Annotated in this window: 196 protein-coding genes, 5 tRNA genes, 1 other RNA gene, 1 pseudogene and 2 riboswitches (2 of these 205 running past the window's edge); of the genes and pseudogenes, 81 read left to right on the top strand and 122 right to left on the bottom strand. The window is 64.1% G+C overall.

What is annotated here, in order from left to right; translation table 11 throughout:
* Window positions 1-1,043: the 3' portion of a 2-methylaconitate cis-trans isomerase PrpF family protein gene (locus CV_RS09915; protein ID WP_011135579.1), read on the top strand. 67 nt of this gene lie to the left of the window's left edge; only the last 1,043 of its 1,110 coding nucleotides appear in the window; its start codon lies off the left edge, out of view; it ends in the stop codon at window positions 1,041-1,043.
* 104 nt (window positions 1,044-1,147) lie between these two features.
* On the opposite strand, the gene CV_RS09910 is transcribed toward CV_RS09915, so the two are convergent.
* The 9 genes from CV_RS09910 to ald form a co-directional block, all read right to left on the bottom strand.
* Entirely contained in the window at window positions 1,148-1,948 is an 801-nt protein-coding gene (locus tag CV_RS09910; protein WP_011135578.1) for a TrmH family RNA methyltransferase, read from the bottom strand.
* A 65-nt stretch (window positions 1,949-2,013) separates the two neighbouring features.
* On the bottom strand, window positions 2,014-3,333 hold the full coding sequence (locus CV_RS09905; protein ID WP_011135577.1) for an HDOD domain-containing protein: 1,320 nt from the start codon (window positions 3,331-3,333) through the stop codon (window positions 2,014-2,016).
* The gene (locus CV_RS09900; protein WP_011135576.1) at window positions 3,320-4,060 is read right to left on the bottom strand and encodes a class I SAM-dependent methyltransferase; all 741 of its coding nucleotides are present in this window, start codon (window positions 4,058-4,060) and stop codon (window positions 3,320-3,322) included. The genes CV_RS09905 and CV_RS09900 overlap by 14 nt, the downstream gene beginning before the upstream one ends.
* 4 nt (window positions 4,061-4,064) lie before the next feature.
* Window positions 4,065-4,985 carry a flagellar motor protein MotB gene (gene motB, locus CV_RS09895; RefSeq protein WP_011135575.1) on the bottom strand — a complete coding sequence of 307 codons (921 nt, stop codon included), beginning with the start codon at window positions 4,983-4,985 and terminating at the stop codon, window positions 4,065-4,067.
* 18 nt (window positions 4,986-5,003) lie between these two features.
* Window positions 5,004-5,858 (bottom strand): flagellar motor stator protein MotA, encoded by an 855-nt coding sequence (gene motA / locus CV_RS09890; protein ID WP_011135574.1) that lies wholly within the window; start codon window positions 5,856-5,858, stop codon window positions 5,004-5,006.
* 173 nt (window positions 5,859-6,031) lie between these two features.
* Window positions 6,032-7,411: an aspartate aminotransferase family protein gene (locus tag CV_RS09885; RefSeq protein ID WP_011135573.1), complete on the bottom strand. Its 1,380-nt coding sequence runs from the start codon at window positions 7,409-7,411 to the stop codon at window positions 6,032-6,034.
* 125 nt (window positions 7,412-7,536) lie between these two features.
* Window positions 7,537-8,871 (bottom strand): glutamine synthetase family protein, encoded by a 1,335-nt coding sequence (locus CV_RS09880; protein WP_011135572.1) that lies wholly within the window; start codon window positions 8,869-8,871, stop codon window positions 7,537-7,539.
* 112 nt (window positions 8,872-8,983) lie between these two features.
* Window positions 8,984-9,739, bottom strand: a complete 756-nt coding sequence (locus CV_RS09875) for a gamma-glutamyl-gamma-aminobutyrate hydrolase family protein (RefSeq protein WP_011135571.1) — start codon at window positions 9,737-9,739, stop codon at window positions 8,984-8,986.
* Between the two features lie 18 nt (window positions 9,740-9,757).
* The gene (gene ald / locus CV_RS09870) at window positions 9,758-10,882 is read right to left on the bottom strand and encodes an alanine dehydrogenase (RefSeq protein ID WP_011135570.1); all 1,125 of its coding nucleotides are present in this window, start codon (window positions 10,880-10,882) and stop codon (window positions 9,758-9,760) included.
* A gap of 215 nt (window positions 10,883-11,097) precedes the next feature.
* Here ald and CV_RS09865 point away from each other — a divergent pair, with 215 nt between their 5' ends.
* The 5 genes from CV_RS09865 to CV_RS09845 all read left to right on the top strand — a co-directional run bounded on the left by CV_RS09865 (window position 11,098) and on the right by CV_RS09845 (window position 15,547).
* On the top strand, window positions 11,098-11,643 hold the full coding sequence (locus tag CV_RS09865) for a cupin domain-containing protein (RefSeq protein WP_011135569.1): 546 nt from the start codon (window positions 11,098-11,100) through the stop codon (window positions 11,641-11,643).
* A gap of 13 nt (window positions 11,644-11,656) precedes the next feature.
* Window positions 11,657-12,049 (top strand): VOC family protein, encoded by a 393-nt coding sequence (locus CV_RS09860; protein WP_011135568.1) that lies wholly within the window; start codon window positions 11,657-11,659, stop codon window positions 12,047-12,049.
* A gap of 44 nt (window positions 12,050-12,093) precedes the next feature.
* On the top strand, window positions 12,094-13,581 hold the full coding sequence (locus CV_RS09855; protein WP_011135567.1) for an aldehyde dehydrogenase: 1,488 nt from the start codon (window positions 12,094-12,096) through the stop codon (window positions 13,579-13,581).
* Between the two features lie 359 nt (window positions 13,582-13,940).
* Window positions 13,941-14,738 carry a substrate-binding periplasmic protein gene (locus CV_RS09850; RefSeq protein WP_043595985.1) on the top strand — a complete coding sequence of 266 codons (798 nt, stop codon included), beginning with the start codon at window positions 13,941-13,943 and terminating at the stop codon, window positions 14,736-14,738.
* A gap of 2 nt (window positions 14,739-14,740) precedes the next feature.
* The gene (locus CV_RS09845) at window positions 14,741-15,547 is read left to right on the top strand and encodes a substrate-binding periplasmic protein (RefSeq protein WP_043595984.1); all 807 of its coding nucleotides are present in this window, start codon (window positions 14,741-14,743) and stop codon (window positions 15,545-15,547) included.
* Window positions 15,548-15,600: 53 nt separating this feature from the next.
* Here CV_RS09845 and CV_RS09840 read toward each other — a convergent pair whose 3' ends face one another.
* Complete coding sequence (locus tag CV_RS09840) at window positions 15,601-16,209, bottom strand: FMN-dependent NADH-azoreductase (protein ID WP_011135564.1); 609 nt, start codon at window positions 16,207-16,209, stop codon at window positions 15,601-15,603.
* A gap of 107 nt (window positions 16,210-16,316) precedes the next feature.
* Between CV_RS09840 and CV_RS24240 the strand changes: the two are divergent.
* The 5 genes and pseudogenes from CV_RS24240 to CV_RS09820 form a co-directional block, all read left to right on the top strand.
* Window positions 16,317-16,973 (top strand): annotated as a pseudogene (locus tag CV_RS24240) (LysR substrate-binding domain-containing protein); the annotation flags it as partial.
* A gap of 70 nt (window positions 16,974-17,043) precedes the next feature.
* The gene (locus CV_RS24235; protein WP_320406882.1) at window positions 17,044-17,259 is read left to right on the top strand and encodes a LysR substrate-binding domain-containing protein; all 216 of its coding nucleotides are present in this window, start codon (window positions 17,044-17,046) and stop codon (window positions 17,257-17,259) included.
* 43 nt (window positions 17,260-17,302) lie between these two features.
* On the top strand, window positions 17,303-17,842 hold the full coding sequence (locus tag CV_RS09830; protein WP_052278803.1) for a GNAT family N-acetyltransferase: 540 nt from the start codon (window positions 17,303-17,305) through the stop codon (window positions 17,840-17,842).
* A gap of 188 nt (window positions 17,843-18,030) precedes the next feature.
* On the top strand, window positions 18,031-20,394 hold the full coding sequence (locus tag CV_RS09825) for a DUF3141 domain-containing protein (protein WP_227590079.1): 2,364 nt from the start codon (window positions 18,031-18,033) through the stop codon (window positions 20,392-20,394).
* 65 nt (window positions 20,395-20,459) lie between these two features.
* A riboswitch (glycine riboswitch) is annotated at window positions 20,460-20,545 on the top strand.
* A 4-nt stretch (window positions 20,546-20,549) separates the two neighbouring features.
* Window positions 20,550-20,648: riboswitch (glycine riboswitch) on the top strand.
* 145 nt (window positions 20,649-20,793) lie between these two features.
* Window positions 20,794-21,408, top strand: coding sequence for a trimeric intracellular cation channel family protein (locus tag CV_RS09820; protein ID WP_011135560.1), 615 nt, complete (start codon window positions 20,794-20,796; stop codon window positions 21,406-21,408).
* Window positions 21,409-21,463: 55 nt separating this feature from the next.
* Here the strand turns inward: CV_RS09820 and CV_RS09815 are convergent, their stop codons facing one another.
* Entirely contained in the window at window positions 21,464-22,153 is a 690-nt protein-coding gene (locus CV_RS09815; protein ID WP_052278802.1) for a restriction endonuclease, read from the bottom strand.
* Between the two features lie 194 nt (window positions 22,154-22,347).
* Between CV_RS09815 and CV_RS09810 the strand changes: the two genes are divergently transcribed.
* On the top strand, window positions 22,348-23,040 hold the full coding sequence (locus CV_RS09810; RefSeq protein ID WP_052278801.1) for a TIGR02117 family protein: 693 nt from the start codon (window positions 22,348-22,350) through the stop codon (window positions 23,038-23,040).
* Between the two features lie 9 nt (window positions 23,041-23,049).
* On the opposite strand, the gene CV_RS09805 is transcribed toward CV_RS09810, so the two are convergent.
* The 7 genes from CV_RS09805 to CV_RS09785 form a co-directional block, all read right to left on the bottom strand.
* Complete coding sequence (locus tag CV_RS09805; protein WP_011135557.1) at window positions 23,050-23,625, bottom strand: SCO family protein; 576 nt, start codon at window positions 23,623-23,625, stop codon at window positions 23,050-23,052.
* Complete coding sequence (locus CV_RS09800) at window positions 23,622-24,398, bottom strand: formylglycine-generating enzyme family protein (protein ID WP_011135556.1); 777 nt, start codon at window positions 24,396-24,398, stop codon at window positions 23,622-23,624. Before CV_RS09800 ends, CV_RS09805 begins: the two co-directional genes overlap by 4 nt.
* The gene (gene nirK / locus CV_RS09795; RefSeq protein WP_115610227.1) at window positions 24,395-25,825 is read right to left on the bottom strand and encodes a copper-containing nitrite reductase; all 1,431 of its coding nucleotides are present in this window, start codon (window positions 25,823-25,825) and stop codon (window positions 24,395-24,397) included. Before nirK ends, CV_RS09800 begins: the two co-directional genes overlap by 4 nt.
* A 486-nt stretch (window positions 25,826-26,311) precedes the next feature.
* Window positions 26,312-26,485, bottom strand: coding sequence for a hypothetical protein (locus CV_RS23790; protein WP_155417040.1), 174 nt, complete (start codon window positions 26,483-26,485; stop codon window positions 26,312-26,314).
* A gap of 205 nt (window positions 26,486-26,690) precedes the next feature.
* Window positions 26,691-27,055: a transfer-messenger RNA gene (gene ssrA / locus CV_RS22845) on the bottom strand.
* A 69-nt stretch (window positions 27,056-27,124) separates the two neighbouring features.
* Entirely contained in the window at window positions 27,125-27,742 is a 618-nt protein-coding gene (ribA, locus tag CV_RS09790) for a GTP cyclohydrolase II (protein WP_011135553.1), read from the bottom strand.
* Between the two features lie 59 nt (window positions 27,743-27,801).
* A complete protein-coding gene (locus CV_RS09785; RefSeq protein WP_011135552.1) occupies window positions 27,802-28,524 on the bottom strand; it encodes a GAF domain-containing protein in 723 nt (240 codons plus the stop codon).
* Window positions 28,525-28,628: 104 nt separating this feature from the next.
* Between CV_RS09785 and CV_RS09780 the strand changes: the two genes are divergently transcribed.
* Together CV_RS09780 and CV_RS23490 are read left to right on the top strand one after the other, a co-directional pair.
* A complete protein-coding gene (locus CV_RS09780) occupies window positions 28,629-29,702 on the top strand; it encodes a hypothetical protein (RefSeq protein WP_011135551.1) in 1,074 nt (357 codons plus the stop codon).
* A gap of 126 nt (window positions 29,703-29,828) precedes the next feature.
* The gene (locus tag CV_RS23490) at window positions 29,829-30,872 is read left to right on the top strand and encodes a CAP domain-containing protein (RefSeq protein WP_158303312.1); all 1,044 of its coding nucleotides are present in this window, start codon (window positions 29,829-29,831) and stop codon (window positions 30,870-30,872) included.
* A gap of 144 nt (window positions 30,873-31,016) precedes the next feature.
* Here CV_RS23490 and CV_RS09770 read toward each other — a convergent pair whose 3' ends face one another.
* From CV_RS09770 to CV_RS23785, 5 genes are all read right to left on the bottom strand, one after another.
* Window positions 31,017-33,689, bottom strand: a complete 2,673-nt coding sequence (locus CV_RS09770; protein ID WP_080508974.1) for a M9 family metallopeptidase N-terminal domain-containing protein — start codon at window positions 33,687-33,689, stop codon at window positions 31,017-31,019.
* A gap of 212 nt (window positions 33,690-33,901) precedes the next feature.
* Window positions 33,902-34,786, bottom strand: coding sequence for an Hsp33 family molecular chaperone HslO (gene hslO, locus CV_RS09765; protein ID WP_011135548.1), 885 nt, complete (start codon window positions 34,784-34,786; stop codon window positions 33,902-33,904).
* The gene (locus tag CV_RS09760) at window positions 34,783-35,373 is read right to left on the bottom strand and encodes an MFS transporter (RefSeq protein WP_011135547.1); all 591 of its coding nucleotides are present in this window, start codon (window positions 35,371-35,373) and stop codon (window positions 34,783-34,785) included. The genes hslO and CV_RS09760 overlap by 4 nt, the downstream gene beginning before the upstream one ends.
* 161 nt (window positions 35,374-35,534) lie before the next feature.
* Window positions 35,535-36,164 carry a lytic transglycosylase domain-containing protein gene (locus CV_RS09755; RefSeq protein WP_052278800.1) on the bottom strand — a complete coding sequence of 210 codons (630 nt, stop codon included), beginning with the start codon at window positions 36,162-36,164 and terminating at the stop codon, window positions 35,535-35,537.
* Window positions 36,149-36,439 carry a hypothetical protein gene (locus CV_RS23785; RefSeq protein ID WP_011135546.1) on the bottom strand — a complete coding sequence of 97 codons (291 nt, stop codon included), beginning with the start codon at window positions 36,437-36,439 and terminating at the stop codon, window positions 36,149-36,151. The genes CV_RS09755 and CV_RS23785 overlap by 16 nt, the downstream gene beginning before the upstream one ends.
* 239 nt (window positions 36,440-36,678) lie before the next feature.
* On the opposite strand from CV_RS23785, the gene CV_RS09745 reads away from it, so the two are divergent.
* Window positions 36,679-36,939 (top strand): hypothetical protein, encoded by a 261-nt coding sequence (locus CV_RS09745; RefSeq protein WP_043595979.1) that lies wholly within the window; start codon window positions 36,679-36,681, stop codon window positions 36,937-36,939.
* Window positions 36,940-37,034: 95 nt separating this feature from the next.
* Here CV_RS09745 and CV_RS09740 read toward each other — a convergent pair whose 3' ends face one another.
* The 5 genes from CV_RS09740 to CV_RS09720 all read right to left on the bottom strand — a co-directional run bounded on the left by CV_RS09740 (window position 37,035) and on the right by CV_RS09720 (window position 42,580).
* Window positions 37,035-37,238, bottom strand: coding sequence for a DUF2788 domain-containing protein (locus CV_RS09740; protein ID WP_011135544.1), 204 nt, complete (start codon window positions 37,236-37,238; stop codon window positions 37,035-37,037).
* Between the two features lie 16 nt (window positions 37,239-37,254).
* Window positions 37,255-38,154 carry a DMT family transporter gene (locus CV_RS09735; protein WP_011135543.1) on the bottom strand — a complete coding sequence of 300 codons (900 nt, stop codon included), beginning with the start codon at window positions 38,152-38,154 and terminating at the stop codon, window positions 37,255-37,257.
* Between the two features lie 78 nt (window positions 38,155-38,232).
* Window positions 38,233-39,459 (bottom strand): argininosuccinate synthase, encoded by a 1,227-nt coding sequence (locus CV_RS09730; RefSeq protein ID WP_011135542.1) that lies wholly within the window; start codon window positions 39,457-39,459, stop codon window positions 38,233-38,235.
* A gap of 48 nt (window positions 39,460-39,507) precedes the next feature.
* On the bottom strand, window positions 39,508-40,431 hold the full coding sequence (gene argF / locus CV_RS09725) for an ornithine carbamoyltransferase (protein WP_011135541.1): 924 nt from the start codon (window positions 40,429-40,431) through the stop codon (window positions 39,508-39,510).
* Window positions 40,432-40,621: 190 nt separating this feature from the next.
* On the bottom strand, window positions 40,622-42,580 hold the full coding sequence (locus CV_RS09720) for an aminotransferase class I/II-fold pyridoxal phosphate-dependent enzyme (protein WP_043595977.1): 1,959 nt from the start codon (window positions 42,578-42,580) through the stop codon (window positions 40,622-40,624).
* 159 nt (window positions 42,581-42,739) lie between these two features.
* Here CV_RS09720 and dinG point away from each other — a divergent pair, with 159 nt between their 5' ends.
* The 3 genes from dinG (at window position 42,740) to CV_RS09705 (ending at window position 46,622) form a co-directional block, all read left to right on the top strand.
* Window positions 42,740-44,863, top strand: a complete 2,124-nt coding sequence (dinG, locus tag CV_RS09715) for an ATP-dependent DNA helicase DinG (protein WP_011135539.1) — start codon at window positions 42,740-42,742, stop codon at window positions 44,861-44,863.
* A 117-nt stretch (window positions 44,864-44,980) separates the two neighbouring features.
* Window positions 44,981-45,295 (top strand): DUF3579 domain-containing protein, encoded by a 315-nt coding sequence (locus CV_RS09710; protein WP_011135538.1) that lies wholly within the window; start codon window positions 44,981-44,983, stop codon window positions 45,293-45,295.
* Window positions 45,296-45,470: 175 nt separating this feature from the next.
* Window positions 45,471-46,622, top strand: coding sequence for a porin (locus CV_RS09705; RefSeq protein WP_011135537.1), 1,152 nt, complete (start codon window positions 45,471-45,473; stop codon window positions 46,620-46,622).
* 77 nt (window positions 46,623-46,699) lie between these two features.
* Here CV_RS09705 and CV_RS09700 read toward each other — a convergent pair whose 3' ends face one another.
* The 11 genes from CV_RS09700 to CV_RS09650 form a co-directional block, all read right to left on the bottom strand.
* Window positions 46,700-47,455: an endonuclease gene (locus CV_RS09700; RefSeq protein WP_043595974.1), complete on the bottom strand. Its 756-nt coding sequence runs from the start codon at window positions 47,453-47,455 to the stop codon at window positions 46,700-46,702.
* A 305-nt stretch (window positions 47,456-47,760) separates the two neighbouring features.
* Complete coding sequence (locus CV_RS09695) at window positions 47,761-49,764, bottom strand: M13 family metallopeptidase (RefSeq protein ID WP_011135535.1); 2,004 nt, start codon at window positions 49,762-49,764, stop codon at window positions 47,761-47,763.
* 76 nt (window positions 49,765-49,840) lie between these two features.
* Window positions 49,841-50,263, bottom strand: a complete 423-nt coding sequence (locus tag CV_RS09690; protein WP_011135525.1) for an ExbD/TolR family protein — start codon at window positions 50,261-50,263, stop codon at window positions 49,841-49,843.
* A gap of 10 nt (window positions 50,264-50,273) precedes the next feature.
* Window positions 50,274-50,717 (bottom strand): ExbD/TolR family protein, encoded by a 444-nt coding sequence (locus tag CV_RS09685; RefSeq protein ID WP_011135524.1) that lies wholly within the window; start codon window positions 50,715-50,717, stop codon window positions 50,274-50,276.
* Between the two features lie 6 nt (window positions 50,718-50,723).
* On the bottom strand, window positions 50,724-51,470 hold the full coding sequence (locus CV_RS09680; protein ID WP_011135523.1) for a MotA/TolQ/ExbB proton channel family protein: 747 nt from the start codon (window positions 51,468-51,470) through the stop codon (window positions 50,724-50,726).
* 39 nt (window positions 51,471-51,509) lie between these two features.
* Window positions 51,510-52,139: a hypothetical protein gene (locus CV_RS09675; protein ID WP_223938150.1), complete on the bottom strand. Its 630-nt coding sequence runs from the start codon at window positions 52,137-52,139 to the stop codon at window positions 51,510-51,512.
* 209 nt (window positions 52,140-52,348) lie between these two features.
* A complete protein-coding gene (locus tag CV_RS24230) occupies window positions 52,349-54,955 on the bottom strand; it encodes a TonB-dependent receptor (RefSeq protein WP_011135533.1) in 2,607 nt (868 codons plus the stop codon).
* A 530-nt stretch (window positions 54,956-55,485) separates the two neighbouring features.
* Entirely contained in the window at window positions 55,486-57,189 is a 1,704-nt protein-coding gene (locus tag CV_RS09665; protein WP_043595965.1) for an ABC transporter ATP-binding protein, read from the bottom strand.
* Window positions 57,190-57,210: 21 nt separating this feature from the next.
* On the bottom strand, window positions 57,211-58,269 hold the full coding sequence (locus CV_RS09660) for an ABC transporter permease (RefSeq protein ID WP_011135531.1): 1,059 nt from the start codon (window positions 58,267-58,269) through the stop codon (window positions 57,211-57,213).
* A 16-nt stretch (window positions 58,270-58,285) separates the two neighbouring features.
* The gene (locus CV_RS09655) at window positions 58,286-59,224 is read right to left on the bottom strand and encodes an ABC transporter permease (RefSeq protein WP_011135530.1); all 939 of its coding nucleotides are present in this window, start codon (window positions 59,222-59,224) and stop codon (window positions 58,286-58,288) included.
* 22 nt (window positions 59,225-59,246) lie between these two features.
* Window positions 59,247-61,025, bottom strand: a complete 1,779-nt coding sequence (locus tag CV_RS09650) for an ABC transporter substrate-binding protein (RefSeq protein WP_011135529.1) — start codon at window positions 61,023-61,025, stop codon at window positions 59,247-59,249.
* A 246-nt stretch (window positions 61,026-61,271) separates the two neighbouring features.
* Between CV_RS09650 and CV_RS09645 the strand changes: the two genes are divergently transcribed.
* Entirely contained in the window at window positions 61,272-61,637 is a 366-nt protein-coding gene (locus CV_RS09645) for a hypothetical protein (protein ID WP_011135528.1), read from the top strand.
* 51 nt (window positions 61,638-61,688) lie between these two features.
* On the opposite strand, the gene CV_RS09640 is transcribed toward CV_RS09645, so the two are convergent.
* From CV_RS09640 to CV_RS09610, 7 genes are all read right to left on the bottom strand, one after another.
* Window positions 61,689-64,808 (bottom strand): efflux RND transporter permease subunit, encoded by a 3,120-nt coding sequence (locus tag CV_RS09640; protein ID WP_011135527.1) that lies wholly within the window; start codon window positions 64,806-64,808, stop codon window positions 61,689-61,691.
* Window positions 64,809-64,818: 10 nt separating this feature from the next.
* Complete coding sequence (locus CV_RS09635) at window positions 64,819-65,925, bottom strand: efflux RND transporter periplasmic adaptor subunit (RefSeq protein WP_043595963.1); 1,107 nt, start codon at window positions 65,923-65,925, stop codon at window positions 64,819-64,821.
* A gap of 118 nt (window positions 65,926-66,043) precedes the next feature.
* Window positions 66,044-66,466, bottom strand: coding sequence for an ExbD/TolR family protein (locus tag CV_RS09630; protein WP_011135525.1), 423 nt, complete (start codon window positions 66,464-66,466; stop codon window positions 66,044-66,046).
* A 10-nt stretch (window positions 66,467-66,476) separates the two neighbouring features.
* Window positions 66,477-66,920 carry an ExbD/TolR family protein gene (locus tag CV_RS09625; RefSeq protein WP_011135524.1) on the bottom strand — a complete coding sequence of 148 codons (444 nt, stop codon included), beginning with the start codon at window positions 66,918-66,920 and terminating at the stop codon, window positions 66,477-66,479.
* Between the two features lie 6 nt (window positions 66,921-66,926).
* A complete protein-coding gene (locus CV_RS09620; RefSeq protein ID WP_011135523.1) occupies window positions 66,927-67,673 on the bottom strand; it encodes a MotA/TolQ/ExbB proton channel family protein in 747 nt (248 codons plus the stop codon).
* 39 nt (window positions 67,674-67,712) lie between these two features.
* Entirely contained in the window at window positions 67,713-68,363 is a 651-nt protein-coding gene (locus tag CV_RS09615; protein WP_011135522.1) for a hypothetical protein, read from the bottom strand.
* A gap of 156 nt (window positions 68,364-68,519) precedes the next feature.
* Entirely contained in the window at window positions 68,520-71,069 is a 2,550-nt protein-coding gene (locus tag CV_RS09610; RefSeq protein WP_043595960.1) for a TonB-dependent receptor, read from the bottom strand.
* A 730-nt stretch (window positions 71,070-71,799) separates the two neighbouring features.
* Between CV_RS09610 and CV_RS09605 the strand changes: the two genes are divergently transcribed.
* Window positions 71,800-73,440, top strand: coding sequence for a S53 family peptidase (locus tag CV_RS09605; RefSeq protein ID WP_043595957.1), 1,641 nt, complete (start codon window positions 71,800-71,802; stop codon window positions 73,438-73,440).
* A 24-nt stretch (window positions 73,441-73,464) separates the two neighbouring features.
* Window positions 73,465-73,821: a hypothetical protein gene (locus tag CV_RS23480; RefSeq protein ID WP_011135518.1), complete on the top strand. Its 357-nt coding sequence runs from the start codon at window positions 73,465-73,467 to the stop codon at window positions 73,819-73,821.
* A 321-nt stretch (window positions 73,822-74,142) separates the two neighbouring features.
* On the opposite strand, the gene CV_RS09600 is transcribed toward CV_RS23480, so the two are convergent.
* Window positions 74,143-74,379 (bottom strand): hypothetical protein, encoded by a 237-nt coding sequence (locus tag CV_RS09600; RefSeq protein WP_011135517.1) that lies wholly within the window; start codon window positions 74,377-74,379, stop codon window positions 74,143-74,145.
* A gap of 125 nt (window positions 74,380-74,504) precedes the next feature.
* Here CV_RS09600 and CV_RS09595 point away from each other — a divergent pair, with 125 nt between their 5' ends.
* Together CV_RS09595 and CV_RS09590 are read left to right on the top strand one after the other, a co-directional pair.
* Complete coding sequence (locus CV_RS09595; RefSeq protein WP_011135516.1) at window positions 74,505-76,184, top strand: S53 family peptidase; 1,680 nt, start codon at window positions 74,505-74,507, stop codon at window positions 76,182-76,184.
* A 31-nt stretch (window positions 76,185-76,215) separates the two neighbouring features.
* On the top strand, window positions 76,216-76,848 hold the full coding sequence (locus CV_RS09590; RefSeq protein WP_052262539.1) for a HugZ family protein: 633 nt from the start codon (window positions 76,216-76,218) through the stop codon (window positions 76,846-76,848).
* Between the two features lie 28 nt (window positions 76,849-76,876).
* On the opposite strand, the gene CV_RS09585 is transcribed toward CV_RS09590, so the two are convergent.
* From CV_RS09585 to CV_RS09525, 13 genes are all read right to left on the bottom strand, one after another.
* Window positions 76,877-78,319 carry a PhoPQ-activated pathogenicity-related family protein gene (locus tag CV_RS09585; RefSeq protein ID WP_158303311.1) on the bottom strand — a complete coding sequence of 481 codons (1,443 nt, stop codon included), beginning with the start codon at window positions 78,317-78,319 and terminating at the stop codon, window positions 76,877-76,879.
* Between the two features lie 184 nt (window positions 78,320-78,503).
* On the bottom strand, window positions 78,504-80,222 hold the full coding sequence (gene argS, locus CV_RS09580; protein ID WP_011135513.1) for an arginine--tRNA ligase: 1,719 nt from the start codon (window positions 80,220-80,222) through the stop codon (window positions 78,504-78,506).
* Window positions 80,223-80,485: 263 nt separating this feature from the next.
* On the bottom strand, window positions 80,486-81,961 hold the full coding sequence (locus tag CV_RS09575) for a DUF3138 family protein (protein WP_011135511.1): 1,476 nt from the start codon (window positions 81,959-81,961) through the stop codon (window positions 80,486-80,488).
* A gap of 52 nt (window positions 81,962-82,013) precedes the next feature.
* Window positions 82,014-82,853, bottom strand: coding sequence for an ABC transporter permease subunit (locus CV_RS09570; protein WP_011135510.1), 840 nt, complete (start codon window positions 82,851-82,853; stop codon window positions 82,014-82,016).
* Window positions 82,850-83,758, bottom strand: a complete 909-nt coding sequence (locus CV_RS09565) for an ABC transporter permease subunit (protein ID WP_011135509.1) — start codon at window positions 83,756-83,758, stop codon at window positions 82,850-82,852. The genes CV_RS09570 and CV_RS09565 overlap by 4 nt, the downstream gene beginning before the upstream one ends.
* A 188-nt stretch (window positions 83,759-83,946) precedes the next feature.
* A complete protein-coding gene (locus CV_RS09560; protein ID WP_011135508.1) occupies window positions 83,947-85,047 on the bottom strand; it encodes a polyamine ABC transporter substrate-binding protein in 1,101 nt (366 codons plus the stop codon).
* 751 nt (window positions 85,048-85,798) lie between these two features.
* Entirely contained in the window at window positions 85,799-87,145 is a 1,347-nt protein-coding gene (gene yegQ / locus CV_RS09555) for a tRNA 5-hydroxyuridine modification protein YegQ (protein ID WP_043597746.1), read from the bottom strand.
* Window positions 87,146-87,170: 25 nt separating this feature from the next.
* Window positions 87,171-87,590 (bottom strand): hypothetical protein, encoded by a 420-nt coding sequence (locus CV_RS09550; protein WP_043595954.1) that lies wholly within the window; start codon window positions 87,588-87,590, stop codon window positions 87,171-87,173.
* Window positions 87,591-87,749: 159 nt separating this feature from the next.
* Window positions 87,750-87,965 carry a hypothetical protein gene (locus CV_RS09545; protein WP_011135504.1) on the bottom strand — a complete coding sequence of 72 codons (216 nt, stop codon included), beginning with the start codon at window positions 87,963-87,965 and terminating at the stop codon, window positions 87,750-87,752.
* Between the two features lie 22 nt (window positions 87,966-87,987).
* The gene (locus tag CV_RS09540; protein ID WP_011135503.1) at window positions 87,988-88,815 is read right to left on the bottom strand and encodes a ferritin-like domain-containing protein; all 828 of its coding nucleotides are present in this window, start codon (window positions 88,813-88,815) and stop codon (window positions 87,988-87,990) included.
* Between the two features lie 75 nt (window positions 88,816-88,890).
* Window positions 88,891-92,781, bottom strand: a complete 3,891-nt coding sequence (locus tag CV_RS09535; protein ID WP_043595953.1) for an ATP-binding protein — start codon at window positions 92,779-92,781, stop codon at window positions 88,891-88,893.
* Between the two features lie 2 nt (window positions 92,782-92,783).
* Entirely contained in the window at window positions 92,784-93,518 is a 735-nt protein-coding gene (locus CV_RS09530; RefSeq protein ID WP_011135499.1) for a response regulator, read from the bottom strand.
* A 10-nt stretch (window positions 93,519-93,528) separates the two neighbouring features.
* Window positions 93,529-94,746, bottom strand: coding sequence for an EAL domain-containing response regulator (locus tag CV_RS09525; protein ID WP_011135498.1), 1,218 nt, complete (start codon window positions 94,744-94,746; stop codon window positions 93,529-93,531).
* 284 nt (window positions 94,747-95,030) lie between these two features.
* Between CV_RS09525 and fliW the strand changes: the two genes are divergently transcribed.
* Complete coding sequence (fliW, locus tag CV_RS09520; RefSeq protein ID WP_011135497.1) at window positions 95,031-95,474, top strand: flagellar assembly protein FliW; 444 nt, start codon at window positions 95,031-95,033, stop codon at window positions 95,472-95,474.
* The gene (locus CV_RS09515; RefSeq protein ID WP_011135496.1) at window positions 95,471-96,040 is read left to right on the top strand and encodes a DNA-3-methyladenine glycosylase I; all 570 of its coding nucleotides are present in this window, start codon (window positions 95,471-95,473) and stop codon (window positions 96,038-96,040) included. The genes fliW and CV_RS09515 overlap by 4 nt, the downstream gene beginning before the upstream one ends.
* Before the next feature lie 67 nt (window positions 96,041-96,107).
* Here the strand turns inward: CV_RS09515 and clpB are convergent, their stop codons facing one another.
* A complete protein-coding gene (clpB, locus tag CV_RS09510; RefSeq protein ID WP_011135495.1) occupies window positions 96,108-98,687 on the bottom strand; it encodes an ATP-dependent chaperone ClpB in 2,580 nt (859 codons plus the stop codon).
* A gap of 161 nt (window positions 98,688-98,848) precedes the next feature.
* Here clpB and CV_RS09505 point away from each other — a divergent pair, with 161 nt between their 5' ends.
* Complete coding sequence (locus CV_RS09505; protein ID WP_011135494.1) at window positions 98,849-99,322, top strand: hypothetical protein; 474 nt, start codon at window positions 98,849-98,851, stop codon at window positions 99,320-99,322.
* Window positions 99,323-99,420: 98 nt separating this feature from the next.
* Window positions 99,421-101,403 (top strand): bifunctional tRNA (5-methylaminomethyl-2-thiouridine)(34)-methyltransferase MnmD/FAD-dependent 5-carboxymethylaminomethyl-2-thiouridine(34) oxidoreductase MnmC, encoded by a 1,983-nt coding sequence (gene mnmC, locus CV_RS09500; protein ID WP_011135493.1) that lies wholly within the window; start codon window positions 99,421-99,423, stop codon window positions 101,401-101,403.
* Between the two features lie 6 nt (window positions 101,404-101,409).
* Here mnmC and CV_RS09495 read toward each other — a convergent pair whose 3' ends face one another.
* Window positions 101,410-101,835 (bottom strand): acyl-CoA thioesterase, encoded by a 426-nt coding sequence (locus tag CV_RS09495; protein ID WP_011135492.1) that lies wholly within the window; start codon window positions 101,833-101,835, stop codon window positions 101,410-101,412.
* A 331-nt stretch (window positions 101,836-102,166) separates the two neighbouring features.
* On the opposite strand from CV_RS09495, the gene crcB reads away from it, so the two are divergent.
* The 3 genes from crcB (at window position 102,167) to CV_RS09480 (ending at window position 104,661) form a co-directional block, all read left to right on the top strand.
* A complete protein-coding gene (gene crcB, locus CV_RS09490; protein ID WP_370448047.1) occupies window positions 102,167-102,592 on the top strand; it encodes a fluoride efflux transporter CrcB in 426 nt (141 codons plus the stop codon).
* 136 nt (window positions 102,593-102,728) lie between these two features.
* Complete coding sequence (locus CV_RS22135; RefSeq protein ID WP_011135490.1) at window positions 102,729-103,181, top strand: hypothetical protein; 453 nt, start codon at window positions 102,729-102,731, stop codon at window positions 103,179-103,181.
* A 64-nt stretch (window positions 103,182-103,245) separates the two neighbouring features.
* Window positions 103,246-104,661: a Dyp-type peroxidase gene (locus CV_RS09480; protein WP_011135489.1), complete on the top strand. Its 1,416-nt coding sequence runs from the start codon at window positions 103,246-103,248 to the stop codon at window positions 104,659-104,661.
* A 62-nt stretch (window positions 104,662-104,723) separates the two neighbouring features.
* On the opposite strand, the gene gltX is transcribed toward CV_RS09480, so the two are convergent.
* Both gltX and CV_RS09470 read right to left on the bottom strand, forming a co-directional pair.
* On the bottom strand, window positions 104,724-106,112 hold the full coding sequence (gene gltX / locus CV_RS09475) for a glutamate--tRNA ligase (protein WP_172539951.1): 1,389 nt from the start codon (window positions 106,110-106,112) through the stop codon (window positions 104,724-104,726).
* 86 nt (window positions 106,113-106,198) lie between these two features.
* Complete coding sequence (locus tag CV_RS09470; RefSeq protein WP_011135487.1) at window positions 106,199-106,825, bottom strand: LysE family translocator; 627 nt, start codon at window positions 106,823-106,825, stop codon at window positions 106,199-106,201.
* A gap of 223 nt (window positions 106,826-107,048) precedes the next feature.
* On the opposite strand from CV_RS09470, the gene CV_RS09465 reads away from it, so the two are divergent.
* Window positions 107,049-108,476 carry a PLP-dependent aminotransferase family protein gene (locus CV_RS09465; protein WP_011135486.1) on the top strand — a complete coding sequence of 476 codons (1,428 nt, stop codon included), beginning with the start codon at window positions 107,049-107,051 and terminating at the stop codon, window positions 108,474-108,476.
* Window positions 108,477-108,578: 102 nt separating this feature from the next.
* Window positions 108,579-109,856 (top strand): O-acetylhomoserine aminocarboxypropyltransferase/cysteine synthase family protein, encoded by a 1,278-nt coding sequence (locus CV_RS09460; protein ID WP_011135485.1) that lies wholly within the window; start codon window positions 108,579-108,581, stop codon window positions 109,854-109,856.
* Between the two features lie 195 nt (window positions 109,857-110,051).
* Here the strand turns inward: CV_RS09460 and CV_RS09455 are convergent, their stop codons facing one another.
* Complete coding sequence (locus tag CV_RS09455; RefSeq protein ID WP_011135484.1) at window positions 110,052-110,957, bottom strand: L,D-transpeptidase; 906 nt, start codon at window positions 110,955-110,957, stop codon at window positions 110,052-110,054.
* A gap of 138 nt (window positions 110,958-111,095) precedes the next feature.
* Between CV_RS09455 and rlmD the strand changes: the two genes are divergently transcribed.
* From rlmD to CV_RS09430, 5 genes are all read left to right on the top strand, one after another.
* Entirely contained in the window at window positions 111,096-112,640 is a 1,545-nt protein-coding gene (rlmD, locus tag CV_RS09450) for a 23S rRNA (uracil(1939)-C(5))-methyltransferase RlmD (RefSeq protein WP_011135483.1), read from the top strand.
* Between the two features lie 267 nt (window positions 112,641-112,907).
* Complete coding sequence (locus CV_RS09445; RefSeq protein WP_011135482.1) at window positions 112,908-114,098, top strand: NupC/NupG family nucleoside CNT transporter; 1,191 nt, start codon at window positions 112,908-112,910, stop codon at window positions 114,096-114,098.
* Between the two features lie 99 nt (window positions 114,099-114,197).
* Window positions 114,198-114,827 (top strand): YecA family protein, encoded by a 630-nt coding sequence (locus CV_RS09440; RefSeq protein ID WP_048403732.1) that lies wholly within the window; start codon window positions 114,198-114,200, stop codon window positions 114,825-114,827.
* 109 nt (window positions 114,828-114,936) lie between these two features.
* Entirely contained in the window at window positions 114,937-115,767 is an 831-nt protein-coding gene (locus tag CV_RS09435; protein WP_011135480.1) for an undecaprenyl-diphosphate phosphatase, read from the top strand.
* A 153-nt stretch (window positions 115,768-115,920) separates the two neighbouring features.
* Window positions 115,921-116,391: an NUDIX hydrolase gene (locus tag CV_RS09430; protein WP_011135479.1), complete on the top strand. Its 471-nt coding sequence runs from the start codon at window positions 115,921-115,923 to the stop codon at window positions 116,389-116,391.
* Window positions 116,392-116,458: 67 nt separating this feature from the next.
* Here the strand turns inward: CV_RS09430 and CV_RS09425 are convergent, their stop codons facing one another.
* The 3 genes from CV_RS09425 to folD all read right to left on the bottom strand — a co-directional run bounded on the left by CV_RS09425 (window position 116,459) and on the right by folD (window position 118,952).
* On the bottom strand, window positions 116,459-117,049 hold the full coding sequence (locus CV_RS09425) for a hypothetical protein (protein WP_011135478.1): 591 nt from the start codon (window positions 117,047-117,049) through the stop codon (window positions 116,459-116,461).
* Window positions 117,050-117,056: 7 nt separating this feature from the next.
* The gene (gene purU / locus CV_RS09420; protein ID WP_043595952.1) at window positions 117,057-117,920 is read right to left on the bottom strand and encodes a formyltetrahydrofolate deformylase; all 864 of its coding nucleotides are present in this window, start codon (window positions 117,918-117,920) and stop codon (window positions 117,057-117,059) included.
* Between the two features lie 180 nt (window positions 117,921-118,100).
* On the bottom strand, window positions 118,101-118,952 hold the full coding sequence (gene folD / locus CV_RS09415) for a bifunctional methylenetetrahydrofolate dehydrogenase/methenyltetrahydrofolate cyclohydrolase FolD (RefSeq protein ID WP_011135476.1): 852 nt from the start codon (window positions 118,950-118,952) through the stop codon (window positions 118,101-118,103).
* Window positions 118,953-119,177: 225 nt separating this feature from the next.
* Between folD and CV_RS09410 the strand changes: the two genes are divergently transcribed.
* The 7 genes from CV_RS09410 (at window position 119,178) to CV_RS09375 (ending at window position 121,725) form a co-directional block, all read left to right on the top strand.
* Window positions 119,178-119,254: transfer RNA gene (locus CV_RS09410), tRNA-Pro, on the top strand.
* Between the two features lie 18 nt (window positions 119,255-119,272).
* Window positions 119,273-119,349: transfer RNA gene (locus CV_RS09405), tRNA-Arg, on the top strand.
* A gap of 27 nt (window positions 119,350-119,376) precedes the next feature.
* Window positions 119,377-119,452: transfer RNA gene (locus CV_RS09400), tRNA-His, on the top strand.
* 45 nt (window positions 119,453-119,497) lie between these two features.
* Window positions 119,498-119,573 (top strand) — tRNA-His (locus CV_RS09395).
* Between the two features lie 26 nt (window positions 119,574-119,599).
* Window positions 119,600-119,675: transfer RNA gene (locus CV_RS09390), tRNA-His, on the top strand.
* A gap of 230 nt (window positions 119,676-119,905) precedes the next feature.
* A protein-coding gene (locus CV_RS09380) for an IS3 family transposase (protein ID WP_115610257.1) occupies window positions 119,906-121,026 on the top strand; the annotation gives its coding sequence in 2 pieces (ribosomal slippage) (window positions 119,906-120,164 and window positions 120,164-121,026; 1,122 coding nt in all).
* A 24-nt stretch (window positions 121,027-121,050) separates the two neighbouring features.
* Window positions 121,051-121,725: a GntR family transcriptional regulator gene (locus CV_RS09375; RefSeq protein WP_011135474.1), complete on the top strand. Its 675-nt coding sequence runs from the start codon at window positions 121,051-121,053 to the stop codon at window positions 121,723-121,725.
* On the opposite strand, the gene CV_RS09370 is transcribed toward CV_RS09375, so the two are convergent.
* Complete coding sequence (locus CV_RS09370; RefSeq protein ID WP_011135473.1) at window positions 121,719-122,618, bottom strand: LysR family transcriptional regulator; 900 nt, start codon at window positions 122,616-122,618, stop codon at window positions 121,719-121,721. The genes CV_RS09375 and CV_RS09370 overlap by 7 nt on opposite strands.
* Before the next feature lie 105 nt (window positions 122,619-122,723).
* Here CV_RS09370 and CV_RS09365 point away from each other — a divergent pair, with 105 nt between their 5' ends.
* The gene (locus CV_RS09365; protein WP_011135472.1) at window positions 122,724-123,563 is read left to right on the top strand and encodes a pirin family protein; all 840 of its coding nucleotides are present in this window, start codon (window positions 122,724-122,726) and stop codon (window positions 123,561-123,563) included.
* A 24-nt stretch (window positions 123,564-123,587) separates the two neighbouring features.
* Here the strand turns inward: CV_RS09365 and CV_RS09360 are convergent, their stop codons facing one another.
* The 3 genes from CV_RS09360 to CV_RS09350 all read right to left on the bottom strand — a co-directional run bounded on the left by CV_RS09360 (window position 123,588) and on the right by CV_RS09350 (window position 130,807).
* Window positions 123,588-123,968 carry a response regulator gene (locus CV_RS09360; RefSeq protein ID WP_011135471.1) on the bottom strand — a complete coding sequence of 127 codons (381 nt, stop codon included), beginning with the start codon at window positions 123,966-123,968 and terminating at the stop codon, window positions 123,588-123,590.
* A gap of 110 nt (window positions 123,969-124,078) precedes the next feature.
* Window positions 124,079-128,965 (bottom strand): hemagglutinin repeat-containing protein, encoded by a 4,887-nt coding sequence (locus CV_RS09355; protein ID WP_011135470.1) that lies wholly within the window; start codon window positions 128,963-128,965, stop codon window positions 124,079-124,081.
* Window positions 128,966-129,130: 165 nt separating this feature from the next.
* Complete coding sequence (locus CV_RS09350; RefSeq protein WP_052278798.1) at window positions 129,131-130,807, bottom strand: ShlB/FhaC/HecB family hemolysin secretion/activation protein; 1,677 nt, start codon at window positions 130,805-130,807, stop codon at window positions 129,131-129,133.
* A 214-nt stretch (window positions 130,808-131,021) separates the two neighbouring features.
* On the opposite strand from CV_RS09350, the gene CV_RS24315 reads away from it, so the two are divergent.
* Window positions 131,022-132,320 (top strand): methyl-accepting chemotaxis protein, encoded by a 1,299-nt coding sequence (locus CV_RS24315; RefSeq protein ID WP_217870827.1) that lies wholly within the window; start codon window positions 131,022-131,024, stop codon window positions 132,318-132,320.
* A gap of 65 nt (window positions 132,321-132,385) precedes the next feature.
* Here CV_RS24315 and alr read toward each other — a convergent pair whose 3' ends face one another.
* Together alr and CV_RS09335 are read right to left on the bottom strand one after the other, a co-directional pair.
* Window positions 132,386-133,456 carry an alanine racemase gene (gene alr, locus CV_RS09340; RefSeq protein ID WP_011135467.1) on the bottom strand — a complete coding sequence of 357 codons (1,071 nt, stop codon included), beginning with the start codon at window positions 133,454-133,456 and terminating at the stop codon, window positions 132,386-132,388.
* 3 nt (window positions 133,457-133,459) lie between these two features.
* The gene (locus CV_RS09335) at window positions 133,460-134,767 is read right to left on the bottom strand and encodes a D-amino acid dehydrogenase (RefSeq protein ID WP_011135466.1); all 1,308 of its coding nucleotides are present in this window, start codon (window positions 134,765-134,767) and stop codon (window positions 133,460-133,462) included.
* Window positions 134,768-134,906: 139 nt separating this feature from the next.
* On the opposite strand from CV_RS09335, the gene CV_RS09330 reads away from it, so the two are divergent.
* From CV_RS09330 to CV_RS09320, 3 genes are all read left to right on the top strand, one after another.
* Complete coding sequence (locus CV_RS09330) at window positions 134,907-135,395, top strand: winged helix-turn-helix transcriptional regulator (RefSeq protein WP_011135465.1); 489 nt, start codon at window positions 134,907-134,909, stop codon at window positions 135,393-135,395.
* A 122-nt stretch (window positions 135,396-135,517) separates the two neighbouring features.
* On the top strand, window positions 135,518-136,645 hold the full coding sequence (locus CV_RS09325) for a methyl-accepting chemotaxis protein (RefSeq protein WP_011135464.1): 1,128 nt from the start codon (window positions 135,518-135,520) through the stop codon (window positions 136,643-136,645).
* A 193-nt stretch (window positions 136,646-136,838) separates the two neighbouring features.
* A complete protein-coding gene (locus tag CV_RS09320; protein ID WP_011135463.1) occupies window positions 136,839-137,306 on the top strand; it encodes a YbaK/EbsC family protein in 468 nt (155 codons plus the stop codon).
* Between the two features lie 3 nt (window positions 137,307-137,309).
* On the opposite strand, the gene CV_RS09315 is transcribed toward CV_RS09320, so the two are convergent.
* From CV_RS09315 to CV_RS09270, 10 genes are all read right to left on the bottom strand, one after another.
* Complete coding sequence (locus tag CV_RS09315) at window positions 137,310-138,353, bottom strand: ABC transporter ATP-binding protein (RefSeq protein ID WP_011135462.1); 1,044 nt, start codon at window positions 138,351-138,353, stop codon at window positions 137,310-137,312.
* Window position 138,354: 1 nt separating this feature from the next.
* Window positions 138,355-139,959 carry an ABC transporter permease gene (locus tag CV_RS09310; protein ID WP_011135461.1) on the bottom strand — a complete coding sequence of 535 codons (1,605 nt, stop codon included), beginning with the start codon at window positions 139,957-139,959 and terminating at the stop codon, window positions 138,355-138,357.
* A gap of 71 nt (window positions 139,960-140,030) precedes the next feature.
* On the bottom strand, window positions 140,031-141,023 hold the full coding sequence (locus tag CV_RS09305) for a Fe(3+) ABC transporter substrate-binding protein (protein ID WP_011135460.1): 993 nt from the start codon (window positions 141,021-141,023) through the stop codon (window positions 140,031-140,033).
* 126 nt (window positions 141,024-141,149) lie between these two features.
* Entirely contained in the window at window positions 141,150-142,442 is a 1,293-nt protein-coding gene (locus CV_RS09300; protein ID WP_011135459.1) for a flagellar assembly protein T N-terminal domain-containing protein, read from the bottom strand.
* Entirely contained in the window at window positions 142,442-143,134 is a 693-nt protein-coding gene (locus CV_RS09295; protein ID WP_227590078.1) for an LPP20 family lipoprotein, read from the bottom strand. The genes CV_RS09300 and CV_RS09295 overlap by 1 nt, the downstream gene beginning before the upstream one ends.
* A 131-nt stretch (window positions 143,135-143,265) precedes the next feature.
* Entirely contained in the window at window positions 143,266-144,180 is a 915-nt protein-coding gene (locus tag CV_RS23205) for a GlxA family transcriptional regulator (RefSeq protein WP_011135457.1), read from the bottom strand.
* Window positions 144,173-145,075: an O-acetylserine/cysteine exporter gene (locus tag CV_RS23200; RefSeq protein ID WP_011135456.1), complete on the bottom strand. Its 903-nt coding sequence runs from the start codon at window positions 145,073-145,075 to the stop codon at window positions 144,173-144,175. The genes CV_RS23205 and CV_RS23200 overlap by 8 nt, the downstream gene beginning before the upstream one ends.
* The gene (locus tag CV_RS09280) at window positions 145,062-145,274 is read right to left on the bottom strand and encodes a DUF1737 domain-containing protein (RefSeq protein WP_011135455.1); all 213 of its coding nucleotides are present in this window, start codon (window positions 145,272-145,274) and stop codon (window positions 145,062-145,064) included. Before CV_RS09280 ends, CV_RS23200 begins: the two co-directional genes overlap by 14 nt.
* A gap of 278 nt (window positions 145,275-145,552) precedes the next feature.
* Window positions 145,553-146,104, bottom strand: a complete 552-nt coding sequence (locus CV_RS09275) for an isochorismatase family protein (RefSeq protein ID WP_011135454.1) — start codon at window positions 146,102-146,104, stop codon at window positions 145,553-145,555.
* 98 nt (window positions 146,105-146,202) lie between these two features.
* A complete protein-coding gene (locus tag CV_RS09270; RefSeq protein WP_011135453.1) occupies window positions 146,203-146,823 on the bottom strand; it encodes a LysE family translocator in 621 nt (206 codons plus the stop codon).
* A 148-nt stretch (window positions 146,824-146,971) separates the two neighbouring features.
* Here CV_RS09270 and CV_RS09265 point away from each other — a divergent pair, with 148 nt between their 5' ends.
* The 4 genes from CV_RS09265 (at window position 146,972) to CV_RS09255 (ending at window position 150,478) form a co-directional block, all read left to right on the top strand.
* Entirely contained in the window at window positions 146,972-148,450 is a 1,479-nt protein-coding gene (locus CV_RS09265; RefSeq protein ID WP_198404076.1) for a PLP-dependent aminotransferase family protein, read from the top strand.
* Window positions 148,443-148,676: a hypothetical protein gene (locus CV_RS23475; RefSeq protein WP_011135451.1), complete on the top strand. Its 234-nt coding sequence runs from the start codon at window positions 148,443-148,445 to the stop codon at window positions 148,674-148,676. The genes CV_RS09265 and CV_RS23475 overlap by 8 nt, the downstream gene beginning before the upstream one ends.
* 13 nt (window positions 148,677-148,689) lie before the next feature.
* Complete coding sequence (infA, locus tag CV_RS09260; RefSeq protein WP_011135450.1) at window positions 148,690-148,956, top strand: translation initiation factor IF-1; 267 nt, start codon at window positions 148,690-148,692, stop codon at window positions 148,954-148,956.
* A gap of 202 nt (window positions 148,957-149,158) precedes the next feature.
* Window positions 149,159-150,478 (top strand): glycoside hydrolase family 19 protein, encoded by a 1,320-nt coding sequence (locus CV_RS09255; RefSeq protein ID WP_011135449.1) that lies wholly within the window; start codon window positions 149,159-149,161, stop codon window positions 150,476-150,478.
* A gap of 83 nt (window positions 150,479-150,561) precedes the next feature.
* Here the strand turns inward: CV_RS09255 and CV_RS09250 are convergent, their stop codons facing one another.
* The 4 genes from CV_RS09250 to uvrA form a co-directional block, all read right to left on the bottom strand.
* Window positions 150,562-150,942, bottom strand: a complete 381-nt coding sequence (locus CV_RS09250) for a hypothetical protein (RefSeq protein WP_011135448.1) — start codon at window positions 150,940-150,942, stop codon at window positions 150,562-150,564.
* Between the two features lie 135 nt (window positions 150,943-151,077).
* On the bottom strand, window positions 151,078-151,389 hold the full coding sequence (locus tag CV_RS09245; protein ID WP_011135447.1) for a thioredoxin family protein: 312 nt from the start codon (window positions 151,387-151,389) through the stop codon (window positions 151,078-151,080).
* A gap of 54 nt (window positions 151,390-151,443) precedes the next feature.
* Window positions 151,444-151,890 (bottom strand): VOC family protein, encoded by a 447-nt coding sequence (locus CV_RS09240; protein WP_011135446.1) that lies wholly within the window; start codon window positions 151,888-151,890, stop codon window positions 151,444-151,446.
* A gap of 61 nt (window positions 151,891-151,951) precedes the next feature.
* Window positions 151,952-154,783, bottom strand: coding sequence for an excinuclease ABC subunit UvrA (gene uvrA, locus CV_RS09235; RefSeq protein ID WP_011135445.1), 2,832 nt, complete (start codon window positions 154,781-154,783; stop codon window positions 151,952-151,954).
* 155 nt (window positions 154,784-154,938) lie between these two features.
* Between uvrA and CV_RS09230 the strand changes: the two genes are divergently transcribed.
* Window positions 154,939-156,300, top strand: coding sequence for an MFS transporter (locus CV_RS09230; RefSeq protein ID WP_011135444.1), 1,362 nt, complete (start codon window positions 154,939-154,941; stop codon window positions 156,298-156,300).
* Between the two features lie 77 nt (window positions 156,301-156,377).
* On the opposite strand, the gene CV_RS09225 is transcribed toward CV_RS09230, so the two are convergent.
* On the bottom strand, window positions 156,378-157,049 hold the full coding sequence (locus CV_RS09225; RefSeq protein ID WP_011135443.1) for an OmpA family protein: 672 nt from the start codon (window positions 157,047-157,049) through the stop codon (window positions 156,378-156,380).
* 358 nt (window positions 157,050-157,407) lie between these two features.
* Here CV_RS09225 and CV_RS09220 point away from each other — a divergent pair, with 358 nt between their 5' ends.
* Complete coding sequence (locus CV_RS09220) at window positions 157,408-157,878, top strand: single-stranded DNA-binding protein (protein ID WP_011135441.1); 471 nt, start codon at window positions 157,408-157,410, stop codon at window positions 157,876-157,878.
* A gap of 94 nt (window positions 157,879-157,972) precedes the next feature.
* Here CV_RS09220 and CV_RS09215 read toward each other — a convergent pair whose 3' ends face one another.
* The 6 genes from CV_RS09215 to CV_RS09190 form a co-directional block, all read right to left on the bottom strand.
* The gene (locus CV_RS09215) at window positions 157,973-158,875 is read right to left on the bottom strand and encodes a trypsin-like serine peptidase (protein WP_227590087.1); all 903 of its coding nucleotides are present in this window, start codon (window positions 158,873-158,875) and stop codon (window positions 157,973-157,975) included.
* A 506-nt stretch (window positions 158,876-159,381) separates the two neighbouring features.
* Window positions 159,382-159,618 (bottom strand): hypothetical protein, encoded by a 237-nt coding sequence (locus CV_RS09210; RefSeq protein ID WP_043595939.1) that lies wholly within the window; start codon window positions 159,616-159,618, stop codon window positions 159,382-159,384.
* 123 nt (window positions 159,619-159,741) lie between these two features.
* Window positions 159,742-163,899, bottom strand: a complete 4,158-nt coding sequence (locus CV_RS09205) for an RHS repeat domain-containing protein (protein ID WP_011135439.1) — start codon at window positions 163,897-163,899, stop codon at window positions 159,742-159,744.
* 75 nt (window positions 163,900-163,974) lie between these two features.
* A complete protein-coding gene (locus CV_RS09200) occupies window positions 163,975-165,252 on the bottom strand; it encodes a hypothetical protein (protein ID WP_011135438.1) in 1,278 nt (425 codons plus the stop codon).
* A 673-nt stretch (window positions 165,253-165,925) separates the two neighbouring features.
* Complete coding sequence (locus CV_RS22835; protein WP_011135437.1) at window positions 165,926-167,275, bottom strand: DUF3100 domain-containing protein; 1,350 nt, start codon at window positions 167,273-167,275, stop codon at window positions 165,926-165,928.
* Window positions 167,276-167,288: 13 nt separating this feature from the next.
* Window positions 167,289-168,503 carry a M20 aminoacylase family protein gene (locus tag CV_RS09190; RefSeq protein WP_011135436.1) on the bottom strand — a complete coding sequence of 405 codons (1,215 nt, stop codon included), beginning with the start codon at window positions 168,501-168,503 and terminating at the stop codon, window positions 167,289-167,291.
* A 169-nt stretch (window positions 168,504-168,672) separates the two neighbouring features.
* Here CV_RS09190 and CV_RS09185 point away from each other — a divergent pair, with 169 nt between their 5' ends.
* Window positions 168,673-169,593 (top strand): LysR family transcriptional regulator, encoded by a 921-nt coding sequence (locus CV_RS09185; RefSeq protein WP_011135435.1) that lies wholly within the window; start codon window positions 168,673-168,675, stop codon window positions 169,591-169,593.
* On the opposite strand, the gene cynR is transcribed toward CV_RS09185, so the two are convergent.
* Window positions 169,583-170,470: a transcriptional regulator CynR gene (gene cynR / locus CV_RS09180; RefSeq protein WP_011135434.1), complete on the bottom strand. Its 888-nt coding sequence runs from the start codon at window positions 170,468-170,470 to the stop codon at window positions 169,583-169,585. The genes CV_RS09185 and cynR overlap by 11 nt on opposite strands.
* 109 nt (window positions 170,471-170,579) lie before the next feature.
* Here cynR and CV_RS09175 point away from each other — a divergent pair, with 109 nt between their 5' ends.
* Both CV_RS09175 and cynS read left to right on the top strand, forming a co-directional pair.
* Complete coding sequence (locus CV_RS09175; RefSeq protein ID WP_011135433.1) at window positions 170,580-171,239, top strand: carbonic anhydrase; 660 nt, start codon at window positions 170,580-170,582, stop codon at window positions 171,237-171,239.
* Between the two features lie 72 nt (window positions 171,240-171,311).
* Window positions 171,312-171,779 carry a cyanase gene (gene cynS, locus CV_RS09170; protein WP_011135432.1) on the top strand — a complete coding sequence of 156 codons (468 nt, stop codon included), beginning with the start codon at window positions 171,312-171,314 and terminating at the stop codon, window positions 171,777-171,779.
* Window positions 171,780-171,840: 61 nt separating this feature from the next.
* Here cynS and CV_RS23470 read toward each other — a convergent pair whose 3' ends face one another.
* The 6 genes from CV_RS23470 to CV_RS09140 all read right to left on the bottom strand — a co-directional run bounded on the left by CV_RS23470 (window position 171,841) and on the right by CV_RS09140 (window position 182,280).
* On the bottom strand, window positions 171,841-172,194 hold the full coding sequence (locus tag CV_RS23470) for a cupin domain-containing protein (RefSeq protein ID WP_011135431.1): 354 nt from the start codon (window positions 172,192-172,194) through the stop codon (window positions 171,841-171,843).
* Window positions 172,195-172,374: 180 nt separating this feature from the next.
* Window positions 172,375-174,897, bottom strand: a complete 2,523-nt coding sequence (locus CV_RS09160) for an autotransporter outer membrane beta-barrel domain-containing protein (protein ID WP_043595924.1) — start codon at window positions 174,895-174,897, stop codon at window positions 172,375-172,377.
* 328 nt (window positions 174,898-175,225) lie between these two features.
* Window positions 175,226-176,818, bottom strand: a complete 1,593-nt coding sequence (locus tag CV_RS09155) for a hypothetical protein (protein ID WP_147296191.1) — start codon at window positions 176,816-176,818, stop codon at window positions 175,226-175,228.
* A 77-nt stretch (window positions 176,819-176,895) separates the two neighbouring features.
* Window positions 176,896-179,031, bottom strand: a complete 2,136-nt coding sequence (locus tag CV_RS09150; protein WP_011135427.1) for a hypothetical protein — start codon at window positions 179,029-179,031, stop codon at window positions 176,896-176,898.
* Window positions 179,032-179,109: 78 nt separating this feature from the next.
* Window positions 179,110-180,111 (bottom strand): hypothetical protein, encoded by a 1,002-nt coding sequence (locus CV_RS09145; protein ID WP_011135426.1) that lies wholly within the window; start codon window positions 180,109-180,111, stop codon window positions 179,110-179,112.
* Window positions 180,112-180,132: 21 nt separating this feature from the next.
* Complete coding sequence (locus tag CV_RS09140; RefSeq protein ID WP_148206061.1) at window positions 180,133-182,280, bottom strand: hypothetical protein; 2,148 nt, start codon at window positions 182,278-182,280, stop codon at window positions 180,133-180,135.
* An 865-nt stretch (window positions 182,281-183,145) separates the two neighbouring features.
* On the opposite strand from CV_RS09140, the gene CV_RS23195 reads away from it, so the two are divergent.
* Complete coding sequence (locus CV_RS23195) at window positions 183,146-183,433, top strand: hypothetical protein (RefSeq protein ID WP_158303310.1); 288 nt, start codon at window positions 183,146-183,148, stop codon at window positions 183,431-183,433.
* 320 nt (window positions 183,434-183,753) lie between these two features.
* Here the strand turns inward: CV_RS23195 and CV_RS09135 are convergent, their stop codons facing one another.
* A complete protein-coding gene (locus CV_RS09135) occupies window positions 183,754-186,729 on the bottom strand; it encodes an ATP-binding protein (protein WP_158303309.1) in 2,976 nt (991 codons plus the stop codon).
* A gap of 86 nt (window positions 186,730-186,815) precedes the next feature.
* Complete coding sequence (locus tag CV_RS09130) at window positions 186,816-187,484, bottom strand: response regulator transcription factor (protein ID WP_011135421.1); 669 nt, start codon at window positions 187,482-187,484, stop codon at window positions 186,816-186,818.
* A 900-nt stretch (window positions 187,485-188,384) separates the two neighbouring features.
* On the opposite strand from CV_RS09130, the gene CV_RS23465 reads away from it, so the two are divergent.
* Window positions 188,385-188,660, top strand: coding sequence for a hypothetical protein (locus tag CV_RS23465; RefSeq protein ID WP_140411224.1), 276 nt, complete (start codon window positions 188,385-188,387; stop codon window positions 188,658-188,660).
* Between the two features lie 49 nt (window positions 188,661-188,709).
* Window positions 188,710-189,543, top strand: coding sequence for an alpha/beta hydrolase (locus CV_RS09125; protein WP_011135417.1), 834 nt, complete (start codon window positions 188,710-188,712; stop codon window positions 189,541-189,543).
* Between the two features lie 200 nt (window positions 189,544-189,743).
* On the opposite strand, the gene CV_RS09120 is transcribed toward CV_RS09125, so the two are convergent.
* Window positions 189,744-190,073, bottom strand: a complete 330-nt coding sequence (locus tag CV_RS09120; RefSeq protein WP_011135416.1) for an Hpt domain-containing protein — start codon at window positions 190,071-190,073, stop codon at window positions 189,744-189,746.
* Window positions 190,074-190,252: 179 nt separating this feature from the next.
* Between CV_RS09120 and CV_RS09115 the strand changes: the two genes are divergently transcribed.
* On the top strand, window positions 190,253-190,627 hold the full coding sequence (locus CV_RS09115) for a hypothetical protein (protein WP_043595912.1): 375 nt from the start codon (window positions 190,253-190,255) through the stop codon (window positions 190,625-190,627).
* A 226-nt stretch (window positions 190,628-190,853) separates the two neighbouring features.
* Here CV_RS09115 and CV_RS09110 read toward each other — a convergent pair whose 3' ends face one another.
* The 8 genes from CV_RS09110 to CV_RS09075 form a co-directional block, all read right to left on the bottom strand.
* Complete coding sequence (locus CV_RS09110; RefSeq protein ID WP_011135414.1) at window positions 190,854-192,359, bottom strand: xylulokinase; 1,506 nt, start codon at window positions 192,357-192,359, stop codon at window positions 190,854-190,856.
* Window positions 192,360-193,033: 674 nt separating this feature from the next.
* The gene (locus CV_RS09105) at window positions 193,034-194,230 is read right to left on the bottom strand and encodes an MFS transporter (RefSeq protein ID WP_011135413.1); all 1,197 of its coding nucleotides are present in this window, start codon (window positions 194,228-194,230) and stop codon (window positions 193,034-193,036) included.
* A 170-nt stretch (window positions 194,231-194,400) separates the two neighbouring features.
* The gene (locus tag CV_RS09100; protein ID WP_011135412.1) at window positions 194,401-197,637 is read right to left on the bottom strand and encodes a transglycosylase domain-containing protein; all 3,237 of its coding nucleotides are present in this window, start codon (window positions 197,635-197,637) and stop codon (window positions 194,401-194,403) included.
* A 209-nt stretch (window positions 197,638-197,846) separates the two neighbouring features.
* Window positions 197,847-198,173, bottom strand: a complete 327-nt coding sequence (locus CV_RS09095; protein WP_011135411.1) for a hypothetical protein — start codon at window positions 198,171-198,173, stop codon at window positions 197,847-197,849.
* 14 nt (window positions 198,174-198,187) lie between these two features.
* Window positions 198,188-199,060: a hypothetical protein gene (locus CV_RS09090; protein WP_011135410.1), complete on the bottom strand. Its 873-nt coding sequence runs from the start codon at window positions 199,058-199,060 to the stop codon at window positions 198,188-198,190.
* A 165-nt stretch (window positions 199,061-199,225) separates the two neighbouring features.
* Complete coding sequence (locus CV_RS09085) at window positions 199,226-200,923, bottom strand: putative 2-aminoethylphosphonate ABC transporter permease subunit (protein WP_011135409.1); 1,698 nt, start codon at window positions 200,921-200,923, stop codon at window positions 199,226-199,228.
* Window positions 200,917-202,017, bottom strand: coding sequence for a putative 2-aminoethylphosphonate ABC transporter ATP-binding protein (locus CV_RS09080; RefSeq protein WP_011135408.1), 1,101 nt, complete (start codon window positions 202,015-202,017; stop codon window positions 200,917-200,919). The genes CV_RS09085 and CV_RS09080 overlap by 7 nt, the downstream gene beginning before the upstream one ends.
* Before the next feature lie 75 nt (window positions 202,018-202,092).
* Window positions 202,093-203,115 carry a putative 2-aminoethylphosphonate ABC transporter substrate-binding protein gene (locus tag CV_RS09075; RefSeq protein WP_011135407.1) on the bottom strand — a complete coding sequence of 341 codons (1,023 nt, stop codon included), beginning with the start codon at window positions 203,113-203,115 and terminating at the stop codon, window positions 202,093-202,095.
* 200 nt (window positions 203,116-203,315) lie between these two features.
* Between CV_RS09075 and CV_RS09070 the strand changes: the two genes are divergently transcribed.
* The 4 genes from CV_RS09070 to CV_RS09055 all read left to right on the top strand — a co-directional run bounded on the left by CV_RS09070 (window position 203,316) and on the right by CV_RS09055 (window position 210,678).
* Window positions 203,316-204,155 carry a phosphate/phosphite/phosphonate ABC transporter substrate-binding protein gene (locus CV_RS09070; RefSeq protein ID WP_011135406.1) on the top strand — a complete coding sequence of 280 codons (840 nt, stop codon included), beginning with the start codon at window positions 203,316-203,318 and terminating at the stop codon, window positions 204,153-204,155.
* Between the two features lie 3 nt (window positions 204,156-204,158).
* The gene (locus CV_RS22125) at window positions 204,159-207,311 is read left to right on the top strand and encodes an ATP-binding protein (protein ID WP_052278797.1); all 3,153 of its coding nucleotides are present in this window, start codon (window positions 204,159-204,161) and stop codon (window positions 207,309-207,311) included.
* Between the two features lie 29 nt (window positions 207,312-207,340).
* Window positions 207,341-208,945 carry a GGDEF domain-containing protein gene (locus tag CV_RS09060; protein ID WP_043595909.1) on the top strand — a complete coding sequence of 535 codons (1,605 nt, stop codon included), beginning with the start codon at window positions 207,341-207,343 and terminating at the stop codon, window positions 208,943-208,945.
* A 98-nt stretch (window positions 208,946-209,043) separates the two neighbouring features.
* Window positions 209,044-210,678, top strand: coding sequence for a methyl-accepting chemotaxis protein (locus CV_RS09055; protein ID WP_011135402.1), 1,635 nt, complete (start codon window positions 209,044-209,046; stop codon window positions 210,676-210,678).
* Between the two features lie 293 nt (window positions 210,679-210,971).
* Here the strand turns inward: CV_RS09055 and phnN are convergent, their stop codons facing one another.
* Genes phnN through phnF form a run of 3 tightly spaced genes read right to left on the bottom strand, consistent with a single transcriptional unit; the run spans window position 210,972 to window position 212,936 of the window.
* Window positions 210,972-211,529, bottom strand: a complete 558-nt coding sequence (gene phnN / locus CV_RS09050) for a phosphonate metabolism protein/1,5-bisphosphokinase (PRPP-forming) PhnN (RefSeq protein ID WP_011135401.1) — start codon at window positions 211,527-211,529, stop codon at window positions 210,972-210,974.
* Entirely contained in the window at window positions 211,519-212,217 is a 699-nt protein-coding gene (locus CV_RS09045) for a DUF1045 domain-containing protein (RefSeq protein WP_080508965.1), read from the bottom strand. The genes phnN and CV_RS09045 overlap by 11 nt, the downstream gene beginning before the upstream one ends.
* Window positions 212,214-212,936, bottom strand: coding sequence for a phosphonate metabolism transcriptional regulator PhnF (gene phnF / locus CV_RS09040; RefSeq protein WP_011135399.1), 723 nt, complete (start codon window positions 212,934-212,936; stop codon window positions 212,214-212,216). Before phnF ends, CV_RS09045 begins: the two co-directional genes overlap by 4 nt.
* 150 nt (window positions 212,937-213,086) lie before the next feature.
* Between phnF and phnG the strand changes: the two genes are divergently transcribed.
* The 8 genes from phnG to CV_RS09000 are packed head-to-tail and all read left to right on the top strand — an operon-like array spanning window position 213,087 to window position 219,204.
* Complete coding sequence (phnG, locus tag CV_RS09035; protein WP_011135398.1) at window positions 213,087-213,521, top strand: phosphonate C-P lyase system protein PhnG; 435 nt, start codon at window positions 213,087-213,089, stop codon at window positions 213,519-213,521.
* 1 nt (window position 213,522) lies between these two features.
* A complete protein-coding gene (gene phnH, locus CV_RS09030) occupies window positions 213,523-214,095 on the top strand; it encodes a phosphonate C-P lyase system protein PhnH (RefSeq protein WP_011135397.1) in 573 nt (190 codons plus the stop codon).
* Window position 214,096: 1 nt separating this feature from the next.
* Window positions 214,097-215,182 (top strand): carbon-phosphorus lyase complex subunit PhnI, encoded by a 1,086-nt coding sequence (locus CV_RS09025; protein ID WP_011135396.1) that lies wholly within the window; start codon window positions 214,097-214,099, stop codon window positions 215,180-215,182.
* A complete protein-coding gene (locus CV_RS09020) occupies window positions 215,175-216,017 on the top strand; it encodes an alpha-D-ribose 1-methylphosphonate 5-phosphate C-P-lyase PhnJ (protein ID WP_011135395.1) in 843 nt (280 codons plus the stop codon). Before CV_RS09025 ends, CV_RS09020 begins: the two co-directional genes overlap by 8 nt.
* Window positions 216,014-216,787 (top strand): phosphonate C-P lyase system protein PhnK, encoded by a 774-nt coding sequence (gene phnK, locus CV_RS09015; protein ID WP_011135394.1) that lies wholly within the window; start codon window positions 216,014-216,016, stop codon window positions 216,785-216,787. Before CV_RS09020 ends, phnK begins: the two co-directional genes overlap by 4 nt.
* A gap of 4 nt (window positions 216,788-216,791) precedes the next feature.
* Entirely contained in the window at window positions 216,792-217,499 is a 708-nt protein-coding gene (phnL, locus tag CV_RS09010; protein ID WP_011135393.1) for a phosphonate C-P lyase system protein PhnL, read from the top strand.
* Window positions 217,496-218,632: an alpha-D-ribose 1-methylphosphonate 5-triphosphate diphosphatase gene (locus CV_RS09005; RefSeq protein WP_011135392.1), complete on the top strand. Its 1,137-nt coding sequence runs from the start codon at window positions 217,496-217,498 to the stop codon at window positions 218,630-218,632. Before phnL ends, CV_RS09005 begins: the two co-directional genes overlap by 4 nt.
* Window positions 218,632-219,204 (top strand): phosphonate degradation HD-domain oxygenase, encoded by a 573-nt coding sequence (locus CV_RS09000; RefSeq protein WP_011135391.1) that lies wholly within the window; start codon window positions 218,632-218,634, stop codon window positions 219,202-219,204. Before CV_RS09005 ends, CV_RS09000 begins: the two co-directional genes overlap by 1 nt.
* Window positions 219,205-219,208: 4 nt before the next feature.
* Here the strand turns inward: CV_RS09000 and CV_RS08995 are convergent, their stop codons facing one another.
* Complete coding sequence (locus CV_RS08995; protein WP_011135390.1) at window positions 219,209-219,880, bottom strand: DAPG hydrolase family protein; 672 nt, start codon at window positions 219,878-219,880, stop codon at window positions 219,209-219,211.
* 94 nt (window positions 219,881-219,974) lie between these two features.
* Between CV_RS08995 and CV_RS08990 the strand changes: the two genes are divergently transcribed.
* On the top strand, window positions 219,975-220,637 hold the full coding sequence (locus tag CV_RS08990) for a TetR/AcrR family transcriptional regulator (RefSeq protein ID WP_011135389.1): 663 nt from the start codon (window positions 219,975-219,977) through the stop codon (window positions 220,635-220,637).
* A 107-nt stretch (window positions 220,638-220,744) separates the two neighbouring features.
* Here the strand turns inward: CV_RS08990 and CV_RS22830 are convergent, their stop codons facing one another.
* From CV_RS22830 to CV_RS08980, 3 genes are read right to left on the bottom strand one after another with little or no spacing between them, the layout of a single operon-like run.
* Window positions 220,745-221,722 (bottom strand): GNAT family N-acetyltransferase, encoded by a 978-nt coding sequence (locus CV_RS22830; protein ID WP_080508964.1) that lies wholly within the window; start codon window positions 221,720-221,722, stop codon window positions 220,745-220,747.
* A gap of 1 nt (window position 221,723) precedes the next feature.
* Window positions 221,724-221,921, bottom strand: a complete 198-nt coding sequence (locus CV_RS23460; protein WP_011135386.1) for a hypothetical protein — start codon at window positions 221,919-221,921, stop codon at window positions 221,724-221,726.
* Window positions 221,922-221,973: 52 nt separating this feature from the next.
* Window positions 221,974-222,849 carry an EAL domain-containing protein gene (locus CV_RS08980; protein ID WP_011135385.1) on the bottom strand — a complete coding sequence of 292 codons (876 nt, stop codon included), beginning with the start codon at window positions 222,847-222,849 and terminating at the stop codon, window positions 221,974-221,976.
* 211 nt (window positions 222,850-223,060) lie between these two features.
* On the opposite strand from CV_RS08980, the gene CV_RS08975 reads away from it, so the two are divergent.
* The 5 genes from CV_RS08975 (at window position 223,061) to CV_RS08955 (ending at window position 228,342) form a co-directional block, all read left to right on the top strand.
* Window positions 223,061-224,056: a sulfate ABC transporter substrate-binding protein gene (locus CV_RS08975; protein WP_043595903.1), complete on the top strand. Its 996-nt coding sequence runs from the start codon at window positions 223,061-223,063 to the stop codon at window positions 224,054-224,056.
* A gap of 546 nt (window positions 224,057-224,602) precedes the next feature.
* Window positions 224,603-225,463, top strand: a complete 861-nt coding sequence (cysT, locus tag CV_RS08970; RefSeq protein WP_043595901.1) for a sulfate ABC transporter permease subunit CysT — start codon at window positions 224,603-224,605, stop codon at window positions 225,461-225,463.
* Window positions 225,460-226,338: a sulfate ABC transporter permease subunit CysW gene (gene cysW / locus CV_RS08965; protein WP_011135381.1), complete on the top strand. Its 879-nt coding sequence runs from the start codon at window positions 225,460-225,462 to the stop codon at window positions 226,336-226,338. Before cysT ends, cysW begins: the two co-directional genes overlap by 4 nt.
* A 1-nt stretch (window position 226,339) precedes the next feature.
* Window positions 226,340-227,416 (top strand): sulfate/molybdate ABC transporter ATP-binding protein, encoded by a 1,077-nt coding sequence (locus CV_RS08960; protein ID WP_011135380.1) that lies wholly within the window; start codon window positions 226,340-226,342, stop codon window positions 227,414-227,416.
* A complete protein-coding gene (locus tag CV_RS08955) occupies window positions 227,413-228,342 on the top strand; it encodes a CysB family HTH-type transcriptional regulator (protein ID WP_011135379.1) in 930 nt (309 codons plus the stop codon). Before CV_RS08960 ends, CV_RS08955 begins: the two co-directional genes overlap by 4 nt.
* Window positions 228,343-228,349: 7 nt before the next feature.
* Here CV_RS08955 and CV_RS08950 read toward each other — a convergent pair whose 3' ends face one another.
* Window positions 228,350-229,504, bottom strand: a complete 1,155-nt coding sequence (locus tag CV_RS08950; protein ID WP_011135378.1) for an FAD-dependent oxidoreductase — start codon at window positions 229,502-229,504, stop codon at window positions 228,350-228,352.
* Window positions 229,505-229,623: 119 nt separating this feature from the next.
* Here CV_RS08950 and CV_RS08945 point away from each other — a divergent pair, with 119 nt between their 5' ends.
* Complete coding sequence (locus CV_RS08945) at window positions 229,624-230,427, top strand: AraC family transcriptional regulator (RefSeq protein ID WP_043597689.1); 804 nt, start codon at window positions 229,624-229,626, stop codon at window positions 230,425-230,427.
* Window positions 230,428-230,472: 45 nt separating this feature from the next.
* Here CV_RS08945 and CV_RS08940 read toward each other — a convergent pair whose 3' ends face one another.
* Window positions 230,473-230,686, bottom strand: partial view of a serine dehydratase subunit alpha family protein gene (locus tag CV_RS08940; RefSeq protein WP_011135376.1) — the final stretch only. Its footprint extends 1,079 nt past the window's final position; only the last 214 of its 1,293 coding nucleotides appear in the window; its start codon lies beyond the right edge, outside the window; it ends in the stop codon at window positions 230,473-230,475.

Below are 230,686 nucleotides of genomic sequence, written 5' to 3'. Positions count from 1 at the left end.
GCGCGGACGCGCTGCCCGAAGACACCGAGCTATGGCAAACCCTGCTGCTGCGCGCGATCGGCAGTCCCGATCCCTACGGACGCCAGACCGACGGGCTGGGCAACGGCACCTCCCGCTCGACCAAGGTGGTGATCGTCAGCCCCTCCCGCCGCGACGACTGCGACGTCGACGCGCTGTTCGGCCACGTATTCACCGACGAGGCGCGGATCGACTGGTCCGGCAACTGCGGCAACCTGGCCGCCGCCGTGCCCTTGTTCGCGGTGATGGAAAAGCTGGCCCGGCCCGCCGACGGCGTCGCCACCATGGCCATCTGGCAGGCCAACGTCGGCAAGCGCATCCTGGCCGATCTGGAAATCTTCGAAGGCCAGGCCGTCTGGCAGGGCGACTTCCGCATCGACGGTGTCGCCTTTCCCGGCGCGCCGATCCGGCTGCGCTATCTGGACCCGGCGGGCGACTGCAGCGAGATGTTTCCCACCGGCTGCCTGGTCGACAAGCTGAAGCTGCCCGACGGCAGCCAGGTGGACGCCACGCTGATAGACGCCGGCAATCCCACCCTGTTCGTGCGCGCCCGCGACTTCGGCCTGAGAGGCCGGGAAAAGGCCGCCGACATCGATCAGGCCATCATGCGCCGGCTGGAAATGGCCCGCGCCGCCGCCACGGTGGCGATGGGGCTGGCCGAGGACATTTTCGCCGCCGGCCGCGAATACCCCGCCACCCCCAAGATCAGCTTCCTGTCCACCGACGACGACCCCGGCAGCGCGCTGCACGCCCGCGCGCTTTCCATGGGCAAGCTGCATCCCGCCTATCCCGGCACCGACGCCATCGCCCTGGCCTGCGCCTGCGCGGCGGAAGGCACGCTGCCGGCGGAGATGGCCGGCGGCGCCGTGCGCGGCATGCCGCTGACCTTCAGCCACCCCAGCGGCAGGCTGACGCTGGAGGCCGTTCTGGGCCAGGACCCGCTGGGCTGGAAAGTCGACGAGGTGGTGATGACGCGCACCGCTCGCCCGCTGATGCGCGGCGAGGTGTTCATTCCACAGGAGTGAACCTGCCCGGCCGCACGCAACGCGCGCTCGGGGGCATGCCCGGCGCCCGCCCCAGGCGGGCCAAAGGAAATCGACGTCCCATGCCGCGGTCGCGGGTCGCGATCTCAGGCCCGCCGGCCCTCGAGCTGCCTCACCCGCTCGAACAGGCAGACCGTGGCCGCCATCGCCACGTTCAGCGATTCGGCATGGCCCGGCATCGGGATGCGGATGCGCGCGTCGGCCAATGCCAGCAACGCGTCGCTGACCCCGGCGCCCTCGTTGCCGAACACGAAGGCCACCGGCCCCGTCAGATCATGCCCGTACAAGGAGCTGGAGCCCTCCAGATGCGTGACCAGCTTGCGTCCGCCAAACCGGCTCAGCTCGCCGGCCAGGTCGGCGTGCTCGTGGATGCGCAGCGCGAAATGCGCGCCCATGCCGGCGCGCAGCACCTTGGGCGAGAACACGTCGACGCAGCCCTTGGACAGGAAGACGTCATACACCCCCGCCGCCGCCGCGGTGCGCAGGATGGTGCCCAAATTGCCCGGGTCCTGGATATCTTCCAGCATCACCCGCGCGGCCTGCGCCGGCGGCGCTTCCGGACTGGGGCGCGGGCTCAGGGCCAGCAGTTCTCCGGCGCTGGCCAGCGCGGTCACCTTGGACATCACTGCCTCGGGCAGCGAGACCACCGTGCTGCCGGGCGGCAGGCTGTCCAGCAGCCTGCGGACCTCGGGCTTGCCGGCCGCGGCTTCGTTCAGGTAGATCCGCGACAGCTCGCCGCCCGCCTGCAGGCAGGATTCGGCCAAGTGTATGCCCTCCAGCACCATCACGCCCTCCTTGCGGCGGTCGCGGCTGTGCTGGACCAGCCGGGCCAACGCCTTGACTTCGTCGTTGTGGGGAGAGCTGATGGTCTTGGAGATGTAAGGCATATGGGTTCCGTCGATGCGGCGCGAAGCGAAGGGGCCGAGTTTACCCGCCCCGACGCCTTCTTGCATCAATGCTGGGCCAGACGGCTGACCAGATCCTTGAAGCGGTGGTAGGTGGCGTCGTCTATCGACCGGCCGCTGCGCGCGTTGTCGACATAGAACACCCCGCTGAGCTTGTGCCCGCCGAACAGCGTCATCAGCGCGAACTCGCCGTCGCCGATATGCTGGAAGAACTCGTCGTCGTAGCGACGGCTAAGCTGCTGCCTGACGTCGGCCGGCGCGTGGAAGCTTTGCGGCTTGCTGGCGAACACGCCGAAAAAGCTGCCCGGCTCCATGTCCACCTGCAGCTTGCGCAAGGGGCTGTCGGCGCCCACGCCCACCTGATAGCGCAGCTTCAACGCATGCAGATCGTGCTCGTAGTGATAATACAGCACGCGTTCGAACTTGAGATCGTTGGCCAGGAAACGGATGGACTCGCGTATCGCGCCCTCCAGCTGGTCTTCGCCGGACAGCGCCTCCGCCTTCTTCATCTCCGGCTTCTTCCCGCTGCTCGGCAACAGCAGCAGCGCGCGCGCCGGGAAGGTATAGCCGGCCACATGCGGGTGCTTGGCCACCTTGAGCGCCGCATGCACCACCGCGTTGTAAGCCATTTCCGGCATGCAGTTGATCATCTTGGCCGCGGTGTCCACGCCGACCAGCCAGGTGCTGCGCTCGATGCCCAGCTCCAGCGAATTCGCGGTGGCGATGGCCAGTTTCAGCAGCTGTCGCCGCTTGTTGGGCACGCCCGGCCCCAGCAGCGCGTTGAAGCCGCCGGGCAGCGGCATGTGCTTGACGAAGGCCTGCAGGATCTGGCCGTAATCGGCGTTGAAGGCCTCGGACATTTCCTGCAGCAGCGGCTTGTCCGGCAGACGGTTGCGCTGGATCATGTAGATGCAGGCGGGCAAGTTGTACAGCAGCGCGGAGACGAAGCAGTCCTCCACTTTCAGGTCGCCCATGATGGACAGCCATTCCTTGACGATCAGCGCCGCCACCCTGCCGCGCGCCATCCAGTCGCCCACCGCCTCGTAGACATCGGCGTCCAGCTTGCCTTCGGCGACCTCCAGGGCCTCTATGCGGTTGAAGCGGGCCACCACCGCCTCCAGCCCCATCAGCAGCAGCGTCTGCTCCACGGCCGGGACGCTCTCGTTGCGCTGCAAGGCGCGCGAGTTGCCCACCACCCGGAACAGATCGAGCAGCAGGAAGGGATCGGACAGGCAAAGATTGGCCAGATCGGTGAAGTTGATCAGGTCGCTGTGGCGGGCGCAGGCATCGCGCAGCTCGTTCAGCGTGTCGGGCAATATGGCCCAGCGCCGTTCGGCGATGGTCTTGGTCCAGTTATCGAGGTCCATTTGGATGGCGCCAGATCAGTAGTTCTTTTTGCAAAGGGCCTTCGAGCGGAATGCATTCATCCGGCGCGACGCCGGGCACGGGAAAAGTGTTGCTGATGAGCAGGCTCCCGGGCCGGCCCTCGGCGACGAACTTGCGCCAGACCCTGGGCATGGGTTCCGGCGACAGGAACACGTAGACCGCGTCATACCCCCCCCAATCCTCATTCCAGAAATTGCGGCAGGCGAATGCCAGCTGGCTCGGCTTCCCGGCCCGCAGCCAGCGCCAGCGCGCCAGCAGCCAGCTGCCGACGGCGTTCTCCAGCGCGCGCATGCGCAAGTCCGGCCGACGCTGCGACAACTGCAGGGCCAGCCTGCCGTCGCCGCAGCCGGCCTCGAGCAGGGACGCATCCCCGGCCAGGCGCTCGGCCAACCGTTCCGCGACCAGAGCCGCGGAACGATAGAGCGGCACCCGCTCCACCAGCGCGTTGCGGCCCAACGCCAGCGTCAGCAGCAGCGCCGCCAGGTACCAGCCCGGCGCGATGCCGGCCTGGCTGGCCAGCGCCGCCGCGGGCACAAACAGCCCATGCGCGATGCGCTGCCAGCTGGGCAGCCTCAGCAAGATGGCGAGCAGGCCGGCGAACAGGCCCTGCAATGCCGCCCATGGCAACAGATGCAGCGCGGGCGCGACGAACATCCAGGCGCAGGCGCAGGCCGACAGCTGCAGCAGCGGATGGCGCAGCCGCTTCATGCGCTCAGGGCTCGCCCTGCTGCGGCGCGGCCGGGGCCGCGCCTTCCGACGGCCCGCCTATCACGTCCTGGTTCATCTGCGGCTTGAAACCGTCGTTGAGTATCGACGATTCGGTGTCCTTGTTCAGCACCACGATGGTGATGCGGCGGTTCTCCGGACTGAACACGTCGCTCTTGATCAGCGGGTTGGCGGACGCCAGCCCGACCACGCGCAGAATCTTGTTCTCGGTCAGGCCGCCGGCCACCAGTTCGCGGCGCGCGGTATTGGCGCGGTCGGCGGACAACTCCCAGTTGCTGTAGCCGCCCTGTCCGCCGCCGAACGGCTTGGCGTCGGTATGGCCGGAAATGCTGATCCGGTTGGGCAGCTGGTTGAGTTCCGGCGCCAGTTGCTGCAGCAGCACCCGGGTATGCGGCAGCATGCGCGAGCTGCCGGAGTCGAACATCGGCCGGTTCTGCTCGTCGACGATCTGGATCTTCAGCCCTTCCGGCGTCATTTCCAGCTTGAGCTGGTTCTTGTACTGCTTGAACAGCTCGCTCTGGTCTATGGTCTGCTGGATTTTCTGCTGCAGCTGGTTCAGGCGCGCCTGCTCCTTCTGCTTCTGCATCACCTCTTCCTGCTTGGCGCCGGCCTTGTTGACCTGGCCGGCCTGCTTGGTGATGTCGTTGCCGCCGCCCTTGATCACCGAGGTGGCGTCTCCGGCGCCGGCGCCGCCGGAAAGCGCCACCTTCAGCGGCGTCTTGAAGTATTCGGAGATGCCGTTCAAGGTGCCCTGGGAAGCCGACCCCAACAGCCACATCAGCAGGAAGAACGCCATCATCGCGGTCACGAAGTCGGCGTAGGCGATTTTCCAGGCGCCGCCGTGATGGCCGTGCCCGCCTTTCTTGATTTTCTTGACGACTATGGGTCGTTGCGATTCGTCAGCCATTTCTGTCCCCTGCCCGGCTTATTTCTTCTGCTTGACGTGGTCTTCCAGTTCCTTGAACGACGGACGGTCCATCGAGGACAGCGCCTTGCGGCCGAACTCCACCGCCACTTGCGGCGCGTAGCCGTTCAGGCTGGCCAGCAGCGTCACCTTGATGGTCTGGTAGACGCGGGTGCCTTCCGCCAGCTTGTGCTCCAGGATGGTGCCCAGCGGTCCGACGAAGCCATAGGCCAGCAAAATACCGAGGAAGGTGCCCACCAGCGCGTGGGCGATCAGCATGCCTAGCTCCGACGGCGGCGCGCCCACCGATTCCATAGTGTGGACCACGCCCATCACCGCCGCCACGATACCGAAGGCGGGCAGGCCGTCGGCCAGCCCCTTCACCGCCGACACCGGGACTTCGCCCTCATGGTGGTGGGTTTCGATCTCGACGTCCATTAGGTTCTCGATCTCGAAGGCGTTGAGGTTGCCGCCCACCATCAGCCGCAGGTAATCGCAAATGAATTCGACCACGTGGTGGTCGTGCATGATGGTCGGGTATTTGGAAAAGACGGGACTGGCTTCGGGATTCTCGACGTCGGCCTCGATCGACATCAGGCCTTCCTTGCGCACCTTGGTCAGGATCTCGAACAGCAGGGAAAACAGATCCATGTAGAAGGCCTTGCCGTAAGGGCTGCCCTTGAACACGGTAGGGAGCGCCTTGGTGGTGGCTTTCAGCGGCGCGCCGCCGTTGGCGACGATGAAGGCGCCGATGGCCGCGCCGGCGATCATGACGACCTCCAGCGGTTGCATCAGCGCGGCGACATGCCCCCCTGCGGCGATGAAGCCCCCGAGCACCGAGCCCAGGATGATGAGATACCCGATTCCGACGAACATGCGCCAAGTCCTGTATTTGTTTTATTGCCCCATGCCGCTATTTGTATTACAGCATGCCTTTTTGCAATTCATTATAGAAATAATAGAAAAAGCGGGTGGAATTGTATCAACCCGCTTCATTCCCTGCAAAAAAGGCGGGGGCGAGGCCGCCCCCCACACCAGCATAGCCGGCGCTAAGCCAGCCCGCGCGCCTTCAGCGTCTGCTCGAATTCCTCCAGACAGCGTTCCGCCACCGCCAGCATCTCGTCCACTTCCGCCCGCGTCATCACCAGCGGCGGCGCCGACACGATGTGGTCGCCGCATGCCCGCATGATCAGGTTGTTGCGGAAGAAGATGTCGCGGCACAGCGTGCCGATCTCGCCGAAATCGGGGAACAGCTCGCGCTTCGCCTTGTTCTTCACCAGGGTGAACGCCTGCACCATGCCGACGCCGCGCACGTCGTCCACATGCTCGAAACGGCTGAAGGTTTCACGCCAGCGCTTTTGCATGTACGGGCCGATGTCGTCCTTGACGCGCTGGACGATGCCCTCGTCGCGCAGCGCCGCCACGTTGGCGTGGGCGACGGCGGCGCAGACCGGGTGGCCGGAGTAGGTGAAGCCGTGGTTGAAGTCGCCGCCGGCGATCAGGCCTTCGGCCACGCGCTTGCCGACAAAGACCGCGCCTATCGGCAGATAGCCGGAGGACAGGCCCTTGGCGGCGGTGAACAGGTCGGGCTGGAAGCCGAAATGCTGATGGCCGAACCATTCGCCGGTACGCCCGAAGCCGCAGATCACTTCGTCGGCCACCAGCAGCACGTCGTACTTGCGGCAAATGCGCTCGATTTCCGGCCAGTAGGTGGCCGGCGGGACGATCACGCCGCCGGCGCCCTGGATGGGTTCGCCGACGAAGGCGGCCACCTTGTCGGCGCCGATTTCCAGAATCTTCTCTTCCAGCCAGCGCGCGGCCACCACGCCGAACTCGTCCGGCGTCATGTCCTTGCCGTGCTTGTACCACCAAGGCTGCTCGATGTGGGCCATGCCCGGAATCGGCAAGTCGCCCTGCTCGTGCATGTACTTCATGCCGCCCAGGCTGGCGCCGCCGATGGTGGAGCCGTGATAGCCGTTCCAGCGGCCGATCAGCGTCTTCTTCTCCGGCTTGCCCTGCACGTCCCAGTAGCGGCGCACCATGCGGATCATGGTGTCCACCGATTCGGAACCGGAATTGGTATAGAACACGCGGTCGAAACCGGCCGGCGTCACTTCAGCCAGCAGGCTGGACAGCTCGACCACCGCCGGATGGGTGGTCTTGAAGAAGGTGTTGTAGAACGGCAGCTCTTCCATCTGCCGGCGCGCCGCTTCGGCAAAGTCCTTGCGGCCGTAGCCGACGTTCACGCACCACAGTCCGGCCATGCCGTCGATGATCTTGTTGCCTTCCGAATCCCACAGGTAGACGCCCTCTCCGCGCGTCATCACGCGCGCGCCCGCCTGGTTCAGCGATGCGGTATCGGTGAACGGATGCAGGTGATGGGCGGCATCCAGTTCGCGCCATTGGCTGGTCGTACGTTGCTTCTGCATAACACTTCCTTCCAGTTTTCTCCGACGAGGCGGGCCCTTGCCCGCCCCTCCTGCGCCTGCGGCGTCTTTCTATTCGTTTGTCCTGTCTGTTCCGCGATTCTAACCGCGAGCGGATGGTCCGCGCATCACACGTGCAGCAGCAGGAACTTGCGCTCCCACGGGCTGATCACGCGGAAATACTCGGAAAACTCCTTCTCCTTCATCGCCACGTACATCTTGACGAAGCGCGGCCCCAACACCTCGGCGATCTCGCTGCAGCCGGCCAGCTGCAGCAGCGACTCTTCCGAGCTGTTGGGGAATTGGTAGGGCAGCTCGTAAGCGTCGGTCTGCCTGGGCTCGGTCGGCCGCAGCTTGTTCACCATGCCCAGGTAGCCGCAGGCCAGCGTGGCCGCGATCGCGATATAGGGATTGACGTCGACGCCGGGCACCCGGTTTTCGATGCGGCGCGCGGCCGGCGACGAATGCGGGATGCGCAGCCCGACGGTGCGGTTGTCGTAACCCCATTCGACATTGGTCGGCGCCGCGGTGTAGCGAGACAAACGACGGAATGAGTTCACGTAGGGGGCGAACAGCGGCATGGTCTGCGGCACGTATTTCTGCAGGCCGGCGATGAAATGGAAAAAGATGTCGGACGGGCTGCCGTCCTCGTTGGTGAACACGTTGCGGCCGGTGTTCTTGTCCACCAGGCTCTGGTGGATGTGCATGGCGCTGCCCGGCTCGTTCTCCATCGGCTTGGCCATGAAAGTGGCGTACATATTGTGGCGGAACGCCGCCTCGCGCACGGTGCGCTTGAACAGGAACACCTGGTCGGCCAGCTCCAGCGGATTGCCATGCAGGAAGTTGATTTCCATCTGCGCAGTGCCGATCTCGTGGATCAGCGTGTCCACTTCCAGGTTCTGCGCGTGGCAATAGTCGTAGATGTCCTCGAACAGCGGGTCGAACTCGTTGACTGCGTCGATCGAGTAGGAACGACGGCCGAATTCCGCCCGACCGGTGCGGCCGATCGGCGCGGCCAGCGGGATGTCCGGGTCGGGGTTGGGCGACAGCAGGTAGAACTCCATCTCCGGCGCCAGCACCGGCTCCAGACCCATCTCGTCGAACAGGCCCAGCACGCGCTTGAGCACATTGCGCGGCGCCACGTCCACCGGGCTGCCGTCGGCGCGGCAGCAGTCGTAAATCAATTGCGCGGTCGGGTCCACCGCCCACGGCACGTAGCGCAAGGTATTCGGATCGGGCTCCAGCACCATGTCCGGATCGGTCAGATCCAGCAGGCTGTCGTCGGGATAGTCGCCGGTCACGGTCTGGATCAGCACCGCCTCGGGCAGACGCATTTCCGGGTCGGAAACGAACTTGTCCTTGGGCACGATCTTTCCGCGGGCGATGCCGGTCATGTCCGGCACGATGCATTCGACTTCGGTGATGCGGTGCTCTCGCAACCACTCGTTGATCTGGTGATTCATAACGCTTCCTCTATGGTCTCCCCGGCCGCTGGCTGCGGCTCTGGATCGGGAGGTGCTACTTTATGAGTCATCAAGACTCGCGCCGGGTTCCTCGTCCGGCGCGCATGGGGATTCATCCCTTGCGGCTTTCCCTCCTTGCCCGGCACGCCTCGCCGAAGGCATGGAAAATGGCCATGGACAGCGGATTGTCCCAGTACAGCCATTCCGGATGCCATTGCACGGCGAAAGCGAAACCCTTGGAATTGCGGACCCGGTAGGCCTCCACCAGGCCGTCCTCGGCATGCGCCTCGGCGATCAGGCTGGGCGCCAGCCGCTTGATGCCCTGCTGGTGCAGCGAATTGACCATCGCCTCGCGCGCGCCGGACCACTCCGCCAGCAGGCCGCCTTCGACGAAGCCCACCCGGTGCGCCGGCGCGTACATCGCGGCAATGTCGTCGCCCTCCGCCTCGCGGTGGTCGCGCAGTCCAGGCTCTTCCTGCACGTGCTGGTGCAATTCGCCGCCCAGCGCGACATTGATCTCCTGGAAGCCGCGGCAAATGCCCAGCAGCGGCACGCCCTCCTCCAGCGCCAGTCGGATCAGCGGCAGCGTGGTGGCGTCGCGGCGCGGATCGTGCAGCGTGCCGGCACGGCTATTGGGCCCGCCGTAATGGCGCGGCTCCACATTGGACGGCGAACCCGGCAGCAGCACGCCGTCCAGCGTCGCCAGCGTGGCGCGCAGCAGCTGCTCGTCGCCCAGCGACGGGATCAACACCGGCAGGCCGCCCGCTCCGCCGGCCGCCGCGGCGATGTATTTGTCGCCCACCGCGTGGAACGGCAACAGACCGATCATTTTCAGATCGCACGGGATGCCTATCATTGCTTGCGACATGGCTTGCAGCGCTCCTTGTCAGTTTGCGGCCTTGATGGCCTCTATCGGATCGACGTAGGCGTGGCCCAAATCGCGGGCCACCGCCTGGTATGTAACCCGCCCGCGGCAGACGTTGAGGCCGTTGCGCAGGTGGGCGTTGTCCAGCAGCGCCTGGCGCCAGCCCTTGTTGGCCAGCTCCAGCGTATACGGCAGCGTGGCGTTGGTCAGCGCCTGGGTGGAGGTGCGGGCGACGCCGCCGGGCATATTGGCCACACAGTAGTGGACGATGCCGTCCACGGTGTAGATCGGGTCCTGGTGGGTGGTCGGCCGGCTGGTTTCGAAACAGCCGCCCTGGTCTATCGCCACATCCACCAGCACCGCGCCCGGCTTCATCGTCTTCAGCATCGCGCGCGTCACCAGCTTGGGCGCCGCCGCGCCGGGCACCAGCACCGCGCCGATCACCAGGTCGGCGTCGCGGATGCTGTCGTCTATATTGGCGCCGTTGGACATCAGCGTCTTGATGCGGCCGCCGAACACCATGTCTATCTCTTTGAGCCGGCTCAGGGACTTGTCCAGGATGGTGACGTCTGCGCCCGCCCCCATCGCCATCCGCGCGGCGTTGAGCCCCACCACGCCGCCGCCTATCACCACCACTTTGGCCGGGGCCACGCCGGGCACGCCGCCCAGCAACACGCCGCGGCCGCCCTGGGCCTTTTCCAGCGCGTGGGCGCCGGCCTGGATCGCCATGCGGCCGGCCACTTCGGACATCGGCGCCAACAGCGGCAGGCCGCCGCGCTCGTCGGTGACCGTTTCATAGGCGATGGCCACCGAGTCGGACTCGATCAGCAGCTTGGTCTGTTCCGGGTCCGGCGCCAGATGCAGGTAAGTGAAAAGAATCTGGCCCGGACGCAGCATCCTGCACTCCACCGGCTGCGGCTCCTTGACCTTGACGATCATGTCGGCGCGCTCGAACACCTCTTCGGCGTTGGAGGCGATGGAGGCTCCGGCCTGGATGTATTGCTCGTCGGTAAAGCCTATCGCGAGACCCGCGTGGGTCTGCACCAGCACCTTGTGCCCGTTCGCCACCAGCTCGCGGACACCGGACGGGGTCAGACCCACGCGGTACTCGTGGTTTTTGATTTCCTTCGGAACGCCGATCAACATAGTCGCCTCCAAACTGGTTTTTTTGCCCTGATCAGGGAGACAAACGCCGTTTAAGAAAATTCACATCGCGCTTGCCCTTTCAACTTGATTCTGACTATAAAATCTGGCCGTTGCAAAGATATTCGATTTTGCGACGCAGCAAGCACATTTGCCTTCTATCGCGCTACAATGCCACAGTTGTCTAAAATTATTAACATACTGATGGAGCAGGAAGAATGGACGTCGGCGCACGCTTGAGAATGGTCAGGACACGGTTCGGTCTGTCGCAAAGAGAGCTGGCCAAACGCGCGGGCGTCACCAACGGCACCATCTCGCTGATCGAGCAGAACCGGGTAAGCCCTTCGGTCAGTTCCCTCAAGAAGGTGCTGGAAGGATTACCGATCACGCTGGCAGAATTCTTCACTTTCGACGCCGAGCCGGCGCAGCCGCGCGTGTTCTACCAGGCGGACGAGCTGCCCAACCTCGGCAACGAGGACATCAACCTGATGCTGGTGGGCACCGCCCACGACAAGCGCGACATCGCCATCCTGCGGGAGCGCTACCTGCCCGGCGCCGACACCGGCCCAGACATGCTGGTGCACGAGGGCCAGGAAGGCGGCGTCGTGATACGCGGCAGCATAGAAGTGACGGTGGGCAACGACAGCCGGGTCCTGGGGCCGGGCGACGCCTACTACTTCGACAGCAAGCTGCCGCACCGTTTCCGCAATGTCGGCGACGACATCTGCGAAGTGGTGAGCGCCAGCTCGCCGCCCACATTCTAAAAGGGGAAGCCTCGTGAAGCTGGCTTACACCATCATTTACGTGCCGGACGTGCCGGCATCGCTGCGCTTCTTCGAAGCCGCCTTCGGCTTCAAGCGCAAATTCCTGCACGAATCCGAAACCTACGGCGAGCTGGACACCGGCGAGACCACGCTGTCCTTCGCCCAACACGAGCTGGCCGCCGGCAACCTGCCCGACGGCCACGTCCGCGCCGACCAATCCGCCAGGCCGCTGGGCATGGAGATCGGCTTGGTCACCGACGACGTGGCGGCCGCCCATGCGAAAGCGCTGGCACACGGCGCGGCCGAGCTGTCGCCGCCGAAGACAAAACCCTGGGGGCAGACCGTGTCCTACCTGCGCGCGCCCGACGGCGCGCTGATCGAACTTTGCAGTCCCGTTTCAGCCTGAAAGCTTAATTCCGCTCAACAACATCACTCGACGAGGAGAGCAGCATGGCCCGCAGTCACGCCGAATGGAAGCAACTTGCAGCAGAACTGAAAATTGAAGGCCGCGCCTTCATCAACGGCGAATACCGCGACGCCGCCGAAGGCAAGCGCTTCGATTGCGTCAACCCCGCCAACGGCGCCAAACTGGCCGAAATCGCCCACTGCGGCGAAGCCGAGGTGGAAGCCGCGGTCAAGGCCGCCCGCCGCGCGTTCGAATCCGGCGTCTGGTCCGAACTCGCGCCGCTCAAGCGCGCCGCCGTGCTCAAGCGCTTCGCGGCGCTGATCCGAGAGCACGCCGATGAACTGTCGCTGCTGGAGACGCTGGACGTCGGCAAGCCCATCGGCGACACCACCGCCGTCGACGTGCCCGCTTCCGCCTACTGCGTGGAATGGTTCGCCGAAGCGATCGACAAGGTGGGCGGAGAGGTCGTGCCGGTTGATCCCAAGCTGGTCGGCCTGGTGACCCGCGAGCCGATCGGCGTGGTAGCTGCGGTGGTGCCGTGGAACTTCCCCATCCTGATGGCGAGCTGGAAGTTCGGCCCGGCGCTGGCCGCCGGCAACGCCGTCATCGTCAAACCGTCGGAAAAATCGCCGCTGACCGCGATCCGCATCGCCGCGCTGGCCAAACAGGCGGGCATCCCCGACGGCATCTTCCAGGTGCTGCCCGGCGCCGGCGACGTCGGCCGCCTGCTGGCGCTGCACATGGACGTCGACTGCGTCGCCTTTACCGGCTCCACCAACGTGGGCAAGCTGATCGCCGGCTACGCCGCCCAGTCCAATCTGAAGCGGGCATGGCTGGAGCTGGGCGGCAAGTCGCCCAACATCATCCTGCCGGACTGCCCGGACCTGGCCCGCGCCGCGCGCGCCGCCGCCAGCGGCATCTTCTACAATATGGGCGAGGTCTGCACCGCCGGCTCGCGCGTGCTGGTTCACAAGGACATCAAGGAACGCTTCCTTGAGGAATTCAAGAAGGCCGCCGCCGGCTTCTTCCCCGGCGATCCGCTCGATCCAGCCACCAGCATGGGCGCCATCGTCGACGACATCCAGTACCGCAAGGTGCTGAACTACATCGACAAGGGCTTGAGCGAAGGCGCCAACCTGCTGCTGGGCGGCAAAGCCGTGCACACCGACAAGGGCCTGTTCATCGAACCCACCGCCTTCGACTGCCCCAGCGACGACCTGACCATCTGCCGCGAGGAAATCTTCGGCCCGGTGCTGTCGGTGATCACCTTCAGCGAGCTGGACGACGCCATCCGCATCGCCAACGACACGTCCTACGGCCTGGCGGCCGCGGTGTGGACCTCCAACGTCAGCACCGCCCACCAGGTGTCGCGCCGCCTGCGCGCCGGCACCGTGTGGGTGAACTGCTACGACGAGGGCGGCGACATGAACTTCCCGTTCGGCGGCTACAAGCAATCCGGCAACGGCCGCGACAAATCGCTGCACGCGCTGGAAAAATACACCGAGCTGAAGAGCACCTTGATCAAGCTGTAATCTCTCGCGCCGGCCGGGCTTGGTCCCGGCCGGCGCGCCTCCCCGTTGCCGACGCCCCCAAGCCGGCCGCAACGCGTCCATTCCCGTCAGTCTTGCCGCTTCGTCCGCCTTGAGACTGTTGCGCCAGGCATGGCAAACGCCTTTGTCGCCGGCAGTCGGAGGTAGCGCCCTCCGGCGGCATGGCTATTATTGAAATCAAAGGCTTCCGGGTGGCGTGCCAGCATGCAGCGAATCTACAGACTTGCCGTTGTCGGCCTGGCATGGCCGGCGTCCTTTGTCCATGCGGCGGAAAGCCACTCCGTCTGCGCATCCGGCCCGCTCAAAGAAGGCTGGGCGGCAATACAAAGGTGATATACGACATGCGGCGAAACATCCGGCTCTTGCTTGTCCTGCTCTTCTCCACGGCCTGTCAGGCAGCGGCCATTCCCGCCTGCCCCAACGGCCCGCTCAAGATCGGCTACTACAAGATCGGCGCCGCTTACCGCGACGGGAAGGGCTACGACGTCGACATGGTGCGCGAGCTTGCCCGTCGGCTGGGCTGCCCCATCGCCAACGAAACCGAACTCCCCCGGCTGCGCGCGCTCAAGATGCTGGAAACCGGGCAGATAGACGTCAGCGCCTCCACGCTGGCCACGCCCGATCGGCTGCAGTATGCGTGGATCTACCAATACAACCATGCCAAGAACATGGTGCTGCTCAACCCGGCCATCCAGGCCAGGACGCTGGCCACGCTGCTCGAAGACCCGGCCTTGCGCTGGGGCGCGATACGCGGCTACCACCACGGCCCGTCGCAGGACAAACTGCTGGAAGAGCTGAACGCCCGCCACAAGGTGGTGATCGCCAACGACGAAGACGATCTGTACAAGATGCTGGGCAACGGCGTGGTCACCGCCGTCTTCGCCCAGCCGTTCAGCTACGGCCGCTGGTTGCGCGAGCTGCCTAACCCCAACCAGATCGTGGTGCTGGACCTGTACCCGGAGACCGACATGGTCGCCAGCGGCCTGGCGCTGAGCAAAGCCCGGTTCAGCCGCGAAGCGGCGGAAAAATGGCACCAGGAGCTGCTCAAGATGTACCAGGACGGCAGCCTGTACGACATCATGCGCCGCTATCTGAATGAGAGCGCCGCCAGGCAGATGATGCAGAAACCGATAGAATGACAATGCTCAAACTTCCGCTTGGCCGGCTGGCCCGCCTGCTCATTCCCGCCCTTTTCCCGCTGGTCGCGCAGGCCAATCCCGCTTGCCCCCAGGGTCCGCTCGTCATCGCCTATTACGATTTCGGCGTCGCCTACCATCAAGGGAAGGGCTACGACGTCGACCTGGTGCGGGAACTGGCCAGGCGGCTGGACTGCCCGATACGCGCGGAAGCCGACTACCCGCGCATCCGCGCGCTCAAGCAGCTGGAACTCGGTCTAGCGGACATCGGCGCCTCGACCTTGATCACGCCGGAACGGCAGCGCTATCTGTGGCTGTACCCCTACAACCACAGCAAGAACATGGTGCTGTTGCCGCGCGGCAGCCGCGCCGACTCGCTCGACGACCTGCTCAAGTCGCCCGCGCTGCGCTGGGGCGCGATACGCGGCTACCGCCACAGCCCCGCCCAGGACAGGTTGCTGAGCGAACTGGCCCAGCAACGCAAACTGGTGATCGCCGAAAGCGAGGACGATCTGTACCGGATGCTGCTCAACGGCCTGGTCGATGCCGCCCTCGCCCATCCCATCAGCTACGACCCATGGTTTCGCGCGCACCGTGCCGAGCAACTGATCAACGTGCGCGATTTTTTCCCCGACGCCGAAACCATCGCCGGCTCCATCGCGCTGAGCAAGGCGCGTTTCGCTCCCGCCGCCGCCGAGCTCTGGCACCAGGAGCTGCGCAAGATGTACCGCGACGGCACCTTGCGCGCGATCCTGCGCCGCTATCTCAGCGAAACCAGCGTCGACCAGATACTGAAGCAAGCGCTGGAATGACGCGGACGCGACAAAGCCCGGTTCCAAGAACCGGGCTTTGACGTTGACCTGGCTTACAGCGCCAACTTGGCGATGGCCTCCTTGGCCAGGTGGATGGAAGTGGCGCGCTTGTCCGGGCCCATGCCGATGGCTTCGGCGCGGATGATCTCCACGTCGCTGACGCCCAGGAAACCCAGCACCTTCACAACGTAATCCTCCTGAAAGTCCATCAGGCTGCCCTGCTCGCCGCTGTGCACGCCGCCGCGAGCGGACACCAGCACCACCTTCTTGTTCGGCACCAGGCCCACCGGGCCGTTCTCGGTGTATTTGAAAGTGCGGCCGGCGGCGGCCACGCGATCGATCCAGCTCTTCAGCTGCGTCGGGATCGAGAAGTTGTACATCGGCGCGCCGATCACCAGCACGTCGGCGGCGATGAATTCCTCGATCAGTTGCTCGCTGAGCGCGGCTTCGCTGCGCTGGGTCGCGGTCCAGTCGGACTCGGGGGCGAAACGCGCGCCGACGATCTCGCCGGACAGGTGGGCGATCGGGTTGGCGGCCAGGTCGCGATAGCTGGTTTCCACATTGGCGTGGCGCTGGCGCAGGGTGTCGGCGACGACGGCGGACAGTTCGCGGGTCACGGAGTTGTCGGCAAGGATGCTGGAGTCGAGGTGGAGCAGTTTCATGGTTCGGTTCCTTCGGGGTTCGATTGCGATGAGTGGATGATAGATATCCGCAACAATCTGGACTAGTCTGCTAAAATCGAAAACATTGTTCTACCAGTGAGACAATCATGCAGGACCTGAACGATCTCCTGTATTTCGCCAAAGTCGTCGAACACGGCGGCTTCATGGCTGCCGGACGGGTGCTGGGCATTCCCAAATCCAAACTGTCCCGCCGCGTGGCCGAGCTGGAAACCAGGCTGGGCGTGCGCCTGCTGCAGCGAACCACGCGCCGGCTGTCGCTGACCGAGATCGGCGGCCAGTACTACCAGCACTGCCAGGCCATGCTGGCTGAAGCCGAGGCCGCCGACGAAGCGGTGCTGCACAGCAGCGCCGAGCCGCGCGGCCTGATCCGCGTCAGCTGCCCGGAACTGCTGTGCAAGACCATGCTCAGCCTGGTCCTGCCGCGGTTTCTCGCCCTTCACCCGCAGGTGCGGGTCACGCTGGACTCCACCAACCGCCGGGTTGATCTGGTGGAGGAAGGCGTGGACGTGGCGATCCGGGTCCGCAACGTGATCGAAGACAGCGCCAGCCTGGTGGTGCGCCGGCTGGGCAGAAGCCGGGTGATCCTGGTGGCCAGCCCCGCCTTCCTCGAAATCCATGGCGAGCCGAAGACGCCGGAGCGGCTGGCCGCGCTGCCGGCGCTGACCATGAGCCGGCCGGACGGCCGCGGCCAATGGGTGTTGCTGGACAATGTCGGCCAGAGCTACACCATCCACCTGGACGCGCCGCGGCTGATGACCGACGATATGATCGTGCTGCTGGAAGCCGCCGCCGCCGGCGTCGGGGGTCACCGCGCTGCCGGCCAACGTCTGCCACCAGGCGCTCGCGGATGGACGGCTGCGGCACATCCTGCCGCAGTACGACTTCCCCTGGGGCATCCTGCATGCGGCCTTCCCCACCCGGCGCGGCTTGTCGCCGGCGGTGCGCGCCTTCATCGATTTCGTCTCGGAGCAGTTGATCAGCGAAGAGATGGCCGGCGACTGGCAGCGCGCCGATATCCGCCCGGCATGACAATTGCTTCAGTCCCGCTTTTCCATACAGGATTGCCGAAGACATGTTCACGCTGCGCCCGCTGGCCGAAACCGACTCGATCGAACAACTGACCGCGCTGCTGCACCGCGCCTACGCCCAGCTGGCGGCGATGGGCCTGCGCTACACCGCGGTGGACCAGAGCGCGGCCGTCACCCGCCGCCGCATCGCCGGCGGCTACTGCCTGCTGGCGTGGCATGGAGACGAGCTGGTCGGCACCGTTACGGTGCATCATCCGCGGCCCGCCTCGCCCTGTCCGCAATTCCGCCAGCCGGACGGCGCGGTGCTGATGCAGTTTGCCGTCGATCCCGCCTGGCAAGGGCAAAGACTGGGCTCGCGGCTGATGGACGCCGCCGAGGACTGGGCCCGCCGCCAGGGCTATCGCCGCATCCGCCTGGACACCGCCGAACCCGCAACCCATCTGGTGGAGCGTTACCTCAAACGCGGCTACCGCGTCGAAGCGCCGCTGCAATGGCCGGACAAAGCCTACGCCAGCGTGGTGATGGTGAAGGAACTGGAAGCGGCCGCCGCGACTCGAACCCTTGTTTGCACCGCAACAAATTGAGGGCTGCGCGCCACACATCGTCGCCAGGCCATTCGCATTTATTGCATCGCAGCAAATAACGAGTACAGTGACGGCCATGGCTCTCAACGGGCCGTCGCATCGCGTCTTTTCCTACCGTTCAAGAACAAGGGGTTGCAATGTGGTCGACTGCTGCAGTTCAAGGCGGGAAGCTCCCGTTTCCTCAACCGTTGTTTGATTACTGGCTGGACGCCTGCCAGCGCGGCGTCCTGTACTGGGATACGCTGTACCGGCGCGGCGCCACCTATCTGGAGCACTGCGAGAGCGGCAAGCCGCCGGTGCTGGTCTTCGACTACCGTATCATCATGGACGGCAGGGAACTCCCCGACCCGGCCAACTACGCGCTGGCGGCCATCGTGCCGCCCGCAGCCTGCCCGCCCACCGATCCCGCCAAGCGCCCCTTCGTCGTCATCGACCCCCGCGCCGGCCACGGCCCCGGCATCGGCGGCTTCAAGATGGACAGCGAGATCGGCATCGCGCTGCAGCAAGGCCACCCCTGCTATTTCGTGATGTTCTTCCCGCAGCCGGTGCCTGGCCAGACCATAGAAAGCGTGGCCAAGGCCGAGGGGCATTTCCTCAAGCGCGTCAACGAGCTGCATCCGGACAGCGACGGCAAGCCTTTCGTGATCGGCAACTGCCAGGGCGGCTGGGCGCTGGCCATGCTCGCGTCCGTCGCGCCGGAACTGGTCGGCCCCATCCTGCTGGCCGGATCGCCGCTGTCCTACTGGGCCGGCGTGCGCGGCAAGAATCCGATGCGCTACGCCGGCGGACTGACCGGCGGCACCTGGACCGCCTCGCTGGCCGGCGACCTGGGCAACGGCCATTTCGACGGCGCCCACCTAGTGGAGAATTTCGAAAAGCTGGACCCGGCCAACACGCTGTGGAAGAAGTCCTACAATCTGTACGCCAAGGTGGACACCGAACCGCAGCGCTACCTGGATTTCGAGCGCTGGTGGGGCGGCCATTACCTGCTGAACAAGGCGGAAATGGAGTGGATCGCCCAGAAGCTGTTCGTCGGCAACGAGCTGGTGCACGGCAAGATCACCAGCCACGACGGCAAGGTGCGGGTAGACATGCGCAACATCCGCTCGCCCATCATGGTGTTCGCCTCCTGGGGCGACAACATCACGCCGCCGCAGCAGGCGCTGAACTGGATCGCCGACCTCTACGACAACGTCGAGGACATCCGCAACAACGAGCAGACCATCGTCTACTGCCTGCACAACAAGGTCGGCCACCTGGGCATCTTCGTGTCCGCCGGCGTGGCCAACAAGGAACACAGCGAATTCGCCAGCGCGCTGGACCTGGTCGACGTGCTGGCGCCCGGCCTGTACGAGGCCATCATCGAGGATATCGCGCCGGACGCGCCCGGCCAGGAATACATCGAGGGGCGCTACATCATCCGCTTCGAGGCCCGCGACGTGTCCGACATCCTGGCGCTGGACGACGGCCGCGACGACGAGCGCGCGTTCGAGGTGGTGAAGCGGGTGTCGGAGATCAATCAGGGCGTCTACGACCGCTACGTCTCGCCGGCGCTGCGCGCCGCCGGCACCGAGGCTGGCGCCCGCCTGCTGCGGGAGTTGCACCCCGCCCGCTTCGAGCGCACGCTGATCTCGCCAAGAAATCCCTGGCTGTGGTGGCTGCCCGGCCTCGCCGCCAAGGTGCGCGAACAGCGTCGCCCCGTGTCCCAGGACAACCCGCTGTGGCAGTGGCAGGAACAGGTGTCGGACTTCATCGTCCAGTCGCTGGACCATTACCGCGACCTGCGCGACGCCGCTCAGGAGCAACTGTTCCGCTCGATCTACGAATCGCCGCAGCTGGCCACGCTGGTCGGCGTGGCCCCCGCCGGCGAGCCGCGCAGCCAGGCCCTGGCCTGGGAAACCCGCGAGCTCGCCCGCCTGAAGCGCGAGGCGCTGGATCCCAGCTTCGAACAGGGCACGCTGGCAGACGGCTTCGTGCGGCTGCTGCTCTACGTCAGCATCGGCATCGGCGTGGTGGACGAGCGGCCATTCAACGCCATTCGCCGAGTGATGCGCGACGTGCGCCACGAATACCCGCTGACGCTGATGCAGTTGAAGGACATCGTCCGCCACCAGGTGGCGCTGGTGCGGCTGGACGCCCCGCGCGCGCTGCGCGGACTCGCCCGGCTGCTGCCCGACCCGCACCGCCGCCACCAGGCCTGGCTGCTGGCGCGCGACCTGCTGGTGCTGAACGGCCCGATCCCGGCCGAACACCAGGCGCGGCTGGACGAAGCGGCCAGGGTGTTGGCGCTGGATGCAGACGCGGCCGCCCGGTCGGTCCTCCCTGCGGCGCAGCCTGAGCCTAAAGCGCCTGCCGACAAGCCGACAGGCGCGGCCAAGACGCCGCGCAAAGCCGCCAAGCCTTCGGCCTCGAAATCGCCGGCGGCCGAAGCCAAACCAGTTGCCAAGACCGCCGCCTCGACCCGCGCGCGCCAGCCCGCGGCCAAGGCCAACGGCCAGGCGCCGGGCAGCGCGCCGGCCGTCGCGGCGCCTGGCAAACGAGGCAAGACGTAAGCCATGCGCGGGAGCCGGGGTGGCTCGGTTCCCGCATTGACTATTGCAATAGCGAAAGCTAATATTCCGGTTCTGCGGGAGAGAGGGGCCACGCCCCCGCCGAAGACGCAAGCTCCCATAATCGCTCAGGCAACCGTACCGCAGCGCCGTATAGAATCAAGCCGATTGGAGAGAGGCCGCCCCGCGCGGCCCACCGAAGGGGCAAGTGGCCTAAGGCCGCGCAACTCTCAGGTAAAAAGGACAAGGGGAGAGGCTGTTACCCAACCCGGAAACCGTCCAGGAGATTGCCTTGTCCGCCCATCCTTGCGCTGGCGCGCCGCGCCCGACTCCCGCTTTTCGCCGTCCGCCGGCCATCGCCCCGGCTGACATTTCACCGCTTCACACCCGCAAGACTTCATCATGCTGACCCTGATCTACCTGATCGCCATCACCGCGGAAGCGATGACCGGCGCGCTGGCGGCCGGCCGCCGCCACATGGACATTTTCGGCGTAGCCGTCATCGCCTTCCTCACCGCGCTGGGCGGCGGCACCGTGCGCGACATCGTGCTGGGACGCTATCCGATCGGCTGGACCCAGCACCCGGAATACGTGCTGCTGGTGGTCGCCGGCGGGCTAGCCGCGGTGCTGGTCGCCCGCTACATGCGCCACCTGAACCGCCTGTTCCTGATCCTGGACGCGCTGGGGCTGGTGGCGTTCACCATCATAGGCTGCGACGTGGCGCTGGGCATGGGCTACCATCCTGTGATCGTGGTGATGGCTGGCATGATCACCGGCATCGCCGGCGGCATCCTGCGCGACGTGCTATGCAACCGCGTGCCCATCGTGTTCCGCCGCGAACTGTACGCCAGCGTGTCGCTGCTGGTGGCCATCCTGTACCTGGGCCTCAACCACCTGGCCGTGCCGCACGACTGGAACGTGGTCGCCAGTTTCGCCTTCGGCTTGGCGCTGAGGCTGACCGCGCTATGGCGCGAATGGCAGCTGCCGGTTTTCGCCTACCGGCACGACCATCACTAAACCGCCTCCCCAAAAAAACACCCCGCTGCGGCGGGGTGTTTTTTCTTGTCACTCTTCAGCGCTGCGAAACTGCGCAGCCGCAGGACGGGCAGCTGCCCGCGTCTTCCCCGGCCTGTTGGGCAGCCTGCTCCAGCAGACTGGACAGCACCGCCTTGCCATGCAGCAGGACGATGCCCTTTCCCGCCGCGAATGCCCTGGCGTCGGCGGTGAACTCTCCGCTGCAGACGACGAAGCCGCCGCTCACCCGCCCCGCCTGCATCACTCCGTACAATTCCCTCACCACGGCCACCCCGACTTTCTGCGTATTCCAGCGCTTGCACTGCACCAGGTAGCGCTCCTCGCCCAGGAACAGCTCGAGATCCACGCCGCCGTCGGGCCCATGGCCGCTGCGCGGCACCACCCGATAACCCTTGCGGCGGAACATGTCGCCGACCAACGCTTCGAAATCCTGCCAGGACACCTCGGCCAGCATTTTCATCGACGGGGCGTCGCCGCCCCTGGCGCGCGCCGGGCAACGCCTCCAGAACGAATAGCCGGCGCATGACGCCAGCGCGGCGGGAACGCCGTACTGCAGCAGCAGCGAAAATCCGGAAACGATATCGGAAACGACAGCTCTCGGGGACAGGGGAAACAGGTAGTGGCGGCCAGCCAACCAGCTCAGGGCGGCCAGGGACATCAAGGTGTGCCAGGGCAGGCGCGGCGCGGCGGAGAGCACCCGCAAGCCCGATCTCTTCACGAACAGCATGCAAACTCGCAAATTGCATAATCATATCGCAAAAGACAGACCATTCACACATCGGCCAGCCATGCAGGTCTTGCTTTCCCTCAAGCGCCGCTCATCTTGCAAGCCTTCCGGATGACGTTGTCCATTTGACAGAAAATATCAAGCCGATGTAGATAAGAAGCCCCTGATATCCTCATCCGACGTCCCGCCAACCGATGCGCACCTCCACCTGCCCCATCCGCCGCCTCATTCTTCGCTCGCTGTTGGCCATTCCGGCCCTCGTCGTCTGCTACCTGCTCGCCGCGCTGGCGCTGGGCCTCTTGCCCAGCAACCGCGACTGGCGGCCGCCATCGAGCGGCATTCCCATCTACTTGGACAGCAACGGCGTGCATACCAGCCTGATCATGCCGGTCAAGAGCGATGCAATGGACTGGACCACCGCCTTTCCTCCAGAACACATCCGACGCACTGACCGATACGCGCATTCGCCCTACATCTCCATCGGCTGGGGCAGCAAAGTATTCTTCCTGACCATACAGAACTGGGAAGACCTGAGCGTCGGCAAGGCGCTAGCCGCGCTGGCCTTCGACCAGAGCGTGCTGCATGTGGAATACCTGCCCCAGCCCAGGGAAGGCCAAGATACCCGCCGCATCCTGGTCAGCCCGGAGCAATACCGCCGCCTGGTGGATTTCATCCGCGCCAGCGCGCCTTTGGACGCCCGGGGCCGCGCCGCGCAGGAACCGGGCTACCACTACTACGATAACGACGCCTTCTACGCCGCCCACGGCCGCTACAACCCCATCGTCACCTGCAACCAGTGGACACGCGACGCGCTGGCCGCCATCGGCGTGCGCACCGCGCTGTGGTCTCCCTTCGTCCAGCCGCTGTTCTGGCAACTGGAGCCGTGATCCACTCGCTTACTTGAGCAGCGCGCGCAACGCCTTGACCACCGCCGGATCGGGCTTGGGCCCGATATCTTCGGTGGAGGCCGAGATCCGGCCGTCCTTATCAGCCACCACGATGCGGGTGGAGTGGTTGATCTCGCCGCTGTCCAGCCGCCGATAGCGTATGCCCAGCGCGGCGGCGACGCCGCGGGTGTCCTCGTCCGACTTGCCGACCGCCAGCAGCCAGTTCCGCGCCCGGATCCCATGCTCGCCCGCCAGGTGCGACAGGCTGGCCGGCGTATCCGTCCCGGGATTCAGGCTCACCATCAGCACCGTCGGACGGTAGCGCTCCCGCGCCGGCAGCGCCGCGATGATGGATTTCACCCCCTCCATCACGATAGGACAGGCCAGCTTGCAGTCGCCGTAAAACATGGTGATCAGCGCCGGCTTGCCGGCCAGGTCCGAAAACGTCAGCGCGTCGCCGCGCTGCGTGGTCAGCGGCGCCTCCAGCCGGTACAGCGAATCGCCGGGCAGCTCGCCCCCCGCCCAGGCCCAGTGCGATGCAAAAGCCAGCAAGCAGGCGGCCGCGCCGCTTTTCCATACTCTCATGGTCTTCCCTCCGTCTCGTCCCCGGCGCAGCGGAAACCCACCGTGCCCACGGTATCGGCGGCATCCAGCGCCGCCAGCATCGCGATGCGCATCAGGATCGCGTAATTCTCCCTGTCCCCCAGCGACAAGGCCGCCGCCCCGCAGGTGGCCAGCGTGCGCTGCTCTCCCTGGGCGCGGCTGTCGCTGGTGACGAACAGGCCGTTGAAATCCTCCACCCACTCATAGATGGAGCCGTGCAAATCGCTGACGCCCCAGACGTTCGGCTCCCGCCCCGCCGGCGCCAGCCGGCGTCCGGCAGGCTGCGCGTACCATTGCAGGATGCGCGCGCGCCACTGCGGGTCGTCCCGGGCATCGCGGCGGCCAGCGTCCGCCGCCGCCGCCATCTCCCACTCGTACCAAAGCGGCAGGCGCGCGCCTTCGCTGCGGCAATAAGCGCGCGCCGCGTGCCAGCTGACGCGGGTGACTGGCGCGTCAGCTGGCACATCGCCCAAATCATCGGCGCCGCGCCAGTCGGCCAGATAGCCCGCTTTCGCGTACAGGGCAGGAACCGTCCCGCGGCGCCACGCCGGATGCGCCCGCGCGAAGCGCAGGTACTCGCCGTTGGTGACCGGCCTCGCCCTCAGCCGGAACGGCTTGACCGCCACCGTCCCGCCATCGGGCGCCAAGGCGCTGCGGAAGGGCCCCCCGGGCACGGCGACGTAATCCGCCGCCCGCGCCGGCAGGCTTGCCGCCAGCCAGCAGCACAGGAGCGCGAGCGCCAGCCTCGCGCTCATTGCCGCTGCGCCCGCAGCTTCTTCACCTCGTCCACCGTGACCACCGGCTTGCCATGGTTGAATTGCGTGCTGACATAGTTGAGCGCGTCGGCCACTTCCTGGTCCGACAGGTCCAGCGCCGGCATCACGCCGTTGTAGCCGACGCCGTTGACGGTGATCGGTCCGGCGCGGCCGCCCAGGATGATCTTGGCGGCCTCAAGCGGATTCTTCTGGATCAGGTCGGAGTTGGCCAAGGGCGGAAACACGCCGTCCAAACCCTGGGCATTGGCCTGGTGGCAGACCACGCAGTTCTTGCTGAACACCGCCCGGCCGTGGTCGGCCGGCGCCGGCTCGCGCGTTTGCGGCGGCTCGGCGTTGACCGGCGCCTCTTCGCCAGGAGCAGGCTTGGCCTGAACCGGCGCCGTCGCGCCCAGCGCGCTGATCACCCCCTTGGAATAGATGTCCGGCCGCTCCGGCCCGCTCACCGCCAGCAGGCCGATCGCGCCCTTGTTGAACGCGCGGGTCAGCGAGTGGTCCACCAGGGTCAGATTGCCCGGCACTCTGGGCGTGAATTCGACGATGGCTGAGCCGCCGGCCGGCACCATCGTGGTCTGCACATTGCGCTGGATATTGGCCCCGCCCTCGCTGTACACCCTGTCGAAGATCGCGCCGATGATGTGGAAGCTGGAAGTGAGGTTGGGGCCGCCGACGCCGAAATAGATCCTCACCTTCTCGCCCGCCTTGGCGGTCAAGGCCTGGTTGCCAGCCAGCGCGCGGTCGGCGCCGTTGAACAGCACGTAGCTGGGCTTTTCGTCTATCGCCTTCTGCATGTCGAAGGGCTGCAGCCCGCCGGCGCGATAGCCGGTGCCGGTGTAGAACTCCCCCTGCATCACGTAATATTCGCGGTCCACCCTGGGCAGCGGCTTCTCCGGCTCCACCAGGATCATGCCGTACATGCCGTTGGCGATGTGCATGCCCACCGGCGCGGTGGCGCAATGGTAGACGTAGAGCCCCGGATTCAGCGCCTTGAAGGTGAACACCGCCTGATTGCCCGGCGCCACCAGCGTTTGCGGCGCCCCGCCGCCCGGGCCGGTCACCGCGTGCAAATCGATATTGTGCGGCAGCTTGTTGCCGGCCAGGTTCTTCAGATGCAGTTCCACGGTATCGCCGGCGCGCACCCGTATCATCTTGCCCGGCACCGTGCCGCCGAAGGTCCAGAACATGTAGCGAGAACCCGGCGCGATTTCGCGCTCAACCTCCTCCACCGTCAAATCCACCACCACCCGGGCCGGCGTCTTGCGCGTGATCGGCGGCGGCAGCAGCGGCGGCGCCACCAACGCCTGATGAATAATCGGCAAGGCCCCGGCGCCCGTCGGCGCCGCCAGACAGGACAACGCCGCCGCCAAAACGCCGGGCAGGAAAAATCCATTCTTCAGCAATCTTTTCACCGCAACACTCCTCGCCTGATATCGGCTTGCCGGTAGCGAATGCAGCAAGGACGCAGCCGCCGGACACGCCAGACTGACACCGTGGGCGCAATGCCCGCCTTAAAATGCATAATTAATACATGTTAAATTCTGAAGAATTGTCTATTCAGTGGAAATATCAATGGCATGATTGCTTGACCCAGAGCAAGTCCGCGGGCGATCCGCGTCGCTTTTTGGCGAATGATGGGCGGATATGAAAAGGACAACGGCGGCGCGCTGCCGAGCGGAGCGCAGCCTGGCGAATCGCGCCCAGCCCCGCGCATTTCCGCCAGTTCGGCAGCCTCTCCCTCGCGCAAGTGATGGCCCGCCCGGCGCATGCAAGCGCAATCCGCATCCGCGCATGGGAACCGCAAACACAAAAAAACCCGGCATCAAACCGGGCCAAGAGGAGCTGAACCAAAACACGCGACATCCTGAAGCGGCCTGTCGCCAAGCCGCTCGGAGATATCAGATTTCCTTCAGCTGCCGTTCACGCACATAGGTTAGGGTTTTCTTGCCGTCTTCCCTTACGCCGAAAAACCTGCCTCGCGTGGTGGACTTCATCAACTCGACAACTCCTTCGCCATCGCGGCTGCCAAAGCCGCCCTTGGTAGTAAACTTCACTTTTTTTCCGACTTTCACTTCGTGTCTTCCTCCCGTTCCCCAGTCTGGTTGCAAATACGTGCTCCACGCATGCCTGTAGGGTTAAGTTCAACACAGCGATCAACCGCGCCATCCCGCCCGCTCGAACATTCGGAACGTTCCTATGCCAGGCAGCGAAGGGGGATCGGAGAGGAGCGGAATAAAGAAAAAGCCCCATGCGCAAGCAAGGGGCTTTTCAATGTGCTGGTGGAGGCGGCGGGAATCGAACCCGCGTCCGAAAGTCCTCTACAGTGAGTTCTACATACTTAGTCGTGTCATTTGGATTTAACCTCCGCCACGCCGACGGACAGGCTGGACTTTGGCGAGTTACCTATTATTTCGCACTGAACCAAGTAACCCGGAACAGCACTAGCAGATGTAGAGTGACACTACAGGGTTTTGACGCCCCCGGCCCATCTGCGAACCGTTGTAGTGTCTGGCCGGCCGTTAGGCTGCCAGAGCGTAAGTTTCGTCGTTTGCGACTATATAAATTCAGCGTTTTACGGGGTGACTGAAATCCCGGTATGCCCTCATCTGCTTCGCAACCCCCGTCGAAACCAGGTCGCCCCCAGATAAGAATGTTCATTATATTACAACTATCATCGCTTGGCGAGCGCCAGCATGCGCGCCCGGCGCATCTTACTTGAGCAGCATGTGGCCCAGCTTGGCGGCCTTGGTGTCCAGGTAACGGTCATTATACGGATTGCGCCCCACTTGCAGCGGCACACGCTCCACCACCGCGATGCCGGCCGCTTCCAGCGTGGCCAGCTTGCGCGGATTGTTGGTCATCACCTTGACGCTGCCGATGCCCAGATGCGCCAGCATGTGGCGGGCAATGCGGAAATCGCGCATGTCGGCTGGGAAACCCAGCCTTTCATTGGCTTCCACCGTATCCGCGCCGCCATCCTGCAGCTTGTAGGCGCGGATCTTGTTGATCAGGCCGATGCCGCGGCCTTCCTGGCGCAAATACAGCAGCGCGCCGCGGCCGGCTTTGCTGATCGCCTCCATCGCGGCCTCCAGCTGGAAGCCGCAGTCGCAGCGCAGAGAAAAGAGCGCGTCGCCGGTCAGGCACTCCGAGTGAAGCCGCGCCAGCACCGGCAGGCCGTCGCCCACCTCGCCCAGCGTCAGCGCCACATGCTCCTGGCCGCTCTCTTCCTCGAAGCCGTGCATGACGAATTCGCCCCACGGCGTGGGCAGCTTGCAGCTGGCGATATACTGGATGACGGGTTCGGGAGCGGGTTGCGGGTGCGGCGACATGACTTCTCCAACGCTGAGGGGTGCAATGCGAAAAGGCCGCGCGGCGGCCTGGATGATGCTTAGTTGGGGAGGGTTTCCCCGTTTTCAAGCGGCGGCAGCTTGATCAGCAGCTGCGGCAGCACGATGGCCAGCGCGGCCAGCCACACCTGGCGTTCCGGCGTGAAATGGCCGGCGGCGAACGACTCGGCATCGATAATGCCCAGCACATTGTCGTCGCTGTGCAGCACCGGCAGGCAGATCTCGCTCTTCACTTTGGGATCGCACTCGTAATAGCCGCCGCCCTCGGCCCGCCATTGCTCCACATCGTCCACCACCACCGCCCAACCGGTCAGGCCGACGCGGCTGTTGTTGCTGAACTCAGCGAATTCCTCGGTCAGCGGGAATTCAGCGCGGCTTTCCATGCCCTTGTAGGCCAGCTTGACCAGCACCGCGCCCTTGCCGGCGCCGATCTTGCGGTAGATGCCCAGCCAGTCGGCGCCGATCTTGGCATTGACCGAGTCGAGCAGCGCGCTCAGATTCACCAACGCCGCGGTGGTCTCGGGCGTTTCCGCGCCCAGCGCCAGGCGCAGATCGTACGGGGTTTCGTCCAGCTCGTCGAACAGCGAGCAGCTGCCGCCCTCGCCCAGCTTGGGCACCTTGTAGCGGTACAGGTCGCGGCTGGGCGCCGGCTTGTCCACGGCGATCACGGCCTGCAGCGTCATCACCGCGATCTGCAGTTCGGTCATGTCGAGTTTCAGCGCCTGCTCTCGCAGATAGTCGGTCAGCTGGCTTGCGGGTATCATGGGGAGACTCCTGAACAGCGGCGCGCCGGAGCGCGCTTGAATTCGAAACGCCACAGGATATCAAACCCGACCACGCTTCGCCATTTCGCCACTCTTATATCCTAATGACCGTCATTCATATCCGCCAACCCGCACTCGTGATCAAGGCTGGCGCCCGCGCGCGCCGATTGCTGCAACAGGGACTCCACCCCTCCCAGGTGGGCATCCTGCCCGGCGCGGCCGGCGGGCCCAAGGCGGTGGGGCTGACCGGACTGGACCAGGCGGTGTTCGGCTGGCTGGCCGGCGCGGCGCGCGAACGAGACCTGGTGGGCGCGTCGATAGGCGGCTGGCGCTTCGCCTGCGCGATGCAGCCTGATCCAGCGCAGGCGCTGGCGCGGCTGGCCGAGCGCTACACCGAGGAGCATTACCATCCCGACGTCACCGTCGCCCAGATCACCGCGCAGACGCGGCGGATGCTGCATGACATCCTGGGACCGGATGGTTTCGAACACATCCTGGCGCATCCCCATCACCGGCTGAGCCTGCTGCTAGTGCAATCGCGCGGGCTGGCCAACCGCGAGGCCAAATCCTCGCTGCTGCCCGGGCTGGCGCTGGCGGCGGCGCTGAACGCCGTCTCCCGCCCGCTGATCCGCCATAGCTTCAGCCGAGTGATCTGCCACGATCCGCGCAGCGCGCTGCGCTTCCAGCCGACAGACGCCATTCCAACCCGGCTCTATCCGCTAGCCGCCGGCAATCTGGAACAGGCGCTGATGGGCACGGTGGCGATACCCGGCGTGCTGCACGGCGTGCAGTTGCCGGACGCGCCGGCGGCGATCTACCGCGACGGCGGGCTCACCGACTACCACATTGATTTCCCCTTCGCCCACGGCGACGACATCGCGCTGTATCCGCACTTCACCGACCGCATCGTGCCCGGCTGGTTCGACAAGCCGCTGCCCTGGCGCAAGCCCGGCACCGCCAACCACGCCAACACCGTGCTGCTGGCGCCGTCGCGCGAATACCTGGCCGCCCTTCCCGGCCGCCACTTGCCGGACCGCAAGGATTTCCGCCGCTACCTGGGACGGGACGAATTGCGCCGCCAGCACTGGCGCGCCGCCACGGCGGAAAGCCAGCGGCTAGGCGACGCTTTTCTCGAGTGGCTGGAAAGGCCTGAGGCAATCAAAGTCCAAGCGCTGTAGATTCCATGCAAAGCGCAATGGACTGTGCCGGTTCCCGGGCCAGCCCCCCAAGCGATGGGATGCTTAAAATTTCATATATCATATGATATATTGATTTTTCAATCAAAAACATTGCTCATAAATACAATGAGACCATCACTCACCACTTTGGCCACAGCGCTACTTTCGGCTGCGCTCAGCGCAAGCGCCGCCCCTATTCCAGTCCCGCATGGTGGCCAGCCCACCCAACAGCGGCAGAACATCAAGCCGCAACGCGCCGCCAAGTTTGCCGCAACATCCAACCCAATTGCCAACTATCCTGCGGATTCCTTCCAGCGCAACGCCTGGGCTGTTTTAAATCACGACCGTCTACAATGCGGCTTTCCCGCCTTGGCTCAAAACGCGGCGCTGGACCGGGCAGCCCAAGCCCATGCCTTATACATGACCAACAATCCCCTCTGGGCACGAACACCCCACACGGAAACCGCAGGCTTGGCGGGCTTTACCGGTAACACCCCGGCGGATAGAGCGCTGGCCGCCGGCTTCAATGGCGGCTCGGTCACGGAGAGCATCCTTCACGCCTGGGATTGGTCGTCGGTTCCCATGGTGAATATGAGCAACAGTTCCGGGGTGCATTACGCGCTGGGATATCATGAAGAGATAGTCAAAGCATTTGACTGGAACAATGCCATCGGACTGGGGATCATGTTTTGGACCAGCGCCGCGGGAGCCACGGTTGCCAACTATGGCGTGGCCGGTCCGCTCCCGGCAGTAGAGCCCAATACGGTTCTCACCTATCCCTGCGAAGGAAGTAGCGGAACGGCCACAGGCAGCACCATGGAAATAGATAATCTCTACCCTGGCTATCCAGGAAATTTCGCAGGCCCTCCCATCCTGGTCCAGACAAGCCCTTCTAGCAAAATCAAATTAACCAGCGCCAGCCTCACCAACGCAGACCGAGCAGAAATCCCTTACTATTTCGCACTGGTCAACCCGGAGTCCGATCCCAAGCATGTACTCAAGCCCTATCAGGCTTTAGTCGTGCCCCAGTCCAACTTGATGGCCAATACCCGTTACAATGCAAACATCACCGGCACCGTCAACGGCATGCCATTCAGCCGCAACTTCACATTCAAAACCGGAACCGGCTCTGATCCAGACAGCTGGGCTTCCTATAGATCAGCCAATTAAGCGCCCCATAAACTCCGCTCAATACGCTCTGCGGAAAACAGCCAAAGCCATGCAATAGAGCGCCAATTGCAACACTCCATAATCGCAAAACAAAACGGGAAGCTTTACGCTTCCCGTTTCATTTACTTACTTCAAGTCACTCTCTCAACCCGCCTGCGCCCAGCACTGCTCTTCCGGCATGTCACGCGGCGTGGCGTTCAGCTCCACCACCACGTCGCGGGATTGCGCGCCCTTGCTGAGGCGGACGGTCATCTTGTCGGCCACGCCCGGCTGGTCGGCATCGCGGCGATAGGTGAACGAACCCCAATCGGACACCGCCGCCCGTCCCAGCTGCGGCGCCTGCACCAACTGGTAACGCTCGACGCCGCCCACGCCCTCAAACTGGCCGCGCAGGCAGCGCGCCGGACCGGCGTAGCTCAGCTTGGCCAAGTTCAGCTCGCCGGTCTGCGGCGGCTGCGGCTTGGCGCTGCCGGCCGGGCCCAGCGGGCCCTCGCAGCGCAGCACCGCGGTCTTGCGCTTGAAGTCGTAGTCGGTGGCCGAGCAATTGGTCGCCATCAGGTTGTTGACGCCTCCGGTCTTCACTAGGCTCTGCAACGCGCCGTCCAGCAGCTTGTCCAGCTCCTGGCGCGCGCGGGTGTTGTCGCTGGCGGACAGCGGCAGCGTGCCGCCGCATTCGAAGCGGCGCAGCGCGCTGGTTTCGCCGTCGGCCCACACCTGGCAGCCCACCGGCAGGGAGCGGCGCATCGCGGCTTCCACCACCGAAGCGTCGCCGGCCTGCCACTTGTCCTTGGCCACCCAGTCCACGCCCTCTTCGGTCGAAGTATTGCCCAGCTGGCCCGACTTGGCCGCTTGCACCTGCTGATCCACGTACTGGCGGAAACCGGACACCAGCGCGGCGTCGCCGCCCATACTATTCACCAGCGCGTCGAAGCGCTTGACGTCGTCTGCGCGCAGCGCGGCCAGGATGTCGGCGATCTTGCCCGGCTGCTGCTGGTTCAGGTAGTAGAACCACAGCGCGGAATGGCTGTAGAAGTCCCAGCCGTCGCTATAGCTGGAGCGCATGATGCGGGACGGCTCCAGGAAGCTGTTCGGCCAGCCGCCGGCCACCACGTCCACCACGTGGCCGCGCACCTTGATGCCGTCGCGCGAGGTGCTCCAGGCCATGAATTCGGCGAAACCCTCGTCATACCACGGCATGCGGCGGTCGTCGCGATAGAACTCGGACGTGCCCCACATGCCCGGCTGGATGTAGCGTCCGGACAGATAATGCACATACTCGTGGCGCACCAGTTCTTCCAGGGTCAGGTAACTCTCGCGCGGCACTTCGCGCTGGAAGGTGTAGAAGGTGCCGTCCTTCTCGATGTAGATGCCACCGTTGTCGGTGGACAGCTCGTTGAGCAGGCCCTGGAAGCGCTGGTAGGCGGTCTTGGTGCCGTAGATCACCATCTTCAGCTTTTCATTGGGATCGTTCGCCACTGCTTCCTTGGTGCCAGCCACGCGGAACAGCTGGGTCTGCACTTGCTTCATCGCGTAGTACAGCGGCTCCACCTCGGCCAGGCTCAGCGGGGTTTCGAACACCAGCTTGCCGTTGTCGAAGCTCCAGCGGTTGGGGAACAGGCTGGCGCGCAGCTCCTGCTCGGCCTGGCAGATGCCATAGCGCTCGCACGGCACCTTGCCCAGCTTCTTCAGCGCGTACACCGCCTCAGCCCAGGCCGCGCCGAACTTCTCGCCCTTCAGATACTGGGCGACTGCGGACTCGGCTTGCGGCGCGGTGCGCGGATACTGCATGAAGCGGCCGGTTTCGCGCAGGGTGTTGAGGAACATCTGCTCGTCGGCGAACGCCGGCTGGCCGGCGCGGGTCAGCCCTGCCAGGCTGGCCACCAGGCCGTCGAGCTGGCCTCTCTCCACCTTCTGGGCGAACTCGGGCTGGTAATGCATATTGAACAGCAGCGTCTGCATCGGATGCAGCGCGAAGCGCGCCCAATTGTCCTTGACCGCGGCGTTGTAGCGGCCGAAGAAGCGGTTCAGCAGCGGCAGCGCGTACTCGGCCTTGCGCACCGAGTCCGCCAGGATCAAGGTTTCCGCCACGCTCTGGCGGGCATCGCGCTCGCGGAACCACGCGTCGCGGTCGCCGCGGCTGTCGATAGCCTTGACGTTCCACAATGCCGGATTGGCGGCCATCGCCTCCACCACCTGCATCACCGGCTGATCCACTGCCGGGCCATAATCGCCCACTTCCTTGGCATGGCTGTACTGCAGGAAGTAACCCGCCTTCAGGAACACCGCCAGCGGCCACAGGCCGTTGGCATTCTGCCCGTCCCATGCTGTCGCGCGCTGGCGCGCCTCGGCCGCCACCAGCTGCATATTGGCCGGCGACACCACGCGGTAGCTGAAGCTGTCCGCCTGGAACAGGCGGTTCATGCAAGTGCCGTCCACGCTGGCGACATAACGCACCAGCGCCTGTCCGGACAGCTGGCCGAGCTTGGCCTCGTCGCAGTCGGCGTAGGCCGGCGCGGCGGCATCCGTCCGGGCCGCCTTGCGGGCGATCTGGCCTTGCTGGCCCTGTGGCTTGGCCGGCGGCTGCGCGCCGCCGTTATCCGGCGCCGCCGGCGGCAGGCCGTGCGGGTAGTCCGGTTTTTCAGACAGCGCCGGGGAATGCGAGGAATAGCGCGCGCTGGGTTGATTGGCCTGCGGCGCGGGTTGCTGCGAGCCGGTCTGGCCGCCTCCTGCCGTCGTCAGGCAGGCGGACAAGGCCAGCGGCACCATCACGGAAAGTCCCCACGCCCGATACCGGCGCGGTAGTGTTGTGGTATTCATTCAGTCATCCAATAGCTTGTTCAAATGACGCACGGCTATTTAACCGAGCATCGCGAAGCATAATGGATATGACGAATAATGAATATTGTGTTTAAGGTCAGGACGTGATCTTAAACAACAAAACAAGGCAGTTAATTTTCACGCCCTGTTTCAGCTTAAGAAAACGCAAAAAAAGCCGCATAAGCGGCTTTTTTGAATGGAAATTGCAAACCTCAATGCCGCGCTTCGCGCGCCGCCGCCACTACGTCGTAATCGAACAACTGATTGGCGTCTTCCTCGTCGAACACATAGCGCTGGTTGCAGTAGTCGCAGACGATCTCCACGCTGCCCTGCTCCAGCAGCACATCGCCCACTTCCTGGCCGCCCAGCATGGTCAGCATATTGCTGACGCGTTCGCGCGAGCAGTTGCAGTTGAAGCTGACGGTTTCCTGCTCGAACACGCGCACCTGCTCTTCGTGGAACAGGCGGTGCAGGATGTCCTCGGCGCCCAGGCCCAGCAACTCCTCAGCCTTCAGCGTGCGGCCCAGCATCTGGACGCGGTCCCAGCCTTCGGCCTCGCCATGGCCTTCCGGCAGGCGCTGCAGCAGCATGCCGGCGGCGGCCTCGTCGCCGCTGGCCAGCACCAGCGCCGTATCCAGCTGTTCGGAGCGCAGCATGTAGTTTTCCAGCATCTGGCCGACGGAGTCGCCTTCCAGCGCCACGATGCCTTGCCAGGTCTGATTCTTGTCCAGGCGCGGCTCCAGCGTCAGCACGAATTTGCCGCCCTCGCCCAGCAGCGCTTTCAGCGGCTTGCCGTCCAGATCGCCGTCCCACTTGGCGGTGGCGCGCACGGTGCGGTCGTTGTTGCACTCCACCACCGCCAGTTTCAGCGCGCCGGTGCCGTGGATCTGCAGGATCAGCGAGCCATCGAATTTAAGGTTGGCCGCCATCAGCACCGAGGCCGCCATCATTTCGCCCAGCACGGTTTTCAGCGCCTGGGGATAAGCGCGCCGCGCCAGCACCTGTTGCCAGGCGCCGTCCAGCCGCACCAGCGCGCCGCGCACCGGCGCGCCGTCGAACAGGAATCGTTGCAGTTTGTCGTGATGGTTCATATTCATGCTTCCTTGGCCGCGCCGGCGGCCACTTCAACGGTATATACGGTCATCGGCAGCGAGGAGCTGACGTCGAATTCGCAGCCGGCGCGCACGCCGATCTCGGCGATCTCCCGAGCGGACAGGTCCTGGTCGTAAACCGCATACATCGCGCCCATCGCGAACTTGCGGCCCGAGCCTATCGCCCAGATGCGTGAGAATTCATAGATCTCGCGCATCGGATACACGCCGAAAATGCCATGGGCGTTGGCGATCACCACCATCATCTGGCTGGATTCGTACGGGTCTTCCTCGTCCTCCTCCGGACGCAGGTAGAACGCGTCCTTCAGCTTGGGGTGAAGCTTGCGGAAGGTGTCGAAGATGCCCTGACGGCTACTCAGATCCTTTTTCTTCAGCTCTTTCAGCGCGCCCTGCAGCACCAGGTCGTGCGCGGCCGAGCCGGACACGGCCAGATAGCTGTCGCCGTGGCGGAAAATCTTGTTATGGAAACAGTCGTACGGCGCGAGAAGCTTCTGGTCATCGCCGAAAGTGGTCTGGCTGTCGGCGGCGATGGCGATCTGGTCGCCCTTGCGCACGGCCACGATGGTTGTCATGCGGCTACCTTGTCATGTTCGTGAAAACGGTCCCCGTCCAAGATGGGACCGAAGCCGGCATTTTGCAATCCCGGCGCAAAGCGAAACCGGTGATCATACCATAATCGCCCAGCGATCCAGCGCGCGAAAGGCGGCGCCCTTAGAAGCGCCGCCCGTCCGGCTCAACGCGATCCGCCCGCTTCGCCGAAATAGGGCCGATACTTAGCCCTTCGAACCGCCATCACGTTGCGGACATGGGTGTTGGTGATATCGGCGAAGGACTGGCCGTAGCCCGACTGCCGGCGCGTGGATTGTCCGCTGGTCCGCTCCAAACCGCCGAACCAGCGGCCGGGATCGCAGCCATCGGTGTTGGCGCAGCGCCGACGCCGCTGCAGCACCGAACCGAAGCCGGAATTGTAGGCGGCATCCATCATCGCCAGCCTGTCCTCGCCTTCGGCCCAGCGTATCAGCCGATAGTTGTCGCGGTTCTTCAGCACCATCGCTGTCAACTGATAGCGCGGGTCAAAAGCATTGCCCCAATTCCAGCCCCGCAGCTCCGGATGGCGCGCGGCCATTTCCCGGATCGCGTCGAAACGCACGCCGCCGTCCGCCCGATACGCCTTGGTGAACTGGCCCAGCCCGGCGCCGTATTCGCGGGATGTCTTCAATACCGCCCCCTCCCGCCAGCCGCTTTCCTGCTCCACCTGCGCCGCCAGCACCGAGCGGGACGGCATGTCCGGCCAGTGCTGAGCCACCGCCGCGCTCAGCAGCGGCAGCAGGGCCAGCGCGCCGGCGCTCAGCCCCGCAGCCACAGCACGCCAGCCAGCAGCACCGCCGCCATGAACAGCCGGTCGGCCATCACCACCAACGACGCGCCCACCGGCGACGCCAATGCCAGATCGGCGGCCTGGCTGACGTCGGAATGGAACAGCACCTTGCGCAGCAGCAGCGCCACCCCGACCAGCACCGGCAACGCCAAGCCCAGCTGCAGCCAGGTGACGGCCACGACGCGGTCTATCCACCACAAGCCGGCCAGCGCAGGCAGAATCAACACATACAAGCGAAAATCGCGCAGTTTGCCAAACATAGTGAGGCCCCTTCATCATGAACACGGGACCAGAATACCGATTGCCGCCGCGCGCGGCCCGCTGACGGACGACACTTTCCGCCAAAACACTAAACCACTGTTCTTATGGGCATTTTAAAAAAACTAGCGGTTCCTACTTATAAACAAAACCCTACAACCCTCATATGATGTAAGGGCAATGTTCAGCCCGCCCAGGCCACCAGCCAAAAGCGGAGATCCCTTCTCAAGAGGTGAGTGCCATGCTTGACAGCAACTTCGAACTGGATGAGCCGTTGGAGGCCATCCTGCAGCGCCCCCTGACCTGGTTCGAAAAACAGCAGATCCAGGACAAACAGCAGGCTTCGGCAGACGAAGCCGTGGGCATGGTTGAGACCGAGGCCGACACTCACCCGCTGCGCCGCCGCCTGAAGGACATGGCGATGATGCAGGTAGTGCGCCTGGACCATCCGGAAGCCCGCCAGCCCAGAGGCGAAACGGTCCGGCAGGTCAAGATCGCCTGACCCGCGCCTGACAAGCCAAGCCCCGCATGACGCGGGGCTTTGTTTTTCCAGCTTTCCAAACTGGCGATGCTACCTTCATAGACCCGCGATCGCCTTTACTTGCTCAACAAGAACTCCACCAGGATGTTTTTGAAGACAAACCCGCTGACGCCGAAACCCAGCACCAGGAACAAGACAACCATGCCGGTTTTGCCGGCCTTGGACTTCTTGCCCAGATCCCAGATGATGAAGCCCATGAAAATGATCAGCCCAGTCAGGCACACCACCAGCGAAATATTGGTGAATTGCTCTTCCGACACGTTTCTCCGCCTCTGCTCAATTCCGACCGCCCTTCAGGCGGCCCGGTAAACGAAAATCCCCGCCGCGCAGCACCAAGGCCACGCCGACGGCTGCCAGTACGATACCCCCCATCGCCACCGGGCTCAAGCACTCGTCGAACAACCACCAGGCCTGGATCGCCGTCAAGCCCGGCACCAGGTAGAGATAGGCCGCCACCCGGCTGACATCGCCGTCGCGCAGCATGCGCAACAGCAGCAATACCGCCAGCACCGACAGCATCGCCACGCTCCAGGCCAGCGCGAAGATGAAGTCCCCGCTCCACACCACCCGCTCCCCGCGCTCGAACAACAGCGCCAGCGTTCCGGTCACCGCCAGCGCCGACAGATACTGATGGAACGCGCCGGCGACCGGATGCGCGCCGCCGCCGCGGTAGCGCTGGTAAAGCGTGCCGCCGGTGATCAGCAGCAAGCCGGCGATCACGAAGGCCGCGCCGGCGCCGCCAGCCAGCGCCACGCCCTTGCTGCCCGCGATCACCAGCGCGGTGCCGGCGAGGCCCAACGCCATGCCCAGCCACTGGAGGGCGCGAAAGCGCTTCTCGCCCAAGCGCCAGGAAATCAAGGCGGTCAACAAGGGCTGCATGCCCATGATCAGCGCCGCCAGGCCTGCGGGCACGCCCAGCTTGATCGCCGCGAACAGGCAGCCCAGGTAGCCGCCGTGCAGCATGCCGCCGCTCACCCACTGCCGCCGCGCTTGAGAGAATGTCGGCCAGGCAGGACGCAACGCGGCCAGCAGCGCGGCGAAGCACAGCAAGGTCAGCGCCATCCGGATGGCCAGGAAGGTGAACGGCCCGCAATACGGCAAACCGAGCTTGGCGCCGGTGAAGCCCGTGCTCCACAACACGACGAATACCCATGGAATCCAGCTGCTCGCCCGCATCCCGCGGCACTCCCTCTGTACAAAGAACGAAAAATGGCGGCCGCACGGCCGCCATGTCAACGGTATGAATAGATGATATCAGCCGCGCTTGTTCCGCGCATTGGCAGCGATGCGCATCCGCAGCGCGTTCAGGCGGATGAAGCCGGCCGCGTCGGCATGGTTGTAGGCGCCGCCGTCCTCGTCGAAGGTGGCGATGGTCGGGTCGAACAGCGAATCGGTCTTGGATTCGCGGCCGACGACGATCACATTGCCCTTGTACAGCTTCAGCCGCACCCAGCCGTTCACCGTGGCCTGCGACGCGTCTATCATCTGCTGCAGCATCGCGCGCTCCGGGCTCCACCAGTAACCGGTGTAGATCAGCTGCGCGTATTTCGGCATCAGCTCGTCCTTCAGGTGGGCCACTTCGCGGTCCAGCGTGATGGACTCGATCGCGCGGTGCGCCTTCAGCATGATGGTGCCGCCCGGGGTTTCATAGCAGCCGCGCGACTTCATGCCCACGTAGCGGTTCTCGACGATGTCCAAGCGGCCGATGCCGTGCTTGTTGCCCAGGCGGTTCAGCTCGGTCAGCACGCCGGCCGGGCTCAGCGCTTGGCCGTTGACGGCGACGATGTCGCCCTTGCGGTATTCCAGCTCCACGTACTCGGCCTGGTCCGGCGCGTTCTCCGGACTCACGCTCCACAGCCACATATCCTCTTCCGGCTCCTGGGCCGGATCTTCCAGCACCGTGCCTTCGTAGGAAATGTGCAGCAGATTGGCGTCCATCGAGTACGGACTGCCGCCGTTCTTCTTCTTGCTGATGTCGATGCCGTGGGTTTCGGCGTAGGCCAGCAGCTTCTCGCGCGACAGCAGGTCCCACTCGCGCCACGGCGCGATCACTTTCACATCCGGCTTCAGCGCGTAATAACCGAGCTCGAAGCGCACCTGGTCGTTGCCCTTGCCGGTGGCGCCGTGCGATACCGCGTCGGCGCCAACCTGGTTGGCGATCTCGATCTGACGCTTGGCGATCAGCGGCCGGGCGATCGAGGTGCCCAGCAGGTATTCGCCTTCGTAAATAGTGTTGGCGCGGAACATCGGGTAGACGAAATCGCGGACGAACTCCTCGCGCAGGTCCTCGATGAAGATGTTTTCCGGCTTGATGCCCAGCGAAACCGCTTTCTGCCGCGCCGGCTCCACTTCCTCGCCCTGGCCGATGTCGGCGGTGAAGGTCACCACTTCGCATTGATACTCGTCTTGCAGCCACTTCAGGATCACCGAGGTATCCAGACCGCCGGAATACGCCAAAACCACTTTCTTGATGTCAGACATTGCTTCTCTTTCCACTCGTTGTTTATTTATCCGGTTGCCGGGCGGGACTCAGTCCTCGCGATGCCCCAGCAACAGATATTCGATCAAGGCCTTCTGCACGTGCATGCGGTTCTCTGCCTCGTCCCAGACCACGCTCTGCGGGCCGTCTATCACCTCGGCCGCCACCTCCTCGCCGCGATGGGCGGGCAGGCAGTGCATGAACAGCGCTTCCGGCTTGGCCTGCTTCATCAGTTCCGCCGTCACCTGGTAGCCTTCGAAAGCCTCGCGCCGCGCCGCCTGTTCGGCTTCGAAACCCATGCTGGTAAACACGTCAGTGGTGACGATGTCCGCTCCGTGAACGGCACGCGCCGGATCCCGAGTCATTTCCAGCACGTCGGAACCGTAATGGCGGCCATCCAGAGTCTGGAGCTCGTAACCGAGCGGCGACGCCACCTTCAGCTTGAAGCCGAGCACGGCGGCGGCCTGCAGCCAGGTGCGGCAGACATTGTTGCCGTCACCCACCCAGGCCACCGTCTTGCCCTTGATCGAACCGTGGCGCTCCACGTAGGTGAAGATGTCGGCCAGCACCTGGCAAGGGTGGTACTCGTTGGTCAGGCCGTTGATCACCGGCACCCGCGAATGCGCGGCCAGGCGCTGCACCAAGCCCTGCTCGAAGGTGCGGATCATGATGATGTCGCTCATCCGGGACAGCACGCGCGCGGTGTCCTCTATCGGCTCGCCGCGGCCGATCTGCGAGCTCTTGGTGTCCAGGAACATCGCGTGGCCGCCCAGCTGGGCCATGCCGGCCTCGAAAGAGACGCGGGTGCGGGTGGAATTCTTTTCGAACACCATGGACATCACCTTGCCGACCAGCGGCCGATGCAGCTCCCCGGCGCTTTGTCGTCGCTTCAGGACCCGGCTTCGCTCGAAGAGATGGTGATACTCGTCGGGAGAGAGGTCGCTGAATTGCAGGTAATGCCTTACGGACGTCATGATGCTCCAATCAAAAAAAGAGGCCGCTGCGCGTGCAACACCGAGTGGTGGTTTCATGCGCAACGGCACATTACTACACGCTGGTCTCAAGTCACTTTACAAATGTCGCGCCCCTGCCAATACATGGTCATGATTTACAGAAATGCGACATTTGTTATATTTATCGGAAATCCCCCTGCCTGACAAGCATTCAATTGAACAAACTGCGGCCGGGCAATTCCGCCAGCTCCTGCGGCTTCAGCACCCGCAGGTAAAACTCGCCGCCATCCTCCGCCAAGCCGTGCATCTCGATGCTCTTCTGCGTTTTCTGCAGCCGCGCCAGGTAGGCCAGGATGGTGTCGTCCACCACCTGCCCCGGCACCAGCACCGGGATGCCGGGCGGATACGGCACGATCTGGTCGCAGCACACCCGCCCGCTCAATGCCGGATTCGGCCGGCCGTCGTCGTCCAGCAGCGGCAGGCGCTCGCCGGCCTCGTAGAAGGCGTCGCGCGGCAGGCAGGCCAGCCGGGAGAAGTGCGGAATCTCCGGCATGCGCCCCAGCGGCCGCGGCGCACGGCCCTCCTTGGCCAGCCTCAGCATCGCGTCGTAAAGTCGGGACAGCTTGCTGCGGGTGGTGCCGATGGTCAGCAGCAGCGTGATGGTGCTGAACGTCGACTTCTCCACCTGAATGTTGTAACGCTCGAACAGCGCCTGCTGCAGTTCGTCGGCGGTGAAGCCGGAGCGGCTGAAGTCCACGGTCAGCTTGGTCGGATCCAGCAGGATGCCGTCCTCCCTCACCTCTTCCGGCAGCAGATCGTCCAGCTCCAGCACGCGGAAGGCGCCGGTGGAATTGATCTTCTCGCGCAGCTCCTGCGCCAGCTTCAGCGTGCGGTCCAACAAGCGGTAGCCCTCCATCACCGCCTGCTTGCGCGCCACGTCCAGGCTGGCGATCAGGCTGTACTGAGGGCTGGTGGACGCGTGCATGTTGAAGTTCTCTCGGAACAAATGCTCGTCGAAGCGCGGGTCGTTGACGTGGATCATGCTGGCCTGCGAGAACGCCGACAGCACCTTGTGCGTGCTCTGCGTCACGTAGTCCGCGCCGGACTCCAGCGCCGTCGGCCGGAACGCGGGGTGGAAGCGGGCGAAGCCGTACCAGGCCTCGTCGACGATCACCTTGATGCCCTTCTCGTGCGCGGCCTCGATGATGGGCTTCAGGTCGTAGCGCAGGCCGTCGTAGGTGCAGGAGGTGAGGATCAGCACTCGCGCGTCCGGATTGTCGTCTATCGCCTGGTAAATCGTGGTCTTGGGCACCGGCCCGAAAATCCCGTACTGGCGGTTGACCGACGAGTCCAGGTATACCGGCCGCGCGCCGGACAGGATCACGCCGTGGTGGACCGATTTGTGACAGTTGCGATCCAGCAGCAGCTTGTCGCCCGGCGCCAGCAGGGTCTGGAAGATCACCTTGTTCGACGTGGACGTGCCGTTGGTGGCGAAATAGGTCTTGCGCGCGCCGAAGGCCTTGGCCGCCAGCATCTGCGACTCGGCGATGACGCCGGTCGGATGCAGCAGCGAGTCCAGCATGGGCACCGACACCGACAGGTCGGCCCGCAGCAGGTGCTCGCCGACGAAATCGTGGAAATCGCCGACCCAGTTGCTGCCTTTCAGCGAATCGCCGCCGGAATGCCCCGGCGTGTGCCAGGAATCCTTGGCCATGCGCACGTATTGCTTGAGCTTGTCGTAGAACGGCGTCGCCGACTTCTCCGCCAGCTCCGCCACCAGGATGCGGAACCAGCCGTTGAAGTCGGCCTCGTCGCGGTAGAAGTAGCCGTCCACCGCGTGGCTGGCCAACTCCTCCACCAAGGCCCGCTCGTCGTCGTCCTGCAGGAAGACGTAAAGCGAGATCTCCGGACGGAAGCCGCTGATGCGGTTCGCCAGCTGGGCGGCGGCCTCGCCGTTGGCGGTGCCTTTCAGTTGCCGGTCGACCAGCACCACCTGCGTTTCGCCGTCGCGGGCGATCAGGTCCATCGTTTCCGCCGTGGTGCAGGCGGGAACGAAAGTCAGGCCGAACGGATTCTCCAGCCGCACGGCGGCGGCTCCCAGGCCGGCCAGCACCTCGGCCTGCCATGTCACATCGTCGCTGACCACGACAACGCGGCTAACGGGTTTCATGACGGTTTCTCCTGTTGTGTTTGCCGCGCACTTGTTTTGTCGTCTGTCCGGACGTACGCGCTGTTCTATATTTTTTTGTTTGCCGCCTATCCTATCCACATCTTGCGCCCGCCGTCATTATGCAGGCGCACAACGGTCTCATGCGGTACAATCGCCGCCATGCTGACCGACGCCGAAAAAGACTCAATCCGCGACCATTACCGCGCCATTTCCGACCGCCTGCCGGGCTTTCGTCCGCGCGCCGCGCAACGCCGCATGCTGGCTGAAATCGCCAATGCTTTGTCGCGCGCCCAGGAGAAGGTCGGCGACGACTGGCCGGAGCGCGAAGGCGAAAGCATCGCCGTGATCGAAGGCCCCACCGGCGTCGGCAAGAGCCTGGCCTATTTGCTGGCTGGCGGCGTGATGGCGCGCTCGCGCGGCAAGAAGCTGGTGGTCACCAGCGCCACCGTGGCGCTGCAGGAACAACTGGTCAACCGCGACCTGCCCTTCGTCGTCGAAAACAGCGGTCTGCCGCTGACCTTCGCGCTGGCCAAGGGCCGCGGCCGCTACCTGTGCCCATACCGCCTGTACGGCCTCACCGCCCAGCACGCGCAGCAAAGCCTGCTGCAGCCGGACCCGATGATGGCGCTGTGGGACCACAAGCCGGAACAGGCGGAGCTGGACGCGCTGAGCGCGATGGCCGACGCCTTCCACTACCGCAAATGGAACGGCGACCGCGACAGCTGGGACAGCGTGGTGGAAGACGGCCTGTGGGCGCGCGTCACCAACGACCGCCACGGCTGTTTGAAAACCGCCTGCCCCAACCGCGTCGAATGCCCGTTCTACCTGGCGCGCGACACGCTGGAGAACGTCGACGTGGTGGTGGCCAACCACGACCTGATGCTGGCCGACGTCTCCATGGGCGGCGGCGTCATCCTGCCCGCCCCCGAGGAAAGCTTCTACTGCATAGACGAGGCGCACCACCTGGCGAAAAAAGCCGTCAACCAGTTCGCCGCCGAGCATTCGCTGGGACAGGCGCTGGGCTGGCTGGACAAGGTGGGCGCGGTGGTCGTCCACGCCGAGGCGCACACCGGCAAGGCCGAGCTCGCCAGCAGCGCGATCGACTCCGCCGCCGCCTGCGTGGAAACGCTGACCGAATGGCAATGGTTGCTGGGCAGCGAAGAAGCGCTGGCCGCCAGCAGCGACAATCTGGAGCCGTCCTGGCTGATCGAGGACGGCATCCTGCCCGAGCGGCTGAAGGCCTCGGCCGCCAATATGGCCATCTCGGCCCGCGCGCTGTCAAAGCAGCTGGACGATATGGGCAACGCGCTGTCCGAGGCGCGCAAGGACAAGAGCGGCGACGTGGATCTGGACAAGACCGCCACCGAGCTGGGCTTTCTGATCGGCCGCGCCGAACAATTGATGGCGGTATGGGACCTGTTCGATACCGAAACGCCGGAAAACGCGCCGCCGATCGCCAAATGGATCACCCGCCGCGCCGAAGGCAAGGGCGACTACCTGTTCTCGGCATCGCCGGTCAGCGCCGCCGCCAGTCTGGCGGCCACGCTGTGGCGCCGCGCCGCCGGCGCCATCCTGACCTCGGCCACGCTGCGCTCGCTGGGCGATTTCGAGCTGCTGCTGTCGCAAACCGGCCTGAAATGGCTGCCCAAGGTCAGCTGCATGGCGCTGGAGTCGCCGTTCAACTTCGACGAGCAAGGCGAACTGTACTTGCCGCCGCTGCTGGCCAGCCCCAAGGATCCCGGCGGCCATACCCGCGAGATCGTGGAGTGGCTGCCCAAGCTGATCGACCTGAAAGAGCCGGTGGGCACCCTGGTGCTGTTCTCCTCGCGCAAGCAGATGCAGGAAGTGGGCGCAGGCCTGCCCGCCGAGCTGCGCGACAGGCTGCTGATCCAGGGCGACATCCCCAAGCGCACGCTGCTGGACACCCACCATCAGCGCCTGAAGGATCAGCAGGCCAGCGTGATTTTCGGTCTGGACTCGTTTTCGGAAGGGCTGGATTTGCCCGGCGAAAGCTGCGTGCACGTGATCATCGCCAAGCTGCCCTTCGCCATGCCTGACGATCCGGTCGGCAAAACCCTGTCGCGCTGGATAGAAAAGCGCGGCGGCAATCCCTTCATCGAACTGACGGTGCCGGAGGCCTCGATCAAGCTGGTGCAGGCCGTGGGCCGCCTGATCAGAACCGAGCGCGATTACGGCCGCGTGACCATTCTGGATAACCGCTTGACGCGACAGAGTTACGGCAAAAAGCTGCTGGCCTCGCTGCCGCCATTCAAGCGCATATGATTTTCAGGTATGATCACGAAACTTTCGCATAAGTAAAAGTCGTCGGCCTAGAAAAAACGTCTTAGCACGGACAACAAAACAGGCTACACCAAAAGCAAACACACTGGTTCCACCGCCATGATCTGCAATCCGTACGAAATCGTGATCCAAGGCCTGACCTCAGAAGGCCGCACTTTCCGCCCCAGCGACTGGGCCGAACGGCTGGCCGGCATCCTGGCCTCCTTCGACACCAACCAGAAGCTGTCCTATCATGCCTTCGTCCGCCCCATGCTGCTGGAAGGCGTGCGTTGCGTCGCCGTCGACAAGAAGCTGGAGAAAGTCTATCCGCAAATCTTCCAGTTTCTGATGGACTTTGCCAAAGACAATGATCTTCGGGTAGTCGACTGTCGAACACTGATCGACGAAGTCTATCCGAACAAGTTTTCGGCATAAGCGCAACAAACGTCGTATAGACACCACTCTTTTTACCAGTCTTCGCAACACTCCCGTCATATTCTGTGGCTAAACTAAGACAAAGTCGTGAAGTAGCCGTGCAAGCGTTGCCAAAACCGGACACGGTCTCTTCACTGCTTCACAACAGAACCACAGACTTGACTTGGAGTTCACCATGCAAAAGAAGAATCTGGCAGTAATCGTTGCATCGCTTTTCATCGTACCGGTCGCAGCTCACGCCGATGTGACCATCTATGGTTTCCTGAGCGGCGGCATCGAATCCGCCAAGGCCACCGGCAATGGCAACAGTGCCAAGGACTACGCATCCCGCACTCGCGTGGTAGACGAAAACTCCCGCATCGGCTTCAAGGGCTGGGAAGACTTGGGCGGCGGCACCAAGGCCATCTGGCAAGTAGAAAGCAGCCTGCGCAACTTTGAGAACGGCGGCACCAACGACAAGGGCCAGACCGCATCCTTCGGCACCCGCAACACCTTCATCGGCATCGACAACGGCGACTTCGGCAAGGTGCTGCTGGGTCAGAACGACTCTGCCTACAAGATGTTCACCGGCAGCGGCAATAGCGCGCTGGGCACCGATGTGATGATCAATACCACCGCCGACAACTTCGGCGCCAGCTCGGTCAACAGCCGCGGCGAAGCCCGTCTGGCCAATTCTATCCACTGGTTCTCCCCGAATTGGGCTGGCTTCAAGCTGGGCGCATCCTGGGGCGTGGATGAAGCACGCACCAACGGCACCGACGCTAAACGCATCTCCTTGGGCCTGGGCTACACTTGGGGCGCCCTGAATCTGGCTACCGCTTGGGACAAGCAATACGATAAGGGCGTTGCTGCCAACACCACGACCGCCTCTGTCAATTCCGGCTCCAACATCTCGTTCTACAGCATCGCCGCCAGCTATAAATTCGACTCCGGCACCTTCATTGGCGGCAACTACGAATGGGGCAATTTCGACCAAGTCGGCGGCGGCCAGGTGAAGCAGGATGACTGGCAGATCGCTCTCGGTCAGGATTTTGGCGCAGCCTCAATCAAACTGGCATACGGTCAGCTCGGCGCACTGAAGAATGTCGGTGCGGGCGTAAACGGCAACGATTTCAAGGCCAAGCAATGGATTCTGGGCGGCACCTACAACCTATCCAAATCCACTCAACTGCTGGCCTATGCCACCAAGATCACCAACAATGCCAAGGCAAGTGCAAACTTCGCCAACAACCCGGTCTACGATACCAACCTGGGAAACAAAGATGCGAGTTTGACTGCCGGCAACAGCCCGCAAGCTTTTGGCATCGGCATGAAGGTTTCCTTCTAAGCCTTACCACAAGCGTTCCAAATCAAACGCCACGGCATGCCGTGGCGTTTTTTATCGCCCATGCCTGAGCAAGCTCATCAGCCGCACACGCGGCTCAGCTCCTCCGGCTGGGACACCAGGAAATTGCCTTCCCCCTGCCACTGGACAATGCGCTTGTTGCGCTGGCGCTCCCACTCATCCACCGGATATTGCCGCGCCCACGCGCACATCAGCTGCCTATCCTGCTGGCTCATTCTCAAACCGTAGCGCTGGTGCATGTACAAGGTGATGCGCGCCGCCGCGCCGCGCACTTCCTCCCTGGGCTGGAAGCGCTTCAGCTTGAAATCCACCAGGGACCGGCACTGCCCATAAATCGGCCGCGGATGAATCTCCCACGCGCCGTAGGCGAAATTGGCGCGGTCGCCGTTGACCTCCCCCACCGCCGGCACCAGATTGTTCAGATCGCCCTCGGCCATCTGGAACAAGGGGTCCTGGTCGCCGCAGGCCTTGCGGCCGCCCTGTTGCCAGCACTGGCGCTGATGGCCCAGCACCCACGCCGGCACCACATGCTCCCACTCGATGCGGCTGGCCCGCGTTTCCGACTTGCGCGGCTGATAGCCGCAGGACGTCCAATCCACCGCCTTGCCCTGGTAACGGCAGCCGCAATAGAAATCCACTTCCATGCCGGAATACACGCGCGGCAGGATGCGCTTGGCGCCGGGAAAGTCTCTATGCCCAACCGCCTTGCCGCCGCTGACCAGGGGCTCGGCTTTGACTATATCCGGAGAATTTGAGGATGGCCGCGTCGCCGCCGACGACAGGATGGACTCGCCCAGCGCGGCCAACTGCCTCACTTCCGGGGATCTTGCTATTTGATTGACCTGATGCGAATCGCAAGCGGTCAGCATTGCGACAAGTATAAATGGTATGAGTTTGTGCATCTGCGGAGTGTATGCACTGAAAACAATTACATCAATACCATTGTCGGATGACTGGCTCCTTCAGATTCAATCAGGGAAGACGCGTTCAGGTCCAATCGACCCGAAACATCCCCGCAGCTCCGGCAAACGATGCGGCCCGCGCCATGAGAAACGGGCAGGAGACAAGAGATGTCGCCTGCCCGAGCCGAAAGCCGGTCAACTATTCAGCCGCTCCGGCCTCACCAGATGCGGATGCGCTGATCGTCCGGCTTGTACATCCTGTCGCCAGGCTTCACGTCGAAAGCGCGCTGAAAGGCATCGCTGTTCGAAGCCGCGCCTATCGCCCGGAACGCATCCGGCGAATGAGGATCGGACACCAGTCGGGCCAATAGCGCCTCGTCGCGGGTCTTGCTGCGCCAAACCTGGGCGAAACCGTAGAAGAAGCGTTGATCGCCGTTCATGCCGTCTATCACTGGAGCCGGCTTGCCGCCCAGCGACAGCTGGTAGGCCTTGTAGGCGATCTGCAGCCCCACGTTGTCGGCGATGTTCTCGCCCAGCGTCAGCTTGCCGTTGATATGCTTGCCCGGCAGCGGCTCATAGGCGTCATACTGCGCAACCAGCTTGCTGGTCAGGCCATGAAAGCGGGCCTTGTCCTCCGCCGTCCACCAGTCGCGCAGATTGCCGTCGGCATCGAACTGGCTGCCCTGATCGTCGAAACCATGGCTGATCTCATGCCCGATCACCGCGCCGATGCCGCCGTAATTGGCCGCGTCGTCCGCGGCGGCGTTGAAGAACGGCGGCTGCAGGATGGCTGCCGGGAAGACGATCTCGTTCTGGGAAGGGTTGTAATAGGCATTGACCGTCTGCGGGGTCATGCCCCATTCCGTCCTGTCCACCGGCTTGCCCAAGTGGGACAATTGCCATTGGTAATCGAAGCGGTTGGCGCGCTTGACGTTGCCCACCAGGTCATCCGCCTTGAGCTCCAGGCCGGAGTAGTCGCGCCAATGGTCGGGATAGCCTATCTTCAGCATGTACTTGGATAGCTTGACCTGCGCCGCCTCCTTGGTGGCGGGGCTCATCCAGCTCAAGCCGTCTATGCTCTGGCGGTAGGCCTGCATCAGATTGCCGACCAGCTCCTCCATCTTGCGCTTGTTTTCCGGCGGGAAATACTTGGCCACATACAGCTGCCCCAACGCCTCGCCCAGCGAAGACTCCACCAACTGCACGCCCCGCTTCCAGCGCGGACGCTGTTCCGGGGTGCCGGACAAGGTCTTGCCGTGGAATTCGAAGCGGGCATCCACCATCGCCTTGTTCAAATACGGGGCATAACCGTCCAGCGCATGCGCGATCAGATAGTCCTGCCAGTTCAGCAGCGGCTCCTTGCGCAACAGCTGCGCCAGTCCCGCCACATATTCCGGCTGGCTGACATTCAGCTCTGGGATTCCGGCCACGCCCGCGGCGGACAGGAAGCCCTGCCAGTCCAGCTTGGGCGCCAGTTTGGCCAACTGCGCCGGAGTCATCTTGTTATAGGTCTTCTGCGGATCGCGGTTTTCCACCCGACTGCGCTGCAGCTTCGCCAGCTTGGTTTCCAGCGCGATCACGCGCTGGGCGCGCTTTTCCGGCTGGGCGTAGCCGGCAAGACGGAACAGCTTGCCCAAATAGGCTTGGTAGGCGCCGCGCGCCTTGGCGAAACGCGCATCCTTGCCCAGATAATAATCGCGATCGGGCATGATCAATCCGCTCTGGTACAGCTCCGGCAGATAAGCGGTGGCATTGCGTGCGTCGATGCCCACAAACAAGCCCAGAGGCAGCTGAACGTTGCCGGACTGCCAGCTCCCGATCAGCTTCAACAGTTCGTTGCGGCCCGCCAGCATGGTCACGGCCTGCAGATCGGCTTCAATCGGCTGCAAGCCCTTTTTTTCCGCCGCAGCCTCATCCATGAAGCTCGCGTACAGCGCGCCTATCTTCTGCGCATTGCCTCCAGCCGAGGGATTGGCCGAGGCCTGCTCGATCAGCTCGCGCCCCCTCGCCTCGCTCAGATCCCTGAGCTCCTTGAACGCTCCGCTCCAGGACTCGCTGGCCGGAATTTCATGGGTGTCCTGCCACTTGCCGTTGACGGCCCGGTAGATATCGTCCTGCGGACGGACGCTGGAATTGAAATTGGCGGTATCGATCCCCGATACGCCATGCGCCCATGCCTGGCCGGCCAGCAGCAAGGCCAACGCCAATGCTTTCATCTTCATTGCAAATCTCCACTCATGCGCCAGAGAAAAGAAAGGCAGCCGCAGCTGCCTTTCCTGTCAGATCATAAAGACCAGCTTACTGAACAAACTGTTCCGATCCGACGATGCCCAGCTTCGTCAAACCCAAACGCTGCGACTCCGCCAGCACCATCGCCACCGGCGCGTAACTCGCATCCTTGTTCGGCTTGATGTGCAGCTCCGGCTGCGGCTCCGACTTCCCCGCCGCCGACAGCTTCGCCTCCAACGCCTCGCGGTTCGCCAAACGCTCGCCGTTCCACATCACCCCGTTGTCCGGCGCAATGTCGATCTGCACCACCACCGGCTTCACCTGCACCTTCGACGGCGTGTTCACCGGCATGTCCAGCTTCACCGCGTGCGTCTGGATCGGTATCGTGATGATCAGCATGATCAGCATCACCAACATCACGTCGATCAGCGGCGTGGTGTTGATCTCCATCATCAGGTCGTCTTCTCCCGACGACCCCACATTCATCGCCATGTCTCTTCTCCTACTCCCCGCCGCCGGGCGCCGGCGGCTCCGTGATGAACGCGATCTTCACGATCCCCGCCTGCTGCACCGCCAGCACGATGCGGCCGATCGGCGCGTACCGCGCCGTCGCGTCGCCCCGGATGTGCACTTCCGGCTGCGGATCCTTCTTCGCTTCCTTCACCAGCCGCGCCAGCAATTCCTGCTGATCCTTCACCGGCGACATGTTCCAGTAGATGCGGCTGTCCGGCCCCACCCCCAGCACCACGTTCTCCGGCTTGGTCTGCGTCGGGATGTTCTGTTCTTTCGGCAGCGTCATCTTCACCGTTTGCGTCACCACCGGCACCGTGATCAGAAAGATGATCAGCAGCACCAGCATCACGTCCACCAGCGGCGTGGTGTTGATCGCAGACAGCACCTGGTCCTCGTCGCCCTTGCCGTGGCCAAATCGCGTGTAACGGGCCATCTTCGATTACCGGCTCGGGTTGTTCAGCAGGCTGGCGTGCAGACGGCCCGACACCACGCGCACGTTGTCCAGCACCAGCTTGTTGCGCCGCACCAGCCAGTTGTATCCCAGCACCGCCGGCACCGCCACCGCCAGGCCGATCGCGGTCATGATCAGCGCTTCGCCCACCGGGCCGGCCACTTTATCGATGGAAGCCTGGCCCGAAGTGCCGATCTTCACCAGCGCGTGGTAGATGCCCCACACCGTGCCGAACAGGCCGACGAACGGCGCGGTGGAGCCCACGGTGGCGATCACCGACAGACCGTTCTGCATGTGATGGCTGGCGGAGTCCACCGCGTCCGAAATCGCCATCGCCACCCAGGTATTCAGGTCCACGCGGTTGGCCAGCTCGCCCTTGTGCTCGGCGGCGGCTTCAATGCCGGCTTGCGCCACCGCGCTGTACATCCCTTCGTCCGCCAGCTCGCTGGCGGCCTTTTGCAGGTCCACGCCGTGGTGGGCCAGCAGTTCATGCCCCTGCTTGATCAGGCGGCGTTGTTCCAGCAGCTTGACGATGCCGACGTACCAGGTGGACGCCGACATGATCAGCAGAATGATCAGCGTGCCCTTCGCCACGAAGTCGCCTTGCGACCACAGCGCGTCGATGCCGTACGGATTGGAAGTGCTGACGGTCTCCGCCGCCAGCGCCGGCAGTGCGGTCAGCAGGCCGGCTGCGCCCAGGACTTTGCCCAGAAATGCGCGAGTGATCTTGGTCATGGTATTTGCTCCTTTGTGTCTTGAGATGCCCTGGGCGACTTAGGCGCCAGAGTCGAGTTTGAAGCCGAATTCCTGTTTCAGCTGGGAATTGGCCTGGCAGGTGTAACCCTGCAGTGCGGCCGTGATCGCCGACTTGAAGCTGCTGCGGTAGCGCGGCGGAATGTCGCCGCTGAAATTGAAGCTGGCCTCGCCGCCGAACTTGCCGCTGGCGCCCACGCTGAACACCACCGACACCACGCCCTGGATTTCGTCTTCCTGGGCCTTGCTCGGATACTCCGGCGCTTCCAGGTGGCTGCAGTTGGCCTTGGCCGAAACCGGGCCCTTCGGCGCTTCCACCGCCGGGGCCGGAGTCGGCGCCGGCTGCGGCGTCGGATCGGCCGTCACCGATTGGATCGCGTTCTGCGATTGCACCATCGGCGGCGGATTGACCACCGGCGGCACGTAGGCCTGCGGCTTCGGCGCCGTCGGCTGCTGCACCACTTTCTCGATCTTCGGCGGCGGCGGTGGCGGCGGCGGCGGTTCGCTGATCACCGACACTTCCACTTTCTGCTGGATCACCTTGACCACCCCCTGGGCCAAACCGGTCACCAGCGCGTAGATCAGCGCGGCGTGGAACAGGATGACGCCCGCCAGGCCGGCGAATCGTCGCCGAGGCGGAGGGCCTCCCACTCCTTTGGCTGTGATACTTGTCATATGGATTACCCATTCCCTCGATGAAACCGGCGAATCCATCCGGTTCGGCATGCTTGCCCGAACGGATTCGCCAACCTGTCGCTGCGGCGGGGCGGGATCGCCTCCCGCGCCGCATTCTCAACGCATAAGGACATGCGCCGTCATGACAGAATGCTATAGCTGTGGACTAAATACAATAGCCAAAACTAGAGTTTGTATGACGCTTTCAAGAAAAAGGCTCGACCGACAGGATCGGCCAGAATCGGATCAAATCCTTTCTGGAAGAATTTGTTCTGATTGCTGAAAGGCGGCTCCTGGTCAAACAGATTCTTCACCCCCGCCGTCACGCTCAACTTCTTCTGCCATAGATAGGTAGATGACAGGTTCCAGTTGGAATACGGCTTGACGCTATGCGTTGCCTTGTAGTCGGTGTAACCGGAAACATAGTTCTGGGCCAACAATGCGCTCCAATTTCCCAGAGACCAGTTGAGGCCCAGCGAATGTTTCCAGCGAACTACTGGTTGCAAGCCATTGTTCCATTGGCTCAAACGTGAGTAATAGATCCCTCCCGCCTCCACCTGCTGGACGAACTTGGAGGTATAGGTTCCGTCCAGATTGATGGTGAAATTGCCAAGGCGGCTTCTGGGCAGCCGCCAGGAGAACGAGGTATCCAAACCCGCCGCGCTCAGATTGCCCAAGTTCTCGGTCGGAGTGGAAACGTAGTCAAGCTTGGAATACGGGTCATTCGGATTCACCCGGACAAAGCGGTTTGCATACTTGACCGGATCGTTGAAGATCAAGTCGTTGTCCAATACGCCTATCACTTTATTGATGGTGGTCCACCAGAAGTCGACGCTGGCTGTGATCTCCCTGATCGGCTCGATGACAACACCGAAAGTGAGCGAGCTGGCGCGCTCCGGCTCCAGATTGCGATTACCGCCCTGCTTGGCGAAGAAGGTGGTGCCGCAATCGGTCTTGTCACCGCCGTTGGCGGGTGTTCCGTTTGGACAAAGAACCGGGTCATTCAGATTGTTGCCGTTGGTATAGGTTTTCGCATCCGGCTGGAAGACATCGAACAGCGATGGCGCGCGGAATCCCCGGCTGGCGGAACCACGGAACAGAATTTGCGGGGCGGGCTGATACTTGAATGCCACCTTGGGATTGAAAGCCTTGCCGAAATCGCTGTACTTGTCGTAGCGCGCGGCCAGCTGTATGTCCAACCCCTTGATTACAGGCACATCGGCCTCAAGGTACAATGCCGAAATATTGCGGCTACCCTTGGTCGACTTGGAGTCCGCAATGCCGGACCCCACCGCGTACTGGGCCAGATCCTGAATCTGGCTGTCCAGCTTCTCATGGCGCAGCTCGCCACCGAATGCCGCCGCCAAATTGCCCGCCGGCAGGGCGAACAGCTCCTTGCTCGCCTTGAAATCCGCCAATGCCGTCTCGTACTTGGATATCCAGCCATCCCCCTTCAACTCCACGTTCTCCCACGCGCCGGCGGGCGAATCACCGAAAGGATTGATCTGGTCGTTCAGCAACGCCTGCTCGATCTTGTCGCCATTCACATAGCCGCTCTTGTAATTGATGGTGGTCTGGTTCGACGAATAAGCGGCGCCGGTACGATAATCCCAGCCACCGAGCAGGCCTTCCAGATTGACGGCCAAGCGGTGGGTATCCGATGTGCTCTTGGTGGTTCTTGGCCCCAGGGGATCACTGCGCAGGTTCAGCACCGCCTTGGCGCCCGGCGTCACCGGCGAGCCATCCGGCAGCACGGTAGGGAAGTACTTGTTGACGCCTGCCGTCAGCGTGGCAATGGACTGCATCGGCGTCGGACCGATGCGGGTGGTGCTGATATTGCGGGCGCCCAAATACTGCGCTGTCAGCATATGGTCGCCAAACTGCTTGCTAAGCTTACCGTTGGCGGTGAACTGCTCCACTTCCGGCGTCAGGTCCATGAACAGCCAGGTCTTTTCGCCGCAGCTGGTTGCATCCCTGGGCGTGGTGTAAGGCGGCCGGCAGCCCGGCATGGCGGCGTTGTAGACATTGCCATCCCCGGGCTTGCCCGCTGCCTGATAGAGGAAGTTGGCCGGATAGGTGATGCTGCTCAACGATTGGTTCTTGGTGGCGAAATCGCGATCTATGGTCTTGATCGCCTTGTTTTTTTGATAAGACAGTACGCCGTACGCATTCCAGCCATCCTTCGCAAGATCGCCCACACCGCCCAGCAAGCTGACATTGGCCGAATCGCCGCCTTTGTGCTGTGTCGCCTGCGCCTCGCCGGAAATCGTCAACCCTTGGTAGCTTTTCTTGGTGATGAAGTTCATCACGCCGCCGATGGCGTCACTGCCGTACAAGGCCGACGCGCCGTCTCGCAACACCTCGATCCGGTCTATTGCCGACAGCGGGATGGCGTTCAAATCCGTTGCGACGCCGGAAATCGCCTGGTTGGCGACTCGGCGGCCATCCAGCAGCACCAAGGTGTATTGCGGATCAAAACCTCTCAAGCCGGCATATGACGCGCCGCCGCTGACGGATTGCACGGAAGACGCGCCAACCAGATTGGACTGGTTGCTGGCCAATGAGTTGACCACCTGCTCGACCGTGGTGAAGCCTTGCTTGGTCATGTCCTCGGTGCGGACTATCGTCACCGGCAGCGCCTTTTCCTGCTTGATGCTGCGCTTGATATTGGAGCCGGTCACCTCCACCCGATCCAACTCTCCCGACGCCGCCTCATCCGCGGCCCATGCCATAGGCGCGTTGACGCCTATGCCCGCCATGGCCAAGGCCACGACCAGCTGTTTCTTTCTCATCACGGAACTCTCCTTTGCTCTTATCCGTATTCCATCCGCCAGTTCTACGGCTGGCGTGACGGCATTCGAGCCACGACCATCCCATGGGCATGACTCTGAATTCGAGTTTGAGAAGAGTTACGACAAACCGTCAATATCAGTAACAATTTGTCATTAAGTACAGATCGCCCCCGGAGCCTTGCCGGCGGCGCGCAATTTTCTGCCCCGCCGCCCCAGGAAGTGACATGAAAATCAAAGAGAGAACCTATATGCGACAAGGCACATGGCCCCTTTTCGGCATACCCGCTCGTTAAAGCCACGCACCTGTCGCGCACACGTCTGACAATGTCGTTTTTATGTAAAAAATGTTGCTTTTACACAAATTACTGAAAGAAACATCGAAAATAGAAAATTACCGTTCTCTCATAACTTGAATATTACTCATGCCACGCATGTGAAAATAATATTCAGCGTCTGAATCCTGCGACGCACCAGCCAATAAAAAAACCGGCCCGCCCGGGCCGGCTTGTCCTATCGCGGCGTCCGAAACGCTACGCCAGCGCCAGAGCCGGGTTCCACCCCTGCGGGATCGCCCCCAGCAGCTTCTTGGTGTAGCCGTCCTTCGGCTCGCGGTAGATCACGTCCGCGTCCGCCTGCTCCACCACCTGGCCCTTGTTCATCACCAGCACCTGGTCCGAGATGTGCTTCACCACCGCCAGATCGTGCGAAATGAACAGGTAGGACAGCTTGTACTCGTCCTGCAGGTCCTGCAGCAGGTTCAGCACCTGCGCCTGCACCGACACGTCCAGCGCCGACACCGATTCGTCGCAGATCAGCACTTCCGGCTTCAAGGTCAGGCAGCGCGCGATCGCGATCCGCTGCCGCTGGCCGCCGGAGAACTCGTGCGGGTACTTGGCCAGCGCGCCCGCCGGCAGCCCCACCTTGTCCAGCAGGTCCTGCGCCAGCCGGCGCCGCTGGCCGGCGTCCTGGCCAATGCCGTGCAGCAGCATCGGCTCGGTCAGGATCTGCTCCACCGTGAAGCGCGGGTTCAGCGACGCGTACGGGTTCTGGAAGATGATCTGGATCCGCTTCTTGTAGGCGTGGAAGGCCTTGGCGCTCATGCCGATCAGGTCCTGGCCGTGGAACAAGGCCTTGCCCGCCGTCGCCTGGTGCAGCCGCACCAGCGTCAGCCCCACCGTGGTCTTGCCCGAGCCCGACTCGCCGACGATGCCCAGCGTCTTGCCGCGCGCCAGCTTGAACGACACGTCCCGCACCGCGTGGAACTGGCGCTTGCCGAACAGGCCTTCGCGGATGTCGAAGCTCTTGCACAGCCCCTGCACGTCCAGAATGATCTCGTCGCCCGCCGCGTAGCCGCGCGTCCGCTCCGCCGGCTCCACGTAGCCGCCCGGCTGCAGGAAGTCGTCGATCACCGCCAGCCGCTCCGGGCGGCGGTCCAGGTGCGGCCGGCACGACAGCAGCGCCTTGGTGTAGGCGTCCTGCGGATCTTCGAAGATCTGCTTCACCGTGCCCTGCTCGCGGATCACGCCGTGGCGCATCACGATCACCTCGTCGGCGAACTCGCCCACCACCCCCAGGTCGTGGGTGATGAACAGCACCGACATGCCGTGCTTCTTCTGCAGATCGGCGATCAGCTGCAGGATCTGCTTCTGAATCGTGACATCCAGCGCGGTGGTCGGCTCGTCGGCGATCAAGAGCTTGGGCTCGCAGGCGATGGCGATGGCGATCATCACCCGCTGCTGCTGGCCGCCGGACAGTTCGTGCGGGTAGCTCTTCACCCGCTTCTCCGGCTCCGGCAGACCCACCTCGCGCAGCAGCTCCACCGCCCGCTTCCACGCCGCGCTCCGGCTCAGCCCGGCGTGCAGCGTCAGCGTCTCGACGATCTGCTCGCCGACGGTGAACACCGGGTTCAAAGAGCTCATCGGCTCCTGGAAGATCATCGCGATGTCCTTGCCGCGCAGCCGGCGCAGCTCCGCCGCGCTCAGCTTCAGCAGGTCGCGGCCGTCGAAGCGCAGCTCCGACGCCGGATCGATCTCGCTCGATTGCGGCGGCAGCAGCTGCATGATGGCCATCGACGTCACCGATTTGCCGGAACCCGATTCGCCGACCAGCGCCACCGTGCGGTGCGCCGGAATGTCGAAACTGACGCCCTTCAGCGCCTCGAAGCGGCCGCCGTCCTCCTGGCGGAAACGCACCCGCAGGTTGCGGACCGAAAGCAGGGTTTTGTTATCGCTCATATCCATTTCTCCTCATCCCGCTCACTTGGCCGCCGCGCGCGGGTCCAGCGCGTCGCGCAAAGCATCCACCAGCAGGCTGAACGCCGTCACCAGCACCGACATGGCGATGGTCACCGCCAGCATCTGCCACCAGTAGCCCTGGATCAGCTCGGTCGGCGCTTCGGCCAGCATCGAACCCAGGCTCACTTCGCGCACGCCGACGCCGAAGCCGAGGAAGGACAGAATGGCCTCGTACTTGATCAGCGCCACCGTCAGCAAGGAGAACTGCACCAGCAGCAGGTGGGAGAGGTTGGGCAGGATATGGACAAACATTTTCCGGCTGCTGCCGGCGCCGATGGCGTCCGCCGCCTGCACGTACTCGCGGCCTTTCAGCTTCAGGTACTCGGCGCGCACCAGGCGGTAGGTGCCGGTCCAGCTGGTCAGCGCCATCACCGAAATGATGGTGGTGATGCCGCGGCCGGACACCGCGGCGAAGGACAGCAGCAGCAGCATGTCAGGCACCGAAGTGAACACGCTGTAGAACCAGTTGAGGAAATCGTCGGTCTTGCCGCCGAAATAGCCGGACACCGCGCCCAGCGCGCAGCCGATCAGCAGAGAAAACACCGCGCCGAACACACCGACGAAGATGGACGTGGACGTGCCCTTCAACGCTTTCTGGATCACGTCCCGGCCCTGCAGATCGCCGCCGAACGGCAGTCGCTCCTGCCGCGGCGGCGTGTGGTCGGCGTATTCGCCGACATGCTTCTCCGCCTCGGACAGCTGCTTGCCGATCGGATCCTCGGCGCGGCTCAGTTCGACAGTGGGCGCGGCAGCGGCCTTAGCCGTCGGCTCCGGCGGCAACACATCGTCCGGGGACTCATTGACCCAGCTTGGCGGCGCATAAGGGACACCCACCTCGTCCGTCCAGTGCGCCCCCACCAGATTGAACCAGCCGCCGATCGAGACCAGCAGATAGGCCAGCACGATCCACATCGAAATAAAACCCACCTTATTGCGCTTCAGGCGCTGCCATCCCAGGCCCCACAGGCTGCGGGACGGCGCGGCCGGCGCGGCGCCGGCGGTATTCTGCAATGTCGTCATGATTGTTCTCCTCCGCTTACTTCAGTTGCACGCGCGGATCGATCCACTTGTAGACCAGGTCGCCCAACAGGTTGAACACCATGGTGGCGATGGCGATATAGATGGTGATGGCCTTGATCACCGGGAAATCGCTCTTGTTCACCGCCTGCACCACCTCGTTGCCCATGCCGGGAATGCCGAAGAAGCTCTCCAGCACCAGCGCGCCCAGCAACATGTACGGCAAGGACATCATCACGCTGGTCACCACCGGAATCAGCGCGTTGCGCAGCACGTGCTTCAGCATGATCTGGCGTTCGGACAAACCTTTGGCCCGCGCGGTGCGCACATAGTCCTGGCCCAGTTCCTCGACGAAGAAGCTGCGATAGAAACGGATGTCCGGTCCGAGCGACACCATCAAGCCCAGCAGCAAGGGCAGCGGCACGTAGACGAATAGATTGACCCAGAACGAATCCCCCCAGCCGCGCACCGGAAACCAGCCCAGCTTGAAGCCGAGGAAAAACTGGCCGGCGATGATGTAGATCAGCGCGCTGATGGACATGGCCACGGTGCAGGAAATGGTGACGATGTGATCGGTCAGGCCGCCGCGGAAGTACGCGACCAGCGCCGCCAATGGAATGGCGACCAGCAGATCGACCACCAGCATGGCGCCGGTCAGCGTCAGCGACGGCCCGACGCGGCTGCCGATGATGTCGGACACCGGCTGCTGGGTGGACCAGGAAGTGCCGAAGTCCAGCGTCAGCACTTGATGGACAAACAACAGAAATTGTTCCGGCAGGCTCTTGTCCAGACCCAATTGGGCGCGGATGTGCGCCAGCACCTCGGCCGAGAAATGCTTGCCGGCCAGCACCAGCGACGGATCGCCGCCCACCAGCGTGAACAGGATGAATACCAGCAGCATCACCCCGAACAGGGTCGGGATCATTTGCAGCAGCCGGCGGATGATGAATGCGGACATGATGATTCTCCTCGCTCCCCGCTTATTTTTCTACGTCCAGGAAACGCCAGATGGCATTGAAGTTGGGGTGGTGCTTGAACCCCCTCACCCACGGCTGCGCCAGCGCGTTGGTGAAACGAATGTCGCTGAACATCCACGGCGTGTCGCCGGCCACGATCTTGTTCATCTGGTCGTACAGGCGGTTGCGCTCCGGTCCGTCCGGCAGCAGGCGCGACTGTTCGTAGAGCTTGTCGTAGCGCGGGGACTGGTAGCAGGCGTTGTTGGAGTTGCCGACATTGCCGCCGTACAGCAGTTGCGTGAAGTTGTCGCCGTCGGGGTAATCCGCGCTCCAGGCGCCGCCGTTCATGCCGAACTTGCAGTCGCGCTGCGCCTTCACCTGCTCGTTCCACTGCATCACGCGGAAATTCACCTTCACCTTGATGCGGTCGAAGGCCTTCTGCCAATACTCGTTCCACTGCTTGTCGATGGCGGTGGGGCCGGTCAGGAAATCGACGACGACGGGCTTGCCGTCCGGAGCATGGCGGTAGCCGTCGGCGCCGATCTTGTAGCCGAACTGGTCCAGCAAGGCATTGGCCAAGGGCGGGTTGTAAGGATAGGCGGCGCGGAAATCGGGATTGTGCCCGGCCACGTTGGGCGGCACGATGTACTGCACCTGCACCGCCTGGTTGCGGCGGATGTCGCGTATCGTTTCGTTGGTGTCGAAAGCCATGGAAATCGCGCGGCGCAGCGCGATCTTGTCCTTGCCGTACCCGCCGACGACCGGGTCCTTCATATTGAACGCGTAGAAGGTGACCTCCTCGCCCAGCTCGCGGCTAAGCTGAACGCCCTTGTTTTTCAGTTCCGGCTTCAGCTCCGCGCGCCAGGGATTCTTGGGGTCCAGCCGCAGGACTTGCCGGATCAAAGGCTGAGGAATGCCTACGAGATCCAACTCCCCACTCTTGAAGGCCAGCCAGGCCGGCTGTTCCTCCTGGATCACCGACACCTCGATCCGGTCTATCTGCGGATAGCGCTTGCCGTTCATCCGCGCGGCGATCCGTTGATCGCCGGCATCGGCGGCCGCGCCATAATGGAAGACCTCTCGGCGGAAATTGGGATTGCGCACCAGCGTCATGCTGTTGCCCGGCTTCCAGTCCTTCAAAACATAAGGCCCGGTGCCGACCGGGTGGGCATTGGTATTGTCGCCATAGGCATCGACCACTTCCCGCGCCTGTCCCTCCACCCAGCTGCCGGCCAGCAGGAAAGGCAGGGATGGGAATGGCTGCTTGAACTTGAGCTGCAAGGTGTAGCGGTCCAGCGTCTTCACGCCTTCCACCACCGTGTCGTAGTCCAGTTTGCCCTTGCCCGCTTTCTTCACCAGCTCAGCCAAGCCCGCCAGCTTGTCGGTGAAGGTATCGCTGAGCGGCGAAGCCACCGTCGGATCGGACAGGCGCTTGATCGAGTACACGTAATCGGCGGCGGTCAGTTCGCGCTTCTTGCCCTTGAACGCCGGGTCAGGCGCGAAATAAATGCCCTTCTTCAAATGGAAAGTGTAAGTCAGACCGTCGGCGCTGACCGTCGGCATCGCCGTGGTCACATTGGGCACCACCTTCACCGGGCGGGACAGGTAGTCAAAAGTCAGCAAGGGATCGTAGATGTGCTCGATCACCGCGGACGAATAGATGTCGGATATCTTGGCCGGATCAAATCCGGTCTCCGGCGCGCTGAACGCCACATGCAGCACCTTCTCCGCGGCGGCCGCATGCAGCGGCGTCACGCTCCCCCAGACCATCAGTGCCGCCACCAGGGGCTTTCTCAGGCACATAGACGTTTTCTCCTCTATTTTTCTAATCGGAACCAGTCCGCATCGGGATGGTCGATTTTCTATCGCGGCCGGCCGCTTGGCGTCCGCGGCCGCGCAGGCTCAATCTTGTTAACACAAAGCCGATATCGCCCACACCTTAACGATTGACACACCGACAAGATGACATCATCGTTAAATAAACAACAAACCCATGTCCGCCGCGGCCGCGCAATCCCGACAGGCCCGCGCCGCCGCAAGGAGAGCGCTATGAAATCCGCAACATTCATGCTCGCGCTGGCCGCGCTGCTGCTGGCCGGCTGCGCCACCCAACAGGGCTACGCGCAAAAGGTCTACGCCTGGCAGGGGCGCGACGCCAACGAACTGCTGGCAACCTGGGGCGCGCCTACCGCCCAGATGACCATGCCCAACGGCAAGCTGCTCTACACCTACCGCACCGCCTACAGCCAGGAAATGCCGATACAGGGCAACGGCTTCTACTACCCGTGGAGCGTCAGCGGCGGCGGATCGGTCTACTACAGCTGCACCACCAACTTCGTCGTCGATCCGCGCGACCACACCGTCTTGTCGGTCAGCTTCGACGGCAACGACTGCGTCGCGCCGACCCGCAAGTAAGGCCCCGTCGATGTTCCACATGACAGGAGCCGGCGATTGCCGGCTCCTTGTCTATTTGCCCCCGGCCTCGCTCAGGCCCAGCGCGCGGCGGCCGCCGAGCAGGCGGCGGATGCGGACGCGCAGGCCGTCCAGATAGGTGTACACCACCGGCACCACCAGCAGGGTCAACAGCGTGGAAGTGGCCAGACCGCCGATGATGGCGTGTGCCATCGGCCGATTGGTCTCCGAACCGTCGCCGGTGCCCAGCGCCAATGGCAGCATGCCGAAGATCATCGCCAGGCTGGTCATCATGATGGGGCGCAGCCGCACCCTGCCCGCCTCGACGATGGCGTCTTCCCGGGCCATGCCGTCCTGGCGGGCGCGATTGATGAAGTCCACCAGCAGAATGCCGTTCTTGGCCACCAGGCCCATCAGCATGATGATGCCGATGATGGAGAACATGTTCAGCGTGGAGCCCCACAGGAACAGCGCAACGAACACGCCGCCGAAAGCCAGCGGCAACGCCACCATGATGGTTACCGGCATGGTGAAGCTGCGGAACTGCGCGGCCAGGATCAGGTAGATGAAGATCACGCCCAGGCCCAGCGCGCGCAGCGCGTTGCCCACGGTTTCCTCCATGTCCTTCTGCTGGCCGCGGTGCATGCGCTGCACGCCCTGCGGCAGCTGGGTGCCGTCCAGCAGCTTGTCGATGTCGGCCATCGCCGAGCCGACGTCGCGGCCCTCCACATTGGCCAGGATGCTGATCTCGCGCATCATATTGGTGCGCTTGATCTGGCGCGGGCTGACGCCCTGCCGGGTCTCGATCAGCGTGGACAGCGGCACCATCTGCGCCGCGCCGTTTTCGTCGCGGTTGCCGGCCACCTTCAGCTGGTCCAGCAGCTCCTGGCGGCGCTCGTCCTTCGGCACCCGGAGCCGCACGTCGTAATTCTCGCCGTCCGGCGCCTCCCAGGTCGTCACCACATTGCCGGCCAGCAACATGGACAGCAGGTTGCCCACCCGGTTGAGATCCACGCCCAGGCTCAGCGCCGCGTCGCGCTTCAGCGTCAGGCTAAGCGACGGATCGCCTTCGGTCAGGTTGGACTCGATGTCCTTGACGCCCTTCACCTTGGCGATGCGGGCCATGATGTCGCGCGACACCGCGTCCAGCTCGGCCAGATTGGAGCCGCGCAGGCCGATGAAGATGGGCTTGCCCTGCTGCTCGTCGTTGGCCACCGCCTTGATCAGCACGCCGGCCACCGGCTGCACCCGCTTGCGGGCGTCGGCGATGACCTGGTCCAGGCTGCGCTGGCGCGAGCGCTTGTCGCCGATGTCCAGCGTCAGCTGGCCGTCGTTCTTGCCGGCCCCGAAGTTGCCGGCGCCGACATCCAGCGACACGGTCTGGATTTCCTTGATGCCGGACAGCGCGGCCGCCAGTTCCTTGCCCTTCAGCGTCGTGTATTCCAGCGAGGAGCCCGACGCGGTCTGGTACACCACGTTGATCTTGCCGCTGTCGCGCACCGGCACGAATTCGCCGCCTATCCTGGGCACCAGCATGAAGCTGGCCACGGTCACGCCCAGCGCCAGCGCCAATGTGGTCTTGCGATGGCCGAGCACCCAGCGGATCACTGCCGCGTAGCGCTCGGACAGGCGGTCCAGCGAGGTTTCGAACCAGTCCAGCATCCGACCCAGCGGGCCGCAGTGGCGATCGCCGTGGTGGTGGGGGTCGTGCCAGATCGACGACAGCATCGGGTCCAGCGAGAAGCTGACGAACATCGAGATCAGCACCGCCACCGCGACGGTGAGGCCGAACTGATGGAAGAAGCGGCCGATGATGCCGCTCATGAAGCCCACCGGCAGGAACACCGCCACCACGGTCAGCGTGGTGGCCAGCACCGCCAGGCCGATCTCATTGGTGCCGTCCAGCGCGGCCTGGTAATGGCTCTTGCCAAGCGCGGCGTGGCGGACGATGTTTTCCCGCACCACGATGGCGTCGTCGATCAGCAGGCCGATGGACAGCGACAGCGCCAACAGCGTCAGCATGTTCAGCGTGAAGCCCATCAACTGCATCGCGAACAGCGTGCCCACCAGCGCCACCGGCAGCGTCAAGCCGGTGATCACCGTGCTGCGCCAGCTGCCCAGGAACAGGAACACGATCAGGATGGTCAGCCCCGCGCCTTCCAGCAGCATCGACTCCACGCTGCTCAGCGCCTTCTTCACGTCCTCGGCGGAATCATAGGTGTAGCGCAGCTCGGTACCGGCCGGCATCTGCGGCTTCAGTTCGGTCAGCAGTTTCTTGACCCCGGCGGCCACCGCCACCTCGTTGGCACCGCGCGCGGCCTTGACGTCCACGCCCAGGCCGGGCTGACCATTGACCAGCGACACGCTGTCCTGTTCCGCCTGGGTGTCCGCCACCGCCGCGATGTCGTCCAGCCGGATCGGCGTGCCGTTGCGATAGCCGACAGCCAGCGCGGCGAAGTCGTCGGCGGACTTCAGCTTGCCGGACACCCGGATCGCCCACTCCTTGTGCGCGGTGGACACGTTGCCGGCCGGGAAATCCTGGTTGGCGGCCTTGATGGCGTCGGCCACATCGGCCAGCGACAGGCCGGAGCCTTCCAGCCGCACCGGATCGATGTCGATGCGGATTTCCCGTTTCACCGCGCCGATCAGGCTGACGTCGCCGACGCCCTCCACCATCTGCAGCCGCTTCTTCAGCACGTTCTCCGCCCAGCTGCTCAGCTCGCGCGGCCGGGTCTGGCTGGAGGTCAGCGACAGCGACAGCATGGGCTTGTCGTTGGGGTCCACCTGGGACACCGACGGCGTGCCGATCTCGCGGCGGAACTGCCCCTGCACCGACGCCACCTTGTCGCGCACGTTCTGCACCGCGACGATGGGGTCGACGGACAGCTCGAACTCGGCCACCACGAAAGAGCTGCCCTCGGAAGAATAGGAACGGATTTCCTTGATGCCGTTGACGGTGTTGAGCGCCTCCTCCAGCGGCTTGCTCACCTCGCTCTCCACCACCTCGGGCGAGGCGCCGGTATAGCGCGTCTCCACCACTGCCATCGGCAGACGGACGTCGGGCATTTCCTCCACGGCCAGCTTCTGCCAGGAGAACAGGCCCAGCACCATCAGCGTCATCATCAATACTGCGGCGAAATACGGGTTGCGCACGCTTACGCGGGTCAGCCACATGACGTTCTCCTCAACCCAGTCGGGCCGGCAGGCTGACCGGGTCGCCCGCCTTGCTGCCCAGCAGTTCGCCGACGATCACGCTGGCGCCGGCGGCCACGCCACCAATCGCGGCCTGGCGCTCGTTTTCCGCGCGCAACTCCACGGTTACCGGCCGCTTCGCCAACCGGCCCTTCTCCACCACCATCACCCAGGGCTTGGCGTCGATGTCGCGCACCGCGGCGATGGGCACCACCACCTTGTCCTTCACCTCGCGCACCACCACCCCGCCCTTGGCGAACTGGCCCACCTTCAAGTGCCCGTCCGTGTTCCGCACCCGCACGAACAGCGTGAAGCTGCGGGTGCCGGGGATGGCCACCGGATTGATGCGCACCACTTCGCCATGCTCTTGGACGTCGCGGCCGTCGACGCTGAACGAAGCCGGCATGCCCACCCTGACCTGCCCCACCAGTCTCGAGGGCACGGTGGCGGCGATCTCCAGCACCGCCAGGTCGGCCACCGAAAACAGCTTCATATTGCGGCTGGCCACTTCGCCCGGATTGATCTTGCGCTCGTAGACCACGCCGTCTATCGGCGATTTCACCTGGGCATCGGCCAGCGAGCGCTGAGCCCGCGCCAACTGGGCCGACTGCGCGCGAAGCTCGCCTTCTTTCACTCGGTAATCGCTTTCCAGCTCGTCGAACGCCACCTGGGAAATGAAACCCTTGCCCAACAGCTCGCGCTGCTTGTCCAGCTTGACCTTGGCCAGCTTCAGCCGCGCCTTGGAGTTGTCGAGCTGGGCGTTCTGCTCCGCCACCGACTGCCCCAACGACTCGGCGTCCAGCACCGCCAGCAACTGGCCGCGACGCACACTCTCCCCTTCGCGCACCTTCACTTCGCGAACGTTGGCGTCGACCTCGGACGCCACCGCGCTGCTGGTCAGCGCGTTCAGCGAGCCGGTGAACGGAATGGCGGCGGCGAGCGGCCTCACTTCCGCCCGCACCACATCGGCGCCGGACAAGCGGCGCGCCGCCGGCGCCGACGCGTTCTTGCCGGAAGCGGACGCATGCTCGGCGCCGCCCTTGCCACAGGCGGCTAGCGATAGAAGAAACAGGGCGGACAGGCAAAGACGTATGTTCATATGTGTGTTTTCCGATGTGGCCATCGCGGCGTCATCCGGTCTTGTTGTCGATTACGGAACAGGCGGCCGTTTGGCCGCCTGTCCGACATCATGCCACATCCGTGAATTTATTTTAATGTCATTGCACAAACTGTTCCGATCCGACGATGCCCAGCTTCGTCAAACCCAAACGCTGCGACTCCGCCAGCACCATCGCCACCGGCGCGTAACTCGCATCCTTGTTCGGCTTGATGTGCAGCTCCGGCTGCGGCTCCGACTTCCCCGCCGCCGACAGCTTCGCCTCCAACGCCTCGCGGTTCGCCAAACGCTCGCCGTTCCACATCACCCCGTTGTCCGGCGCAATGTCGATCTGCACCACCACCGGCTTCACCTGCACCTTCGACGGCGTGTTCACCGGCATGTCCAGCTTCACCGCGTGCGTCTGGATCGGTATCGTGATGATCAGCATGATCAGCATCACCAACATCACGTCGATCAGCGGCGTGGTGTTGATCTCCATCATCAGGTCGTCTTCTCCCGACGACCCCACATTCATCGCCATGTCTCTTCTCCTACTCCCCGCCGCCGGGCGCCGGCGGCTCCGTGATGAACGCGATCTTCACGATCCCCGCCTGCTGCACCGCCAGCACGATGCGGCCGATCGGCGCGTACCGCGCCGTCGCGTCGCCCCGGATGTGCACTTCCGGCTGCGGATCCTTCTTCGCTTCCTTCACCAGCCGCGCCAGCAATTCCTGCTGATCCTTCACCGGCGACATGTTCCAGTAGATGCGGCTGTCCGGCCCCACCCCCAGCACCACGTTCTCCGGCTTGGTCTGCGTCGGGATGTTCTGTTCTTTCGGCAGCGTCATCTTCACCGTTTGCGTCACCACCGGCACCGTGATCAGAAAGATGATCAGCAGCACCAGCATCACGTCCACCAGCGGCGTGGTGTTGATCGCAGACAGCACCTGGTCCTCGTCGCCCTTGCCGTGGCCAAATCGCGTGTAACGGGCCATCTTCGATTACCGGCTCGGGTTGTTCAGCAGGCTGGCGTGCAGACGGCCCGACACCACGCGCACGTTGTCCAGCACCAGCTTGTTGCGCCGCACCAGCCAGTTGTATCCCAGCACCGCCGGCACCGCCACCGCCAGGCCGATCGCGGTCATGATCAGCGCTTCGCCCACCGGGCCGGCCACTTTATCGATGGAAGCCTGGCCCGAAGTGCCGATCTTCACCAGCGCGTGGTAGATGCCCCACACCGTGCCGAACAGGCCGACGAACGGCGCGGTGGAGCCCACGGTGGCGATCACCGACAGACCGTTCTGCATGTGATGGCTGGCGGAGTCCACCGCGTCCGAAATCGCCATCGCCACCCAGGTATTCAGGTCCACGCGGTTGGCCAGCTCGCCCTTGTGCTCGGCGGCGGCTTCAATGCCGGCTTGCGCCACCGCGCTGTACATCCCTTCGTCCGCCAGCTCGCTGGCGGCCTTTTGCAGGTCCACGCCGTGGTGGGCCAGCAGTTCATGCCCCTGCTTGATCAGGCGGCGTTGTTCCAGCAGCTTGACGATGCCGACGTACCAGGTGGACGCCGACATGATCAGCAGAATGATCAGCGTGCCCTTCGCCACGAAGTCGCCTTGCGACCACAGCGCGTCGATGCCGTACGGATTGGAAGTGCTGACGGTCTCCGCCGCCAGCGCCGGCAGTGCGGTCAGCAGGCCGGCTGCGCCCAGGACTTTGCCCAGAAATGCGCGAGTGATCTTGGTCATGGTATTTGCTCCTTTGTGTCTTGAGATGCCCTGGGCGACTTAGGCGCCAGAGTCGAGTTTGAAGCCGAATTCCTGTTTCAGCTGGGAATTGGCCTGGCAGGTGTAACCCTGCAGTGCGGCCGTGATCGCCGACTTGAAGCTGCTGCGGTAGCGCGGCGGAATGTCGCCGCTGAAATTGAAGCTGGCCTCGCCGCCGAACTTGCCGCTGGCGCCCACGCTGAACACCACCGACACCACGCCCTGGATTTCGTCTTCCTGGGCCTTGCTCGGATACTCCGGCGCTTCCAGATGGCTGCAGTTGGCCTTGGCCGAAACCGGGCCCTTCGGCGCTTCCACCGCCGGGGTCGGCGTCGGCGCCGGCTGCGGCGTCGGATCGGCCGTCACCGATTGGATCGCGTTCTGCGATTGCACCATCGGCGGCGGATTGACCACCGGCGGCACGTAGGCCTGCGGCTTCGGCGCCGTCGGCTGCTGCACCACTTTCTCGATCTTCGGCGGCGGTGGTGGCGGCGGCGGCGGTTCGCTGATCACCGACACTTCCACTTTCTGCTGGATCACCTTGACCACCCCCTGGGCCAAACCGGTCACCAGCGCGTAGATCAGCAAGGCATGGAATACCACAACGCCCACAAGACCGGCCGAGCGCCGGCTGAGCATTCCGCTGTTGCGTTTGATGGAAACACTGCTCATTGCAATTACCTTCCCTGCGTGCATGCACCTGTGGGTCGGGAACCGGCATCCTCCGCCCATTCCCGACACCGCAAAGTGAACTCCTGTAACGGACCATCCGCAATCCGTAATTGCCCCCAGACGCCAGCCGGCGTCCGGGGGCGCATGCCCCGCGGCTTACATCTTGTAATTGGCCTTCAGGAAGTAGGCGCGGCCCACTGCATCGGTAAAGCGCGGATCATATCCTTGCGGAGTGGTATCGCCTTGATTGCTCCAAGGAGGCAGCTGATCGAAGAGATTGCGCACGCCAACAGTCAGCGTCAGCTTCTTGTCCCAGGCATAGCTGCCCGACAGGTTCCAGGTGGAATAAGGCTTGACCATGTGCGTTGCCACATCGTCCGTATAACCGGACTTGTAGTCCTGAGCCAGGATCCCGCTCCATGCGCCTTCCGACCAGTTCAAGGAAAGATTGTGCTGCCAACGGAAAGTCGGGCCGCCATTCACGTATGCGCCCAGGTCGCTATGGTAATCGCCGCCTTTCTCGTACTGGAACATATGTTTGCTGATATAGGTTCCATCCAGATTGACGGAGAAGGTACCAATGGCCGTGCGCGGGAAGCGGTACGAGAAGCCAAGATCAACCCCGGCCGCGCTGGTATTCCCCAGGTTCTGGGTGGCATCCATCACGTACAGCAGGTTGTTGCTGCCATCTCGCACGAACAGATTGCCATACTTGCTCGGATTGCCAAAAATCGTCGCTTCATTCAAGGAGCCGATGGTGTTCTGGATATTCGTCCACCAGAAATCGACGCTGGTCGTCAGATCCTTGACCGGCTCAAGCACCATGCCAAACGACAGGGAAGACGATTTTTCCGGATTCAACGACTTGTTGCCGCCGACAAACAGGTTCTGCTGAGTCTTGACGCAAGAATTAGAGCCCGCGCCAGGCTGCGCGACGCCGCCAGGGCACAATACCGGGTCGGTGTAGTTCTTGGCAGTCAGTTGCTGCTGGTTAGGCTGGTTGATGTCGTACAGCGACGGCGCGCGGAAACCCGTGCTGGCCGAAGTACGCAACAGCAGCTGCGGGATGGGCTGGTACTTCAGGGATACCTTCGGATTGACCGAGCTGCCGGAGTCGCTGTAATGGTCGTAACGGACAGCGAGGTTGGCATCCAGGTGCTTGATCACGGGAATGTCCATCTCGGCGTACAAAGCTTGCGCATTGCGACTGCCGGAACCATCCGTCGTCTTAGTCAAGCCGGTGCTGAGCGTATCCGATGCCACTGCATGGTTATAAGTATGCTCAATAGTCTCATGCCGGGTCTCTACGCCCAACGCCACCGCAAGCATACCCGCCGGCAGTTGGTACACTTCCTTGCTCACCTTGAAATCAGCCTGATCAAGTTTGGATTTGGCTTGCTCAATTTGCCCGGTGGATGCGTATGGTGCCCATGCGGCCGGATCTTCGGTATCCGGGTTGAAACCATTATTCAAAGCATTTTGCAGCTTGCTCTGGCTCAGGTAGCCGCTGACTACATCATGCGTCACCTTGCTCTCAGAATGGCCAAGGCCCGCGCGATAATCCCAGCCGGCGATCAAGCCTTCCGCATTAAACTGCAAACGCTGGGTCGTCGCCGTGCTGCTGTCCACGCGATCCCCCGCAGGCACCGAGCGCCCGTAGAGCGGGAATGGGCCATTGGCAGGATTTTCCCCCGGCGCGGTGGGCGATGTGACATCACCGGAAAAAGGCGTAGGTGCCACCCAGGTCGTGTTTTTGGTCTTGGTGATCATGTACTGCAGCGACAACTCATGATCGCCCAGACGAGTCGTCCCCTTCAGCACGGCGGTTTGCTGCTCGATTTCCGGCTGAATGGACGGGAAAAGGGAATACAGCTCGGAGCAGGCGCCGCTGCCATCCGGAATCGAGTACGGTGGTTTACAAGCCGGGTTTGCGGCCACCAGATCGCCCTTGGAATTCAGGTAATTGGCCGGGAAGCTGTTGACGCTGCGCTTGGTGCTGCTTGTGATCGTCGAAGCAAAATCACGGTCGGTGGCCATGATCTTTTCGGTCTTGTGGTAATCGTAAGCGCCATAGATGTTGAATCCATCTTTGCCGAGATCGCCATAGCCATAGGAGATGTTGACGCTTTTCTCCTTGCCTCCGGATCGCTGCGGGGACACAAATTCGCCACCGATATTCAGGCCCGTCATGGTCTTTTTAGTGATGAAGTTGATTACGCCGCCGATCGCATCGGTACCGTAGATCGCGGAAGCTCCATCACGCACCACCTCGACGCGATCAATCACGGAAAGCGGAATGGCATTCAAATCTACCGACGTGCCGTCCATCGGCTGATTCACGATGCGTCGGCCATCGAGCAGAATCAAGGTGTACTGGTGGCCCAGGCCACGCAGGCTGGCATACGCGGCGCCGCCGGTAGATGCGCCGACCGCCGCATTGGCGCCCTGGCTGGATTGGTTGGCGGCCAGGCTGTTGACCACTTGCTCGACGGAGGTCAGGCCCTGCTTGACCAGATCATCCGTTTTGATGATGGTCATCGGAACTGCGGTTTCTTTGCTGATCGAACGTTTGATGTTCGATCCGGTCACTTCCACACGATCCAGCGTGCCGGAGCTATCCGAGTCCGCATGCGCCAAGGGCATGTAGCCAACACTGCCGATCAGCGACAGCGCTATCGCAAGCGTTTTTCTCTTGTAGTTCATCATTTCTCCAAATCCCATGTAGAGGTATTGCCTGCCGCCTCGTGAGCGGCCGATCTTATCTATTTGTCGTGCCAAGTGAAGGCAATTCGAGTGTGAAAGTTTGTAATGACTAACGTCAACAGCCATTTACTTTTGTCTTGCCTTTCAAAAAGAGAGCAAACAAACGCATTCATGACAGTCACGCTTCGTCACAATTCAGGCAAGCAAATACATAGCAATTTCAGCATCAATGACGATGGAATGTCACTGTTTGTCACAAACACAAATTAGGAAATACTTTCCATTGCTGATAAATGATGTCTAATTTGTTGCATTTACGCAGTCCGATCATCTTTATATTGCGCCGTTCATAGCGTGGACCATGTTTTCCCTCACTCTCCCTCTCACGAAAACTCATGCCAAGCATGAGCAATAATAAACCCTAAAAATACCGAAAATCGTGCAAATGCTCTACTTCGTCATTCATGGCCATTGCCAAGCTTCTAAAAAGGGTAAATGTTTGCGAAATTGATTAATAAAGATCTCAAAGTATGAATTTGTATTAAATTCATTTGGCATTTTTATTCCACATGCACTATTGCGGAAGAGTCGTATGAAATTACGACATGCCTCGAATTATCCGGAGGCAACCATAGGCCAAGGGCGCGAACACAATTCGCAATACAAGCCCTGCCACTATCAGGAAAAGACATATCGTTTTTTCCTGTACTTAAACCGCAAGAGGAGAAACTGCATGTTTGCAAAACAGCACGCTATTGCACTGATCGTTGCCGGCGTATTCGCCGCCGGCGCACAAGCAGCCGAAGGCTGGGTCAACACCGCCACCCAGGCTCACCCGCTGGCCGCCACCCTGACCAGCTCCGCCGCCGCCAAGAGCACGGGCGAGCTCGCTGCCGGTCAGTCCGTGCATGTAACCGTTACGCTGAAACTGCGCAACAAGGCCCAGCTTGACGCCCTGACCGACAGCTTGCTGGCTGGCACCAGCCACAAAACGCTGAGCCATTCCGAATTCATGGCCCAGTACGCTCCGACCCAGGCCCAAGTGCAAAAAGTAGTGTCCCACCTGCAAAAGAGCGGCTTCCGTAACATCAAGGTCGCTCCGAACCGCATGTTGATCACCGCCGAAGGCAGCGCCGCCACCGCCAAGACCGCGTTCAACGCCACCCTGCATCACTTCAACGTCAACGGCCGCTCGGCGTTCGCCAACGTGACCGCCGCTCAAGTGCCGCAGTCGCTGGGCGATACCGTTCTGGCCGTTCACGGCCTGCAGAACGTCCATACCTTCCACACCACCCTGCGCAAGAGCGGCGTGCAAACCCTGGCCTCGGCCAAGACCAACAGCGTGATCGGCCACAACCCGACCGACTTCCCGCTGATCTACAACGCCAGCAGCCTGCCCCCGGCCAGCAACACCACCGTCGGCATCATCGCCGAAGGCGACCTGACCCAAACCCTGCAAGACCTGCAGCAGTTTGAAGACTCCGCCGGCTACAGCTATGTGCAGACCAACGTGATCAACGCCGGCGACGCCTCGTCCGACACCGATGGCGTGGGCGAATGGAACCTGGACAGCCAGGACATCCTCGCGGCCGCCGGCGGCGCGCTGCAGCAGATGAACTTCTACGTCGCCACCTCGATGACCAACGCCGACATCACCGCCGCCTACAACTCGGCCGTCAGCGACGGTTCGGCCAAGGTGATCAATGTGTCCCTGGGCGAATGCGAACGTTACGCGCAAAGCGATGGCACCATCGCCTCCGACGATCAGATCTTCCAGACCGCGGTGGCTCAGGGCCAGACCTTCTCGGTTTCCACCGGCGACTCCGGCTCCGCCGAATGCGGCAGCACCTCAGGCCAAAGCTACCCGGCCACTTCGCCCTACGTGATCGCCATCGGCGGCACCACGGTGAACACCAGCGGCACCACCAAGTACTCGTCGGAAACCGTCTGGAACGGCACCGGCGGCGGCCCGAGCGTCGTCGAAGCGGCTCCGTCTTGGCAAACCAAGGCCGGCGTGCTGACCACGTCCAAGACCAAGCGCGGCGTGCCGGACGTGTCGTTCGACGCTGACCCGAACAGCGGCGCGCTGGTGATCGTGAACGGCAGCAATCAGCAAATCGGCGGCACCAGCCTGGCTGCTCCGCTGTTCACCGGCTTCTGGGCGCGCATCCAGTCCGCTCACGGCAACAGCCTGGTATCGCCGAACCCGGCCATCTATCAGTACTTCAAAGCCAACCCCTCGCTGTACCACGACGTGACCAGCGGCAACAACGGCGGTTACAAAGCCACCGCCAGCTGGGACTACGCCACCGGCTGGGGCAGCCTGAACGTCGCCAACCTGAACACCTTCATCAACAGCCACTCCGGCTTCTAAGCGCTGAAGGTATCAAGCCGTAACGTGAAAAGCCCCGGGCAACCGGGGCTTTTCAGCTTTTCCCTCACAAAAGCGCATCTGCGCACTGCCTTTTCAATTGATAGAATTAAATTAAAAATAAATCAACTAAATCTTTACAATGAAAAAGCGACCCATTATCGAGAAAGCACGCGCACGCCGTGTCTGGCTCACAAGGGGACGATGCGCGGCTTCAGAGAAAAAAATGATATGCGGACCCATCAATCGATTTTCCTGCCGCTCTTCAGCCTGGCCAGCCTTTCGGCAAACGCCGCCGGCTGGGCTGCCACCCGCACCCAGGCTTATCCGACCCTGCGGCTGATTCCCACCGCCTGCGACGAGGGAGAAGCAACCAGCGGCTAGCTCGTGCGCATCGCCGTCAGCCTGGCCGGGCGCAACAGGGCCACCTTGGACTGGACAGTCCAGACCGGCGGCGCGCTGAAACAGCCGCAATCCTATGTGGCGCCATCGATGACGCCGCTGCCATCCACTCGGCAGGGCGGCCAACAGCGCCAAGGCGATCAATGCGTCGCAGGACGAAGACGAGCTGGGCGCCCTCTACTCCGACATGACCTGCAGTGTCGACCAGATGCTCTAGACCGCCATCGCGCACGGCCAGACCTTCTCCATGCCCACCGGCGACAACGGTCCCAATGAATGAGAAGGCTATTTCCCCTACCAAAGCTATCCGGCGGTTTCGCCGTACGCGATCGCGGAGAGCGGCGCCAGGCTGGCCACCAGCGGGACAACCGCGCACGGCGGCGAAACGGCCTGGAGCGGCACGGGCGGCGGTCCCAGCATCACGGAAAGCGCGCCGGCCTGGCCAACCAGCGCAGGCGTGCTGCCCAATTTCAGCTTCCAGCGCGCGTGCCGGACATCGCCTTCGATGCCGACCCCAAGCGGCGCGCCACGGATTTGCATCCAACCATTACAAATAAACCGATTAATTAAAGAGTGAATGCTTTACAGACTAGCGAATGGACACTATCAAGAAAACATGCGCGGCTTCATGCTCGGGCCCCGCGCGGTTTTCCAGGAGAAGCGGCATGCAGACCCATAAAACGACCTTGTTGATGCTCGGTTGCCTGTTCAACATCCCGGTCCAGGCCGCCGGTTGGATAAGCACAGGCACCCAGGCGCATCCAACCCAGCAATTGGCTCCAAACGCGCGGGATGCCGGAGAGATCGCCGGCGGCGAGGTCGTACGCATCGCGGTCAGCCTGGCGATGCGCAATCAGGCTTCGCTGAACGCGCTCACCGACAACATCCTGGCCGGGCAGGGACAGCCCATCAGCGACGCGCAGTTCATGAGCCAATACGCGCCCACCGCGGCCCAAGCGCAACAAGTGGTGAGCCATCTACGGCAAAGCGGCTTCCGCAATATCGCCGTCTCCCCCAATAACCTGCTGGTCACGGCGGAAGGCAGCGCCGCCACCGTTTACGGCGCCTTCCAGACCCGGCTGCACCGATACGATGTGGGCGGCAGACAAGCGGTCGCCAACATCCAGAACGCCCAGGTGCCGGCCAGCCTGGCCGGGATCGTGCTGGCGGTGCACGGTCTGCAGAGCGTCCATCAGTTCCATGCGGCCTTCCACGCCCAAAGCGTGAGCAAGGCCGCCTCGGGCATCGTCGCCCACAAGCCGACGGACTTCGCCTCGATCTACAACGCCGCCAGCCTTCCCGCCGCCAAAAACGGCGTGGCCGGCATCATCGCCGAAGGCAATCTGAGCCAGACGGTGGCCGATCTGAACAGTTACGCCAAAAGCGCCGGCTTCGCCGCGCCCAGCGTCGCCATCGTCAACGCCGGCACGCCCAGCGCCGACACCTCCGGCATCATGGAGTGGAATCTGGACAGCCAGACCATGCTGGCCGCCAGCGGCGGCGCGTTGAAGCAGCTGCAGTTCTACGTCGCGCCGTCGATGAACAACGCCGACATCGCCGCGGCCATCAATGCGGCGGTGGCAGCCAACAGCGCCAAGGTGATCAATGTGTCGCTGGGCGAATGCGAACTGGGCGCGAAAGCGTCCGGCATGACCGCCAGCGTCGACCAGATGCTGCAGGCCGCCGTCGCCCATGGCCAGACCTTTTCCGTCTCCAGCGGCGATTCCGGCTCCTACGAGTGCGGCGGCAGTAGCGCCTATCAAAGCTATCCGGCGGTTTCACCCTACGTGATCGCGGTGGGCGGCACCACGCTGACCACCGGCGGCACGACCGCCTACGGCAGCGAAAAGACCTGGAGCGGCAGCGGCGGCGGTCCCAGCGCCACGGAAGCCGCCCCATCCTGGCAAACCGCCTCCGGCGTGCTGACCACAGCCAAGACCAAGCGCGGCGTGCCGGACATCGCCTTCGACGCCGACCCCGGCAGCGGCGAGCTGGTGCTGGTATCCGGCAGCACTTACCAGGTAGGCGGCACCAGCCTGGCCGCGCCGCTGTTCAGCGGCTTCTGGATCCGCATCCAATCCGCCAATGGCAACAAGCTGACTTCGCCGGCCAATGCCATCTACAAATACTTCAAGGCCAATCCTTCGCTGTACCGCGACGTGGCCAGCGGCAGCAACGGCGCGTTCAAAGCCACTGCGGGATGGGACTACACCACAGGCTGGGGCAGCTTGAACATCCGCCAATCTCAACGCCTTCATCGCCAAGACCGCCGGTTTCTGACGGAAGCCGCCCGCAAACGCCCCGCGTGTACGCGGGGCGTTTGCTTTGGCCGGGCCGCCGCTTAGAATGACGGCATCGCCCTACTTTCTCCGCGCCATGAAACCCGACCTCGCCATCAGCCTGCTGCACCTGTGCCGCCACGCCACGCTGGCCACCCAGTCTCGCCAATACCCTGGCTACCCGTACGCCAGCGCCGTCCAATTCATCTGCGACGAGCATCACCGCCCGGTATTCGTGGCCAGCGCGCTGGCCGAGCACAGCAAAAACCTGCTGGCCGATCCGCGCTGCAGCCTGTCGCTGCTGGACCCTGGCGGCGACGCCGCCCAGTCGGCCGCCCGCCTGACCATGCTGGGCGATGTCGAGCGCTTCGACGCGTCCGATGCGCTGCGCCGGCGCCTGTTGCGCTACCTGCCGGAAGCGGAGGAATGGCTGGCGCTGGACTTCATGTTCTTCCGGCTGCTTCCCAAACGGCAACGGCTGATCGCCGGCATGGGGCGCATGGGCTGGATAGAGGAAAGCGCCTGGGCGGCGCTTCCGGCGCTGGGGCTGGAAGAGGAGCAAGCCTTGCTCGACGAGGCGAAGACGGCGCTGCCCGCCTCCGTCCGGCTGCTGGGCTGCGACTGCTTCGGCGCCGATCTATTGGATGATGGCCGCTACCGGCGCGTAGACTGGCCGGAAACGGCGCGCGCGACCGGGCAGCTCAGCGAGCATTTGCGGAACCTGGCGTGAACGCAACGGCAGCGCCGCTCCAGCGGCCTCAGCCGCCCAGCTGCAGGCGCGGCGCGCCGAAAGGCACTTTGGAACCGTCTGGATAGCGGTTGGGCCAGATCAACGGCGGCGTGGTCCAGGTGAAATCCTTGCCCTCGAATTCGATGAAATAAGCCTGCCAGCCCGGCAGGGTCGCGTCCGGCGTAAACTCGAAACGGCACTCGCCGCTCCGGCACTGCCCTGCTATCGGCCGGTCCTGGTAGCGGATGCCGGAGTTGAAGCGGAAATCGCGGCCGTGCGGATTGCGCGCCAGCCACAAACGGGCGCGGCTCACCGCCTCCCGCGTGCTGACGCTGATCCGTCCGCTGCGCTCATCCCCGTCCACGCGGGCCTCGGGCATGGGCTTGCCCGCCAGCCAGCGCCCCATGAACTGGCGCAAGGCCTCGCTCACCTGCCTGCTGCCGACGTAGTGGGACTGATTGGGCAGATAACGCAGCTGCATCGGGCCGTTCAGCGCCGGCAAATAGCTCCAGGCGGAGTCCGGCACCGCGAAATCGTCTCCGGACGCCGACAGCATGTACTTTTTCAGACGAACCATGCCTTGCGGGTAGTTGATCACGTCCTCGAAGCGCAACAAGGCGTCGAAACCCGCGCCGCCCTTGAGCACATCCGCCGTGATGCGGTTGGCGACGTAATCGCGCAGCGCCACCGGCCACTGTCCGCCATAGCTGTTGTACACATGAGTGAAGTTGACGCGGACATTCCAGAAATCCGCCGCCACCGGCACGATGGCCTGGACACGCTGATCGTTGAGTCCGGCCAGCCAGCTGGTCCATCCCCGCTTGGAGCCGCCGGACAACACGAAGGCGCGAACGTCAGGCAGACTGCCCTGTATCACGTCCATCGCCGCCGTCGCCGCCTGCGTCATCGGCAAATGCAGGGAGCTGAAGCGCTCGGCCTCCGGTTGATCCACGCTCTTGCGCCAGGTATAGGCGACCAGCGCGTCCTCTCGCCCCGAGGGCTGCCCATCCAGCTTCAGATTCTGGTTGGGCACGTAATACAGTTCGGCCACCGCGATGCCGAGCTCGCGCGCCAGCTCGGCCAGCGGCAGCGGGTCGCGCGGCGGCAGGGCGCCCTTTTCCGCATGATTGCTGCCACCGCTGATGTACAGCAGCGCCGGCGAGCCCGGCTTGCGCCCCGCCGGCACCGCCAGTTTCAACACGTGCTCCCATTGCGGCGCGTCGCTGGTCAGCGTGCTGCCCTTCTGCGGCCAGCGCTGGGACACGAAGCCGTACTCGTTGATGGTTACGCCATCTTCCGAACTCGATCCAAGCAGCCTGGCGGGTTGCTGGCCGCTCCTCGCCTGCGCCAGATACTGCGGGACGGTTTGCGGATCGGCGGCCGGTTCAGGTTGGGCCTGCGCGGCGGCGGGCAGCAGCAGGCAGAGGGCGATGCCGGCGCGGCGCGCGGCTATCAGTCGGGAAGTGCTCATCGGAATGGTCTTCATATTGTTTGATGATGGATGGTCACGGATAGGGGAAAACCCATTCGCAATGGACCCGGGAGCGCGCAATCCGTTCCATATATGGCGGCCGCCAGCCCAAAGCCGCCCGCTACCGCGGATAAAAAAACCCCGCCGTTTCGGGCGGGGCTTTCCATCGAACCAGGGACGGCGCTTACATCGATTCCAGCACCTTGATCCCCAGCAGGTCCAGGCCGGTGCGCAGCGTCTTGGCGGTCAGCGCGGCCAGTTGCAGGCGGCTGGCGCGCACCTCGCCCTCGCTCTTCAGGATCGGGCAGGCTTCGTAGAAGCGGGAGAACAGCGTGGCGATCTGGTACAGGTACAGCGACAGATAGTGCGGATAGCAGCCTTCCACCACCGAGTTCAGCGTGTCCTCGAACTGCGCCAGCGCGGCGGCCAGCTGCTTCTCGGCCGGCTCGGTGATGACGATCCTGGCGTTGGCGTCGTAGTCCTCGGCCTTGCGGAACACGCTCTGCACGCGAGTGTAGGCGTACTGCAGATACGGAGCGGTGTTGCCCTCGAAAGCCAGCATGGTGTCCCAGTTGAAGATGTAATCGCTCATCCGGTTCTTGGACAGATCGGCATACTTCACCGCACCGATGCCGACAGCGTTGGCGATCTCGCGCTTCTGCGCGTCGGACAGGTCCGGATTTTTCTCGGACACCAGCGCGTAGGCGCGCTCCTCGGCCTCGTTCAACAGCTCGATCAGCTTGACGGTGCCGCCGGAACGGGTCTTGAACGGCTTGCCGTCGTCGCCCATCATCACGCCGAAGCCGACATGCTCCAGCTTCATCGCTTCCGGCGCGAAACCGGCCTTGCGACAGATGGTGAACATCTGGGCGAAGTGCTGGCTCTGGCGCGCGTCCACCACGTAGATCACGCGATCCAGCTTCAACTCGCGGTGGCGGTAGCGCACCGCGCCGATGTCGGTGGTGGTGTAGATGAAGCCGCCGTCCTTTTTCTGGACGATCACGCCCATCGGCTTGTCTTCCTGGGTGCGGAATTCATCCAGGAACACCACCTGGGCGCCATCGTCCTCGGTCAGCAGGCCCTTCTCGCGCAGCTCCTGCACGATCACCGGCAGGTCGTCGTTATACGACGACTCGCCGCGCACGTGCTCGCGCTTCAGGCCGACGTTCAGCTTTTCGTACACGTCCTCGCAGTGTTTCAGCGACACGTCGACGAACTGGCGCCACAGCTTCAGCACCTCCTCGTCGCCGCCCTGCAGCTTCACCACATAGTCGCGCGCGGTGTTGGCGAAGTCCTCGCTCTCGTCGAAGCGGATCTTGGCGTTGCGGTAGAAAGTTTCCAGGTCGGACAGCTGCAGGTCGGCGTCGCCGGCGTGGCGGGTTTCCACCAGGTAGGCCACCAGCATGCCGAACTGGGTGCCCCAGTCGCCGACGTGGTTGGCGCGGACCACGTCGTGGCCGACGTATTCCATCACCCGCGCCAGCGCGTCGCCGATGATGGACGAGCGCAGGTGGCCGACGTGCATCTCCTTGGCCAGGTTGGGCGACGAGTACTCCACCATCACGCGCAGCGGCTTCACCGGCGCGATGCCCAGCTTGTCGTCTTTCAGGGCGGCTTCGCTTCGTCGGGCCAGATATTCAGGGGCTAGATGAATATTGATGAAACCCGGGCCGGCGATTTCCACCTTGTCGGCGATGCCGGCAAGATCCAGCGCGGCGACGACCTTTTCGGCCAGCGCGCGCGGATTGGTTTTCAATGCCTTGGCGGCGCCCATCACGCCGTTGGCCTGGTAGTCGCCGAATTCCGGCTTGGATGCCGGCTGGACCACGGCAGGCGCGTCAGGCGCGCCGGCTGCCGCCAGCGCCGCCTGTACCCGTTCGTTGATCAGTTGATGAATCGTCATTGATAGCCCCACGAAATGCCGCGAAAACGAAAAATTATGTCTTCGCTTCTGAAAAAAAATATGTATTTGATTGTATGCGCCTAAGCCCAAGCGGGCAATGCTTGATCCCGTCTCTCAAGGCGGGAATCGCCGTTCATTTGATCCCACGCGGCATAACGGCCTGTTTTTGCCGCCAGCGGCCGGGAATGATATAGGCATTTATCGGGAAGCGGCGAAAATAAAAAAGGCAGCGGACGGCCGCTGCCCAAGGGAGAGGAAAACAATCAGAAGGTGTAGACCGCCTGCGCGCCCAGCATGTCGTTGCTCTTCTTCATGCTGCCGTCGTTGCGCTGGAACACGGCCTGGCTGGCCCAGTCGTGCCGGTATTCGAACTTCAGCGTGAACTGGTCGGTCGGGAAGAACAACAGAGCGGCGGTCAGCGCCATGCGGTTGGCGCCCTTGCAGTCGGCGGCACCGCTGGCCAGGCAGGCCGGATCGACGCCGAAGCCGTTGACGCCGTCGAAGCCGCCGGAACCCAGCGCCACCCCGCCGCCGCCGCCGCCGTTCTTGCTGTTGTTCAGGTAGTCGTAGCGCAGCGTGGCGCCCATCTTGCCCAGCGAGTCCGTCATCCATTTGCGGTGGCCCAGCAGCGACACGCCGTACCACTGCGCGCTGCCGCCATTCCAGGCCGCCTTCTGCTGCTGGCCGTAATCCAGCTCGGCGTTGTACTGGATGTCGCCCAGCGTGTAGCTGGCGTCAGCCTCGGTGAAGAAGTAATTGGAATACGGATCGGCGGAGCCGCACAGATAGCCGAAGCCGCCCGCGCAGGCATTGCCGGTCAGCAAGGTCTGGCGGCCGGCGTTGAACGAGCCGCCCAGGTCCAGCGCGCTGCTCCAGGTGTAGTCGACGCGCGCGGTGAAGGTCGGCGTATTGTTGCTCTTCACCTGAGGATTGCCGGTGGAGGCGTTGTTGCCGGTATTGGCCAGGTTGGCATGGGTGCGGTACTGCTCGTTGGCCAGCAGGAACTTCCACGCCCACACGTCGTGGCTCCAGTTGAAGCCGGCGCCGATATAGCTGCCCGGATCGCTGAAGTCGTACAACAGGCCGTGGGTCAGGGTCAGCATCTGGTTGGACTGCTGCACCTCGTAGCCGCCGAAGCTGTTCATCAGCCCGGCGTTGAAAGTCCAGGTATCGGACAGCGGGAAGTTGATGACCGCGGTGTTGATGATGTTGTTGCCGCTGCCTCCATCCAGCAGCGTGTTGCCGCTGCCGCGATTGGGCATGATGGTGATTTCGGCGCTGGGCGCGGTGGGGCCTACGCCGAAGGTTTTCTTGATGTCCAGATAGACGTCGCCGAAGGTGCTGTTGCTGTAGGCGTAGACATTCTGGTGGTTCAGGAACTGGAAGCCGGAGCTGTTGTTGTTGCGGTTGTAGATGTAGGTGGGATCCAGATAGCCGGTGACGCTCAGGCCGGCGATCGGGCCATCGGTGGAGGCGGTGTTGAGCTTGTCCACCTTCAATTCCATATTGGCCACTCTCTCCTTCAACTCGGCGTTGGCGTCCTCGCCGCCCGCCGCGGCGGCCGCCTTCTGGCCGCCGGCCGGGGCCGTCGCCGCCTCCACCGCCTTCTGCAGCTCCGCCATCTGCTGCTGCAGCTTCTGCATCTGGGCCTTCAGTCTGGCGATCTCGTCCGCCTTGGCGTCGGCCATCGCCATGCCCGGCAGGGCCGCGATCGCCGCGCTGATCAGTAACCTCTTCATCGTCATTTCTCCTTGTGCCGCACTGCCGTTGTCGTTTTCACCGCATTCGATCTCAACCGTTGGCGAAAGCCAGCCTCATCTCCTTTTCCCGCTTGCGCGTCATCGCGCTCATATAGATGTTGGCCGCCACCACGCCCATCGACACCAGCACGATGAACAAGGTGGCCAGCGCGTTCATTTCCGGATTCAGGCCCAGCCGCACGCGGGAGAAAATCACCATGGGCAGCGTGGTGGAGCCGGGACCGGACAGGAAGGCGGTCAGCACCAGATCGTCCAGCGACAGCGTGAACGACAGCAGCCAGCCGGACACCAGCGCCTGCGAGATCAAGGGCAGCGTGATGACGAAGAACACCTTCAGCGGCCGCGCGCCCAGGTCCATCGCCGCCTCCTCCAGCGACAGGTTCAGCTCCCGCACCCGCGACTGCACCACGATGGCGACGTAGGACACGCACAGCATCACGTGGCCGATCCAGATGGTGAACACGCCGCGCCCCTCCGGCCAGCCGAAGCTCTGCTCCATCGCCACGAACAAGAGCAGCAGCGAGATGCCCTGTATCACTTCCGGAATCACCAGCGGCGCGTTGACCATGCCGGTAAACAGCGTGAACAGGCGGAAGCGGCCAAAGCGCCCCAGCACGAAGCCGACCCAGGTGCCCATCACCACCGACGCCGTCGCCGTCATCAGCGCGATCTTCAGGCTCAGCCAGGCCGCGCTGATCAGCTCGTCGTCCTCCAGCAGCGCCGCGTACCACTTGGTGGAGAAGCCGGACCACACCGTCACCAGCTTGGACTCGTTGAACGAATAGATCACCAGAAGCGCGATGGGCAGGTAGAGGAAGGCGTAGCCCAGCCCCAGCACCAGGAAAGACAAGGGTTTGCTCGGCTTGATCATTGCGCTTCCTCCATGCTCTTGACCTGGTAGTGCTGGAACAGCGCCATCGGCACCAGCAGCAGCAATACCATGCAGCAGGTGACGGTGGCGGCCATCGGCCAATCCATATTGTTGAAGAACTCCTCCCACATCACCCGTCCTATCATCAGCGTGTCCGAGCCGCCCAACAGCTCCGGAATCACGTACTCGCCCACCGCCGGGATGAACACCAGCAGGCTGCCGGCGATGATGCCGTTCTTCGACAGGGGCAAGGTCACCTGCCAGAACGCGCGCCACGGTTTGGCGCCCAGGTCGTAGGCGGCCTCCAGCAGCGTCAGGTCCATCTTCACCAGGTGGGCGTACAACGGCATGATCATGAACGGCAGATAAGAAAACACCATGCCGATGTAGACGCCCCAATTGGTGTGGTACAGGTGCAGCGGACTGTCGATCACGCCCAGCCACAGCAGGAACTGGTTGAGAAAGCCGTCGTTCTTCAGGATGCCGATCCAGGCGTAGACGCGGATCAGGTAGGAGGTCCAGAACGGCAGCATCACCATCATCATCAGCGTGTTGCGCGCCGCGCCCTCGGCCCTGGCGATGTAGTAAGCCATCGGGTAGCCGATCAGCAGGCACAGCACGGTGGAGACGAAGGCCATCTTCACCGAGCTGATGTAGGTGGCGAAGTACAGGTCATCGCTCAGCATGAACTTGTAGTGGCCGATGTTGAGCGCGATGCCGATCACGTCGTTCTCGAACTTGGTGAGCGGCGTATACGGCGGAATGCCCAGCTGCTGCTGGGAAAAGCTGATACCCACCACCAGCAGGAAAGGTAGCAGGAAGAACACGAACAGAAACAGGAAAGGCACGCCTATCACGGCCCCCCTGCCCGTCGGCAGACAACGTTTCAGATCCGGTAGTTTCATGGCGGCACCACGACGCGCGAGGCGTCAAAGCGTTGCTTCCCCATCGGCGGCACGCCCGCCGATACCCGTCGCCCGCCCGGACGGGCGGTCGATGTTCCACGGCTGTCCTGCCGTCCCGGACCAGCCGGGCGGCGGACTGTTTTATCTGCTTGCGAAAGCCGGGCCAAACCGCCCGGCGGGAAGCGCGCTCAGCGGCCGGTCTTCAGCTGGGTCCACAGCCGGTTCTGCAGCCGCATGATGTCAGGCGGCAGCGGCTTGAGCAGGAACAGCGTCTTCATCACCGACTCCGGCGGATAGATGGTGGGATCGCTGGCGATCTCGGGCTTCACGTACTTGCGCGCCGCCGCGTTGACGGTGGGATAGAACACCTCGTTGGTGATCTCGGCGTTCACCTCGGGCGTCTCGATGTAGTTGATCCACTTGTGCGCCTCTTCCGGATGCGGCGCGTCTTTCGGGATCACCATCACGTCGAACCAGATCGGCGCGCCGGACTTGGGAATCACGTAGCCCAGCTGATAGGAGCGCTTGGCTTCGGCGGCGCGGTGCTTGGCGATGTTGACGTCGCCTGACCAGCCCAGCGCCAGGCAGATGTCGCCGTTGGCCAGGTCGTTGATGTAGCCAGACGAGTTGAACTGGGTGATGTAGGGGCGGATCTTCTTCAAGGCCTCGAACGCGGCCTGGTAGTCGGCGGGATTCTTGCTGTTCGGATCCTTGCCCAAGTGGTGAAGGGTGACGGCGAACACGTCGTTGGCCTGGTCCAGCACCGATACGCCGCAGCCCTTCAGCTTGGACACGTATTTCGGATCGAACAGGATGTCCCAGCTGTCCAGCGGCGCGCCGGCGCCCAGCAGCGCTTTGACCTTGGTGTAGTTGTAGCCCAGGCCGTCGGTGCCGTAGGCCCAAGGCACGCCGCGGGCGTTGCCGGGATCGGCGTCGACGATCTTGGCCATCAGCGCCTTGTCCAGATGCGACAGATTGGGGATTTTGGACTTGTCCAGCTTCTGGTAGATGCCGGCCTCGATCTGCTTGGCCATGAAATTGGATGTGGGCACCACGATGTCGTAGCCGGCGCGGCCGGTCAGCATCTTGGCCTGCAAGGTGTCGTCGCTGTCGTAGACATCGTATTTCACCTTGACCCCGGTCTGCTTTTCGAAGCCCGGGATGGTGGTCTTGGCGATGTAGTCGGACCAGTTGTAGACGTTGAGCACCTTGTCCGCCGCCAGCGCGCCGGCGGCCGGCAGCAGCAACAGCAGCGAATACAGCGCGTTGCGAACCAGTTTCTTCTTCATGACAGGCTTCCTAAAGTGGCACGACCATAAACGTCCCCGTCCCGGAGCGGCCTGCGGCGATCCCGACGCGGCGACGCGCGTCATATGGACATGCCGAATATTGACCGGCCACGCCAAGCGGCGGAACTTCGAATCACTGCGTTCCATGCTGTCTAGCCGCTGACAATCCGCCGCAGACGCGCGGCGGCATAATGCCAACATATACCTTGCGGCCCCGGCCGCAATGATTACGGCGTTACAGCATGTAAAACGGCAAACGGATGGTATGGGTTCAGCTGAGCGGGAAGGGACGGGAAGGCGGACCGGCGCGCGGGGCTTCCGCGAACGGACGGGAAGGATGGCTGAAAAGCGCGAAGTCTACTGGACAGCGACAGGCGGCGGGCATCATCGTTTCCTCTCTTGGTCTCCGTACTGCACTGATGCGTTTAATAAAATCAACGCATTCATATTTATGTCACTACTTTTTAATCATATTCCGAAGGGTGCGCAAGCGGACAGAAAGTAAACGTCCAGACAAACCATCTGTGAGCCGCTTGCGCTCACGTTCAGACGGCTGAGCGGACCGCCCTCCCCATCCTCCTGCCAGCCTTGCCGGCCAGTACTTCAAGACATTGGCATTCATCAGAAAGGCGCCTGCGACACCCTGCGCGCCGCGTGGAAATCTCGCAACACCGGCCATGTCCGCCCATCGCGATCCATGCAAAGCAAAAAGGCTGCCAGAGGCAGCCTTGCGGTCGAAAACCAAACGGGCTTACAACAAGCGGGTGATCAAGGCCTTGCCGTCGTAGCCGGCCAGACCCGGAATGCGCACCTGCATGCCGTTGCCCGGCGCCACCTGCACCGATTCGCCGTTGCGGGTCATCTCGGCCAGCTCAATCACGCGGTTGCCGGACGGATGGATGACTTCCAGCTTGTCGCCCACCGCGAAGCGGTTCTTCACCTCGATCAGCGCCCAGCCTTCGGCGTCCACCTCGATCACGTCGCCGACGTACTGGCTCTGCTTGGCCTTGGAATGGCCGGTCAGGTAGTTCTGGTAGTCCTGGCTCTGATGGCGCTCCAGGAAGCCCGGCGTGTAGCCGCGGTTGGCCAGGCCGTCCAGATCGGCCAGCAGGCCGAGGTCGAACGGGCGGCCGGCGACGGCGTCGTCGATCGCCTTGCGGTACACCTGCGCCGCGCGCGCCACGTAGTACAGGCTCTTGGTGCGGCCCTCGATCTTCAGCGAATCCACGCCGATCTTGACCAGTTTCTCCACCTGCTCCACGGCGCGCAGGTCCTTGGAGTTCATGATATAGGTGCCGTGCTCGTCCTCGATGATGGGCATCAACTCGCCCGGACGGCTGCCCTCTTCGATCAGATAGGTCTTGTCGGCGAGCGGATGGCGCTGCTGGCTGCCGCAGGACGAGAAGCTCTGGTTGGCCTCTTCCATCGCCTTGTTGAAGTCGAACTGGATCACCTGCACGTCGCCGGCGTCGTCGCCCGCGGTGTCATGGACCTTGTAATCCCAGCGGCAGGCGTTGGTGCAGGTGCCCTGGTTGGGGTCGCGGTGGTTGAAGTAGCCGGACAACAGGCAGCGGCCGGAATAGGCGATGCACAATGCGCCGTGCACGAACACCTCCAGCTCCATGTCCGGGCATTCCTGGCGGATTTCGGCGATCTCGTCCAGGCTGAGCTCGCGCGACAGGATGATGCGCGTCACGCCCAGCTTCTGCCAGAACTTGACGCCCATGTAGTTGACGGTATTGGCCTGCACCGACAGGTGGATGGGCACTTCCGGCCACTTCTCGCGCACCATCATGATCAGGCCCGGATCGGCCATGATCAGCGCGTCCGGCTTCATCGCGATGACCGGCTCCATGTCGGCCATATAGGTCTTGATCTTGCTGTTGTGCGGCAGGATGTTGCTGGCGACGAAGAACAGTTTGCCGCGGGCGTGGGCCTCGTCTATGCCCTGCTTCAGCTCTTCCAGCTTGAAGTCGTTGTTGCGGGCGCGCAGGCTGTAGCGCGGCTGGCCGGCGTACACGGCGTCGGCGCCGAAATCGTAGGCGGCGCGCATCTTGTCCAGCGTGCCAGCGGGCAGCAAGAGTTCGGGTGCTTTGATCATTGCTTGGGGAATTCTCGGTGTATCAGTTGAGCAGGCAGGAGACCGGCAGCGGCTCCCGGTCCGGCTTGACGAAGGCCTTGCGCGCGGAGTCGGTCTGCAGCCGCTCCGCGGAATAGTATTGCTCGAGCACGGCGCGGGCATTCTCGACCAGGTCGCCGCAGCGGCACAGGAAGGCCGGCCAGTCTTCCATCAGTTCGGGACTGGATTCGACGCGGCTGTAGGCGATGGCCAGCAGCGCCATCGTCAGCGTGTGGTTGTACTTGGTCGCCGCGCCATTGGCCATCGCGAAACGCGACAGCGCATGCGCGCAGCGCGCCGCCGCCTCCGGCGCCGGGTATTCCCGGCGATAGCCCCAGGCGGCGTACAGATGGGCTTGATGATTGAAATCCGATGCTGGCAGCGCATTGGTTTCCAGCTTACGCAGGAATACCTGGTGCTCCATGGTGCAGACACTCCGCAAGTGCAAAAAACGACAGGCTCCGCACCATAGCGGAGCCTGTTTTCAGTTTTATCCGGTCGCGATTATCCTCGGCCGGAAGGACAGCGTCAAGCCCGTCCAACGCATTGCGGCAACTTTAAGCCGCTGTTTTTAAAAGCCGTTTTATTTTCGTGGTTTTTGTAAAAGCGCCCACAGCGCAGCCAGCTGCCCCGCCAGCGCCAGCAACAGCAGCAAGGGGCACAGCAAGGCGGCCAGCGCGCCGTCGGCGGCGCCGCCGCGCCAGAGGGCGGAGGCCAGCATGAAGACCAGCGTGGACAGCAGCAGCATGGCGGTGGCCAGCCTGCGGTTGTCGCGCATGCGATAAATCAGCTTGATCATGAATATCTGCTTCGATGAAGATTCAACGGCCGTCTGAGACGGATTCGGTCAGACGCGCCAGCGCTTCCAGCTCGTCGGCGAAAAAACCGGCGGCGGCGCGGGCGTCCAGATTGTAATCGCCCGGATGCAGCTGCATCGCGTGCTGTTCGAGCAGACCGCGGAAAGTGGCCTGGGGTTCCAGCCCTCTTTCGCGGCACAGCCGGACGAACCAGCGGTTTCCTATCAGCACATGGCCGACCTCGTCGCGCAGGATGACGTCCAGCACCGCCACGCTGGCATGATCGCCTATGCCAGCCAGCCTGCGCTGGATGCCGGGCGTGACATCCAGCCCCCTCGCCTCCAGCACCCGGGGCACCAGCGCCATCCTGACCATCGCGTCGCGATCGGTTTTGCGGCACATGGCCCACAGGCCGTCATGCGCGGGGAAATCGCCATAGGAAAAGCCCAGTTCGGCCAAGCGTCCCTGCAGCAGGCGGAAATGCCCGGCCTCCTCGGCCGCCACCTTCAGCCAATCGTCGACGAATTCGTCCGGCATGTCGCGAAAACGCCAGGCGGCGTCCAGCGCCAGGTTGACCGCGTTGAACTCGATGTGGGCGATCGCGTGCAGCAGCGCGCCGTGGCCGCGGCGGGTGGACAGGCTGCGCTTGGGCACGCGGGCAGGGTGCACCAGCTCCGGCCGCTCGGGCCGCCCCGGCTCGGGCAAAGGATAAGGAGCGGGAGACGCCAGCCGGGCCAGCATCCCGGCCCGCCAGTCGCGATGCAGGCGCTCGGCCAGCGCCAGCTTGTCTTCCAGCACCGGGCACAGCAGCGCCCTTTCGATCAGCGGATAAAGCGATTGTGCGTGGTTCATGAGAGCGGATTCTAAGCCCGGCCCGCATCCAGGCCAAGCCTGGGCGGAATGGACTGGCCCGAATGGCGGGCGGCGCTATTCGGCGACCGTTTCGCCCTGGCTGGCCAGCCAGTTTTCGAAGACGGCCAGCTGGTCTTCGAAGAAAACCATCTTTTTCCTGGCCAGCTCCAGGTCGCGCGCCTTGCCCGCCTTCTCCACCGCCTCGGCGGCGTCGCCCATGCCGTTGGCTCCCACCATGCGGCTGGCGCCCTTGATGCGGTGCGCGGAAAAGCCGATGCGCTCCGCATCCTCCGCGGCCATCGCCGCGCGCAGTTCGGCCACGTCCTCGCTGTTGCCGGTCTGGAATTCGCGCAGGATCTCCAGCTCCACGCTCAACTCGCCATTGCTGTACACCTCGAGCACGCTTCGGTCCACCGGGATCCGCGGCGCATCCAGAGGCGGCGGCTCCGCGACCTCGGCCTTGCCAGGGACGTCGGACGACGCGGCGGCGCCGTCCGGCGGAGACCCGGACATGGAGCCCATCCATTTTCGCAATGTCGCTTCAAGCGCCAGGATGGACAGCGGCTTGGTCAGGAAATCGTCCATGCCGGCTTCGCGCGTCTTGTCCACCTCCTCCTTGGCCGCGTTGGCGGTGCAGGCGACGATGGGAATGCGGCCGCGCTCGGGATGCGACTCCTCATGGGCGCGCACCAGCCGCGCCAGTTGGTAGCCGTCGATTCCGGGCATGTGGCAGTCGGTCAGAATCAGCGAGTAACGTCCGGACAGCCATTTGCTGAAGGCCCGGTCGCCGTCCTCGGCCCAGTCCGCCGGGTAGCCGAGCTTTTCCAGCTGCTTGAGCGTCAGCTTGCGATTGGTGGGGTTGTCCTCGGCGAACAGAATGGGAAACAGTCCGCTGCCCAGGCTGATCTCCTTGTCGGCCTGAGCGGCGGCGATCACGGTCTCCAGCGGCACGCGCTGCTCCGGCAGCATGACCGGCTCCACCTGTTCGGCCAGCCACTCCACCTCCAGCAACAGCCTGGCGCAGCTGCCCTTGCCCTGCTCGCTCTCCATCTCCACGTGGCCGCCCATCAGGCCGGCCAGCCGCCGGCAGATCGCCAGCCCCAGCCCCGTTCCGCCGAAACGGCGGGTGGTTTCGGAATCCGCCTGGGTGAACGGCTGGAACAGCTTGCTCAGTTGCTCCTGGGACATGCCGATGCCGGTGTCCTCGACCTCGAAGCTCAGCACCTGGTAATTGGCCACGGTATCCATCACCTTGACCCGGATGTCCACCTTGCCGCTGGCAGTGAACTTGATGGCGTTGCTGATGAAGTTCTGCAGGATCTGCCTCACCCGCAGCGGGTCGATGACCAGCGTCGGTGCCAGCTTGTCGTCCAGCGTCAGCGTCAGCTCCAGGCCCTTCTTGCTGGCGTTCTCGTGGTAGAGGCTGCGCACGCTGTCCATGAAAGGCCGTATCGCGGTGCGGGTGGGCACGATCTCCAGCCGGTCCGCCTCGATCTTGGAGAAATCCAGGATGTCGTCTATCAATCGCAGCAGCGTGTTGGCCGAATCCTGGATGGTGGCGACGGTGTCGCTCTGCTCAGCGTCCAGCCGGGTCATCGCCAGCAGTTCCAGCATCCCCAGCACGCCGTTCATCGGCGTGCGGATTTCATGGCTCATCGTCGCCAGGAAGGCGCTCTTGGCGCGGTTGGCGGCGTTGGCCTGGTCGCGCGCCATCCTCAGCTCGAATTCGGCCATCTTGCGCTCGGTGATGTCGAGACAGGCCAGGATGATCACCGACTCGCTGGCGTCGGGGAACAGCAGCTGCCCCTCGAACAGCACCCAGATCGGCCGGCCGGTGCCGGTCAGGCACTCCAGCTCGCAATGGATGCGGGCATTGTCCTGCTGCATCTTGGACATCTGCTCGGCCAGCTCGTACCAGCCGTGTTCGGATGCCAGCAGCTCCATCAGGTGCATGCCGGACAGGCCGTATTCGTCGCCGACGTCGAATATGCTCTCGGCCGTGAGGTTGGCGCGAGTGATCTGGAAATGCTCGTTCAAGCGCAGCAGCCCCACCGGCGATGCCGAATAGACGGCCTCCTCCTCCTGCAGCACGGCCCGCAATTGCGCCTCGGACAGCTTGCGCCTGTCTTCCTCGGCGTAAAAACCCAGGATGTTGGCGTAGGCGCCCAGCAAGGGCAGGATGCTGATGCCCAGCTGCGACAGCGTGGGCCGCAGCAGGCAGACGCCGGCCGCGGCCTCGCCGCCCAGCATCACCGGCAGCGACACCCATGACGGCTGGGCCGTCAGGCTGCGGAACAGCGCGGCCAGCGGCATGTCGGTCTGCGACAGCTGCTGCGGCAGCGGCAGAAAATCCGGCCACTCTCCCGCCTGGGGCACCAGGCACTCCTCGGCTTCGTCGCCCATGGTCCAGGCCACCAGCAGGCATTGCTCGGAGCTGGTGAACTCGAGGAAGGTATGATGCAAGCGCTGAAACACGGTGTCGCGCTCGGCGCGCGACAGCAGCATCGCCTCGATTTCCGAAATCACCGACAGCAGGGCGACGCTGCGCTCCAGCGAGTTCTCCGCCAGCCTCCGCTTGTGCTCGTCGCGCACGATCAGGATGTTCAGCGGCCGATTGATGTCTTCCTGGAAGCGCCCCACGTTCAGCATCGCGTGGAAACGCTCGCCGCTGCTGCCCATGCCCTCGACCGGCATCGTTCGTCCCGTCTGCACCTCCAGCGCGGCCAGCACCGACAGCAGCTCGTCGTCCACCACGAAAAGCTGTCGGACCGGCATGCCTATCAGCGCGCTCATCGGGTAGCCGAACATGCGTCCCGCGCCCTCGTTGGCCATGTCGATCACGCCGTTCTGGTCGACCACCAGCATGGAGTCGCCCGAAACGTCCAGCATGCGCTGCAGAAAGTCCAGGGGCCTGAGCACCTTGCGCACCACGACATAGCACAGGAAGGCCAGCAGCGCCAGCACCGCGAGTCCGAACGCTCCCTCCCTCAGCAAGGTGTTCCGATAGTGGATGCGGTTTTCCTGCAAGGTGCGCTGCGCCCGCTCGGCGATCTCCCCTCGGGCACGGTCCAACGAATCGGACAATTGGGCCAGATTGCGCCGGTAATCGGTGGCCTGGCTGAACTGCAGGCGGCCGTCCACCTGCTCAAGCTGCAGCTGGGTCAGCAATTGCAGCCGGTTCGCCTGCATGGTGATATCGGCGAAGCGCTTCGACAGCGCCGGATCGCCGATGCTGTCCAGCCTAGGCTGCAAGCGCCCCAGCAGCAGCATGCCGGCGCTCAGGCCGCGCGCCAGCGACTCCTCGGTGCGGCGATCCAGCCTGCCTTTCAGCTCGGAACGCAGCACCAGCGCCTGCGCGCTGGAACGGAGCCAGTAGGTCAGCGTCGCCGCATCCTGACGCAACCAGGCCAGGTTGCTGATGCGCGACTCTCCGCTGGCCGCCATACTCGCCACCACGGCGTCCAGCAGCAATTGCGCCTGCTGCTGGACATCGCGGGTGCCTTCGTACAATTTGGCGAGCTGGACCTCCCGGTCTGCGGCATCGCCCCGCATTTCCCGGCGCGCCGCCACCCTCAGTTGCTGAAATTGCCTGACCGATTGCCGCAGGCTGGCGAGACGCTCCGCCGCGTGGCCCTCGTCGCGGCCGTACCAAGTGGTCACCAGAGTCAGAAAGCTCTCGTCCACCTGCCGCGCCATCTGGCTCAGCGCCGCCTCATCCGGTCGTTTCGCCAGCAGCGCCTCCATCAGCAAACCGCTTTCCTTGGCCTGCAGATTGGCGAAATTCCGGACCCCGTACGCATCCTGGTTCAGGCGCACCAGCGATTCCGCCAGCTGATAGGCCCGCCAGGCGGAAAACTGCAATGCCGCCACCACGCCGGCCTGCAGCAGGCCAAGAAGCAGAACGATCGCCAGCACGCTTCGGCCGATCACCACCGCCTGGCTGCGGCTGTGTCCTGACAACTGCATGCCTAATGCCTCGCCACCGTTGGATTGGCGGCCGCCTCATCGCTGTTCGCGACGTAAATCTGCGTGACGCCGTAACGCTCGCTGTAATCGCGCAGCACGGCGATCTGGTTCGCCGAAATGCTGGCCCCTCTCGGCAACAACAAATGTCCCGCCCTGCTGCGCAGATCGCGCGTCAACACCGAACCTGACCGGATCTTGTCAAGGGACAGGCACTGTTCCTGGGGCTCGTCCTGGGATGCCGGCGCGCGGGTCTCGAACAGGCGGCCGAACACCTTCTTGTCGTATTCGGTCCCGGTGGCGACATGGTAGTAGCTGAACGGGTCGATTTCAGGCCGGCCGCGGTTCATCGCCACCTGTATCGCCTTTTCCACATCCGCCGGCTTCGGCGGCTTCACCACGAAACCATCCGCATGCAGCTGGCTGGCCAGCACCACATTGCTGCGGTCAGCGTGTCCCGACAGGAAGACGAAGGGAAGATTGGACGCGTTGGCGGTATGCCCGCATCGCAGCTCCTTGAGCAGGTCCATGCCGTTCATCGGCTGCATCTGCACATCGCACAGCACGATGTCCACGGACCGGATATCCAGCAGCCGCATCGCCGTCGTCCCATCCGCGGCCTGGAAGATGTGGTCCTGCTTGATGCCCATGCTCTGCAGGGACTGGGAAATCAGCGTGCGCACCAGCGTCTGGTCGTCCACGATCAGGATGCGCAGGCGGGCCAGGTCGACCGAGATCATTTTGTCTCCTTCATACAGGGTTCCCGCTCGATATCGGGCCGCCTTCCGGCACGGCGGCCATCTCCTGCAACAGCTCCTCCTCCGGCACCGCCAGCGACACCGCGTCGCCTTCGCCCAGGCCGCATCCAAGCGCCTGCGCCAGCGCCAGGCTCTCTTCGTCGTCCAACCCGGTGGCGCACACCGGCGCCTGCCCGAGGCCAAAGGACCGCAGCAGACGGAAAGCGCCCGGATCCTCACCCTGAAGGATTTTCATCCATTGCAGCGCCTCCAGCGGCGCGTTCACCTGATCGAAAGGCAGCCGGAACAGATTGCTGACGGTCAGGGAACCCTGGCCGAACCCGTCCGCCAGCAGGCGGAAGCCCAGATATTTGACCTTGGCGATGTTTTCGAAACACAGGGCGTCGGAGCGCCGGTTCAAGCCGTCCGCCAAGGCGAACCCCAGGCAGGCGGGCGACACCTCGGACTGCTGCAGCGCCATGAAGCAGCGGTCGAATACATTGTCCGCGCTCAGGCAGGCCTCATCGATGCGGATGTTCACCCGGCAATCGTCGATTCCGGCCGAGAGACGCATGTCCTGCAACAGGCGCGCGGTGCGCTCCACCACGATCTCCAGCAAGGCCGCGGAAGCCATCCTGCGCCCGGCAAGCAAAGCCAGCAGGCGGTCGAACGCCAGCCTCCTGCCGTCGGGCAGCTGCAGCGTGCGCAGCGTGAAGCCGGCCAGCCTCCTCCCGTGAAGCGAGCGCACAGGCGCGAACTGCATCCGGAATGTCTCGCCGCCCAGATCCGCCAGCAGTTGGGCGACATCCCCGACCGCCGGCGCCTCGCTGCGTTCCATTTCGCTGAAAATGCCGTTGAGCGCGGCGACGAACGCCTCGGCGGAATAGGGTTTGGACAGGAAGCGGGTGCAGCTCAAGCCCAGATTGACGGACATGTCGGCGATGGTCTGCAGCGTCTTGCCGTCATAGCCTGAAATGATCAGCAACGCGGACTGATATCCCAGCCGCGCCACATTCTTGATGAAATCGATCCCGTTCATGCCGGGCATGCCGATGTCGGTGATCACCAGGTGATAACCGCCTTCGGCGATGCTGCGCAATGCCTCGGCCGGATCGCTGAATTCGTCTATTTCCACTGCGAACCGGGTGAAGAAGCTGGCCTGCCGCGAAATCAGCTTGCGCAGGACCAGTTGATCATCCAGGACCAGGAACCGTTTCGGTTTCAGCTCCATGCCACGTTGCCCCTTCCAGACGGGCCGGTCCCTGAGCGCCGGACACCGGACATGCCGCCTTGCCGATCGATGAACGCTGCGTAAAACCGCGACGCGGCACGCGGCAGGACAGCCCTGTCCACGGCCCGGCGCTTTAAGACATTCGCGTAATTCCACCTGACGCAATACCATGTATAGGCTGACAAATTTGCCAGCACAAGCGGGGTCTGGCCGCGCCGTCGCGGCAACGCCCGCGCTCGGGTATCATCGCTGACGGCCCCACACTTCCCGCACAGGAGAACGCCATGCGCTTCGATTCCAACCAGCTCGGCAACGTCGAGGTCGACGAGACCACCATCATCACCTTCCCCCAGGGCATTCCCGCGCTGGAAAACTGCACCCGCTTCAAGCTGTTCCACGACATCACCCAGCCGACGCCGCAAATGTATTGGCTGCAGTCGCTGGACGATCCCGGCATCACCTTCAGCCTGGCGCTGCCCGACAGGCTGGGCGTGCGTTTTCAGATCGAGCTGTCGGACGAGGAAGTCGCGCAGCTGCAGTTGTCCGGACCGCAGGATGCCGCCATCCTGCTGATGCTGTATCGTCCGCTGGACCTCGATCGCGATTCCCACCCGGTGCTGGGCGCGCTGCAGGCCAATCTGTGCAATCCGCTGGTGATCAGCCTGTCCTCGCGCCGCGGCATCCAGAAGACCGGCCTCAAGATCGACATCCTGCTGCACACGCCATGAACGAGATCCAACGCTGCGCCTGGTGCGGCGACGATCCGCTGTACGTCGCCTACCACGATCGGGAATGGGGCCGTCCCGAGCGCGACGACCAGAAGCTGTTCGAGATGCTGGTGCTCGAGGGCGCGCAGGCCGGCCTGTCCTGGATCACCATTTTGAGAAAGCGCGAGGGCTACCGCGCCGCCTTCCACGGCTTCGATCCGGCCAAGGTGGCGGCGATGACCGACGACGATGTCGAGCGGCTGATGCAGGATCCCGGCATCGTCCGCAACCGGCTCAAAATCCAGAGCGCCATCCGCAACGCCAAGGTATTCCTGCGGATGCAGCGGGAGCACGGCAGCTTCGCCGACTGGCTGTGGGCGCACGTCGACGGCCAGCCCATCCTGCGCCGCCGCGACGACGCGCGGGTGCCGGCCAGCACCGAACTGTCCGACCGCATCAGCAAGGCGCTGAAAAAGGCTGGCATGAATTTCGTCGGCAGCACGGTGGTCTACGCCTACCTGCAGGCCTGCGGCGTGGTCAACGACCACCTGTCCGGCTGCTTCCTGCATCCGGACCCCGGCGGCTGAAGCCGGCAGCCCTCCCATGAAAAACGGCCGCTTGCATCAGCGGCCGTTTTTGCGGGCAAGAGGCGGATCAGGCGAAAGCCAGTTGTCCGTTCCGGGCTTCCACCATCACCGTGGCTTTCGGCGGGTACTTGCCGGCCAGGATGGCCTTGGCCAGCGGGTTTTCCAGCTCGGCCTGGATCGCCCGCTTCAGCGGCCGCGCGCCGTAGACCGGGTCGAAACCGGCTTCGGACAACAGCGCCAGCGCCTCGTCGCTGATCTGCAGGCTCAGCTCCAGCTTGGCCAAGCGGTTTTCCAGGCTCTTCAACTGGATGCGGGCGATGGACTGGATGTGTTTCTCGTCCAGGCCGTGGAACACCACCACCTCGTCGATGCGGTTGATGAATTCCGGCCGGAACTGCGTCTTCACTTCCGCCATCACGGCGAGCTTGATCACCTGGTAATCGTCGGTGGCCATCGCCTGGATCTGCTGGCTGCCGATGTTCGACGTCATCACGATCACCGTGTTCTTGAAGTCCACGGTGCGGCCCTGGCCATCTGTGAGCCGGCCGTCGTCCAGCACCTGCAGCAGCACGTTGAACACGTCCGGATGCGCCTTTTCCACCTCGTCCAGCAGGATCACGCTGTACGGCTTGCGGCGCACCTGCTCGGTGAGATAGCCGCCTTCCTCGTAGCCGACGTAACCGGGCGGCGCGCCGATCAGCCGCGCCACCGAATGCTTCTCCATGTACTCGGACATGTCGATGCGGATCAGGTGGTCTTTGCTGTCGAACAGGAAGCTGGCCAGCGTCTTGCACAGCTCGGTCTTGCCGACGCCGGTCGGTCCCAGGAACAGGAAGGAGCCGTACGGCTTGTTGGGATCGGCCAGGCCGGAGCGCGAGCGGCGGATGGCGTCGGCCACCGCGCTGACCGCCTCGTCCTGCCCGACCACGCGCTGGTGCAGCACATCCTCCATCTTCAGCAGCTTTTCGCGCTCGCCGGTCAACATCTTGGACACCGGGATGCCGGTGGCCCGGCTGACCACCTCGGCGATCTCCTCGGCGCCCACCTGGGTGCGCAGCAGGCGGTTGGGCTTGGCCTCGCCCTTGTCGCCGGCGGACTCGGCCTCCTTCAGCCGCGCCTCGAGCTGCGGCAGCTTGCCGTACTGCAGTTCTGCCAATTTCTGCCAGTCGCCCTTGCGCTTGAGCTCCTCCATGTCCACCTTCAGGCGGTCGATCTCCTCCTTGATGCTCTGCGAGCCCTGCTGGGCGGCCTTCTCGGCCTTCCAGATCTCTTCCAGGTCGGCGTATTCGCGCGACAGCTCGGCGATCTCGTCCTCGATCAGCTTCAGCCGTTTCTGGCTGGCTTCGTCGCTTTCCTTGTTCACCGCTTCGCGCTCGATCTTCAGTTGGATCAGCCTGCGGTCAAGCTTGTCCATCGCCTCCGGCTTGGAGTCCAGCTCCATCTTGATGCGGCTGGCGGCCTCGTCGATCAGGTCGATCGCCTTGTCCGGCAGGAAGCGGTCGGTGATGTAGCGCTGGGACAGTTCCGCCGCGGCGACGATGGCCGGGTCGGTGATGTCCACGCCGTGGTGGATTTCGTACTTTTCCTGCAGGCCGCGCAGGATGGCGATGGTGTCCTCCACCGACGGCTCGCCCACCAGCACCTTCTGGAAGCGGCGCTCCAGCGCGGCGTCCTTCTCGATGTACTTGCGGTACTCGTCCAGCGTGGTGGCACCGATGCAGTGCAGCTCGCCGCGCGCCAGCGCCGGCTTCAGCATGTTGCCGGCGTCCATCGCGCCGTCGGCCTTGCCCGCGCCCACCAGGGTGTGGATTTCGTCGATGAAGATCAGCGTCTGGCCGTCGTCCTTGGAGAGGTCGTTCAGCACCGCCTTCAGCCGCTCCTCGAACTCGCCGCGGTACTTGGCGCCGGCGATCAGCGCCGCCAGGTCCAGCACCAGCAGGCGCTTGTTCTTCAGGCTTTCCGGCACTTCGCCGTTGACGATCCGCTGCGCCAGACCTTCGACGATGGCGGTCTTGCCCACGCCCGGCTCACCGATCAGCACCGGGTTGTTCTTGGTGCGGCGCTGCAATACCTGGATCGCGCGGCGGATTTCGTCGTCGCGGCCGATCACCGGGTCCAGCTTGCCCTGGCGGGCGCGCTCGGTCAGATCCATGGTGTATTTCTTCAGCGCCTCGCGCTGGCCTTCGGCGTCGGCGCTGTTGACGCTCTCGCCGCCGCGCACCGCGTCTATCGCCGCCTGGATGGACGCGTGATTGCCGCCGTGCTCTTTCAGCAAGCGGCCGGCCTCGCCCTTGTCCTGTGACAGCGCGGACAGATACAGCTCGCTGGCGATGAATTCGTCGCCCAGCTTCATCGCGATCTTGTCGGCGATGTTGAGCAGATTGGCCAGATCGCGCGACACGGTGATCTCGCCGCCATGGCCCTGCACCCGCGGCAGGCGGTCGATCGCCTGCTTGAGACCGGCCTTCAGCGCCGGCACGTTGACGCCGGCGCGCGCCAGCAGGCCGCCGACGCCGGCTTCGGCGTCGTCCAGCATGGCCAGCAGCAGGTGCTGCGGCTCGATGTATGGGTTGTCGTTCGCCACGGCGAGGCTCTGGGCATCCCCCAGCGCCTGCTGGAACTTGGTGGTCAGCTTGTCGAATCGCATGGTGTCGGTTCCCCGTTTGAATCTTGTCGATGACTTCCATTTTGGGGAGGCCAATGCCCATTTCAAGAGTTGCCAAACACCAAGGATTGACTACGCTCAAATCAAGGCAATGACGTTCAAATAATACGCTCGATACCACCGTCGCTCAGCAAGGGGAAACCATGACGCGCCTCGCATTGATCGCCGCCGCATTGCTCATGTCCGCTCAAGCCTCCCAGGCCCGCGACTTCTCCCTGTTGCTGTTCGGCGCCTCCCTTCATCACGGCTGTTCCACCTGCAATCTCAATCAAGACAACCCCGGAGCTGGGCTCGAGTGGGCATTTGCGGGCGATCAGGACAATGGCCGCTGGTTCTCACGCGCCGGCGTCTATCGGGACTCCTTCCGCAAGGATGCAAACTTCGTCACGCTGGGCTGGCGGCGCGAATGGGAAATCTTCGGCCCGGTCTTCGCCGGCATCGGCCTGCAAGCCGGCTATCTGCACGGTTCCGGCCACAATGGTCCGGCAGCCTTGCCCACAATCAGCCTAGGCACCCAATCCCTGGCGCTGGCGGTCGGCTACCTGCCCAGGGTCAACGTGGGCAGCCACCACCCCAAAACCTCGGTCACCACCTTCAACCTGCGGTGGACCGGGTGAGGCGCTTGAACTTGGACGCTCATGCCCGGCATGAGACAATGGCGTCAAATCGATTTACCCTTCCCGCCGGCCCTCCATCGCCGACGCTGATCAAATAAATGACCCACTCTCACGCCCAACTCGTCTGGCAGGACGGCCAGCCCATGTCCGCCGTCTTCGGCGACGTGTATTTCTCCCGCGCCTCCGGCCTGGAGGAGACCCGCCACGTCTTTCTCCGCCACAATCAGTTGGAGGAGCGCTTCGCCGCGCTGCCCCCCTCCGGCTCATTCGCCATCGCGGAAACCGGCTTCGGCACCGGCCTGAATTTCCTCTGCGCCTGGCAATGCTTCGAGGCGCGCGCGCCGGCCGGCGCCAGGCTGCACTTCGTCAGCGCGGAGAAGTTTCCGCTGACCCCGTCCGACCTGGCCCAGGCGCTGGCGCTGTGGCCGGAGCTGGAGCCATGGTCTTCCCAGCTGCTGGCGCAATACGACGTTCTGACGCCGGGCTGGCACCGCTTCGTGCTCGCCGGCGGCAGGGTGACGCTGACGCTGATGATAGGCGACGTGCTGGAGGTGCTGCCCCAGCTGGATGCACGCGTCGACGCCTGGTTCCTGGACGGATTCGCGCCGTCCAAAAACCCGGACATGTGGCAGCAGGCGCTGTTCGAGCAGATGGCCCGCCTGTCGGGTCCCGGCGCCAGCTTCGCCACTTTCACCAGCGCGGGCGCGGTGCGGCGCGGCCTGGCCGGGGCCGGTTTCGAAGTCAGGAAAGCGCCCGGCCACGGCGCCAAGCGCCATATCAGCCACGGCTGGATCGCCACGCCGCCTGACGCCGGCTGGCAAGCGCCTTGGTACGCCCGGCCCGAGCCCCGCTGGCGCGAGCGCAGCGCCATCGTGGTCGGCGGCGGCCTGGCCGGCGCCGCCAGCGCGCGCAGCCTGGCGCTGCGCGGCTGGCAGGTGACGCTGATAGAGCGGATGCCGCAATTGGCGAGCGCGGCCTCCGGCAATCCGCAGGGCGTGCTGTACACCAAGCTCTCCCCCCACCTGACGCCGCTGACCCGGCTGGTGCTGTCCGGCTACGCCTACAGCCTGCGCGCGCTGCGCTGCCTGCTGCCCGAGGACGGCGACTGGCAGGCCTGCGGCGTGCTGCAGCTGGCGCATGACGGCAAGGAAGCGGAAAAACAGCAGGCGCTGGCCGAGTTGAACCTGCCGGAATCGGTGATGCGGCCGCTGGATCGGGACGCCGCCAGCGAGCTGGCCGGCACGGATCTGCCATGCGGCGGATTGTTCTTCCCCCAGGGCGGCTGGGTGCATCCGCCCGCGCTGGTGCGCCAGCTGGCCGACCACCCGAATATCGTGATCAAGACCGGCCGCACCGCGTTGACGCTGGATTACGATCCGGCGCAACGCAGCTGGACCGCCGGCGACGAGCAGGGGCCGCTGGCGGTGGCGTCCGTGGTGGTGCTGGCCGGCGCGGCCGAAACCGCGCAGTTCGACAGCACCCGCCATCTGCCGCTGAAAAAGATCCGCGGCCAGATCACCAGCATCCCCGCCAGCGAGGAAAGCAGCCGGCTGCGCACCGTGCTCTGCGGCGAAGGCTATATCTCCCCCGCGCGCGGCGGCCGCCATTGCCTGGGCGCCACCTTCAAGTTCGACACCGACGACCTTGGCGTCAACGACGGCGAGCATGCGGAAAACCTGGCCATGCTGGCCGAACTGGCCCCGTCGCTGCGCGCCAGCCTGGACCGCGACGCGCCTGAGCACCTGGACGGGCGCGCCGCCTTCCGCTGCACCAGCCCAGACTACCTGCCGCTGGTCGGCCCCGCGGTGGCGGCGCGCGATTTCGTCCACGCCTACCGCGAACTGGCGCGCGACGCGACCTTGCGGCCGGCCACGGCCTGCCCGTGGGCCGAGGGCCTGTACGTCAACGCCGCCCACGGCTCGCGCGGGCTGATCACCGCGCCGCTGTCGGGCGAGATACTGGCTTCGCTGCTGGAGGGCGAGCCGGCGCCGCTGCCCGCCGATCTGATGCGGGCGGTGCATCCGTCCCGTTTCCTGCTGCGCGACCTGATCCGCCGCAAGCTGGACCCGGACGCGCTGTGACCCATCTCAGGCCGCGGTCGGCGCGCGCGTTATCGCCGCTCGGATCGCGTCCGGGATCGGCACCGACTTCTCGGCCTTGTAATCCACCCAGACCAGCAGCACCTCGGCGCTGGCGTAGACCACGCCGGGATCGTCCCTGCGGTAAAAGTGGTGGCGCAGCTTCAGGCTGCTGCGCCCCAGCTTTTCCAGCTCGATGGTGATGTCCAGCGTGGCCGGATAGGTCAGCTGCTTGCGGTAAGTGCAGCTGGTGCTGGCCAGCACCGGGCCTATGCCGTCCGGCTCGATGCCGAATCCCATGCCCTGCAGCCACTCGATGCGGACCTGCTCGAGATAGCGGAAATAATAGGTGTTGTTGAGATGGCCCACCGCGTCCATATCACCCCAGCGCATGCTGATGGTACGCGTGTCCAGCACCGGCAACGGCGTCGTCAAGGCTTGCTCCCGACTGTCTGAAAGACTCCATGATAACGGCAAAAACCGAATGCCCGGCTTATTTGCCGATTCTTTTGCGAAAGTGTTAAATCCCAGTCGTTTTGATTACACCCCGTCACACAAGCCATCAACAATCATGCTACTGGCGCCAGGGCCTGATCGGGATAATGTGCCTTGTCCGGTTCGCGGTCTCCAACGGGATAGCGAGCGGGACATGATCGATGCCAGGTCGCAGACCAAACCTCGATCACCTGAGCGAAGGTGCAATTCAGAGCCCCCCTGGGGCTCTTTTTTTATTCCCTCCAGCCAGGCCGCGCTAGGCGAATCCGCGATGCCGATGCACAATGGCCATCATCCATCGACACCTTTCGCCGCCATGTGGAAATCCATACTCGCCATCGCCATAGGCGCCGCCGCCGGCGCGCTGCTGCGCTGGTTCCTGGGCCTGCGCCTGAACAGCCTGTTCCCTTCCCTGCCCCCCGGCACGCTGGCCGCCAACCTGGTCGGCGGCTACATCATCGGCGTGGCCGTGGCGCTGTTCGCCGACATGCCGATGCTGTCGCCGCTGTGGCGGCTGCTGATCATCACCGGCTTCTGCGGCGGCCTCACCACCTTTTCGACATTCTCCGCCGAGGTGGTGGACCTGCTGCGCCAGGGTCAGCTGCAACCGGCCTTCGCCGCCATCGCCGTGCATGTCAGCGGCTCGCTGCTGATGACCATGGCCGGCATCGCCAGCTGGCAGTGGCTGAGACGCTGATCCCCCGAGCGAATCTCGCTGCGGCAAACGCCCGCCGGCGCGCCAAACCGCCGGCACTACGTATTCGGCACCATATCGAACAGACTGTCCGCTACCTATGTTTCAACCTCCAACTACCCTACTCAAGGAGGAAAACATGGCCAGCCCCCTTACCCTGATGATGCCGGTGGCGCCCAATGCCGACCTGATCGCCCTGGCATCCACCGTCAGCGAAAACCAGACCAAGCTGCATGAAGCCCTGACGAAAATCGGCACCGTGCACTATGCCCGCACCCTGTTGCTGGACCGCGCCGTCGCCAATCTGCAGCCGGGCATCAACTCCAGCCAGAACTACGTCCTCGCCGTCATCACCGAATACGACGGCAGTTTCGACAAGTACATTCAGGACTTCGTCAAAGAGGTCGGCCCCATATTCGACGCCTTGCTGCAATTCGTCGATGGCGCGTCCAAATTGATCCCGGTGGCCAACAACACTGCCGCCTTCACCGCCTTCATCGCCAAGAACGACGCCTCCCAGCACGATCTGAACCAAGGCCTGTACCAGGCCTACGACGCCACCGTGCAGACGATCCTAGCCTCCTTGCCCTAAGCGCGGCGAGCCCTCCCCGATGCGGCCGCCCGCGGCTGGCCGCATCCTTTTTTCCGGAGCGATCATGAGCATCCCCTACGACGACGTGCAAGGCACCATCCTGCGCGGTTACCGGGTGGAGCGCGCCCGGCATTTCATCCTGCGCATCGACGACAAGGCCGGCGCGGCCGGCTTGATCCTCAAACTGGTGGACGGACAGCTGGGACTCCCGCCGATCGCCACTGCCCAGCGCGGCCAGCAAAAACCGGTCCACTTCCTGAACCTCTGCTTCACCCGCGTCGGTTTGTCCCGGCTGGGTCTCAGCGATGCGCAGCTGCAGACTTTCGATGCCTCGTTCTACAAGGGCGCCACGGACCCGGGCATCGCCGCCGGCATCGGGGACTGCGACGACAGCGCCCCGGAACACTGGATAGGCGGCCTGAACGATGGCCAGCAGGTCCATGCGCTGCTCAGCCTGTGGGTGGACGGCGGCGAAGCGCAGCTGGAGCCGGCATCGGCCACGCTGCGCCGCGCCTTCGCCGCATCCGGCGTGACTGAGCTGTCGGCCCAGGACGCCGTGGCGCTGCCCGACAACCGCGTCCACTTCGGCTACCGCGACAGCATCGCCCAGCCCACCATAGACGGCGCCCCGCCGCGCAAGCGCGACGTCCCGGACGATCAGCCGGTGGTGGCCACCGGCGAATTCCTGCTCGGCTACCTCAACGAAAGCAACGGCCGCTACACGCTGCAACCGGAAGAGCTGTCCCTCAACAGCAGCTTCGCCGCTTTCCGCATCCTGGAACAGGACGTGCCCGGCTTCGAGCGCTTCCTGCAGACCTATGCCGCCCAGCTGGGCATGGATGCCGAAATGCTGGCGGCCAAAGTCTGCGGCCGCTGGCGCAACGGCAATCCGTTGACGCTGATGCCAAGCGACGCCGGCGCCGCGTTGCCGCCGGACCAGCTCAACGCTTTCCACTATGTCAGCGATGACGTGAACCAGGACGACACGCTGGGCCTGAAGTGTCCGATCGGCTCCCACATCCGCCGCAGCAACCCGCGCGACGGCGGCGTGGTGGGCGCCGGCAGCCCCTCGCACCGCATCGTGCGCCGCGCCATGCCTTACGGGCCGGAATACGACCCGGCCAAGCCGGACCAGCAGAAGCGCGGCCTGATCGGCTATTTCATCAATGCCAGCCTGAGCAACCAGTTCGAGTTCGTCACCAGCCAGTGGGCGCTGGACTCCCATTTCGTCAAATCGGCCACCGGCCCCGGCGGGTCGGAACAAGGCAACGCGGTGTTCAACATCAGCGGAGAGGACGTGTTCCTCGGCGTCAATCACGTGGACCAAAGCTCTTTCACCGACGCACGGCCCGGCGCCAAGGGACACGGAAACAAGCGCATCACCGGCTTCCCCCGGTTGATCCATACCCGCGGCGGCGCCTACTGCTTCTTCCCCAGCATCAGCGGCCTGCGCTACTTGGCGCGGCTGGCCTCCGGCTGAGGGCAAACAAAACCCCCGCGGCCCATCAGGGCGGCGGGGGCGATGATGCCAGCCGGACAGAATCAGCCGCGGATGCGGCGCAGCACTTCTTCCTTGCCGATCAGCGCCAGCACCGCGTCAACCGACGGCGTCTGGGTGGTGCCGCACACCAGCACGCGCAGCGGCATGCCCAGCTGGCCCATCTTGATGCCCTCGTCGGCGCAGAACGGCTTGAACAGCTCGTGGATCGATTCGGCGGTCCAGGCTTCCAGCGCGGCCAGACGGTCGGCGAAGCGGCCCATGCGCTCGACGGCGTCGCCGGCCAGATGCTTTTCCACATCGGCGGCGGCCGGTTCGCGCTTCTTGTAGAAGTAATCCACTTCCAGCGCCAGCGCGTTCAGATCCTGCACGCGCTCCTTGACCAGTGCCAGCACGTCGCCGATGGCCGGGCCATGGGCGGTGTCGACATGGGCGGCGGCCAGGCGCGGCGCGATCAGCTCGGCCAGGCGGGCGTTGTCGGCGGCCTTGATGTGCTGGGCGTTCAGCCACATGAATTTTTCGTGGTTGAAGCGGCTGGCCGACGGGCTCACCGCCTCCAGGCTGAACCACTCGACGAACTGCTCCATGCTGAAGAATTCGTCGTCGCCGTGGCCCCAGCCCAGGCGCGCCAGGTAGTTCAGCAGCGCTTCCGGCAGGATGCCCTTGTCGGCGTAATCCACCACGCTGACCGCGTCGCGGCGCTTGGACATCTTCTGGCCGTCCTCGTTCAGGATCATCGGCAGGTGGCCGTACACCGGCAGCGGCGCGTTCAGCGCCTTGAGGATGTTGATCTGGCGCGGGGTGTTGTTGACATGGTCGTCGCCGCGGATCACGTGGGTGATCCGCATGTCCCAGTCGTCCACCACCACGCAGAAGTTGTAGGTGGGGCTGCCGTCCGGGCGGGCGATGATCAGATCGTCCAGCTCTTCGTTGGAAATCTCGATGCGGCCCTTGACCGCGTCGTCCCAAGCCACCACGCCGGAGAGCGGGGTCTTGAAGCGCACCACCGGCTGCACGCCTTCCGGGATGGCCGGCAGGGTCTTGCCGGCTTCCGGACGCCAGCGGCGGTCATAGCGCGGCTTGTCGCCGCGGGCTTCCTGCTCGGCGCGCATCGCCTCCAGCTCTTCCTTGCTGCAGTAGCAGTGGTAGGCGTGGCCGCTGTCCAGCAGCTGCTGGATCACTTCCTTGTAGCGGTCGAAACGATGGGTCTGGTAGAACGGGCCCTCGTCGTAGTCCAGACCCACCCAGTGCATGCCGTCCAGGATCGCCTTCACCGATTCCGGCGTGGAGCGCTCCAGATCGGTGTCTTCGATGCGCAGCACGAACACGCCGTTGTTTTTGCGGGCGTAGGCCCAGGAGAACAGCGCGGTGCGCACGCCGCCGATGTGCAGGTAACCGGTGGGGCTGGGGGCGAAACGGGTACGGATCATGATGGGTTGGACTCTGAGAAAAACACAAAGGCGTCATTGTACGCCGCCAACAAAAAAGCCCGCAAACGCGGGCTCGGGAAAATCGGGGCTCAAACCATCAGCGCAGCCAGCGAATGGGCCGGCAGCATCTCCGCCAGCAACCACACCGCGGTCAGCGCCAGCATCGCCGCCATGCTGCAGTTGAAGGCGCGCAGCCGCAGCGGCGAGTCCAGGAAACGGCGGATGGCGACGCCGGAGCCGGCCCACACCGCGATGCACGGCAGGCTGGTGGCGAAGGACACCAGGGCGAACACGCCGGCCGCATGCCAGGGGTTCATCTGCGCCGGCAGGAACACCATCACCAGGTTGAAGCCCATCAGCCACACCTTGGGATTCAGCCAGTTGAACATCAGGCCGCCCCAGAAGCCCATCGGCCGCGCGCCGGCGTCTCCCGCCTTGGCCTTGCCGGCGCGGGCCAGATTCCAGGACAGCCACAATAGATAAGCGCAGCCGGCCACGGCCAGGTAGAGCTGCAGGGACGCCATCAACGATATCAGCGCGCCCAGGAACAGCGACAGCAGGCCGATCTGCAAGGACAGGCCCAGCGCCATGCCCAGCAGGGACGGCAGCGTGCGGGAAAAACCGAAATTGACGCCGGACGAGGCCAGCACCAGGTTGTTGGGACCCGGGGTGATGGACATCACCAGCAAGTAAGTGACAAGCGCAAACAGATTCATGATCACTCCTGAAACCACAGCCGGCAGGCCGCCGGCGCATGCGGGGCAGTCCCCCGACTCAAGGACTCCATGTTAGGCGTTTGCGCTGGACAATTACAGATTCAAAAAAATAGAATTGAGACCATAACAGTTTTGAATTGATCAAACTGTTACGGTCGGTTTCGTCCAAAACTGTACCGACATCCGATTTTTCTGTACCCCACTCCAAGACGAGGAGCCCCGCATGAGCGGCGAAACGCTGTACCAGCAGCTGGTCAACGAATGGATGGAGCTGATCCGGAACGGCACCGTGCGCCCGGGCGAACGACTGCCTTCGGTGCGCAAGGCCTGCGCGATGCACAAGGTCAGCCCGTCGACCATTCTGCAGACTTACCGCATGCTGGAAGACCGCGGCCTGATCGAAGCCCGGCCGCAGTCGGGCTTCTACGTCAAATCGGCCGCCAGCCTGCCGCTGCCGCGGATGCGCCGCCAGAGCGCCGCCCACCACACCGGCGAGGTGGTGGACCAGATCGAGGCGGTGATGGGCGTGCAGAGCCAGGCCGATTTCATCGACCTGGCTCTGGCCAGCCCGCGCGGCAGCGACTTCTACCCCACCACCCGCTTCAAGCACATCATGGGGCGGCTGCTGCGCCAGCACCCGGAGCTGACCACCGACTACCCTTTCCCGCCGGGCTCGGAGCGGCTGCGGCGGCAGATCGCCCAGCGCGCGGTCAACTGGGGCTGCGTGCTGGCCGCGGACGAGCTGGTGATCAGCAACGGCTGCACCGAAGCGCTGCAACTGGCGCTCAGGGCCGTTTGCAAGCCGGGCGACACCGTGGGCGTGGAGTCGCCCACCTATTTCGCGCTGCTGCCGATGCTGAAGGATCTGGGCCTGGCGGTGATCGAAATCCCCACCCACCCCACCAGCGGCCTGGCGCTGGACGCGCTGGAACTGCTGTTGTCCGAAAAGCGGCTGAACGCCGTCGTCGCCATGCCCACCGTGCACAATCCGCTGGGCAGCACCATGCCGCCAGAGGCGAAACGGCGGCTGGCGCAGCTGGTCAACGACTACCAGGTGCCGCTGATCGAGGACGTTCCGCACGCCGAGCTGTTTTACGGCGCCTCGACGCCGGACGCGGTCAAGGCTTACGACCGCGACGGCTGGGTCTTGCTGTGCTCCAGCTACAGCAAGACGCTGGCGCCGGGCTTCCGCATAGGCTGGATCGCGCCGGGACGCTTCCTCAGCGAGGTGCGCCGGCTGAAATTCTCCAGCAGCCTGGGCCAGCCGGCGCTATTGGAGGAAACTCTGGCCGAATACCTGGAAAGCGGCGGCTACGACCACCACCTGCGGCTGCTCCGCCGCCACTTCATCAGCCAGATGGAAAAACTGCGCGGCGCGGTGGCCCAGCACTTCCCGGACGGCACCCGCGCCACCCTGCCCTCCGGCGGTTGCCTGCTGTGGGTGGAACTGCCCAGCCACGCCGACACCATGCAGTTGTTCCGCGCCGCGCTGGCCGAACGCATCACTGTGGTGCCGGGCGCGATGTATTCGGCCAAAGGCCGCTACCGCAACTGCCTGCGGCTGTCGTGCTGCTATCCATGGAACGAGGCCTACCAACGCGCGCTGATCCGGGTGGGCGAGCTGGCGGGCGAACTGGCAGAAGGCCATTAGAACGGACAGTCATATCCAGTATGATTTTTATGTCCTTGTGATCGACAGCCGGCGGCGCTAAGGTAGACAGCCATGACAAACGCCTGACCAGGAGCCGCCACGATGAAACTGGAAACCCTCGCCGTCCACGCCGGCTACAGCCCCGACCCGACCACCAAGGCGGTGGCGGTGCCGCTGTACCAGACCACCAGCTACGCCTTCGACAGCACCCAGCATGGCGCCGACCTGTTCGATCTCAAGGTGCAGGGCAATATCTACACCCGCATCATGAATCCCACCACCGACGTGCTGGAAAAGAGGATAGCGGCGCTGGAGGGCGGCGTCGGCGCGCTGGCGGTGGCCTCAGGCATGGCGGCCGTCAGCTATTCGATCCAGACCATCGCCGAGGCCGGCGACAACATCGTCGCCACCCGCACGCTGTACGGCGGCACCTACAACCTGTTCGCCCACACCTTCCCGCAGCTGGGCATCGAAGTCCGCTTCGTCGACTACCAGGACCCGGCAGCCATCGCCGCGCTGGTGGATGACCGCACCAAGGCGGTGTTCTGCGAATCGATAGGCAATCCGCTGGGCAATGTGGTGGACTTCGCCGCCTTCGCCGCCGAAGCCCACCGCCACGGCCTGCCGCTGATCGTCGACAACACCGTGCCCTCGCCCTACCTGTGCCGGCCGTTCGAGCACGGCGCCGACATCGTGGTCCACAGCCTGACCAAATACCTGGGCGGCCACGGCAACAGCATAGGCGGCGCCATTGTCGACTCCGGCAAATTCCCATGGGGGCGACACAAGACGCGCTTCAAGCGGCTGAACGAGCCGGATGTCAGCTACCATGGCGTCAATTACGTGGAAGCGCTGGGCGAGGCCGCCTACATCGCCCGCGCCCGCGTGGTGCCGCTGCGCAATATGGGCGCGGCGCTGTCGCCGTTCAACGCCTTCCTGATCCTGCAGGGCATAGAAACGCTGGCGCTGCGCATGGACCGCATTTGCGACAACGCATTGAAAGTAGCGGGCTTCCTGAAGGAAAGCGCGGCGGTGGAATGGGTGGAATACGCCGGCCTGCCTGACCACCCCAGCAAGCCGCTGGCCGACCGCTATCTGGGCGGCCGCGCCTCCGGCATCCTGTCTTTCGGCATCAAGGGCGGCGCCGAAGCCGGCGGCCGCTTCATCGACGCGCTGCGGCTGGTGACGCGGCTGGTCAATATCGGCGACGCCAAGTCGCTGGCCTGCCACCCCGCCACCACTACCCACCGCCAGCTTTCGCCGGAGGAGCAACTGAGCGCCGGGGTAAAGCCGGAACTGATCCGGCTGTCCATTGGCATCGAGCACATCGACGACATCCTGGCCGACATCGGCCAGGCGCTGAAAGCCGCGGCCCAGTAAGCCCAGGCATGGGACGAACCGTCCCAAACGAAACGGGGCCGCGAAAGCGGCCCCCGGTCCATCGCATCAGGCCTGCGGCCTGAGCGTGGCTGACAAAACTCGGTTTTACGGCAGAGGCAAGCCGCGCCGACGCAGACAGCACAGGCAATACGGCAAGTCGGCGCAACGCAGCGTCAGGGGCTCTGTTAGCCGTTCTTAGCCCCTGGCGACGGCGCGGGCGCGCTGGCCGGCCTTGGCCGACGGCGGACCGGGCTCGCGCTCCTGCTGCTGCGGCTGGCTGGCCGCCGGCGCGGCGGGCGTCGGAACCGGAGCGGGCGGATTCAGCCTGGACAGCCATGGCAACGCGCTCAGGCTGCCGCTGACTTCCGTCTTGCCGCTCTTGCAGCTCAGACAGACCGGTTTGCCGTCGCGCTGCTTCAGCGCGCTGTCCACCCGCTGCCCGAACAAGGCCTGCTGGTGCTGGCGCTGCCAGGCCAGCAACGTATCGGCCAGGTAGGGCAGCGACGGATCGCTCTGCTTGTAATGATTGCGGTAGACGGTCAGCCACAGTTGGCCGGCTTCGTCCTCGCTCAGCAGAATGGTCTGGTAGGCGACGGTGACCGCGTCGCCGCGGCTGACGGTCCTGGCCAGCTCCAGCGCGTCGTCGTTGCGCAGCCGCACGCAGCCGTGGCTGCGGAAGCCCGGAACCGAGCCGGGCGCGTTGGTGCCGTGAAAACCCAGGCCCAGGCTGCTCTCGCCGAAACGCACGAAAACCGGGCCCAGCGGATTGTTGGGGCCCGGCGGCACCACGGTCTGCACTTCCTTGCCGCTGCGCCGCATCTCTTCCTGGATGGACTTGGGCACGTGCCAGCTGGGCGCGCGGTAGATGCCGGTGATGTCGAAACTGCCGGTCGGGGTCTGGGTCAGCATCTTGCCGACCGCCACCGGGAAAATCCGCGCCAGCTTGCCGTCCTGGTACAGGAACAGCCGCGCCTGCGGCAAGTTCAGCACCAAATGCCGGCCGATGGGATTGACCGCGACATCCGGCGCGGGCATCACCGCCGCCTGCACGGGAACCGCCAGCCACCATCCCAGCGCCAGCAACGACAACCGCTTCAACATACCGCACCTTCTGTAACCATGACTCATATCCGGATTCTAACAGAAAGGCCAGGAATTCCGGGATCGTAAAAAAACCAGCAAGAATCCCCGGTTTTTGAGAAAATCCGCGTTTTACCGTTTGATTTTGCAAGCAAGACGATGACGCACCCACAGACTATTGCCCTGGTCGAATCGCTGGATCACGAAGGCCGGGGGGTCGCCCACGTTGACGGCAAAACCCTCTTCATCGATGGCGCGCTGCCGTATGAAAAGGTTATCTACAGCAGCTACCGCAAGAAGCCCAGCTACGAAAACGCGCAGACCAGCGCCGTGCTGAAGGAAAGCTTCATGCGCGCCGATCCGCGCTGCCCGCACTTCGGCGTCTGCGGCGGCTGCTCGATGCAGCACGTGGAATTCACCGCCCAGGTGGCGATCAAGCAACGCGTGCTGGAAGACAATCTGAAGCGCATCGGCAAGGTCAAGGCCGAGCGCGTGCTCACCCCCATCGCCGGACCGGCCTGGCACTACCGTCATCGCGCCCGCCTGTCCGCCCGCATGGTGGCCAAAAAGGGCGGCGTGCTGGTCGGCTTCCATGAGAAGAGCTCCAGCTACATTGCCGAGATGCGCGAGTGCCACATCCTGCCCAAGCACATCTCCGACCTGATCATGCCGCTGCGCGAAATGATCGCCACGCTGTCCATCAGCCAACGCATGCCGCAGGTGGAAGTGGCGGTCGGCGACAAGCTCGACATCCTGGTGTTCCGCAATATGGACGACATCACCGATGCCGACTTCGCCATCCTGAAGGCGTTTTCCGACAAGCACGGCGCGGCCGAGCGGCCGCTGCAGATCTGGCTGCAGCCCAAGGGGCCGGACACCTGCTACCCGATCTATCCGCTGGACGCGCCGAAGCTGACCTACAGCATGCCGGAATTCGCGGTGGAGATGCCCTACTACCCGACCGAATTCACCCAGGTGAACCCGCAGATCAACGCGGTGATGGTGGCGCGCGCGCTGAAGTTCCTGGATCCGCAGCCGGGCGAGCGCATCGCCGACATGTTCTGCGGCATCGGCAACTTCACCCTGCCCATCGCCCGTTCCGGCGCCGTGGTGCACGGCATGGAAGGCAGCCAGCCGCTGGTGAGGCGTGCGGTGGAAAACGCCACCCACAACGGTCTGCAGGACAAGGTGAGCTACGAAATGGCCAACCTGTTCGACGTGACCGAGGAGTCGTTCGCGGCGCTTGGCAAGTTCGACAAGATGCTGGTCGATCCGCCGCGCGACGGCGCGGTGCAGCTGTTGAAGGCCATCACCGAGGAGACCGCGCCGCAACGCATCGTCTACGTGTCCTGTAATCCGTCCACGCTGGCGCGCGACGCCGGCGTGCTGGTGCACACCAAGGGCTACACGCTGAAGGCGGCCGGCATCATCAATATGTTCCCGCACACCGCGCACGTAGAGTCGGTGGCCTGGTTCGAGAAGACCGGCCCCTGCAAGACGCGCAAGGAAGTCGAGGAAATCGAGGCGCTGGAAGCCGCCGAACGCGAGGCCGCCAAAGCGGCGCGCCTGGCGGAAGAAAACGCGGAGAAGGCAAGAAAGGCCGCCGAGCTGGCGGAGAAAGCCGCCGCCAAGGAAGCCCGCCGCGCGCACTACTTCGCGGAGAAAGCCCGCCGCGACGCCGAGGAAGCCGCTTCGGATCAATGACGGGACAACGGCCCGTTTTGGCGACTTCGCCAAAGCGGGCCGTTTATCTTTACCTAAAGACAGATTGTTTGATCTAAAGACAAGTATTATCCTCCGCTTCAGCGCATTGTGCTCTCGCCGACCTCATCCACCCAAAGTGCATGCCGGGCGGCGCGGCGCTGACCGCATTTTTATAAAAACCGGCATACGGCCCGCGGCAACAGGCGGGACCGGAACCTTGCTCGATGCCTGCCCCGGCAGGAAGAAACCCACAAAGCGACATTCATCATGCATATCGTCCAATTTCTGATCGGCCTGGTCGTGGTACTGGCCCTCACCCAGCTGGTCGCCCGCGACCGGAAGAACATCAAGATCCGCTCCGTGATCCAGCTGCTGGTCATCGAGATCGCCCTGGCGTTCTTCCTGCTCAACACCACCTACGGCCTCGCCATCGTCGGCAGCATCTCCAGCGTCTTCACCAAGCTGATGGACTTCGCCGGCGAAGGCACCAAGTTCGCCTTCGGCGGCATCCAGAACAAGGAAGAGTTCAGCTTCTTCCTGAACGTGCTGATGCCCATCGTCTTCATCTCGGTGCTGATCGGCATCCTGCAGCACATCCGCGTGCTGCCGGTGGTGATCCGCGCGATCGGCTTCGTGCTGTCCAAGATCAGCGGCATGGGCAAGATCGAATCGTTCAACGCCATCAGCTCGATGATGGTCGGCCAGTCCGAAAACTTCATCGCCTACAAGAACATCATCAACACCTTCGATGAGAAGCGCATGTACACGCTGGCCGCCACCGCGATGTCCACCGTGTCGATGTCCATCGTCGGCTCCTACATGCAGATGATCGAGCCGCGCTTCGTGGTGACCGCGCTGGTGCTCAACCTGTTCAGCACCTTCGTCGTGCTGTCGCTGATCAACCCCTACGACAGCGCGCTGGGCGAGGACGAGCTGATCAGCAACGAAGGCCACCGCGTGTCCTTCTTCGAGATGCTGGGCGAGTACATCCTGACCGGCTTCAAGATCGCCGTGATCGTCGCCGCCATGCTGGTCGGCTTCATCGCCCTGATCGCCTGCGTCAACTTCATCTTCACCTCCATCTTCGGCATCAACTTCCAGACCATGCTGGGCTACGTGTTCTGGCCGTTCGCCTGGCTGATGGGCGTGCCGTCCCACGAGGCGCTGACCGCCAGCAGCATCATGGCCACCAAGCTGGTGACCAACGAGTTCGTCGCCATGCTGGAACTGAAGAACCAGGCGGCCCACCTGTCTTCCTACACCCGCGGCGTGCTGTCCATCTTCCTGGTGTCCTTCGCCAACTTCAGCTCCATCGGCATCATCGCCGGCGCGGTGAAAGGCCTGGACGAGGAGCGCGGCAACATGGTGTCCCGCTTCGGCCTGAAGCTGGTCTACGGCTCCTCGCTGGTGAGCATCCTGTCGGCGCTGATCGCCGGCCTGGTGCTGGCCTCCTACTGAGCCGCCCGCTCCTCCGATCAACCGCCCGCCTCCGCGCGGGCGGTTTTGTTTTGCGCAGCGCTGCCGCATAATGGCCGCCTGACCCACTGGAAATCCGCCATGTCCCACAAGCCGCTCAGCGAGCAAGAATACCAACGCCTGTCCGCCACCCTCGCCCGCTTCGCCGATCACGGCTGCATGAACCTGGAGCGGCTGGACGGCTTCTTCGCCGCGCTGCTCGCCGGACCGGAAGCCATCCGCCCCGCCGAATGCCTGCCCCTGATCCTGGGGGACGCCTTCGACGACGAGTCGGCCTTCCCCAGCGAGAAGGCCCTGGAGCAGTTCGTGTCGCTGCTGCGCGGCCACTGGCAGGACATCGCCGAAGCGCTGAAGCACGGCGAATTCCAGCCCTGGCTGGAGGCCGACGCCGATGGCAATCCCCGCGGCAACGACTGGGCCGAGGGCTTCGCCGCCGGCATGGAGCTGCTGAATGACGACTGGGGCCTGCTGTTCGACTCGCCGGACGACGCGCCGCTGCTGGAGCCGATCATGATCCTGGGCTTCGAGCGCCATCCCGACCCGGAAATGCGCCCCGTCGTCGACGCCCTCTCCGAGGAGGCGCGCGCGGAACTGCTGGCCGCCCTCTCCCCGTCCGTGCACGGCATCCACGATTTCTTCGCCGCCATCCGCCTCAAGCTGGAACAGGACGAGCAGGCGCTGGAACAGGAACAGCCGCGCCGCCCGCACTGAAGGCTCCGGTAAACCGTACAGCTGGCTTGCGCGTTAAGAAGCGGTCATTCTTCGGAACGGGAACGGCGATGCCGTCCCGTTTCTTCCGCGTCCTATCCAAGGGGGAGCCATGAACGCGATCGAAGCCTTGCTGTTTGCCGTGATCCAGGGCGTCAGCGAATTATTTCCCGTCAGCAGCCTGGGGCACGGCGTGCTGATACCCGACTGGCTGCACTGGTCGATCAACCGCACCCATCCCGACTTCCTGCCCTTCATGGTGATGCTGCACCTGGGCACCGCCGCCGCGCTGCTGATCTATTTCCGCCGCGACTGGGTGGACCTGATCGGCGGCTGGCTGAAAGCCGGCGGACGCGCCAGCAACCCGCATGCGCGCCTGATGTGGCTAGTGATCGCCGGCACCCTCCCCGCGGGCCTGCTGGGCCTGCTGCTGGAAAAGCAGCTGCGCGCGCTGTTCGCCAGCACCACCGCCGTGCTGGTTTTCTTGGCGTTGAACGGCCTGCTGCTGCTGTGGGGCGACAAGCTGAAGAAGAAAACCGCCTCGCACGAACTGTCCGAACTGAGCTTCGCCGGCGCGATCAAGATCGGCGCCGGCCAGGCGCTGGCGCTGCTGCCCGGCTTTTCCCGCTCCGGCGCCACATTGGTGGCCGGCCTGGCCCACGGCCTGGACTACGCATCCTCCGCCCGTTTCTCCTTCCTGCTCGCCACGCCCATCATCACCGCCGCCGGCCTGCTGGAAATCCCCAAGCTCGCCCACCGCGGCAACGGTTCCGCCGAGTGGGGCCTGCTGCTGGCCTGCGGCGCCGTCTCCGGGCTTTGCGCCTACGCGAGCACCTGGTTCCTGATGCGCTACTTCAAGAAAACCGAGATCGAGTCGCTGCGTCCTTTCGGCTTTTACTGCCTCTTGGTCGGAGTTGTCGGCTTATTGTTCAAACTCGTGTAAACACGCTGCACATGGTCGCGCCTTGATATAAAATGGCATGTGACCAGTAATTCTACGTATTGAAGCACAGACGGCGCCCCATAAAGGCGCCATCTGTGTTTGGAATGCTGGCTCGAGGCGTCAGACCTCATCAAATAATGACATTTTGGAAGAATGAACGTATTGGAAGACCGTAAGAACGAACGCCTGCCCAGCGACCTGGCCAGACGCGCCACCGCCATCATCGAGATGCCGGATGGCGTGCTGGTCACCGCCAGCCGCGGCGGCCGCTACAACCTCCCCGGCGGCAAGGCCAATCGCGGCGAATTGCGCTCCCAGGCGCTGATTCGGGAAATCCGCGAGGAAACCGGACTGCGCATCAACTCCATGCTGTACCTGTTCGACCACATCACCCCGTTCAACGCCCACAAGGTCTACCTGTGCATCGCCCAGGGACAGCCGAAGCCGCAGAACGAGATAGAGCGCATCGCGCTGGTGTCGTCGCCGGATACCGATATGGATTTGTTCGTCGAAGGCCGGGCCATCCTGCGCCGCTACGCCAGGCTGCGCAACGAGGAAACCGCCAAGGGCGAAGCGCTGCGCGCCCTGCTGGGCCTCGCCCGCTACATCGCCAAGGTGGACTGAGGACCCAAACCCTCAAAACAAAAAGGACACGCGTGCGCGTGTCCTTTTTTCTCGCCTGCCGAACAGCTTACTTTTTCGCCGCCGGCGCAGGAGCGCTGGCAATGCCCTTCTGCTGCATCATTTCCACCATATCCGGCGGCAACTCCACCCAGCCTGCGGTCTTGGCGAAGGACAAAGTCGTCGCCAGCAACAGCAGCGACAGCGGCGCGAACAGCACCACACCGACCAGGGTGCGGGTCACCGACACCTGCGACACTTTGGACAGCGCATTGACCAGCACCACCAACCCAAGCAGCGACAGCAGAATATCCGCCACCCTGGCGGCGTCGCCCGGCAGCCAGCTGGTCAGCGGCTCCACCACCTGCAGGCCGCTGGCCACCACCACCAGCCCGAACAGCGAGCCGCCCACCTCGCCCTTGCCCCAACGCAGCCAGACGCCCATGAAGCGGGCGAACAGCAAGGTCTGCAGCCAGGTGAACAGCACCATGAAGCCGATGCGGCCGGCGATGTTGCCGCCCAGCTCGGCCGTGTCGCCGCTGGAAACCGCGCCCATCAGCGTCAGCAGCAGCGCGGGCTGCCACCAGACGTACTGGTAGGCCGCCAGCGGCTTGACCCGCAGGCGCAGCAAATCGAGCACATCGTCGATCAACAGGCGCATGGCATCCTCAGTCGAAAACCACGGTTTTGTTGCTGTAAGACAGCACGCGATTGTCCAGATGCCAGCGCACGGCGCGGGACAGCACCACCTTCTCCAGGTCGCGGCCCTTCTCCACCAGGTCCTCCACCGTGTCGCGGTGCGAGATGCGGGTCACCTCCTGCTCGATGATCGGGCCTTCGTCCAGATCCTCGGTCACGTAGTGGCTGGTGGCGCCGATCAGCTTCACGCCGCGCGCGAAAGCGCGGTGATAGGGTTTGGCGCCGTCGAAAGCCGGCAGGAAGCTGTGGTGGATGTTGATCACGCGGTCCGGATAGCGCTCGACGAATTCGCCGGACAGAATCTGCATATAGCGCGCCAGCACGATGAAATCGACGCCCGCCTCTTCCAGCAGGCGGAACTGCTCGGCCTCGGCCTCGGCCTTGTTGTCCTTGGTGACCTTGATCACGTGGAACGGAATGCCGTTGAACTCCACCAGGCGGCGGCAGGTTTCGTGATTGGAAATCACCAGCGGGATGTCGCAATCCAGCTCGCCGATGCGCCAGCGGTGCATCAAGTCGACCAGGCAATGCTCGTACTGCGACACGAAGATGGCCATCCGCGGCTTGCGCGCGGACAGCGACACCTTCCAGTTCATGCCGTGCTCGTCGGCGATGGGCTGGAAAGCGGCGGCGAAGCTGTCCATCGGCAGCGTGAAACCGTCCAGATCCCACTGCACCCGCATCAGGAACAGGTTCTCGCTGGTGTCCTGATGCTGGTCGGCATGCATGATGTTGGCGTTGTAAGTCATCAGGAAATTGGCGATGGCCGCTACCAGGCCCTTCTTGTCCGGCGCGCTGATCAACAGCGTCGCCGAATGCTTGTCGTGACTCATAAGCAAATCCGTAAATTAATTTCAAGTAATACTAAATCAGCCGCGCAGCTGTCTGCAAATTCATGCGGCGGCATGATCAAGACCAGGCCGCCGCCGCGGAAAACAAAATCGCCACAGCCAGGCGCGTCGCGCCGCTGTGGCGAGCTTGGCTGCGGCCGCCGCGCGAACGCGGCGTCCTGCTCAGGCGTTCAGATTGGCGGAATCCAGCGTATTCTGCAACAAGGTCGCCACCGTCATCGGCCCCACGCCGCCCGGCACCGGGGTAATGAAGCCGGCGCGTTCGCGCGCCGCGTCGAATTCCACGTCGCCGCACAGCTTGCCGGTATCCAGCCGGTTGATGCCCACGTCGATCACCACCGCGCCCGGCTTGACCCACTCGCCCTTGACGAAGTTGGGAATGCCCACGCCCACCACCAGGATGTCGGCGGCGGCCACCTCCTCCGCCAGATTGCGCGTGGCGCTGTGGCAAACGGTGACGGTGGCTCGCGCCAGCAGCATCTCCAGCGCCTGCGGGCGGCCGACGATGTTGGACGCGCCGACGATCACTGCCTTTTTGCCCTTGGGATCGATGCCGTATTCTTCCAGCAGCGTCATCACGCCGCGCGGCGTGCACGGCCGCATCAGCGGCATCTTGATCGCCAGCCGGCCGACATTATAAGGGTGGAAGCCGTCCACGTCCTTTTTCGGATCGATGCGCTCGATCACCGCCTGCGGGTCGATCTGCTCCGGCAGCGGCAATTGCACCAGGATGCCGTCCACGGCGTCGTCCGCATTCAGGCCGTCGATGATTTCCAGCAGCTGCTGCTGGCTGGTGGACGCCGGCAGGTCATAGGCCACGGAACGAATGCCCGCCTTTTCGCAAGCCTTCTTCTTGCTGCCCACGTAAACCGCGGAGGCCGGATTATCGCCGACCAGGATCACCGCCAGCGCCGGCGCCCGCTTGCCTTGGGCCAACCGCTCGCCCACGCCCGCGCTTACCTTTTCCAGCAGTTTTTCCGCTACCGCCTTGCCATCGATCAATTGTGCCGACATGCCTGATTCCCATATTGATGCAGGTAAATAACGGCCGCTATTCTCGCATTAATCGCGCAGCGCAGTAAGAGCGCTCCGCCGATTATTTTTCTTAAGATCAAGATAAATAAAGAAAATTCGCCCACCCTATTCCGACGACCTAAAAACACCCCTGAAACCCGCTAAAATATTTGCACAAAGCCGTTGACAGCCCCATGCCTCATCCGTATAGTTGCGGTCTCTGTTCGGGGCGTAGCGCAGCCTGGTAGCGCACCTGATTTGGGATCAGGGGGTCGCGAGTTCGAATCCCGCCGCCCCGACCAGACACAATGCCCGATAGAGCGCCCGTAGCTCAACCGGATAGAGCACCGGCCTTCTAAGCCGGGGGTTACAGGTTCGATTCCTGTCGGGCGCGCCAGTCGCACAGCGATGGCAAAACACAGTGGTGGATGTAGCTCAGTTGGTAGAGTCCCGGATTGTGATTCCGGTTGTCGTGGGTTCGAGTCCCATCATCCACCCCACAATTTGAATGATTGCGGCGCCGCCGCGGTCTCACTGTTTCGACGGTGGATGTAGCTCAGTTGGTAGAGTCCCGGATTGTGATTCCGGTTGTCGTGGGTTCGAGTCCCATCATCCACCCCAAGGTTTCGACCATCGCGTCATCAGCGGTGGATGTAGCTCAGTTGGTAGAGTCCCGGATTGTGATTCCGGTTGTCGTGGGTTCGAGTCCCATCATCCACCCCAGAAACAGAAAAGCCCGACCTCGCGTCGGGCTTTATTTTTCCCCCTTCCCCATTCTTATAAAATCGCGACAAAAATGTTCAGTTTTGCCGCTTGCCAGTACAGTGAAGCTCCGTATAATCGAATACATTTGCATGTATCCGATTGACTGACAGATAAGCCCATCCGACGTCCCCCCGGTATTGAGTAGCACGTGACTTTAGAGTCCAATCAACCACACACGGAGATTGGATATGAAGAAACGATTCACCGAAGAACAGATCATCGGCTTCCTGCGCGAAGCCGACGCGGGAATGCCCATTGCCGAACTGTGCCGCAAGCACGCCTTCTCGGAAGCCAGCTATTACCTCTGGCGCAACAAATTCGGCGGAATGAATGTCTCGGAGGCCAAGCGTCTCAAGGAGCTGGAGACAGAGAATGCGCGCCTGAAAAAACTCTTGGCCGAGACCATGCTCGAGAACGAGATTGCCAAAGAAGCCCTGAGAAAAAAGTGGTGAGCGCACCGTCACGGCGGGAGCTGGTGCGCCATCTGGTGGGCAAAGGGCTCAGCGAGCGCAAATCGCTGCGCCTGGCCGGCATGAGTCCCAGTTCATTCCGCTATCAGCCCGCCACCGATCGCAATGCCGTCTTGAAAGCGAAGATCATCGCGCTTGCGCAACGGCACCGACGCTACGGCGCCGGCATGATCTATTTGAAACTGCGGCAGAGCGGCATGGTGGTCAATCACAAGCGGGTGGATCGGCTCTATGCTGAGGCCGGTCTGCAAATTCGCCGGCGCAAGCGCAAGAAAATCCCTGTGGCCGACCGTCACCCACTGGCCCGTCCTTTGGCCGCCAATCAGGTCTGGTCGATGGACTTTGTGTTCGACCGAACGGCAGAGGGGCGGGTCATCAAAAATCTGACGGTAGTCGATGATGCCACGCATGAGGCAGTCGCCATTGTTCCGGAACGTGCGATGGGAGGTCTGCATCTGACCCGCGTCCTCGACCAGCTGGCGCAGACACGTGGCTTGCCCAAAGCCATCCGGACCGATAACGGCAAGGAATTCTGCAGCCGAGCGATGTTGACCTGGGCACACGCTCGTGGGGTGCAGCTCTTTCTGATCGAGCCAGGCAAGCCGAATCAGAACGCTTACATCGAATCATTTAACGGGCGCTTCCGGGATGAGTGCCTGAACGAACACTGGTTCACCAGCCTGCGCCATGCCCAGGTCGTCATCGAAGCCTGGCGTAGGGAATACAACAACGAAAGGCCCAAGAAAGCACTGGGTGGTTTGACGCCAGCTGCCTATGCCGAATCACTTGCAGAGAAATCAGGTCAATTAAGCCCGGACTCTAAAGCTCTCTGCTACTGAAAGTGGGGGGACGTCGCATCCACCATGACCACCCTGCAGCCGATCAAGCGCCAGACGCTTACCAGTGCCGTCACCGAGTCCCTGCGCCGTCGCATCCTGTCCGGCGAGTTCGCCGACGGCCAACAACTGCGCCAAGAGGCGCTGTCCAATGAATACGGCGTCAGCCGGGTGCCAGTGCGGGAAGCGCTGCGGCAGCTGGAAGCCGAGGGCCTGATCCAGATCATCGACCACAAGGGCGCCCTGGTGTCCAAGCTGTCGCTGGAAGACATCCTGGAATTGCTGGAAGTGCGGGCGATGCTGGAATGCTCGCTGCTGAAGGCGGCCATTCCCTGTCAGAGCTCGGCCGACCACGAAGCCGCCCAGCAGACGCTGCGGGAATTCGAGGTCGCGCTCAACAACAACGACGTGCGCCACTGGGGCGAGATCAACTCCCGCTTCCACCTGGCGCTGTACCGCGCCGCCCGCCGGCCAAACACGCTGGCGCTGATCGAGCAGCTGCACAACAAGACCGACCGCTACACCCGGATGCAGATCCTGTTCACCCGCACCATGGAGCGCGCCCACGAGGAGCACACCCGGCTGCTGGAGCTGTGCCGCCAGGGCAAGGCGGACGAAGCGGCGGAATTCCTGCGCTTCCACATCCTGTCGGCCGGCCACGCGCTGGAAAGCTACCTGAAGGGCCAGCAGGCCAATCACTGAGCGCAGCCGCTGCGCCAGTCGGCGGCCGCCCGCCTCAAGGCGTCCGCCAGATACAGGCAGGCGGGTCCGGCGGACGACGGTTCCGCCAGCACCAGGTACAACGACGCCTTGCGCACCGCCCCGCTTTTCAGCGGCAAGGGCTTCAGGCTGCCCTCGGCCAGCTGCCGCCGGATGCGGTGGCGCGCCAGCCAGCCGAAGGCCAGCCCCGCCTCCACCATCGCGATGCCGGTTTCCGGCTGCGACACCGTCCAGCGCTGGCGCGCGCCCAACCAGCCTTCGTCGCGCGGCTGGCGGATGCCGGTATCCCGCAGCACCACCTGCACCTCGCCGCGCAGCTTTTCGCCGTCCAGCTCGCCGCCCAGCGCGTGCAGGCGGTGGCCCGGCGCGGCGCAGGCGATGAATTCCGCATCCAGCAGCCAATCGCCCAGGAACCCTTGCGGCACCCGTCCCGCCACCGCCAATGCGGCATCGCCCTGGTATAAGGCGTCGTCGGCGCCTGACATCACCACCTCGTGCAGTCGCAGCCGCGTCTCGCGACAGTGGCCGGCAAAATCGCCGCAGGCGGCCAGCACCACCTCGACAGGCAGCAGGCTGTCCATCGCCACCTTGAGCTCCGGCTCCCAGCCCCGTCGCAGACTGCCCGCGCGCCGCTCCAAGCTGTCGGCCTGACGCAGCAGTTCGCCAGCCTCGCGCAGCAATACCTCGCCTTCGACGGTCAACCGCATCCGCCGCCCCTCCTGGCGCAGCAAGGCCACGCCCAGCTGCTCCTGCAGTCTGGCCACCGCGTAGCTGACCGCGGACTGGCTGCGATGCAGCGTCTCCGCGGCCTGGGCAAAGCCGCCCTCTTCCACGATCGCGCGCAGCACCTGCCACTGTTCCAGCGTGGTTTTCATTAGCCAACCAATCAGTTTTTCTGATGAATATAAGCTGAATTTTGCGCTTTTTTATCTGGTTTTTCACTGCAAGAATGGCGGCATGCATTCAGACAGGAGAGCAAGATGAGCCAGACCAGCCGCACGGTGGAACAGATCGTCAACGGCCGAGAAGTATCCGACGGCGCCGGCGTGCGCTTGCTGCGGGTGCTGAACCAGCCGCAACAGCGCCGCCTGGACCCGTTCCTGATGCTGGACGAATTCCGTTCCGACAATCCGGACGACTACATCGCCGGCTTTCCAAGCCATCCGCACCGCGGCTTCGAAACCGTCACCTATATGCTGGACGGACGCATGCGCCACCGCGACAACGCCGGCAACGAGGGCCTGCTCGGCCCCGGCGGCGTGCAGTGGATGACCGCGGGCCGCGGCATCGTCCACTCGGAAATCCCCGAGCAACAGGATGGCCTGATGCACGGCTTCCAGCTGTGGATCAATCTGCCGGCCAAGAACAAGATGGCGGAGCCCGGCTACCGCGACATCCAGGCCGATGCGATTCCGCAATGGCGGGATGAGGCCGGCAATGCCTTCAAGCTGCTGGCGGGCCGGCTGGGCGAGCGCCGCGGCCCGGTGGAGCGGCCCGATACCGAACCGCTGTACCTGGACATCGCGCTCGCGCCAGGCGCCAGCCTGTGGCTGCCGTTGCCGGCCGAGCACCATGCCTTCGCCTACCCCTACCAGGGCGGCCTGAGCCTGGCTGGCACGCCGATCAAGGCCAGGCAGATGGCGATACTGGATAATCGCGGCGACGGTGCGCTGCTGGAGAATGGCGGCGAGGAAAGCCGGCTGCTGCTGCTGGCGGCCAAACCGCTGAACGAACCCATCGCGCAATGGGGACCGTTCGTGATGAACAGCCGGGAGGAAATCGAAACAGCGATAGCGGACTACAGCGAGGGGCGTTTCTAAGACGGGCGCGATGCCTGCGCCTCATCAAGCCGAAGGCAGGTAGGCATCGATCACGCGGCGCAAGTCGTCGAGCTTGAACGGCTTGACCAGCATGTCATCCATGCCCGCCTCCAGGCAGCGGCGGCGCTCTCCCTGGTAGGCGTTGGCGGTCATCGCGATGATGGCGGGCTGACACGGCAGCCCGCAGCTTCGAATCCGGCGCGTGGCCTCCACGCCATCTATGCCCGGCAGCTGGATATCCATCAGCACCAGCGCGTAGGCGCCGGTGCAGGCCATTTCCACCGCTTGCAGGCCGTCTATCGCCACATCCGCCCGCAAGTCGAACCAGTCCAGCATGTGCTCCAGCAACGACAGATTGAGCGGCTGATCTTCCACCAGCAGTATTTTTCTGACAACCCGATTCAATTTCTTCCCCTGAAAACGGCAAGACAACGGCGGCGCCTGGCGGCGCCGCCGTTGTCTCTTTCAGGATAGTCTATATCAGCACAGAGCCAAGGCCCCGCGCCTCATCCAGCTCACTTGCCGGATTGCACTTCGCCAGCCACCGTCTGGGTTTGGCTGCTGCGCTCGACATGGATCAGCGGCGCCTTGCCTGAGGTGACATCCTTGACCGCCTGCTGCACGATGGCCGCCGGCGTGCCGTCCAGCTTGACGCCGCCGGCGCCGGTGTAGCTGCTGGTCTGGATGCTGCTGGTCTCGACTTTGGCGTCGCCCAGATTCACCTGCCCGCCGGACGAAATCCGGCCGCCGTTCAACTGGACCTTGCCGCCGACGGACAGATCCACGCCGGCATCGCCGCGGATCGCGCTGACGGCGCCGACGCTGTCATCCTTCTTGACGCTGACATCGATCACGCCCGACACCTGGGTGCCCTTGTCCTGCGGGTTGAGCAGCTTGTCCTTCAGGGTTTCGCCGCCCTTGCGCAGCGCGCCGTCGACCACGCCGGACTTGGCTTCGCCGCTGGTCGGCTGGTCAGGCAGCTTCACGCTGCCGCCGTCCGCGTCCTTGCTGAAGCTGACCGGATTGGTGCTGTCCTTGCCGTTGGCGAAGGCCAGGCTGTTGTACTTCTCCTCCACCTTGTCGGCCACTTTGTTCACCGCCTCGGTCGCCTTCTCCTTCACCTGGCCGGACAGCGGGCCCGCCGCCGCGGCCGCCTGATCCACCACGCTGGGGTTCTTGCCGTTGGAGCGGTCCGCCTTCAATCCCACGTCCACCGTGGTGCTGTTGTTGCGGTCCTGGCGGCTCTCCACCGCCACGTTGCCGCCCACGCTGCCCGTCACCTTGCCGCCGCTGATGTTGGCGCCGGACAACGCCAGTTGGCCGTCGGCATGGATGTCGACCTGGCCGCCGCTGACCGTGGCGTTGGCGTTGGCCAGCTTGTCCTGTTGATCGACCTTGACCCCGAAACCGCCGCCGACCTGGTAGGTGTTGCTGACGCCTTCGGCCTTGGGCTGGCCGTTGTCTTTCGCGGTCTTGGCGGTGTTGCCGCCGCCCAGGTTGGCATTGGCGCTCCAGTCGTTCTTCTGGCTGGCGTTCTGCGCCGATTGCAGGCTGATGCCGCCGTTTTCTGCGTCAAGCTTCACGCCCTGGCCAGACAGCTGGCTACCCTGCAGCGAGATCGCGTCCTTGCCCATCGCGCCGGAGCTGACGGTCAGCTGGCCGCCAGCCTTCGCTTGCGCGCCAGCCTGGCTGGCCGACGACTCGCTCTGGCTGGACAGCTGCGCGCCGCCGCCGACGTTGAAGCCCTTGCTGGCCGTGTCCTTGCCGTCGCTCTGGCTGCCGCCGGCGTTGACGTTGAAGCCCCAGCCGCTGCCGGTCTTGCTGTCGCTGCCGGTTGCGGCCTGCAGGCTCACCTTGCCGTCGGACTGTAGCTTGATGTCGCCGCCGCTCTGCAGGCTGCCGCCTTGCACGGTCAGGCCGTTGCCCGAGCTCAGCGCGATGCCGCCGGCCGCCTGCACGCTGCCGCTGGCCGCGGCGCTGGATGCGCTCTGGCTTTGCGCATTGTCCACGCCCAGCTTGCCGCTGCCGCCCAGCTTGCTGCCGCCGTCGATCGGGCTGGTGCTGATGCCCAGGCCGACGTCGACCTTGACATCATGCTGCTGGCTGCTGCTGGTGTTGTTCGCCTGGGTCAGCGCCAGCTTGCCGCCGGCCTGGATGCCGACCTGGCCGCTGCCGCCGTTGATCGCCGCGCCCTGGTAGCTGGCGTCGTTGTTCACCTGGATGTTGACGCCGCCGGCGGACTGAATGGAACCGGTGACCGCGGCGCTGGTCGCGCCCTGGCCGCTGCTGTAGCTGCCCTGGCCGCTGCCCTTGACGTTCACGTCCTCGCCGGTGGTGGTGTAGACGCGCACGCTGGCGCCGCCTTCGCTCGCCTGGCTGCTCTGGCTCTGGGTATTGGCGGCCGCCGTCATCTGGTGGCTATCGGCGCGGATGTTCACCTGGCCTTGCGTGGCCTGATACTGGGTAGCCTGGTCCTTCAACGCGCCGCCCGCGGTCACGCTGACCGACGAACCGGCGATGCTGGTGGTCACCGCGGCGCTGCTCTGGCTGTGCGACTGGGCGCTGCCGCCGGTGGCGCTGATGTCCACGCCCAGGTTGGCCGCGCCCAGCTGGCCGGCCTGCCCCGCCGCGCCGGCCACGTCGCCCTTGGCCACGCTGCCGCCGGCGTTGACGATGGGACGGGTGATGCCGCTGTAGTCGACGTTGACGCCGACGTCCGCGCCCCAGTGGCTGCTGCTCTGTTGGGCGGACTGCTGGTTGGATGCCGCCTGGTTGCTGACGTCGCCGGCAACCACGCTCACCGCGCCGCCCGCCTTGATCTGCGTGCCCTGATTCTGCACCTGGCCCATGCCGTTGCCGGCGACGATGTCGAGCTTGCCGCCGACCTTCACTTCGCTGACCTGGGCGACGCTGCCGTCGCTGACCGCGCGGCTGCTGCTCTGGCCGAATTCCAGCCCGGCGCCGGTCTTGTCCAGGCCGCCAGTCAGATACAGGCCGCCGCCCGTGACGGTGCTGGACTGGTCGCTGCGCTGGGTGGCCTGGGCCGCGGCCAGGCTGACGTTCTGGCCGGACAGGCTGGCGTCGCCGCCGCTGGTTTCCAGCTTGGAGCCGCTGACGGCCAGGTCGTTGCCCGCCGCCAGCTTGACGCTGCCGCCGGACAGCAGCGAGCCGGCCTGGTCGGTCTTGTCCAGTTGCTGGCTGCTGGAAGTGTGCTCGATGCGCACGCCGCCGCGGTATTGCTGGTCGCCGGTTTCGGCGCCGACGCCGCGCAGCGCCAGCTGGGTATCGTTCGACTGGCTGTGGGATTCCACCGCCTGGCTGGCCACCTTGATGTCGCCCACCGCCTGGATGTTCAGCGCCTGCGCCGCCTTGACCAGGCTGCCGGTCACCGCCACGTCGCCGGCGGAGATCAGCTGCAGCTCGGCATCGGACTTCAGCGACGCAGCCACCGCGTCCTGCTTGCTGGTGCTGCCCTTGCTGGCGCTGCTGGTGATGTTGAACGCGGTGCCGGTGCGCTGGTCGGTGCGGGTCTGGGTCAGATCCAGCGCGCTGTCGATGACCACGCCGCCGGACTGGGTCTTGGCGTAAGCGCCCTGCGCGCCCTTGGCCTGGCTGCCGTTGATCGCGATGCCGGCGTCGCCGTTGATGAACAGCTTGCCGCCGGCGTTGACGGCGCTGCCGGTGTTGACTGTGGCGCTGCTGCTGTTGTTCTGGTTGCCGCCGCCGCCGATGCCGCCCCAGTAGGTCTTGCCGTTCTGCGTGCTGCTGCTGTTCGCGCTGGTCTGCGTAGCCAGCGCGGTCTTGCCCTGCGAGGACAGGATGGCGTCGCCGCCGGCTTGCAGCGAGGCCGCCTGCGCGTTGATGTCGCCGCCGGCGGTCACGCCCAGCGCGTTGCCGGCGCGCACCTGGGCCTGCACCAGCCGCTGCTGGCTGCTGCTATTGTCCCAGTTGCCGGTTTCCAGCGCCGCGCCGTCGTTCTTGCGGTTGCCTGTGTCGCGGCTGATGTCGGTTTCGGTCAACGCCGACAGCTTGACGCCGCCCGCGGCCGACAGCTTCACGTTGTTGCCGGCCTGCACGCTGGCGCCGGCGATGGCGATGTCCGTGCCGGCAGCGGAGATTTCCGCGTCATGGCCGGCCTTGATCCGGGCCGTCGACTGCTGCTGGGTGGTGCTGCTCTTGTCCTGGTTGAAGGCCCAGGAGTTCTTCCAGGCGTGGTCGCTGCTCTGGGCGCTGCTTTCCGCCAGCTGGCCGTCCAGGCTGACGCTGGCGCCGGACAGCTTCACGTCCTGGCCCTGGATGTCGGCCGCGCCGACGTGGGCGCCGCCCGCGGCGCTGACCGTGACGCTGTCGCCCTGCAGCGACGCGCGCTTGACGCTGGCGTCGGTCTTGCTGGACACGCTGTTGCTCTCGCCGGTCTTCCAGATGAACCAGCTTTCGTCGTGCTTGCTGTCCTTGCCGGTTTCGCTGTCCACCCGGCCGGAAATATCCACGCTGGCGCCGCTCAGCGCCAGTTGCCTGCCCTTCAGCTGCGCAGCCTGCACCGCCAGCGCGCCCGCGGCGTTGACGGTCAGCTCGTCCCCGCCGGCGAGGTTGCCGCCGACATTGACGCCCGCGCCCGCGGCGGTGCTGACGATGTTGATCCGGCCCGCCTGCATCGCGCCCAGGAAATAGCTGTCCAGCCTGCCCACGCCGTCCGGCGTCGGCGCGGTGGCGATCACCTGGCCGCTGGCGTAATCGACGGTGTTGAAGCCGGCGCGGACGCGGATGGCGTCGGTTGCGGCGACATTGCCGCGGATGTCCAGACGCGGCGCGATCAGGTCCAGCACGCTGACGCTGGACGCGCCGGAGCCGGCGATGCTGAGCGCGTTGCCGTTGTTCGCCGCCTGCAGCGAGGCGATGGCGCCGTTCTGCAGATTGGCGGTGCCGACCAGCAGCGAGGCGCGGGGGATGTTGATGAAGCCGCAGCCGTTGCAAGTGATGCCATTGGGGTTGGCCAGCACGTAGTCGGCGGCCTTGCCGAACACTTCCTGCTTGCCCAGCAGCAGCGACGGGTTGCGGCTGACCACCTCGTTCAGAATCACGCTGGCCTGGTTGCCGCCCAGCATCGCGTTGCCGGCGAGCTGGCCGGCCAACTGGGACGCGCCGCCCTGCAGCGAGTTGTTGAACACCGCGCCCGGCTGGTTGACGTTGAAGTCCTGATACTGGTTATGCGATACGCCGGCCGCGGTCGGCGCAACGATGTTGACCACCTGCGCGCCGTTGGCGGCGGTGCTCACTTGCGGCTGGTTGGCGCCGCCCGCCACGATGCCTGCGGCCATGCCGTTGTCGGCCAGCACGAAGGCCAGCGTCAAGGCGGCGGCCACCCGGCCGGTCACGGACAAATCGAATTTTGTTTTTTTCATCATCATCCCCTCGAAACAAAGGAAACGGGCGGCCCTCGCTCGACGGCCCGCCCGCTAAAACAAGTGTTTGATTTGCAATCTAAGAGTTTTCTTAAATCAAATCAATTGAAATACTCGTTTGCAATGATGTGAATAATTTTTTCGTTTCATTTACAACACCAGCGCTTACCACTGCCAGTTGAGCCGGGCGAACAGGATGTGGCCCTCCGATAGCCAGCCCTGCGGCTTGCGCAAGGGCCGGCTGTAGTCGAGGTCCAGCGTCAGCCCGCCCCGCGCCAACGCCAGGCCGACCGCCGCGCCGGCGATGTCCTGCCAGGTTTCCCGTGCGTCCCGCTGCAGCACCCGACCGCCGTCCACGCCCACGCGCGGCGTCAGGCTCCAGCCGCCCGCCATGAAGCGGCGGGACAGGGTGTTGCGCCAATACCAGCCGGTTTCCGACACCAGCGAGTTGTTGCGGAAGCCGCGCACCGCGCTGGCGTCGGCGATGTCCAGCCGCTCGACGCCGGGCAACTCGTCGCGGCTGGCCTGGCCGGACAAGGCGATCTGCAACTGATAAGGGCCGCCGGGCAGCGCCAGCCCGCGGAACCAGGCAAGACCCAGCCTCAGCTTGGTGAATTGCGGATTGGCGGCGCCCGGATGCAGCGGATCCGGCGCATCCGCGCCCAGCCAGCGCACGCCGCGCTGCACGCTGCCGTCCAGCTGCAGCAGGCCGGCGGGCTGGATCAGCAGTTGCGACACGCCGGCCTCCAGAACTGTCAGGTTCATGCTGCTATCCAAACGCACATCCTGGAAAAAGTTGCGCACTCGTTTCTGCACCAGCTGCGCGTCGGCGGTCAGCACATGGTTCTGCCCGCGCGACAACACCCTGTCCAGCCGCAAGCCGTTCTGTTCGGTGGTGCCGGACAACTGCACCACCAAGCCCGACTGCAGGGTATTGGGTATCAGGTAGTCGGCATGGCTGGCGAAGGCGCTCAATGTCCAGTAGCCGTAAGGCAGGGAATAGAACAGCGACTCGCTGCGGCTGTGCCGGATCTCTTGCCGCGCGGTGGTGGTCTGGACCGACAGGTTGAGCAGATCGCTCCAGTCGGCCGGATTGTCCCAGTTCAGGCTGGCGCCCGCCTGCATGCGGCCGGTGCTGTCCCGTCCGGCGTTGTCCAGCGACAGTCCGCCGGACAGCCGGACAGCGGGCTGGTTATGCAGCTGCAGCGCCGATTCGCCCGCGGCATCGCCGGGCAGCACGTCGACAGTCACCTTGTTGGAACGCAGCCGGTTGGCCTGATCCAGGCCCTGGTCCAGATCATGCACGTTCAAAGGCTTGCCCAGCATGCCGGGAAACAGGTTGCCGGCCTTGGGCGCGTCCGCGTCGCCGCGTATCGCCGCCACCTTGCCCTCCACCACCCTCAGCGTCAGCGCGCCGTCGGCGTCGGGCCCTTCCGGCCTCACCCTTGCGGCGATGAAGCCGCGCTCCAGGTACAAGGCGGTCAACGCCCGGCTGAAGCGGTTGAGCTCCGCGATGTCCAGGCAGGTTCCGCGCGGCGGGCCGAGCGCCGTCACCTCCTCCCGCGACAACAGCCTGATGCCGGCCAGCTTCAGACCGCTGACCGGCAGGCAGCTCCCCCCCTCCATCTGAGGCGCGCGTTCCGCCTCCAGATTGCTGCCTTCGCTTTTCAGCTGGCGCATCCTTTGCTGCTGGATCAGATTGTCGAAACGGCGGTCGCTGTCCTGCAACAGGCGACGCGCGTCGGCGCCGTCATGCTCAGCCTGCGGCGGCAGGGAATCGGCCAGGGCCGACTGGCAGCAGGCCAGCCATGCGGCCACGACGATGGGGAGGCGTTTGTTCACGGCGTATGTTTCCCGGCTCCGCATCGGAGGGTAGGATCGGTCTTAAAAATCAAAGCCGCCCATTAAACCACAAATGAATATCCCGGGCAGCGTCCCACATTCCCGCCCGCGGCAAGCGCCGTATTTATACATATTTCATGAGAAACCGCCGCCGCTATGCTTAAAGCCTGACCTTCACCTCCGGAGCGATGCCATGTGGCTTGTAGGCAACAAGATGATCGATCAACTCGAAAACGCCGCGGAGGCCGTGCTGCGCGGCGAATCGGCCACATGGAGGATAGACGGCAGCGACCGCTGGCGCGCGCTGGGAGAAAAGCTGTCCCAGGTCTGGGAGCAGCGCGACCTTCAGATCAGCCAGGCCGACCGCGAGCGCGAGCAAGCCGACAGCAAGCTGCGCCAACTGCAGCAACGGCAAGAGGAGGCGGAGCGCCAGCTGGAACTGCTGAACACGCGCTTCGATCTGGTCAACCGCGCCGCCAGCGAAGGATTGTGGGACATGTCGGTGGTGGCCGGCGATCCGCTCAATCCCGACAACGTGTTCTGGTGGTCGCAAACCTTCCGCGCGCTGCTGGGTTTTCACGATCACAGGGAGTTTCCGGACGTGCTGGGCAGCTGGGCCGGCCGGCTGCACCCGGAAGACCGGCAACGGGTGCTGGACGCCTTCGCCGCGCACCTGAACGACCGCGGCGGCACCACGCCATACGACATTGAATACCGGCTGCAATGCAAAAACGGCGATTACCGCTGGTTTCGCGCCCGCGGCGCCACGCTGCGGGACGGCAAGGGCGTGCCCCTGCGCGTCGCCGGCTCGCTGGCCGACATCACGGCCCTGCGCCGGCAACAGCTGCAGCTGGAGCGCACCATGACGCGCTTCGAGCTGGCCAGTGAAATGCTGGCCGAGGGGCTATGGGACATGGAGGTCGATCCGGCCAACCCGGTCAGCGGCGCGCATGCCTTCTGGTGGTCGCCCCAGTTCCGCCGACTGTTGGGCTTCGACAGCGAGCAGGAATTCCCCGACGTGCTGGAGAGCTGGTCCAGCCGGCTGCATCCCGAAGACAAGCAGACGGTGCTGGACGCCTTCGCCGCCCATCTGGGCGACCGCAGCGGCCAGACGCCCTACGACCTCGACTACCGGCTGCAATGCAAGAACGGCGAATACCGCTGGTTCCACGCCCGCGGCCAGACCCGGCGCGCGGCGGACGGCGCGCCTTTGCGGGTGGTCGGCGCGCTGATAGACATAGACGCGGAAAAACGCTCGGAAGCGCTGAGCGGCGAAAGCCTGCAGCGGCAGCAGCTGGAGCGCAGCCTGGCCGAGATCGCCACCATCGTCAGCACCATCCAGTCCATCGCCGATCAGACCAATCTGCTGGCATTGAATGCCGCGATCGAGGCCGCCCGCGCCGGCGAAACCGGCCGCGGCTTCGCCGTGGTGGCGGACGAAGTGCGCAAGCTGGCCGAACGCACCCGCGACGCGACGCAAAGAGTGGAAAAGCTGGTGGCGCAGCGCGACTGAACCCATCTATTTGCCAAAGCAAAAGCCCGGCTCATGGCCGGGCTTTTTCGTGAACAACGCTGCCGTCAACGGTAGACGAAGCGCGCGCGCTTGACGTTGCACAAGGGCTCGTAGCCTATGGTGCCGGCGTGGGCCGCCACCTCGTTGACCGACACGCCGTCCCCCCACAGCTCGACCTCGCTGCCGACGCCGACTGCCGGCAGATCGGTCAGATCCACGGTCAGCATGTCCATCGACACCCGGCCGATCAGCCGCGTGCGCTGTCCATCCACCAACGCCGGACTGCCGCTGGAAGCGCGCCGCGGGTAGCCGTCGGCGTAGCCGCAGGCCACCAGGCCGACGCGCGTCGGGCGCTCGGTGACGAAGTTGTCGCCGTAGCCGATGGGCTCGCCGACGCCCAGCTCGCGCACGCCGAACACCTTGCTGGAGAAACGCATCACCGGGCGCAGCGCGTCGCCCTGCCCGAATCCGGCCGGCAGCGGCGTCACGCCGTACAGCGCGATGCCGACGCGGCCCCAGTTGCGCTGCGCGCGCGGGTGGCACAGGATGCCGGCCGAGTTGGCGACCGACTCGTCGCCGGCCGGCAGGCCCCGCACCGCGGCGTCGAACGCCTCCAGCTGCGCGAAGGTCATCGGGATCTCAGGCTCGTCGGCGCGGGCGAAGTGAGTCATCTTGGTGATGCCGCCCGCCTTGCCGCTGGCCTGCAGCCTATGCCAAGCCTGGTGATAATTTTCCGGCAGGAAGCCTTCGCGGTGCATGCCGGAATCCAGCATCAGCCAGACATTGAACGGCCTCGACGGATTCGACTGCTCGACCATGCTCAGTTGCTCCTCGCTGGTCACCGCCATCCACAGGCCATGCTCGTCCACCGCCTTCAGTTCCTCGGCGTCGAACACGCCCTCCAGCAACAGGATGGGGTTGGCGATGCCGGCGGCGCGCAGCTCCAGCGCCTCCTCCAGGCAGGCGACGGCGAAGCCGTCGGCGATGTCGGCCAGCGCCTGGGCGCAACGGACCGCGCCATGGCCGTAGGCGTTGGCCTTCAGCACCGCCAGCGCGCGGTCGCCGTGGGCGGCGCGCGCTTGCAGATAGTTATGCCGCAAATGGTCCAGCCGTATCGTCGCGATCAACGGACGCATGCTTCAGGCCCCTTGCACCGCGGGACGAATCACCGGCACCACCAGGGTTTCGCCCTGCTTGGCGTAACGCTGCATCGACAGGCCGTCGACGCTGATTTCCGGCTTGGCGCCGGTAATGATGTCGGCCAGCACCTTGCCGGAGCCGGCGCACATGGTCCAGCCCAGCGTGCCGTGGCCGGTGTTCAGCGACAGGTTGGCGAAGCGGGTGCCGCCGATGATCGGCGTGCCGTCCGGCGTCATCGGGCGCAGGCCGGTCCAGAAGCTGGCCGCCTTGATGTCGCCGCCGTTCGGGTACAGGTCGCCCACCACCATTTCCAGCGTCTCGCGGCGGCGCGGGTTCAGCTCCAGGTTGTAGCCGGACAGCTCGGCCATGCCGCCGACGCGGATGCGGTTGTCGAAGCGGGTGATCGCCACCTTGTAGGTTTCGTCCAGGATGGTGGAAGTCGGCGCGCCGTCCGGGTTGGTGATCGGCACGGTCAGCGAGTAGCCCTTGACCGGGTAGACCGGGATGTCGATGCCCAGCTCCTTCACCATGTCGCGGGAATAGCTGCCCATCGCCACCACGTAGTGGTCGGCGCGCAGCAGCTCGTCGCCGATGCGCACGCCGGTGATGCGCTTGCCATCATTCTCGATGCCGTCCACGGTCACGCCGAAGCGGAATTCCACGCCCTTGTCGCGGGCCAGCTCCGCCAGGCGGCTGGTGAACAGATTGCAGTCGCCGGTTTCGTCGTTCGGCAGCTGCAGGCCGCCGGCCAGCTTGTGCTTGACCGCCGCCAGCGCAGGTTCCACGCGGGCGCAGCCGTCCGGATCGAGCACGTTGAAATCGACGCCGCACTCGCGCAGCACAGCGATGTCCTTGGCCATGCCCTCCACCTGGGCCTGGCTGCGCAGCAGCTGCAGCGTGCCGCCCTGGCGGCCTTCGTACTGCAGGCCGGTCTCCGCGCGCAGCTCCTTGATCTTGTCGCGGCTGTACTCGGCCAGGCGCATCATGCGGCCCTTGTTGACCGCGTAGGCCTTCTCGTTGCAGTTGGCCAGCATCTTGGCGATCCACTGCAGCTGGTACAGGCTGCCGTCCGGGGTAATGGCCAGCGGCGCGTGGCGCTGGAACATCCACTTCAGCCCCTTCAACGGAATGCCGGGCGCCGCCCACGGGGCGGAGTAGCCCGGGGAAATCTGGCCGGCGTTGCCGAAACTGGTCTCCAGCGCCACGCCGTCCTGGCGCTCCAGCACTGTCACCTGGCAGCCTGCCTTGGCCAGATACCACGCGGTGGATACCCCCAGAACGCCGCCGCCCAGCACGATTACCTTCATTGCCTGTCTCCGTTTGTAGTCTTGCCACTACCTGATAGTGAATTCCGCTAGTATATGCATTGACATCTGGTTTTTTTCACTGAAATTGATGAGAATCAAATGATCATTCTCAAATCTTTCGCACATAAACAGTGAAAACATGAAGTCAATTTCCGCCTCCGCCAAAGCGCTGGACAAGATGGACCGCAAGATCCTGCGCATCCTGCAGAAAAACGGCCGCATCGCCATGACCGAGCTGGCCGAAAAAGTGGGGCTGTCCACCACCCCCTGCACCGAACGGGTGAGGCGCATGGAACGCGACGGCATCATCGAAGGCTATTACGCCCGCCTCAATCCCCACGCGCTGGGCGGCTCTCTGCTGGTATTCGTGGAGATCAAGCTGGAAGCCAAGTCCGGCAATATCTTCGACGCCTTTCGCCGCGAGATCATGAGCATTCCGGAAATCCTGGAATGCCATCTGGTGTCAGGCGATTTCGATTACCTGATCAAGGCGCGCATCCCGGACATGTCGATGTACCGCAAGTTGCTGGGAGACATTCTGCTGCAACTGCCGTCGGCGAAAGAGTCGAAAAGCTATGTAGTGATGGAGGAAGTCAAGGAGACCCTGTCGCTGCCGCTGGAGGATTGAATTCCCCTTTAAAATCAACGCAGAAGACTTGACCAAAGCCTAGAAAAAGCTTGCTTTTATGTCCTGAGTCAACCAAACCCAAAATAACTACACCAGTAGAAACACTTAGCCGGGAGACAGGGATGTTTGGTTTCAAGAAAGCGGCAAGCAAGGCCGAGGACGCGGCGCGCATGGTGCGCCAGCTGGAAAGCGTGCTGGACCACGCCGACAATCTGATCATGTTGTGCGATACCACCCGCGACAACACGATCTTCTACATGAACCAGACCGCGCGCGACGTGCTGGGCCGCCACCGCGAGATGATGAACCAGAAATTCCGCGCCGGCGTCGACGTCAACCGCGCTCACGGCCACAGCATCCATCAATTCCACCGCGATCCGGAACACAACCGCCGCATCCTGGCGGACCTGGCCAGCGGCAAGATTCCCCAGCACACCGCGATGATCCCGGTGGGCGAGGTCATGTTCGAAACCAAGGTGTTCCCGATCTGGGATTCCGCCAACCCCAGCCAGTTGCTGTGCTTCATGGCCAGCTTCCAGGATGTGTCATCCGAAATCCGCGCCCAGAAATTGCAGGAACAGGGCAATCAGCGCCGCGACTTCCTGGAGGCCCGCGTCAACGAGCTGTCGGAAAACATGCAGGCGATGAGCGCCACGATACAGAACGTGGCGGTGCAGACCGCGTCGGCGTCAGAATCGGCGGAACTGATGCTGGGCGAAGGCCGCAAGGGCGCCGGCATCGTCAGCGAAACCAGCAGCGGCATGAAGAACGTGGGCGGCATGGTGCGCGACACCGCCGACAGCCTGGAGTCGCTGGGACAGCGCTCCGAGACCATAGGCCAGATCGTCAACGTCATCAAGGACATTGCCGACCAGACCAACCTGCTGGCGCTGAACGCCGCCATCGAGGCCGCCCGCGCCGGCGAGATGGGCCGCGGCTTCGCCGTGGTGGCGGACGAGGTGCGCAAGCTGGCCGAACGCACCACCAAGGCCACCCAGGAAATCGGCGACATGATCCGCGACATCCAGAACGAGGTGAAGCAGAACGTGGACGCGATCGAGCGCGGCCGCCAGCAGGTGGACGCCACTGAAAACGACTTCCAGCGCGCCGAGCAGGCGCTGGGCATCATCGTCGGCGAAATCAACAATATGCGCGACTTCGTAGTGCAGATCGCCAACGCCGCCGAAGAGCAGGCCGCCACTTCGCAGGACATCGCCGACAAACTTGCCGAGATCGTGCGGCAGTCCTGAAAGACTGTCCAAAGTTGCGTCCCTGGCCCACCGCCCCATCGAACGCCCCGGCAGCGGACGACGCTGCGACGGGGCGTTTTCCGCGCCGGCGCACCGCTGGCGTCGAAACCGGCCGCGGGCGTACGCCGGACCTGGCGCCTTTGGTTCGCATCGGGAATAATGGTCCGGCCATCCTTCCCGACGAGAACCGCCCATGAGCCTGGAATCGGTCAAAGCCTTCTTCGCCGCCCGCCAAGCGGACATTGCCATCATCGAGCTGGACGTCAGCACCGCCACCGTGGCCGAGGCCGCCTCCGCCCACGGCGTGGAGCCCGGCCGCATCGCCAAGACGCTGGCCTTCCGCCTGAACGACGGCCGCGACGTGATCCTGGTCGCGCGCGGCGATGCCCGCATCGACAACCGCAAGTTCAAGGACGCCTTCGGCAAGGGCAAGATGCTGCCGCCGGAAGAGGTGGAAGCCATCACCGGCCACCCTGTCGGCGGCGTCTGCCCGTTCGGCCTGGCCCGCGAGCTGCCCATCTACCTGGACGTGTCCATCCAGGCCTTCGACGAAGTGCTGCCGGCCGCCGGCGCGGTGCACAGCGCGGTGCGGATCAGCCCGGAAGCGCTCGGCGACATCACCGCCGGCCAGTGGGTGGACGTCTGCCAGGCCTTCGCCTGAGCCTCACCCCCGGGCGAAAGCCAGCAGCGGCCGAGGCTGCAGCCGGATGCCCACCATGTCCCCGACTTGCAGCGGCTGTCCGTGGCCCAACTCGGCCAACAAGCGCCGGCCGGACAGCAGTTCCAGCGCGTAATGGCTGACCGTGCCGCGCAGCACCCTGTCCACCACCCTGGCCCGCAGCGGGCTGCCCGGCTCCGGCTGCACCGCGTCGGGGCGCAGCAACACCTCCACCTCGGCGCCGTCGGCGAAGCCCAGCTCGTCCTCGGCCCGCAGCTCGCCGGTCTCCAGCATCACCGCGCGCCCGCTGACCCGGCCCGGCAGGAATACGCCCTGGCCGATGAAGCCGGCCACGTAGCGATTGGCCGGGCGGTGGTAGAGCGCGTCCGGCGTATCCCACTGCTGCAGCCGCCCCTGGTGCAACACGCCCACCCGGTCGGCGACGGCGAAGGCCTCGTGCTGATCATGGGTGACCATCAAGGCCGAGATGCCCTGGGATTGCAGGATGGCGCGCACTTCGCGCGCCAGCCGCTCGCGCAGCTCGGCGTCCAGATTGGAAAAAGGCTCGTCCAGCAGCAGCAGGCGCGGCCTTGGCGCCAGCGCCCGCGCCAACGCCACCCGTTGCTGCTGGCCGCCGGACAACTGGTGCGGATAGCGCGCCGCCTCCTCTTCCAGCCCCACCAGCCGCAGCGTCTCCGCCACCCTGGCCTTGCGCTCGGCCCGGCGCAAGGCGGGCAGGCCGAACGCCACGTTGGCGGCCACGGTCAGATGCGGGAACAGCGCGTGGTCTTGGAACACCATGCCGACGCGCCGCCGATGCGCGGGCAGCGCGGCGCCGACGCCGAATACCGTCTCGCCCTCCAGCCGGATGCGGCCGGCGGACGGCGTTTCGAAGCCGGCGATGCAGCGCAGCGCGGTGGTCTTGCCGCAGCCGGAGCCGCCCAGCAGGCAGGCGATCTCGCCCGCCTCCAGCGCGAAGCTCATGCCGTCCAGCACCGGCCGGCCGGCGAAAGCCAGGCTCACCGCGTCGAATTCAAGCGTCTTGTCCATTTCACACTCCAGGCTTCTGCCGCGACAGCAGCAAGACCGGCAGCAGGCCGGCCAGCACGATGGCCACCGAGGGCAGCGCCGCGCGCTGCCATTCGCCCTCGCTGGTCAGGTTGAAAATGCGCACCGCCAGCGTGTCCCAACCGAAGGGCCGGGTCATCAGCGTGATCGGCATCTCCTTCATCACGTCGACGAACACCATCAGCATCGCGGTGAACAGACCGCCCCTGAGCAAGGGCAGGTAAAGCCGCCCCAGCAAGCGGGCGCCGCTGAGGCCCAGGCTGTGGGCCGCCTCCTCCTGGCTGCGGCTGATGCGCTGCATCGCCGCGTCCAGCGCGGAGTGCGCGACGGCCAGGAAACGCGAGGCATAGGCCAGCAGCAGGACCAGCAGCGTGCCCTTGAACACCGCGGACGTCCCTTCCGGCAGCCAGCGGCCGAAGCAGCCGAGCAGCAGATTGTCCAGCGCCGCCACCGGCGCGAACACGCCGACCGCCAGCACCGTGCCCGGCACCGCGTAGCCCAGGGTGGCCAGCCGCGCCCAAGGCCGGCTGCCGGAGTCGCGCCGGACGGCGAAAACCAGCAGCAGCGCGATGGCCGGCACCAGGGCCGCCGCCATCGCCGCCAGCGCCAGCGAGCTTTTCAGGCTGTCGAGCAGATCGGCGTCCAGCTCGCTGGCGGCATGCTCGGCCGCCCAAACCAGAATCTGGCCGAAAGGCAAAGCGAAGGCCAACAGCAAGACCAGCGCGCAGCAGGCGCTTGCCAGCCAACCGCGCCAGCCCGGCAAGCGGGCGCGCGGCAGCGGCGCCGCTCTGCCCGCCGGCACATAGCCGCGTTGGCCGCGCGCGCGCTGCTCCAGCCACAGCAAGACAAACACCAGCAATACCAGCAGCGACGCCAGCTGCTTGGCGGCGGACAGCGAGAACAGGCTGAACCAGGCTTTGTAGATGGCCGAGGTGAAGGCGTCGAAATTGAAGATGGCGACGGTGCCGAAATCGGCCAGCGTCTCCATCAGCGCCAAGCCCAAGCCGCCGGCGATCCAGGGCCGGGCCATCGGCAGCGCCACCTTGAAGAAGCCGGCCAGCGGCGACAGGCCCAGCGATTGCCCGACCTCCAGCGCGCGCCGTCCCATGCCGGCGAAAGCGTCGCGGGCCAGCAGGTAGACGTAGGGATAGAATGCCAGCGACAGCACCATCACCACGCCGGGCGTCGAGCGGATGTCGGGCACCCAGGCCGAGCTGCCGAACGCCTCCCGCAGCCAGGTCTGGAACGGTCCGGTGAAGTCGAACAGGCCCAGCTGGGAGAACGCCATCACATAGGCTGGCATCGCCAGCGGCAGCATCAACGCCCAGGCAAAAAAACGGCGCCCGGGAAAGTCGTGCACCGCGGTCAGCCAAGCCAGCGGCACACCCAGCAGCAGCACGCCGGCGCCGACGCCAGACAGCAGGACGACGGTGTTGCGCAGCAGCTCCGGCAACGTGTACTCGGCCAGGTGGCGCCATGCTTCGGCGTCGGGCTCCAGCAGGCCCATGGCGATCACCGCCAGCGGTATCAGAGTGAGCAGGCTGGCGGCGGCGGCCGGCGCGCGCCAGCGCGAAACGGTAAACGGCATGCGATGCGATCCAACGGCGGCGGGCCCGCCGTCGCGTGACGGCAGGCCCGGTTCGATACAAGAGGCGCGGCTTACTTGTAGCCGGCGCGGTCCATCAGCTTGACCGCCTCAGCCTGGCGGGCGCCGGCTTGGGAGACGTTGATGTAGTTGTGCTTGAAATCGCCCCAGGCCGCCACGCGGGCGTCGGGCTTCACTTTGGGGTTGACCGGGAATTCCATGTTGACGTCGGCGAACAGGTTCTGCGCCTTCTCCGAGCTCAGCCACTCCAGGAACTTCACCGCGCCCTTCTCGTTCCTGGCGTAACGGGTGACGCCGGCGCCGGAGATGTTGACGTGGGTGCCCTTGCCCGCCTGGTCGGCCCAGAAGATGCCCAGCGGCAGCTTGGGCGACTTCTCCATCAGCCGGCCGTAGTAATAGGTGTTGGCGATGCCGACCTCGCACTGGCCGGCGGCGATGGCTTCCAGCATCTTGGTGTCGTCGGGGAACGGCGCGGCGGCCAAATTCCCCACCCAGCCCTTGATCACCTGCTCGGTCTTGGCCGGGCCGGTCTCGGCCAGCATCATGCCGACCAGCGACTGGTTGTACACCTTCTTGGAAGTGCGCAGGCAGAGCTTGCCTTTCCACTTGGGATCGGCCAGATCGGCGTAGCTGGACAGCTGCGACGGCTTCACCTTCTGGGTGTTGTAGAAGATGGTGCGGGCGCGGATGGACAGGCCGTACCACTGCCTGGCCGGGTCGCGCAGGTGGGCCGGAACGTTGGCATCCAGCACCGGCGACTGCACCGCCTTCAGCAGGCCCATGCGCTCGGCCTGCCACAGATTGCCGGCATCCACCGTCAGCAACAGGTCGGCCGGGCTGTTGCGGCCTTCGGCACGCAGGCGCTCCATCAGCGGGCCTTCCTTGTCCGACACCAGCTTGACGCTGACGCCGGTCTCTTTCTTGTAGGCTTCCACGATGGGCTTGAGCAGTTGCTCGCCCCGCGCGCTGTATACCACCACTTCCTCGGCCAGCGCCGGCCCGGCCGCGGCCGCCAGCGCGGCGGCCAACATCAGTTGCTGTTTCAAGGTGTATCCCCTGTTTGATTGAGACGAAACGCGATGTGCAGGGACGCACCGTAACACCAGCTGATAATACTTATCAATACAAAAATAAATTGCAAACAGCGGAACTTTGAGCAGAAAAAACCAACATCAGCGCGCCGTTCCAAAGCGGACGTAATCGCCCTCCGACGGCGCCCGGCCGCTGCCCTGCACCAGGCCGATGGAGAAATTGGGCTGCACCTGGATCAGGCTCACGTCGCCGTTCAGGCTTTCCGGCATGCCCAGCTCGCGGCCGGAAATCAGGTCGCGCAGCGGCTGGCCGCTGGCGCGCTTGTACAACAGCAGCTTGTCCCCGACCGCCATGCCGTCCAGCAGGCCGGCGTTGATGTAGACGCGCTTGCCTTCCAGCCTCACCACCCGGGCCGAGAACGGAATGCAGGAGATGATGTTGTCTATGCGGTCGGACGCGCGATCCAGCAGCTGGCTGACCAGCTTGCCGTAGTCACCCTGCCAGAAGGCCCCGGAAGCGAAAGGCTGGGGCTGGGGCGGGATGATTGGCCCCTTGGAGCTGGCCATGCCGTTGACGCGCTCCCTGGCCAGCAGCGAGCCGGTCAGGCCGTCGTATATCCAGAACTCGAGGTCGAACTGCCGCTGCGTGGGCACGTATTTGACGCCGTTGCCGAACATGCCGGCGAAGGGACCGTTGTAGAAGGCGCCCTGCTGGCTGGTGTTGTTGGACTCGAACAGGGACAGCCTTACGCCTTTTTCGGTCACCGAGGTGGACAATACCCGCCCCGCCACCACGAACTGCACGTTCTCGCGCTGCCCCAGCTGGCTCGCGGTTTGCCAGCCGGCGTCCGGCTCGGCGATACGGCTGTCCGCTAGCACCGACACGGTGTTGGCGTCCCTCACCATCAGCATGGCGTTGCGCGACAGCCGCCGCGCCAGCTCGGTCGGCAGCGCCGTCGCCAGGTCCGGCATGTCGGACGCCTCGGCCGGGCGCGCGACATCGAAATACGTGGTCACCAGCTTGCGCTTCATCGACCGCCCCACCGGCATCGGGCAGGACGGATCGCTCCGCCTCTCGGATGCGGAGTTCGACACGGACGCCGCCTTGGCGGTATCCACCTCGACCTTGACATGATAGAGCTTGCCTTCGGCGTACTCGCTCACCACCCGCACCGATCCCTGAACCGGCGCGGCGGCGGTCAGCGTGCCCGACTCTCCCTGCCTGCCCATCTCCATCACCTGGGTCGACTCGATCCGCGCGCCCTGGCGGATGGAGATCAGCTTCAACGCATCCTGTATCGCCATGTGGCGCGCGGCCACCGGTCCGTTGTCCAGCGGCGCCACGCCCTCGGCGCTCAGGCGTTCCGCCCGCGCCGCGGCCGACAAAACAAATGCCGCCGCAAGAGCGGCGGCACGGATAGCGGTTCGCTTCATCACTGGTTCACGTAGAAATTGCTGCTGTAGCGGGCAGGTGAGGCGGTCATGGGCATAGCCGCCGGCGCGGGGACCACCTTGGTGGCGCCGCAATTGCCCTCCGGACACAGCGCGCCCGCGGTGCCGGTTTCCTTGGCGGCCTGCATCACGCTGCCGGTCTTTTCCATCGAATTGCGGAATTGCTTGTAGAACTCCTGATCCAGCGTGATTTCGGCCACCGCCTCGCTGGTGCCGTCCGGCTTCATCACGGTGGAGACGATGGTGACGCCGCGCAGATAGGCGTCCACATAGGTGCGGAAGCTATCGCTGTTGGCGATCATGTTCGACACCGAGCTGTTGCCGACCAGCTTCATGCCCTGCACCTGTTCCGCTATCGAGCGGAAAGCGTCCAGCCGGGCGGCCCGCATCGCCAGCAGCTTGCGCTGCGACGGCGTCAGGCTGTTGGTGTAAGGCGCGGCGCCGGAGCCGGTCACCCGGACGACGATGGGCCGGAAGGGATTCACTTCCTTCACCACCACCTTCACCTCCTCGCCGCTGGCGGCCTCGTCGCCGGAGCCGACGTAGCCGACTCCCGACGGGACCGAGCCGCTCTCCTTCATCGGCATCGGCGCGCCCATCGAGGATTTCTGCGGGGCGGGCGTGGCGCAGGCGGTCAAACCGGCCATCAGGGCAAGCAAGGCGAGGCGAGGCATACGGCGGACTGTATTCATGGCAATTACCGATAGGTGTTGATGGAATGGTATGAACCATTCCCGGAGCTCGTCAACCTGAAACATCGGCAATAACTGATGAAACTTGAGACGCGGACGGCATGCGCCGCCGCTCAGTCATGCGCGGCGGCGGCCCGGTTCATCTGCCTGGCCGATGAAAAACCGGCGGACAGCGCGGCTTTTTCCTTGCTGAGCCCCGCCGAGCGCCATTGCTCGGCCAGCGTCAGGCGCAGCGCGCGGTGGTAGTCGTGCGCGGAGACGCCGGCCTGGTCGCGGAACAGCCGCGACAGGTGGCGGGCGCTGACGTGGACCCTGGCCGCCAGTTCGTCCAGCGGCCAATCGCGCACCGGATCAGAGCAGATCAGGTCCTGCGCGCGGTGCAGCGCCGGATGCAGGTGATTGCGCCAGGCCAGCCACGGCGACAGCTCCGGATCCTGCGGCGAGCGGCGGAAATACACCACCATCTCGCGCGCCACCGCGCGGGCCACGGCGGGATCGGCCAATTCGGCGATCAGATGCAGCGCCAGATCGATGCCGGCGGTGATGCCTGCGCTGCTGTAGCACGGACCGTCGGCGACGAACACCCGGTTTTCCTGCACCCGGGCCGCCGGCGCCAGCGCGCGCAGCCGTTCGATCAAGGAGTGGTGGCTGGTGCAGGCGCGGCCGTCGAACAGGCCGGCCTCCGCCAGCAGCAGGCTGCCCGAGCAGACGCCCGCCCAGCGTATGCCCGTTCGATGCCGGCGCGAGGCCAGCCAGGCGACCACCCGCCTCGCCTCCGGCCTGGCATAGGCCTCGATGGACGGGGTCGAACCCGGCGCCACCACCACCGCGCCGTCCGGCAGCGCGTCCGGCAAGGGCGCGAGGCCGCCCAGCGGCAGGCCCAGCGAGGTCTCCACCTCCGTCGACGCGCTCACGTAATGCAGCCGGAACGCCGCGCCATGCTGGCCTGCCAGCCTGAAAGCGTCGGCCGGGCCGGCCAGGTCCAGCAGCAGCACGCAGGGCGACAGCAGGAAATAGACGTCACGCACGGCGAGTCCTGCCCTCCGCCGCCGCCAACAGCCTGCCGCCGAACACCGTGGCCAGCAGGCCGGCCATCAGCAGGCCGCTGCCGGCCAACTGAGCGGGCGTCAGCGTCTCGCTCAGCAGCCAGTGCGAAGCCAGCAATCCCACCACCGGCACCAGCAGCGAGAACGGCGCCACCTTGGCCGCGGCGTGCCGCGCCAGCAGGCGGCTCCACAGCCCATAGCCGAACATGGTGGCCACAAAGGCCAGATAGGCGACGGCGAACAGCGACTGCCCGTCGAAGCCTCGCAGCGCCGCCGCCATGCGCTCGCCGCCTTCCAGCCGCCACGACAACAGCAGGAAGGGAATCGGCGGCACCAGGCTGGACCACACCACCAGGCCCAGCGGCTCCACCTTGAAGCCGGCGCGGCCTATCGCGCGCACCACGACATTGGACGCTGCCCAGCTGGTGGCCGCGGCGATGGTCAGGCCGAAGCCGACCGCGGTCATGTCGCCGCCCTTGCCCATGCCGATCAGCGCCAGGCCGCCCAAAGCCAGCAGCAGGCCAACCAGCTGGCTGGCCTGCCAGCGCTCGCCTAGAAACACCCGAGCCAGCAGCAGCGTGAAAAAGGCCTGCGACTGCAGCACCACCGAGGCGAGTCCGGCCGGCATGCCCAGCTTGATCGCGGAAAACAGGCAGCCGAACTGCCCCACGCCCACCGTCAGCCCATACAGCGCCAGGTAGCGCCACGGCAGGGCCGGCCGCCTGATGACGAATACCGCCGGCAGCGCCACCAGCGCGAAACGCAGCGCGCCCAGCAGCAGCGGCGGCACGCCGGCCACGCCCCATTTGATCACCACGAAGTTCACGCCCCAGACCAGCACGATGGCCAGCGCCTGCGCCACGTCAGCCAGCGGCATCGTTCGCTCCCGGCCACAGCACCGCCTGCGCGACGATCACGCGCTCGCCGTTGAAGGTGGCCGCCGGCGAGCCATGCAGCCGATAGCCCTGCGCCAGCGCTTCGCTGACCCGTTTGCAGAAGGCCGAGTCGTCCGGCCCGGTCAGCAGCCGATAAGCCGGCAGCCCGTCGGGCGGGACGCTCGATGCGTGTTGAGACATGCTTGCTCCTTGTGCGGATAGTTGCATTTCGACACCTTATGGCATGACGGCGTCAATCCGCAAGCGCCTGCCCGGAATCCGATGCCGTCCCTCGCCACCATGAGTCAGCTCGGGAATGATGGACTTCCTTGCCCCCCGGCGGGGGGAGCCGGAGCGGAAAGGAATTAGAGCGGCCAACAAAAATCAGTTTCACGGCAGAGGCAAGGCGCGCCGACGCAGGCCGTACTTGGGTACGACAAGCCGGCGCAGCGCCGCATCAGGAATGCTGTTGGCCGCTCTTAATCCGCCATCCGCCGCAGGGCCTCTTCCACCGTGACGATGGTCGCGAAGCGCCCGGCCAGCACCAGCTCGGTGCGGGCGCGGATGTCGGCGGCGCTGTAGACCGCGCCGCTGCCCGCATGGGTCATCGGAAAGGTCAAGGTCGCCTCGGTGACGAAATCCACCTCGTAGCCCAAGTCTGAGGCCACGCGGGTGGTGGTTTCGCAACACTGCTCGGTGCGGATGCCGGAAATCACCAGCTTCTGGATGCCATGCTTGATCAGCCAGTCCTGCAGGCCGGAATCGGTCAGCGCATTGTGCACATGCTTGACGAAAGACGCCGCCGGCCGGTGTTTCAGCCAGGACTGCGGCTTGACCAGCCCGGACTCCAGCCGGAAGGCCTCGTCGTCGTCGGTATGGAGAATGTTGACGACAGGCACCCCGCTCGCCTCGGCGCCGGCGATCAGCCTCAGTTGCGCGTCCCGATAGGCGGGCAGCTCGCGCTCGTCCCAGTACGGGCGGTGCAGAAAGGAATCCTGGACATCAATCACCAGCAATGCGGTCTTTTTCATTTCGCCTCCCCCGGCGGTGTGGATATGGACAGCATCGTATGGCGGATATGGCCAGCAAATAAGGCCATCTCCGGACAAGCCCCTGCCAGAAAAGGACATCATGCCGTCAGGGCAAGCGCCGGTGCCAGTTCGTCATAGAGCAGCCATAGCGCGGTGACGGCCATCAGCGCGCCCATCGTCAGGTTGTAGAGCAGCAAGGCGCGGGGCGCGGACAGCGAGCGCCGCAGTTTCTCGCCGCCCCAGGCCCACACGCTGATGCAGGGCAGGTTGACCACGGCGAACACCAGCGCCAGCAACAGCGCCGCCAGCCAGCGCCCGCCCTCGCCAGCCGGCATGAACAGGATGGACGCGTTCAGCACCATCACCCAGGCCTTGGGATTCAGCCACTGGAACAGCGCCGCGCCGATGAAGCCCAGCGGCCGGGCCTGCTCGCGCGCTTCCGGCTGGCCGGAACGGGCGATCTGCCACGACAGCCACAACAGGTAGACGCAGCCGGCCACCGCCAGCGGCAGGCGCCACGACGACAGCCAGCCCAGCATCTGCGCCAGCAGCATGGCCACGATGAACACCTGCAGCGCGCAGCCCAGGCTGATGCCCAGCATGTGCGGCACGGTGCGGCGGAAGCCGAAATTGACGCCGGACGAGGCCAGCATCAGGTTATTGGGCCCCGGCGTGATCGACATCAGGGCGACATAGGACAGCAAAGCGAATTCCGGCATCGAGGATCTCCTGCGAAACGGCAAGCGGCGACAGGCCCTTGCCCACCCGGACATGCTAAGCGGACTGTCTTGATGGATACAGATTCAAAAATCCATTATTGATCTGGTTACAGATTAATCTTTTCAGCAACTGTCACCCTCCACTATGATGAACGCTGTGCCCCTCCCCGCCGAAAGCCCGACGATGCAGAACAGCGCCGCCACCCTCTATCAGCAGCTCGCCGACGACCTGTCGCTGGCGATCAGCCGCGGCACGCTGCCGCCCGGCTCGCGGCTGCCGTCGGTGCGCCGTGCCGCCCACAGCCGCCAGCTCAGCCTCAACACCGTGGTCAGCGCCTACCGCGTGCTGGAAGACCGCGGCCTGATCGAGGCGCGGCCGCAGTCGGGCTACTACGTGCGCGCGCGGCTGCCGTCCCCGGCGCGGCAGGCCGGCACCGAGAGCGGCCCCGCCTCGCCGACCAAGCACGCGGTGCTGGACCTGATCGGCACCGTGCTGCAGGCGCAGCAGTCCGAGGGCTTCATCGACCTGGCGCTGGCCTGCCCGCGCGGCGGCGACTTCTATCCCGGCAACAAGCTGGCCAGGCTGATGGGCCAGATCCTGCGCCGCCAGCCGGGCATGGTCAGCACCTACGCGCTGCCGCCGGGCCCGGAACGCTTGCGCACCCAGATCGCCCGCCGCGGCATGGACCTGGGCATGACGCTGCAGCCGGACAACATCATCCTCACCCACGGCTGCATGGAGGCGCTGCAGCTGGCGCTGCGCGCCGTCACCCGCCACGGCGACGCGGTGGGGCTGGAATCGCCGACTTATTTCAACCTGCTGCCGCTGCTGGCCAGCCTGGGGCTGAAGGCGGTGGAGATTCCCACCGATCCGCAGACGGGCCTGTCGATAGACGCGGTGGAAGTGCTGCTGGAGGAAAAACGCATCCAGGCGCTGGTGGCCATGCCCAACGTGCACAATCCGCTGGGCTGCTGCATGCCGCTGGAGAACAAGAAGCGGCTGGCGAAGCTGGTCAACCGGCACCAGGTGCCGCTGATCGAGGACGCTCTGTACGCCGAACTGCAGTTTTCCGACACCCTGGCGCCGGCGGTGAAGGCATTCGACGCCGACGGCTGGGTCATCGTCTGCGCCAGCTATACCAAGACGCTGGCGCCGGATTTCCGCATCGGCTGGATGGAAGGCGGCCGCTTCGGCGCGGCGCTGCGCAAGCTGAAATTCGCCTCCTCCGTCGCGCAGCCGGCGGTGCTGGCGGAAACGCTGGGCGCGTTTCTGGAATCGGGCGGCTACGACCACCACCTGCGCACGCTGAAGCGCCGCTACGCCGCGCACGTGGAGAAGGTGCGCGGGCTGATCGCCCGCCATTTCCCGGCCGGCACCCGCGCCACCCAGCCCCAGGGCGGCTTCCTGATCTGGCTGGAACTGCCGGAGGGCTGCGACAGCGTGGCGCTGTTCCACGCCGCGATGGCGGAGAAGATCAGCCTGATTCCCGGCCCGCTCAGCTCGCCCGGCGGCCGCTACCGCAACGCGATGCGCCTGTCCTGCTGCTACCCGCTGGACGAACGCTACCTGGCGGCCCTGGTGCGCGTCGGCCAGCTCGCCTGCGAACAGTTGGCGCCGAATGGCTGAACGTTTTTCCCCTGCCCGCGAACAAAACCGTGACCGCTCCGCCCGCTTGACGGTACAATACCGGCTTGCCTCTGGATTTCAACCGTCCGGCCACCGCGGCCCGACGCTCAGCCTTGCCTCTTGGGCCGGCATCGCGCCCATTCCGCAGGTCACCGAACTGAAGCTCAAACGCCTCGCCGCGGCAGTCGCACCGACCGCCGCGCGAAGCCATTTCATTACCGTATGAGAAAGGAAACGCTATGTCCAAGGAAGACATGATCGAACTGGAAGGCGTCGTCATCGAAATGCTGCCCGAGTCCCGCTTTCGCGTGAGGCTGGACAACAATATGGAGATCCTGGCCTACGGCTCCGGCAAGATGAAGATGCACCGCATCCGCGTGCTGCTGGGCGACCGCGTGACCGTGGAAATGTCGCCGTACGACCTGACCAAGGGCCGCATCAATTTCCGCCACCCGACCGCCAATCCCGGCGCCGGCCCGCGTCCGTCCCACCACCACCGCCGCTAAGCGCGCCGGGCAGTCCGCTGCCCCCGCGCTTTACGCGTCTTCTCCAGGCCGGCTTCGCGCCCAGCGCCCGCCTCGGACGCCGCGCTTTCCATCGCTTCCGCCATGGATTGAACTGACGGCACAGATTTGCAATTGACATATCTCATATTGGTTCCATAGTGGTATTACGTGCCGATCGGCATGCCCACCATGAGGAACCGATATGAAACTGTCAGCCTTCATCATCCTGTCCCTGTTGCCGCTCCCCGCCCTGGCCGCGCCATGGCAAGCCCGCGCCATCTATCAGAAGGGCCAGACAGTGCAGTGGCAGGGCCGCGACTGGCAAGCCAAGTGGCCCACCCGCGGCGAAACGCCGGGAGCCAATCCCAAGGGCTCCTGGATCGCCCATGTCGATGGCGCCATGCGCAAGCTGGATGACGCCGCGCCCCCGGTCCCGACGCTGCAACAGGCCTTGCAGCACGAGGCCGAGCTGACCAACAACGACTTCTTCCGCAAGGTGAAGGCTTCCATCCGCACGCTGTCCAACGAGCAGGTGGAACAGGTGGCCCCGGGCCGCGCCGCCAATCCGGTCAACGTGCGCCGCGTCGAGCGGCTGCTGCCGTCGGCCAAATGGGACTATTACTTCAGCCGCCGCGACGCCAGCTACACCTACACCCGCTTCCTGCAGGCGGTGGCCAAATTCCCCGGCGTCTGCGACGACTACGGCGACGGCCGCGACGCCGATGCCATCTGCCGCCATAGCCTCGCCACCATGTTCGCCCACTTCGGCCAGGAAACCGGCAACCACGACGCCAGCGACACCGTGCCGCAATGGCGGCAGGGCCTGGCCTACCTGCGCGAGATGGGCTGCGCCGACAGCGGCAGCGCCTGCGGTTACAACACCGAGTGCAACGATCCGGTGTTCAACAAGGTATGGACCTGCGGCAAGAACCCCGACGGCAGCTGGAAGAAATACTACGGCCGCGGCGCCAAGCAGCTGTCGTACAACTACAACTACGGTCCGTTCTCGCAGGCGATGAACAACGGCGACCAGTCGGTGCTGCTGCAAAACCCGGACCTGGTGGCCAGCACCTGGCTCAACCTCGCCTCCGCCACCTTCTTCTTCGTCTATCCGCAGCCGCCCAAGCCATCCATGCTGCATGTGATTGATGGCACCTGGGTGCCCAACGCCGCGGACAAGGCGGCCGGCGCCGGCAACAACTTCGCCACCACCATCCAGATCATCAACGGCGAATGCGGCGGCGGCACCGAGCGCCAGGCGGCGCAAAACCGCATCGACTACTACAAGCAGTTCGCCCATGACCTGGGCTGGGACTACGGCGGCGAGCAGCTGTCCTGCGCCAATATGCAGCGCTTCACCTCGGCCAGCTCCGCCGCCTACAACATCTACTGGGAAAAGGACTGGCAGTGGCAGCACGACTACCAGTGCCAGCTGGTCAGCTACCAGACGCCGTACAGCGCCTTGCAGGCAGGCAACTACCAGCGCTGCGTCGAGGACAACTGGGGCGTCAAGCTGAAATAGGCGCGGAAAAGCGAAGGCCGGAACCCTCTGCGGGTTCCGGCCTGCCAACATGTCCACGCGCCCCTAAGCCGGACGCCGGCGAGTCAGAACTGGACCTGCTTCTCCAGTTTCAGCACCCGCTTGATCTGCCCCCGGGTCCAGGCGCTGCGCGCGGCATACGGCGCGCAGGCGTCCGGATGGGTTTCCTCGCCCACCACGCGGAACAGGCCCTGGAATGTCCAGCTGCCGGCGCCTTCCTTCAGGAACACCGGGATCGCGCCGCCCTGGCGCGCCAGCTGCTCCCCCGCCGCGCGCTCCGGCGGGCAGGAGTTGCACAGAATCACATTGGGCGCGTCGGGATTCAGGTCCGGACGCAGGCAGGCGGCCACCACCTTGCCCTTCTTGCGCGGCAGGTAGGAATGCTTGTTGCCGCCGACCGCCGCGTGGATTTCCTCGCGGCTATAGCTTTTTCCCATTTCGAACATGGATATCTCCAAACGCCCGACGGGCCGCCGCCCGATGCGGCGGCCGGCGTCGGACCGGGCATGCAAGATATCCGAACCCGCTTAAAAAACGGCTAAAACCGGAGGCTTTGCGCGCAAAGCCGGCATCAACGCCTTTTACACGCCCGCGGACAACGCCTCCAGCTGATCCAGGCTCTGCGGCCTGACAACCCGGCCGATCTCCGCGCCATCGCGCAACAGGATGAAGCTCGGCCACAGCTTGACGCCGTACAAGCGTCCCAGCCGCCGGCCCTTGCCGTCCTCCACCGCCAGGTGGCGCAACGGCGGCCGGCTCGCCAGATATTGCGCCAGCAAGGGCTGCGCCCCCTGGCAATGCGGACACCAGTCGACGCCGAACTCCAGCAGCGTCAGCCCCGGCAGCGCCGCCACATCCTCGGGCGCGGGATTGTCGCTCAGGTAATGGCCCATGGCAGCCTCCTCAAAGAAAAACACCCGCTGGCGGCGGGTGTCGGGAACGCGGGGTCAGACGGCCAGCTGGCCGCCCAGCTTCAGTTTGCCGACCAGCCAAGTGTGGTCGTAGCTGACGATTTCGTACGGATTGCCGAACGGGTCGACAAAGGACAGCGCGCAGAAGAAACGGTGGTCGTGCACCGAATCGCGGGCGATGGTCTGGCCTTCGCGGTTGGTGACCCGCTCGACGGCCAGGCGGTCTATCCACTCCAGAAAATCCTGCCCGCCGACCACGAAGGCCACCGCGCCCTGCGCGTCCGACGGCGCGGCCTCGGCGTCTTCGCTGATGGCCAGCCGCACATTGCCGCTGGCGTTGGCCAGCATGGCGTTGTTGTGCGCGCCGTCGGTCTTGTAGCGCGCGTCGGGAGCCAGCCCCAGCACGCGCTGGTACCATTTCAGGGCGGTGGCCACGTCCTTGACGCGGATGTGAATGTGATCGATCTTGCCTAAGCTCAGCATGCCTGCCTCTTGTATGCGATGTGTCTGGCGCCGGCCATGGCCGGCGCATCGTTTGGGTCTGTCAGCCCTTGTCCCGCGCCAGCAGCGGCGCCAGGTAGCGTCCGGTATGGCTGACCGGATTGGCCGCCACTTGTTCCGGGGTGCCGCTGGCGATGATTTGGCCGCCGCCGGCGCCGCCTTCCGGCCCCAGGTCGATCAGCCAGTCGGCGGTCTTGACCACGTCCAGATTGTGCTCGATCACCACCACGGTGTTGCCGCTCTCGCGCAGGCGGTGCAGCACCTGCAGCAGCAGGTCGATGTCGTGGAAGTGCAGGCCGGTGGTCGGCTCGTCCAGAATATACAGCGTTCGGCCGGTGTCGCGCTTGGAGAGTTCCAGGCCCAGCTTGACCCGCTGCGCCTCGCCGCCGGACAGCGTGGTGGCGCTCTGCCCCAGGCGGATGTAGCCGAGACCGACGTCCATCAGCGTTTTCAGCTTCCTGGCCACCGGCGGCACCACGGCGAAGAACTCCAGCGCCTGCTCCACCGTCATCTCCAGCACTTCCTGGATGCTCTTGCCCTTGTACTGCACTTCCAGCGTCTCGCGGTTGTAGCGCTTGCCGTGGCAGACGTCGCACGGCACGTAGATGTCCGGCAGGAAGTGCATTTCCACCTTGATCACGCCGTCGCCCTGGCAGGCCTCGCAGCGGCCGCCCTTGACGTTGAACGAGAAGCGCCCCGGGCCGTAGCCGCGCTCGCGCGCCAGCGGCACGCCGGAGAACAGCTCGCGGATAGGCGTGAACAGGCCGGTGTAGGTGGCCGGGTTGGAGCGCGGCGTGCGGCCGATCGGGCTCTGGTCGACGTTGATCACCTTGTCCAGCTGATCCAGGCCCTTGATCTCGCGGTACGGCGACGGCTCCTCGCTGGCGCCGTTCAGGTCGCGCGCGGCGATCTTGTACAGCGTGTCGTTGATCAGCGTGGACTTGCCGGAGCCGGACACGCCGGTGATGCACACCAGGCCGCCCAGCGGCAGCTTCAGCGTCACATCCTTGAGGTTGTTGCCGGTCGCGCCGATCAACTGCAGCATGCGCTCCTCGGAAAGCTCGCGGCGGCCGCCCGGCAGCGCGATCTTGCGGCGGCCGGACAGAAAGGCGCCGGTGACCGAGTTCTCGCTGGCCGCCACGTCGGCCGGCGTGCCGGCCACCAGCACCTCGCCGCCGTGCTCGCCGGCGCCGGGGCCCATGTCCACCAGGTAGTCGGCCTCGCGGATGGCGTCCTCGTCGTGTTCGACCACGATCACGCTGTTGCCCAGGTCGCGCAGCCGCTTCAGGGTGCCCAGCAGGCGGTCGTTGTCGCGCTGGTGCAGGCCGATGGACGGCTCGTCCAGCACGTACATCACGCCGGTCAGGCCGGAGCCGATCTGGCTGGCCAGCCGGATGCGCTGCGCCTCGCCGCCGGACAGGGTGTCGGCGGAGCGGGACAGGTTCAGGTAATCTAGACCGACATTGTTCAGGAAGGACACCCGCTCGCGGATCTCCTTGACGATCTTCTCCGCCACCGCCTGCTTCTGGCCGCTGAACTCCAGCGTCTCGAAGAATTGGGCAGTCTCTTTCAGCGGCAGTTGGTTGATCTCGTGCAGCGTGCGCGTGCCGATGAACACATGGCGCGCCTCCAGCCGCAGGCGGGAGCCGCTGCAATGCGGGCAGGCCTGGTTGTTCTGATACTTGGCCAGCTCCTCGCGCACCGCCATGGAGTCGGTTTCGCGGTAGCGGCGCTCCAGATTGGGGATGATGCCCTCGAAAGGATGGGCGCGGGTGAACTTGCTGCCCTTCTCCGACATGTAGCTGAACTCGATGCTGTCGCGGCCGGAACCGTGCAGCACCACATGCTTGACCTTCTCCGGCAGATCGTCGAAGGCCAGGTCGGTGACCGAGAAGCCGTAATGCTCGCCCAGCGCCAGCAGCATCTGGTAGTAGAACTGGTTGCGCTTGTCCCAGCCCTTGATCGCGCCGGAGGCGAGGGAAAGCTCCGGATGCGCGACCACGCGCTTGGGATCGAAGAAGGTGATCTCGCCCAGGCCGTCGCACTTGGGGCAGGCCCCCATCGGGTTGTTGAACGAGAACAGCCGCGGCTCCAGCTCCGGCAGGCTGTAGCTGCACACCGGGCAGGCGAACTTGGCGGAGAACCAGTGCTCTTTGCCGCTGTCCATTTCCACGGCGATGGCGCGGCCCTCGGCATGGCGCAGCGCGGTCTCGAAACTTTCGGCCAGCCGCTGCTGCATGTCGGCGCGCACCTTGAGACGGTCTATCACCACCTCGATGGTGTGCTTCTTGTTCTTGTCCAGCTTGGGCACCGCGTCCAGCTCGTACACCTCGCCGTCCACCCGCACGCGGACGAAGCCCTGCGCGCGCAGGTCGTCGAACAGGTCCAGGTTTTCGCCCTTGCGGCCGACGATCACCGGCGCCAGGATCATCACCCGCGTCTCCTCCGGCAGCTCCAGCACGTGGTCCACCATCTGGCTGACGGTCTGGCTGGACAGCGGCACGTTGTGGTCCGGGCAGTGCGGATCGCCGACGCGGGCGAACAAGAGGCGCAGGTAGTCGTGGATTTCGGTGACGGTGCCGACGGTGGAGCGCGGGTTGTGGCTGGTGGCTTTCTGCTCGATGGAGATCGCCGGGCTCAAGCCCTCGATCAGGTCCACGTCCGGCTTCTCCATCAATTGCAGGAACTGGCGCGCGTAGGCCGACAGGCTCTCCACGTAGCGGCGCTGGCCTTCGGCGTACAGCGTGTCGAAGGCGAGCGACGACTTGCCGGAGCCGGACAGGCCGGTAATCACGATCAACTGGTTGCGCGGCAAGTCCAGGTTGACGTTCTTCAAATTGTGGGTGCGGGCGCCACGGATGCGGATGCTGTCCATAAGAAGCTGTTACTCACCGTCGTCAGGGAACCTGTTAATATACCCGACTTGGCCGGCCCGGCTCCACTTGTCCTTGCAATGACGGTGCAAAGGCGTCATCCGTTTGCCCGGCGCGGTCGTTACAATCCAGATACGCAAAACCGAAATCTCACCGCATGAATGCCACTGAATTGCGGGCCAGCCTGGGGCTGGCCGGTATCTACGCCCTGCGCATGCTGGGCATGTTCCTGATCCTGCCCGTCTTCGCCATCTACGCCAAAACCCTGCAGGGCGCCGACAACCACACGCTGATCGGCATCGCGCTGGGCAGCTACGGCCTGACCCAGGCCCTGCTGCAGCTGCCGCTGGGCATGCTGTCCGACCGCATCGGCCGCAAGAAAGTGATCTACGGCGGCCTGCTCCTGTTCGCCATCGGCAGCTTCGTCGCCGCCGGCGCGCACGACATCGCCACCCTCACCGTGGGCCGCGTGATCCAGGGCGCCGGCGCCATCTCCGCCGCCATCACCGCGCTGCTGGCCGACCTTACCCGCGAGGAGAACCGCACCAAGGCGATGGCGATGATAGGCATGTCCATCGGCACCACCTTCGCCGCCAGCCTGGTGCTGGGCCCCATCCTGGCCAAGTTCATCGGCGTCAACGGCATCTTCGCCCTCACCGGCTTCCTGTCGCTGGCCGCGTTGATCGGCGTGTGGCTGCTCATCCCCGACCCGGCCCAGTCCCGCTTCCACTCCGACACCGAGGCCAACGCCAAGCGCCTGCCGGCGGTGATGAAGAACGGCCAGCTGCTGCGGCTCAATTACGGCATCTTCGCGCTGCACGCGGCGCAGATGGCGATGTTCGTCACCGTGCCGTTCGCGCTGATCAAGACCGCGCACCTGGACAAGTCCCAGCACTGGGAGGTCTACCTGCCGGTGACGGTGATAGGTTTCATCCTGATGGTGCCGGCCATCATCTACGGCGAAAAGAAAGCCAGGCTGAAGCCGGTGTTCGTCGGCGCCATCGCGCTGATGACGGCCGCCCAGCTGGGCATGGCGCTGGCGCTGGACAGCTTCTGGCTGATCGTGGTCTGGCTGTCGCTGTACTTCATCGCCTTCAACATCCTGGAAGCCACCCTGCCCTCGCTGATCTCCAAGATCGCCCCCGCCGACGCCAAGGGCACCGCGATCGGCGTGTACAACACCTCGCAATCGTTCGGCCTGTTCCTGGGCGCGGCCGCCGGCGGCTGGCTGTACAGCCATTACGGGCCGGCCGGCGTGTTCGGCTTCACCACGCTGCTGATGCTGTCGTGGCTGGCCTGGTCGCTGGGCATGCAGCCGCCCAAGGCGGTGCGCTCGGTGATGTTCCACATCGGCGAGTCCTGGCGCGGCGACGCCGACGCGCTGTCCCGCGAGCTGGCCGGCGTGGCCGGCGTGCACGAGGCTTCGGTGCTGCTGGCCGACCGTGTCGCCTACCTGAAGGTGTCCCAGCAGCAGTGGGACGAGGCCGAGGTCAAGCGGCTGATCGAAGCCACGTTCTGATCCCGTCGCCGGCATGAATGCGACAAGGGCGGCCACCCCAAGGGGTGCCGCCCTTTTTGATCGCCCCGGATGCCGGCTTACTTGGCCTGCGCCGGCTCCGCCACGTAGATCTCGACGCGGCGGTTCATCGCGCGGCCGGACACGGTGCCGTTGTCGGCCACCGGCTCGCGCGAGCCGCGTCCGTCGATGCCGATGCGGTTGATGTCCACGCCGCGCGACGCCAGGTAGCCCTGCGTCGCCTTGGCGCGGTTGACTGACAGCGGGTTGTTGATCGCGTCGCTGCCGGTGTTGTCGGTGTGGCCGATGATGTTGACCGAAGTCACCGGGTTCTGCTGCAGCGTGGTGGCCAGCTTGTCCAGCACCGGCTTCAGGCTGGGCTTCAGCGCGTAGCTGTTGGTGTCGAACGAGGCGTCGCTGGGAATATTGATCTTCAAGCGGTTGTCGGCGGTCTGGCTGACGCCGATGCCGGTGCCCTTGGTCGCCTGCTCCATCGCCTCCTTCTGCTTCTGCATGTGTTGCGACCACAGATAGCCGCCGCCGGCGCCCAACAGGCCGCCGATCGCCGCGCCGGTGGCCGCGCTGCGTCCGCCGTGGCCGCCCGCGGTCAGCGCGCCGATCGCCGCGCCCACGCCGGCTCCGATCGCCGCGCCGCCGCCCACACCCTTCTGCGTGTCGCTCATGTTGGCGCAGCCGGAGAGGCCGGCCACGCTCACGGCAACCAGCATCGATACCATCGCGTTCTTCATCATGTCAGCATCCTTTCCGAACAAATCCAGAACAGACCGCCGCAGGCCGGGACAGTTCCCCGGCGACGGCCCATCGCAACGTCCCAAGCGGAAACGCTTCAGCTTGCACCGTAACGGCGACAAAGGGAAGCCGATTGGCGTGTATAATACGGCCCAATCGCCAGGCCTGCCCGAAAGCCGCGCCCTGACCGCTGATCTTTGTGCAGGCGCCCAGCCCTGGGATCCGCCCGCGCGGTATCATGGCGGATGGCGTCGATGCCGCATCCGCGCATGCCGCCGCGAATACGGGAGCCGGAGCGCGCCGCCATGCGGGCATGCTCGCGGCGCAGGCCGAGCAGTTTGAACTTATCCGGAGAATTGAATGAACAGCATCACCTTTGACGGCCGCCTGGCCGCCGACGCCGAACTGCGCTACACCCCGAGCGGCGAGCCCGTCCTGTCGTTCCGCGTGGCCAGCGACATCGGCTTCGGCGAACGCAAGTCCACCAACTGGTTCAGCTGCCAGGTATGGGGCAAGCGCGGTGAATCGCTGAAGAACTACCTGGCCAAAGGCCAGCAGGTGACCGTGTACGGCCAGCTGACGCTGCGCGAATGGCAGGACAAGGACGGCAATAAGCGCCTATCCCCGGACGTCCGCGTCAACGAACTGAGCCTGCAAGGCGGCCGCAGCGAAATGGGCGCGTCCTCCGGCGGCGGCATGGGCGGCGGCATGGATGACGGTTACGGCTACAGCGCCCCGGCCCCGCGCCAGGAAGCCCCGGCCGCGCCGCGCCGCCAGGAGCCGAAGCCGGCTCCGCGCATGGACGACATGGACGACGACATTCCGTTCTAACGGCCTGTCGCGCATTGATACAGGGGAGCCTCACGGCTCCCTTTTCCCTGTCCTAGGTCTTACGCGGATACGCTCCTCCCCTCAAGCCGCCTCCTCAGCGGTGCAATGCCGACACCAGCGCGTTCAAGTCCTCCTCCGACAGCGGCACGCCGCCGGCATTCAACACCCCATCGCTCGCCGAACCGTCGGTCACGATGCCGAGCATCCTGGCCTGCCACTCGCCGTTCTCCTGCGCGAGTATCGCTCCGCCGCTGTTTCCGCCCTTGGGGCCGCAATTCGAAGAAACGAACTGGCCATTGACGATGGGTTGCATCACCCACCGCCCCAGGCAACGCAACATGCTCTTGCCGTCGTATCCGAAGTCGGGATAGCCGACCAGGTATCCGTCGAACGTCCCCTCCAGCGGCCGCTCCTTCAGGGCCAGCGCCACCCCGCCGGTTTTCTCCTCGATGTTCCCTTGCACCTTGATCGCCGCAAGATCCAGCCCCGGCAAAGCGCCGTCGTCCAGCGTGGCGAGCCGGGCCCCCGGCCATACCCCCAAGGGCGCGGGGGAAACGGCGTTGCCATCGTACCCTGGCACGAAAACAAAATCCTTGTTCCAATGCCAGGGATGGCCGGAACGGGCGCAGTGTCCAGCCGTCACCAGCACGTCATGCCGCGGGGTTTTCACCACCGTCGCGCTGCAGGAGCCGCGTTCGCCATTCTCATGGCGGAAAAACAGCCGACCCGAAGCTTTGGACTGGACCGACTGCGCATAGGGACGCGCAACGAACGCATAGCCGTTGGCATCGGCCGCAGGCGTCAAGATATTGGGATTGCCGCTTGCCATCGCATGCGCGCGCGCTTCGCGAAACAGCTTGGACATCTCCTGCGCCGGCCAGACGGCCAGCGACTGGCCGGCGTCCAGCGTGCCGGAAACGTGTATCGCGGCGTCGGCGAAACCGGATGCGGCAAAGCAAGCAAGGCCAAACAGGCCGGTCAGAGCATTTGAAATCATCTTCACGCCTCATTATCCAAAATGGTTATGCAATATCGCCCTGGCGATACGCAACCACGCGGCTCGACGCGAATTTTAGGAAACATCCATCGAACCACCTCCATGGGTGATTCCGCATATTGATTGTCGACAATGCCCCATTTCGGGCGAAGAAACGATTGGCCGAGCGTAGAACGGCTAACCAAACCCCTGATGCTGCGTGGCGCCGACTTGCCATACTGCTTGTACTGTCTGCGTCGACGCGTCTTGCCTCAGCCGTAACACTGAGTTTTGTTAGCCACGCTATTAATCCTGCAGGCGATCCAGCGATCCCGGTCTGGACGCGATCATGGCGTTTCGATTTGGGGAAATCGTTGCGAAAACGGGATGCCAGCGGGGAAAATGCACCGGATCATAATTGAACATAATCGATGATATCGAACGCTATCCCCGGGCTTGTCCTGAATATATCCGTCGCCGATTGCGCCCCTGGGTATTTATGCTTCGCCGCCGTCTCGCCATAGTTTTCAAGCTAGTTCTTCCAAAAGAGCCATCGATGGAGCCGTGGTGCACACCTTGCCCCGAAACCCAGTGATCGGCTTGCCGGCCAGCCGGGCCAATTGCTGAGCCAGGCTATCTCCGCCCTGCACCGGACCGGCGGAATGGCAAAGAACAAGCCGAATCCTGTCATATCTCGCCATCACATCCATTCCTATCAAATCCACAAGCATGTCGGCGCCATACTCGCCGCCATTCAAACTCATTACTCCCGCAGCCCCGGGGCCAACGATATTGAGTTGCCTTTGGCAGACTTGCCTCACCCGCTCAACACGCGTCTCCGTTGCGCCCGCGCCTGTCCGCGGCTTGGGAAACCCATTCCTGGTTCATCAGGGCGACGATTGATGGCCGTAGGGGGTATAGGCGTAATGCTTGGCCTGACCGCCTTCCGCCTGAGAAACAATGCTGCCCTTGCCATCCGTTCCCATCAGCGCTGCGACCGAGCCGTCCCCGCCCTCATTCACCTGGGCCGCGCAGCTTCCCGCCGCGTACACCAGGCGCACGCGGTCGTCATCCGCGCCCGGCGCCTGCCCCGACCGGGTCATCCACTCATTGACCAGGCGGTTGGCTCGATAATAGAGGCGATGGTCCATGCCGGATGTTTCCACCCTCTGGCAAACCAGGCGATCATGCGCGTCATAGCCATAACTCGCGCTGCCCCCGCCGCCTTCCACCCGCGCCAGGCGCCCCAGCGCGTCGTAGCTCAGCCTCCGGCCAGCCTCGTCCCGCTCCAGCCGCCCGGCCTGGTCGTACTTCAATTCGATGGCGGGCGGATATCCTTTGTCGAGCGCGCTGTTCGTCACTTTCGTCAACTGGCACGGATCCGCCGGGTTCTCGAACAGGTATTCGCCCACGTTTTCACTTCCGCCGTCCAGAACCGTCGTGCATTTGCGGATATTGTTGAAAGCGTCGAATTCGAACTTCTGCCCGCGGATAGCATTGCCGTAAGCATCCTTTGGCAGCCCGGGCCCCGACGCCGCGTAGTCCTTCAGGCGGTTGCGCGCGTCATAGACAAAGGTTTCGTCGCAAAACGGCTTGCCGCCCTCGGACCGCTTGCGCTGATGCAGTTGGCCATTCGGATACCACTCCTGGCTCAAGGTCTCGGCTTCCGCCGATTCGGCCGCCAGGGTTCGTTTCGTCTCCCGCCCCAGGCTGTCGAACTCCAGCGTCGTCGCCAACGCATGCCCGCGCCCGTCCCTGGCTGTCCAGGAACACAGCCGCTGGAGCCCGTCATACGCCAGCGTCACCGTGACGGCCGCGTCGGCGATTTCAATCAATTTGCCGACATGCGCCGCCGCGGTCTCATAAGATCGCGCATGCGCCGCGCCGTCGATGTCCGCCCCTCCTTCCAGATTGCCGGTCAGCGAGTACCGGTAATGCGCCTTTTTCTTTCCCCCCGAACGGATATCGTGCGTTTCCTCGCGGAGCCGTCCGGAAGGCCACCTGTCCCATGCCGACTGGGCGCCGCCAACCTCCTCCGCCTCATGCAGCAACCCCATGGGCAGCAAATAGGAATAGGTTTGCTGGATGGGCGACACGCCAAGCTGATGGTCGGGAGCCTTGGCGGCGACCGACTTCAAGGCTTCGCCCAGCCTGTCATCGACGGCGTAGACCTGAACGCGGCCGTCGGGCCCCGTGACCGTGCGCGGACTCGACGCGGCATCGCTCGCGTACTCGAATCGAGTCGGCCTTCCTCCGCTTTCCGTGCGTTTCAACCGTCCCAATCCATCGAACTTCTGCGTTCCCGCCACGGTCTCCACCCCCTTGTCGGCCACGCTGATCTGGGTCGGCAAGGCCGCCTGGCTGAAAGGCGCGTATTGCTTCCGGACCGCGGAGCCATCAGGCAGAACGATTTCCACCGTTCTTCCCCAAGCGTCATAGCGGTAGCCGGTGGCATGGCTCATTTCATCCGTGGCGCGCCGCAAGCGATGCGCGCCGTCCCAGCCCCATGAAGCGACGCTGTATGGTTTGTCCTCGGCATCCCAGGACCGGCTTTCCAGGTGATAGGCCAGGACGATCCGGCGCTCCAGATCATGGCTGCCCTTGCTGTAGAAATTCATGTATTTCGCGCTGCAGCGGTCCGTTCCGGCTTGCCAGGTGGCCACCGTCTGCGCGATGGGATCGATCTCCTGGCGGGACGCCAACCCGGTTTCCAGCTCCCGCTCCACGCTCAACTGCCCCCAGCTGTCCCATTCCCGCTCGGTGGTCTTGCTGAGCGTCACCGGCTTGCCTTCGCGGTCATGGACGACGTCGGTGACGGTGGTGCGTGCCTGCCGGCCGGCCTCGTCGTACAGATGGGTGCGCACCGTTTTCCATCCCAGGCCGCCATCCCTGTCGCACGCCTCCTCCCGGATCATCCTGCCCAGCCCGTCATGACTGGTCCGAGTCTGGTTGCCCAGGGCATCCGTATGGATGGCCATCGCGGGCGTGCCGTTCTTCGTCGAAGGCCACAGATAGTCCCATCTGGCGATGGCGCGGTAAGCTTTCAGGTCCGGATGGGCTGTCTGCGTCTTCAGCCGTCCAAGCGGGTCGTAGCCATACGCGACCGTATTGCCCAGGACATCGGTTTCGGACAGCAAACGCCCCGTCAACACGGACAGGACCCGCGTCGATGAAACCTTCTGCAGCTTGCCGTCTTTCTTTTCCAGCGGATCTTCTTTGACCGTCACGCTGACGGTCTGCTTGAGCGCGACTTCCCGGTTGCCGCTCCGCACCGGCTCGAAAACAAAGTCCTGGACCATTTCATAAGGCGTCCGGTCCTCCCCGTAAACCACGGCGATCCGCTTCTTGATTCGCCCATGGTCTTTCTGCGCGGGGGCATCCAGGTAGTCATAGCTTTCCTTCGCCAGCTGCCGGGGCTGATAAGCCTCCCACGAAGGCTTTCCCCCGAGCATCGCCGCGCGGGCCTTCGGCCCCGGCATGCCCGCGTAATGGCTGACCGTCTGCTGCAAAATCGCTTCCGCGTGCGCGCTGCCCGGACGGGTCCGGATCGATCGGAAAACATATTCGGTGCGCATGGCCATTTCATCGCCGTACTCGGCGCTGACGGATGGAAAAACCGTCTTGCTCTTGAGGTAGCGGCCGAATCCTTCCGCGTCCGCCGGACAATGCCCTGGCTCGCCGGCCGGCGGATAATACTCGAGCACGGTTATCGAACCGTCAGACATGGTCTGCTTGATCAGCTGGCCCGCATCGTCATACTCGAACGAGATCGACTCCCTCCGGGAACGTCCCGCCGCCTCCCAGCTCATCGTCTGCCGGACCGGCAGCTGGAATGTCGCCGGCTGCGCCTCATACGACTGCCCCACCTTCGCCGGATAAGCGGTCTCCTGCCGAAAAACGCAAGCGCCCTCGCGCACTTCCTCGGAAACCAGCAGATGAAAGTTATTATATTTTCTGACAGTCGTCCGGATCGGTTTGGCCGGATTCAATGATTTGTCCAGCAGTTTCTCGGTTGATTGGTAAGTGTATGGAACCTGGATATCGAAAAGCTCATCCGCGCCGCCTTGCGACCCCTTGAAACTGGCCCCATAGCCAAGATAGTTTGCCGGCGAGTATTCATAATGCGTGTTGATCGCCGGCTGCCCGGCTTCCGGCACGAGGGAATGCAAAACCACGGCGGGGAGTCCGAAATCGCTCCGCTCCCCCTGCAGCTTCATGCAAAGCGGCTCGTACCTTACCCGTTGCGCCAATCCTGTGGGCGCGGTCAGCTCGTTCAGCAACAATCCGCCCACCGCATCGGCGACTTTCGAATCCGTCTCATAGCCCAAAGTCCATTCGACATCTCCGTTGCCGCTCAGGCTCTTGTTGACGATCCGGTGCAAATATCCATTCTGGAAATACAGCTCCAGCGCGACTTTTTCATCGTCCGAATCCGGCCACTGCGTGATGGCCACGCGCTCGCCATCCGCATTCGGATAATCTATCCGGAAAAGCGTCCGCTTTTCTTCATCCCGCACTTCCTTCAATCGCAAACGCCCCGCGCCGGGAGAATCCCAGCTCAGATAAAGCGCATGTCCCAACGGCGATTGAATTTTTTCCGGCACATAGATATCCGGCCCCCAAGGCGCGGAAAGATGATGGATTTCGCCATTTTTCAACACGATGCGATACCGGCGGACACCATCGGCAACGGTTCGATGCACCCGGACGACATCCAGCTTCAGCTGGCGGATAAAGACAGGCGCGCTGTCCTCATCCAGCAGCCGATACCGTTCTCCGCTTGCCAAAATCAGCAGGCGCCGCAGCCTGTCGTACTTGATGAATCCTCCCATGGAAAAACCCTTGCCCAAGCCATCGCTGGACTCCCCGGCCGCCAGGGGAAAATACGCGATGCGCAGAGGAAGGGCCGGCGTCAGCCCCTGATTGGCGGAAAGAATGCCCAAATCGAAATTGAAAGAAAAAAGACCTGTTCGCGGATCGACGCCGCCGTTTACCGCGCTCGAAAAATTAAATGCCTGAGAGTAAATTCCCGTATTATCCGCCATATCCAACACTCGCCTTTTCGATTTCGAATCCATCCTGAAACGATACGCAAACAGGCCTTGCGCCGCGCCGCTCAATCAGCCAAGCACCCCCTCCCCAATGACGGACGGAACGCGCAATATGCCGTGATTGCCATAAACATCCGTCACCTCCACCTTGACTTCGACTTGACGATTCCCCCAGCCTTCCTGCTCGGTGTTATCCATGTCGAAATCCAGATTCCAGACGTAGACTGCAAATCCATCCGGCAGATTCGCATCCGTGGAGACATTTTGATCATCAAGCTGAATGCGGTATCTATGATTGAACGCTTGCAACGGAACAATCTGCTTGCCAACAGATGAAAATCCAACATGACGCCCATTAGGAGAAACAAAGATGGCATATACATCAGACCTTCCGCCATCCTTGAAATAAAACGCGACAGCCTTTGTCGCTAGTTTTATATCGCCAGCAATGTAGTCGGTCTTGGTTTCAACCGAAACCAGATCAAAACCGTTCGAAATATCGTATACTGTCTCCAAAGCAAAGCGCGAGCTTTTCTGGTATGGAATGCTCTTAACAACAAACTTGGCATACCGAGACTTCGCCTCATAGGATTTATCATGGATTTCGCAAGTAGGGCAGGTCTTCTGCTTTGACTTGATTTCCACCGTACTCTTCTCATTCCATCGAATTTCGGACGGACTGGTCGGAAATTGCCAATTGGAAAGCGCGCCGTAGTCTATCGGAGAAACGATATCGATGGTCAGGATGCTTTTCAGCGCGGTGTTCACCCTGCCGGAGCTATCAAAAATCGTGCCGTTATTGACGACATCAGGCTGCCATACCGCATAGACATCCCGACTACCCAGCGCTCCGTCGCCATTTTTCGCCTGGAAATAAATATTGATCCAGAAAATGCCGGATTCCGGATCATTACCCCACTCTAAATCATCCGAATAATAACTTCCCAATCTGCGGTCATTGCCAGAGGCAAGCGAAGCGGCAGCGGCTTCCTCATGCGAGGGGGCGCGATCTTCTTGCTGTGTTTCCGCTTCATAAAATACGCTGGCAGGCAGGTCACGATAATACTTCGTCTTGCTCCTATGCTGGATCAATGGGCCTTTATTGTCTATCATCGGCTCATTTGGAAAACCAAAGAACGGCACTCTCAATCCATTGCTCGCATAAGCAAACGTCAGCCCCCCTATCGTTTCCGGACGGAAATTCGTGATGGTCTTGCCAGTGCCATCAATGGCGCGCCCCCTGACTGTAATGCAAATCTGATGCGCATCATTGGCAAAAATCGCCTTCCGGCTTGCGCTCGCATCATCTTTGAATTTAATTTCCAGCATATTCACGATTATAGCCATATTGATCTCCACAAGATTCGGAATCAAAAGCTCGCACAGCCACTGCTCAACATGCGTGGCTATTTAAAAATTTTTCTTTGGTCCATTTAAGCCATTTGGCTGCAATTGGGACTTTTCCGACCCGCAAGCCGCGGCGAAAAATCCCGTCTCAACTGGATCGTTGAGGCCATCTAAAACGGAATGCACCGGGAAAGCTGATTCGACGATAAATAACTTGCGCAGGCATGGAAAAAAAAATCGGGAGCTGCGCCTGCATTCACCAGCGCGGCTTACAAGACCGGCATGGCCGGTTCATCGCGAGAGCGATGGAAGGACCGCGGCGAATGCCTTCGCGGAACGGGGGATCGAAACGGAAAAGGCCGGACGGCGTGAAGGCGAATCGCCGGGCGCGCCTGCCGCAAGCCCATCCATAGCTTGCGGCAGGCTCGGATCAGACGCCTCAGCGATCCGCAGGATCGGCGGCGGCAAAGAAAAAAGGCCGCGCAAGGCGGCCGCAAAGGGGTAGATGGTTGAATGTCATGAACAAGATCATTTCACTCATAACAATTTAGCACGTCAGCATCTTTTAGCAAGCTTGCTTGACTTAATTTTTATTAAGCCAAGCTTGATTGTTTACAAAGCCATTACATTAACCCGAGCAACTTTACTAAATTTAATGCCCACAGCTTGGCAATCAATGCCCAAATTTCAAGGAAAACAAAATATCGCTGACCAAGGCAGAGCCAAGGAAGGTGCCGCTGAACACCAGGATGGCGATCACCAGCAGGCGGAGGCCATCGCGCTTGAAAATGGCCGCCTCGCGCCGCGTGACGGCCAGGCCGGCATAGGCCAGCACCAGCGTCGCGCAAGCTAGCACATCGACCTGGCTGAAGCACTGGTTGCGCCACTCGCCGCCGGGCAAGCCCGGCAGGCTTGCCAGCACGCCCAGGATGGACAGCCAGATCAGCGTCGGAATCTTCAGCGGCAGCCAGCGGCTGAGCAGGCGGCTGGCGAAGCAGATGCCCAGCACCATCGCCACGCCCGGCAGCACCGCGGCCAGTTCCTTTTTGGGACCGATCAGGTGGCTGAGCACGATGATGGCGCCGGCCATCAGCAGGTTGGCGGCGAAAGCGCCCAGCCCCAGCTCGGGCTCTTCCGATTTCAGCAGCTCGGCGTCGGCCGCATCCATTCGGATGGCGGCTTGCGGCCGCGGGGCGCGCAGGCGGCTCAGCAACGCGTACAAGCGGTTGGCGAAAGGCAGCGCCACGTAGATGCCAAACAGCACCCCGGTGGTGGTGGTCAGCAGGTTGCTGGCCGCCGCCAGCGCCATCAGCGTGTCCTTCTGCTCCGGCAGGGCGGTGATCAGGGTGCCGGCGCAGGCCGCCATCATGCTGCCGCTGCCGACGCCGCAGGCGATGGCCAGCGCCTTGTCGCTGAACAGGTTCCAGGCGTGCACCACCGGCACGATCAGCGAGAAGAAAATGGTGCCGAACATAGTGCCGATCGCGTAGACGCTGAGCGCGCCCATGCCTTCCGGGCTGCGCAGTCCATAACGTTCGGAGATCACCGCGATATTGGGTTCGCGGTCGATGGAAAACGTCGCGCCCACCGCCTCGCGCCCCATGCGGAACAACAGCACCGCCACCGGCATCGCCACCAGCGCGGTGGCGACATTGCCCAACTCGTGGAAGATCAGCACCGGCCCGGCGGCGACGATGGCCTGGAACTGCGGCCCCAGCAACGTGGCCAGCTTGGCCACCAGCGGCAGCACCGCGATGATGATCACCTGGCTCAGCGTGGCGCTGACGTCGCGGCTGACCCAGCGCCCGGCCAGCGGATTGACGCCGGGATTGCACATCATGCCCAGCACGAAGGCGTACAACAGCGGCAGCAGGATGACGCTGCCCTTGCCTACCGAAAACTTCTGCACGTAGATCAGTTCGGCGACGATCACGATGCCTATCGCCATCAGGTGGGCCAGGCGGTTGAATCCCGCGCCCGCCGCCGCCCCGCCCTGCAATTGCCCAACACCCGCATGCGCCATGCTCTTCTTCCCGTTATCGTTCCGTCGGTTTGGCCGCCGGGGCCAAAGCGGTTTCCACCAGTTTGATCCAGTACGCGGCGCCTATCGCCAGCGCCTGATCGTTGAAATCGTAATGCGGGCTGTGCAGGCCGGCGCCAGGCGCGGGTCCGTCCACGCCCAGCCAGGCATAGCAGCCGGGACGCTCGCGCAGCATGAAGGCGAAATCCTCGGACGCCATCGACGGACGCATCTTGGTGCGCACATTGGCCTCGCCCAGCAATTGCGCGGCGACATCGGCCGCCAGCCAAGTCTCCTCTTCGGCGTTGATGGTGGCCGGGTAGCGGTACCAGTAATCCATGTCCGCCTCCACGCCCATCGCCAGCGCGATGTGATCGACCAATTCGCGCATCCGGCTCTCTATCACAGCCTGTACCGCCGGATCGACGTAACGCACGGTGCCGCGCAGCAGCGCCTGCTCGGGAATGATGTTCCAGGTGGAACCCGCCTCGACCTGAGTGACGGACAGCACCGCGCAGTCCAGCGGGTCGATATTGCGGCTGACGATGCTCTGCAGCGCCGTCACCAGCTGCGCCTGGGCGGCGATCACGTCGCGGGTGCGCTCCGGCATCGCGGCGTGCCCGCCCTGGCCGCGCAGACGGATCTCGAACAGGTCGAAAGCCATCATCATCGGCCCCGGATTCATGGCCATCTGCCCCAGCGGCAGGCCGGGCCAGTTGTGCATGCCGTAGACGCCGTCCACCGGAAAACGCTCGAACAGCCCGTCTTCCAGCATCTCCTGTCCGCCGCCCTCGTTCTCCTCGGCCGGCTGAAAGATGAACTGGACGGTGCCGTCGAAAGCGCGGCTCTCGGCCAGGTGCCTGGCGGCGCCCAGCAGCATCGCGCAATGGCCGTCGTGGCCGCAGGCGTGCATGCGGCCGGCGTGCTGCGAACGGTAAGGCAGCTCGCCTTGCTCGTGCAGATGCAGCGCGTCCATGTCGGCGCGCAGGCCGATGGAACGACTGCCGCCGCCGGCGCGCAGCGTGCCCACCACGCCGGTGCGGCCTATGCCGGTCGCCACCTCCAGGCCGAAGCTGCGCAACAGCCCGGCGATCTTGCCGGCGGTGCGATGCTCGTCGAACGCGGTTTCCGGATGGCGGTGCAAGTCCTGCCGCCACGCCGCCATCTCCTGGACGGCGGCGTCGGACAGCATCGCGAAACCGCTCAGCCGGCCTTGCCTGTCTGCCTGCATACCCTTCTCCCGATCCGCGGCCGGTCAAACCATATGGCTTGAACCACTATGCCGCGAAAGTACCTTGTCATTATGAGCGGCGATTATAAGCAAATGACAAACAGCTCTCCAACATCATAAAATGCTTTCTTTGTTGCCTTTAAGGCAACGCAACTAGCCAGGACCGGACATGGAGTTCAACGATCAGCGGGTGCGCTACTTCTTTGAAGCCGCGCGCCTGGGCGGCGTGCGCGCGGCGGCGGACAGGATGGATATCGCGGCGTCGGCGGTCAGCCGGCAGATCCGCCAGCTGGAAATGGAGCTGGGCGCCACGCTGTTCGAGCGCCACCGCCGCGGCTTCCAGCCCACCGAGGCCGGCCGGCTGCTGCTGGACTACCACCGCAAGCAGTTGAGCGAACAGGAAGCGGTGTTGACGGCGCTGCGCGAGCTGAAGGGCATACACCGCGGCCACGTGTCCGTGGTGACCGGCGGCGGCGTGATCAGCGACCTGATCGACGCCATCCACCCGTTCTCCCAGCGCTATCCGCAGATCACGGTGGGCATCGACATCCGCGGCACCAACGACATCGTGCGCGCGGTGCTGGAAGATCGGGCCCACATCGGCGTCGTGTTCTATACGGCGCCCAACCCCTTGCTGCGGGTGCATCGCAGCTCGATCCAGCCGTTATATGCGGTCGCCGCGCCCGATCACCCGCTGGCGCGCGCGGAACGCCCCATCCGCCTGGAAGAGCTGGCCAGGCACAAGCTGGCGTTGCCGGATGTGAGCTTCGGCGTGCGGCAAATCCTGCGCGACGCGGAAAAGGCCGAACAATGCCAGCTGGAACCCGCCATCGTCACCAATTCCTTCCGGGTGATGGTGGAGTACGCGTTGACCGGCCAGGCGGCGACGGTGCAGCCGCGCTTCTCCGTCCGGCGGGAGCTGGAAAGCGGGCAGTTGCAAGCCATCCCGATTCAACAACGCAATCTGCAGCAGGCCGAGGTGCACCTGATCACCCATCACGGCCGCAGGCTAAGTCCCGCCGCCGCCAGGCTGCTGGAAACGCTGGCCGCTTCCATGCCCGCTTTCCGCGACTCGGCCGTCACGCCATAGCGCCCAAGCCTGCGCGCGCCAACTCGGCGAAGGCGCGCGCGGCCGCGCTGCGATAGCCGTCGCGTTTCGTCAGCAACGCGGCCTGGCGGCCCGGCAGCGTCGGCGACAACGCCAGAACCGCCAGTCCGGGCTGGCTGGCGGCGACGGCCGCCGGCAGGATGCCGGCCAGTTCGCCATGGCGGATGATCTCCACCGCCGCGCCCATGCTGTTCACCTCGACAGCCACCGTCGGCCGGATGCCGTGCCGCAGGCAATAGTCGTCCACATGGCGGCGGGTGATGAAGTCCGCGCTCAGCAGCACCAGCGGCATCGCCTCCAGATCCGCCAGCGACAAGACCGCTTCGCGCGCCGCCAGCGGATGGCTGTCGCCGGCGATCAAGGCCAGGCGCTCATCCAGCAAGGGCGTCGCCTCCACATCCAGCGTCCGCGCCGGCGCGAAACCGATGCCGATGTCCAGAATGTCTTCCGCCAGCCCCGCCTCCATCGCCTCCTGGGACATCTCCCTCACCGTCAGCGCGATGCCGGGATGCCGCCGATGGAAGCGCGCCAGCAGCGGCCCCGCCAGCCAGGCGGTGAAGGTCGGGGTCATCGCCAGCCGCAGCTGCCCGCGCTGCAGCGTGGCCACATCGTGCAGCGCGCGCCGCCCGGCATCCAGATCCCGCAATGCGCGGCGGGCATGGACTTGGTAAGCCTCGCCGGCATCGGTCAGCCGCAGCCGGCGGCTGCCCCTGTCGAACAGTTCCGCGCCCAGCGCCTCTTCCAGCTGCCGTATCTGCTGGGACAGCGTCGGTTGGGAAACATGCAGCGCCTCAGCCGCGCGGGTGAAATGGCGATGTTCGGCCACCGCCAGGAAATAACGGATGTGTCGTAGCAGCATGGGCTCAAAGTATTGGATATGCCTATTAAAACGATAATTTATCAGTCTTGGACCCAATGAAAAACACGGCGCATCATCCGCTCATCGCTTCACCACACGGAGAACCGCCATGCAGGACATCATCGCCGGCATCCTCAAATTCCAGCGCGAGGCCTATCCCCGGCGCGCCGAACTGTTTCGCCGGCTGGCCGGCGACCAATCCCCCGCCACGCTGTTCATCGCCTGCTCCGACAGCCGGGTGGTGCCGGAACTGCTGACTCAGCGCGAGCCGGGCGATCTGTTCGTGATCCGCAACGCCGGCAACATCGTGCCCGGCTACGGCCAGGAGCCGGGCGGCGTGTCCGCCTCCGTGGAGTACGCGGTCACCGCGCTGGGCGTGGCCGACATCGTGGTCTGCGGCCATTCCGACTGCGGCGCGATGACGGCGGTCGCCTGCGGCAAGGACCTGAGCGGAATGCCCGCCGTCGCCGGCTGGCTGCGCCACGCCGACTGCGCCAAGGCGATCAACAACGCCGGCGAGCACGACAATCCCGCCGCCAAGGTGGACGCGATGGCGCGCGAAAACGTCATCGCCCAACTGGCCAACCTGCGCACCCACCCGTCTGTGGCGCTGGCGCTGCAGCAAGGCAGGCTGCGCTTGCACGGCTGGATGTACGACATCGCCAGCGGCGACGTCCTGGCGCTGGATCCGGAGCAACGCCGTTTCTTGCCGCTGCGGGATTGCCCGCAGACGGCAACCATGCTGGACGGCGACTGCCGCCAGCCTTGACCTGGAGCCGCCGGCCAAACCGCCATCCGGTTTTTGCCGCCGCTCCGCCATCCCCATCCAAGGAGAACCAGAATGCAATCCCAATGCCAGCCAGCCCCGCGCCAGGCCCTGACCGACGCCGTCATCGCCGCCAAGGCGCGCAAGCGCCTGAGCTTCGAGGACATCAACCAGGGCACCGGCCTCAGCCTCGCCTACACCACCGCCGCGCTGCTGGGCCAGCATGCGCTGCCCGAGGCGGCCGCCCGCCTGGTGGCGGAACGCCTGGAGCTGGATGAAGACGCCATCGCGCTGCTCCAGGCCATTCCGCTGCGCGGCAGCATCCCCGGCGGCGTGCCGACCGATCCGACCATCTACCGCTTCTACGAAATGGTGCAGATCTACGGCACCACGCTGAAGGCGCTGGTGCATGAACAGTTCGGCGACGGCATCATCAGCGCGATCAACTTCAAGCTGGACATCCGGAAAGTGGAGGATCCGGACGGCGGCCACCGCGCCGTGATCACGCTGGACGGCAAATACCTGCCGACCAAGCCGTTCTGACCTCCCCCTGAGCAGGCGCCGGCACCTGAGACAGCCGGCGCGCCGGCCAGAGACCGGCGCGTCACGGAGAATCGAAAATGGTCGTGGGCATGCCTTTCACCCCGGCGTGGAAAACCAGCACCACCACCGGCTCGTCGCCCGCGATGCCGCGGTAGGCGGTCTCGACCATTTCCGGCAGCGCGTCGCCGGCCTCCAATACGCGCCACAAGCCGCTACGGCTTTCCACATGCAATGTGCCGGAAACGACCATCCCCACGCATGGCGCGAAGTGGCGATGCCACGGCACGACGGCGCGAGGCGGAATCTCGTACCGCAGCAAGGACAACTCCGGCGGGCCCGAGGGATAAGGGTCATAGCATTCACCGTCCCAGGAGCGATCCGTTCTCAGCAAAACCTTGTAGGAAATATTGTCCAAACTTGTTCTCCGCACTCATTGCAAAAGCGGGCCAAAACCGCGGCGGACCGCCTTCTTTTGGCCATCCGCGCATTGAGTATCATGAGCGGCCAGCCGCCCGGTCCGGCGCGCGGCATTCGGGAACAATCCTAGCCGCCCATGCGGCGAAAGGACTCCCCCCTGCCGCGCGCCGCCTCCGGGCTACCATTGGTAACGGATGCCGGCGTCCAGCATGAAGGGCTTCTCCAGGCGGGGGCCTTTCGCATAGGCGTAATCGAGGTGCCCGCTCAGCCGCTTCCCGATCTCCGCCGACACGCCGGCGCCGATTTCCACCCTGGAACCGTTCAAATTGGCGTCGAACGGCTGCCCGTTCACCCGCACGCTATTGTTCTTCACGAACTCATGGGTCACAGCCAGCCGCACATAGGGCTCCGCCACGCCGCCCTTCGCGGCATGCATCCCCCTGCCCAGGCTGGCGCCCACGCTTCCCTGGATGGAATCCGCATGATCGGCCTGCGCGAGCATGCCGTTGTCCAGCGCGACAGTGGCGCCGTTCATCCTCACGCCGGCAAGCTGAGCATACGGCTGAACGAACCAGTCGCGCGGCAGCGCGAACCGCCGCCCCGCCTCCAGCGAGGCCCCGACTCCATTCTGGCGATAACTTCCCTTGGCCCTTACGCCGTTGCTCATCGTGGCCTGTCCCTGGTTCTGATATCGGTTCAAGCTCGCCAGCCCGTGCAGATAGGCGCCGTTCTGCGCCAGCCACACGCCGTACAGGCCGACGGAATAGGCGTCGACCGCGCCGCTGGCGCCGGCATGATCGTCCAGCTCGGCATGGCTGTAATTGAACACTCCGCCGACGTAGGCCTTGCCGCCTCCCAGCGGCAAGGCCTGGTCCGCGCCCAGCGCGATTCCGCTCTGCCGCTGCTGGAAGGCGGCGCCGGTCACGCCGAGGATCCGGTAATCGCCGGCATACGGCCGGACCCACGCGCCGCCGCGATCCCGATCGAAGCGCAGCTCGCCCAGTCGGCTCCTCAACGTCCGCTCCTGTCCGTACCAGACGACCGGAGACGCGGAAATCAGGTTCAACACCGACGTGGCCGACGCGCTGTAGCGGCCCGTCGTCAGCGGCACCAGATTCCAGTTGAAGCCGTCCCGCTGCAGCCGATAACGATAGACGCCCAAATCCACCGCGCCGTTGGCCAGCGAGAAACCGGCGTCGCCGCCCCCGGTGCGCACCACTTGCAGGCTTTTGGGATCGGCGACCGCCCTGCCGGTATCGGCCACGGTCAGCACATGGCTGCCGGTTGCCAGGCCGCTGACCGCCAGCTGGTCGCCGGCATAGCCGGCCAGATCGGTTTTCAGCAGGAAATTGCCGTGCCCTGACAAGGTCCGCGCGGACAAGACATGCGCCTGGGATCCGCCATTCAGATTGACCGTCCCGCCGTTCATGGCCAGTTGGCCGACATCGGACGAACCGTCCAGCGCCCACAGCCCGCCGGCGTTGACGGTGAGACTGTCCACACCGCTCATGCCGCCGCGCCAAACGCCGTTGGCGCCCAACGCGATACGGCTGGTCCCGCCCTGATTCACCGCCCGCCCGTTCACCGCGGCGTTCTCCACCGTGACCGACGCTTCGCTGCCCGCGCCCGTCAGCAGCGCCACGCCGCTCGCCGGATTCACCGAAGCGTTGCGACTCAATGCGATGGCGGCCTTGGCGCCGCGCCCCAGCCGGATGGCCGCGCCATCGCCGGAAACAACCTGGGTGCCGGCCACGTCCAGCGTGGCCAGTTTCGCCCCACCCGACAAGACAGGGTTCATATTGACGACGATGCCGTCATGATCGCCCTGGATGACGGAATCCCTGACGGAAACCTCGATAGGCGCATCGATGGCCTCGGCCAACAGGCCCGCGCTGCGAGCGCCCTTGGCCTGGATCACCGCATGGCCGGAAACGTCCACGCTCAGCGGCGCGTCGGCCGGGCCGCCGGATATCGCGAACAGGCCTACGCTGTCGACATCGCCATGCGGATTCGACGTCGTGCCGAGCGAGGCGATCTGCCCCCCCGATACCGTCACCAGGCTTTGTTGCGACGCGACCAGTCCCTGCGCGCCGCCGATCAAAGTCGCTCGATGCAGTGACAGCAACGCCGCCCCGGCCGCTTGCGCGCCCGACATGGTGCCCTCGATGCGGGAGCCATCCACGATGGCGGAGGCATGCGCGACCAGCTCCATTCCGTCCGACAACGGAACGGTCGCCTGGATGCGCGTGTTGGCGCCCATCGTCGCCGCCGCGTGGTCCCGCAGATCCAGCGCGGTGCCTCCGTTCGCGGAAGTGGCGCCATCCGGCAGGCTGCGCAGCCAGATATTGTCCAGATGAGCCGCCGAACCATCGGCCATCGCCAGGCGATAGCTTTTGGCCTGCGGACCGGCCCCCACGCCCAATCGCGTGGCGGCATGGCCGGTCATTTCAATACCGCCGGTCAATTGCGCGCCGCTGCCGACGACGGAATAGCCGCCGCTTTGCCGCAAGGAGGTCCCCAGCCCATCCGCGCCGAGCGCGGCGCCAGGCGCAATCGTCAACGCCCCGTCCAGCACTTCCGCGTAATCGCCGGCATGATCGCCGGCGATGGTTGTCTGCATCGCCTGCTGCGTCCGCAGCGGCGCGCCGACGGCGCCGGCGCAGGCCAGCCCGGCCCCGGCGCCGCACAGCGCGAAAAACATGATGCCGGCCGGTCTGGATGGAAATGGCCTGGAGACTGCTTGGGTACGCATTGAAATCGCCCTTCAATAATTGGAAATTTGGAATGCCGCCACGCGATGAGCCGGAACACTCCTCCGGCGGCATCGCAAAGAAAATGGATGCGCGAGCGGGCATCCCGATATAAGAGATGTCCGTTCGGCATTTATCAAAGAAAGGAAAAAGATTTCAGAAAAATCCGGGAAAAGCAGGCATGAAAAGAAAACTGAAGAGAAGCCATTGCTTGCGGAAAATACGATGAGACGTCTCAATGTTTTTTCGGCGCCGGCCTCCGCGGCGCCACGAGTTGTCTCACTTTTCGAATTCGATCCGGTCGTGCGGGAAATCGACGGCCAAAGCGGGAACGTCCCGCCCCGTCAGTCGCTTGTACTTGCCGACATAACTCGTCGCCAGGCTCTTGGCGCCCGAATCTCCCTTGAAATAGAAGAAAGCCTCGATCTCGGGAACGTCCGCCTCCGATTTCCAAGGTTTGAGTATCAACTCGTTCCAATCCAGCCAGCCGAAATACACCTTGTTGTAAACCGTGGCCAGAATGCCCGCATAGAACTGATTCGGGTCCCTGACGCTGAACGAGCACTGAGCATCGCGGTCGCTCGAATACTTTGCGTGGAATCGCGATGACATTTCTTTGCCGGACAATCCCTGGGCTGCGATGCCCGCCGCATGGCACGAGCTATAATCGCCATGCGCCTCATCATGCGGCGACAGCAGCGGGGTGTTGCAGTAATAATGTCCGGCGATCCGGCCATGCGTGGCCCAGCTGTCGGCATCCATGGGATATAGGCAAGCCATTCTTTCCATCAAGTCGGGAGTCGGCTTGAGAATGATGCCCTGGTGCTTGAACATATTCACCGTTCCGGCATCCTTTCGCAGATAGGAAAACGAAGCGATGGGATTATTCGGATTAGGCGTGAAGGGATAATTGGCAGTCGCCCGCATGATCAGCCCGGAGCACAGCCATGCCGGCTCCCCGTCCGGACAACGAGGCGAAGTGTCGTCGAAGCGGCGTTGCAGTCTGGCGGCCACCCTCTCCGCTCGCGACCCGGCGCGCGCGCCCTCGGGATTGTCAGCCGCGTGAAAGATGAAGGTCTGGCCCGGCGAGGACGGATCAAACTCCAGCACCGGCAGCAAGCGCCCGGACTCGGCGACAAAATCGTCCCTGTCGTCGACAGCCTTCTCCTTGCCGGCCTCCGCCCCTTTCCAATACGCGAAGGCCATGACCGGCAGCTTGTCGGGCGCGGGCCAGTCTCGAAACCACAGTTGCGGCGCCTGTTTGATACGGCCCAGCTTGTTGAGATGCATCGCGTCGGCGAAGCGTCCGGCCACCAGCGCGCTCAGCGAACACGGCTGCGTGCCCGTGCTGTCATACGCAACCAGCCATTGCGCGCGATCCATGACGCCAAGGCCGAAGCAGGAGCTGGAATCGGTATCCGGGCGCTGCGCGGGGGTGGCGGACACCTTGCCGCAACCGTAGTCGTCGCGGCTATCCGAGGTGCCGACCGCGTACGGCCAGACGCAGGCGACATGCAGCGGAGCTGCCCGCTCGCCTGACGAATGTCCCCACACCATTCCATAGCCGGCATCCGCCCGGCCCAGATCGTGCCTCAGAAAAAGCGCGCCGACCCCATGCGTCAGCCGTTCCGCCGCGCCCGGCAGCCAGGCCGGCGAGCCGGCCGCCCCTGGCTTGAACAACACGCCCGAGCAATGCGGCGCCGCATATTCGCCCCCGCAATCCTCAACCGACTGATCGTAAAGCCTGCTCAGCGCCGCGGCGGCCTCCGGCCCGCTCTCATTCAGCGACGGCGCCGCCATGGCATGCCCCGCGAGTAGACAGGCGACGGCGCCCCACGCGGCGCGCCTGCGCGGCTTTGCAAACGATCTCATGACATCGCTCCCATTCTGCCTTGCCTTTCCGGCCAGGAGGACCGGCGGCGGCAACCGCCGCCGGCATCGGCTAGCCGCTAGGCGATGATGTAAAACGTCGCCGTTTTCTTCACCTTGTCCATGTAGTTGCCTTGCAAATCGACGGCCGCCTGATATTCCAGCGTGACGGGCCCAAAAACCATGGGCACTGTCATGCTGTCGGGAGGCAAGGTAGCCACGCCCTTCTCGTTCGTCACGAACTCACGCACCTGCGTGCTGTTTGGTTTGCCGGTATCCTTGAAACGGATGCCCAAGTCGTAAGACTCTTTCGCGATCTCGACTCGCACCGGCCAGAAAGGAACCGGCACTTCGCCGGACTCCGCATTGTCGAGCTCCTTGTATCCCTGCACCATGAAAGCCATCGCCCCGATCGCCTGCGCAAAGTGGGTGATATGGACATTGCCCTGAATATTGGAATAAATGGTTTTCGGCAGCGGCACCACGTCCACCACCAGCGGGCTGGAGGCCTCATCGCTTTTCGCCGTGACCAGAACCGGGCCGGCGATCTTGCCCGCCGTGATGTCCGGCAGATGCATGCCGCTAGCCACCTTTCTGTTGCTCTCCGGATTCGCCTCATTGCCGAAATACGCGCCGGCTCCGATGGTCACCTCGATAGAGCGGCCATCGTTCGGACTCGTCGTCACGATGACATTTTCCGAGGAACGGACAGTCTGGCCTTGCACGATGCGCAACGGCCCTTTGGGATCGAATGACACGCTGGTTGTCGGGGCGTGGATATCGCCGACAAACACCACCTTGTCTTCCAAGCCGCGTCCGCTGACGATCAGCTTGATCTGGCTCCCCTTGTCGCCGGCGGTCAGGTCCTTCAGCGCGTAGCCGGCGGCTGGAATGAGCACATTCCGACGAAGGCCGTCCGCCCCGAGATGGCCGCCGGCCTCCGCCGGGTCCACTCTCAGGCTCGCGGCAATCGCGATCGGCGGCTTGTCATTAAGCGTCGAACGGGCTTCCAGCTTGATGCCATCAGGCGCGGCGAACACCGCGCCCGGCTTCGTCGTACCATGGTCCGGATTTGCCGAGATCGTGTAATGCGCCTTGCCGTCCGGCCCAACCGGCCCGATCGGCACGCCTTCCAGCGTAACCTGCATCACCCGCCCGTTGTCGCCGACGTCGGCAACCAGAACCGTGTCGTCCTTGGCGTTCCAGGCCAGCTCGCCGGGGAGCACGTCGGTGGCGCCGCGGCTCAGGCTGAGCGCCGCCATCATCTCGCCGCTGGGCGACAGTACGTACAGCATGCCTTTGGCCACGGCATTCGCGACCCAGAGGTAGCCGCCGCCATCCACCGCCATGTGCAGCAACAGCGCCGGCGCTTCCAGCGTGGCAAGCATCTGCAACGAGCGTCCGAGAGCACTGGTATCGACCCGATGTACCCTGCCTTTGCTGTCGCCGACATATAAGGCGCGATCCCGCAGCGCCATGGACATCGCCTGGGGCGCGGCGGTGAACTTGCAGTCGCTCACCTTCACGCCGACTTTCGCCGGCACGCTGACCAACTGGCTGGCCGCGCCTATCGCCTCGGTCGTTTGATAATCGACCAGCAGCAGCCACAGCACCGGTTCGACGCCGGGCTGCAATATCGGCGAGGTCAGCCATACCACCTTGTCCTGCTTGAGCTGCAGCTCCACCAGCGGCGCCGAGCCAGGCGCCGCCGCCGCGTCAAATGCGTACAGCATGCCGTGGTTCTGCTCGCAAACCCAGACCAGGTCCTTGTTTCCGGTGGCGGGAGACTTGGGCTGGAATGCCAGGCCGCCGAACTGGAAGGGCACGCCGCCGCCCTTGCGGCCATCCGGGCTCTGGTAAACGATTTCCGCCTGCCCCCGGCCACTGGACAGCTTGCCGGGGTCGATGCGGTACAGGAGGCCATAGCTGCTCTCGGCAACCCATATCTTGCCGTCGGCGTCGGCGCGTATGGCGCGCGCCGACGGTGCCGGCGTGTCATCGCCAGGCATGGCGATATAAGACGGATAAGGGAGCAGGACCGTGTTTTTCGTCCCGCCGGCCTCGATTTGATAGGCCTCTCCCAGTTGCCCGCGCTTTTGCCCTTCCCGGCCGGCCCAAACCGAGCCGTCCGGCATCAAATAGAGCGAGGCCAGGCCTGCCGTGGTGGAAGACGCTTTCCAATCCGTCTGTTTGGCGGCAATGGGCGTAATAGCCATGATGATTCCTTTACGAAAAGTCTTTCAAAATCAGCGCGCACGCGGCGTTTCGATGTCAGACGACAAGCACCGCTGTCATCAGGCGATCACGGTGAGCTGCGCGCTGGCGGACAAGGTGGCGTCTCCCACCGTTACCTGGAAATCGACTGAGCAGGGGCCCAGCCTGGCGTCCCGGCGAGCCTGTACCAACGCGGTCGGCCGCAGCGCGCCATCCCCATCCGTTACCCCGTTCCCGCCGGACTCCAGGCTCAAACAGCCGCCAGGCACCTGGGTCCGGCCATGCGCATACGGCCACCCCTGCTGCGGATTGGCATCCCGGGTTCTCAGCGTCGCCTGGCAAGCCACCGCGTTGCCGAGGAAGACATTGGCCGATTGCGGGCCCGCCACCAGCTCCAGCTGTGAGACCGGCGGGGCCAGCGCCAGATTGAAAACCACGGGTTCGGCCTTGCCGCAGGTCGCCGTCACCGAAAGGCGCTCCCCCCTCATGCCCGACATTAACTGAGCGACGGCGATCCCCGCGGCATTGGTCTCCCTATCGGCGGAAGCCAGGAGGGTGTCAGCGCCAGGGGAGACTGAAAAACGCACCCGCGCGCCCTCCACGGCTTGATTGCCGCCATCCAGCGCCAACACCTGCAATGGCGAGAATGGCGCGCCGCCGACCACCGCCAGCTGCTTATCGCCCGCCACGATGATCAGACGAGCCACCCGCCGCGTCGGCTCATCCTCTACCGGCAGCAGGAACAACGAAATCCGCTCGTTGCCGTCATGAGCGCCATCGATGGCGATGTGCAGCACGGCCTTGTCGCGGCTGCTGCCCGCGACGATCCTGACCGTCGCATAGCCGCTGTCGTCGGTATCGACGCCCAATGCTCCCGTGCCGTCGCCGCCGCTGTGGTCATCCATGCGCAACAAGCCGGGCGATACGCCCTGCCGGTATGCCGGGATGTAAAAACCCACCCGATGGCGCGGCACGCCGTCTCCTGTCGCCAAGTCCGTCACCCTGACCTGCAATTGGGCAAGCGAACCCGCGTCGAAGTCATAGATCTCCTTGCCGCCCACGACGGAAAGACTGTTGGCCATGCCAGACTCCTTTCCCTGTCGTCAGAAGGTTGCGATGGTGTAGGTCTTGGTCTTGGTGACCAGCGGAGAGCCCTCTGCGGTGGACACCGACGCCCTGACGTCGAAACTGCCAGCCTCCTCTCCCACCCGGATATCCGGCATCACCGCCCGGCCATGCAGATTGATCGGCGCGACGGCATGCAGCGAAAACTCTCCATTGGCCAGAGCGAATCGACTGCCGGTGCGGGACTTCGAATCGTCGAGATCGAATTGAACGGTGCCGCCGTGCAACGGCGTGCGCTGGTTCAGGTCCGAATAGACCGTCACATAATCCGAGTTGAAGGTGCGGCCAGGCAGCAGGTGGGCGTATGGATCGTCGCTGAACACCACCGCCTGGGCGGGGCGCGGCTGCTCCACGCTGAAATGGAAACTGCCCAGACGATGATGATTGCCGACCAGGTAGACATCGACGTGAAACTTGCCGACACCATCGCCGGACACAATGTCCGGCAACGCGGCGCGACCGCCGGCCTTGGTCTTGACCGTGCGGATGAGCCTGTCCGCCAGCGTCTCCGGCGCGGCGAATTCGACGAGCTTTTCCACTTCCGTCACCAGGTGGAACTCCACCGAAACGCCTGCCTGCTGCCCATCCACCAGCACATAGCATCCGCTCAGGCTGATCAGTGAGCGCCAGTCGGCGATCAAGGGCAGCGCCTCGGTGGCGATGCCGGGCGGCATCAGTTTCGCCGCCTGCGCCTGCGCCGCGATCGTCACGTTCAAAACGCAGGGCTGCGCGTCTGAGCCTGGGACGCTGAACTGGATATGCAGCGTCGTTCCCGGCGCCTCCGCCCCCACCTGCAAGGACTGGAGAATCGCCTCGCCGCCACTGCCGACCTTCAGCTCGCCGGCCAGCCATTGCAGAGTGCCCTGCCTCACCCGCAGCGAACTGCCGCTTTCCAATACCTTGAAGCCGATGGTTGCGGGGGGTTCCGCCAACGGCGGATCGAAGAACACGTGGATCGGATGTTTGTCATCCACGCTGTTGGGGAGCAAATCCACCGTTTCCGGTGAAATCGTCAGCTGCGTCTCTCCTGCGTTTGTCTGCGCGGTCAGCGCGACCGGCAGCGGAGCGGCGAGCCCCGCAGGATCGATCTGAAACACCACATGGCTGGTGCCGACGGCCTTCGGCGTCGCCAGAAACTCGGCAATGCCGTTCCGGGTCGCAACCGTCTTCGCCATCCACTCGATCCCAGCGAGGTCATGGGCGGCATCCGGAACGACAACGACCTTGATGGCTCCGCTGGCCGGCGTTTTGCTTTTCGCATCCGACACCTGGATCTGAACCGCGTCCTGCCGGCTGACCGCCAGCTTCCTGTTGGCGGGCTTGAGCAGCTCCAGCAGATATTGCCGGGCCACCGCCTCCGAAATCTCGAATGTCAACTTGATGGACGAGCCGGAAGCCGCATGGGTGATGGTAATTTCCGCCTTACCCGGCTTCGTTGCGACTACCGGCAAAGATGCCTGCCCGTTTTCCAGCGTGACCAGTTTCGACGGCAGCGGTTCGAGGCGGTCCGCGTTGGCCGCCGCTACCTCCAACGTTTTCTCTTTTTGCGCTTCGCCCCTATATTTAAGGGAAAAAACAAAAAGGAATGATCCACCCACGCTTAAATTCGTACTAGGTTTCCCCTCCTCCAATTTCAGCTGCCAATCGGAATGTTGGTCATCTCCCACGATCGTGATCGGAAATGGTTTAGAAAAATCGCCTACTTTGACCAGAAGAGAATGCTCGCCCGTCTTGCCTCGCAGCAACACCACACCCTGAGGCAACTCGACCAGGTCCCCATGAATGGTCGCCTTCCATGGCTCACCCGCGCCAATCCCTGAAAAATGGACATCCTCTCCGATCAGATGAAAAAAGGCGGGCTGGCCATCCAGAGATTCACCTCTGCTGTTCAAGACTCGGAATATCCATACGGAAGAGGACTTCGCAAGATTTGTCGAGACATCATAAGCAAGCTGTAACGGCTGACTCGCCAATTGAATATCAGTAGCCGACAATTGATTGGGCATAAAAAATCGAACATTCGATATAATCGCCCCACGTTTGATGTTGATGTTGGGTGACTTCCCTCTGAATGTCACACAATATCGAACCGTGGATTTAGGCACGAACAAAAATGAATTCTCCATCCAGTTATTTCGTGCTTCGTAATTATCCTCCAACCGAATGGGGAAGTCTTGCCATCGTTATGCGTATCGATACGGACTGTGTATCCATCAAACTCCCTGTTTCCATGATGGTGATCCAGAGTGTCGAGCCATTTAACTTCATATGACTGCCCAGAGATCAACACGCCCAAATCATAGAAAATAGAACCAGGGACGCCATCCACACACAATCGTATGCCTCCCCGCACCTGGTCTCCACTTCCTTCTGGGAATCCAGAATTCTGGTAATTGCAGGCATACACGCCATTTCCATCTTGGCCCACTACCCAACCGTCCACCTTCTCACCTCGATGGAGTTGGACCTGATATCCATTACCCTCGACAAATGAAAAAACACGGTCATGAAAGCCATTGAGACTGGCATTCTCCAACAAATTCCTTTTATCCATTAGTTTCCTCCATCCTCACAATACATTAGAAAACCACGACATCATTGCACCACCATCTACAGCAGCGATTCGGCACACACAAGTGTAGAAAATAGAAATACAATCTCGCACAAGAAGGCGTACACAATGAATACCATGCTTAACTTGGAGAAAATTTAAATCATTCAAATCACAGAAAATTACGATGACAAGCAAAATAAGAGCGATCCGATGATATTAAAATCATTCTCAATCATCACGTCTCACCTAGCATCGAGACACATAAAATCCCGTTTGAAAACATCAAATCAAGTGGCCATGAGATGAATAAGTCGCATCAAAATCAGCGGGGCTTAGCTTCCAGAATCCAGTCGCGCGCATTGCCCAATCGAGCTCGGCATGTGCATTCATCGGGAAAGAAAAATCCAGCCAAACAGTCACGGCTTATGAGAAAGTTCATGCAGAATCCCGCTTCGACTCCGCCTGAAACAGAGCAGGAAGGCAGGAAGGCAGGAAGGCAGGAAGGCAGGAAGGCAGGAAGGCAGGAAGGCAGGAAGGCAGGAAGGCAGGAAGGCAGGAAGGCAGGAAGGCAGGAAGGCAGGAAGGCAGGAAGGCAGGAAGGCAGGAAGGCAGGAAGGCAGGAAGGCAGGAAGGCAGGAAGGCAGGAAATTGCCATGCCTCCCCCGCCTTCCGTCAAGTGGAAAATCACGGACAGGATCGCTGGAGGCGTGCCTGATCCAACTTGACGCGCTTCGAGCAGCTAATATTCACGTCAGAGGCACGGCACGCCAACTCAAATGAACTGCTGCAGAATGAAAAGACGCAATGCCAGGTCAGCCCATTTTCCCATTGCGCTTATTCATGATTCAATGCGCCATGGCTTCGATATCGCACACTCTGTGCCGCAGCGCTTTGTCGGCGCCGAAAGGATGCTGAACCCACCTGATGTTTAGAGCGGCTAACAAAAATCAGTTTCACGGCTGAGGCAAGGCGCGCCGACGCAGGCAGTACTTGAGTACGACAAGTCGGCGCAACGCCGCATCAGGAATTTTGTTAGCCACTCTTATCACACCTCCGACGATAACAATTCGGCCAGTTTCTCTGTAGTGCAGGGTTTCTGAATAAAGCCGGCAATGCCCTCGGCCACATAGCGTTCATGCTCATCTCGCTCCGAACAGGCCGACAATATCCAGAATGGACACGGTTTCTGCATCCAGTTATCGGTCTTTCTTATTTCACGCGCCAATTGATAACCGCACATATCCGCCAATCTCAAATCCATCAAAGTCAGATCAAAACTCCCCTCACGCCACGCGGATATCGCCGCGCTCCCATTCGCGACGGCATGCACGGCAAATCCTACCAAGGCAAGCTGCTCCTGAATAATGTTCCTACATATATCATTATCATCAACCAGCAACACCCGCTTACCAGCGCCAACCTTGATCCCTCCCAATGAAAAGCACACGCCTGGCGCTCTTTCAAACTTATCCATACTGCGAGCAATAGTTTCAACGAGTCGAAAGCAGTCGAACTCCGAACGAGAAATCAACAATGCCTTTCTACCTAATATTACGATATCAGATACATCACTCACTGCCACATCTGCAGGCGGAGACGAAACGATGGCCGCATTGAAATAGCTAAGCCACTTTTCCACATATCTCTGTATCGTCTCGTGTCGAATATCAAGCCACACGCGACACCCTTCCAACGATACAAACTCTCTGTCAGTGCACTCTTCATGCTGTACCGTTGATGGCAGTGACAACTGAACGACGAACTGCGTTCCTACCCCAGGCTCGCTGCTTACAGTGATTTCCCCTCCCATTTTCCCAATCAGCTTTTTAGTAATGGCAAGCCCCAAACCAAGACCAACCCCTGCCTCTGGGTTCTCTTGGCTATAAAATGTAAAGAGCTTGTTCTGAAAAGACTCTGCCATTCCTTTCCCGGTATCCGTGACCGTTAACTTGAACTGCCCTTCTGCCATGAATTCCGTGCAGACCATCACATCGCCAGCATCTGTAAACTTGACCGCATTGCTAACCAGATTAGAAACCATCTGCATAATGCAGGCTTCATCACCATAGCAATAATAGTTCTTACCAGGCTCACAAAAAGAAAACAAACCCAACTGTTTTCTTCTGGCCTCTGCTTGAAACAAGGCAACTGCGCAATCCACCACTCGCGCCAGATTGATCAACTCCGACTTCAGAACAACAGCACCCGATTCCAGTTTTGAGAAATCCAACAACTCATTCAATTTTCCCTGCAACAATTCCGTTGAGCGTGCGGCAATATCCAACTGCCGTTTCTGCTCAGACGTCAATGCAGAATGTTTCAATAAATTCAATGCTCCTAACACACCGGTCATTGGCGTTCTCACTTCATGGCCAATCGCCGCCAAAAAATCCGTCTTATTTTTACTCTCCAACTCAGCAAGCGTATACTGCCTCATCGCCTGAACGGCATCTTGCCTAGCCTTGTCCCTGAACCCCGCCACTCTATAATTAATCCACAACAAAGCAGCTACAACAATAACCACCAGCAAAGCAGGAATAGATAAATACCACAAAACATCTGTTAACTCATACCCCTGCTTGATATATATGGAATGCTGATATTTATGCAAACGATCCAGGAAGTCTGGTGACTGAGATGATATATATCGATTCAGCACCTTCGCCAAAGACTTCGCATGCGGAGCGATAATAAAAACCAGTTTCTCCTCCCCCTTCACATGCTCATCCAGGTAAAGCTTCCCCGCATAGTTAGATAACAGATACTCCGATGCCGCCTCTACACTTACCGCAGCAGCATCAGCCTTCCCTGATAAAACAGCCTGCAGACTTTGTGCAGTGGTTTCTGTCCCCAACAGTTTTCCGGGCGCCTGGAAATCGCGATAACTGACCGCCCTGAAATGATCCAATTGAGTGGCGAGCACCCCTGTCTCTTTTCTTTTTGCTGGCCTGACTACGCCCCACGCAATCGTATCGTAAGGGATACTTATCACAGTGCCATCAAAGATCTGGGGTTGATAAGGAACTGCGACAACCATATCCAAATCTGATGCATACATGGCATGTACAGCATCGACATTTGGAGGCAATAGAATAACCTCGTATGGAATATTCAAATTACCAAAAAAAGGCGTTAACAACGAGGCTGCAACACCGACCCAGCGTCCTTGCGCATCGATCCTGTCATATGGAATCGGCTCACTTCGCAGCCCAACCCGAATGGGGCCATGCCGATCGAGCCATTGTTTATCAATGCTGGAAATAAATCTGCCTCGCACACCTTCGCGCTTGGTCAGCCATTTAGATTGGATCTGCGCCAATCTATCCGTGGAGATGGCATCCAGGCCACGTTGAATCATATACTGCAACTTCTTGCATCGAGGTGAGACAGCAAATCGAACAGGTATTGAATAACGCTCACCTGACAATTGAGGAACAAGCAAGGAGTGAATATAAAGCTCATCACGCCTTGATAACAATTCATCACGTGCGCTTTGCGCCATGCTTTCAAGCGTTACCAACGCTGTCAACTTTCCTGATGCAACTGCCTGAACTCCATGCAACACACTTTCAAAATATTTTATTTTTGCTTTGGGGTAAGCTTTGGAAAAATAATCCAAAAGAAAGAGTGAGCCGGATATGGCAATCTCACTTCCGCCATGAGCATAATCAGAAAATTCACTATTTTTACTCTTGGATACCAAAACAATTCGCTGATAAGCATAGGGAGAAGATAGCCATGCGCTAACCTTCGTAACATGTGAAGCGACATGCGCAATCACATTGACCTCGCCAGAAGAAAATGCATCGCGCAATGCAGGCAAGGTCGGATAGAATCGGAATTGAATTTGCGCTGAGCTACCGACCAGAACCTCATTCAAAATATCCGCATCCAGTCCGACGGGAATGCCATTACTTCCCATCACGCAAAAAGGACTATTGCAGCTCTTCAATGCACCAACGACTGCGTGGTCGCATGAGGAAATCTCCGCATGAACTGCACAAGACAATACCATCGCCATGGTCATGCATAACAAAAACATGGCCTTTTTTACATACACCATAAGTCAAGCCCATATAAAATTACTGCAGGCATTTCCCAATAAATTTACTTGGGCTCCCTTTTTATCTTGGCAATCCCCTCCAGCTCCAAATAACTCATCAAACCAAAATCATTTTTTATACCTAGCTTCTTCATGACCGAACGTTTTTGAGTGCTAATCGTTTTAATACTGCGCTGCTTTTTACTTGCAATTTCACTGACACTCATCCCTTCCGCTATCCACAATAAGACTTCCCACTCTTTCTTGGTTAGCCTATTGGCTTCCTTATCACATGACTCCATTTCAGGCTTGACCCTCCCTTCAATATCAGCAGCGGTCCTTATCGACTCCAATAGCGCCAGCTGAGAGTCTCCCTTATAAATAATCTCACAGACACCAACATTCTTCCCTTGACAAATCTTTGTTAAATACAATTGACTAGTAAACAATATTATCTTGGCATTACGCGCTGTTTCCTGAGCTACGCGAAGCCATGCGAAGCCATCCTTTGCTTCATCTGGCATGGAGAAATCTATCACCAGCACATCGCATGGTGCAGAGTCTTTCACTCTGATCAAGTATTCCTGAATAGTGGAAACAGAAAAAACCAACTCTATGTCCATCTGCTGTGACAGAAATTGCTCCAAACCTAACAGAATAATAGGATGATCATCAACCAGTCCCACCTTAATCCGCCGGCCATTCTTAAAGACCAAAGATTTACTAGCTGCCATTTATGTCTTCCCGATTATTCAATTCCTGCATATTTTCCTACCCAGCCATCGTTTCGATATGCAAAAGCGAAAGGCCACTCATTTATCCAATCGGCAATATCGCAGATACTATAGCGAAACTCAGGGCCACTCCTGACGGAGCTCCGGTCACAATGGATGATTGTGGAGATGATGCACACGCAGCCGCAAGGCGGTGTCTTTTGTGCTGCGGGCCATGAAGGATCATCACTCTAGGCCTGAAAGCCCTGCTCCCTCATATGCAAATTTGATCCGGGAGCTTTTTCCTGCTAACGACGGACTTTGCCAGACGCCGATATTAAGCAGCTGCATTTCAAGAAGAGCGGCCTCTCCACATGCCATCGACTTCATGATTTCCATTCCCACGCAGTCCTCTCCCTACCGCATCTGTCACATAACGGACAAACTGCAGCATGCCCCGTGAAACATTTGGCATACCATCCCGCGCCAAGTTCTATTGCAACGCAATATAAAACCAAAAAAAGCATGAGAACATTCATTATTCAGATTTAGTTGTGCAATTTAACGAAAATGAAGATGAATGTTTCTCAGGCAGAAAAAATCCCTGCAACGCCTAGCACGTGCATTTCATGTTTTAAGGATATGAATTAAAGATTATTGGAACATTTTTCATATTTCATTCGCAATCAACTTGCCTGAACCAACTTTGCCGCCATCCTTCCACATCAGAACGAGCTGCAGGGTTGCGCGCATTGCTTTTAGGAATGTTCTGAATTTCCGCGTGCCCTTGCCACCCTTTGCGTGAGCAATGCTAGTTATTCAACTTGTGACGGATTTGAAATATCCACTCATCTACCAACACTATTTTTAACTAAATATTTTCAACTCGCATATGTCTTTCAAGCCCAGAACGAAACCGCCATGACTTCAAGCCTGACAGCCATTTCCACTGCCGCAATCGAAAACAGACATCCATTACATCAAACTCACATGCAACCCAGGAAAAGAATGACCGCCCTTCCTCACCTCACCTTAATCAGCACTGATTTTGCAAATACAAGACCGGAAGATAGCAAAAATAAGACCTATGCATCAGCCGCTGGAGCATTAGCATTGGCAGAATCACAGAATTCAGGAGTTCAACAATCTGATTATATGCACTGGCGCTCATCACATAATCAGCCATGCATATCTTAATTATTAAGCCACTCACGCGAAAATTTTAAAAGCGTCCACGGAGTTTGACATGACCAAGGCATCCCTGATTTTCCTGATGACTGCTACAATACTGTTAGGCATGTTCTTCTTTGACCATTGGCAGCGGCTTAAGATATTTGAGCCCGCTCATCAGCTCTACCCCACTCCTGATGAAATGGGGGTGCCATACAAGGACATATGGCTAACGATCAGAAATATGGAAAACGAAGACAAGGGCATTCTGCATGGATGGTGGCTACCTAACAAAGAAGCCAGCATGCTGTATTTACATGGTAGCGAAAGCACAATAGCCACTGATTTGGATAAGATATTGCAGATATGGAATGCAGGTTATTCGGTGCTTGCTATAGATTATAGAGGATTTGGCCAAAGCACTAAAATGCTTCCAAACGAGAACAGCGTGACGGAAGATGCGATGGCGGCCTGGGATTACTTGAAGACACTATCCGACTCAAAAAACTTCCACGGCATCTATGGCCACTCGTTAGGAAGCGCCATCGCGATCAACATTGGAAAAAGACACCCCGAGGTGGATTATCTGGTTCTAGAAGGTAGTTTCTCATCGATGGCGGACATCATAAAGGAAACTACACCATATAGATGGCTACCTTCCCTCTTGCTGACTCAAAAATTTGAATCCATGAAAAACATTCAAGGCATTGCCATACCAAAGCTATTTATACATTGCAGAAGCGATGAGATTGTTCCATTCTTTTTAGGCGAGAAACTTTACCAGGCAGCAGGCCTCCCTAAAACCAGGCTTATCCTCGAAAAAGGAGGCCATCAAACATGCAGCCATGCTGATGCTGCGCTCTGGAAAAACGCCATGAGAATGATAATGAGCAAAAATAGCTCGACATGAATCAAAAATCTTTTCCTGCGTAACACTTGCAACATGAGGGTAGCCTTTCGGCTACCTCAACTACCTCACTGTTGATTATACTGATCAAATACCTAATCGCCCGTCCAAAGCAAAAAACTCCACACGCCTGGATGCAGAAATCTGCATGACTCGGCGCAGCAAACACTTCTCTCTCGCGGAGCTAGGCTCCTGAAACTCCGCTACTCCTTCTGACCCTCGCTGATGATTCTATCTTTCAATATATCCATTGCACATCTCACTTTTTCACGTAAATTCTCCATTTCCTCCTTGACCCTTTCCACATCTCTCCGCAATGAGATATTTTCGATTTCCGAGCAACATGCAGCCAAATCCTCTAAATTCAGGTAAAGAGACAACCCAGCCAAGGAATGAGAAATATTTATCATCCCATCATAATCCCCTGACTCAAACAACATGCTCAGCCTCAAAAAATCCGCTTGAATTCTCTCTATTGCCATACGTAAAACTGAATGGCTGACATTATTTCCCTCATATTCAGATTTCATCATCACAACTACTCCTTTGGAATGCGCCTCGCCAAAGTAGTGACTAGTACGCCTCAACCTCCGGAATCGCGGTCAAAATATGGCATTTTAGGATAAATCCCAAAACTCTCTCATCAACTCTTCCTCTGAATGTAGTTCAACTACCCTCAAAGTCAAACAATGAAATATGCAGGGGTTTCAAAATGGAAGACGGCTTTGGAATAAAGATGAGCCATGTCGCGATTCGCATTCTGATAGCAATCCACATCGACCGTCTAAAAGGATTGTTGTCGGAAACAGTAACGAACTGCTCAAGCGACGCTATGCAGAGACAGTGCCCAATCGGTGCATCCTATATACAAATCCACTGCCAAAATGAAAAGAGAATTGACAGCTTCATCCAGGAGAACTTAATGAGCACTTTGCATGAAATTCTCTTCCTGGCTCAAGATCATCATCTTGAAGCTATTGCATGCAAGTGCGAGAAGGCCATCACGGTTTGCTGCGAAAACAATCGCGACGCCAATCAGAGCGCGCTGGAAAACCTACTCAAAGCAATGACAAAAGAGATTTCATAAGGACACAGACATCCAGACCGTGGGATATCTTGCGCCTAAAACATGGCCATGGGCTAATAATCCTGCCGGTCTTGCATCATTTATGCTTGCCGCGGTCGTTTTCCATGTGGTTTAGAGTGGCCAACAACACCCCGTTTTACGGCTGAAGCAAGGCCTGCCGACGCAAACAGTACAAGCCGTACGGCAAGTCGCCGCAACTCAGCATCAGGGGTTTTGTCAGCCGCTCTTAGTCCAACCTTCCCAAGGTTTCGACGCATTGCTTGAATCGCTCGAATTTCCGTCGGCGGCGTCCCTCATCGCATGGCTGTGGATGCAGAATGTTCGAGGCCGGCTCGCGCAGATCCGCTTCTCGAAGGAAATCCTGGATGGAATGGCTCCATTCCAACTCCACCGCAGCCAACGCCGCCAATCCTCTCAGGGGATGCAGATGCGCATCCGGCTTGACCAGCAAACTGACATTCAGATTGTCCGCGATCATCCTCAGCCACGCCTCACTCCTCGCGCCTCCCCCAACCACTTTGAGCAGTCCTACTTTCTCCATGCCCAGCAGCTCGGCACACCAACGCAGCGACAATGCGGCGCCCTCCAATACCGCCAGCAGGATCTGGGCCCTGGTGGTTGCGCCCGTGACACCCAAGAGCGCTCCTCTTGGCGCCGGCAGCTCGACCGGACACCGTTCTGCATGCAAATACGGAACGAATAGCAAGCCATCAGGCACCGTCACACCCTGAACCTCGGCAGCCGCCATGTGGAAATATTCGGCGCAGTCCTCTCCCGGACGGTGTCCGACCAGCGTCAACGCCCATTGCAGAATATTGCCCGCATTCAGCACCGGCGCCACCTGCAGCGTCTTGCCTGCAATAATCCCCGCAAGCCTGAATATCGTCCCGACAGGCATGTCGCCGACGGGATCGGTTTGCGTCAAGCGCGCCAGCCAGCCCGTCGTTCCCAAATGCAGATAGGCGTCCTCGTCATCCAACACGCCGACACCCAAAGTAGCCGCCCCCGCATCTCCCAAACCGCAAAGCACCGGCGTGCCGGACACGAAGCCAGTCTGCCGGGCCGCAAGCGCGGACACGCCTCCAACCTGCTCCCCTGGCTCAAGCAATCGAGGCATCAAATCCAAGGAAAAGCCATAGTCGGCCAGCAGTTCCACATGCCAGGCATCGTCTTTAGGCCGATAAAGGCCAGTGGTCGAGGCATTGGTTCGGTCAGTGGCATGCCGCCCCGTCAAGCGCAGCACAACGTAATCCTTGGCCCCCAGCACGACATGCCTCAGGCGCCCAAAGGCCTGCGGAAAACTGGCGCGCCAAAAGACCAGCTTGGGCAGAATCGAAGCCGCCGTCATCGGGTTTTCCAGCGCGCTCCATAAGTTGTCGGCGCCATGACGGGCATTGATTTCTTCAGCCTCTTTGAGCGGCCTCTTGTCCGAATACAGCACCGCGCGGTGAAGCGGCTCATGATCTTGGTCCAGCGGGAGAAAATTCTGCATTTGCCCGCTGAGGACGATAGCGGACACCCTGCGCGCATCCACGCCAGACTGCCACCAACTGGACGCAATGCGCTGCACCGCGTCGTACCAATCTCCAGCATCCTGCTCGACGGGGCCATTGCCATCGCCATAGGTTTCCAAGGCGATCGACCTCTGAAAATGCAAACCCCCGTCTCGGTCAGCGAGTGCTGCCTTGACCTCTGTCGTACCGATATCAAACGTCGCAATATAAAAAGCCACGCATCGCCTTTCTGGATTTAGAGCCGCTGACAAAACCCCTGACGCTGCGTTGCGCCGACTTGCCATAAGGCTTGTACTGTCTGCGTCGGCGCGACTTGCCTCAGCCGTAAAACTGAGTTTTGTCAGCCACGCTTATTTTCAGCCCACAACAAAATAAATTCCCAGTCAATCAGATTGACTCGTATCCCTACCCACGCAAGCTCAAGCCTCCACATCCTCTTGCGATGCCCGATCAGCAAGCCTGCCTCGCGCGCCACCAGGCGATGTCTCGGCAGGAATCTGGGTGTGTCGGTCCGAATGTAGAGTGAGACTGGTTAAAACCATCCATCCGTTCATCATTTCAGATTTATCCTAAAATCCGTGCCCCATCGATTCCCCGGACCGGAGCCATGCCAGGCAGAACCCATGCCGAAAGGCGCGAGCGAGACGCCTGGCGGTTTCAACGAGCGAAATCCAGAGAATGGCAACAGGGACACCATGACAGGAGATGAACAGCGCGGAACTGATCGTGGAAACGATTTTCGAGGAAAGACGAAGTCTTGCCGCCGCAACGGCAACCGATCAGTCATGTGAATCGGCGGAGCGACGGGGCAGCCGCGATTTGGGGACAGCGGCAGGTGCGGCCCAGTAGATGGCGCGCCGCGACGCCACGGAGCCGGTTTTGGCCGGCGCGCTTATTTTTGGATAGGTTCAGGCGCCGGCGCGCGGTCAGCCAGCATCAGCCCTACCATTGCCATTCCCAGCGCGGCAGATGCCGCGCCGATCAGAAAGACCGCCCCATAGCCGAAACTGTCGGCGAACAGGCCCGCTATCGGCCCCGTCAGGCCATAAGCCAGGTCCTGGAAAGCCGCGAAGCCGCCCAGCGCGGTTCCGCGCAGATGCGCCGGCACGCGCTTGACCACCTCCACCCCCATCGACGGGAATACCATTGAACACCCTATGCCGGTCAATAAGGCGCCCAGCAAGGCGGCGGCCGGCGCGGCCGAACTCCAGATCAACCACTGTCCGACGACCTCCACACCCAACGAAATCAGCGCCACCTTCGCGCCGCCGATGCGGTCGGGCAGATGGCCGCACAGCACGCGCACCAATACGAAGCCTACGCCGAAACCGGTCAGGCCGAGGCTGCCCCAGGCCCAGCCGCGACTGGAGAAATACAGCGCGAAAAAAGCGCCTAGGCCGGCGAAGCCGACGCCTTGCAGAAACACCGCCGCGCCGGGTTTGCCGATCCGCCCCAGGATGCGCAGAAAAGACTCGCGCTGGCCGGCATGCGGCCTGATGCCGGGAAAGCTGCGGATCAACAATAGCCCTGCCAGGGGCAGCAGCGCGCAAACCAGCATCAGCGGCCGGAAACCGGTCTGCTGGAACAGCAAGAGGCCAAGCGGGCCGCCGGCGGCGAAAGCCCCGTACATGCCCATGCCCACCAGAGACATCACCTTGCCGGAATGGACCGGCCCCATCAGCCCGATGCTCCAGGCCGACATGCCCACAATGGCCAAGCTCTCGCCCAAGCCCAGCAGCAAGCGCCCCGCCAACAGAGCGCCCAGCGCCAAAGCGGGCTGATTGGCCAAGAAAGACGAGGCCAGGCAGACCACGCCAGCCAGCGCATACAGGCAGAGGCCCCGCCGCATGCAGGCCTTGCCGCCCTGCTGGTCGCACAGGCGGCCGGCATGGCCGCGTGTCAGTATGGTGGAAAAAAAGGTGATCCCGACCGCAAGGCCGCCCAAAGCGTTGCCGTAATGCAGTTGGTCTATCACATAGATGGAAGTGACCGGCAGCGTCATGGCCACCGCGAGATAAGACAGGAACAACGCAGCCGTCTTCGCCAGCAGGCGGCGATAGGCTTGGGAAAATGACAGAACTTCCGACATGAACAGCGATCTCCACGCAGGTCCAGGCCTGCGCGGCAATCGCCTTGCAAGGCGCGACGCACCGCGCCACGGCCGGGTGGCTAGGTGCGTTGCTTGACGTAAACGCTTACGGCCGCAGGTCCGGGCCTGGCGGCGAATATGATACGCCTACCTTATCATCCCCATCGTAGTCACGCAAGCCCGCGGCCTCCCCGTCTCGCCTCCTCCTGGCCTGCCGACGGAACGGACTTCATCTCCGGGGGCTGCAACAGCTGGCACATGCCGCTCATGCTGGGCACCAGACACAGCGGCGTGCCTGGCGGCAGACCTGCGTCCGGCATCCCTTCCGCCACGCTGTCCGCGCCGCGGCTGGTTTCCCGCGGCGTGTAATCCAGCCGCGGCAGCAAGGTCGGCGCCAGCACTTTCAGCACCTGCACCGGCAAGGCGCTGGTGAACTTGTAGTCGGCCGCCTTGGGCCCGGCCACATAGGCGACGATGGTGCCGAAGTAATGATCGCCGATATAGAACACGAAAGCGCCGGAGCGGCTGACTACCCGCGCCGAGGTCAATCCGCCGCCGCGCGAGAAAGTCTTGAAGCGGTTGTCGCCGGTGCCGGTCTTGCCGCCTATCAGCGTGTGCTCGCCTTTCTTGCGGTCGAAAGCGCCCGCCACGCGGTGGGCGGTACCCTTGTCCACCACTTCTGACAGCACCTGGCGCACCAGTTGCGGAATCTCGGGCGGCAGCACCCGCACGCCGCGTGTCGGCGCCTGCGCCAGCGAGGTCTCGTATGGCGTGGCCTCGGCGAAGCGCATCTTGTCGATGTAAACGGTCGGCAGGCGCACGCCGTCATTGGACAGGATGCCCATCAGTTCGGCCAGCGACGCCGGCCGGTCCGCCGATGCGCCCAGCGCCGTAGCGTAGGATGGCACCAGCGAATCGAAGGGATAACCCATCCGTTTCCACGCCGCGTGTATCTTGCGGAAAGCGTCCGCCTCCTGGATCTGGCGGATGCGGTTATCCTGGCCGCCCTTGTGCTTGCTGTTGAACAGCCATTGATAGACTTCCTGGCGCTGAGCGGCGCTGGCCTGCACCATCTCGCTCCACTCCGCGCCGGGATGGCCATGCAGATAGGCGACCATCCACAACTCCAGCGGATGGATGCCTGCCAGATAGCCTCGGTCGGCCAGGTTGAAGCGGTCCGGCCCCAGTTCGTCGTACAGCCTAGCCAGCGTCTTGGGCTCCAGCTTGGCCGGCGGGTTGGCGTGCCTGGCAATGAAGGCCGCCATCGCCTGCTGGTCCTCGGTCGGGCGGATGCTGCGGAAAATCACAGCCAGGCGCTTGGGGCTGCGGCGCGCCTTCTCCACCAGCAAAGCGTCGATCTGGTCCGCGCTCTTGCCGCGGTACTTGTGGTAGAAGCCCGCCATGAAGGTCTTGCCCTCCTTGTCGGCGAAACGCTGCAGGTATTCGCGCCGGCGCGGGTCTTCCTTGTCGCCCATCAGGGTGTCGTCGTAGCCGGCCGGATACATGTAGTAGCGGACGATGTCGCGCATCACCCGGATGTAAACCAGGTTCACCGAGCGCTGGGTCGCCTCGCGCAGGCTCAGGATCCGGCCGTTGTCGTTCTTGTCGAAGTTTTCGAAGGTGTGGCGGCCGCCGCCGGTGAAAAAGCTCTCGCCCGGGCTGGCGCTGTACTTGCGCTCCAGCGACGCGGCCAGCATCGCCGGCAGGCTGCGGTCGTCGTTCTGGCGCAGGTAGTCTATCGCCCAGCGCCGCAGCACCGACTCGTGCTCGCCGGACCTGATCTTGCCCAGCGCCTCGCGGCTAAGGCCCGCGTACTGCCGGTGCAGGTCGGCGATCACTTCCAGATAGGTGACCAGCGTGCGCAGCTTGGAGGTGGATCCCAGGTCCAGCTTGGTGCCTTCGTTGATGTCGAAAGGCTGGTCGAAATTGTCGGCCTGCACCCTGACCTTGTTGCCGAACGGCGTGCGTTCGATCAACGTGAAGCTGTAGGTGACGCCTTCCGGCGATCCCTGCTGCAGCAGGAACTTGTCGCCCAGGCCCGCCGATTTCGCGTACTCCGGGTCGCGCAGCTTCATCAGGTGGTCGGTGACGGACTGCTGCAGCTGCGAATCCAGGGTGCTGCCGACCTCGACGTCCACGTGGTCCAGGTCGTACAGCCTGGGCATGCCCAACATGCCGGCGAGTTTGATCCGCACCGCGTTGGCGCCCTTGCGCTCCACCAGCGACTTGACGGCTGGACTCACCTTCTCCTTCTGCTGCCTCAGCGACACTTTCAGCGCCGCGTCGCACAGTTCCTGAGAAATCACCTTGTCGCGCGCCATCAGCCGCAGGTAGGAGTCGGTCAGGTCCTCCAGCACCTTCATGTCGCCATTCAGGTAGGCGGACGGGCCGCGCTGGGAAATCATCAGGCTGAGCGCCTCCTTGAACACGGTTGCCTGTTCGTCCACCGTCGGCGGCGAATCGTTGGCCAGCGTGCGGTTCATTTCGTCGAAGGAACGGCCATACCAGGCCCACATGCCGTCGCCTATGCCGGAAATCTCGCCGAAACCGGCGCGCGCGGCCAGCGGCACCGTATTCAGGTACTCAACCACCAACTGGCGGCGGAAGGCGGTGGTGTCCTCCCCGTTGTGGTAGGCGCGCACCGAAGCCGACAGCATCTGGCGCAGTTTTTCCTTGGGCGAGCCGGTGCGGCCGCCTGGAGAATGACGGAACTTTTCGATCTGGGTCGCCAGCGTGCTGGCGCCGGCGGAGTGGTAGCCGGGACGGAACAGGTGCAGGCTTTCGTCGGCCAGCGCCTTGCCGAAACGCGACCATTCGATCGCCGGATTCTGCTGCGGATTGCTGTCGTCGAGCAGGGTATGGTTTTCGATGTACAGCAGGCCGGACACCAGCAGCCGCGGCAGCGACTCGAAGCTGCCGTACACCCGCTGCGGATACTGGGATTGATAAATGGGACGGCCGTAACCGTCCCGCACCAGCAGCCCGCCTTGATCCTTCTCGCGATAGGGCGGAAACAGGCCCAGCGGCAGCAACGGCCCGGTGACGCCCCGGTCCGTCAGCTTGATCATGTCGGGAGACTGCCTGGCCTGGGCGTCTATCGCGTAGCCGCGCTGCTGCAGGCGCTGCAGGAATCGCGGCAGGTCGACGTAACCCAGCCGCTGATCGTAAGGACCGCCCGGCGCCGGGAAACGCATGTCCTTGCTCGGCCCCGGCTCCACAGCGAAGGTCGCGTGGCGGCCGGCGCGGCTGAAGAACATCGACTGGAAGTGCGAGGTATGGATCTCGTTCAGCAGCAGCGAGGCGCCCAGGCCGAACAGCGCGACGCCCAGGCCGGCCAGCGCCCACCAGACGGAAGAAGACGGTTTGCCCTTGCCCAATCCGAGTTTGGCTTCCGAAGTGTCTATCATGATCAGTCGGCCCTCAGGCCGCCCCCTTAGCAGGAACTGGAGAATGTCGCCGCCGCGCCGCCTCCAGGCGGTATTCTTTCGGATATCGCGCGCCTGACAGGCTTTATTTCACTATCGGACAGCCTTACGGCTTTACAAGCCCCGGACAACTCTACTCACAATTCCATAGCGCCGACTCGGCTCCTCCCCGCCCGGAACGCCCCGCCGGCTCAGGCCAGCACCCCCGCCGCCAGCGCGGATGCCTGGCCGGCGAACTTTACCACTTTGGCCACAGCCTCTATCGAACGCGCGGTCTGATCCAGCGCCGCTGTCGCCGCGTCGGCCTCCTGCGTCGCTTCGGTGAGCGCGCTGACCGCGGCGGCGTACTGGGACGTGGTATGGTCCAGATCCTTGGCGATAGCGGCCAGCGCCAGGCCGGTCAATTGCTCCTGCAAATCCGAGCATTGCCGGCTGACAGCACCCGAGGTGTCCACCATCAGGTTGTTCAAGCGCGACGCCAGGCCGGTCAGCAGCTCGGCCAGATCATGACTGTCCATGGTTTGCCTCCTTATCAACTATTCGGCAGATCGCGGTACAGCGCCCGCAGCCGCCGCGCCTCCGCGATGAAATCGTGCAAACGATCAAGCGGCTTGCCTGGCTGATCCAGGCTGGCGCGCAGCTGGCGGTGCAGCTCCGGGAAGTCCCTCACCGCCTTGTCGGTGGAGGCCAGCGCCTGTTCCAGCCTGTCGTAGCCGGCCAGCTGCGCCGCCACCTGCTGGTCGAAGCGGTAACGCTCCCAGCTGTGATAAGGCGGGCGCACGCCGTCACGGTTGACCAGCCCCAGATAACGCAAGCGGATGCTGCGCACATAGAGCTTCAAATCCTCATCCGCCCGCTCCATCATCTGCGCCAGCGCGTCCAGCCCGGGCTGGGCGCGGTCCATCACGCCGCGCAGCCCCTCCCGGCGCTGGGCCGCGAGCATGGCCTGGCCCAAGGCGTCCACCGCTACGGCGACGCCATTCGCCGCGCCGGCGTCCAGCGTCCCGGCCGGCAGGCCGCGCAGACTGGCCGCCAAATCCTGGGACGCGCGGTCTATGTCCTCGACCTTGCCGCCGCCCGCCAGCTTGGCCAGCGCCTCCGAGTAGCTGCTGAGCGCGTCCAGCGTAGCCGTCACCCGAGACAGCGACGCGCTCAGGTCATAGCTTTCGCCCTGCGCATTCACCAGCGGGAAGCCCTGCGCGCCGACCTTGCGGTCCGGGTAGCCAAGCACGGCGCTGTCGCGCGCGTCGCGCTGCAATTGATCGAAACTTGCCTGGGCGCCGCAGTTCACCTGGACGGCGGCGTCTCTCAAGGCGATGAATTTTCCGCTGTCCACGCTGCCGGCGCAGCCGGCGAGCAGCGACAGAACCAGCGCGGCAGGCAACAAGGAGGAAGATATGGACATGGCGCGCCCCCGAGTGTGACGATGGCGGCCCGGCGGGGCCGGCGATGACATGCCTTCCAGATATAGTCCGTCATCAAACCAAGGCAAAGCGATTGCAGCCCGCTTAAGTAATACGCCGTATCCTCGTCTGCTCTATGAACGCGGAGGGCGCGCCGTCGTGAACCCTCAGCGCGAACGCCACGGCTGGCCGCACCCCACCAGCCGGCGCGACAACAGCGACGCCGCCAGCGAGGCCAGCGCCGAACTGAGCACGATCAGCGTCGCCATCGCGGCGGCGGCCGCGGTGTCGCCGGCGTCGTCCATGGCCACGATGGCTACCGCGGCCAGGCTGCGCTCCGGCCCGGCGATGAACACCAGCGCCGACAGCGTGGTCATCGCCGACACGAACAGGAAGCGAGACACGTCCAGCAAGGCGGGCAGGCAGACCGGCAGCGTCACCCGGCGCAGCGTGATCCAGAACGGTACCTTCAGCGCGGCGGCCACCGCTTCGAATTCGCCATCCATCTGTTTGAGCGCGGTGGCGATGGTCAGATGGGCGGTGGTGTAGAAGTGGACGACCGTGCAGGCCGTCATCAGCGCCAAGCCGCCGTACAGTCCGTTGAGCGGATTGGCGGGGTGGTTGAAGAAGAATACATAGCCCAGGCCCAGCACCAGGCCGGGCACCGCCATCGGCAGCATCGCGAAGAAACGCAACGCTGTCCTCGCCAGCGGCGCGGCCGGCAGCTTCTCGCAGCAATACGCGCCCAGAAAGGCCAGCGACGCGCCGAGCAGCGCCACGGCGGCAGCCATTTCCAGGCTGTTGAAATAGGCGTCCCAGCCGCCGCCGTCCACTTGGTCGAAACGGTAGTGGGCCAGCGTCAGGCTGAGGTCGTACGGCCAATACTTGATGAAGGAGGCCGCCACGCCGACGCCCATCAGCGCCAGCAACGGGATGGCCATGATCGCCAGCATGGTAAGCGCAGCCGCATCCCGCGCCGGGGCCCTGGACGGCGAAAACGGCGTCGACCGCGCGGACAAGGCCGCGCGCTGGCGGCGCGACATCGCCCGCTCGATGAAGCAGGACAGCACCGCCGGCAGCAGCAGCATCAGGCCCACCACCGCGCCGCGCGGGAAGTTCTGCTGGCCCACCACCTGCTTGAACGCCTCCACCGCCAGCACATTGCAGTCGCCGCCCACCACCTTGGGCACGCCGAAGTCAGTCATCACCAGCGTGAACACCAGCAAGGCCGACGACGCCAGGCCGTAGCGCGCGCCCGGCAGCGTGATGGTGGCGAAGCGCCGCCACGCGCCGGCGCCCATCGCCCGCGCCGCCTCGTACAGGCGGGCGTCGGCGACGGACAGCGAGGTGAAAAGCAGCATGAAGGCATAGGGAAAGGCATAGAACGTCTCGCCTGCGACCATGCCCCAGAAGCCGTAAACGGGTCCGTCCCCCAGCCAGCCCTTCAACAGGCCCTGGTTGCCGAACAGATACACCAGCGAGATCGCCGGCAGCAGCGACGGCGCCAATAGCGGCAGCAGCGCGATCTGGCGGAACGCGCCCCTGCCCGGCGCGCGGCTGCGGCATAGCGCCCAGGCGAAGGCGAAGGCCGACGGCACCACCAGCGCCGAGACCGTCAAGGCCAGCAGCAGGCTGTTGCCGGCGGCGCGCATCAGGCCGGGCGAAGCCAGCACCTCGGCGATATTGTCGAGTCCGGCGAAATCGCCGTCCATGGTCAGCACGGATTTGCCGAGGATGAACAGCAGCGGCAGGCCCAGCGCCAACACCAGCCATCCCAGCAGCGCCCAGGCCAGCGCGGCGCCGGCCAGACGTTCGCCGTCCACCCGCAGCGCGGCGGGAAACCATCGTTTTGCCAGGCTCAGCATGCCGCCTCCCCCGGATAGGCGCGCAGCTGCGCGGCCGGCAGCTCCACCGGCACGATCTCGCCCGGCACCAGCGGCTGGCGGTTCAGCATCGACGGGCATATTTCGGCGCGCAGGATCAGGCCGGGCATGCCTTCCGGGCGCAAGCGCAGCCGCGTCATCGCGCCGCCGAAGGACACATCCTCCACCCGCGCCAGCAGGGTATTGGCCGCCGGCGCCCAGCGCGGCTTGACGATGACGTCTTCAGGCCGGATGAACAGCGTCAACGCCTCGGCATCGGGCAGATCCCGCGCCAGGCTCAGCACGCAGCCGCCGACCGCCGCCTCCCGGCCACCGCGGCGCTCGGCCGGCAGCCAATTGGCGTCGCCGACGAATTCGGCGACGAAGCGGCTGGCCGGGCTGCGGTAGATCTCGGCCGGCGTGCCGGTCTGTTCGATCCGCCCGGCATTCATCACCACCACCCGGTCGGCGATGGACAGGGCCTCTTCCTGATCGTGGGTGACCATCATCGTGGTGACGCCCAGCCGCCGCTGCAGGCCCTTCAGCTCCTCGCGCAGCTTGTCGCGCACCCGCGCGTCCAGCGCCGACAACGGCTCATCCAGCAGCAGCAGGCCGGGCGAGGTGGCCAGCGCGCGCGCCAGCGCCACCCGCTGCTGCTGGCCGCCGGACAGCTGCGATGGGTATTTGCCTTCCGAGCCCGGCAGGCCGACCATGTCCAGCAGCTCGCGCACGCGGTGGGCATGGCCGGCCTTGTCGCGGCGCGGCGTCAGGCCGTAGGCGATGTTGTCGGCCACGGTCAGGTTGGGAAACAGTGCGTAGCTCTGGAACACAATGCCGTAGTCGCGCTTGGCCGGCGCCGTGCGGGTGATATCGCGGCCGGACAGGCGGATCGCGCCGGCGTCCGGCAGATCCAGCCCGGCGATCAGCCGCAGCAGCGTGGTCTTGCCGCAGCCGGATGGGCCAAGCAGGCAGACGAACTCGCCCTTGCGGATGGAAAGCGAGGCTTGATCCAAAGCGGTGAAGGCGCCGAAACGGCGGCAGAGCGCATGGACGGATAAATGCTCGGACAAGCCGGACAGGCTATCGACCGGTTTCATCGGGTGCTCCCGTGACCTGAGACTATGCGTGAAACAAGCCGCCCCCGGCGTGGGGGGCGGCTGCGGGGCGATCGTTCACTCTTTCGGCGCGGCCTTGCTTTCATAGCGGCGCGACCATTCCTTCAGGATGGCGTCGCGGTTCTTGGCGGCCCAGCCGAAGTTGTTCTTGGACAGCCGCTGCGAGTAGTCGACCGGGATATAGGGGTTCTGTTTGGCCACGCCCGGCATCGCCAGCACCGCGTAGTTCTGCTCGTACAGCTTCATCGCCGGCAGGCTCACCGAGAAGTCGGCCAGCTTCCTGGCGGCTTCCAGGTTCTTGGTGCCCTTGATGATGGCGGTGGCCTCCAGATCCCAGCCCAGGCCTTCCTTCGGATAGATCAGGTCGATCGGCGCGCCCTTCTCCTTCAACTGCGCGCCGCGGTATTCAAACGAGATGCCGATCGGATACTCGCCGGCGGCGGCCATCTTGCACGGTTTGGAGCCGGAATGGACGTACTGCGCCATATTGGCGTGCAGCTTGTCCATGTAGTCCCAGCCCTTCTTCTCGCCCAGGGTCTGCAGCCAGGCGGATACATCCAGGTAGCCGGTGCCGGACGAAGCCGGGTGCGGCATCACGATCTGGCCCTTGTAGACCGGCTTGGTCAGGTCGGCCCAGCTCTCCGGCTTGGGCAGATTCTTTTTCGCCGCTTCCACGGTGTTGAAACAGATGGCGGCGGCCCATACGTCCATGCCGGTCCATTTCGGCGGCCTGGCCTTGTCGACGAACTGCGGGCTCAGCTTCTCCACGCCCTTGGGCGCATAGGCCTGCAGCATGCCTTGCTGGTCCAGGATCATCAGGCTGGTGGCGGCCAGGCCCCACACGGCGTCGGCCTGGGGATGGTTTTTCTCCGACAGCAGCCGCGCGGTGATCACGCCGGTGGATTCACGCACCCAGCGGATGTCGATGTCCGGATTGGCCTTCTCGAACGCTTCCTTGTAATCCTTCACCTGATCCGCCTCCAGCGCGGTGTAGACGGTCAGCGTGGTCTTGGCTTGCGCCAGCGGGGACAGCAGCCCGGACACGGCCAGGGCGGCCGCGACAGCCATCTGTTTTTTCATCGACTATGCTCCTTGATTTAGACGTATAGACAAATACATTTGCGCATCGGACGGATCGGAACGAATCAGCGCCACGATAGATGCGTGCGATGACACCGCGGTGAATCGGGCATGAAGCTTGTCTTGCCGCGCTAGACCTATGCGCACGGAAAGCCCCGCCGCTCTTATCTATAGTGATGGCAGGACACAGGCGACGACAGATGAATACGAAACCGCTGAACCGTTTGGCAAGCTGGATTTTCCTGGCCCTGGCATGCGCCGCCGCGCCGGCCCCGCGCGCCGCCCCGCTGCTTCGCGTCGGCGTGGTTCCCCAGCAATCGGCATTGAGCCTGGCGCAAGCCTGGGGTCCGCTGCTGCAATATTTGGGGGCGCAATGCGCGATGGAGCTGCGGTTTGAAACCGCCCCCGACATTCCCGCCTTCGAGCAGCGCGTCGCCGCCGGCAGCTACGATCTGGTCTACGTCAATCCGCTGCACTACGTCCAATTCCACGAGAAGCCGGGCTACTTGCCATTGGCGCGCGAAAAGGACCGCAAGCTGGTCGGGCTGATCGTGGTCCGCGGCGACAGCCCTGTGACCGAAGTGCGCCAGCTGGACGGCATGGACCTGGCGCTGCCCGCGCCGGAGGCCTTCGCCGCCAGCGTGCTGCCGCGCATCGAACTGGAAAACATGGGCGTGCGCGCCAGGATTCATTACGTCGGCTCCCACGATTCGGTGTACCTGGGCGTCGCCCAAGGCCTGTTCGCCGCCGGCGGCGGCATCAACCGCACCTGGCAACAGCAGCCCGAGGCGCTGCGCGGCAAGCTGCGCATCCTGTGGCAGACGCCGCCCTACACTCCGCACGCCTTCGCCGCGCACCCGCGGCTGCCGGCCGCGCAGAAACGATGCCTGCAACGGGAGCTTGTCGGACTCTCCGAGCAGCCAGAGGGACAACGATTGCTGCGCCAGCTACAGCTGACGCCGCTGACCGAGGCGCAGGATAGCGACTGGAACGACATCCGCCGCCTCAAGCTGCGCTACCAGCCGCCGGTGGAGCGCTGAACAATGTCATTCCGGCTGAAAACCATATTGGGGATCGCGCTGATCGAGATGATCATGCTCGGTCTGCTGCTGCATTTCGGCCTGGCGCTGCTGCACGACACCAGCGCCCGGGAACTGCTCAAGCGCAGCCAGATCATCGCCGAGCTGTTCGCCCAGGCCAACCAGAACGCCGTGCTCAGCACCGACCTGGCCACCCTGCGCAGCGCCGTCCAGCAGATGGTGGCCTCCAACAGCGTGGTCTACGCCAGGGTTCGGGACAATCGGGACCGGGTGCTGGCCGAGGCCGGCGATCCCGCCGCGCTGGCGGCCTTGCGGCCGCCGAGCCCCACGCCGGAACAGCTGGAAAACGGCCAGCTGTTCGCCGTCACCCACGACATCACCGTCGGCGGCATCCGTTACGGCCAGGTCGAGCTCGGCGACTCCGCTGCCGCCCACCGGCAGTTGATGGCGCAGGCGCGCCAGGACGGCCTGCTGCTGGCGGTAGCCGAACTGCTGCTTTCCGCGCTGTTCTCCATCGCGCTGGGCATTTACCTGACCCGTCAGCTGAACGCGCTGCAGCAAGCGGCCAAGCGCATGGCCGATGGCGACATCGGCTACCAGATACCGCTGCTGGGCAACGACGAGCTCGCCCGCACCGCGCGCATGTTCAACAGCATGTCGACGCAGTTGGCCGGCAACTACGAACGCATGCAGGAGGCGCTGGCCGACTCGGCCGCCGCCGGCGTCCGGCTGCGCCGCAACGAGAAGCTGCTGGACGCCATCAACTATCTGCAAAGCCTGTTCATCAGCAAGCTGCCCGCCGGCACGCTGTTCTGCTACGCGCGCGACATCCTGCTGCTGCATTTCGAAGCCGAGCACGGTTTCCTGTGCGAGCTGCGCGAACGCGACGGCGAACCCTTGCTGCTGCCGCTGACGCCCCCGCAATGCCCGCCGGTGGAGTTGCCGCGCGACGATATCCTGCGCATCGCCGTGACCGAGACCCAGGAGCGGCTGCTGCATCTGCAGCAGGGCGCGCGCGGCCCCTTCCGCGACGACTGCGACTTCCTCACGCTGCCCATTCTGCACGCCAGCCGGGTGATCGGCTCGTTCACGCTGTTCCTGTCGCCGGTGGCGCGGCCGACGCCGGCCGACGCCATCCCGCCGGTGCTGATGAACACGCTGAGCCAGCTGATCCTCGCCAACCAGGATCAGCAGGCGCTGCAGCGCGCCGACCGCCAGCTGGCCCAACAGCAGGCGCAACTGGCCGCGGTGATCGACACCTCGATAGACGGCATCGTGACGCTGGACCGCACTGGCTTCATCGTGACCGCCAACGCCGTCGCCGAACGCATTTTCGGCTTCCCGCCCTGCATGCTGCCCGGCCAGTCGGTGCTGGACCTGATCGCGCCCGGCGAGCAGGACGCGCTGATGTCCATCGTGCTGGGCGACGGCGACGCCGGCCAGCTCGGCCAGCTGCAGCAGCTGACCGCCGCGCGCGCCGACGGCAGCCTGTTCCCGCTGGAGATGGCCATCACCCGCATGCCTGAGCTGGATGGCATCGGCTTCAACATGACGCTGCGCGACATCTCTGCCCGCAAGGCGGCCGAACAGGAGCTGCGCCGCGCCCACGATCAGGCCAACGCCGCCAATCAGGCCAAGACCGCCTTCCTCACCACCATCAGCCATGAGATACGCACGCCGATGAACGGCGTGCTGGGGATGCTGGAGTTGCTGCAGATGAGCCGCCTGGACGAGGAACAGCAGGACACGCTGGCCACGGCCCGCGAATCGGCTCAATTGCTGCTGAGGCTGATAGACGACATCCTGGACTTCGCCAAAATAGAGGCGGACCAGATGGAAGTGGTGTACGCCGCCACCCCTATCCGCCCCCTGCTGCAACAGGTGCACAGCCTGTATGCCCAGGCGGCCGAACGCAAGGGTCTGAGGATGGAGCTGGAGATGGACGACGCGCTGGCCGGCGCGCTGCGGGTCGACCCCCTGCGCCTGCGCCAGGTGCTGCAGAACTTCCTCAGCAACGCGGTGAAATTCACGGCCACCGGCAGCGTGAAGCTTCGCGCCGCGGTGGAAGCCGACGACGGCCGCCGCCAGCGGCTGCGCTTCGACGTGACGGATACCGGCATCGGCATGGACCGCGACCAGCTGGCCCGGCTGTTCCAGCCCTTCACCCAGGCAGAGTCCGATACCGCCCGGCATTACGGCGGAGCCGGCCTGGGACTCAGCATCAGCCGCCGCCTGGCGACGCTGATGGGCGGCGCGGTGGAGCTGCAGAGCGAGCTCGGCCTCGGAACCTGCGCGTCGCTGCTACTTTCGGCGGACATCGCCGACGCGGCCGACATCCAGCCTACGCTGCCGCCCGCCCCCCGCGCCGTGGCCGCCCACGACGCGCCCCCCGCCGTGCTGCTGGTCGAGGACAACCCCACCAATCTCAAGCTGGCGAAACTGCAGCTGGAAAAGCTGGGCTACCGCGTCGAATGCGCCGAAGACGGCGCCCAGGCCTTCGAGAAATGGCAACGCGGCCGTTACCAGCTGCTGTTGACCGACTGCCAGATGCCCAATGTGGACGGTTACCAGCTCTCCCGGCTGGTCCGCTCCTACGAGGCCGGCAATCCCCACCGGCCCCGCATCCCCATCATCGCCTGCACCGCCAACTCCGGCGAGGCGGAGCAGGAGGCGACGGCGGCGGCCGGCATGGATGGCTACCTGCTCAAACCGCTGGCGTTGTCGGAACTGGCCGAGATGCTGGAAAGCAAGCTGTACCCGCCATCCGCCGAGCGCCCCGCGCCGCCGTTGCCCGCCCATGCGCCGCCGGTGAACCTGGCTACGCTCAGCCTCAGCTGCGAAGGCAACCGCAAACTGGAAAACCGGCTGTTGACCGAGTTCCTGCTCAACGCCAGGCATGACATCGCCCGCATGCGCGCCGCGATCGCCAGCGGCAATCTGCAGCACCTGCGCGCCATATCCGACGGTCTGCGCGACAGCGCCGCGATTGTCGGCGCCGGCTTGATTTCCACTATGGCCGCACTGATGGCGCAGGCTACCCGGGAGGGACAAATGGACAGCGCGCCCAGGCTGCTGCTTTTGCTGGAAGGATGCTGCCGAGAGCTGGAGCAATGGTTGACCCAGCGCGAGGAAAGCGGCAGCCTGAGTCCAGGCTGAACCGGAGCGAGCGGAACATGAAAGCGGACATGAAGGTCAGACGCCTGCTGGACAGCATCATCATCCGCCTGCTGGCGCTGTCTCTGGCCATCATGATCATCGGCGTGCTGTCGCGCTACTACACGCTGGGTTCCTTCCTGAGGCAGGACCTGGGCCAGGTCGTGTCCGAGCAGCAGCTGGCGCTGGCGGGCTACGTCGCCCACGACATCGACGACAAGATCAACCAGCGCAAGGCGCTGCTGTCGCGCCTGGCCACCGCGCTTCCGCCCGAGCTGCTGGACAACCCGGACGCCCTGCGCGCCTGGTTGAAGGAGCGCTATCAATATCAGCCGCTGTTCACCATCGGCCTGTTCGTGGTGCGCCCCGACGGCCGCGCGATCGCCGACTACCCGGTGGTGCCGCACCGCATGCAGGTCAACTACGGCGACCGCGACTATATCCAGCAGTCGCTCGCCGGCCAGTTCTACATCGGCAAGGCGGTCACCGGCCGCAGTTCGGGCGTCCCGGTGCTGCCGATGTCGGCCCCGATACGGATCGGCGGCGAAGTGCCGGCCGTGCTGGTGGGCGTCACCGCCATCTCCGCGCCGGGCTTTCTCGACCTGCTGCAGCAGTCGCGGATCGGCGATCACCGCGACAGCTTCCTGCTGGTTTCCCCGCGTGACCGCCAGATCATCGCCGCCTCGCAAAGCGAGCTGACGCTGCAATCCACTCCGGCGCCGGGGCAGAACCCGCTATACGACCAGGCGATGGCCGGCTATCGAGGCGCCGCCGTGGCCGCCACGCCGCAAGGCGAGGAGGAAGTGCGCGCCGTGGTCCAGGTGCCGAGCACCGGCTGGTTCCTCGTGGCCCGCCTGCCCGGCAGCGAGGCTTTCGCCACCGTGGCGCGGGTACAAAACTTCACCCTGCGCCAGGCGCTGATCGCCTTCCTCGTGTTTTCGGTGCTGGCCTGCGGCGGCATGTACATCGTGCTGCGTCCGCTGTTCCGCGCCGCGCGGCACGCCGACAGGATGACCAGGGGGGAGTTGCCGCTGGAGCCGCTGCCGATACGCCGCAAGGACGAAGTCGGCCATCTGATCGCCGCCTTCAACCGCCTGCTGCGCAAGCTGGAGGACAAGCAGACCGAGCTGGCGCAGATGGCCCATCACGATGCCTTGACCGGCCTGCCCAACCGCTCTTTGCTGTCCGACCGGCTGCACGTCGCGCTGGCCCAGGCCCAGCGCCGCGACACCCGCTTGGCGCTGCTGTTCATGGACCTGGACAGCTTCAAGCTGATCAACGACAGCCTCGGCCACAAGGCGGGCGACAAGGTGCTGTGGCAGGCGGCCCAGCGCCTGTCCGGCATCGTCAGGCAAAGCGACACGCTGGCGCGGATAGGAGGCGACGAATTCGTGCTGCTCATCAGCGATCTGGACGACAAGGCCGAGGACGTCGCCCGCACCGTGGCCAACAAATGCCTGGAGGCCTTCAATGTCCCCTTCCTGGTCTCCGGCACCGCCTGCCAGCTGGGCATTTCGATCGGCATCGCCATCGGCGACGGCTACAGCAGCGCGGACAGCTTGCTGCAAGCGGCCGACCAGGCGATGTACCGCGTCAAGAAAACCGGCAGCAGCGGCAGCGCCACCATCTGCCTCTAGCGCGGCGGGCCATCCGCACGCGCCAGGCTCGCCGGCTATGATGACATATCGCCCACGCAGCTCCGACCAACGGTTTTCCGCATCGAGAGGCGCACCTGATGAGCTTGTTGCAATCGATCAAAGTCGGCCCGCGCCTGAGCGCATCCTTCGCGGCGCTGCTGGCCATCCTGCTCGCCATCTCGGCCAGCGTCTGGAGCGGCCTCTCCCATATCGAGCAGTCGGCCCAGGCCATCGTCAACGACGATGCCAGCAAACAGCAGGCGGCGGCCGAATTGGATAGGCACTCGCAAAACGCTGCCTTGCTGCTGCTGCAAATCATCGCCACGCCGGAGCGGAAACAACGCGAACCCCTGTACGCGTCGATGGACGACGCCAACCGCCGCGCCGGCGACGTCATGCAGCGCCTGAAGGCCCTGCCCTGGAACGCCGGGCAGGCCGGCTCGCTGCAAAGACTGGCCGAACTGCGCGCCGCCTACGCCAAGGCCTTCTCCGACACCGTGGACCTGGTGGAGGCCAATGACCCGGAGGCGCTGGCCAAACAGTACGGCGGACAGACCCGCCCGGCGCTGCAGGCGCTGCTGGCGGCCACCGCCGAACTGTCGGCCGCCCAACAGCAGCACATGAATGCGGAAATGGGCAGCGTGCTGGCGCTGATGAGCGCCACCCGCAGCCTGCTGCTTGCCTGCAGCGCCGCCGCGGTATTGATCGGCCTGCTGCTGGCATGGCGCGTCACCCGCAGCATCACCCGGCCGCTGGAGCACAGCGTGGCGGTGCTGGACGCGATGGCCCAGGGCGATCTGCGCAGCCGGGTCCAGGCCGACGGCAAGGACGAGACTGCGCAGATGCTGCGGAGAATGAACGCGATGCAAGCCGAACTGGCCGCCTTGGTGCGCGAAATGCGCGCCAGCGGCGACATGGTGGCCTCCGCCGCCGCCTCCACCGACGGCAGCGCGTCGGAAGTGGCGGGCAGCGTGGAAAAGCAGCAGACGGAAATCCACCAGATCAACGGGCTTGTGGGCGCCTTCTCGGCCAAGCTGGATCGCGCGGCCGCCACCGCCAGCCAGGCTCAGCGCCAGGCCAGGAATGCAGCGGAGCTGGCCGACAACGGCCAGCAGCTGATCGAGACCGCCTCGCGCGAGATCGGCCTGATCGCCGGCCAGATCCGCGGCAGCGCCGAATCGGTGGACGCGCTGCGCCAACGCGCCAATTCGATGCACGGCATGATAGAGGCCGTCACCGACATTGCCGAGCAGACCAATATGCTGGCGCTGAACGCGGCGATTGAAGCCGCCCGCGCCGGCGAGATGGGCCGCGGCTTCGCCGTGGTGGCCGACGAAGTGCGCAATCTTGCCGCCCGCACCGCCCGGGCGACCCGGGAAATCAACGACGTGATCAGCGCCATGGATGCGCAGACCTCGGACGCGATGGGGCGCATCGAGCAGGGCCAGCGCGAAATGGCCCGCGGCGTGGCGCTGATAGGCGAAATCGTGGAGCCCTTGACCGAATTGAAACGCGGCGCCACCGCCACGGTGGGCGAATTGGACCGGCTGGCGACCGACATCGCCGAACAGGTGAGGGAAAGCCAGTCCATCGCCGACAGCGTATCAGCCATCGCCGAGTCCGCGGATGAAAGCCTCAAGGCCAGCCAGGACGCCAGCCGCAACAGCGGCAAGCTGCGGGAGGTGAGCGCCGCATTGCAGGCGCAGATGCGGCGTTTCGCGGTGGACAATTAAATCTGGCCGGCGCTCTGGACATATCAGCCGCCGCCGCGGAAACGAAACAGGGCGGCAACCATCAGCTTACCGCCCTGTTGCGTTGCGGTTCAGGCTCGCTTCTCGGCAAACCGCTTACAACGGCTGGATCTATGAAAGGGCTCCTGATGCAGAGGGAGTCAACTTTGGTCCGTCATGCGCGCCGCGGCGCGGACGGCCCTTGGCACCGCAGAGAAGCGCTCGAAGCTCCATAGCCGAAAACCACTCTTTGGGTCAGACTGAAAGAAAATGCCGGCGCCTCTCCCCTCTTTGGACTAACAGACACGCCGTCCTCCCCGCAACCAGCGCAGCAATGTATCGCCTGCCTGCGCCAACGCGCCATCGTTGACCAGCACCTCGCAGCCGGCAGGCGGGGCGAAAGACGCCGCCTCCGCCAGTCGGCGCTCGATCACCTCCCCGCACTCCCGGGCACGCTGCCGCAGCCGCACCGCCAATACCTCGGGACTGGCGGTGATCCACAGCGGACGCAGCGTGGGGAAGCGCGCCATCGCCAGCGGCAGGCTGGAGCGCGAGCCGTTGACCACCACGTCCATTCCCTGTCCAAGCCATAATTCCGTCTCCACGCCCAGCCCATAGGCCAGCCCGTGCCGCCGCCAGACCAGCGCGAAACAACCGCCCGCCTCGCGCGCGTCGAACTCCTCCCTGCTCAAGGCCACATGGTTTTCGCCGCCAGCGTCGGCCGGCCGGGTGATGTAGCGGTGGGCGAACATCACGCCGCCGGGCAGCCGCTGCCGCGCATACGCCAGCAGGCTGTCCTTGCCGGCGCCGGAGGGGCCCATCACATACCACAGCGTGCCGGTTTTATCTGCCATGGCGCGCCACCTCGCCATTGAAACCGCAGTAAGCCAGATAGCGGAACGGCCCGCCCTGCTCGCGTTCGACGAACAGCGTCACGCCGGCCACCGCCACCTGCTGCAGCAGCCCGGCGAAATGGCGGCGCGCGCCGCGCTCGATCAGGACCGCGGCCGCCGACTCCCGGTCCAGGCGATCCGAAAGCGTCAAATGGAAGCGAAATTGCTCGAACACATAGGGATAGCCCCAGCGGCGATACAGCGCTTGCTGCCGCGGATCCAGCCCCTCTCTCGGCCTCAAGGGCGCATGTCTATCCGCCAGGCCCTCCAGCGACACCGAGCAGGCGGCGGCCAGCTCATCCAGCTCGGCGCAGGGCCCGGCGGGCCGCAAGGCCAGAAAATCGCCCAGCCAGCCCACTTGCAGACTCAAGGCGAACGGCTGAAACCTCCGCGCCAGCATGCTGGTCTGAAGAAGCAGGGCATCCTCGCCGACTCCGGGCCTCAAGGCGAACGGCGCCTTCAGCGTGGCATGCCAGCCGTAGCGGGCCGCTTCGCGGGTGAGGCCGGCAAGCTCGCCGGCCTCGACGCCCTCCACGTCGGGCCGCGGCAGCTGGGCGCCGCCGGCGGCGTCATACCCCAGCCATTCGCAGCCGGCGCGCCACAATGCGGAATCTGGTCGGGGCGCGTAATAGGCGGCATAGCGCATCATTCCTGCTCCATCACCAATTGCACCAGGTCGCCGTTGAAGCAGGTGACGCCGTACTGCACCGGCCGGCCCTCGCCGTCGACGTTCAGCGACTTCACGTGCAGCACCGGCCGGTTCTTGGGGATCCCCAGATAGTCCACCGTCTCCGCGTCCGGCAGCCGCGCAGTGACGCGGGTGAAGCGGCGGGTGTAGTCGGCCACGCCGCAGTCGTCCAGCGCGCGCGTCACAGAGCGGTGGCGCAGATAGGCGTCCGGCAGACCGGGCAGCCGCGCCGCCGGGAAAAACATCGTCGCATAATCCACCACCCGGTTTTCCACCTTGCTCAATACCTTGATGCGGAACAGGGTGTCGCCCACCGCCACCTGCAGCAGTCCCGCCAGTTCGGCGTTGGCCGGCATCGTGTCGCTTTGCAGAATGTCGATGTCCGAGCTGAGATTCTGCCGCGCCATGTTCTGTGAAAAGCGGGTGCGCTTGCTGATCGCGTAGTCGATCGCGTTGTCCTGGACGAAAGTGCCCCGTCCTTGCTCCACGCGCAGCAGGCCGCGCTCCACCAGCGTGGCCACCGCGCGGCGTATCGTGTGGCGGTTGACGCCGAACCTGTCCGCCAGTTGCAGCTCGGTGGGCAGTTGCTGGCCCGCATGCAGCGCGCCGGCGGCGATGTCGGCCGCCAGCGTTTCCTCGATCTGTCGCCACACGGCGACGCCGGAACCCCTCTCTATCATGCTGCCTCCCTGTCTTTATAAAGATCCATGCCCGCCTTGAAAACGTCACAAAAACTTCATCGCCGCATGCTGTTAATTCATTCCATGCAGCCATTATCATGGATACGTCTATACGTTTATATGAATTTTTCTTGAACCATGAGGCACACGATGGACACCTCCACCCGACAGCGCTGCTTATCGGTGCTGGCCAACAGCCCGCTCGAACGGCTGCAGGAACTGCTGCCGCCGGCCCTGCCCTCCTGCACGCGCTGGCTGCGCCGCGCCGAAACCGGCCTGATGATGCTGCAGGGCCGAAGCGGCGGCGCCGGCGCCCGCTTCAACCTGGGCGAGATCAGCGTCAGCCGGGCCAGCTGCCAGATCGGCCAGCATGTCGGACACGGCTGGGTGCGCGGCGGCGACGGCCGCCATGCCGAGTTGATCGCCCAGGCCGACGCGCTGCTGCAAGACCCCGCCCTCCACGACTCGCTGATGCGCGCATGGATCGCTCCGCTGGAAACCGAACTGGCCGAGCGCCGCGCAGCCCGCTCTCGGGAAGCCGCCGCCAGCAAGGTCGAGTTTTTCACCATGGTCCGGGGGGCGTGAGATGCTGACAGGTTTTTCCCAGCCAGTGGAAGCGGCCCAAAGCATTTTCCGCGCAGTCCTAAGCGCGATGGCCGAACCCTTGCTGCCGCGCGCGCTGCCGGCACTGCCGCCGGCCCTGCCGGGGCTGAAGGCCGCCACCGCCGCGCTGCTCTACACGCTGGCCGATCAGGACGTGCGCGTCTGGCTGCCGGCGCTGCCGGACGACACCGTCGCCAGCCTGCGCTTCCACACCGGCATGCGCGTGACCGATCGGCCGGAGGAAGCCGACTTCATCGTGATCGCCGCCGGATCGCCGCTGCCGGACCTGATGCGCCTGAAAGCCGGCAGCGCCGAATATCCAGACCGCTCCGCCACGCTGTTGCTCGAAGCGGACGGTTTCACTCAGCAGCAGGTCGAAGGCAGCGGCCCCGGCTTCGCCGCGCCGCGCCGCTTCGGCGCCGACGGACTGCCTGCAAGCTTCTGGCGCGAATGGCAACACAACCGCGCCCGCTTCCCGCTCGGCGTGGACGCCGTGCTGATTACCGACACCCACATCGCCGGCCTGCCGCGCAGCGTCCGCCTCCGGGAGGGTTGAGATGTATGTAGCCGTCAAAGGCGGGGAAACCGCCATCGCCCGCTCCTGGGACCTGCTGGCCGCCGCCCGCCGCGGCGACGAGGCCGCGCCGGAGCTGAGCATCGCTCAAATCCGCCAGCAGCTGCGCCTGGCCGTGGCCCGCGTGATGCAGGAAGGCTCGCTGTACGATGAAGAGCTGGCCGCGCTGGCGCTGAAACAGGCCAGCGGCGACAGCATCGAAGCCGTATTCCTGCTGCGCGCCTTCCGCACCACGCTGCCGCGCTTCGGCCAGACGCGGCCGCTTAACACCGCCGCGATGCGGGTGCGCCGCCGCGTGTCCGGCACCTTCAAGGACGTGCCGGGCGGGCAGATTCTCGGCCCCACCGCCGATTACACCCAGCGCCTGCTGGATTTCAGCCTGATGGAAGCGGCGCAAAAGATGGAACTGGAACAGGCCGCCGCGCCGCTGCCGGATGCGCTGCCCGGCGTGCTGCGGCTGCTGGACCGCGAGGGCTTGATCGAGGCCGACCTGCCGCCCAACGGCGATCCGGAGCCGGTGGACCTGACCCGCGAGCCGCTGATGTTCCCCGCCGGCCGCCCGGCGCGGCTGCAGAACTTGGCGCGCGGCGACGAGGGCTGGCTATTGGGCCTCGCCTACTCCACCCAGCGCGGCTACGCCGAGAGCCACCCCTTCGCCGGCGAGATCCGCATGGGCGAAGTCAGCGTGATGGTTTGCCCGGAAGAGCTGGGCTTCGAGATCGACATCGGCGAGATCACGCTGACCGAATGCCAGATGATCAATCAGTTCGCCGGCAGCAAGACCGCGCCGCCGCAATTCACCCGCGGCTACGGCCTGAGCTTCGGCGAGGCCGAGCGCAAGGCGATGGCGATGGCGCTGGTGGACCGCAGCCTGCGCGCCGAGGAGCTGGGCGAAACCGCCCACGCCCCGGCGCAGCAGGCCGAGTTCGCGCTGTGCCACAGCGACAATGTCGAGGCCTCCGGCTTCGTTCAACACCTGAAACTGCCGCATTACGTGGACTTCCAGGCCGAGCTGGCGCTGATCCGCCAGCTGCGCGCCGACGCCGCCCAGGAGAAGACTGATGACTAAGGCCCGCGACGATCGCTACAACTTCGGCTTCCTCGACGAGAACACCAAGCGCATGCTGCGCCGCAGCCTGCTCAAGGCGGTGGCGATCCCCGGCTACCAGGTGCCGTTCGGCAGCCGCGAAATGCCGCTGCCCTACGGCTGGGGCACCGGCGGCATCCAGCTGACGGCCAGCGTGATCGGCCGCGACGACGTACTCAAGGTCATCGACCAGGGCGCCGACGACACCACCAACGCCGTCAACATCCGCCGCTTCTTCGGCCGCGTGGCCGGCGTCGCCACCACCACTCGCACCGCCGACGCGACGCTGATCCAGACCCGCCATCGCATCCCGGAAACGCCGCTGAAACCCGGCCAAATCCTGATCTTCCAGGTGCCGGAGCCGGAACCGCTGCGCACGCTGGAGGCCAGCGAGGTGGAAACCCGCAAGCTGCACGCGCACCAGGAATACGGCCTGATGCACGTCAAGCTGTACGAGGACATCGCCCGCTTCGGCCACATCGCCACCAGCTACGACTACCCGGTGATGGTGAACGACAGGTATCTGGCCTCGCCGTCGCCGATTCCGAAATTCGACAACCCCAAGCTCGACATGAACCCGGCCCTGCTGCTGTTCGGCGCCGGCCGCGAAAAGCGGCTGTACGCGATTCCGCCCTACACCAAGGTGGAAAGCCTGGCCTTCGACGACCACCCGTTCGAAATCCAGAGCTGGCAGCAAGGCTGCGCGATTTGCGGTTCGCACGACAGCTATCTGGACGAAATCGTCATCGACGACGCCGGCAGCCGGATGTTTGTCTGCTCGGACACCGACTACTGCCAGCGGGAGAAACAAGCATGATGGCGCCCATCCTCACCGTGAGCGGGCTGAGCAAGGACTACGGCAACGGCCAGGGCTGCTTCGACGTCAATTTCCAGCTGTATCCGGGCGAGGTGCTGTGCATCGTCGGCGAATCCGGCTCCGGCAAATCCACGCTCTTGTCCACCCTGGCCGGCCGCCTGGCCGCCGACGCCGGCAGCGCGCGCTTCGCCGACCGCGACGGCGCCACGCATGAGCTAACCTGCCTGCCGGAGGCCGAGCGCCGCCGGCTGGCGCGCAGCGAATGGGGCTTCGTCACCCAGCACGCCCGCGACGGCCTGCGCATGGGCGTCTCCGCCGGCGCCAACGTCAGCGAACGGCTGATGGCGCTGGGCCAGCGCCATTACGGCCGGCTGCGGCAGACCGCCGGCGATTGGCTGGAAAAAGTGGAGATAGACCGCGCGCGGCTGGACGACAAGCCGTCCGCCTTCTCCGGCGGCATGCAGCAGCGGCTGCAGATCGCCCGCAATCTGGTGACGCAGCCGCGGCTGGTGTTCATGGACGAGCCCACCGGCGGCCTGGACGTGTCGGTGCAGGCGCGCTTCCTGGACCTGACCCGCCGCCTGGTGCGCGACGCCGGCATCGCCGTCATCATGGTGACGCACGATCTGGGCGTGGCGCGGCTGCTGGCGCAGCGCACGCTGGTGATGCAGCAGGGGCGCGTGGTGGAGGCCGGCCTCACCGACCAGATCCTCGACGACCCGCAGCACCCGTACAGCCAGTTGCTGGTGTCTTCCATCCTGCAGGCCTGAAATCATGAATCTATTGATAGACGCGCAAAATCTGAGCAAGACCTTCACCCTGCATCAACAGGGCGGGCTGCGGCTGCCGGTGCTGACCGAGGTCTCGCTGCAGGCGGCCGCCGGCGAATGCGTGGCGCTGGCCGGCCCGTCCGGCGCCGGCAAGAGCACCTTGCTGAAAGCGCTGTACGCCAATTATCTAGTCGAAAACGGCCGCGTCGGCGTGCTTCACCAGGGCGCATGGGTGGACATGGCGCGCGCGCTGCCGCATGAAATCGCCGCCGTACGCCGCCATACCTTGGGCTACGTCAGCCAGTTCCTGCGCGTGATCCCGCGCGTGTCGGCGCTGGACATCGTCACGGAGCCGCTGCGCGAATGGGGGGCCGCCGACGCCGAAGCCAGGCTGGCCGCCGGCGAATGGCTGGCGCGGCTGAACATCGCCGAGCGGCTGTGGAGCCTGCCGCCGGCCACCTTCTCCGGCGGAGAGCAGCAGCGCGTCAACATCGCGCGCGGCATGATCGCGCCGCGGCCCATCCTGCTGCTGGACGAGCCGACCGCCTCGCTGGACGCCGCCAACCGCGAGGTGGTGGTCCAGCTGATGCGCGAGGCGCTGGCCCGCCGCGCGGCGCTGATCGGCATCTTCCACGACGCGCCCACCCGCGACGCCATCGCCACCCGCGTGTTCCAGGTTCCCCTGGCGCGACAAACGGAAACCGCAGCATGAAACAGATTTTGAACCACGCCCGCATCGTGCTGGCCGACCGCGTCATCGACAACGGCGCGCTGGAAATCAACGACGGCCGGATCGCCGCGATACACGAACACGCCCTGCCCGATGGAGAGGATTTGGCCGGCGCCCTGCTGCTGCCCGGCTTGGTGGAGATCCACACCGACAATCTGGAAAAACACCTGATGCCGCGCAACGGCGTGCTGTGGCCGATTTTGCCGGCGGTGATCACCCACGACGCCCAGTGCGTGGCCGCCGGCATCACCACGGTGCTGGACGCGCTGGCGGTGGGCGATCTGGAGGGCGAAAGCGTGCGGCTGGACACACTGCACAGTTCGTTCGACGCCATCAACCAGGGAATGCGCGAAGGCGCGCTGCGCGCCGACCACTTTTTCCATCTGCGCTGCGAGCTGGCCTATCCGGGATTGCTGGACGAGCTGGAAGCGCTGATCGCCCACCCGGCGGTGAAGCTGGTATCGGTGATGGACCACACGCCGGGCCAGCGCCAGTACCGCGACCTGGAGCAGTACAAGAAGTACTACGGCAAGAAGAAAGTGGGCTGGAACGAAGACACCTTTCTCGCCGCGGTGGCCGAACGCAAAACCAAGCAGGCGCAATACGCTGGCCGCCACAAACAGGCGGTAGTGGAGCTGGCGCAGGCGCGCGGCATCGCGCTGGCCAGCCATGACGACACCGACGAGGCGCATATCGAGGAGGCGCTGCGCGACGGCGTGGCGATCTCGGAATTCCCCACCACGCGGGAAGCCGCCGCAGCAGCGAAACGACACGGCCTCGCCACCGTGATGGGCGCACCCAATGTGGTGCGCGGCGGCTCCCACTCCGGCAATGTGGCGGCGCTGGAGCTGGCTCGCCATGACTTGCTGGACATCCTGTCGTCCGACTACGTGCCCGCCAGCCTGCTGCACGGCGCCTGGCTGCTGCACGCGCAGGCGGGCTGGAGCCTGCCGCGCGCCGTCGCCGCCGTCAGCCTGAACCCGGCGCACTCGGTGGGCCTGGCCGATCGCGGCGACATCGCCGTCGGCCAGCGCGCCGATCTGGTGGCCATGATCGTTCATGGCGACGTGCCGCTGGTGCGGCAAGTCTGGAACAGCGGCAGGAGGGTATTCTGATGCGACAAGCGATCGCCACGTTGCAACAACTGTACCGCGAGCACGGCGCGCGCCATTACGGCGAGGCCGTCAGCCAGTTCGACCACGCGATCCAGGCCGCCACGCTGGCGCGCGACGCCGGCTGCGACGATGAACTGACGCTGGCCGCCTTCCTGCACGACGTCGGCCACCTGCTGGAGCACGACGGCGCTCAGGCCATGGGCGGCTACGGCGTGATGGCCCACGACAAGCTGGCGCGGGATTACTTGCTGCAGCAGGGTTTCTCGCCCCGGCTGGCGCGGCTGGTCGGCATGCACGTCGAAGCCAAGCGCTACCTGTGCTCGGTCGATCCGGCGTATCTGGCGGCGCTGTCGCCGGCCAGCGCCGCCACGCTGGGCTACCAGGGCGGACCGATGCGCGCGGACGAGGCCGACGCGTTCTCGCGGCTGCCGGACCTGGCCGACATCCTGGCGCTGAGGAGGCTGGACGAGGCGGCCAAAGACGGCGGCTGGAGCCTGGACGCGGCCGATTGGGTGTGGCCGCTGATGGCGGCGCACCTGGGCAGCCAGCGTCCCGCCGCTTGGCCCGCTTGAAGCCTCACCATGCCAGCGGCCCCTTCTCGCCGTTGGCGTGCTCGCCGTAATACAAGGACGGCAAGAAGCGCGCCAGGCTGCTGAACTCGTTGTAACAATGCTGCATCAGCCCTAAACCCAACTCGTTCGGCACCGGCGACTCCCCGCCCAGCACAAAGCGGCTGCGCAGCACCGCGCCTTGCGGCTTGTCGCGCACCAGGTGGATCATTTCGCCATCCTGCGGATCGCCGTCGGCCGCCAAGCGCGGCTCGTCGCCGAAAGCGATCCGGGCGCACACCAGCCCGGACACCGCCTGCTGGCGTCTTGCCTGCGCCAGCGCGTCGGCCGAGAAAAAATCTGCCGGCTCGTGAAACTTCAGCGCCGCCGTCACCGGCGGAAAGTCGCCCAGCGACTCCTCCGCGCGCACGCAAGCGCCGACATAGCTCTCGCCTCGCCGCCATTGCTTATCCCAGCCATGCATCCGGTGATGGTCGTGCGGATGCCACCAGCGGATGTGCTGGGTGGTCTCGAAAAATTTGAACCACCACTCCAGCATCCTGCCGGCGCAGCCTGGCAGCTCGGTTCTCACCGCCACCAGCAGGCGGCCGTCGTCCAGCCGGCGGATGCCGGTTTCCAGCGGCAGCGGGCGCGGCGACAGCAGCTCGTCATGGCTGGATATCCGATTCTGAGCGTTCACAGTAAACTCCTTGTCGTTGGAGCGCCTGGTCCGACCCTAGGCGCGCAATTTAAGAAACGATATACGTTTCCATATTCAAGCAACATGAGAAGCCATGTCAAGCGCATCTGATCTTTCACCCATCCCCCTTTCCCGGCCGCGCGGCCGCCCGGCCGTTCCGGAACAGGACTTGCGCCGCCAGGTGTTGCAAGCCGCGACCGAGCTGCTGCTGGAAGATGGCTACCGGGCCCTGAGCATAGAAGCGGTGGCCAAGCGCGCCGGCGTGGCCAAGAAGACGGTGTATCGTTTCGCCGACAATCGGGAACGGCTGCTGGCGGCCATCGTAGACGACTGGACGGCGGGGCTGGCCGGCGCGGTGGCCATGCCGCAGGACGAGGGGCAGGATTTGCCGCAAGCGCTGGAAGCGCTGCTGCTGGCACTCGCCGAACGGGTGCTGTCGGCGGAGGCGGTGGGCATGTTCAAGCTGCTGATCAACGACTTTCCCGGCCGCGAGCAGGCCTTGGCGACCTATGCCGGACACGGCGTCCGCCACAGCGCGTCGCTGCTGGCGAACTGGCTGGCCGAGCGGCAGCGCCGCGGCCTGCTGAGGATGGACGATCCGGCCACCTGCGCCGAGTTGCTGCTGGCGATGGCCATCGCCGAACCATTGCGGCAGATGGCGCTAGGCCTGGCCGCCCCCGGCGTCGACGCCGCCCTGCGCGCCCGCGTCCGGGCCGCCGCGCGCCTGTGCTACGAGGGAATGCGCCCGGCAAGCTAGCCGGTGGCGATCGCTGCCGCCATCGCGCCGAACATCGCCGGCGTCGCCTCGAAGGAGAAGGTATCGCCGCGCGCGGCATTGCGCTGCCGCGCCCGCAGACGGCGGGGTCAGCGCTTGAACAGCGCCATGCCTTCCGACCGCGGCGCGGTCGGCTCGAAACCGAACTGGGCGTACAAATGTTTGGCGTCGCCGTCGGCGATCAAGCTGACGTAGGCGCTAACCGGCAGCTCGCGGTCGATGTGGCCGCGAATGGCCGCCATGATGCGCTTGCCCAGCCCCCGGCCCTGATGCGCCGGCAACACGGCGATATCGACCACCTGGTAGAAACTGCCGCCGTCGCCGATCAAGCGGCCCATGCCGACGGTTTCTCCGGCATGGCGCAGCTGCACCGCGAACAGCGTGCCGGCCAGCCCGCGGCGGGCGGCCTCCTCGGTCTTGGGGCTGAGGCCGGACTCGGCCCGCAAGCGGCGGTAGGTGTCGACATCCGGCGTCGCTTCGATCAAGGCGTAATCGCCGCCGCCTGAGGTCGGGCCGGGAAGGACGGCGGGAGATGAGAAGAATAATGGACGCTGCATCAACACTTCGTCCAGGCTGCGGCCATCCAGCATGACCGCGCCGGGTATCAGGCCCACGCGGCGGAAGCCGAACGACTGGTACATCGCCTTGGCCGGCGCGTTGTCCGCATGCACCGCCAACTCCAGCGACACCAGCCCGGGCAGCTTGGCGGCCTGGTCCAGCAGCGCCTGCATCAGGCCGCGCGCCACCCCCTTGCCGCGGCACTCCGGCCGGGTGAACACGCCCTGCACCGTCGCGCGATGGCGGACTCTGGCCCGGACATCGCGCCGCAGCGCGGCGACGCCGACCAGTTCCCCGCCGCTGAAAGCCCCCAGCGTCCGCTGCGCGTCGCCTGGCTCGATCTGACTCTGGACGGCCTCCCGGCTCAGCGCGGCGATTTCGGCGGCATCGGCGTGGATGGACGCCGGATCGTGGCTGGCCGCCGCGACGCGGATCGCCTGGTAGGCATCGGCGTCGGCGGCGCTCAACAGACGGATCGACAGCCCGCCGTTCACCGCAGCAAGCGCCATGCTACTTCGCCGCCACGTCGCCGTTTGCGCAGGTGAAGCTGCTGTAGCTGACCGACTTGACCTTGCCCTGGCCGCAAGTCTTCAGCGCCTGGTCGGTCATCCGCTGCAGCTGGGCCGCGTCGCGGTAGCCGTCGGTGTTGCCGATCACGCAGGCGGACAAACCCAATGCGCACATCGTCGCCAATGCCAGTTGTTTCATTGTTCACCCTTTTGGATACGCACTCGACCGAACGATCGAAAATGCCAATATCCTAACAGGCGATATTGGACAAATCCACTTCCCGCGCCGCTCGCTGCCGCTTCAACCGTTCCGACAGCAGCGGCCCCGAACAGTGCTCCGCGCCCATCCGCTGCGCCAGGCCCAGCATGTTCTGGCAGACGATGTCCTCCACCGCCAGCGCGAAGCCCTGCTCCACCAGCTGCGGCGCCAGCAACAGCAACTGGTCGCGCACGCGGGGATACATCACCGCGCGGCTCATGAAGCGCGGCGCCAGCGCCAGGCCGTCCGGCTCCAGCCGCCATAGCCTCAGCAAGTCCTGCCCTCCGGCGCCGAAATCGCCCAACCCCAGCCGATGGCCGTGCTGGCGGTAGCGCCGCAGCAACGACAAGCCCAGATCGCTGGTGCGCTCGTCCAGGAACAGCAGCATCTGCGCCTGGTTGGCCGGAAACTCCAGCGTTTCCAGCAGGCGGGCGGTGAAATCGACGATGCGGTCGCTGTAGGCGTGGCAGATGCGCGGGTCGACGTCTATCCGCAGCGGCAGGTGGCGGCCATTGCGCCCCAGGTGGTTGAGCACGTGCAGCACGCGGATCAGCTTGAGCAGCGCCACCGCCTTGGTTTCGCCGTAATTCATCGCGAACAGCCAATTGGCCGGCAGCGCCTGGCCGAACTGGCCGAAGATGCGCAGCCGCGCCGCGTATTGCAGCAACTGGCAGCGGCCGTCTCGCACACGAGCCTGCGGAATGAAGCTGCTGCACAGCCACCAGCCGTCGAAGCTGGCGAAGATTTCCTGTTCGTTCCACTGCAGCTTCACCTGCACGCCTTCCTGCTGCAGCAACTGCTGACAGGCGGCCAGCATCGCGGGCGTGAAGCCGGCCGGCAGGGTTTTGGCGGGCTTGAATCGTTTCATGACCGGACCCCGGGTAGTGGAATTGGCGCAACTATAGTCCCGGCCGTGACAAGGTCATATACGATTTGCCGATAAGCCTATCTGTTTTTCCGGAATGCCGGCCTTTGCCGTATTTTCGATATCGATTGCAGATTTTCTTGTTTCCCGCCGCCATCCGGCCCCGCCTACAGTGCCCTCTATCGAAACATTCACCATCACGGGAAACAAGACCATGCGCCCCCTGCACCGCCTCGCCATCGCCCTGTTGCTCGCCGGCAGCGCCTCCGCCTTCGCCGAGGTCACCCTGCTCAACGTCTCCTACGACCCGACGCGCGAGCTCTACCAGGACTACAACGCCGCCTTCGCCAAATACTGGAAGGCCAAGACCGGCGAGACCGTCGCCGTCAAGCAATCGCACGGCGGTTCCGGCAAGCAGGCGCGCTCGGTGATAGACGGGCTGGAGGCCGATGTGGTGACGCTGGCGCTGGCCTACGACATCGACGAGATCGCCAGCCAGGCCAAGACCATCGCGCCCAACTGGCAACAGCGGCTGCCCAATAACGCGTCGCCGTACTCGTCCACCATCGTGTTCCTGGTACGCAAGGGCAACCCCAAGCACATCAAGGACTGGAACGACCTGGTCAAATCCGGCGTGGAGGTGGTGACGCCGAACCCGAAAACCGGCGGCGGCGCGCGCTGGAACTACCTGGCGGCCTGGGGCTACGCGCTGAAGCAGCCCGGCGGCAACGACGCCAAGGCCAAGGACTTCGTCAAGAAATTGTACGGCAACGTCAAGGTGCTGGACTCGGGCGCGCGCGGCTCGCTGATCACCTTCACCCAGCGCGGCATCGGCGACGTGCTGCTGTCCTGGGAGAACGAAGCCTTCCTGGCAACCAAGGAGCTGGGGCCGGACAAGTTCGACATCGTCACGCCGTCCGTCTCCATCCTGGCCGAACCGCCGGTTAGCGTGGTCGACAAGGTGGCGGACAAGCGCGGCACCCGCAAGGTGGCCGAAGCCTACCTGAGATACCTGTACAGCCCGGAGGGCCAGGCCCTGGCGGCCAAGCACTACTACCGCCCGCGCGATCCGCAGGTGGCGGCCAAATACGCCGGCCAGTTCAGCAAGGTGAAGCTGTTCACCATCGACCAGACTTTCGGCGGCTGGCAGAAGGCGCAGAAGACTCACTTCGCCGACGGCGGCGTGTTCGACCAGATCGTCGCGCGCTGAGGCATGACAGTAACTTCCGGGCTTGAGAAAAGCAGCCACGCATCCGACGCGCCCAGGTCCCTTCTAGCCTGCCGACGGGTGGCAGGCCCGAGGTCTTAAGCGGCTGCATGTTTGAGCCCCGCGACGTTAGCGCGCATCGCTGAGCGAATCCCTACGTGCGAGGTCTTGCCTCGCCCAGTGATGGATTCGCACGCAGAGAGTTCAGCCGCGCCTCGGACCTGACGGGACCCGGCGGGAAGCCGAAGGCCAGGCTTGAGGGTGGCCGGGATATCTGCTTAGGCCGTACCGCCAAGCAAATATCCCCTCCCTGCCCACCGGGCAGCCCCGGCAATCACAACCATCATCCGCGCAGCGGATTCAAAACCAGTCAGATCGTAAACAAACACCTGGACGTCCAATACTCTCCAACCGCCCCCTCCGCCGGACGGTTTTGTTTCGTCCGTCGCCCACTTTGCATAATATCGAATAAGCATTGAAGAAATACTTATTTTCAGAATAAGACCCTCACGGATATCGTTTATTCGGTTATATGAATTGGAATCCACGATGTCAGCGACACTCGCTCCGCCACCCCGCCCGCCCCGCGTCCTGCCCGGCTTCAGCCTGTCGCTGGGCTTCACCGTCAGCTATCTGTCGCTGCTGGTGCTGATTCCGCTGGCCGCGGTGGCCTTGCGCGCCGCCGGCCAGCCGCTGGAAAGCTTCTGGCAGGCCGCCGCTTCGCCGCGGGTGCTGGCGTCCTACCGGCTCAGCTTCGGCATGGCGCTGGCGGCGGCCGCCATCAACAGCGTGTTCGGCCTGCTGCTGGCCTGGTCGCTGACCCGCTACCGCTTTCCCGGCAAGCGGCTGGTGGACGCGCTGGTGGACCTGCCGTTCGCGCTGCCGACAGCGGTGGCCGGTATCGCGCTGACCGCGCTGTACGCCGGCAACGGCTGGCTGGGCCGATACCTGGAGCCGCTGGGCGTCAAGGTGGCTTTTGGCCCGCTGGGCGTGCTGGTGGCGCTGATCTTCATCGGCCTGCCCTTCGTGGTGCGCACGGTGCAGCCGGTGCTGGAAGATCTGGAGTCCGAGCTGGAGGAGGCCGCGGCCTGCCTGGGCGCGCGCCGCTGGCAGATTTTCCGCCACGTGATCCTGCCCACGCTGCAGCCGGCGCTGCTGACCGGCTTCGCGCTGGCCTTCGCCCGCGCGGTCGGCGAGTACGGCTCGGTGATCTTCATCGCCGGCAACGTGCCCATGGTGTCGGAGATCACCCCGCTGATGATCATCAGCAAGCTGGAGCAGTTCGACTACGCCGGCGCCGCCGCCATCGCCAGCGTGATGCTGGCCGCGTCCTTCCTGCTGTTGCTGGCGATCAACGGCCTGCAGTTCTGGAGCGCGCGCCGACACGGCCGCGCGGGAGGCGCCCGATGAGCGCCGCCATCACCCATCCGCGCCCGGCGACAGACAAGGCCGCGCAACTGGAATCCCGCGCCGCCACCCGCGAGTCGCGCGCCGTCAAGTGGACCATCCTGGCGCTGTCGCTGGGCTTTTTCGCCGTGTTCCTGCTGCTGCCGCTGTTCGTCGTGTTCGCCGAGGCGCTGGCCAAGGGCTGGAGCACCTATCTGACCGCGCTGTCCGAGCCCGACGCGCTGGCGGCGGTGAGGCTGACGCTGCTGGCGGCGGCGGTGTCGGTGCCGCTGAACCTGGCCTTCGGCATCGCCGCCGCCTGGGCGGTCACCCGTTTCGACTTCCGCGGCAAGCAGCTGCTGATCACGCTGATCGACCTGCCGTTCTCGGTGTCGCCGGTGGTCGCCGGCCTGATCTTCGTGCTGGTGTTCGGCCAGCAAGGCTGGCTGGGGCCGCGGCTGGCTGAGTACGGCATCAAGATCATTTTCTCGGTGCCCGGCATCGTGCTGGCCACCTTGTTCATCACCGTGCCCTTCGTCGCCCGCGAGCTGATCCCGCTGATGGAGGCCCAGGGCCGCGAGGAGGAGGAAGCCGCGGTGGTGCTGGGCGCGCGCGGCTGGCAGGTGCTGTGGCACGTGACCCTGCCGAATGTGCGCTGGGCGCTGCTGTACGGCGTGATCCTCAGCAACGCGCGGGCGATGGGCGAGTTCGGCGCGGTGTCGGTGGTGTCCGGCCACATCCGCGGCGAAACCAATACCCTGCCTTTGCACGTGGAAATCCTCTACAACGAGTACAATTTCGCCGCGGCCTTCGCCGTGGCGTCCCTGCTGGCCTTGCTGGCCCTGGTCACGCTGGCGCTGAAGAGCTGGGTGGAATGGCGCAGCGTCAAGGAAAACTGAGATGAGCATACAAGTAGAAAACATCCGCAAGGCCTTCGGCGACTTCGTCGCGCTGAACGACATCAGCCTCAACTTCCCCGGCGGCGAGCTGGTGGCGCTGCTGGGCCCGTCCGGGTGCGGGAAAACCACACTGCTGCGCATCATCGCCGGCCTGGAGCAGGCCGACGCCGGCCGCGTGCTGCTGGACGGCCAGGACGCCTCCGCCACCCACGTGCGCGAACGCCAGGTGGGCTTCGTGTTCCAGCACTACGCGCTGTTCCGCCACATGACGGTGTTCGACAACGTCGCCTTCGGCCTCAGGATGAAGCCGCGCCGCGAGCGCCCATCCGAGGCCGAGATCGCGCGCAAGGTGCACGCGCTGCTCGACCTGGTGCAGCTGGACTGGCTGGCCGACCGCCTGCCGGCCCAGCTGTCCGGCGGCCAGCGCCAACGCATCGCCCTGGCCCGCGCGCTGGCGGTGGAGCCGCGCGTGCTACTGCTGGACGAGCCGTTCGGCGCGCTGGACGCCAAGGTGCGCAAGGAGCTGCGCCGCTGGCTGCGCAAATTGCACGACGAGCTGCACATCACCTCCCTCTTCGTCACCCACGACCAGGAAGAGGCGCTGGAAGTGGCGGACCGGGTGGTGCTGATGAACCACGGTAAGGTGGAGCAGATCGGCTCGCCGGCCGAGGTGTATTCCCAGCCGGCCAGCGCCTTCGTCTACGGTTTCCTCGGCAGCGCCAACCGCATCCGCGGCGTCAGCGCGACCGGCGCGGTGGCCGTCGGCGGCCAGACTCTGGCCGCCGACCACCAGCTGCCGCACGGCCAGCCGGTGGAAGCCTTCATCCGCCCGCACGAGCTGGCCATTCTGCCGGAACACGGCGCCGGCCTGCCGGCGCGGGTGCAGCGGGTGCTGACCCTGGGCGGCCTGTCCCGCATCGAACTGGAGGGCCGCGACGAACTGGCCGGCCAATCCTTCGACGCCGAACTGCCGGCCGACGCGCCGCTGCTGGCCGAGCTCGCCGTCGGGCAGGCTGTGCGGCTGCAGGCGCGCGCCGCGCGCGTGTTCGCCGCCGATCCGCAAGGAGGCGAAGCATGAACTTCCAGCAGCTGCGCATCATCCGCGAAACCGTGCGCCAGGGTTTCAACCTGACCGAGGTGGCCAACGCGCTGTTCACCTCGCAGTCCGGCGTCAGCAAGCACATCAAGGACCTGGAGGACGAGCTGGGCGTGGAGCTGTTCATCCGCAAGGGCAAACGCTTCCTCGGCTTGACCGATCCCGGCAAGGAACTGCTGATCATCGTCGAGCGCATGCTGCTGGACGCCGGCAACATCAAGCGCCTGGCGCAGCAGTTCAGCCTGCGCGACGAGGGCCAGCTGACCATCGCCACCACCCACACCCAGGCGCGCTACGCGCTGCCGCAGGTGGTGACCGAGTTCAAGCGCGCCTTCCCACGCGTGCACCTGGTGCTGCACCAGGCCAGCCCGGAGGAGCTGGTGCGGCTGTTGCTGGCCGGCGACGCCGATATCGGCATCGCCACCGAGGCGGTGACCGAAGTGCCGGAACTGGTGTCCTTCCCCTACTACAGCTGGCACCACTGCGTGATCGCCCCGCCCGAGCACCCGCTGCACCGCGAGCCGCTGACGCTGGAGGCGCTGGCCGAGCACCCGATCGTCACCTACCACCACGGTTTCACCGGCCGGGCCAAGATAGACAACACCTTCGCCGAGGCCGGCCTGGCGCCCGACATCGTGATGGCGGCGCTGGACGCCGATGTGATCAAGACCTATGTCGAGCTGGAGCTGGGCGTCGGCATCGTCGCCTCGATGGCGGTGGATCCGCGCCGCGACGCCGGCGTCAAGGTGGTGGAAGGCCCGCCGCTGTTCGGCCAGCAGACCAGCCGCATCGCGATACGCCGCGGCCATTACCTGCGCAGCTACGCCTACCGCTTCATCGAGCTGTGCGCGCCGGCGCTGAACGAGCAGAGCGTGCGCCAGGCGCTCAGCCCGGCGCTGCAGGAATAGGCCGCGATCAAAGCCGCCTGAGCAGGCGTTCGGTGCCGGCGCGCGTCGCCACCAGCGCCCGCTCGGCCCGGCCGCGCATGTCGGCCTCGTAGCGGGCGACGGCCCGGTCGACATCGCCATCCGCGAGGCAGACCGCCAGCATCGCGGCGTCGGCCAGCGCGGTGTTGGCGCCGACTCCGCCGGCCGGGCTCATCGCGTGGATGGCGTCGCCCAGCACGGTCAAGCGTCCCGGCGGCCATGACGGAACGCCGGCGGCCATTCTCACCGCCCTACCCATGACGGCCTCCGGCGCGGTGCGGCGCAGCAAGTCGGACAAGCCGGGATGCAGGCCGCCAGACGCCGCCTCGATCCGCCGCCGCCATCCGGCGGCGTCCTCCTCCCCGGACAGGCTCCCGCCCAGGCAGGCCTCCCTGCCGAACATCGCCCAGTAGACGTAATCGTCCGTCGGGCTCAAGCGGCAATCCGGCGCGTGGCGCGCCGCCAGCCCGCTCATCGCCGCGCGAAAACGCATCGGCTCGACCACCAGCGTCCAGCCGTCGGCGAAGACGATGGTCGGACCGGCCAGCAAGGCCGGGTCGATACCATCCAGCGGCGTCTTGCCATACAGGTTCAGCGCGCCGATCGCCTCCGGCTCCGCCTGCGGCAGCCATTGCCGGCGCAGCGGCGAATGCAAGCCGTCGGCGGCGACGACCAGCGCCGCCCCATGCTCGGAACCGTCGGCGCAATGCACGACGATGCCATCGCCGCCGCGCTCGAATCCCCGCGCCCGCCGTCCCCAGCGGATCTGTGGCGCCAGCCCATGGCTCAGGATGTCCCTCAGCACTTGCCGGTCCGCGCTCAGATCGCCACCGGCCTCCCCCGCGTCGGCGTTTTCCCGCCAGTTTTCCGGCCGGCGTCCCGGCAGCGGATTCAACTGAGGATCGACGAAGCGCGCCGGCCCGCTGACCGCGCAGCTGGCGCGGAACAGTTCGAACAAGTCTGGCGGCAGGCATTGCCGCAGCGCCCGCTGCCCCATCGCGTCTATCCTCAACCGATACCCCTGACCACGCACCTGCGGCCCGGCGTCTGCTTCCCACACCTCGAATTCGATGCCGGCTTTCGCCAATCCCTGCGCCAGGCACAAACCGCCGATGCCGGCGCCGACAATGATCACGCTCTTCATGATGACACTCCCTTCCAATGGATGCCGCGGCCGCGCCGGCCGCGTGCCAGCCATTGTCCGCGCGACCCGTCCTGGCTCAATAACGCCATCTGGACGATAAATAGTGAATAATGGCCATCATGGAATCGACCACTGACTTCAGCGAATGGCTGGAAGGCCCCGAGCTGATCGCGCTAAGCGGCGGAGATGAAGCTGACCGCGAATACCGGTTGGGCACCCGGGAATACGACTGGCACCGGCACGCGCGCGCGCAGCTGTTCTGCGTCGGCAACGGGCTGATCCATGTCCAGACGCCCCGCGGCTCCTGGCTGCTGCCGCCGCACCGCGCCGGCTATGTCCCGCCGGACACGCCGCACCGGGTGCGCGTCAGCGGCGCGCTGAGCGGCTGGAGCGTTTACCTGCTGCCCGCCCGCTGCGGCTTGCTGCCCGCCCAGCCCTGCGTGCTGGCCATCACGCCGCTGCTGCAGGAGCTGGTGCGACGGGCGGCCTCCTGGCGGCCCGACGCGCCGCATGGTCCGGAGCAGCAACGCATCGCCGCCGTCATCCTCGACGAAATCCGGCTGGCGCCGCGAGAGGCGCTGCACCTGCCCATGCCATCCGATCCCCGGCTGCAGCGTATCGCCGGTGCGATGCTGGCCGATCCGGCCGCGGATCGTTCGGCCGACGAATGGGCGGCGCTGGGCGCGTTGTCCGGTCGCAGCCTGCGTCGGCTGATCCAGACTGACACCGGCATGAGCTTCTCGCGCTGGCGGCAGCAGGCGCAACTGGTCTGGGCGATGGAGCGGCTGGCCTCCGGCCGAACCGTCGCCCAAGTGTCGGACGCGCTGGGCTACGCCTCGCCCAGCAACTTCATCGCCATGTTCCGGCGCGCGCTGGGCGCGCCGCCGGCGCAATACCTGAGCGCGCGCGGCGGCGAGCCATAAAAAAGCCCGGCTTCGCCGGGCTTGTGGAATGATGAAAGGCCGCGCTCAGCGCTTGTCCATCATGATCTGCAGGATCTGGGTGTCGGTCTGCGCCATGCCCTGGGTGGCCAGCTTGCCCAGGTTGGCGATCGATACGTCCACATCGTGGGCGACGATGCCTTCGTTGCCGGTGACGCGGGTGCCGTCCAGCGCCATCAGCACCGCCTTGTAGCCGGAGCCGGCCGACGTGGACACCTTCATCGCGCAGCTATTGGACGCG

Origin of the sequence: Chromobacterium violaceum ATCC 12472 (assembly GCF_000007705.1) — a bacterium.
GTDB classification, from domain to species: Bacteria; Pseudomonadota; Gammaproteobacteria; order Burkholderiales; family Chromobacteriaceae; genus Chromobacterium; species Chromobacterium violaceum.
This window is presented reverse-complemented; position numbering and strand designations above follow the sequence as displayed.

Coding starts and splice junctions, on each gene's coding strand:
- CV_RS09910 (WP_011135578.1), bottom strand. CDS start 1,948: ATGCCTTACATCTCCAAGACCATCAGCTCTCCCCACAACGACGAAGTC.
- CV_RS09905 (WP_011135577.1), bottom strand. CDS start 3,333: ATGGACCTCGATAACTGGACCAAGACCATCGCCGAACGGCGCTGGGCC.
- CV_RS09900 (WP_011135576.1), bottom strand. CDS start 4,060: ATGAAGCGGCTGCGCCATCCGCTGCTGCAGCTGTCGGCCTGCGCCTGC.
- motB (WP_011135575.1), bottom strand. CDS start 4,985: ATGGCTGACGAATCGCAACGACCCATAGTCGTCAAGAAAATCAAGAAA.
- motA (WP_011135574.1), bottom strand. CDS start 5,858: ATGTTCGTCGGAATCGGGTATCTCATCATCCTGGGCTCGGTGCTCGGG.
- CV_RS09885 (WP_011135573.1), bottom strand. CDS start 7,411: ATGCAGAAGCAACGTACGACCAGCCAATGGCGCGAACTGGATGCCGCC.
- CV_RS09880 (WP_011135572.1), bottom strand. CDS start 8,871: ATGAATCACCAGATCAACGAGTGGTTGCGAGAGCACCGCATCACCGAA.
- CV_RS09875 (WP_011135571.1), bottom strand. CDS start 9,739: ATGTCGCAAGCAATGATAGGCATCCCGTGCGATCTGAAAATGATCGGT.
- ald (WP_011135570.1), bottom strand. CDS start 10,882: ATGTTGATCGGCGTTCCGAAGGAAATCAAAAACCACGAGTACCGCGTG.
- CV_RS09865 (WP_011135569.1), top strand. CDS start 11,098: ATGGACGTCGGCGCACGCTTGAGAATGGTCAGGACACGGTTCGGTCTG.
- CV_RS09855 (WP_011135567.1), top strand. CDS start 12,094: ATGGCCCGCAGTCACGCCGAATGGAAGCAACTTGCAGCAGAACTGAAA.
- CV_RS09850 (WP_043595985.1), top strand. CDS start 13,941: ATGCGGCGAAACATCCGGCTCTTGCTTGTCCTGCTCTTCTCCACGGCC.
- CV_RS09845 (WP_043595984.1), top strand. CDS start 14,741: ATGCTCAAACTTCCGCTTGGCCGGCTGGCCCGCCTGCTCATTCCCGCC.
- CV_RS09840 (WP_011135564.1), bottom strand. CDS start 16,209: ATGAAACTGCTCCACCTCGACTCCAGCATCCTTGCCGACAACTCCGTG.
- CV_RS09830 (WP_052278803.1), top strand. CDS start 17,303: ATGTTCACGCTGCGCCCGCTGGCCGAAACCGACTCGATCGAACAACTG.
- CV_RS09820 (WP_011135560.1), top strand. CDS start 20,794: ATGCTGACCCTGATCTACCTGATCGCCATCACCGCGGAAGCGATGACC.
- CV_RS09815 (WP_052278802.1), bottom strand. CDS start 22,153: ATGCTGTTCGTGAAGAGATCGGGCTTGCGGGTGCTCTCCGCCGCGCCG.
- CV_RS09810 (WP_052278801.1), top strand. CDS start 22,348: ATGCGCACCTCCACCTGCCCCATCCGCCGCCTCATTCTTCGCTCGCTG.
- CV_RS09805 (WP_011135557.1), bottom strand. CDS start 23,625: ATGAGAGTATGGAAAAGCGGCGCGGCCGCCTGCTTGCTGGCTTTTGCA.
- CV_RS09800 (WP_011135556.1), bottom strand. CDS start 24,398: ATGAGCGCGAGGCTGGCGCTCGCGCTCCTGTGCTGCTGGCTGGCGGCA.
- ribA (WP_011135553.1), bottom strand. CDS start 27,742: ATGTCGCCGCACCCGCAACCCGCTCCCGAACCCGTCATCCAGTATATC.
- CV_RS09785 (WP_011135552.1), bottom strand. CDS start 28,524: ATGATACCCGCAAGCCAGCTGACCGACTATCTGCGAGAGCAGGCGCTG.
- CV_RS09780 (WP_011135551.1), top strand. CDS start 28,629: ATGACCGTCATTCATATCCGCCAACCCGCACTCGTGATCAAGGCTGGC.
- CV_RS23490 (WP_158303312.1), top strand. CDS start 29,829: ATGAGACCATCACTCACCACTTTGGCCACAGCGCTACTTTCGGCTGCG.
- CV_RS09770 (WP_080508974.1), bottom strand. CDS start 33,689: ATGAATACCACAACACTACCGCGCCGGTATCGGGCGTGGGGACTTTCC.
- hslO (WP_011135548.1), bottom strand. CDS start 34,786: ATGAATATGAACCATCACGACAAACTGCAACGATTCCTGTTCGACGGC.
- CV_RS09760 (WP_011135547.1), bottom strand. CDS start 35,373: ATGACAACCATCGTGGCCGTGCGCAAGGGCGACCAGATCGCCATCGCC.
- CV_RS23785 (WP_011135546.1), bottom strand. CDS start 36,439: ATGTTTGGCAAACTGCGCGATTTTCGCTTGTATGTGTTGATTCTGCCT.
- CV_RS09745 (WP_043595979.1), top strand. CDS start 36,679: ATGCTTGACAGCAACTTCGAACTGGATGAGCCGTTGGAGGCCATCCTG.
- CV_RS09735 (WP_011135543.1), bottom strand. CDS start 38,154: ATGCGGGCGAGCAGCTGGATTCCATGGGTATTCGTCGTGTTGTGGAGC.
- CV_RS09730 (WP_011135542.1), bottom strand. CDS start 39,459: ATGTCTGACATCAAGAAAGTGGTTTTGGCGTATTCCGGCGGTCTGGAT.
- argF (WP_011135541.1), bottom strand. CDS start 40,431: ATGACGTCCGTAAGGCATTACCTGCAATTCAGCGACCTCTCTCCCGAC.
- CV_RS09720 (WP_043595977.1), bottom strand. CDS start 42,580: ATGAAACCCGTTAGCCGCGTTGTCGTGGTCAGCGACGATGTGACATGG.
- dinG (WP_011135539.1), top strand. CDS start 42,740: ATGCTGACCGACGCCGAAAAAGACTCAATCCGCGACCATTACCGCGCC.
- CV_RS09710 (WP_011135538.1), top strand. CDS start 44,981: ATGATCTGCAATCCGTACGAAATCGTGATCCAAGGCCTGACCTCAGAA.
- CV_RS09705 (WP_011135537.1), top strand. CDS start 45,471: ATGCAAAAGAAGAATCTGGCAGTAATCGTTGCATCGCTTTTCATCGTA.
- CV_RS09695 (WP_011135535.1), bottom strand. CDS start 49,764: ATGAAGATGAAAGCATTGGCGTTGGCCTTGCTGCTGGCCGGCCAGGCA.
- CV_RS09690 (WP_011135525.1), bottom strand. CDS start 50,263: ATGGCGATGAATGTGGGGTCGTCGGGAGAAGACGACCTGATGATGGAG.
- CV_RS09685 (WP_011135524.1), bottom strand. CDS start 50,717: ATGGCCCGTTACACGCGATTTGGCCACGGCAAGGGCGACGAGGACCAG.
- CV_RS09680 (WP_011135523.1), bottom strand. CDS start 51,470: ATGACCAAGATCACTCGCGCATTTCTGGGCAAAGTCCTGGGCGCAGCC.
- CV_RS24230 (WP_011135533.1), bottom strand. CDS start 54,955: ATGAGAAAGAAACAGCTGGTCGTGGCCTTGGCCATGGCGGGCATAGGC.
- CV_RS09665 (WP_043595965.1), bottom strand. CDS start 57,189: ATGAGCGATAACAAAACCCTGCTTTCGGTCCGCAACCTGCGGGTGCGT.
- CV_RS09660 (WP_011135531.1), bottom strand. CDS start 58,269: ATGACGACATTGCAGAATACCGCCGGCGCCGCGCCGGCCGCGCCGTCC.
- CV_RS09655 (WP_011135530.1), bottom strand. CDS start 59,224: ATGTCCGCATTCATCATCCGCCGGCTGCTGCAAATGATCCCGACCCTG.
- CV_RS09650 (WP_011135529.1), bottom strand. CDS start 61,025: ATGTGCCTGAGAAAGCCCCTGGTGGCGGCACTGATGGTCTGGGGGAGC.
- CV_RS09645 (WP_011135528.1), top strand. CDS start 61,272: ATGAAATCCGCAACATTCATGCTCGCGCTGGCCGCGCTGCTGCTGGCC.
- CV_RS09640 (WP_011135527.1), bottom strand. CDS start 64,808: ATGTGGCTGACCCGCGTAAGCGTGCGCAACCCGTATTTCGCCGCAGTA.
- CV_RS09635 (WP_043595963.1), bottom strand. CDS start 65,925: ATGAACATACGTCTTTGCCTGTCCGCCCTGTTTCTTCTATCGCTAGCC.
- CV_RS09630 (WP_011135525.1), bottom strand. CDS start 66,466: ATGGCGATGAATGTGGGGTCGTCGGGAGAAGACGACCTGATGATGGAG.
- CV_RS09625 (WP_011135524.1), bottom strand. CDS start 66,920: ATGGCCCGTTACACGCGATTTGGCCACGGCAAGGGCGACGAGGACCAG.
- CV_RS09620 (WP_011135523.1), bottom strand. CDS start 67,673: ATGACCAAGATCACTCGCGCATTTCTGGGCAAAGTCCTGGGCGCAGCC.
- CV_RS09615 (WP_011135522.1), bottom strand. CDS start 68,363: ATGAGCAGTGTTTCCATCAAACGCAACAGCGGAATGCTCAGCCGGCGC.
- CV_RS09610 (WP_043595960.1), bottom strand. CDS start 71,069: ATGATGAACTACAAGAGAAAAACGCTTGCGATAGCGCTGTCGCTGATC.
- CV_RS09605 (WP_043595957.1), top strand. CDS start 71,800: ATGTTTGCAAAACAGCACGCTATTGCACTGATCGTTGCCGGCGTATTC.
- CV_RS09600 (WP_011135517.1), bottom strand. CDS start 74,379: ATGCAAATCCGTGGCGCGCCGCTTGGGGTCGGCATCGAAGGCGATGTC.
- CV_RS09595 (WP_011135516.1), top strand. CDS start 74,505: ATGCAGACCCATAAAACGACCTTGTTGATGCTCGGTTGCCTGTTCAAC.
- CV_RS09590 (WP_052262539.1), top strand. CDS start 76,216: ATGAAACCCGACCTCGCCATCAGCCTGCTGCACCTGTGCCGCCACGCC.
- CV_RS09585 (WP_158303311.1), bottom strand. CDS start 78,319: ATGAGCACTTCCCGACTGATAGCCGCGCGCCGCGCCGGCATCGCCCTC.
- argS (WP_011135513.1), bottom strand. CDS start 80,222: ATGACGATTCATCAACTGATCAACGAACGGGTACAGGCGGCGCTGGCG.
- CV_RS09575 (WP_011135511.1), bottom strand. CDS start 81,961: ATGAAGAGGTTACTGATCAGCGCGGCGATCGCGGCCCTGCCGGGCATG.
- CV_RS09570 (WP_011135510.1), bottom strand. CDS start 82,853: ATGATCAAGCCGAGCAAACCCTTGTCTTTCCTGGTGCTGGGGCTGGGC.
- CV_RS09565 (WP_011135509.1), bottom strand. CDS start 83,758: ATGAAACTACCGGATCTGAAACGTTGTCTGCCGACGGGCAGGGGGGCC.
- CV_RS09560 (WP_011135508.1), bottom strand. CDS start 85,047: ATGAAGAAGAAACTGGTTCGCAACGCGCTGTATTCGCTGCTGTTGCTG.
- CV_RS09550 (WP_043595954.1), bottom strand. CDS start 87,590: ATGGAGCACCAGGTATTCCTGCGTAAGCTGGAAACCAATGCGCTGCCA.
- CV_RS09545 (WP_011135504.1), bottom strand. CDS start 87,965: ATGATCAAGCTGATTTATCGCATGCGCGACAACCGCAGGCTGGCCACC.
- CV_RS09540 (WP_011135503.1), bottom strand. CDS start 88,815: ATGAACCACGCACAATCGCTTTATCCGCTGATCGAAAGGGCGCTGCTG.
- CV_RS09535 (WP_043595953.1), bottom strand. CDS start 92,781: ATGCAGTTGTCAGGACACAGCCGCAGCCAGGCGGTGGTGATCGGCCGA.
- CV_RS09530 (WP_011135499.1), bottom strand. CDS start 93,518: ATGATCTCGGTCGACCTGGCCCGCCTGCGCATCCTGATCGTGGACGAC.
- CV_RS09525 (WP_011135498.1), bottom strand. CDS start 94,746: ATGGAGCTGAAACCGAAACGGTTCCTGGTCCTGGATGATCAACTGGTC.
- fliW (WP_011135497.1), top strand. CDS start 95,031: ATGCGCTTCGATTCCAACCAGCTCGGCAACGTCGAGGTCGACGAGACC.
- CV_RS09515 (WP_011135496.1), top strand. CDS start 95,471: ATGAACGAGATCCAACGCTGCGCCTGGTGCGGCGACGATCCGCTGTAC.
- clpB (WP_011135495.1), bottom strand. CDS start 98,687: ATGCGATTCGACAAGCTGACCACCAAGTTCCAGCAGGCGCTGGGGGAT.
- CV_RS09505 (WP_011135494.1), top strand. CDS start 98,849: ATGACGCGCCTCGCATTGATCGCCGCCGCATTGCTCATGTCCGCTCAA.
- mnmC (WP_011135493.1), top strand. CDS start 99,421: ATGACCCACTCTCACGCCCAACTCGTCTGGCAGGACGGCCAGCCCATG.
- crcB (WP_370448047.1), top strand. CDS start 102,167: ATGCCGATGCACAATGGCCATCATCCATCGACACCTTTCGCCGCCATG.
- CV_RS22135 (WP_011135490.1), top strand. CDS start 102,729: ATGGCCAGCCCCCTTACCCTGATGATGCCGGTGGCGCCCAATGCCGAC.
- CV_RS09480 (WP_011135489.1), top strand. CDS start 103,246: ATGAGCATCCCCTACGACGACGTGCAAGGCACCATCCTGCGCGGTTAC.
- CV_RS09470 (WP_011135487.1), bottom strand. CDS start 106,825: ATGAATCTGTTTGCGCTTGTCACTTACTTGCTGGTGATGTCCATCACC.
- CV_RS09465 (WP_011135486.1), top strand. CDS start 107,049: ATGAGCGGCGAAACGCTGTACCAGCAGCTGGTCAACGAATGGATGGAG.
- CV_RS09460 (WP_011135485.1), top strand. CDS start 108,579: ATGAAACTGGAAACCCTCGCCGTCCACGCCGGCTACAGCCCCGACCCG.
- CV_RS09455 (WP_011135484.1), bottom strand. CDS start 110,957: ATGTTGAAGCGGTTGTCGTTGCTGGCGCTGGGATGGTGGCTGGCGGTT.
- rlmD (WP_011135483.1), top strand. CDS start 111,096: ATGACGCACCCACAGACTATTGCCCTGGTCGAATCGCTGGATCACGAA.
- CV_RS09445 (WP_011135482.1), top strand. CDS start 112,908: ATGCATATCGTCCAATTTCTGATCGGCCTGGTCGTGGTACTGGCCCTC.
- CV_RS09440 (WP_048403732.1), top strand. CDS start 114,198: ATGTCCCACAAGCCGCTCAGCGAGCAAGAATACCAACGCCTGTCCGCC.
- CV_RS09435 (WP_011135480.1), top strand. CDS start 114,937: ATGAACGCGATCGAAGCCTTGCTGTTTGCCGTGATCCAGGGCGTCAGC.
- CV_RS09430 (WP_011135479.1), top strand. CDS start 115,921: ATGAACGTATTGGAAGACCGTAAGAACGAACGCCTGCCCAGCGACCTG.
- CV_RS09425 (WP_011135478.1), bottom strand. CDS start 117,049: ATGCGCCTGTTGATCGACGATGTGCTCGATTTGCTGCGCCTGCGGGTC.
- purU (WP_043595952.1), bottom strand. CDS start 117,920: ATGAGTCACGACAAGCATTCGGCGACGCTGTTGATCAGCGCGCCGGAC.
- folD (WP_011135476.1), bottom strand. CDS start 118,952: ATGTCGGCACAATTGATCGATGGCAAGGCGGTAGCGGAAAAACTGCTG.
- CV_RS09375 (WP_011135474.1), top strand. CDS start 121,051: ATGACCACCCTGCAGCCGATCAAGCGCCAGACGCTTACCAGTGCCGTC.
- CV_RS09370 (WP_011135473.1), bottom strand. CDS start 122,618: ATGAAAACCACGCTGGAACAGTGGCAGGTGCTGCGCGCGATCGTGGAA.
- CV_RS09365 (WP_011135472.1), top strand. CDS start 122,724: ATGAGCCAGACCAGCCGCACGGTGGAACAGATCGTCAACGGCCGAGAA.
- CV_RS09355 (WP_011135470.1), bottom strand. CDS start 128,965: ATGAAAAAAACAAAATTCGATTTGTCCGTGACCGGCCGGGTGGCCGCC.
- CV_RS24315 (WP_217870827.1), top strand. CDS start 131,022: ATGATCGATCAACTCGAAAACGCCGCGGAGGCCGTGCTGCGCGGCGAA.
- alr (WP_011135467.1), bottom strand. CDS start 133,456: ATGCGTCCGTTGATCGCGACGATACGGCTGGACCATTTGCGGCATAAC.
- CV_RS09335 (WP_011135466.1), bottom strand. CDS start 134,767: ATGAAGGTAATCGTGCTGGGCGGCGGCGTTCTGGGGGTATCCACCGCG.
- CV_RS09330 (WP_011135465.1), top strand. CDS start 134,907: ATGAAGTCAATTTCCGCCTCCGCCAAAGCGCTGGACAAGATGGACCGC.
- CV_RS09325 (WP_011135464.1), top strand. CDS start 135,518: ATGTTTGGTTTCAAGAAAGCGGCAAGCAAGGCCGAGGACGCGGCGCGC.
- CV_RS09320 (WP_011135463.1), top strand. CDS start 136,839: ATGAGCCTGGAATCGGTCAAAGCCTTCTTCGCCGCCCGCCAAGCGGAC.
- CV_RS09315 (WP_011135462.1), bottom strand. CDS start 138,353: ATGGACAAGACGCTTGAATTCGACGCGGTGAGCCTGGCTTTCGCCGGC.
- CV_RS09310 (WP_011135461.1), bottom strand. CDS start 139,959: ATGCCGTTTACCGTTTCGCGCTGGCGCGCGCCGGCCGCCGCCGCCAGC.
- CV_RS09300 (WP_011135459.1), bottom strand. CDS start 142,442: ATGAAGCGAACCGCTATCCGTGCCGCCGCTCTTGCGGCGGCATTTGTT.
- CV_RS09295 (WP_227590078.1), bottom strand. CDS start 143,134: ATGCCTCGCCTCGCCTTGCTTGCCCTGATGGCCGGTTTGACCGCCTGC.
- CV_RS23200 (WP_011135456.1), bottom strand. CDS start 145,075: ATGCCGCTGGCTGACGTGGCGCAGGCGCTGGCCATCGTGCTGGTCTGG.
- CV_RS09280 (WP_011135455.1), bottom strand. CDS start 145,274: ATGTCTCAACACGCATCGAGCGTCCCGCCCGACGGGCTGCCGGCTTAT.
- CV_RS09275 (WP_011135454.1), bottom strand. CDS start 146,104: ATGAAAAAGACCGCATTGCTGGTGATTGATGTCCAGGATTCCTTTCTG.
- CV_RS09270 (WP_011135453.1), bottom strand. CDS start 146,823: ATGCCGGAATTCGCTTTGCTGTCCTATGTCGCCCTGATGTCGATCACG.
- CV_RS09265 (WP_198404076.1), top strand. CDS start 146,972: ATGAACGCTGTGCCCCTCCCCGCCGAAAGCCCGACGATGCAGAACAGC.
- CV_RS23475 (WP_011135451.1), top strand. CDS start 148,443: ATGGCTGAACGTTTTTCCCCTGCCCGCGAACAAAACCGTGACCGCTCC.
- infA (WP_011135450.1), top strand. CDS start 148,690: ATGTCCAAGGAAGACATGATCGAACTGGAAGGCGTCGTCATCGAAATG.
- CV_RS09255 (WP_011135449.1), top strand. CDS start 149,159: ATGAAACTGTCAGCCTTCATCATCCTGTCCCTGTTGCCGCTCCCCGCC.
- CV_RS09250 (WP_011135448.1), bottom strand. CDS start 150,942: ATGTTCGAAATGGGAAAAAGCTATAGCCGCGAGGAAATCCACGCGGCG.
- CV_RS09245 (WP_011135447.1), bottom strand. CDS start 151,389: ATGGGCCATTACCTGAGCGACAATCCCGCGCCCGAGGATGTGGCGGCG.
- CV_RS09240 (WP_011135446.1), bottom strand. CDS start 151,890: ATGCTGAGCTTAGGCAAGATCGATCACATTCACATCCGCGTCAAGGAC.
- uvrA (WP_011135445.1), bottom strand. CDS start 154,783: ATGGACAGCATCCGCATCCGTGGCGCCCGCACCCACAATTTGAAGAAC.
- CV_RS09230 (WP_011135444.1), top strand. CDS start 154,939: ATGAATGCCACTGAATTGCGGGCCAGCCTGGGGCTGGCCGGTATCTAC.
- CV_RS09225 (WP_011135443.1), bottom strand. CDS start 157,049: ATGATGAAGAACGCGATGGTATCGATGCTGGTTGCCGTGAGCGTGGCC.
- CV_RS09220 (WP_011135441.1), top strand. CDS start 157,408: ATGAACAGCATCACCTTTGACGGCCGCCTGGCCGCCGACGCCGAACTG.
- CV_RS09215 (WP_227590087.1), bottom strand. CDS start 158,875: ATGATTTCAAATGCTCTGACCGGCCTGTTTGGCCTTGCTTGCTTTGCC.
- CV_RS09210 (WP_043595939.1), bottom strand. CDS start 159,618: ATGAGTTTGAATGGCGGCGAGTATGGCGCCGACATGCTTGTGGATTTG.
- CV_RS09205 (WP_011135439.1), bottom strand. CDS start 163,899: ATGGCGGATAATACGGGAATTTACTCTCAGGCATTTAATTTTTCGAGC.
- CV_RS09200 (WP_011135438.1), bottom strand. CDS start 165,252: ATGGCTATAATCGTGAATATGCTGGAAATTAAATTCAAAGATGATGCG.
- CV_RS22835 (WP_011135437.1), bottom strand. CDS start 167,275: ATGGCGCATGCGGGTGTTGGGCAATTGCAGGGCGGGGCGGCGGCGGGC.
- CV_RS09190 (WP_011135436.1), bottom strand. CDS start 168,503: ATGCAGGCAGACAGGCAAGGCCGGCTGAGCGGTTTCGCGATGCTGTCC.
- CV_RS09185 (WP_011135435.1), top strand. CDS start 168,673: ATGGAGTTCAACGATCAGCGGGTGCGCTACTTCTTTGAAGCCGCGCGC.
- cynR (WP_011135434.1), bottom strand. CDS start 170,470: ATGCTGCTACGACACATCCGTTATTTCCTGGCGGTGGCCGAACATCGC.
- CV_RS09175 (WP_011135433.1), top strand. CDS start 170,580: ATGCAGGACATCATCGCCGGCATCCTCAAATTCCAGCGCGAGGCCTAT.
- cynS (WP_011135432.1), top strand. CDS start 171,312: ATGCAATCCCAATGCCAGCCAGCCCCGCGCCAGGCCCTGACCGACGCC.
- CV_RS09160 (WP_043595924.1), bottom strand. CDS start 174,897: ATGTTTTTCGCGCTGTGCGGCGCCGGGGCCGGGCTGGCCTGCGCCGGC.
- CV_RS09155 (WP_147296191.1), bottom strand. CDS start 176,818: ATGAGATCGTTTGCAAAGCCGCGCAGGCGCGCCGCGTGGGGCGCCGTC.
- CV_RS09150 (WP_011135427.1), bottom strand. CDS start 179,031: ATGGCTATTACGCCCATTGCCGCCAAACAGACGGATTGGAAAGCGTCT.
- CV_RS09145 (WP_011135426.1), bottom strand. CDS start 180,111: ATGGCCAACAGTCTTTCCGTCGTGGGCGGCAAGGAGATCTATGACTTC.
- CV_RS09140 (WP_148206061.1), bottom strand. CDS start 182,280: ATGGAGAATTCATTTTTGTTCGTGCCTAAATCCACGGTTCGATATTGT.
- CV_RS23195 (WP_158303310.1), top strand. CDS start 183,146: ATGCAGAATCCCGCTTCGACTCCGCCTGAAACAGAGCAGGAAGGCAGG.
- CV_RS09135 (WP_158303309.1), bottom strand. CDS start 186,729: ATGGCGATGGTATTGTCTTGTGCAGTTCATGCGGAGATTTCCTCATGC.
- CV_RS09130 (WP_011135421.1), bottom strand. CDS start 187,484: ATGGCAGCTAGTAAATCTTTGGTCTTTAAGAATGGCCGGCGGATTAAG.
- CV_RS23465 (WP_140411224.1), top strand. CDS start 188,385: ATGACTTCAAGCCTGACAGCCATTTCCACTGCCGCAATCGAAAACAGA.
- CV_RS09125 (WP_011135417.1), top strand. CDS start 188,710: ATGACCAAGGCATCCCTGATTTTCCTGATGACTGCTACAATACTGTTA.
- CV_RS09120 (WP_011135416.1), bottom strand. CDS start 190,073: ATGATGAAATCTGAATATGAGGGAAATAATGTCAGCCATTCAGTTTTA.
- CV_RS09115 (WP_043595912.1), top strand. CDS start 190,253: ATGGAAGACGGCTTTGGAATAAAGATGAGCCATGTCGCGATTCGCATT.
- CV_RS09105 (WP_011135413.1), bottom strand. CDS start 194,230: ATGTCGGAAGTTCTGTCATTTTCCCAAGCCTATCGCCGCCTGCTGGCG.
- CV_RS09100 (WP_011135412.1), bottom strand. CDS start 197,637: ATGATAGACACTTCGGAAGCCAAACTCGGATTGGGCAAGGGCAAACCG.
- CV_RS09095 (WP_011135411.1), bottom strand. CDS start 198,173: ATGGACAGTCATGATCTGGCCGAGCTGCTGACCGGCCTGGCGTCGCGC.
- CV_RS09090 (WP_011135410.1), bottom strand. CDS start 199,060: ATGTCCATATCTTCCTCCTTGTTGCCTGCCGCGCTGGTTCTGTCGCTG.
- CV_RS09085 (WP_011135409.1), bottom strand. CDS start 200,923: ATGCTGAGCCTGGCAAAACGATGGTTTCCCGCCGCGCTGCGGGTGGAC.
- CV_RS09080 (WP_011135408.1), bottom strand. CDS start 202,017: ATGAAACCGGTCGATAGCCTGTCCGGCTTGTCCGAGCATTTATCCGTC.
- CV_RS09075 (WP_011135407.1), bottom strand. CDS start 203,115: ATGAAAAAACAGATGGCTGTCGCGGCCGCCCTGGCCGTGTCCGGGCTG.
- CV_RS09070 (WP_011135406.1), top strand. CDS start 203,316: ATGAATACGAAACCGCTGAACCGTTTGGCAAGCTGGATTTTCCTGGCC.
- CV_RS22125 (WP_052278797.1), top strand. CDS start 204,159: ATGTCATTCCGGCTGAAAACCATATTGGGGATCGCGCTGATCGAGATG.
- CV_RS09060 (WP_043595909.1), top strand. CDS start 207,341: ATGAAGGTCAGACGCCTGCTGGACAGCATCATCATCCGCCTGCTGGCG.
- CV_RS09055 (WP_011135402.1), top strand. CDS start 209,044: ATGAGCTTGTTGCAATCGATCAAAGTCGGCCCGCGCCTGAGCGCATCC.
- phnN (WP_011135401.1), bottom strand. CDS start 211,529: ATGGCAGATAAAACCGGCACGCTGTGGTATGTGATGGGCCCCTCCGGC.
- CV_RS09045 (WP_080508965.1), bottom strand. CDS start 212,217: ATGATGCGCTATGCCGCCTATTACGCGCCCCGACCAGATTCCGCATTG.
- phnF (WP_011135399.1), bottom strand. CDS start 212,936: ATGATAGAGAGGGGTTCCGGCGTCGCCGTGTGGCGACAGATCGAGGAA.
- phnG (WP_011135398.1), top strand. CDS start 213,087: ATGGACACCTCCACCCGACAGCGCTGCTTATCGGTGCTGGCCAACAGC.
- phnH (WP_011135397.1), top strand. CDS start 213,523: ATGCTGACAGGTTTTTCCCAGCCAGTGGAAGCGGCCCAAAGCATTTTC.
- CV_RS09025 (WP_011135396.1), top strand. CDS start 214,097: ATGTATGTAGCCGTCAAAGGCGGGGAAACCGCCATCGCCCGCTCCTGG.
- CV_RS09020 (WP_011135395.1), top strand. CDS start 215,175: ATGACTAAGGCCCGCGACGATCGCTACAACTTCGGCTTCCTCGACGAG.
- phnK (WP_011135394.1), top strand. CDS start 216,014: ATGATGGCGCCCATCCTCACCGTGAGCGGGCTGAGCAAGGACTACGGC.
- phnL (WP_011135393.1), top strand. CDS start 216,792: ATGAATCTATTGATAGACGCGCAAAATCTGAGCAAGACCTTCACCCTG.
- CV_RS09005 (WP_011135392.1), top strand. CDS start 217,496: ATGAAACAGATTTTGAACCACGCCCGCATCGTGCTGGCCGACCGCGTC.
- CV_RS09000 (WP_011135391.1), top strand. CDS start 218,632: ATGCGACAAGCGATCGCCACGTTGCAACAACTGTACCGCGAGCACGGC.
- CV_RS08990 (WP_011135389.1), top strand. CDS start 219,975: ATGTCAAGCGCATCTGATCTTTCACCCATCCCCCTTTCCCGGCCGCGC.
- CV_RS22830 (WP_080508964.1), bottom strand. CDS start 221,722: ATGGCGCTTGCTGCGGTGAACGGCGGGCTGTCGATCCGTCTGTTGAGC.
- CV_RS23460 (WP_011135386.1), bottom strand. CDS start 221,921: ATGAAACAACTGGCATTGGCGACGATGTGCGCATTGGGTTTGTCCGCC.
- CV_RS08980 (WP_011135385.1), bottom strand. CDS start 222,849: ATGAAACGATTCAAGCCCGCCAAAACCCTGCCGGCCGGCTTCACGCCC.
- CV_RS08975 (WP_043595903.1), top strand. CDS start 223,061: ATGCGCCCCCTGCACCGCCTCGCCATCGCCCTGTTGCTCGCCGGCAGC.
- cysT (WP_043595901.1), top strand. CDS start 224,603: ATGTCAGCGACACTCGCTCCGCCACCCCGCCCGCCCCGCGTCCTGCCC.
- cysW (WP_011135381.1), top strand. CDS start 225,460: ATGAGCGCCGCCATCACCCATCCGCGCCCGGCGACAGACAAGGCCGCG.
- CV_RS08960 (WP_011135380.1), top strand. CDS start 226,340: ATGAGCATACAAGTAGAAAACATCCGCAAGGCCTTCGGCGACTTCGTC.
- CV_RS08955 (WP_011135379.1), top strand. CDS start 227,413: ATGAACTTCCAGCAGCTGCGCATCATCCGCGAAACCGTGCGCCAGGGT.
- CV_RS08950 (WP_011135378.1), bottom strand. CDS start 229,504: ATGAAGAGCGTGATCATTGTCGGCGCCGGCATCGGCGGTTTGTGCCTG.
- CV_RS08945 (WP_043597689.1), top strand. CDS start 229,624: ATGGAATCGACCACTGACTTCAGCGAATGGCTGGAAGGCCCCGAGCTG.